This window comes from Bradyrhizobium sp. IC4059 (assembly GCF_020193615.1).
Lineage (GTDB): Bacteria > Pseudomonadota > Alphaproteobacteria > Rhizobiales > Xanthobacteraceae > Bradyrhizobium > Bradyrhizobium yuanmingense.
The window spans coordinates 1-226,384 of sequence record NZ_JADYVH010000011.1 but is presented as its reverse complement, the minus strand read 5'-3'; the positions used below and the strand labels follow the sequence as shown (position 1 = coordinate 226,384).

General features: G+C 65.4%; 206 protein-coding genes, 1 other RNA gene and 1 pseudogene (1 of these 208 cut by a window edge). 118 read left to right on the top strand and 90 right to left on the bottom strand.

Going from position 1 to position 226,384, the window contains the following annotated elements; all coding sequences use genetic code 11:
• Positions 1-762: the 5' portion of a hypothetical protein gene (locus tag I6F12_RS29720; RefSeq protein ID WP_036024809.1), read on the bottom strand. The gene continues 39 nt to the left of window position 1, outside the view; 762 of the gene's 801 nt are visible here — the first part of the coding sequence; the start codon lies at positions 760-762; its stop codon lies off the left edge, out of view.
• 228 nt (positions 763-990) lie between these two features.
• Here I6F12_RS29720 and I6F12_RS29715 point away from each other — a divergent pair, with 228 nt between their 5' ends.
• Positions 991-1,284 (top strand): antibiotic biosynthesis monooxygenase, encoded by a 294-nt coding sequence (locus I6F12_RS29715; RefSeq protein WP_225157830.1) that lies wholly within the window; start codon positions 991-993, stop codon positions 1,282-1,284.
• Between the two features lie 148 nt (positions 1,285-1,432).
• On the opposite strand, the gene I6F12_RS29710 is transcribed toward I6F12_RS29715, so the two are convergent.
• On the bottom strand, positions 1,433-2,878 hold the full coding sequence (locus I6F12_RS29710) for a short-chain fatty acyl-CoA regulator family protein (RefSeq protein ID WP_036013804.1): 1,446 nt from the start codon (positions 2,876-2,878) through the stop codon (positions 1,433-1,435).
• Positions 2,879-3,105: 227 nt separating this feature from the next.
• Between I6F12_RS29710 and I6F12_RS29705 the strand changes: the two genes are divergently transcribed.
• The 3 genes from I6F12_RS29705 to I6F12_RS29695 all read left to right on the top strand — a co-directional run bounded on the left by I6F12_RS29705 (position 3,106) and on the right by I6F12_RS29695 (position 5,760).
• Positions 3,106-4,740: an isocitrate lyase gene (locus I6F12_RS29705; RefSeq protein ID WP_036013803.1), complete on the top strand. Its 1,635-nt coding sequence runs from the start codon at positions 3,106-3,108 to the stop codon at positions 4,738-4,740.
• Positions 4,741-4,811: 71 nt separating this feature from the next.
• Complete coding sequence (locus tag I6F12_RS29700) at positions 4,812-5,021, top strand: hypothetical protein (RefSeq protein ID WP_036013800.1); 210 nt, start codon at positions 4,812-4,814, stop codon at positions 5,019-5,021.
• A gap of 184 nt (positions 5,022-5,205) precedes the next feature.
• Positions 5,206-5,760: a hypothetical protein gene (locus I6F12_RS29695; RefSeq protein WP_225147879.1), complete on the top strand. Its 555-nt coding sequence runs from the start codon at positions 5,206-5,208 to the stop codon at positions 5,758-5,760.
• 120 nt (positions 5,761-5,880) lie between these two features.
• Here the strand turns inward: I6F12_RS29695 and I6F12_RS29690 are convergent, their stop codons facing one another.
• Entirely contained in the window at positions 5,881-6,765 is an 885-nt protein-coding gene (locus I6F12_RS29690) for a metallophosphoesterase (protein WP_036013809.1), read from the bottom strand.
• 106 nt (positions 6,766-6,871) lie between these two features.
• Here I6F12_RS29690 and I6F12_RS29685 point away from each other — a divergent pair, with 106 nt between their 5' ends.
• The 3 genes from I6F12_RS29685 to I6F12_RS29675 all read left to right on the top strand — a co-directional run bounded on the left by I6F12_RS29685 (position 6,872) and on the right by I6F12_RS29675 (position 9,000).
• Positions 6,872-7,363, top strand: a complete 492-nt coding sequence (locus I6F12_RS29685; protein ID WP_036013806.1) for an NUDIX domain-containing protein — start codon at positions 6,872-6,874, stop codon at positions 7,361-7,363.
• An 87-nt stretch (positions 7,364-7,450) separates the two neighbouring features.
• Positions 7,451-8,392, top strand: coding sequence for a glycosyltransferase family 2 protein (locus I6F12_RS29680; protein WP_036013795.1), 942 nt, complete (start codon positions 7,451-7,453; stop codon positions 8,390-8,392).
• A 92-nt stretch (positions 8,393-8,484) separates the two neighbouring features.
• Positions 8,485-9,000 carry an N-acetyltransferase gene (locus I6F12_RS29675; RefSeq protein WP_057026259.1) on the top strand — a complete coding sequence of 172 codons (516 nt, stop codon included), beginning with the start codon at positions 8,485-8,487 and terminating at the stop codon, positions 8,998-9,000.
• Between the two features lie 279 nt (positions 9,001-9,279).
• Here the strand turns inward: I6F12_RS29675 and I6F12_RS29670 are convergent, their stop codons facing one another.
• The 6 genes from I6F12_RS29670 to I6F12_RS29645 form a co-directional block, all read right to left on the bottom strand.
• Entirely contained in the window at positions 9,280-11,670 is a 2,391-nt protein-coding gene (locus I6F12_RS29670) for a TonB-dependent receptor (RefSeq protein ID WP_225157829.1), read from the bottom strand.
• Between the two features lie 144 nt (positions 11,671-11,814).
• A complete protein-coding gene (locus I6F12_RS29665) occupies positions 11,815-12,222 on the bottom strand; it encodes a DUF2946 domain-containing protein (RefSeq protein WP_036013788.1) in 408 nt (135 codons plus the stop codon).
• A 143-nt stretch (positions 12,223-12,365) separates the two neighbouring features.
• The gene (locus I6F12_RS29660; RefSeq protein WP_225157828.1) at positions 12,366-14,429 is read right to left on the bottom strand and encodes a hypothetical protein; all 2,064 of its coding nucleotides are present in this window, start codon (positions 14,427-14,429) and stop codon (positions 12,366-12,368) included.
• A 7-nt stretch (positions 14,430-14,436) separates the two neighbouring features.
• The gene (locus tag I6F12_RS29655) at positions 14,437-17,247 is read right to left on the bottom strand and encodes a DUF4159 domain-containing protein (RefSeq protein WP_225157827.1); all 2,811 of its coding nucleotides are present in this window, start codon (positions 17,245-17,247) and stop codon (positions 14,437-14,439) included.
• Positions 17,244-18,188 (bottom strand): DUF58 domain-containing protein, encoded by a 945-nt coding sequence (locus I6F12_RS29650; protein ID WP_225157826.1) that lies wholly within the window; start codon positions 18,186-18,188, stop codon positions 17,244-17,246. Before I6F12_RS29650 ends, I6F12_RS29655 begins: the two co-directional genes overlap by 4 nt.
• Positions 18,188-19,186 carry a MoxR family ATPase gene (locus tag I6F12_RS29645; protein WP_025038173.1) on the bottom strand — a complete coding sequence of 333 codons (999 nt, stop codon included), beginning with the start codon at positions 19,184-19,186 and terminating at the stop codon, positions 18,188-18,190. Before I6F12_RS29645 ends, I6F12_RS29650 begins: the two co-directional genes overlap by 1 nt.
• Before the next feature lie 269 nt (positions 19,187-19,455).
• On the opposite strand from I6F12_RS29645, the gene I6F12_RS29640 reads away from it, so the two are divergent.
• From I6F12_RS29640 to I6F12_RS29610, 7 genes and pseudogenes are all read left to right on the top strand, one after another.
• On the top strand, positions 19,456-20,067 hold the full coding sequence (locus I6F12_RS29640) for a DUF1285 domain-containing protein (protein ID WP_225147874.1): 612 nt from the start codon (positions 19,456-19,458) through the stop codon (positions 20,065-20,067).
• A 2-nt stretch (positions 20,068-20,069) separates the two neighbouring features.
• Positions 20,070-20,741, top strand: a complete 672-nt coding sequence (locus tag I6F12_RS29635; RefSeq protein ID WP_036024826.1) for a CoA pyrophosphatase — start codon at positions 20,070-20,072, stop codon at positions 20,739-20,741.
• Entirely contained in the window at positions 20,738-21,001 is a 264-nt protein-coding gene (locus I6F12_RS29630; protein ID WP_036013774.1) for a DUF6111 family protein, read from the top strand. The genes I6F12_RS29635 and I6F12_RS29630 overlap by 4 nt, the downstream gene beginning before the upstream one ends.
• Before the next feature lie 10 nt (positions 21,002-21,011).
• Positions 21,012-22,268: a CCA tRNA nucleotidyltransferase gene (locus I6F12_RS29625; RefSeq protein ID WP_225157825.1), complete on the top strand. Its 1,257-nt coding sequence runs from the start codon at positions 21,012-21,014 to the stop codon at positions 22,266-22,268.
• Between the two features lie 64 nt (positions 22,269-22,332).
• Positions 22,333-22,453: pseudogene (locus I6F12_RS29620) on the top strand (sulfite exporter TauE/SafE family protein); the annotation flags it as partial.
• A 219-nt stretch (positions 22,454-22,672) separates the two neighbouring features.
• Complete coding sequence (locus I6F12_RS29615; RefSeq protein WP_225157824.1) at positions 22,673-23,518, top strand: outer membrane beta-barrel protein; 846 nt, start codon at positions 22,673-22,675, stop codon at positions 23,516-23,518.
• Positions 23,519-23,679: 161 nt separating this feature from the next.
• Complete coding sequence (locus tag I6F12_RS29610; protein ID WP_036024830.1) at positions 23,680-24,033, top strand: cupin domain-containing protein; 354 nt, start codon at positions 23,680-23,682, stop codon at positions 24,031-24,033.
• Between the two features lie 64 nt (positions 24,034-24,097).
• On the opposite strand, the gene I6F12_RS29605 is transcribed toward I6F12_RS29610, so the two are convergent.
• Together I6F12_RS29605 and I6F12_RS29600 are read right to left on the bottom strand one after the other, a co-directional pair.
• Complete coding sequence (locus I6F12_RS29605) at positions 24,098-24,301, bottom strand: DUF2158 domain-containing protein (protein ID WP_225157823.1); 204 nt, start codon at positions 24,299-24,301, stop codon at positions 24,098-24,100.
• A gap of 103 nt (positions 24,302-24,404) precedes the next feature.
• Positions 24,405-25,454, bottom strand: coding sequence for a hypothetical protein (locus I6F12_RS29600; protein ID WP_225157822.1), 1,050 nt, complete (start codon positions 25,452-25,454; stop codon positions 24,405-24,407).
• Positions 25,455-25,713: 259 nt separating this feature from the next.
• Here I6F12_RS29600 and I6F12_RS29595 point away from each other — a divergent pair, with 259 nt between their 5' ends.
• The 5 genes from I6F12_RS29595 to I6F12_RS29575 all read left to right on the top strand — a co-directional run bounded on the left by I6F12_RS29595 (position 25,714) and on the right by I6F12_RS29575 (position 32,667).
• A complete protein-coding gene (locus I6F12_RS29595) occupies positions 25,714-26,097 on the top strand; it encodes a hypothetical protein (protein WP_225136674.1) in 384 nt (127 codons plus the stop codon).
• Positions 26,098-26,148: 51 nt separating this feature from the next.
• Positions 26,149-27,849 (top strand): efflux RND transporter periplasmic adaptor subunit, encoded by a 1,701-nt coding sequence (locus I6F12_RS29590; protein WP_225157821.1) that lies wholly within the window; start codon positions 26,149-26,151, stop codon positions 27,847-27,849.
• 6 nt (positions 27,850-27,855) lie between these two features.
• A complete protein-coding gene (locus I6F12_RS29585; protein ID WP_225157820.1) occupies positions 27,856-30,975 on the top strand; it encodes an efflux RND transporter permease subunit in 3,120 nt (1,039 codons plus the stop codon).
• Positions 30,976-31,005: 30 nt separating this feature from the next.
• Positions 31,006-31,377 carry a hypothetical protein gene (locus I6F12_RS29580; RefSeq protein ID WP_225150192.1) on the top strand — a complete coding sequence of 124 codons (372 nt, stop codon included), beginning with the start codon at positions 31,006-31,008 and terminating at the stop codon, positions 31,375-31,377.
• Between the two features lie 306 nt (positions 31,378-31,683).
• Positions 31,684-32,667, top strand: coding sequence for a tripartite tricarboxylate transporter substrate binding protein (locus I6F12_RS29575; RefSeq protein ID WP_225150194.1), 984 nt, complete (start codon positions 31,684-31,686; stop codon positions 32,665-32,667).
• A gap of 283 nt (positions 32,668-32,950) precedes the next feature.
• Here I6F12_RS29575 and I6F12_RS29570 read toward each other — a convergent pair whose 3' ends face one another.
• From I6F12_RS29570 to I6F12_RS29555, 4 genes are read right to left on the bottom strand one after another with little or no spacing between them, the layout of a single operon-like run.
• Positions 32,951-33,709 (bottom strand): HAD family hydrolase, encoded by a 759-nt coding sequence (locus I6F12_RS29570; RefSeq protein WP_085968942.1) that lies wholly within the window; start codon positions 33,707-33,709, stop codon positions 32,951-32,953.
• The gene (gene hemF, locus I6F12_RS29565) at positions 33,700-34,587 is read right to left on the bottom strand and encodes an oxygen-dependent coproporphyrinogen oxidase (protein WP_225157819.1); all 888 of its coding nucleotides are present in this window, start codon (positions 34,585-34,587) and stop codon (positions 33,700-33,702) included. The genes I6F12_RS29570 and hemF overlap by 10 nt, the downstream gene beginning before the upstream one ends.
• A gap of 20 nt (positions 34,588-34,607) precedes the next feature.
• The gene (gene queE, locus I6F12_RS29560; RefSeq protein ID WP_225114466.1) at positions 34,608-35,240 is read right to left on the bottom strand and encodes a 7-carboxy-7-deazaguanine synthase; all 633 of its coding nucleotides are present in this window, start codon (positions 35,238-35,240) and stop codon (positions 34,608-34,610) included.
• Between the two features lie 10 nt (positions 35,241-35,250).
• Positions 35,251-35,718 (bottom strand): tRNA (cytidine(34)-2'-O)-methyltransferase, encoded by a 468-nt coding sequence (locus tag I6F12_RS29555; RefSeq protein ID WP_225147864.1) that lies wholly within the window; start codon positions 35,716-35,718, stop codon positions 35,251-35,253.
• A 279-nt stretch (positions 35,719-35,997) separates the two neighbouring features.
• Here I6F12_RS29555 and petA point away from each other — a divergent pair, with 279 nt between their 5' ends.
• The 6 genes from petA (at position 35,998) to I6F12_RS29525 (ending at position 42,792) form a co-directional block, all read left to right on the top strand.
• On the top strand, positions 35,998-36,528 hold the full coding sequence (gene petA / locus I6F12_RS29550) for a ubiquinol-cytochrome c reductase iron-sulfur subunit (protein WP_036006265.1): 531 nt from the start codon (positions 35,998-36,000) through the stop codon (positions 36,526-36,528).
• 62 nt (positions 36,529-36,590) lie between these two features.
• Positions 36,591-38,663, top strand: a complete 2,073-nt coding sequence (fbcH, locus tag I6F12_RS29545; protein WP_057026275.1) for a cytochrome b/c1 — start codon at positions 36,591-36,593, stop codon at positions 38,661-38,663.
• Positions 38,664-38,934: 271 nt separating this feature from the next.
• Positions 38,935-39,609: a dienelactone hydrolase family protein gene (locus tag I6F12_RS29540; RefSeq protein ID WP_057026276.1), complete on the top strand. Its 675-nt coding sequence runs from the start codon at positions 38,935-38,937 to the stop codon at positions 39,607-39,609.
• A gap of 4 nt (positions 39,610-39,613) precedes the next feature.
• Positions 39,614-39,775: a hypothetical protein gene (locus I6F12_RS29535; RefSeq protein ID WP_157784007.1), complete on the top strand. Its 162-nt coding sequence runs from the start codon at positions 39,614-39,616 to the stop codon at positions 39,773-39,775.
• 302 nt (positions 39,776-40,077) lie between these two features.
• Positions 40,078-42,243, top strand: a complete 2,166-nt coding sequence (locus I6F12_RS29530) for an anthranilate synthase component I (protein ID WP_225157818.1) — start codon at positions 40,078-40,080, stop codon at positions 42,241-42,243.
• Between the two features lie 9 nt (positions 42,244-42,252).
• Positions 42,253-42,792, top strand: coding sequence for an adenine phosphoribosyltransferase (locus I6F12_RS29525; RefSeq protein ID WP_036024845.1), 540 nt, complete (start codon positions 42,253-42,255; stop codon positions 42,790-42,792).
• Between the two features lie 18 nt (positions 42,793-42,810).
• On the opposite strand, the gene I6F12_RS29520 is transcribed toward I6F12_RS29525, so the two are convergent.
• The 10 genes from I6F12_RS29520 to I6F12_RS29475 form a co-directional block, all read right to left on the bottom strand.
• Complete coding sequence (locus I6F12_RS29520) at positions 42,811-43,479, bottom strand: hypothetical protein (protein ID WP_109144997.1); 669 nt, start codon at positions 43,477-43,479, stop codon at positions 42,811-42,813.
• Between the two features lie 60 nt (positions 43,480-43,539).
• Entirely contained in the window at positions 43,540-44,292 is a 753-nt protein-coding gene (locus I6F12_RS29515; RefSeq protein WP_225114462.1) for a hypothetical protein, read from the bottom strand.
• 196 nt (positions 44,293-44,488) lie between these two features.
• Positions 44,489-45,685: a M48 family metallopeptidase gene (locus tag I6F12_RS29510; protein ID WP_225157817.1), complete on the bottom strand. Its 1,197-nt coding sequence runs from the start codon at positions 45,683-45,685 to the stop codon at positions 44,489-44,491.
• Between the two features lie 32 nt (positions 45,686-45,717).
• Positions 45,718-46,278, bottom strand: a complete 561-nt coding sequence (locus I6F12_RS29505) for a LemA family protein (RefSeq protein ID WP_036006288.1) — start codon at positions 46,276-46,278, stop codon at positions 45,718-45,720.
• Positions 46,279-46,416: 138 nt separating this feature from the next.
• Positions 46,417-47,394, bottom strand: a complete 978-nt coding sequence (locus I6F12_RS29500; RefSeq protein ID WP_225157816.1) for a small ribosomal subunit Rsm22 family protein — start codon at positions 47,392-47,394, stop codon at positions 46,417-46,419.
• Positions 47,395-47,518: 124 nt separating this feature from the next.
• Positions 47,519-50,983 carry a chromosome segregation protein SMC gene (gene smc, locus I6F12_RS29495; RefSeq protein WP_225157815.1) on the bottom strand — a complete coding sequence of 1,155 codons (3,465 nt, stop codon included), beginning with the start codon at positions 50,981-50,983 and terminating at the stop codon, positions 47,519-47,521.
• Positions 50,984-51,200: 217 nt separating this feature from the next.
• Positions 51,201-51,872: a DsbA family protein gene (locus I6F12_RS29490; protein ID WP_036006292.1), complete on the bottom strand. Its 672-nt coding sequence runs from the start codon at positions 51,870-51,872 to the stop codon at positions 51,201-51,203.
• 140 nt (positions 51,873-52,012) lie between these two features.
• Positions 52,013-52,510: a DciA family protein gene (locus I6F12_RS29485; RefSeq protein ID WP_225157814.1), complete on the bottom strand. Its 498-nt coding sequence runs from the start codon at positions 52,508-52,510 to the stop codon at positions 52,013-52,015.
• A gap of 10 nt (positions 52,511-52,520) precedes the next feature.
• The gene (locus I6F12_RS29480) at positions 52,521-52,841 is read right to left on the bottom strand and encodes a HigA family addiction module antitoxin (RefSeq protein WP_036024868.1); all 321 of its coding nucleotides are present in this window, start codon (positions 52,839-52,841) and stop codon (positions 52,521-52,523) included.
• Positions 52,816-53,097 carry a type II toxin-antitoxin system RelE/ParE family toxin gene (locus I6F12_RS29475; RefSeq protein WP_057026282.1) on the bottom strand — a complete coding sequence of 94 codons (282 nt, stop codon included), beginning with the start codon at positions 53,095-53,097 and terminating at the stop codon, positions 52,816-52,818. Before I6F12_RS29475 ends, I6F12_RS29480 begins: the two co-directional genes overlap by 26 nt.
• 83 nt (positions 53,098-53,180) lie before the next feature.
• Here I6F12_RS29475 and mutY point away from each other — a divergent pair, with 83 nt between their 5' ends.
• Positions 53,181-54,272, top strand: coding sequence for an A/G-specific adenine glycosylase (gene mutY / locus I6F12_RS29470; protein ID WP_057026283.1), 1,092 nt, complete (start codon positions 53,181-53,183; stop codon positions 54,270-54,272).
• 65 nt (positions 54,273-54,337) lie between these two features.
• The gene (locus I6F12_RS29465; protein WP_036006298.1) at positions 54,338-54,760 is read left to right on the top strand and encodes a PaaI family thioesterase; all 423 of its coding nucleotides are present in this window, start codon (positions 54,338-54,340) and stop codon (positions 54,758-54,760) included.
• A gap of 210 nt (positions 54,761-54,970) precedes the next feature.
• On the opposite strand, the gene I6F12_RS29460 is transcribed toward I6F12_RS29465, so the two are convergent.
• On the bottom strand, positions 54,971-56,248 hold the full coding sequence (locus I6F12_RS29460; protein WP_036006300.1) for a flavin-dependent oxidoreductase: 1,278 nt from the start codon (positions 56,246-56,248) through the stop codon (positions 54,971-54,973).
• Positions 56,249-56,372: 124 nt separating this feature from the next.
• On the opposite strand from I6F12_RS29460, the gene I6F12_RS29455 reads away from it, so the two are divergent.
• Positions 56,373-56,993 (top strand): glutathione S-transferase family protein, encoded by a 621-nt coding sequence (locus I6F12_RS29455; RefSeq protein ID WP_036006329.1) that lies wholly within the window; start codon positions 56,373-56,375, stop codon positions 56,991-56,993.
• A gap of 109 nt (positions 56,994-57,102) precedes the next feature.
• Here the strand turns inward: I6F12_RS29455 and I6F12_RS29450 are convergent, their stop codons facing one another.
• On the bottom strand, positions 57,103-58,026 hold the full coding sequence (locus tag I6F12_RS29450; RefSeq protein WP_225157813.1) for a LysR family transcriptional regulator: 924 nt from the start codon (positions 58,024-58,026) through the stop codon (positions 57,103-57,105).
• 91 nt (positions 58,027-58,117) lie between these two features.
• On the opposite strand from I6F12_RS29450, the gene I6F12_RS29445 reads away from it, so the two are divergent.
• The 5 genes from I6F12_RS29445 (at position 58,118) to I6F12_RS29425 (ending at position 64,313) form a co-directional block, all read left to right on the top strand.
• A complete protein-coding gene (locus tag I6F12_RS29445; protein WP_225157812.1) occupies positions 58,118-58,561 on the top strand; it encodes a nuclear transport factor 2 family protein in 444 nt (147 codons plus the stop codon).
• A gap of 53 nt (positions 58,562-58,614) precedes the next feature.
• Positions 58,615-58,782, top strand: a complete 168-nt coding sequence (locus I6F12_RS37380) for a DUF1127 domain-containing protein (RefSeq protein ID WP_225150684.1) — start codon at positions 58,615-58,617, stop codon at positions 58,780-58,782.
• Between the two features lie 54 nt (positions 58,783-58,836).
• The gene (locus I6F12_RS29435; RefSeq protein ID WP_345944194.1) at positions 58,837-59,493 is read left to right on the top strand and encodes a biliverdin-producing heme oxygenase; all 657 of its coding nucleotides are present in this window, start codon (positions 58,837-58,839) and stop codon (positions 59,491-59,493) included.
• A complete protein-coding gene (locus I6F12_RS29430; RefSeq protein ID WP_225157811.1) occupies positions 59,490-62,036 on the top strand; it encodes an HWE histidine kinase domain-containing protein in 2,547 nt (848 codons plus the stop codon). Before I6F12_RS29435 ends, I6F12_RS29430 begins: the two co-directional genes overlap by 4 nt.
• A gap of 267 nt (positions 62,037-62,303) precedes the next feature.
• Positions 62,304-64,313: a methyl-accepting chemotaxis protein gene (locus tag I6F12_RS29425; RefSeq protein WP_192893317.1), complete on the top strand. Its 2,010-nt coding sequence runs from the start codon at positions 62,304-62,306 to the stop codon at positions 64,311-64,313.
• A gap of 54 nt (positions 64,314-64,367) precedes the next feature.
• Here the strand turns inward: I6F12_RS29425 and I6F12_RS29420 are convergent, their stop codons facing one another.
• The 3 genes from I6F12_RS29420 to I6F12_RS29410 all read right to left on the bottom strand — a co-directional run bounded on the left by I6F12_RS29420 (position 64,368) and on the right by I6F12_RS29410 (position 66,829).
• The gene (locus I6F12_RS29420; RefSeq protein WP_036024860.1) at positions 64,368-65,048 is read right to left on the bottom strand and encodes a glutathione S-transferase family protein; all 681 of its coding nucleotides are present in this window, start codon (positions 65,046-65,048) and stop codon (positions 64,368-64,370) included.
• A 128-nt stretch (positions 65,049-65,176) separates the two neighbouring features.
• A complete protein-coding gene (locus tag I6F12_RS29415) occupies positions 65,177-65,503 on the bottom strand; it encodes a hypothetical protein (protein WP_036024861.1) in 327 nt (108 codons plus the stop codon).
• 195 nt (positions 65,504-65,698) lie between these two features.
• Entirely contained in the window at positions 65,699-66,829 is a 1,131-nt protein-coding gene (locus tag I6F12_RS29410; protein WP_036006312.1) for a site-specific DNA-methyltransferase, read from the bottom strand.
• 417 nt (positions 66,830-67,246) lie between these two features.
• Here I6F12_RS29410 and I6F12_RS29405 point away from each other — a divergent pair, with 417 nt between their 5' ends.
• Complete coding sequence (locus I6F12_RS29405; protein WP_036006315.1) at positions 67,247-68,188, top strand: neutral zinc metallopeptidase; 942 nt, start codon at positions 67,247-67,249, stop codon at positions 68,186-68,188.
• 35 nt (positions 68,189-68,223) lie between these two features.
• Entirely contained in the window at positions 68,224-68,787 is a 564-nt protein-coding gene (gene moaB / locus I6F12_RS29400) for a molybdenum cofactor biosynthesis protein B (RefSeq protein WP_036037229.1), read from the top strand.
• Positions 68,788-68,978: 191 nt separating this feature from the next.
• On the opposite strand, the gene I6F12_RS29395 is transcribed toward moaB, so the two are convergent.
• Together I6F12_RS29395 and I6F12_RS29390 are read right to left on the bottom strand one after the other, a co-directional pair.
• On the bottom strand, positions 68,979-69,938 hold the full coding sequence (locus tag I6F12_RS29395) for a helix-turn-helix domain-containing GNAT family N-acetyltransferase (protein WP_109144982.1): 960 nt from the start codon (positions 69,936-69,938) through the stop codon (positions 68,979-68,981).
• 63 nt (positions 69,939-70,001) lie between these two features.
• Positions 70,002-70,577: a glycosyl transferase gene (locus I6F12_RS29390; RefSeq protein ID WP_128263049.1), complete on the bottom strand. Its 576-nt coding sequence runs from the start codon at positions 70,575-70,577 to the stop codon at positions 70,002-70,004.
• A gap of 252 nt (positions 70,578-70,829) precedes the next feature.
• Here I6F12_RS29390 and I6F12_RS29385 point away from each other — a divergent pair, with 252 nt between their 5' ends.
• Positions 70,830-71,672 carry an RMD1 family protein gene (locus I6F12_RS29385; RefSeq protein WP_036024879.1) on the top strand — a complete coding sequence of 281 codons (843 nt, stop codon included), beginning with the start codon at positions 70,830-70,832 and terminating at the stop codon, positions 71,670-71,672.
• 88 nt (positions 71,673-71,760) lie between these two features.
• Here the strand turns inward: I6F12_RS29385 and I6F12_RS29380 are convergent, their stop codons facing one another.
• Complete coding sequence (locus I6F12_RS29380) at positions 71,761-72,933, bottom strand: acetate/propionate family kinase (protein WP_225157810.1); 1,173 nt, start codon at positions 72,931-72,933, stop codon at positions 71,761-71,763.
• A gap of 2 nt (positions 72,934-72,935) precedes the next feature.
• Entirely contained in the window at positions 72,936-75,350 is a 2,415-nt protein-coding gene (locus tag I6F12_RS29375) for a phosphoketolase family protein (RefSeq protein ID WP_225157809.1), read from the bottom strand.
• Between the two features lie 210 nt (positions 75,351-75,560).
• Here I6F12_RS29375 and I6F12_RS29370 point away from each other — a divergent pair, with 210 nt between their 5' ends.
• The 4 genes from I6F12_RS29370 to I6F12_RS29355 all read left to right on the top strand — a co-directional run bounded on the left by I6F12_RS29370 (position 75,561) and on the right by I6F12_RS29355 (position 79,854).
• Positions 75,561-76,724 carry a PA0069 family radical SAM protein gene (locus I6F12_RS29370; protein WP_109144977.1) on the top strand — a complete coding sequence of 388 codons (1,164 nt, stop codon included), beginning with the start codon at positions 75,561-75,563 and terminating at the stop codon, positions 76,722-76,724.
• Between the two features lie 24 nt (positions 76,725-76,748).
• Positions 76,749-77,204, top strand: coding sequence for a VOC family protein (locus I6F12_RS29365; RefSeq protein WP_225127815.1), 456 nt, complete (start codon positions 76,749-76,751; stop codon positions 77,202-77,204).
• Positions 77,205-77,281: 77 nt separating this feature from the next.
• Positions 77,282-78,139 carry a ribonuclease HII gene (locus tag I6F12_RS29360; protein ID WP_225157808.1) on the top strand — a complete coding sequence of 286 codons (858 nt, stop codon included), beginning with the start codon at positions 77,282-77,284 and terminating at the stop codon, positions 78,137-78,139.
• 206 nt (positions 78,140-78,345) lie between these two features.
• Positions 78,346-79,854 carry a glycosyltransferase family 39 protein gene (locus I6F12_RS29355; RefSeq protein ID WP_225157807.1) on the top strand — a complete coding sequence of 503 codons (1,509 nt, stop codon included), beginning with the start codon at positions 78,346-78,348 and terminating at the stop codon, positions 79,852-79,854.
• A gap of 122 nt (positions 79,855-79,976) precedes the next feature.
• Here I6F12_RS29355 and I6F12_RS29350 read toward each other — a convergent pair whose 3' ends face one another.
• On the bottom strand, positions 79,977-80,792 hold the full coding sequence (locus I6F12_RS29350) for a uracil-DNA glycosylase (protein WP_036006353.1): 816 nt from the start codon (positions 80,790-80,792) through the stop codon (positions 79,977-79,979).
• Positions 80,793-80,927: 135 nt separating this feature from the next.
• Between I6F12_RS29350 and I6F12_RS29345 the strand changes: the two genes are divergently transcribed.
• The 3 genes from I6F12_RS29345 to I6F12_RS29335 all read left to right on the top strand — a co-directional run bounded on the left by I6F12_RS29345 (position 80,928) and on the right by I6F12_RS29335 (position 85,642).
• Positions 80,928-82,589: an electron transfer flavoprotein-ubiquinone oxidoreductase gene (locus I6F12_RS29345; protein WP_109144973.1), complete on the top strand. Its 1,662-nt coding sequence runs from the start codon at positions 80,928-80,930 to the stop codon at positions 82,587-82,589.
• A gap of 287 nt (positions 82,590-82,876) precedes the next feature.
• Positions 82,877-84,673, top strand: a complete 1,797-nt coding sequence (locus tag I6F12_RS29340) for a tetratricopeptide repeat protein (protein ID WP_036024894.1) — start codon at positions 82,877-82,879, stop codon at positions 84,671-84,673.
• 84 nt (positions 84,674-84,757) lie between these two features.
• A complete protein-coding gene (locus tag I6F12_RS29335; protein ID WP_109144972.1) occupies positions 84,758-85,642 on the top strand; it encodes a 4-(cytidine 5'-diphospho)-2-C-methyl-D-erythritol kinase in 885 nt (294 codons plus the stop codon).
• On the opposite strand, the gene I6F12_RS29330 is transcribed toward I6F12_RS29335, so the two are convergent.
• From I6F12_RS29330 to I6F12_RS29310, 5 genes are all read right to left on the bottom strand, one after another.
• The gene (locus tag I6F12_RS29330) at positions 85,639-86,514 is read right to left on the bottom strand and encodes an alpha/beta hydrolase (protein WP_225147839.1); all 876 of its coding nucleotides are present in this window, start codon (positions 86,512-86,514) and stop codon (positions 85,639-85,641) included. The two genes, I6F12_RS29335 and I6F12_RS29330, sit on opposite strands and share 4 nt — an antisense overlap.
• Positions 86,507-87,139, bottom strand: a complete 633-nt coding sequence (locus tag I6F12_RS29325) for a LysE family translocator (RefSeq protein WP_225147838.1) — start codon at positions 87,137-87,139, stop codon at positions 86,507-86,509. Before I6F12_RS29325 ends, I6F12_RS29330 begins: the two co-directional genes overlap by 8 nt.
• Before the next feature lie 44 nt (positions 87,140-87,183).
• On the bottom strand, positions 87,184-88,446 hold the full coding sequence (gene fabF, locus I6F12_RS29320; RefSeq protein WP_225157806.1) for a beta-ketoacyl-ACP synthase II: 1,263 nt from the start codon (positions 88,444-88,446) through the stop codon (positions 87,184-87,186).
• 1 nt (position 88,447) lies between these two features.
• Complete coding sequence (locus tag I6F12_RS29315; RefSeq protein ID WP_225157805.1) at positions 88,448-88,963, bottom strand: helix-turn-helix domain-containing protein; 516 nt, start codon at positions 88,961-88,963, stop codon at positions 88,448-88,450.
• Between the two features lie 379 nt (positions 88,964-89,342).
• On the bottom strand, positions 89,343-90,350 hold the full coding sequence (locus tag I6F12_RS29310; RefSeq protein WP_036006386.1) for a polyprenyl synthetase family protein: 1,008 nt from the start codon (positions 90,348-90,350) through the stop codon (positions 89,343-89,345).
• Positions 90,351-90,483: 133 nt separating this feature from the next.
• On the opposite strand from I6F12_RS29310, the gene I6F12_RS29305 reads away from it, so the two are divergent.
• The 6 genes from I6F12_RS29305 to glyS all read left to right on the top strand — a co-directional run bounded on the left by I6F12_RS29305 (position 90,484) and on the right by glyS (position 96,151).
• Positions 90,484-90,711, top strand: a complete 228-nt coding sequence (locus tag I6F12_RS29305; RefSeq protein ID WP_008562067.1) for a DUF2007 domain-containing protein — start codon at positions 90,484-90,486, stop codon at positions 90,709-90,711.
• Positions 90,704-91,468: a methyltransferase gene (locus I6F12_RS29300; RefSeq protein ID WP_036006371.1), complete on the top strand. Its 765-nt coding sequence runs from the start codon at positions 90,704-90,706 to the stop codon at positions 91,466-91,468. The genes I6F12_RS29305 and I6F12_RS29300 overlap by 8 nt, the downstream gene beginning before the upstream one ends.
• A 216-nt stretch (positions 91,469-91,684) precedes the next feature.
• Positions 91,685-92,593 carry a S49 family peptidase gene (locus I6F12_RS29295; RefSeq protein WP_225157804.1) on the top strand — a complete coding sequence of 303 codons (909 nt, stop codon included), beginning with the start codon at positions 91,685-91,687 and terminating at the stop codon, positions 92,591-92,593.
• 104 nt (positions 92,594-92,697) lie between these two features.
• Positions 92,698-92,889: a hypothetical protein gene (locus I6F12_RS29290; protein WP_057026308.1), complete on the top strand. Its 192-nt coding sequence runs from the start codon at positions 92,698-92,700 to the stop codon at positions 92,887-92,889.
• Between the two features lie 212 nt (positions 92,890-93,101).
• Positions 93,102-94,040, top strand: a complete 939-nt coding sequence (locus I6F12_RS29285) for a glycine--tRNA ligase subunit alpha (RefSeq protein ID WP_225157803.1) — start codon at positions 93,102-93,104, stop codon at positions 94,038-94,040.
• The gene (glyS, locus tag I6F12_RS29280) at positions 94,040-96,151 is read left to right on the top strand and encodes a glycine--tRNA ligase subunit beta (protein WP_225157802.1); all 2,112 of its coding nucleotides are present in this window, start codon (positions 94,040-94,042) and stop codon (positions 96,149-96,151) included. Before I6F12_RS29285 ends, glyS begins: the two co-directional genes overlap by 1 nt.
• Positions 96,152-96,426: 275 nt before the next feature.
• Here glyS and I6F12_RS29275 read toward each other — a convergent pair whose 3' ends face one another.
• Positions 96,427-96,780 carry a DUF1236 domain-containing protein gene (locus I6F12_RS29275; RefSeq protein ID WP_036006381.1) on the bottom strand — a complete coding sequence of 118 codons (354 nt, stop codon included), beginning with the start codon at positions 96,778-96,780 and terminating at the stop codon, positions 96,427-96,429.
• Between the two features lie 223 nt (positions 96,781-97,003).
• Between I6F12_RS29275 and I6F12_RS29270 the strand changes: the two genes are divergently transcribed.
• Together I6F12_RS29270 and ppdK are read left to right on the top strand one after the other, a co-directional pair.
• Complete coding sequence (locus I6F12_RS29270) at positions 97,004-97,159, top strand: DUF3096 domain-containing protein (RefSeq protein ID WP_008562090.1); 156 nt, start codon at positions 97,004-97,006, stop codon at positions 97,157-97,159.
• A 96-nt stretch (positions 97,160-97,255) separates the two neighbouring features.
• Entirely contained in the window at positions 97,256-100,171 is a 2,916-nt protein-coding gene (gene ppdK / locus I6F12_RS29265) for a pyruvate, phosphate dikinase (RefSeq protein ID WP_225157801.1), read from the top strand.
• Between the two features lie 175 nt (positions 100,172-100,346).
• On the opposite strand, the gene I6F12_RS29260 is transcribed toward ppdK, so the two are convergent.
• Together I6F12_RS29260 and I6F12_RS29255 are read right to left on the bottom strand one after the other, a co-directional pair.
• Positions 100,347-101,621, bottom strand: a complete 1,275-nt coding sequence (locus tag I6F12_RS29260) for a multidrug effflux MFS transporter (RefSeq protein ID WP_225127801.1) — start codon at positions 101,619-101,621, stop codon at positions 100,347-100,349.
• Between the two features lie 232 nt (positions 101,622-101,853).
• On the bottom strand, positions 101,854-103,683 hold the full coding sequence (locus I6F12_RS29255) for an aminopeptidase P family protein (RefSeq protein WP_225157800.1): 1,830 nt from the start codon (positions 103,681-103,683) through the stop codon (positions 101,854-101,856).
• 187 nt (positions 103,684-103,870) lie between these two features.
• Here I6F12_RS29255 and I6F12_RS29250 point away from each other — a divergent pair, with 187 nt between their 5' ends.
• Entirely contained in the window at positions 103,871-104,050 is a 180-nt protein-coding gene (locus I6F12_RS29250; RefSeq protein ID WP_109144965.1) for a hypothetical protein, read from the top strand.
• Positions 104,051-104,089: 39 nt separating this feature from the next.
• Here I6F12_RS29250 and I6F12_RS29245 read toward each other — a convergent pair whose 3' ends face one another.
• Positions 104,090-104,977, bottom strand: a complete 888-nt coding sequence (locus I6F12_RS29245) for a 50S ribosomal protein L11 methyltransferase (RefSeq protein WP_225157799.1) — start codon at positions 104,975-104,977, stop codon at positions 104,090-104,092.
• Positions 104,978-105,131: 154 nt separating this feature from the next.
• On the opposite strand from I6F12_RS29245, the gene I6F12_RS29240 reads away from it, so the two are divergent.
• On the top strand, positions 105,132-105,296 hold the full coding sequence (locus I6F12_RS29240) for a Flp family type IVb pilin (protein WP_036006397.1): 165 nt from the start codon (positions 105,132-105,134) through the stop codon (positions 105,294-105,296).
• 274 nt (positions 105,297-105,570) lie between these two features.
• Here the strand turns inward: I6F12_RS29240 and I6F12_RS29235 are convergent, their stop codons facing one another.
• Entirely contained in the window at positions 105,571-107,181 is a 1,611-nt protein-coding gene (locus tag I6F12_RS29235; protein ID WP_225157798.1) for an NAD(P)/FAD-dependent oxidoreductase, read from the bottom strand.
• A 230-nt stretch (positions 107,182-107,411) separates the two neighbouring features.
• On the opposite strand from I6F12_RS29235, the gene I6F12_RS29230 reads away from it, so the two are divergent.
• Positions 107,412-109,691: a fused MFS/spermidine synthase gene (locus I6F12_RS29230; protein WP_225157797.1), complete on the top strand. Its 2,280-nt coding sequence runs from the start codon at positions 107,412-107,414 to the stop codon at positions 109,689-109,691.
• A gap of 106 nt (positions 109,692-109,797) precedes the next feature.
• Here the strand turns inward: I6F12_RS29230 and I6F12_RS29225 are convergent, their stop codons facing one another.
• From I6F12_RS29225 to I6F12_RS29210, 4 genes are all read right to left on the bottom strand, one after another.
• Entirely contained in the window at positions 109,798-110,793 is a 996-nt protein-coding gene (locus I6F12_RS29225; protein ID WP_225157796.1) for a glycerophosphodiester phosphodiesterase, read from the bottom strand.
• Between the two features lie 38 nt (positions 110,794-110,831).
• The gene (locus I6F12_RS29220; protein ID WP_225157795.1) at positions 110,832-111,641 is read right to left on the bottom strand and encodes a L,D-transpeptidase; all 810 of its coding nucleotides are present in this window, start codon (positions 111,639-111,641) and stop codon (positions 110,832-110,834) included.
• A 163-nt stretch (positions 111,642-111,804) separates the two neighbouring features.
• Positions 111,805-112,566 carry an ABC transporter permease gene (locus I6F12_RS29215; protein ID WP_036006407.1) on the bottom strand — a complete coding sequence of 254 codons (762 nt, stop codon included), beginning with the start codon at positions 112,564-112,566 and terminating at the stop codon, positions 111,805-111,807.
• Positions 112,563-113,486, bottom strand: coding sequence for an ABC transporter ATP-binding protein (locus I6F12_RS29210; RefSeq protein WP_036006409.1), 924 nt, complete (start codon positions 113,484-113,486; stop codon positions 112,563-112,565). Before I6F12_RS29210 ends, I6F12_RS29215 begins: the two co-directional genes overlap by 4 nt.
• Positions 113,487-113,771: 285 nt before the next feature.
• Here I6F12_RS29210 and I6F12_RS29205 point away from each other — a divergent pair, with 285 nt between their 5' ends.
• The gene (locus I6F12_RS29205; protein WP_225157794.1) at positions 113,772-114,491 is read left to right on the top strand and encodes a hypothetical protein; all 720 of its coding nucleotides are present in this window, start codon (positions 113,772-113,774) and stop codon (positions 114,489-114,491) included.
• 31 nt (positions 114,492-114,522) lie between these two features.
• Here I6F12_RS29205 and I6F12_RS29200 read toward each other — a convergent pair whose 3' ends face one another.
• Both I6F12_RS29200 and I6F12_RS29195 read right to left on the bottom strand, forming a co-directional pair.
• Positions 114,523-115,701, bottom strand: a complete 1,179-nt coding sequence (locus I6F12_RS29200) for a cytochrome P450 (protein WP_225157793.1) — start codon at positions 115,699-115,701, stop codon at positions 114,523-114,525.
• Positions 115,702-115,717: 16 nt separating this feature from the next.
• Positions 115,718-116,926 carry an ABC transporter substrate-binding protein gene (locus I6F12_RS29195; RefSeq protein WP_050995928.1) on the bottom strand — a complete coding sequence of 403 codons (1,209 nt, stop codon included), beginning with the start codon at positions 116,924-116,926 and terminating at the stop codon, positions 115,718-115,720.
• A 107-nt stretch (positions 116,927-117,033) separates the two neighbouring features.
• Between I6F12_RS29195 and I6F12_RS29190 the strand changes: the two genes are divergently transcribed.
• Together I6F12_RS29190 and I6F12_RS29185 are read left to right on the top strand one after the other, a co-directional pair.
• Positions 117,034-117,513 (top strand): MarR family transcriptional regulator, encoded by a 480-nt coding sequence (locus tag I6F12_RS29190; protein WP_036024920.1) that lies wholly within the window; start codon positions 117,034-117,036, stop codon positions 117,511-117,513.
• Between the two features lie 172 nt (positions 117,514-117,685).
• Positions 117,686-118,630, top strand: coding sequence for a LysM peptidoglycan-binding domain-containing protein (locus I6F12_RS29185; protein WP_225157792.1), 945 nt, complete (start codon positions 117,686-117,688; stop codon positions 118,628-118,630).
• Between the two features lie 208 nt (positions 118,631-118,838).
• On the opposite strand, the gene I6F12_RS29180 is transcribed toward I6F12_RS29185, so the two are convergent.
• Positions 118,839-119,912 carry a tartrate dehydrogenase gene (locus I6F12_RS29180; protein ID WP_036006429.1) on the bottom strand — a complete coding sequence of 358 codons (1,074 nt, stop codon included), beginning with the start codon at positions 119,910-119,912 and terminating at the stop codon, positions 118,839-118,841.
• Between the two features lie 272 nt (positions 119,913-120,184).
• Here I6F12_RS29180 and I6F12_RS29175 point away from each other — a divergent pair, with 272 nt between their 5' ends.
• Positions 120,185-121,102 (top strand): LysR family transcriptional regulator, encoded by a 918-nt coding sequence (locus I6F12_RS29175; RefSeq protein ID WP_225157791.1) that lies wholly within the window; start codon positions 120,185-120,187, stop codon positions 121,100-121,102.
• Positions 121,103-121,149: 47 nt separating this feature from the next.
• Positions 121,150-121,974 (top strand): aspartate dehydrogenase, encoded by an 825-nt coding sequence (locus I6F12_RS29170; protein ID WP_225157790.1) that lies wholly within the window; start codon positions 121,150-121,152, stop codon positions 121,972-121,974.
• 4 nt (positions 121,975-121,978) lie between these two features.
• Here the strand turns inward: I6F12_RS29170 and I6F12_RS29165 are convergent, their stop codons facing one another.
• The 9 genes from I6F12_RS29165 to I6F12_RS29125 all read right to left on the bottom strand — a co-directional run bounded on the left by I6F12_RS29165 (position 121,979) and on the right by I6F12_RS29125 (position 130,214).
• A complete protein-coding gene (locus I6F12_RS29165; protein WP_225157789.1) occupies positions 121,979-123,283 on the bottom strand; it encodes a sorbosone dehydrogenase family protein in 1,305 nt (434 codons plus the stop codon).
• A gap of 139 nt (positions 123,284-123,422) precedes the next feature.
• Entirely contained in the window at positions 123,423-123,632 is a 210-nt protein-coding gene (locus tag I6F12_RS29160; protein ID WP_225157788.1) for a hypothetical protein, read from the bottom strand.
• Positions 123,633-123,765: 133 nt separating this feature from the next.
• Positions 123,766-124,392 (bottom strand): isoprenylcysteine carboxylmethyltransferase family protein, encoded by a 627-nt coding sequence (locus I6F12_RS29155; RefSeq protein ID WP_225157787.1) that lies wholly within the window; start codon positions 124,390-124,392, stop codon positions 123,766-123,768.
• 26 nt (positions 124,393-124,418) lie between these two features.
• Positions 124,419-125,450, bottom strand: a complete 1,032-nt coding sequence (locus I6F12_RS29150) for an NAD-dependent epimerase/dehydratase family protein (RefSeq protein WP_036006442.1) — start codon at positions 125,448-125,450, stop codon at positions 124,419-124,421.
• Positions 125,451-125,478: 28 nt separating this feature from the next.
• Positions 125,479-125,997, bottom strand: coding sequence for an Mpo1-like protein (locus I6F12_RS29145; RefSeq protein ID WP_157284818.1), 519 nt, complete (start codon positions 125,995-125,997; stop codon positions 125,479-125,481).
• A 171-nt stretch (positions 125,998-126,168) separates the two neighbouring features.
• Positions 126,169-126,834: an OmpA family protein gene (locus I6F12_RS29140; protein ID WP_036006447.1), complete on the bottom strand. Its 666-nt coding sequence runs from the start codon at positions 126,832-126,834 to the stop codon at positions 126,169-126,171.
• Complete coding sequence (locus I6F12_RS29135) at positions 126,834-127,250, bottom strand: hypothetical protein (RefSeq protein WP_036006450.1); 417 nt, start codon at positions 127,248-127,250, stop codon at positions 126,834-126,836. Before I6F12_RS29135 ends, I6F12_RS29140 begins: the two co-directional genes overlap by 1 nt.
• An 88-nt stretch (positions 127,251-127,338) precedes the next feature.
• Positions 127,339-127,626 carry a type II toxin-antitoxin system HicB family antitoxin gene (locus I6F12_RS29130; protein ID WP_036024931.1) on the bottom strand — a complete coding sequence of 96 codons (288 nt, stop codon included), beginning with the start codon at positions 127,624-127,626 and terminating at the stop codon, positions 127,339-127,341.
• An 8-nt stretch (positions 127,627-127,634) separates the two neighbouring features.
• Positions 127,635-130,214 (bottom strand): UvrD-helicase domain-containing protein, encoded by a 2,580-nt coding sequence (locus I6F12_RS29125; RefSeq protein WP_225157786.1) that lies wholly within the window; start codon positions 130,212-130,214, stop codon positions 127,635-127,637.
• 236 nt (positions 130,215-130,450) lie between these two features.
• Between I6F12_RS29125 and I6F12_RS29120 the strand changes: the two genes are divergently transcribed.
• A complete protein-coding gene (locus tag I6F12_RS29120; RefSeq protein ID WP_036006471.1) occupies positions 130,451-130,624 on the top strand; it encodes a DUF1328 domain-containing protein in 174 nt (57 codons plus the stop codon).
• 65 nt (positions 130,625-130,689) lie between these two features.
• On the opposite strand, the gene I6F12_RS29115 is transcribed toward I6F12_RS29120, so the two are convergent.
• On the bottom strand, positions 130,690-131,196 hold the full coding sequence (locus I6F12_RS29115; protein ID WP_225157785.1) for a thioesterase family protein: 507 nt from the start codon (positions 131,194-131,196) through the stop codon (positions 130,690-130,692).
• 87 nt (positions 131,197-131,283) lie between these two features.
• On the opposite strand from I6F12_RS29115, the gene I6F12_RS29110 reads away from it, so the two are divergent.
• The 3 genes from I6F12_RS29110 (at position 131,284) to I6F12_RS29100 (ending at position 134,501) form a co-directional block, all read left to right on the top strand.
• Positions 131,284-132,708, top strand: coding sequence for an FAD-linked oxidase C-terminal domain-containing protein (locus tag I6F12_RS29110; protein WP_225157784.1), 1,425 nt, complete (start codon positions 131,284-131,286; stop codon positions 132,706-132,708).
• Positions 132,709-132,808: 100 nt separating this feature from the next.
• A complete protein-coding gene (locus I6F12_RS29105; protein WP_225157783.1) occupies positions 132,809-134,101 on the top strand; it encodes a Spy/CpxP family protein refolding chaperone in 1,293 nt (430 codons plus the stop codon).
• Positions 134,102-134,135: 34 nt separating this feature from the next.
• Entirely contained in the window at positions 134,136-134,501 is a 366-nt protein-coding gene (locus tag I6F12_RS29100) for a hypothetical protein (RefSeq protein WP_036006488.1), read from the top strand.
• A gap of 50 nt (positions 134,502-134,551) precedes the next feature.
• Here I6F12_RS29100 and I6F12_RS29095 read toward each other — a convergent pair whose 3' ends face one another.
• The gene (locus I6F12_RS29095) at positions 134,552-136,036 is read right to left on the bottom strand and encodes a caspase family protein (protein ID WP_225157782.1); all 1,485 of its coding nucleotides are present in this window, start codon (positions 136,034-136,036) and stop codon (positions 134,552-134,554) included.
• A 187-nt stretch (positions 136,037-136,223) separates the two neighbouring features.
• Between I6F12_RS29095 and I6F12_RS29090 the strand changes: the two genes are divergently transcribed.
• Complete coding sequence (locus tag I6F12_RS29090; RefSeq protein ID WP_225150295.1) at positions 136,224-137,201, top strand: hydroxyacid dehydrogenase; 978 nt, start codon at positions 136,224-136,226, stop codon at positions 137,199-137,201.
• 6 nt (positions 137,202-137,207) lie between these two features.
• Here the strand turns inward: I6F12_RS29090 and I6F12_RS29085 are convergent, their stop codons facing one another.
• Complete coding sequence (locus tag I6F12_RS29085; protein ID WP_225150296.1) at positions 137,208-138,374, bottom strand: ABC transporter substrate-binding protein; 1,167 nt, start codon at positions 138,372-138,374, stop codon at positions 137,208-137,210.
• 288 nt (positions 138,375-138,662) lie between these two features.
• On the opposite strand from I6F12_RS29085, the gene I6F12_RS29080 reads away from it, so the two are divergent.
• From I6F12_RS29080 to I6F12_RS29070, 3 genes are all read left to right on the top strand, one after another.
• On the top strand, positions 138,663-141,092 hold the full coding sequence (locus I6F12_RS29080; protein WP_225157781.1) for an EAL domain-containing protein: 2,430 nt from the start codon (positions 138,663-138,665) through the stop codon (positions 141,090-141,092).
• A 256-nt stretch (positions 141,093-141,348) separates the two neighbouring features.
• Complete coding sequence (locus tag I6F12_RS29075; protein ID WP_225157845.1) at positions 141,349-142,644, top strand: MFS transporter; 1,296 nt, start codon at positions 141,349-141,351, stop codon at positions 142,642-142,644.
• A 138-nt stretch (positions 142,645-142,782) separates the two neighbouring features.
• Complete coding sequence (locus I6F12_RS29070; protein WP_225157780.1) at positions 142,783-145,383, top strand: EAL domain-containing protein; 2,601 nt, start codon at positions 142,783-142,785, stop codon at positions 145,381-145,383.
• A gap of 52 nt (positions 145,384-145,435) precedes the next feature.
• Here I6F12_RS29070 and I6F12_RS29065 read toward each other — a convergent pair whose 3' ends face one another.
• From I6F12_RS29065 to I6F12_RS29050, 4 genes are all read right to left on the bottom strand, one after another.
• Entirely contained in the window at positions 145,436-145,657 is a 222-nt protein-coding gene (locus I6F12_RS29065) for a hypothetical protein (RefSeq protein ID WP_036006506.1), read from the bottom strand.
• A 51-nt stretch (positions 145,658-145,708) separates the two neighbouring features.
• On the bottom strand, positions 145,709-145,951 hold the full coding sequence (locus I6F12_RS29060; protein ID WP_225114925.1) for a transcriptional regulator: 243 nt from the start codon (positions 145,949-145,951) through the stop codon (positions 145,709-145,711).
• A gap of 96 nt (positions 145,952-146,047) precedes the next feature.
• Positions 146,048-146,257 (bottom strand): cold-shock protein, encoded by a 210-nt coding sequence (locus I6F12_RS29055; protein WP_109145937.1) that lies wholly within the window; start codon positions 146,255-146,257, stop codon positions 146,048-146,050.
• Positions 146,258-146,567: 310 nt separating this feature from the next.
• Positions 146,568-147,179, bottom strand: coding sequence for a TetR/AcrR family transcriptional regulator (locus I6F12_RS29050; RefSeq protein WP_225157779.1), 612 nt, complete (start codon positions 147,177-147,179; stop codon positions 146,568-146,570).
• A 129-nt stretch (positions 147,180-147,308) separates the two neighbouring features.
• Between I6F12_RS29050 and I6F12_RS29045 the strand changes: the two genes are divergently transcribed.
• The 4 genes from I6F12_RS29045 to I6F12_RS29030 all read left to right on the top strand — a co-directional run bounded on the left by I6F12_RS29045 (position 147,309) and on the right by I6F12_RS29030 (position 154,088).
• The gene (locus tag I6F12_RS29045; protein WP_225157778.1) at positions 147,309-148,538 is read left to right on the top strand and encodes a cytochrome P450; all 1,230 of its coding nucleotides are present in this window, start codon (positions 147,309-147,311) and stop codon (positions 148,536-148,538) included.
• Between the two features lie 134 nt (positions 148,539-148,672).
• The gene (locus tag I6F12_RS29040) at positions 148,673-152,362 is read left to right on the top strand and encodes an AsmA-like C-terminal region-containing protein (protein WP_225157777.1); all 3,690 of its coding nucleotides are present in this window, start codon (positions 148,673-148,675) and stop codon (positions 152,360-152,362) included.
• Positions 152,363-152,695: 333 nt separating this feature from the next.
• Entirely contained in the window at positions 152,696-153,814 is a 1,119-nt protein-coding gene (locus I6F12_RS29035; protein ID WP_036037435.1) for a DUF2336 domain-containing protein, read from the top strand.
• Positions 153,815-153,845: 31 nt separating this feature from the next.
• Entirely contained in the window at positions 153,846-154,088 is a 243-nt protein-coding gene (locus I6F12_RS29030) for a hypothetical protein (protein ID WP_225143065.1), read from the top strand.
• A gap of 51 nt (positions 154,089-154,139) precedes the next feature.
• On the opposite strand, the gene I6F12_RS29025 is transcribed toward I6F12_RS29030, so the two are convergent.
• The 10 genes from I6F12_RS29025 to ssrA form a co-directional block, all read right to left on the bottom strand.
• The gene (locus I6F12_RS29025; RefSeq protein WP_036006556.1) at positions 154,140-155,846 is read right to left on the bottom strand and encodes an ATP-binding protein; all 1,707 of its coding nucleotides are present in this window, start codon (positions 155,844-155,846) and stop codon (positions 154,140-154,142) included.
• Positions 155,843-157,357, bottom strand: a complete 1,515-nt coding sequence (locus tag I6F12_RS29020; RefSeq protein ID WP_225114693.1) for an ATPase domain-containing protein — start codon at positions 157,355-157,357, stop codon at positions 155,843-155,845. Before I6F12_RS29020 ends, I6F12_RS29025 begins: the two co-directional genes overlap by 4 nt.
• A 231-nt stretch (positions 157,358-157,588) precedes the next feature.
• Entirely contained in the window at positions 157,589-158,086 is a 498-nt protein-coding gene (locus I6F12_RS29015) for a GNAT family N-acetyltransferase (RefSeq protein ID WP_225157844.1), read from the bottom strand.
• A 197-nt stretch (positions 158,087-158,283) separates the two neighbouring features.
• Positions 158,284-160,155, bottom strand: coding sequence for a ferrous iron transporter B (locus tag I6F12_RS29010; protein ID WP_225157776.1), 1,872 nt, complete (start codon positions 160,153-160,155; stop codon positions 158,284-158,286).
• 36 nt (positions 160,156-160,191) lie between these two features.
• Entirely contained in the window at positions 160,192-160,467 is a 276-nt protein-coding gene (locus tag I6F12_RS29005) for a FeoA family protein (protein WP_036006563.1), read from the bottom strand.
• Between the two features lie 115 nt (positions 160,468-160,582).
• Positions 160,583-160,834 (bottom strand): ribbon-helix-helix domain-containing protein, encoded by a 252-nt coding sequence (locus I6F12_RS29000; RefSeq protein ID WP_025038043.1) that lies wholly within the window; start codon positions 160,832-160,834, stop codon positions 160,583-160,585.
• Entirely contained in the window at positions 160,831-161,019 is a 189-nt protein-coding gene (locus I6F12_RS28995; protein ID WP_036006566.1) for a DUF4169 family protein, read from the bottom strand. The genes I6F12_RS29000 and I6F12_RS28995 overlap by 4 nt, the downstream gene beginning before the upstream one ends.
• Before the next feature lie 275 nt (positions 161,020-161,294).
• Positions 161,295-162,728: a class II fumarate hydratase gene (gene fumC, locus I6F12_RS28990; RefSeq protein ID WP_057026499.1), complete on the bottom strand. Its 1,434-nt coding sequence runs from the start codon at positions 162,726-162,728 to the stop codon at positions 161,295-161,297.
• Positions 162,729-162,816: 88 nt separating this feature from the next.
• Complete coding sequence (locus I6F12_RS28985) at positions 162,817-163,335, bottom strand: ClpXP protease specificity-enhancing factor SspB (RefSeq protein ID WP_036006568.1); 519 nt, start codon at positions 163,333-163,335, stop codon at positions 162,817-162,819.
• Between the two features lie 116 nt (positions 163,336-163,451).
• Positions 163,452-163,818: a transfer-messenger RNA gene (ssrA, locus tag I6F12_RS28980) on the bottom strand.
• A gap of 637 nt (positions 163,819-164,455) precedes the next feature.
• On the opposite strand from ssrA, the gene I6F12_RS28975 reads away from it, so the two are divergent.
• From I6F12_RS28975 to I6F12_RS28930, 10 genes are all read left to right on the top strand, one after another.
• Complete coding sequence (locus tag I6F12_RS28975) at positions 164,456-165,217, top strand: tripartite tricarboxylate transporter TctB family protein (RefSeq protein ID WP_036024976.1); 762 nt, start codon at positions 164,456-164,458, stop codon at positions 165,215-165,217.
• 7 nt (positions 165,218-165,224) lie between these two features.
• Entirely contained in the window at positions 165,225-166,739 is a 1,515-nt protein-coding gene (locus I6F12_RS28970; RefSeq protein ID WP_036006571.1) for a tripartite tricarboxylate transporter permease, read from the top strand.
• A 138-nt stretch (positions 166,740-166,877) separates the two neighbouring features.
• Entirely contained in the window at positions 166,878-167,858 is a 981-nt protein-coding gene (locus I6F12_RS28965) for a tripartite tricarboxylate transporter substrate binding protein BugD (protein WP_036006574.1), read from the top strand.
• Positions 167,859-168,032: 174 nt separating this feature from the next.
• A complete protein-coding gene (locus I6F12_RS28960; protein ID WP_225157775.1) occupies positions 168,033-168,827 on the top strand; it encodes a thymidylate synthase in 795 nt (264 codons plus the stop codon).
• Positions 168,828-168,832: 5 nt separating this feature from the next.
• Positions 168,833-169,318 carry a GNAT family N-acetyltransferase gene (locus tag I6F12_RS28955; protein ID WP_225157774.1) on the top strand — a complete coding sequence of 162 codons (486 nt, stop codon included), beginning with the start codon at positions 168,833-168,835 and terminating at the stop codon, positions 169,316-169,318.
• Entirely contained in the window at positions 169,318-169,827 is a 510-nt protein-coding gene (locus tag I6F12_RS28950; RefSeq protein WP_109144932.1) for a dihydrofolate reductase, read from the top strand. The genes I6F12_RS28955 and I6F12_RS28950 overlap by 1 nt, the downstream gene beginning before the upstream one ends.
• A 153-nt stretch (positions 169,828-169,980) precedes the next feature.
• The gene (hflK, locus tag I6F12_RS28945) at positions 169,981-171,117 is read left to right on the top strand and encodes an FtsH protease activity modulator HflK (protein ID WP_036024980.1); all 1,137 of its coding nucleotides are present in this window, start codon (positions 169,981-169,983) and stop codon (positions 171,115-171,117) included.
• Entirely contained in the window at positions 171,114-172,010 is an 897-nt protein-coding gene (locus I6F12_RS28940) for a protease modulator HflC (protein ID WP_036024983.1), read from the top strand. The genes hflK and I6F12_RS28940 overlap by 4 nt, the downstream gene beginning before the upstream one ends.
• A 72-nt stretch (positions 172,011-172,082) precedes the next feature.
• Complete coding sequence (locus I6F12_RS28935) at positions 172,083-172,289, top strand: DUF2065 domain-containing protein (RefSeq protein WP_025038031.1); 207 nt, start codon at positions 172,083-172,085, stop codon at positions 172,287-172,289.
• A gap of 144 nt (positions 172,290-172,433) precedes the next feature.
• A complete protein-coding gene (locus tag I6F12_RS28930) occupies positions 172,434-173,951 on the top strand; it encodes a Do family serine endopeptidase (RefSeq protein WP_225157773.1) in 1,518 nt (505 codons plus the stop codon).
• A gap of 144 nt (positions 173,952-174,095) precedes the next feature.
• Here I6F12_RS28930 and serB read toward each other — a convergent pair whose 3' ends face one another.
• Positions 174,096-175,001, bottom strand: coding sequence for a phosphoserine phosphatase SerB (gene serB, locus I6F12_RS28925; protein ID WP_225114697.1), 906 nt, complete (start codon positions 174,999-175,001; stop codon positions 174,096-174,098).
• Positions 175,002-175,012: 11 nt separating this feature from the next.
• On the opposite strand from serB, the gene miaA reads away from it, so the two are divergent.
• The 8 genes from miaA to ilvC all read left to right on the top strand — a co-directional run bounded on the left by miaA (position 175,013) and on the right by ilvC (position 182,986).
• Entirely contained in the window at positions 175,013-175,954 is a 942-nt protein-coding gene (gene miaA / locus I6F12_RS28920; RefSeq protein WP_225157772.1) for a tRNA (adenosine(37)-N6)-dimethylallyltransferase MiaA, read from the top strand.
• 327 nt (positions 175,955-176,281) lie between these two features.
• A complete protein-coding gene (locus tag I6F12_RS28915) occupies positions 176,282-178,057 on the top strand; it encodes an acetolactate synthase 3 large subunit (protein WP_036025002.1) in 1,776 nt (591 codons plus the stop codon).
• Positions 178,058-178,061: 4 nt separating this feature from the next.
• Entirely contained in the window at positions 178,062-179,033 is a 972-nt protein-coding gene (locus tag I6F12_RS28910) for a threonine dehydratase (protein ID WP_036006612.1), read from the top strand.
• Positions 179,034-179,055: 22 nt separating this feature from the next.
• A complete protein-coding gene (ilvN, locus tag I6F12_RS28905; RefSeq protein ID WP_018640841.1) occupies positions 179,056-179,598 on the top strand; it encodes an acetolactate synthase small subunit in 543 nt (180 codons plus the stop codon).
• A gap of 3 nt (positions 179,599-179,601) precedes the next feature.
• On the top strand, positions 179,602-180,297 hold the full coding sequence (locus I6F12_RS28900) for a class I SAM-dependent methyltransferase (RefSeq protein WP_036006616.1): 696 nt from the start codon (positions 179,602-179,604) through the stop codon (positions 180,295-180,297).
• A 49-nt stretch (positions 180,298-180,346) separates the two neighbouring features.
• Positions 180,347-181,222 (top strand): EamA family transporter, encoded by an 876-nt coding sequence (locus tag I6F12_RS28895; protein WP_225137977.1) that lies wholly within the window; start codon positions 180,347-180,349, stop codon positions 181,220-181,222.
• An 8-nt stretch (positions 181,223-181,230) separates the two neighbouring features.
• Entirely contained in the window at positions 181,231-181,833 is a 603-nt protein-coding gene (locus I6F12_RS28890) for a LysE family translocator (RefSeq protein ID WP_225157843.1), read from the top strand.
• Positions 181,834-181,966: 133 nt separating this feature from the next.
• A complete protein-coding gene (gene ilvC, locus I6F12_RS28885; protein ID WP_027577255.1) occupies positions 181,967-182,986 on the top strand; it encodes a ketol-acid reductoisomerase in 1,020 nt (339 codons plus the stop codon).
• 226 nt (positions 182,987-183,212) lie between these two features.
• Here ilvC and I6F12_RS28880 read toward each other — a convergent pair whose 3' ends face one another.
• On the bottom strand, positions 183,213-183,833 hold the full coding sequence (locus I6F12_RS28880) for a hypothetical protein (RefSeq protein ID WP_225157771.1): 621 nt from the start codon (positions 183,831-183,833) through the stop codon (positions 183,213-183,215).
• Positions 183,834-183,938: 105 nt separating this feature from the next.
• Between I6F12_RS28880 and I6F12_RS28875 the strand changes: the two genes are divergently transcribed.
• On the top strand, positions 183,939-184,592 hold the full coding sequence (locus I6F12_RS28875) for a TetR/AcrR family transcriptional regulator (protein WP_225141606.1): 654 nt from the start codon (positions 183,939-183,941) through the stop codon (positions 184,590-184,592).
• 210 nt (positions 184,593-184,802) lie between these two features.
• Positions 184,803-186,515 (top strand): sulfatase-like hydrolase/transferase, encoded by a 1,713-nt coding sequence (locus I6F12_RS28870; protein WP_225157770.1) that lies wholly within the window; start codon positions 184,803-184,805, stop codon positions 186,513-186,515.
• 154 nt (positions 186,516-186,669) lie between these two features.
• Here I6F12_RS28870 and I6F12_RS28865 read toward each other — a convergent pair whose 3' ends face one another.
• Together I6F12_RS28865 and I6F12_RS28860 are read right to left on the bottom strand one after the other, a co-directional pair.
• On the bottom strand, positions 186,670-188,229 hold the full coding sequence (locus tag I6F12_RS28865) for an ABC transporter permease/substrate-binding protein (RefSeq protein ID WP_225157769.1): 1,560 nt from the start codon (positions 188,227-188,229) through the stop codon (positions 186,670-186,672).
• Positions 188,226-189,008, bottom strand: coding sequence for an ATP-binding cassette domain-containing protein (locus I6F12_RS28860; protein ID WP_036006636.1), 783 nt, complete (start codon positions 189,006-189,008; stop codon positions 188,226-188,228). Before I6F12_RS28860 ends, I6F12_RS28865 begins: the two co-directional genes overlap by 4 nt.
• Before the next feature lie 278 nt (positions 189,009-189,286).
• Between I6F12_RS28860 and I6F12_RS28855 the strand changes: the two genes are divergently transcribed.
• The 15 genes from I6F12_RS28855 to I6F12_RS28785 all read left to right on the top strand — a co-directional run bounded on the left by I6F12_RS28855 (position 189,287) and on the right by I6F12_RS28785 (position 205,449).
• Positions 189,287-190,105 (top strand): ABC transporter ATP-binding protein, encoded by an 819-nt coding sequence (locus I6F12_RS28855; RefSeq protein ID WP_036006639.1) that lies wholly within the window; start codon positions 189,287-189,289, stop codon positions 190,103-190,105.
• The gene (locus tag I6F12_RS28850) at positions 190,105-190,893 is read left to right on the top strand and encodes an ABC transporter permease (protein WP_036006641.1); all 789 of its coding nucleotides are present in this window, start codon (positions 190,105-190,107) and stop codon (positions 190,891-190,893) included. The genes I6F12_RS28855 and I6F12_RS28850 overlap by 1 nt, the downstream gene beginning before the upstream one ends.
• A 152-nt stretch (positions 190,894-191,045) precedes the next feature.
• Positions 191,046-192,071 carry an ABC transporter substrate-binding protein gene (locus I6F12_RS28845; RefSeq protein ID WP_036006644.1) on the top strand — a complete coding sequence of 342 codons (1,026 nt, stop codon included), beginning with the start codon at positions 191,046-191,048 and terminating at the stop codon, positions 192,069-192,071.
• 30 nt (positions 192,072-192,101) lie between these two features.
• On the top strand, positions 192,102-192,806 hold the full coding sequence (locus I6F12_RS28840) for a hypothetical protein (protein ID WP_036006647.1): 705 nt from the start codon (positions 192,102-192,104) through the stop codon (positions 192,804-192,806).
• A gap of 93 nt (positions 192,807-192,899) precedes the next feature.
• Positions 192,900-194,222, top strand: coding sequence for an ABC transporter substrate-binding protein (locus I6F12_RS28835; protein ID WP_036006653.1), 1,323 nt, complete (start codon positions 192,900-192,902; stop codon positions 194,220-194,222).
• Positions 194,223-194,234: 12 nt separating this feature from the next.
• The gene (locus I6F12_RS28830; RefSeq protein ID WP_036037489.1) at positions 194,235-195,002 is read left to right on the top strand and encodes an ABC transporter ATP-binding protein; all 768 of its coding nucleotides are present in this window, start codon (positions 194,235-194,237) and stop codon (positions 195,000-195,002) included.
• A 3-nt stretch (positions 195,003-195,005) separates the two neighbouring features.
• On the top strand, positions 195,006-195,710 hold the full coding sequence (locus I6F12_RS28825) for an ABC transporter ATP-binding protein (protein ID WP_036037492.1): 705 nt from the start codon (positions 195,006-195,008) through the stop codon (positions 195,708-195,710).
• A gap of 5 nt (positions 195,711-195,715) precedes the next feature.
• The gene (locus tag I6F12_RS28820) at positions 195,716-196,597 is read left to right on the top strand and encodes a branched-chain amino acid ABC transporter permease (RefSeq protein ID WP_109145936.1); all 882 of its coding nucleotides are present in this window, start codon (positions 195,716-195,718) and stop codon (positions 196,595-196,597) included.
• Entirely contained in the window at positions 196,594-197,613 is a 1,020-nt protein-coding gene (locus I6F12_RS28815) for a branched-chain amino acid ABC transporter permease (protein WP_036037494.1), read from the top strand. The genes I6F12_RS28820 and I6F12_RS28815 overlap by 4 nt, the downstream gene beginning before the upstream one ends.
• Positions 197,573-198,502: a polyphosphate kinase 2 family protein gene (locus tag I6F12_RS28810; RefSeq protein ID WP_225157768.1), complete on the top strand. Its 930-nt coding sequence runs from the start codon at positions 197,573-197,575 to the stop codon at positions 198,500-198,502. Before I6F12_RS28815 ends, I6F12_RS28810 begins: the two co-directional genes overlap by 41 nt.
• Positions 198,499-199,536 carry a patatin-like phospholipase family protein gene (locus I6F12_RS28805; RefSeq protein ID WP_225157767.1) on the top strand — a complete coding sequence of 346 codons (1,038 nt, stop codon included), beginning with the start codon at positions 198,499-198,501 and terminating at the stop codon, positions 199,534-199,536. The genes I6F12_RS28810 and I6F12_RS28805 overlap by 4 nt, the downstream gene beginning before the upstream one ends.
• Before the next feature lie 755 nt (positions 199,537-200,291).
• Positions 200,292-202,616, top strand: a complete 2,325-nt coding sequence (locus I6F12_RS28800) for a mechanosensitive ion channel domain-containing protein (protein ID WP_225157766.1) — start codon at positions 200,292-200,294, stop codon at positions 202,614-202,616.
• 203 nt (positions 202,617-202,819) lie between these two features.
• Positions 202,820-204,472, top strand: coding sequence for an NAD-dependent malic enzyme (locus I6F12_RS28795; RefSeq protein WP_225157765.1), 1,653 nt, complete (start codon positions 202,820-202,822; stop codon positions 204,470-204,472).
• Between the two features lie 199 nt (positions 204,473-204,671).
• A complete protein-coding gene (locus tag I6F12_RS28790; protein WP_036006723.1) occupies positions 204,672-205,190 on the top strand; it encodes a septal ring lytic transglycosylase RlpA family protein in 519 nt (172 codons plus the stop codon).
• Between the two features lie 103 nt (positions 205,191-205,293).
• Positions 205,294-205,449 (top strand): hypothetical protein, encoded by a 156-nt coding sequence (locus I6F12_RS28785; protein ID WP_167361678.1) that lies wholly within the window; start codon positions 205,294-205,296, stop codon positions 205,447-205,449.
• A 319-nt stretch (positions 205,450-205,768) separates the two neighbouring features.
• Here the strand turns inward: I6F12_RS28785 and I6F12_RS28780 are convergent, their stop codons facing one another.
• The 3 genes from I6F12_RS28780 to I6F12_RS28770 form a co-directional block, all read right to left on the bottom strand.
• The gene (locus tag I6F12_RS28780; protein WP_036006679.1) at positions 205,769-206,089 is read right to left on the bottom strand and encodes a hypothetical protein; all 321 of its coding nucleotides are present in this window, start codon (positions 206,087-206,089) and stop codon (positions 205,769-205,771) included.
• 84 nt (positions 206,090-206,173) lie between these two features.
• A complete protein-coding gene (locus I6F12_RS28775) occupies positions 206,174-206,446 on the bottom strand; it encodes a hypothetical protein (RefSeq protein WP_225157764.1) in 273 nt (90 codons plus the stop codon).
• 137 nt (positions 206,447-206,583) lie between these two features.
• Positions 206,584-209,271: an alpha/beta hydrolase fold domain-containing protein gene (locus tag I6F12_RS28770; protein WP_225157763.1), complete on the bottom strand. Its 2,688-nt coding sequence runs from the start codon at positions 209,269-209,271 to the stop codon at positions 206,584-206,586.
• Positions 209,272-209,462: 191 nt separating this feature from the next.
• Between I6F12_RS28770 and I6F12_RS28765 the strand changes: the two genes are divergently transcribed.
• Together I6F12_RS28765 and I6F12_RS28760 are read left to right on the top strand one after the other, a co-directional pair.
• A complete protein-coding gene (locus tag I6F12_RS28765) occupies positions 209,463-209,711 on the top strand; it encodes a hypothetical protein (RefSeq protein WP_036025032.1) in 249 nt (82 codons plus the stop codon).
• A 79-nt stretch (positions 209,712-209,790) separates the two neighbouring features.
• Positions 209,791-211,275: a carboxylesterase family protein gene (locus tag I6F12_RS28760; protein WP_225157842.1), complete on the top strand. Its 1,485-nt coding sequence runs from the start codon at positions 209,791-209,793 to the stop codon at positions 211,273-211,275.
• A 7-nt stretch (positions 211,276-211,282) separates the two neighbouring features.
• Here I6F12_RS28760 and I6F12_RS28755 read toward each other — a convergent pair whose 3' ends face one another.
• Complete coding sequence (locus I6F12_RS28755; protein ID WP_036006694.1) at positions 211,283-211,462, bottom strand: hypothetical protein; 180 nt, start codon at positions 211,460-211,462, stop codon at positions 211,283-211,285.
• A 155-nt stretch (positions 211,463-211,617) separates the two neighbouring features.
• Here I6F12_RS28755 and I6F12_RS28750 point away from each other — a divergent pair, with 155 nt between their 5' ends.
• Positions 211,618-212,412 (top strand): class III extradiol ring-cleavage dioxygenase, encoded by a 795-nt coding sequence (locus tag I6F12_RS28750; RefSeq protein WP_225147795.1) that lies wholly within the window; start codon positions 211,618-211,620, stop codon positions 212,410-212,412.
• Between the two features lie 47 nt (positions 212,413-212,459).
• Here I6F12_RS28750 and I6F12_RS28745 read toward each other — a convergent pair whose 3' ends face one another.
• From I6F12_RS28745 to glgC, 3 genes are read right to left on the bottom strand one after another with little or no spacing between them, the layout of a single operon-like run.
• Positions 212,460-212,720, bottom strand: a complete 261-nt coding sequence (locus I6F12_RS28745; RefSeq protein WP_036006700.1) for a SemiSWEET transporter — start codon at positions 212,718-212,720, stop codon at positions 212,460-212,462.
• Positions 212,721-212,751: 31 nt separating this feature from the next.
• The gene (gene glgA / locus I6F12_RS28740) at positions 212,752-214,206 is read right to left on the bottom strand and encodes a glycogen synthase GlgA (protein ID WP_225157762.1); all 1,455 of its coding nucleotides are present in this window, start codon (positions 214,204-214,206) and stop codon (positions 212,752-212,754) included.
• Entirely contained in the window at positions 214,203-215,465 is a 1,263-nt protein-coding gene (glgC, locus tag I6F12_RS28735) for a glucose-1-phosphate adenylyltransferase (protein ID WP_036006706.1), read from the bottom strand. The genes glgA and glgC overlap by 4 nt, the downstream gene beginning before the upstream one ends.
• 341 nt (positions 215,466-215,806) lie before the next feature.
• Here glgC and I6F12_RS28730 point away from each other — a divergent pair, with 341 nt between their 5' ends.
• Complete coding sequence (locus tag I6F12_RS28730) at positions 215,807-216,262, top strand: hypothetical protein (RefSeq protein ID WP_225157761.1); 456 nt, start codon at positions 215,807-215,809, stop codon at positions 216,260-216,262.
• A 121-nt stretch (positions 216,263-216,383) separates the two neighbouring features.
• Here the strand turns inward: I6F12_RS28730 and I6F12_RS28725 are convergent, their stop codons facing one another.
• Complete coding sequence (locus I6F12_RS28725; protein WP_225114509.1) at positions 216,384-217,364, bottom strand: ABC transporter substrate-binding protein; 981 nt, start codon at positions 217,362-217,364, stop codon at positions 216,384-216,386.
• Positions 217,365-217,840: 476 nt separating this feature from the next.
• Here I6F12_RS28725 and I6F12_RS28720 point away from each other — a divergent pair, with 476 nt between their 5' ends.
• From I6F12_RS28720 to I6F12_RS28685, 8 genes are all read left to right on the top strand, one after another.
• Positions 217,841-218,941 (top strand): ABC transporter substrate-binding protein, encoded by a 1,101-nt coding sequence (locus I6F12_RS28720; RefSeq protein ID WP_225157760.1) that lies wholly within the window; start codon positions 217,841-217,843, stop codon positions 218,939-218,941.
• A complete protein-coding gene (locus I6F12_RS28715) occupies positions 218,919-219,941 on the top strand; it encodes an ABC transporter permease subunit (protein ID WP_109144911.1) in 1,023 nt (340 codons plus the stop codon). The genes I6F12_RS28720 and I6F12_RS28715 overlap by 23 nt, the downstream gene beginning before the upstream one ends.
• The gene (locus I6F12_RS28710; protein WP_109144910.1) at positions 219,935-220,732 is read left to right on the top strand and encodes an ABC transporter ATP-binding protein; all 798 of its coding nucleotides are present in this window, start codon (positions 219,935-219,937) and stop codon (positions 220,730-220,732) included. The genes I6F12_RS28715 and I6F12_RS28710 overlap by 7 nt, the downstream gene beginning before the upstream one ends.
• A complete protein-coding gene (locus tag I6F12_RS28705) occupies positions 220,726-221,898 on the top strand; it encodes an acyl-CoA dehydrogenase family protein (protein WP_074448139.1) in 1,173 nt (390 codons plus the stop codon). Before I6F12_RS28710 ends, I6F12_RS28705 begins: the two co-directional genes overlap by 7 nt.
• A gap of 20 nt (positions 221,899-221,918) precedes the next feature.
• The gene (locus tag I6F12_RS28700; RefSeq protein ID WP_225157759.1) at positions 221,919-223,019 is read left to right on the top strand and encodes an LLM class flavin-dependent oxidoreductase; all 1,101 of its coding nucleotides are present in this window, start codon (positions 221,919-221,921) and stop codon (positions 223,017-223,019) included.
• Positions 223,016-223,954, top strand: a complete 939-nt coding sequence (locus I6F12_RS28695) for an ABC transporter substrate-binding protein (protein WP_036006740.1) — start codon at positions 223,016-223,018, stop codon at positions 223,952-223,954. Before I6F12_RS28700 ends, I6F12_RS28695 begins: the two co-directional genes overlap by 4 nt.
• Before the next feature lie 312 nt (positions 223,955-224,266).
• The gene (locus tag I6F12_RS28690; protein ID WP_225157758.1) at positions 224,267-225,112 is read left to right on the top strand and encodes a CmcJ/NvfI family oxidoreductase; all 846 of its coding nucleotides are present in this window, start codon (positions 224,267-224,269) and stop codon (positions 225,110-225,112) included.
• Positions 225,113-225,225: 113 nt separating this feature from the next.
• Positions 225,226-226,384, top strand: a 1,159-nt coding sequence (locus I6F12_RS28685; protein ID WP_225141640.1) for a Gfo/Idh/MocA family oxidoreductase, incomplete at its 3' end; no start/stop codon positions are given.

The window sequence follows — 226,384 nt, the reverse complement described above, 5'->3', positions numbered from 1 at the left end:
CTCGGGGTCGAAGCCGAACACGCCGACCAGATATTTGTAATAGTCCGGCATCTTCTCCTTAAGCGCCTCGCGCGACTTCGGATCGTGGAATTCGCTCTTGCCGGCCAGGAAGATGCTGGCGGTCACCGCAAAGAACTCCATGGGATTCTTCATCGCATAGGATTCCTTGGGCAAGAGGTCTTTGGACTTGGCGAGGGCGTAGTAGGTGATCACGCCCTTGTTGGCGTAGCCGTCCGGCAGCAGCCGCGCGTGGAAGGCGTGCAGCATCTCGTGCAGCAGCACGGCCTCCTTCTCGTAGCGCATCATGTCCGGCCGCAGCATGATCACGCCGAGGCCCGAATCGACCGCGAGGTCGACGGCATTGGGATTGGTCCAGCGCTGCTTGGCGGGGTCCCAGACCGTCAGGGTCCGGGGCGCGGTGCGCTGCATGTCCGGCGTGACCCGGCCGTAGCAGGCGGTGGCGGCGCCTTCGTCGAGGCAGGCGAGTTCGCTCGCGACGATCGGAACGGTGTGGAAGAAGCGCAGCACGCGCGGGGAGAGGCCGACGCCTTCGACGACGTCGATCTGGCTCTTCAGGTTCTCGGTGAGCTTGTCGACGTCCTTGCGGTCGCGGTTCTCGGAGATGTCGAACATGTAGCCGCGGTAGCTCTGGAAGCCCGGCGGCAGCGGCTGCGCCGCGCCGGCATCGAGCGACCCGGCGATGGTTGGACTGGCGAATAGCGCGCCGACAATGGTCGCGGTCAGCAGCAACGCAATGCGCATGGTGGACCCCCTGATGTCACTTCGCCCGAGCAGATTAGGCCGCCCTTGTTTGCGAAAAGTGAGTGCGGCGAGACTAAGGCACTGATGTTGAGGCGTGCTTAACCGTTGGTTGCAGATCGCGCGGGCGGATTAGGGTCGGGTTAACCAAGCGTGGATCGGCTGCGCGCTTCGGCGTAACATCCGCCCGGGCTCGAGGCCCTCACATCATAGCCGGAAGGGGAGGATGCCATGTATGCCGCCATCCGTCAGGCCAAGGCAAAAAGCGGGAGCGCGGAAGAGCTGACGCGCCGCATCAAGCACGGCGCCGTTCCCATCATCAGCGACGTCGACGGTTTCCGCGCCTATTACGTCGTCTATGGCGGCGACGACACGGTCACCGCGATCTCGATCTTCGACAAGTTCGAGCAGGCGGAGGAAGCCAACAAGCGCGCCATCGCCTGGATCGAGAAGGATCTCGGCCCGCTGCTCGCCGGCGACGCCCGCGCCGTGGCGGGACCGGTGATCGTGCATACGCTGGCGTGAGGGCGCGCGCTATTGATGACCGGAGCGGCGACCACACACTTGGTCGTTATGCCCTGGCTTGACCCGGGCATCCCCTTCTTTCTGCGTACGCGGAAGCGCGTGGATGGCCGGGTCAAGCCCGGCCATGACGGAAGAGAGAGTGTGTGCCTCACAACTCCCTTGCATTCGAGAACGCAAAGCTCGACACCCGCCGCGTCGTCTCGTCCAGGATCAACGTGCGCGTGATCGGCGGCTCGGCGCGCTGGGCGCAGTTCTCGCGCTCGCAGAGGCGACAGTTGACGCCGATCGGGGTGCCCTCGGCCTTCTCCAGGTCCATGCCGGTGGCGTAGGTCAGGCGGGCGGCGTGGCGGATCTCGCAGCCGAGGCCGATGGCAAAGCGCGGCTGCGGCAGCGGATGCGGCGCCACGGGGCGGCGCACCATCTGCGCGATCGAGAAATAGCGCGTGCCGTCGGGCAGCTCGATCACCTGCTTGAGCAGGCGATCCGGCGTGTCGAAGGTCGAATGCACGTTCCAGAGCGGACACGTGCCGCCGAATTTCGAGAACGGGAAGGTGCCGGAGGAGAAACGCTTGGAGACGTTGCCGGCATTGTCGACGCGCAAGAGGAAGAACGGAATGCCGCGTGCGTTCGGCCGCTGCAGCGTGGTGAGGCGGTGGCAGACCTGCTCGAAGCCGGAATTGAAGCGCTGTGCCAGCACGTGGATGTCGTAGTTCAGCGCTTCGGCGGCCGCGAGGAACGCCGGGTAGGGCATCATCACGGCGGCCGCGAAGTAATTGCCGAGCGTGATCCGGAACAGCCGCCGCGGCGCATCGTCCAGCGGGCCGGCCCGGCCGATGATGGTCTCCAGCGCCTGCGCGCATTCCGCTAAGCCCAGCTGGAAGGCGAGCTGGAATGCGCGGCCGGGCGGATCGACCAGCTCCGAGATCAGCAGCTGCCGGCGGTGGCGGTCGAATCGGCGGAGCGTCTCGCGCATCACGTCGACCGGCATGATGCGGGTCTGGATCGAGTGCTTCTCGCGCAAGCGCGTTATCAGCGCGGCATACAGCCCTTCGGCGGGCTCGTTCAACTCGTCGCGCAGATTTTCCGCCGCCTGCTCCAGCTCCGGAAAATAGTTGCGGTTGGCCTCGATCAGCTCGCGCACGCGCTCGACCGGATTGGCTTCAAAGCGCGTGCCGACGTCGCGGTCGGCCATCTGCGCCGCGGCCAGGGTCTCGCCCTGACGCGCCTCGGTATAGGCCGCGTAGAGCCGCTGCAGCGCATGGGTGACGCCGGGGCAGAGCTCGGCGAGGTCGCGCAGCTCCTGCTTGGGCACGTCGATCTGCCGGAACAGGGGATCGGAGAAGATCTCGTTCAGCTCGGCGAAGAAGCGGTCCTCGTCCGCGGTGGCGAGATCGCGCAGGTCAAGGTCATAGGTCTCGGCCAGCCGCAGCAGGATCTGCGCCGTGACCGGGCGCTGGTTGCGCTCGATCAGGTTGACATAGCTGGGCGAGATCCCGAGCCCCTCGGCGATCTGGGTCTGCGACAGCCCCAATTGCTGCCGGATTCGCCGGAAGCGCGGGCCGACGAAGAGTTTCTTGCCGGAATCGGCGGGCATGTCTCAGATCTCCAGGCTCAATCAAGGTCAGAACAGTTGACCTATTATTTACAAATTTTACAAAGTGACATATATTACACGTTCAGATGTTACATGACATCACCAATAAAAAACAAGCCATCTGTACGAACTTTTCCTTTTCGCGTTTAGCTTCTGACACGCATCTCGCAATGCATTGTCAAGAATGTCGATGGCTGCCTCGGCACGTCAGCGAAAGGATCAGGCACATGAATTACCAGCCCCGCGGTATCAGCACCCTCCAGGGTCCGTCCTCGTATCAGGACGAGGTCAAGGCGGCTCAGGCGCTCCTCGAGACCCAGCCGACCTGGAACGGCGTGTCGGCCGAGGCCGTCGCGCGCATGCGCCTGCAGAACCGTTTCAAGACCGGCCTCGACATCGCCCGCTACACCGCGGCCGTGATGCGCGCCGACATGGCCGCCTATGACAAGGATCCCACCAAGTACACCCAGTCGCTGGGCTGCTGGCACGGCTTCATCGCCCAGCAGAAGCTGATCTCGGTCAAGAAGCATTTCGGCGGCAAGACCGACCGCACCTACCTCTATCTCTCCGGCTGGATGATCGCGGCGCTGCGCTCCGAATTCGGTCCGCTGCCCGACCAGTCCATGCACGAGAAGACCGCGGTGCCGGCGCTGATCGAGGAGCTCTACACCTTCCTGCGTCAGGCCGATTCGCGCGAGCTCAACGACATCTTCCGTCTGCTCGACAAGGCGCGCAAGGAAGGCGACAAGACTCGCGAGAAGGAGCTGATCGAGAAGATCGACAACTTCCAGACCCATGTCGTCCCCGTCATCGCCGACATCGATGCCGGCTTCGGCAACGCGGAGGCGACCTATCTCCTCGCCAAGAAGATGATCGAGGCGGGCGCCTGCGCGCTGCAGATCGAGAATCAGGTCTCCGACGAGAAGCAGTGCGGCCACCAGGACGGCAAGGTCACGGTGCCGCATGACGTCTTCCTGGCGAAGATCCGCGCCTGCCGCCACGCCTTCCTCGAGCTCGGCGTCGAAGACGGCATCGTCGTGACCCGCACCGACTCGCTCGGCGCCGGCCTGACGCAGCAGATCGCCGTCAGCCACAAGCCCGGCGACATCGGCGACCAGTACAACAGCTTCCTCGATTGCGAGGAAATCACCGCGGAGAACGCCAAGAACGGCGACGTCATCATCAACCGCAACGGCAAGCTGATGCGTCCGAAGCGGCTGCCCTCCAACCTCTACCAGTTCCGCCCCGGCACCGGTGCAGACCGCTGCGTGCTCGATTGCATCACCTCGCTGCAGAACGGCGCCGACCTGCTCTGGATCGAGACCGAGAAGCCGCATATCGAGCAGATCGCCAGCATGGTCGACCGCATCCGCAAGGTGGTGCCGAACGCCAAGCTCGCCTACAACAACTCGCCGTCGTTCAACTGGACCCTCAACTTCCGTTGGCAGGTCTACGACGCGATGAAGGAAGCAGGCCAGGACGTCAGCAAGTACAACCGTGCCGAGCTGATGAAGGCGGAGTACGACGACACGCCGCTGGCGAAGGAAGCCGACGAGCGCATCCGTACCTTCCAGGCGGATTCGGCCAAGCGCGCCGGCATCTTCCACCACCTGATCACGCTGCCGACCTATCACACGGCCGCGCTCTCGACCGACAATCTCGCCCGCGAGTATTTCGGCGAGCAGGGCATGCTGGGCTACGTCAAGAACGTCCAGCGCGCCGAGATCCGTCAGGGCATCGCCTGCGTGAAGCACCAGAACATGGCCGGCTCCGACATCGGCGACGACCACAAGGAGTACTTCGCGGGCGAAGCTGCGCTGAAGGCGGGCGGCGTCCACAACACGATGAACCAGTTCGGCTAACGGCGGATCGGATCGGTCTGGAAGCCAGGTTGGAGTCCAGGCCGGTCACGCACCTCAACAGGAGACTGACAATGACCAAAGGCAGCAATTTCTGGGTGATCGGCGGCGAGTTCGGTTCGATGAACTTCCACAAGCTCGTGGAAGGCTCGGCCCAGGTCAAAGGTCCGTTCAAGACCCGCAAGGAAGCCGAAGAGTGCTGGAAGGAAGTCTCGGAAGAAAGCCGTCACAAGGCCGGCGTCCGCTTCTCGATCGTGGAAGAGCCCTCGCGGGTCTCGGCCTGATCGCCCCGACTTAAGAAGACGTCCAAGGACGGATGGTCCCATCCAGGCCCTGCCTGGGTGGGATCGTCTGTTTTTGGCACAGGTGAAACGGCTGTGGGCGCCGTAAGTCTCTGGAATTGTAGGTCTTTGCGGAGGGTTTGGTTGCTGATAGGTTAATGGGCATAAGTCGAGGACGAGGCCGACAATGTCAGAGCCCGAGACCAGCGGGACCCATCCCGGCCAGCCGGGCCCGGTGCGGCTGCGCGATGCGCTGCTGCGCGCGCGGATCGAGGCGGCCGACCGCACCGGCGTCGTCGTCGATTTGCGCGACGCCGAGGTGGCACGGCTCGAGATCCTCAACGACGCGCTCGATCCCCTGTTCGCGCAGGTGCCTGATCAGATCGACCTGTTCGACCGCGGCATCAGCCAGGGCGATACGCCGCGGCTGTGGATCGACGTCGTCGCCCATATCGTGATGGGCCGCGACAAGCGGATGTACCGCTTCGTCCAGGACACCCGCTTCGGCCGCATCGTGCTCGCCGAATCGCACGACACCGCCGTGATCGTCGAGGCCGTCACCGACTATGTCGCGCGCCGCATGGTCGAGCGCGAGCGTGCGATGGTGGTCCAGCCCGAACCGCAAGCCCCGGCCGCCGCGCCGCCGCGCCGCTCGCGCCTGTGGCCATTCGTGTTCGGCTTCGTGCTCGGCGCTGCCGCGTTGTTCGGGGTGGCAGTGCTTGCGGTCTTGCGGAGCTGGTGAGGCTCTCTCCTTCGTCATTGCGGGGCGCGCGAGGCGCGAGCCCGGAATCCATTCCTCAGCATATACTGCCGCCCGATGGATTCCGGGCTCATGCTCCGCATGCCCCGGAATAACAGCCAACTAAATCAACCGCACATGCTTGATCTGCCCAACCTGAAACCCCGCCCCGAGGCTTCGCACCGTCTGCTCGCAGCGCCAGCCGGCATTGTCCTTCTCGATGGTGAACAGATTGTACGCCGCCGCCGGATAACGTCCGTGCGCCAGCGCGGAGGCCGACGGCACGCCGAGCGCGGGAATGTTGCCGTTTGGACCCTCGAACCACATCGTCGAATGAATGTGGTCGTGCCCGTGCAGGACCAGCTCGACGCCGTGGCGCTTCAACAGTCCCAGCAATTCCGGCGCGTCCGTCATCCGCTTCGCCCGCGCGCTGGACTTCAGCGGATGATGCACCAGCAGCACGCGGAAGACGTCTTCCGCGGCGAGCCGCTCGAGCACCTCCGCAAGCGCGGCGAGCTGATCGCGCCCGAGCGTGCCGGTCGCCATCAGCGGCAGGGTCGGCACCGCCGTGGACAGGCTGATCAGGGCAAGCGGCCCGCGCCGGCGCACCGCTGGGAAGGCTGCGCCGCCGGGTGTGTCCGCGGCGATGTAGTGCAGGAACGTCTCGCCGAAGCGATGACGCGTCGCGCTGACATAGGCGTCGTGATTGCCGGGGATCGCGGTCACGCGGTCGGGCGGGCCGACGCTTTCGAGCCAGGCCAGCGCCGGTGCGAACTCCGCCTCCAGCGCCAGGTTGACGAGATCGCCCGTCACTGCGATGTGGTCGGGCGCCTGCGCCTTCATGTCGGCGACGAGCGCGTCGAGAACCTCGCGGCGCTGGTACTTGTGGCGGTTGCGCGTCCAGTTGACATAGCCGAACGCGCGCTTGCCCGCGAGCTCGATCAGCCGCGGCTTCGGCAAAGGCGCCAGATGCGGATCGGACAGGTGGGCGAGCGTGAAGGGAGCCAGCGTGAAGGGAGTCATGGCGCGCGAATGCCTCGCTATTGCTCCGCTGTAATGGCAAGGTCGCGCGCCCCGCGCAAGCAGGGCCTGAAACGGGGCGTCGAGGAGCCTGATGGGAGAACGTCTGAACCGAGCCCGACGGAAAGCCGAGCCGCTGCTGCGGCGGTTCTTGCACGGCTATTTCCTGCTCGTCCGCGGCATGACGCTCGGCGTCCGTGCCGTGGTGCTGGATGCCGACAATCGTGTCTTCCTGGTCAGGCATAGCTACGTCAGCGGCTGGTATTTGCCTGGCGGCGGCGTCGATTTCGGCGAGACCATGGAAGAGGCGTTGCGGCGCGAGCTCAAGGAGGAGGGCGACATCGATCTGACCGGCGAGGCGATCCTGCACGGCGTCTTCCTCAATAGCCACGTCTCCCGCCGCGACCACGTCGCGGTCTACGTGGTCAGGCAGTTCAGGCAGGACCGCGTCCCTGAGCCCAACCGCGAGATCGTCGAATGCGGGTTCTTCGACAATGCCGCATTGCCCGAGGGCACCACGCCCGGCACGCGGCTGCGGATCGCCGAAGTGCTCGATGGCAGGCCCGTGATTGCGACGTGGCGCTGAGGGCGGCTTGTGCTAGTAACCCGCTCGACGCGCACGGCAGGCCACGCCGCTCGGGCGCGAGCCGACAAGCCTCGGAGTGCTGCCCTGATGACCACAACGCAACTTCGTATCGCGGTGCTGGTGCCCTGCTACAACGAGGAGGCCGCGGTCGCGACCGTCGTTGCCGATTTCCGCAAGGCGCTGCCCGCGGCGGAGATCTACGTCTACGACAACAATTCGCGCGACCGGACCGCCGCGGTCGCGCGCGAAGCCGGTGCGATCGTGCGCAGCGAGCGCCGGCAGGGCAAGGGTCACGTCGTGCGCCGCATGTTCGCGGACGTCGAGGCCGACGTCTATGTGCTGGTCGACGGCGATGCCACCTACGATGCGCCGAGCGCACCCATCATGATCGACAAGCTGCTCGACGAGCATCTCGACATGGTGGTCGGGCTTCGCGTCGATCAGGTCCAGGCTGCCTACCGGCTCGGCCACCGCACCGGCAACCGCATGCTGACGGGCTTCCTGTCCGACACCTTCGGCCACGCTTTCAAGGACCTCCTGTCCGGCTACCGGGTGTTCTCGCGCCGCTTCGTCAAATCCTTTCCCGTCCTCTCCGACGGCTTCGAGATCGAGACCGAGCTTGCGGTCTATGCGCTGGAATTGTCGCTGCCGGTTGCCGAGGTCGAGACGCCCTATTATGCGCGCCCCGAAGGCTCGTTCTCCAAGCTCAACACCTGGCGCGACGGCTTTCGCATCCTCGGCACCATGCTGAAGCTCTATCGCAGCGAGCGGCCGTTGCGCTTCTTCACGGTGATCGGAATCCTGCTGGCGCTGGCGTCGATCATCTTCGCGATTCCGATCGTGATCACCTTCATCGAAACCGGCCTCGTGCCGCGCCTGCCCACTGCCGTGCTGTCGATGGGCCTGATGATCATGGCCTTGCTGTCGGTGTCGTCAGGGCTCGTGCTCGATACGGTGACGCGAGGGCGGCGGGAGATGAAGATGCTGGCCTATCTGTCCCAGCCGGCGTCGAAACGGAACGCAGGTTGAGCCAGGCTTGCACTTCGCCCGCCGGGAGGTAAACGGGGCACCGCCGCCGCCCATGGACCTTCGCAGGCGCAAGTGCTACTCCGCGAATTGACATGAACGATCTCTCACTGACCATTCTTCCCGAAGCCGCCGGCGACGCTCAGGCGATCGAGCGGCTGCACGAACGCACCTTCGGCCCCGGCCGCTTCGTGCTGAGCGCCTACCGGATCCGCGAGCACGTCGACCATCTGCTCGAACTGTCCTTCACGGCCCGTATCGGCACGCTCCTGGTCGGCTCCGTCAGGCAATTGCCGATTCTGATCGGCCAAACGCCGGCACTGCTGCTCGGGCCGCTCACCGTCGAGCCGCCGTTCCGCGATCGCGGCATCGGCCGTCAGTTGATGGAGCGCGCGCTGAAGGACGCCAGGGAAAAAGGCCACCGCCTCGTGCTGCTGGTCGGCGACGAGCCCTATTACGGCCGCGTCGGCTTCAAGCAGGTCGCCAAGGGCCGCGTCACCATGCCCGGCCCGGTCGATGCCGCGCGCATCCTGGTGTTCGAGCTCGTCGACGGCGCCTTCGAGGGTGTGTCGGGCGCGGTCGGCCCGGACTGGAGCAAAGCGCGGACATAGGAGCGGCGCGCGTCGTTGGAAACGCCGTAGCCCGGATGGAGCGCAGCGCAATCCGGGAAGGTCTTCCGCAACGAGAGAACCCCGGATTACGCTACGCTCCATCCGGGCTACGACACTGCTCGTATCTCATCCGGCTAAGAGACCGTCGAGAAGACGCGCCGCTGCGCGCGTCATACTCCGTCATTGCGAGCGCAGCGAAGCAATCCAGAGTCTTTCCGCGGAGGCGGTCTGGATTGCTTCGTCGCAAGGGCTCCTCGCAATGACGGCGCGTGTCGTTACCTAGAACTTGAAGTTCGCGAACGCCCTGACGCCGATGCCGGGCAACAGCACCTGGTCCTTATTGAAGGAGACGGCATTGCGGATATTCTCGTTGAGCAGGTTGTTGCCGACGAGCCCGACATGCATCTCGCGCGCGCCGAACCAACGTTGATCGAGCTGCGTTTTGTAGCTGACCTCGGCCCTTAGCAGGTTGTAGCCGGGCGTCGGCGTCTCCGCGATCGGTGCGATGTCGTTTTGCGCGAACGCGTGCAGCAGGTTGATCCGGGCAAACCATTCGGCGTCGCGATAGTACACACCACCGCCCAGCCGCTGGGGCGGAATGCGTGGCACGTTAGTGCCGTCGTCGAAGGTCGCGCGCACGATGTCGTATTGACCCTCGATGCCCCAGATCCCGTTCCAGACCGGCATCACGTCGTACTGGAACTGGAATTCGCCGCCACGAAATGTCGCGTCGCGCTGCGAATAGACCGCCTGATTCAGTTCGAGGCCAGCGCCAAGCTGGCAAACGCCGTCCTCACACGTGTTGCCCGTCAGGCGGCGGTAGATAAAGCCGTTGAACTTGGTGTAGTAGCCGGTGATTTCGAAGCGAAGCGGACCTACCGCCCGTCGCAGTCCCGCCTCGACCGACTTGGCGGTCTCGATGCCGAGATTGGGATTGCCTATGTCGAAAGTGGTGGTGGCATCGTGGCCGCCGCGCGAGAACAATTCCGCCGGTTTCGGCGCGCGTTCGACATATTGGCCGGTGATGCTGGCGACCAGATCCCAAGGAAGGCTGTGGATCAGGCCGATGCTCCCGCTCAGCGGCGTGAAGTTGCGGTTGACCGCCGTTGCGGGGCCGATCGCGGCCGGATCGACGGCGAGGTCGAACACATCGGGGACGAAGGCCGGCGCCGTGCCGCTCAACCTTGCACTCTCGACGCGCCCGGCGATCTGAGCCTTGGTGGCTTCGCTGAACTTGAACTCGTTGAAGATGTACCCGGCGACCTTTGTATTCTTGTTCGGATCGAACAGTCCGTTGACCGGGCTGCCTGGATCGTCCGGGCTCGGCGCGGTCAGCTTCTGGTGCGACGCCTGAACGCCCACAGCGGTGGTCAGTGCAGCAAAGCGGACGTCGAACGGCGCAAGCTGCACCTCGACGCGGCCTTCCTGTTCCTTGTTGGTGAAGGTTTGTCTCACGCCGAGGGAGCCGAGGTCGGCAGAGTCGGCGAGCCCGACCTCATCGTGCTTATAGTCGGTGGCGCTGGCCCAGAACCGGATCGCATCGATCGCCGCCGCATCCGGCCGATACTCGCCTTTTGTCGTGAACTTCGTTTGTCGTCCGTCGATCCGCGTCAGGAACTCGCTGCCCTCGATACCGGGAATGTGATAGAGCGCGTTGTGCTGCGTGATCGCCGCGCCCACGTAGCCGCCGTCGAAGATGTAGGAGCCGCCGACAGATCCGCCGTAGGCCTGCGATGCCGAATTCGGCTGGCGTCCGTTGAACGGCAGCGTCGGGTCCGTCAAGAACGGATAGCTCGGGATGTTGTAGTCGCCGGCCTTGCGGCCAAAGGCATCGGCGTGGAAGGCAAAGTTGCCGCCGCCGGCATCGAGCAGCACGGCACCTTCGGTCCCGCGATCGACCGAAGTTACGGCCGTCCGCGTTTCCGCGGTGATGCAGCCCGGCGATCCCACGTTTGCGAGCGGCGCCTTGGTCGGGAGTCCGTAAGTCGGAAAGGGCGCCGTGCAGGACGGCAAGGCATCCGGAATTCGATTGTTGGTTGCGCTGACCACGCCACCGATCGCGGTGGAGCCGTAGCGCAGCGTCGCCGGTCCGCGGATGACCTCGACCTGGGTGGCTGCCAGCGGATCAATCGGCACGAAGTGATCCTCGCCGAGATCGGACGCGCCGTTGCTGCCTGTTCCGTTCTCGATAATGCCGACCCGGTTGGTGTCGAGCCCGCGAATGATCGGGCGGCTGGATGCGCCGGGTGCGTATTCAGAGCCGGTGATGCCGGGCTTGGAGAACAGGAGATCGCCGAGCGTGCCGCCGCCGTTGCGCCGAATCTCCTCGTTCGGCACCACGGTGACGGTCGCGAATTGATCGGTCACAACAGGCAGCACGCCTTGCTGAGGCGCGGCGGGCACGGGAGCTGCCGGTGCCGCTTCAGCCGTCTGCTCGCGGCTGCGCACCCGCGCGGTCCGCGTGCCGCGGCCTGCGTTGCGGATCGGCACCACTGCTCTGCGTACGATCGGGCTCGGCGCCGTTACGGTGATGGCGGGGAGCTCGGTCGACGATTTGTCTTGTGCCGGTCGTTGTGCCGAGTCTTGGGCGAACGCGGATGTAGCGGCGGCGCCGAGCAGGAGCAGGCTTGCTCCGCCAAGGCGCTGCGCGCGTCGCAATTGAAATGACATGGTCCTGATTCCACTCAGGCGCCGTCCGGATGATGCTCTGCTGATCGGAGGCGGCCTGCCGTCGCGACGCGACGGAATTCGACTTCAACTTCTCCCAGGCACTTGCCGATGTGCGGCGAGGCTGGGTGTGATCAAGCGTTGGAGTCAGGACGCAGGAGGGGCGCGCGGCTGGAACGCCGTGCGGGCCGATGTCAGATGAGCGAACTCGGCGTCGAGGCTGCGCCGGAGCAGCTCGATCGCCTGCGGCAGCAACAGCACGGGCGGCGTCGCCGACACGATCGTGCCCGCCATCGCAATGATGGCGCAGATGGCGCAACTCTCGTCGCGCGAATGCTCGCGGTCGGGACTTGAGGGCGATTGCTTCTCGACGGCGGCGCCGTCGGTTGCTGCAACGTCCTTGGCGCCGCCTTCGATGTGCTGGACCGATGATTGAGCAAAAGGCGCGGCCTGCGCGAACCAATGGCTGTGGCCGAACGTCAGCGCGAGCTGCACCAGCATCGCGAACAACGCGAGCCGGGCGCCGTGCCTGCTATTCGACCGGAACCACTTCATCTGGAAAACGCCACCCCCACACCGAGGCGTCAATCCCAGGACGCCGCGATGTTATAGTATAACATCGCCCGACCGGTTCACCGATGTCAACGGCGGGGGGATCGGCGCATGCAAGCCGCCAAGCCGATGTGTCGTTCGGGCAACTACCGCCCCTCGCGCACCCAGGTCGCCGCAAATGCGCCGAGCAGCAGCAGCAGGCCGATCAGGCCGGAGAAGATCGGCAGCACGCCGACGCCCTTGACCACGCTGGCATCGCGCATCCGCACACCCATCCACCCGTCGCCGTGGAACATGCCGACCGAGCGCACCGGCAGGATGCGCGGCAGCTCGACGCTCGAGCTAGCAGCCACGCGCACGGCATCGCCGCCCGTCGCCTGTGTCAGCGGCTTCAACGTATCGACCGTCGAGGTGACTTCCGAAAATTCCTTCGGATTGGTCGGGCCGACATTGATCAACGCCTTCAGCGTGCCGTCGGTGGCCTGCCACAGGCCGAGTTCGCTCGCCGGCAGGCTGGCGCGCCACTCGCCGGGATCGCCGGCGCTCAGCGTCAGATCCTGCGACACGCCCGACGGCGAGGTCACGCTGACGGGCTGGACGCTGTCCGCCATGGTCTGACGCACCACGACGAGGTCCTTGCCCTGGACCTGGAGGCGCAGCGCCTCTTCGTCGAGATCGGGTTGCTTCATCAGCCAGTGCGACATCCGCCTGAGCAGGTCGAGATGCGGACCGCCGCCCTCATAGCCGCGCGCCCACAGCCAGATGTGGTCGGACAGCAGGAGCGCGACGCGGCCCTCGCCGAAGCGCGACAGGAACAGCAGCGGCTTGCCGTCGACGCCCGTCATGACGGGCGGGTTGACCGCATTGCGGGTATCGACGGTGCGGAAGAACCGGCTCCAGCGCGGCGGCTCGCTGGCGGAGCCTTCCAGCCCGCGCGTGACGGGATGGCGTTTGCCGAGGTCCGACAGATGCGCATAGAACGGCTTCTCGGTGACGCCGACCGGTTCGGCCGGCAGCACCGAATCGAGCGGCGTGCGCCAGATGCTGCTGTTCGAGGCATAGTCGGGGCCGGCCGAGACCAGCACGGCGCCGCCTGCACGCACGTAACGCGCCATGTTCTCGAAATAGGGGATCGGCAGCACGCCCTGGCGGGCATAGCGGTCGAAGATGATCAACTGGAATTCGTTGATCTTCTGCTGGAACAGCTCGCGGGTCGGAAACGCGATCAGCGACAATTCGTTGATCGGCGTGCCGTCCTGCTTCTCCGGCGGGCGCAGAATGGTGAAATGCACGAGGTCGACGCTGGCGTCGGACTTGAGCAGGTTGCGCCAGGTGCGCTCGCCCGAATGCGGCTCGCCCGAGACCAGCAGCACGCGCAGCTTGTCGCGCACGCCGTCGATGGCGACGACGGCGCGATTGTTCACCGGCGTCAATTCGCGTTCGAGCGGCGAGGCCTCGATCTCGACGATGTTCGGCCCGGCATGCTTGATGTCGACGTCGACGCTCGCGGCCTGGCCGCTGGAGAGCGTGCGCTCGTTGATGACCTCGCCGTCGCGGCGGACGATGACCCTGGCGCGCTCGCCGGTGACACCCTGGTCGTCGAGGCGATAGGAGATGGTCTGGCTCTGCCCGACGATACCGAAGCGCGGCGCGGCGGTGATCGCGATGCGGCGGTCGCGCTCGTCCTTCTGGCCCGTGACCAGCGCGTGCACCGGCGCCTGGAAGCCGAGCGCGGCGGCGTTCGCGGGAATGTCGTGGACGCGGCCGTCGGTGATCAGGAACGCGCCGGCTACGCGGTCGACCGGGACGTCCGCCAAGGCCGAGGCCAGCGCGCCGAACAGCTTGGTGCCGTCGGTCTCGCCGTCGGCCTGTCCGGCTTCGACGACACGGACCTCGAGGCCCTTGATCTTCTTCAGGCTGTCGACCAGCGCCTCCTGCGCTTGCGCAGCTTCGCGATTGCGGTTGCCGAAGTTCTGGCTCGGGCTCTTGTCGATGACGACAGCGGCGACCGAGGTGAGGGGATCGCGGTCCTCGCGGGTGAAGGAGGGATTGGAAAGCGCCAGCAGGAACAGCGCCAGCGCGGCCACGCGCACCGCGGCGCCGCGCGCGCGCGCCAGCAGCAGCACGAGCGCGACAATGACGATCGCGGCGAGCGCGAGCCACAGCACGATGGTAGGAACAAGCGGTGTGAACGCGATGCCGTAGTTCATGTCGATCCTATTGCCCCAGCCGTTCGATCAGCGCCGGAGCGTGCACCTGGTCGGCCTTGTAGTTGCCGGTCAGGGTGTACATCACGATGTTGGCGCCGGCGCGGTAGGCGAATTCGCGCTGGCGGGGGTCGCCGCCGGTCACCGGCAGCATGGCCTGTCCGTCGGGCCGCACCGCCCAGGCGCCGGCCAGGTCGTTCGAGGTGATGATGATCGGCGAGACGCCGTCGCCGCCGCGCGCCGGCCGCTGCGCGCTCTCATCGTCGTCTTCGCGCGGCAAGGTCTCGACCCAGGTCTGGCCCGCGGTGAAGCGGCCGGGGAAGTCGCGCAGCAGATAGAAGGTCTTGGTCAGCACATGCTCGCGCGGCACCGGCTCGAGCTCGGGCACGTCGAGCGAGGACAGGATCTCGCGCAGCGTCTGCATCGCTGGGGTCTGCGCCGCGCCGTTGGCGCCGGGCGGCGCCTCGATCGCGTCGCGGGTGTCGAACAGCACGGTGCCGCCCTGCTTCATGTAGACGTCGATCTTGTTGATGGCGTCCTGCGGCGGCTTCGGCGCGCCCGGCACGATCGGCCAGTAGATCAGCGGGAAGAACGCGAGCTCGTCGCGCGCGGGATCGACGCCGACGGGATCACCGGCCTCGAGCGCCGTGCGCTGGGCCAGGAACAGCGTCAGCCCGTTCATTCCCGCCTTGACGATGGAATCGACATCCGCATTGCCCGTGACGACATAGGCGAGGCGGGTCTGCGACACCGACTTCATCGCGAACTCGTCCGTGACGCCGTCGGCGCGCGACGGCGCCGGCGAGAGCGCCGCGAATCCCGCGAGCAGGACCAGCACGATCATCGCGGGCGCGGCGCGGCGGCGCAGCAGCGCGGCAATGCCGCCGCCGAGCACCGCGATGATGATGGCGTCGATCAGGAACAGCGCGAGCGCCGTCGACAGCAGCCAGCCGCGCAAGTCGCGCGGCTCGGCATTGGTGTAGGTGGCGTGCCGGGCGCGCAGGCTCGCGGTGTTCAGGGCGGCGATGCGGTCGGCGCTGGCAAGCGTGTTCACGGCGAGCGGTCCTTCTGCCGGACCGTAGAAGCCGGGCGGATGATCTGATGTGGCGCGGTCGCGATAATCGGCAGGAAGCGGCTTGGCCGTCGCGGGCGGCGGACCGAACGCGCCAAATCCGTCGAGGATGTGCAGCGGCGCCACGGTCTCAGTGGTCGCTTCGCCGGCAACGCCAGCGCCGGGCTTCGCGGTGTAGCCGGACATGTCGACCACCCGCCGCAGCATTTCGACGAAGGTGCCCGACATCGGTAAGTCAGACCAGCGCATGTCGGCGCTGACGTGGAACAGGCTGACGAGGCCCTTGCCGCGATGCTCGCCGGTGACGAGCGGGGTGCCGTCTTCCAGCGAGGCCCAGCTCTTGGTGGCGAGCACGGCGTCGGGCTCGGCCAGCACCTGCCGGCTCACGGTGACGTCCTTCGGCACTGCGACCCCGGCGAACGGACCGTCGGCGGCGAAGGAGGCGAGATGCTGCGGCTTCTCCCAGGTCAGGCTGCCGCCGAGCGTGCGGCCGCCCTTGCGCAGCTTGACCGGCACGAGGTCGTCCTCCGCCTGTGCCAGCCGGGGCCCAGCGAACCGCACCAGCACGCCGCCCTGGTCGATCCAGGCATTGAGGCGTTCGCGCAGCTCGGGGGCGATGGTGCCGACATCGGCGAGGATGATCATCGGCAGCTTCTGGTCGAGGAACTGCGTGATGCCCTGCTGAGGCGAGCCTTTGTCGGCGAGCCGGACGTCGGCGAACGGCGCCAGCGCGCGGGTGAGATAGAAGGTCGGCGCCAGCAGTGGCTGCGCGGTCTCGCTGGTCGCGCCCGAGATGATGCCGATGGCGCGGCGGCGCCAGCGCTTGTCGAGCAGCTGCACCGCGCCGGCGGAGCGCTCGCCGGAGATTTCCAGTCGCGTGATGTCGTTGCGCAGCTCGACCGGCAGGTCGAACGCCGCCTCGGTTTCCTTGTCCTGCGGGCCGAACGAATAGCGCGCTTCGCCGATCGGGGAGGCCTTCTGGTCCAGCGCGCGCACCGTGCCGACCGCGATCCCGCTGTCGGTGCGCAGCACCTTCACCGTCATCTTCGCTGCGGCATTCTCGGCGGCGACCAGGGCCAACGGCGAGGAGGTGCCGCCTTGGAACACGGTCAGGCTGCGATCGCCGATGGTCTTGCCGAGGCCGGCCACGAAGTCCTCGCCGCGGCCGGTGTCGACGCCGTCCGAGAGCCAGGCGATCTCGCAGTCGCCGGTCACCTTGAGGAAACGGTCGACCGCCGCCAGCGTCTCGACGCGGTCGATCGAATAGGGCTTTGGCGCCAGCTGCCGCAGCGCGACGCGCGCCGCACCCGCCGGCATCAGGGTGATGTCGCGGTTCGGCTCGGACAGCGGCACCAGCGCGATGCCGCGGCCGTCATTGTCGGCATTGGCGATAAGCTCATCGGCGGTCCTGATCCTGACGTCCCAGTGCGATGCGGCGCTCCAGCCGTCGTCGAACATGATCATCAGCGGCGCCTTGCTCCCGGCGACGCCCGTTTGCGGATTCCAGATCGGGCCGGCGGCGGCGAAGATCACCAGCGCGGCGGCGAGCAGGCGAAGCGCGGTCAGCCACCACGGCGTCCGTGAGGGCGTCTCTTCGCGCGGCGTGATGTCGAACAACAGCCGCGTCGGCGGAAACTCGATGCGGCGCGGCCGCGGCGGCATCACGCGCAGGAGCCACCACAGCACGGGCAGGCTGACGAGGCCGATCAGGAGCAGCGGTTGCGTGAAGGCGAGCGGCAATCCCATCATGTGGCCGGCCCCGCCTTGATCGTCGTGGTGCGTGCGCCGGACTTGCTCACCTGCATGCCGGCATGCAGGAACAGCAAGAGTTCGGCGGCGGAGCGGTCGGTCGCGTGCGTCGTGAACAGCCAGTCGAGCTTGTTGGTCTCGGCACGGATCTGGTCGCGGTGCAGCGCAAGCCGCGCGGTGTAATCCTGCGCCCAGCTCTCGGCGCGGCCGGCGGTGATCACGCCAAAACCTTCGGGCTCGACGAACTCGACGCGGCCGGAATAGGGGAACGATTCCTCGGCGGGATCGACCACCTGCACCATCGTGCCGTGCGCGCCGGAGCTGGACAGCCCGGCGAGCGTCGTCCTGATCTCGGCGATCGGCGACCAGAAATCCGACAGCACGATGATCTCGGCCAGCGCGGCCGGAACGAAGGATGGCGGCAGGCTCAGTCGGTCTGCATCGTCATGCAGCATCGCCTGCGCCATCCTGTCGATGACGCTGCGGCTTGCGGTCGGCGCCATCAGCCCGGGAATGCCGACGCGCTCGCCGCCGGCGACAAGCAGCTCGGCCAGTGCGAAGGCGACGATCAGTGTCCGCTCGAGCTTGGACACGCGCGCGGTCTTCGAGGCGAACGCCATCGAGGGCGAGCGGTCCGGCCAGATCCAGACCGTGTGCGAGGCTTCCCATTCCAGCTCGCGCACGTACAGATGGTCGTCGCGCGCCGAGCGGCGCCAGTCGACGTTCTGCGACGGTTCGCCCGAGACGAAGCGGCGGTACTGCCAGAAGTTTTCGCCCGAGCCGGCGCGGCGCCGTCCATGCAGGCCGTGGATGACGTTGGCGGCGATGCGGCGGGCCTCGAGCACCAAGCGCGGCAACGAAGCGGCGAGCGTGCGGCTTTCGCCATCTGCACGTCGGATCGCCAATATCTCCTTCGCTGCCCGCCCGTTCTCCGCTGCCATCAACCGATCCGTGTCTTCAATTGCCGGATCACGTCCGGAATCGTGCGGCCTTCGGCGCGCGCCTGGAACGTCAACGCCATGCGGTGCTTCAGCACGGGCTCGGCAAGGTCGAGCACGTCGTCGATCGAGGGTGCGAGGCGGCCGTCGATCAGCGCACGCGCGCGCACCGCCAGCATCAGGGATTGGCTGGCGCGCGGGCCGGGGCCCCAGGCAATGAACTTGCCGGCTTCGCCGGCGTCCGGACCCGGGCGGGCCGAGCGCACCAGCGAGAGAATCGCCTCCACCACGGAATCGCCGACCGGCAGGCGCCGGATCAGGCGCTGCGCGGTGATCAGCGCATCCGGCGTCATCGCGCCCTTGGCCAGAGTCTCCTCCGCGCCCGTGGTTTCAAACAGGATGCGGCGCTCGGCATCGCGGTCGGGATAGTCGACGTCGATCTCCATCAGGAAGCGGTCGAGCTGGGCTTCGGGCAGCGGATAGGTGCCTTCCTGCTCCAGCGGGTTCTGCGTCGCGAGCACGTGGAACGGTTTCGGCAGATCGTGACGCGCGCCGGCGACGGTGATGTGCTGCTCCTGCATCGCTTGCAACAACGCCGATTGCGTGCGCGGGCTGGCGCGGTTGATCTCGTCGGCCATCAGGAGCTGCGCGAACACGGGACCGGCAATGAAGCGGAAGGCGCGCCTTCCCGCGGTGCTCTCGTCCAGCACTTCGGCGCCGAGAATGTCGGAAGGCATCAAATCGGGCGTGAACTGGATGCGCTTGGCGTCGAGACCGAGCGTGACGCCGAGCGTCTCGACCAGCTTGGTCTTGGCAAGGCCCGGCACGCCGATCAGGAGCGCATGGCCGCCGGAGAGGATGGTGACCAGCGTGTTCTCGATCACGCGATCCTGGCCGAAGATGACCGAGGCGATCGCGTCCTTGGCCGCGCGAACCTGGCTCGACACCTGCTCGGCCGAACGGACGATCCCGTCCTCGAGTTTCTCGACACTCTCCGCCATTCGCTTGCTCCTTCAGCCTGTGCAACGCGGCTTGCTTGCATCGTCAGCCTGTCACGTCAGGTCATCACGCCAGATCATGGGCCCCATGCTAGACTTGCAGGAAAGCCATGTATTCGTTGAATTAACCTATCCCCACCTTATCGGCTTCGGGGTATGTACGGCATCACGAAGTGGCGACCTCCGCACCTGGGCTATTCCGGATGGAACCGCGCACCTAAGTACAACGTAGACCTGCACCAATCGTGCCAATCACAAAGTCAGGGCAAACCATGGCGAACCAAGGGCAGAGCGCCGATCGGGGTCTCGAGGGACTGACTGCCGCCGCCAAAAGCGCTGCCAATGCCGAAGGCGCCAAAAAAGGCCTGCCTCCGGTGCATCTGTGGAATCCGCCGTTTTGCGGCGATCTCGACATCCGAATCGCCTCCGATGGTACTTGGTTCTACATGGGGACGCCAATCGGGCGTCCCGCCCTGGTGCGGCTGTTTTCGACCATTCTCAAGCGCGAGGGCGACAAGCATTTCCTGGTCACGCCGGTGGAGAAGGTTGGTATCCGCGTCGACGATGCGCCGTTCATGGCGGTCGAGATGCAGAAGGACGGCGAGGGCAGCCATCGCGTGCTGCACTTCCGCACCAATGTCGACGACTGGGTCACCTGCGACGCGGCGCACCGGCTGCGCTTCGAGCAGGCTAGGGATGGCGGGCTGACGCCCTATCTGCACGTCCGCGCGGACCTCTGGGCCAAGGTGACGCGCGCGCTCTATTACGATCTGGTTGACATGGGCGAGGAGCGGATGGTCGATGGCCAGCCGATGTTCGGTGTCGAGTCGGCCGGCGAGTTCTTCGCCATGGCCGATGCGGAGCAGGTGAGGGCGGCGCTTTGAATTTGAACAACCCTATCCTGACGAACGAGCCGGTCGCGCTTGGCGCTGCGGATTTCTTCGCCCGCTCCAAGGCGAGGCTCGGCTTCGACGTGCCGCCCGGCCTCTATGATCCCAACATCATCCCCGCCTCGGGCGATCCCGGCACCGACAAGATGCTCGAGATCATCGCGCGCGAGCAGCCGGTGCGTCCCGCAGCGGTCCTGATCGCGGTGGTCGACCATCCCGAGCCCACCATCCTGCTGACGCAGCGCTCGGCGCATCTCAACGACCATGCCGGCCAGATCGCCTTTCCCGGCGGCAAGATCGACGCGATCGATGCCTCGCCGCTCGATGCGGCGCTGCGCGAGGCCGAGGAGGAGGTCGGGCTGGCACGCGACTTCGTCGAGCCGCTCGGCTATCTCGATCTCTACGGCACCGCCTTCGGCTTCCGCATCCTGCCGACGGTGGCGAAGGTCAGGCCGGGCTTTTCGCTCAGCATCAACCATTCCGAGGTTGATGATGCCTTCGAGGTGCCGCTATCCTTCCTGATGAATCCGGTGAACCACCAGGTGCACAGCAAGGAATTCCGCGGCACGCCGCGGTCCTACTACGCGATGCCGTTCGCGGAACGCTACATCTGGGGGGCGACGGCGGGCATGCTGCGTGTGCTGTATGAGCGGATCTATTCGTCATGATCCGGACGGTTCTGACCGAGATCGGAATCTTCCTCATCCCCTTTGCCGTCTATGCGCTGTTCCTGGCGGCGACGCGGTCCGGTGTGTTCGCACGCTCCTCATGGCCGGTCGCGATCGTCGCGCGTCTTGCGCTGGTGGCGATCGTGCTGGTCATCGCCGGCCTCATCGGCTTGGCGGAGTTCTCCGGCGCGCCGCCGGATTCGACCTACGTCCCCGCCCATATCGAGGACGGCAAGCTCGTGCCGGGCACGGAAAAGTAGGGGCGGGTCCATGAGCGCGGAGCCTTTACTCGCCGATGCGCCCTGGCTGACCGCAGGCGGCACCGCGCGCGTCCTGGCGCTGCTCGGCACCCATGGCGAGGAGGCGCGTGTGGTCGGCGGCGCCGTGCGCAACGCGCTGCTCGGCCTTGCGCCGGGTGACATCGACATCGCGACCACGGCGCTGCCGGACGAGGTGATACGGCGGGCCAAGGCTGCCGGCATCAAGAGCGTGCCGACCGGCATCGACCACGGCACGGTCACGCTGGTGATCGATGCCCACCCCTATGAAGTCACGACGCTGCGCGAGGACACCGAGACCTTCGGCCGCAAGGCCAAGGTCGCGTTCGGCCGCGACTGGGTGAAGGATGCCGAGCGGCGCGACTTCACCATGAACGGCCTGTCGGTCGATGCACGCGGTGTGGTTTACGATTATGTCGGCGGCATCAACGACGCCAAGGCGCGGCGCGTGCGCTTCATCGGCGATCCCGACCAGCGCATCGCCGAGGATTACTTACGCATCCTGCGCTTCTTCCGCATCCATGCCGCCTTCGGCGCCGGCGATCCCGACCCGGACGGCTATCTCGCCTGCATCCGCCGACGCGCGGGCCTGGCCAGCCTGTCGGCCGAGCGGGTGCGCATGGAGATGCTCAAGCTGCTGGTCGCCGGCGGTGCGGCTGCGGCCGCGCGGGCCATGGCCGAGGGCGGATTGCTGCAAACGCTGATCGGCGGCGTCGTCTATACGGGTCCCCTGGACACGATGATCGCGATCGAGCGCGAACTCGGCCTCAGGCCCAGCAGCACGCGGCGCCTGGCCGCGCTCTCGGTCGCCGTCACCGAAGACGCCAAGCGCCTCGCCGTGCGCCTGCGGCTCTCCAATGCCGAGGCCAAGGCGCTGGATTCGATGGGGCACCGCTGGTGGCGCCTCGCCACCAAGGACGAAGCCAATGCACGGCGCTTGCTGTACCGGCTCGGGCCCGAGAGCTATCACGATCGCGTATTGCTTGGCTGGGCACGCGCCGCCGCTGACGTGCATTCGCCGCGCTGGCGCGCGCTCGCCGAGCTGCCGCAGCGCTGGACCGCACCCAAATTTCCGCTGAAGGCCGCCGATTTCATCGCCCGCGGTCTCGCCGAAGGACCTGCGCTCGGCCATGTGTTGGCGCTCGCTGAAGACGCCTGGCTCGCGGCGGATTTCCCGCTGGAAGAAGCCGCGCTCGCTACGCTCGCCGATCAAGCCGTGGCCCGCATCAGAGGCGACCAGAAAGATTGACCATCGTCTCGGGCTTCTCCGATATCTCGCTTCTGCAGCTTCTGCTTCGGTATGGCCGTGCCCGGCGTTCTTCGCCAAGGCCTTCGTCGATGCCGGTGCACATCCGCACCGCGATCCTCGATGCCGCCGTGATCACCGGCGGGCTGGTGATGATCTCGGCAGCGGCGAGGCAGCTCGTGGTCTAACGACGCCGGCTGAAATGGCGTTCTTGGCGTCTGAGGAGCATCTGATGTGGCGAAAATCTGGCGGCGTCGCGTCAGGCGAACTTCGCGCGCACAAACCGTGTTCCGCAGTTCCACGCTGTGTCGCCGACGCTACAGCAATATTGCGAGACCACCTCTATACCTTGATACCTTGGCTTAAGCGGTGCCGCCTTGTCACGCGCACAGCGTTCGAGGGAAGTCATGAAATCCATTGTCTCCAAATCCATCGTCTCTGCTGCCCTTCTGGCCTCGGCTGTGTGTCTCTCCCACGCCGCCTCCGCGGCCGATCTTGCCAGGGCCTACACCAAGGCGCCGCCCGCGCCGGTCGCATTCAGCTGGACCGGTTTTTACGCCGGCGTGCATGGCGGTTATGGCTGGAGCGATCCGACGGCGACCTTCGATCCCGGCGCGCTCGCAACCGGGACGGTGCCCGGCTATGTCGTCACGGGTGGCACTGGGCCGTTCACCCTGGATGTGAGCCCCAAGGGCGGATTCGGCGGCGGCCAAATCGGCTATAACTGGCAGTCCGGCACGTTCGTGTATGGTCTGGAAGCGGATGTCAGCGGCGCTGCCATCAGGGAAACGGCGAGCCGCCCCTTCAGCGTCACCGGAACGATCGGCGGCGACAATGGCGCCTTCACCGGCGTGTTCAATCTCAAGCAGGAAATCGATGTCTTCGGCACGATCCGCGGACGTCTCGGATACGCGGCGAACAATGTGCTGATCTACGGTACCGGTGGCTTCGCCTGGGGCCACGTCAAGAACAGCATCTTCACCTCCAATCTCGCCACGCCGAACATTGCCAACTTCAATGGCTTCTTCCCGGCCCTGACGCGAAGCGCATCCTCGTCGGAGGTCCAGGTGGGTTTCTCCGCGGGTGGCGGCCTGGAATGGGCGTTCGACCCGCGCTGGACATTCAAGGCCGAGTACATCTACATCAATCTCGGAAAGTCGAACGGCAATGCGCTTGCATTCCCCGGCGCGTCGTTCACGGACACCGAGGTTCAGCTTCATACGGCCAAGGGCGGTATCAACTATCGGTTCTGATTTGATCGGCATCAGCTCGTAGGAGGGTTTCGCCGTTGCGAAACCCATCCTTGCGCCACTCCTGGCGTCGCAGCAGTCTCGTATTGTGATTCAGCTCGTGCTAACCGGCGCAGCTCGTCTTGCAAACGCGGACCAGACTGCTGCTTGTCCAGGGAGACGCCATGAAAGCACCCGCAAATCTCGCCGAGAAGCTCGCAACGTTTACCGATCGCTTCTCCCCGCGCACGGTGGCGACCTATAACGACAACGACATCATGGTGGCCAAGCTTGAGGGGCCCTTTCATTGGCACAAGCACGAGGACACGGACGACTTCTTTCTCGTGCTCAGCGGGACGCTGGACATCGAGCTGCGGGACCGCACGGTCACCCTCAACCCCGGCGAGGTTTTTGTCGTGCCGAAGGGCGTTGAGCACCGGCCGGTGGCGCGTGGGGAAGTGCACATCCTCTTGATTGAACCGACCGGGACGCCGAATTCCGGCGACAAAGCCACGGCGGCGCCTCGTATCCTCGTCTGATCAACCCCGCGCCCGTCATCAAGGGAAGCGCACGGCTCTCACGAGAATGTAGGCCGAAAAGTGCCTACTCCTCGTCATCATCTTCGTCTTCGTCGTCCTCGTCGTCTTCTTCCACCTTCACGAGCACGGCGAGCGGCAGCGTCTCGCGGAACAGGTCGCCTTCCATGCCCATCCACAGGCACAGTGCCTCGTTCTCCTTCACCTCCGCGACGGTCAGCGGCTGACCGCCGGATTTCAGCATCACGACATCGCCGGCCTTCAGATCCATGGATTGTCCTTTCGGGTTGATCGACGCGGCCGACGCTAACAGGCCGTCATGACAGGCCGATCACGCCGGCTGCCGGTGCCGAAAGGTGTCTCCGCGCTACGGCTCAGCTGCGCTCGCTCGTGACCGGCTGGTTCGGCAGGCACTGGTTGCTGAAATAGCCGATGGCATCGCGCGCGAGCGGAACATGGCAGAAGAAGCCGGTGGGGCGGTATCGCACCCTGATGCGATCCAGCTGCGCCATGGTCAGCGTCATGAACGCGTCCAGCCGGCGGGCCTGAAGCTGTAGCCTGTGCTCATTGCTGTCGCGTGGTTTGTCGAGCTTGCGATCGTTCGGCACGTCGTTGCCGGAGGCCGGAGCTTGCAACGCATTCGGCCCGCCGCGGAGCACCTCGAAGCAATGGTGCATCACCAGGACGTGGTGCTTGGCGCTCCACCAGTTGATGGTCACGACCTTCTGCAACGCATCGATCTCGCCATCCGCCCGCCTGGCACAGAGGTTGACGTAGGATTTGAGCCCATTGGCCGTCGGGTCGTTGCACAATTCGTCGCTGGGGCGTCCAGGATCGGCGCCATTGAAGATCGCACCCTTGAACTGCGGAAGGTTGGCGTCGGAATCGCAATCGAAATTGTACTTGGTGAGCAGCGTTGCCGTCAGGGGATCCTGGTCAAGCGTGTGCTCTGCGGCCGGATCGCGCCCGAGGTCGCTGGGCCAGTCGATGTAGATCTCCGCCTTGCGCGCAAAGATGGCGCCGTTCCGCCGCAGCGACGTGCGCGCCTTCCAATAGTCCGAGAACGAGCCGAATGTCTTGGAGTCCACCGGAATGAAAGCGGGGCTTGCCTGCGCCTTCAGCGAGCCGAACTGCTCGCGCAGCATGGTCTCCTGCTGGATCTGCACGTCGGCGAAGGCGTCCGAGATCTCGAGGAAGGTGTCGGTCGCCTTCTGCATGTCCGCCTTGGCCTGCTCGCCGACCTTCTGTTCATAGGAATTCAGGTACTGGAAATATCCGCCCAGGAAGCCGGTCAGCAGGGTCACGGCCGTCAGTCCCTTGGTGACCGAGAGGCGGCTGTCCCAGGATTGAATTCTCTGCCACATACCCGCCGCCTTCACCGGGGATCGCGTGCGCGCTGCCTGCTTCGGAAGGTCCTGCTCCATTGTCGCCTCCAACTCGCCACGCCCCATGGCACGAGGCTACCGCAATCCCGGATTGCGGCTTGTGAAGCATTTCACTTCAAGTAAGGCAGGCGGGCTGCCGGATGTCGGGCGGCGGTAGCTCCTCGATCGAACGGGGAGGGTGTCTGGACCACCTCCCACGCGATGCGAACGTCGCCTTGAATTCGCGGTCGGCATCGCCTAGTTTTTCGGCGTGCCGCACGGTGTCCGCCACCATCTTCGTCAACTCGCCAGAACGGCCATGTTCGTGGCGATATCCGCGTTTGTGCTTCAGGCGGCCCTGATCTCGGTCTCGCAGGCGCAGGCGGCTGTTGGCGCCATTCCGATGCCGTCCGTCACGCTCAGCGGTTCCCTGCATTTCCACGATCAATTGGCCGGCCACGTGCATTCCCACGCCGGCGACGACGCGGAAGGCCACGTCCATGACGGGCCGGATCACGATGAGGACGGCACTCCCGGCGTGGCCTGGGACATGTTTGGCACCTCGATCGCCTCAGCGCAGGTCGTTCACCTGCTCAGCGTCTTCGAAGTGCTCGGCGCCATGGACCTGCCGCTCGCGCGGGCCATTGTCGGGGTGCGCCCCGACGGACTCGTCCGGCCACCAAGTACCTTCAGCATCGCGTAGTCCCGGCGGCGCTTCGGTCGCCGCCTTTTCGCATGTCTGAAGGATCTTTCGATGTTGATGAATCAGCGCTGCCCGAAAGGGCGGCTCGCAGCTCTTGGGCTGGCTGGCGCTTTTTGGTTGGCGAGCCTGGTCTTTGCCTTGTCGGGCGCCTTTGGCCATGAGGGGCACGATCACGGCGACGCCGAGAAGACGGCCGTCGTGTCCTCAGCCTATCCGAGGATTGCCGCGCGCTCCGAGCTCTACGAAATCGTCGGCATCCTGAAGGACGGCAGGCTGTCCGTCTTCATCGATGATGTCGCGACGAACGAGCCGGTCTCGGACGCCGCCTTGCAGGTCACGATCGGCGATTCCGCTCCGATCGAGGCATCGAGCCAGGAGGACGGCGTCTACACCGCCGCGATTCCGAACGGCACACCGTCCGGATCGGTCGAGGTGATCTTCTCGATCAACGCTAGCAGGGGAAATGATCTGCTGGTCGACTCGTTCATACCGCGTGCAGAGGCCCGGCCCGCAGAGCAGAAGCACGAGCCCGGCTGGCTTCTCTCGAACCGAGCCGCCATCGCCGCGTCCGTGCTCGCCGCTTTGGGCTTCGGCGGTCTCTTCGCCTATTGGAAGCGGCGTGGCCGCTTCATGGCGGCCTCGACGTCCGCCGTGATGGCGGGGGCTTTGGTCATTCTCGCCGCCATCATGTTCGGCGAGGGCCGGACTAATGCAACGCAACCAAATCCGCCTGATGTTCCCGCGCTGAGCGATGCCCCGCGCCGTCTGCAAGACGGCACCGTCTTCGCGGCCAAGCCGACGCAGCGTCTGCTCGAGGTACGCACCGCTGCAGCCGAGCCGCAGACGATTCATCCCGCCGTCACCCTGATCGGCCGTGTCATGGCCGACCCCAACCGCAGCAGCATCGTGCAGAGCATTTACGGCGGCCGCGTGGTTCCCGGCGATGACGGTATCCCCCGCATCGGGCAAACCGTCCGCAAGGGCGATCTGCTCCTCCGGATCGAGCCCCATCTGCCAATCGCCGACCGCACGACGATCCTCGAGAAGGTCGGCGAGATCGAACAGCTGATGGCGATCACGGACAACAAGCTGCGGCGTCTCCGGCCGCTGGCCGAACGCGGCGCGGTGCCGCAAGGGCAGGTCAACGACCTCGAAAGCGAATTGGAGGGTCTGCGGGCGCGCCGCGAGACCGTTCGCAATTCTCGCACCGGCTTCGAGGAGCTGCGGGCATCGACCGATGGCATCATCACCGCAGCCAAGGTCGCGCCGGGCCAGGTCATACAGCCCCAAGACGTCCTGTTTCAGATCGCGGACCCAAGCAGTCTTTGGGTCGAGGCGCTCGCCTATGACGAAATCGGCTTGAAGCAGCCTGAAGCCGCAACGGCAATGGCTCCGAATGGGCAGCAGATTGCGCTGAGCTTCGTCGGGACGAGCCGGGCGCTGCGCCAGCATGCGTCCGTGGTTCAGTTCGCCATTCCGGAGCCACCGGCAGGTCTCAACATCGGTCAGCCGTTGAATGTGATGGTCCAGGCCGGTGCGCCGGTGTCGGGCCTGGTCGTGCCGCGCAATGCCGTCGTTCGAAGCGGCAACGGTGAGAATATCGTCTGGCTGCACACCGAGCCCGAGCGCTTCGAGCCGAGGCCGGTTCGCGTGGTGCCGGTAGACGCAGCCCGCGTGATTGTGGCCGCCGGTGTCAACGAAGGCGAACATATCGTCGTGCGCGGCACCGACCTCATCAACCAGATCCGGTAGCCGACCATGTTCAAGCTCATCGTCCAGACAAGCTTGCGCAATCGCCTATTCGTGCTGGCGGTCGCCGCCGTCCTGGTCGGCTACGGCCTGTTCGTCCTGCCGAGCGTTTCGGTCGACGTCCTGCCTGACATCAACCGCCCGACCGTCAACATCCTGACCGAGGCAGAGGGACTGGCGCCCCAGGAGGTCGAACAGCTGGTGACGTTCCCGATCGAGACGTCGATGAACGGCATGCCCGGCGTCATTCGCGTGCGCTCGGTCTCGGGCGTTGGTCTGTCGGTCGTCTATGTCGAGTTCGACTGGGGCGTCGAAATCTACCGCGCCCGGCAATTCGTCTCCGAGCGGCTGGCGCTGATCCGCGAGCAATTGCCGTCCGCGGTCAATCCCCAGATGGGCCCGGTGACCTCGATCATGGGCGAGATCATGCTGATCGCGCTGACGAGCGATGGCACGGCTTCACCCATGGACGTGCGCGAGATCGCCGACTTCGTCGTCCGACCGCAACTCCTCGCCATTCCCGGCGTCGCCCAGGTGATACCCATCGGCGGCGAGGTCCGCCAATATCGCGTGACGCCGAACGTCGCCACCATGCAGGCACTCGGCGTCACCCACGATCAGATCGAGCAGGCGGTCGCAAGGTTCGGCACCAACAGCGGCGGCGGCTTCGTCGACCAGCATGGCCGCGAATATCTGATCCGCAATGTCGGTCTCACCAGGCGTATCGAGGACCTCCGCAACACCGTCGTCGTCAACCGCGGAGAGCAGCCGATCCTGCTGAAGCAGATTGCCTCTGTGGATTTTGCCGCGCGGACCAAGCGCGGTGACGCAGGATATAACGGCAAGCCCGCCGTCATCGTCAGCGTCATGAAGCAACCGGCTGCGGATACCGTAGCACTGACGCGCAATGTTGAATCAACGCTGCGGGAGCTGCAACGCACTATGCGCGGGGGCATCAGCGTCACCAACGTGCAGTTCCGGCAGGCCACCTTCATCGAGACCTCGATCGGCAATGTCGAGCGCGTCCTGATCGAGGCCGCGATCGTCGTCGCAATAGTCCTGTTCGTCTTCCTGATGAACGGTCGCGCCGCGTTCGTGTCGCTGACGGCCATTCCAATATCGATCCTGGTGACGGTCCTGGTGTTTCGCGCCTTCGGCCTCACGATCAACACCATGACGCTGGGCGGCCTCGCCATCGCGATCGGTGAGCTGGTCGACGATGCCGTCGTGGACGTCGAAAACATCCTGCGGCGCCTGCGGGAGAACGCCGCGTCGAGCACGCCGCGCCCTGTTCTCGACGTGATCTCCGGCGCGAGCCAGGAGGTTCGTTCCAGCATCGTCTATGCAACGATGATCATCGTCCTCGTCTTTGTGCCGCTGTTCGCCCTTCCGGGAATCGAAGGGCGGCTGTTCACGCCGCTTGGCGTCGCCTATGTGGTCTCAATCCTGGCTTCGCTGCTGACCTCGATCACGGTGACGCCGGTGCTGTCCTATTATCTGCTTTCGGGACGAGCTCATTCAGGTGACCGCGAGAGCTTTGTCGTCACGAAGCTGAAGCAGGCCAATCGGCGGGTGCTCGGCTGGGCCTTCCAGCGGCAGGGCTTGGTGCTGGTCTTCGTCGCCGCTGCGGTCGCGGTGGCAGGCTATGCCGCGAGCCAGATGCCCCGCAGCTTTCTTCCTCCTTTCAACGAGGGGACGCTGGTCCTGTCGCTGCAGTACAATCCAGGCATTTCGCTCGCGGAATCCAACCGTCTTGGCCTATTGGCGGAGCAGTTGCTCGCAAAGGTGCCCGAGGTGAAATCGGTCGGACGGCGCACCGGCCGCGCCGAACTGGATGAACACGCCGAAGGCGTGCACTACAGCGAGGTCGATGTCGATCTCACACCGTCCAAGCGCCAGAAGGCGGACATCTATGCGAGCATCCGGGAAGCCCTGTCCGCGCTGCCGGCGTCGGTGGCCATCGGACAGCCGATCAGCCACCGCCTCGATCATCTCCAGTCCGGTATTCGTGCCCAGATCGTGCTCAAGATCTTCGGCCAGGACATCGAGATGTTGCGGCGGCTGTCCGAAACGGTGCGCCAGCGTCTATCGACGATCCCGGGTCTGGTCGATCTCCAGGTCGAGAAGCAGGTGCTGATTCCGCAAGTGCGGGTTCAAATCGACCATGCTCGCGCCGCGCTTCACGGCCTGACGCCGGCTGCGGTCACCCAGGCACTCGACGCGCTGTCCAATGGCCGGAGGGTCTCCCAGATCGTCGACGGCAATCGCCGTTTCGACGTCGTGATGCGCCTGTCGGAGCAAGACCGTTCGACGACGGGACTGCACAATTTGCTCATCCCGACCGGCTCGGAGTTCGTCCCGCTGAGCGCTTTAGCCGACATCGTCGAGACAGACGGGCCGAACCAGATTCAGCGGGAGGGGACCCAGCGCAGGATCGTCGTGTACGGCAACGGGGACGGACGCCGCGACATCGCCGATATCGCGGCCGACATTCAGAGGTCGGTTCGCGAGCTCGATTTCCCGCAAGGCTACACGACCAGCCTCGAAGGCGCGTTCCAGGCCCAGCAGGAGGCGACCTGGCGCATCGGCATTCTGTCGCTGGCCTCGATGACGATGATCTTCGTCGTCCTCTACAGCCGCTACCGGTCGATCGCACTGGCGCTGATCATCATGGGAGGTATTCCGCTCGCCCTGATCGGCAGCGTCGCCGCGCTGAAGATCTCCGGGCAGCCCTTGTCGGTGGCATCGATGATCGGCTTCATCACGCTGGCCGGCATCTCGGCGCGCAACGGGATCTTGAAGATCTCGCACTATATCAATCTCGCCATCCACGAAGGCGAGCGTTTCGGGGCCGGGCTGGTCATTCGCGGCAGCATGGAGCGCCTCAGTCCGGTGCTGATGACGGCGCTTTGCGCAGGACTAGCGCTCACGCCGCTCTTGATCGGCGCGGACGAGCCGGGCCGGGAAATCCTGCACCCGGTGGCCGTGACGATCTTCGGCGGCCTGCTCAGCGCCACGGTGCTCGACACAATCGTGACCCCGATTCTGTTTCTGATGTTCGGCCAGCAGCCGCTGCAGCGGCTGGTGGCCGGACACGCCGCAACGTTCACCCCCGCGGAAGCCTATTGATGCGCGCGGACAACCACCGAGGAGCCTGCAATGAGAACTTATATCGGCCTCGCCGTGACGGCTGTGATGATCGCGACGCTGGATGTTGCCGCGGCGCAGACGAAGGGCAGCAACGGCGGTCCCGTCGTCAAGTCGCAGGGGCATCCGATCGAATTCGTCAGCAAGGGGACCGACATCGTCTTTTACGTTGGCGACGACGATGGATCGCCGCTGTCGACGAAGGATATGCGGGGACGCGCAACGGTTCAGGATGGCGGCAAGACGGTCACCGTTCCGCTTGCGCCGGCCAATCCCAACATGATGACGGGAAAGCTGCAAACCGAGCTGTCGCCGAAGGCGATCGTGGTGTTCTCCGGCAGCTTGCACGGTCATTCGTTGACCGCGAGATACGCTGCGCAATGATTGGGGCCTGAAAGACCGCGTTTGCGCCCGCAACGCGGCGGAGCTCGCGACCTACATCGCCGAGAAAGGCAAGCCGCTGCTGACGCTCAAGGTGAAGCGTGGGAGTTGAGATAACGCGTAGGCAAAACTCGACAGCGCTTGGAAGAGCGAAGCGCCACCCCTCGGCAGGTTTGCACATCGGCGATTTCACCGCGACAAAGCGCCCGTGATAAATAGTGGATCAATCAATACAATCTGAGCATCAATCGGGATGGCATGAGCACGTAAAATAGGCCCTCAGAAAAATGTCGCAACGGAGGATCGACAATGGGCAATGCTACTCTTTTATCGAAGATTCGATTTGGCGCAGCTGGCATCCTGCTTCTTGCCGCAACCTCGATGGCATACGCGGCCTGGCCGGAAAGGAATATCACCTTCATCGTCCCATTCCCGGCGGGAGGCTCGTCCGACATGGTCGCGCGAGCAATCGGACAGAAGGTCTCCGATACGTTGGGGCAGCCGGTGGTCGTCGAAAACCGGTCCGGCGCAACGGGCGCTCTTGGAGCAACGGCGGTTGCCCGGGCGCCAGCGGACGGATACACCATTCTCGTCGGCTCGATCGGTGTCTATGCGACGAATCCATTTCTTCAGCCTAATCTGAAGTATGATCCTCTGAAGGACTTCGACCTTTTGACGGTCGCTGTGCGCGCACCGAACGTCCTGGTCGCCAACTTGAACTTTCCGGCAAACACCGTCGCCGAGTTGGTGGAGCAACTGAAGAAGGCCCCCGGCAAGATCACTTTTGCAAGCTCGGGTGCGGGTTCGTCCGATCATCTCACGGCGGCGCTGTTCTGGCAGCGCACTGGGACGACCGGTCTCCACGTGCCGTATCGCGGCGGGGCGCCTGCCGTGAGTGATCTCCTCGCGGGGCATGTCAACGTATCGTTTCAAAACATCAACGCCGTCATCGGGCAAATTCAATCCAAGCAGCTCAAGGTTCTCGCCATCACCGGCGATGCCAGATCCCCTCTTTTGCCCGAAGTGCCTACCTTGAAGGAACTTGGGATTGAAGGTGTCGACGTCTTTTCGTGGCAGGCGGTGGCTGCTCCGAAGGGCCTTCCTGCCGACGTGAAAGCAAAATTGCATGGCGAGATCGTCGCGGCGCTGAAGGCACCGGACGTACGCAAACGAATGGAGGATATCGGCCTCGAAATCGTGGCCAACACCCCGGAGCAATTCCAGGAGTTTCTGGTCTCTGAGTTGGCCCGCTGGAAGCGGGTCATCGAGGCCGGCAATATCACCGTGGAATAGGTTGCCTTGGGCGTGCTCGCGGGAGCGCGACTAGAGCATGATCCGGAAAAGTGCGTAGCGGTTTTCCGAAAAGATCATGCTCAAACATAAGCTAAAGCGCGATGACGATTCATCCTGATGCCATCGCGCTCCAGGCTCGATCGCAACGCTCGCGACGATGCCACAATACCCCTGTTTTGCCCGACGGGTCAGAAATTTTTCGTAAAATCCGTAAGTCCTTGATTTTACAGCAGCGCGCTACTGTGCATGGGGTTGTTTTCGAGGTTTTGTTTTGGGCCCTCGATCATGCCCGGTCGGGCAGCAGCTCGCCGAGCGAGCGGATGATGCGGTCGGGCCTGACCGTCGAGCCCTCGGGCAGGCCCTCGCCATGCACGTCCATCCAGATCGCATAGATGCCGAGGCGCTGCGGCGTCACCACTTCCCATTCCAGATTGTCGCCGATCATCCAGGTGTCCTCAGCGGTGACGCCGAGCGCCTGCATCGCGTGCAGATAGGCGCGCTCCTCGGGCTTGCCGAAGCCGTGCTCGCCCTCGATCTGGATGTGGTCGAAGCGGTGCGCCAGCTCGAAGCGTTCGACCTTGGCGCGCTGCATGTCGGCGGCGCCGTTGGTGACCAGCGCGAGCTTGATGCCGAGCGCCTTGAACTGGTCGATCGCCTCGTGCGCGCCGGGAAAGACGAACATCTCCTCCTCGCGATAGGCGGTGAAGCGGTCGGCGAGGCGAATGGCGAGGTCATCGGGCAGGGCGCGGTGGCCTGCGGCCGCGAGCGCGGCGAAGCCGCCCTTCACGGTCAGGTGCCGCGCCTCGGCGAGCTTCATCCGCCACGCCGGTTCGGCATTGGCCCAGAAGTTTCGCGCGAAGGCCAGCACTGCGGTCGCGACCATCGGCGGTGGCAGCGGGGCGAGCTCCTCGGCGAATTCGGCCGTGATCGTGTTCCAGGCGATCTCGGGCCGGCCATAGGCCGACAGGATGGTGTCGTCCATGTCGATCAGCATGGCGCGCGGGAGCGGTCTTGCAGCGGGCTTCATCGTCGTCATGGCCATTTCACCTCCGGCGGCAGCGACGACAGGATGGAGTCCACATTGCCGCCTGTCTTCAGCCCGAAGATGGTGCCGCGGTCGTAGAGCAGGTTGAACTCGACGTAGCGGCCGCGGCGGATCAGTTGCTCCTCGCGATCCGCAGCGGTCCAGGCGCTCGCAAAATTGCGCCGCACGATCTCGGGATAGATCTTCAGGAAGGCGCGGCCGACGTCCTGGGTAAAGGCGAGGTCGGCGTCCCAGTCGCCGCTGTCGTGCCAGTCGTAGAAGATGCCGCCGATGCCGCGCGCCTCTTTCCGGTGCGGCAGGTAGAAATACTCGTCGCACCACTTCTTGTACTTGTCGTAGTCGGCGACGCCGTTCGGCTGCTTGCAAGCCTCTCTCATCGCGGCGTGAAAGGCGATGCTGTCGGGATCGTCCTGCGTCCGCCGTCGCTCCAGCACTGGCGTCAGGTCGGCGCCGCCGCCGAACCAGGCCTTCGTGGTGACGACGAAGCGCGTGTTCATGTGCACGGCGGGGACGTTCGGATTGCGCATGTGCGCGATCAGCGAGATGCCGGAGGCCCAGAATTTTGGATCCTCCGCAGCGCCGGGGATCTGCGCCCGAAATTCGGGCGCGAACTCGCCGTGCACCGTCGAGCAGTGCACGCCGACCTTCTCGAACAACCGGCCGTGCATCATCGACATCACGCCGCCGCCACCAGCCGCGCCGGAATGGTCGGTGCGCTGCCAAAGCGTGCGCTTGAAGCGGCCGACCTCGCCCGGATAGAGGCTTTGCGGCGCGTCGTCCTCGAGCCGCTCGAAGCTCGCGCAGATGTCGTCGCGCAAGCGCTCGAACCAGGCGCGGGCGCGGGCCTTGCGGGCTTCGATCGTCGTAAAGTCCATCTGCATTCGCGGGTCGCGTCCTATCTGATGCCGAGCGATTTGTGGGTCTGCACGCTGAGCCGCCATTGCGGATGGTGCAGGCAATAATCGATCGCGCGCGCGGTGTTCTCGATGACCTCAGGCCCGTCCATCGGTTGCAGCGAGAAGCGCTCGAAGGCGAGATCCTCAAATGCCTCGGGCATCGCCAAGGCCTGGGGATAGACCAGCTTCAGCTCGTGGCCCTGGCGCAGGACCAGCTCGCTGCCGCCCTTGGGGCTGACGCAGATCCAGTCGAGCCCATCAGGGGCTGCGATCGTGCCGTTGGTCTCGACGCCGATCTCGAAGCCTCTTTCGTGCAGCGCCTCGATCAGCGCGGCGTCGACCTGGAGCAGCGGCTCCCCGCCGGTCAGCACGACGTAGCGATTGGCGGCAGCCGCCGTCCATTGCGCGGCGATGGTATCGGCGAGTTCCGCAGCCGAGCCATAGCGCCCGCCGAGCGTGCCGTCGGTGCCGACGAAATCCGTGTCGCAGAACTTGCAGGTCGCATCCGCGCGGTCGGCCTCCCGCCCGCTCCAGAGGTTGCAGCCGGCAAAGCGGCAGAACACCGACGCGCGCCCGGCATGGGCGCCTTCGCCTTGCAGGGTCAGGAAGATCTCCTTGACCGCGTAACTCAAGCCTCTCTCCTCAATCTGTCAAACCTTGCGGGTTCCGGATCTGCCGCAGCGCCTCGCCGGCGGCCATGGCCACGCTCATGGCCACATTGAGCGACCGCAGCCCCGCCTTGATCGGGATCACCAGACGCGCATCGGCCGCCTCGACCACTGCGTCGGTGACGCCGGCGCTCTCGCGCCCGAATAGCAGGATGTCCGAGCTCTGGTAATGAAAATCGCGGTAGTCGGTGGCGGCCTTGGTGGTGAACAGCAGCAGCCGGTGGCCCTGGCCTGCACGCCAGTCCTCGAATGTCGCCCAGGAGACGTGGCGGGCCAGCCTGACATGGTCGAGGTAGTCCATTCCCGCCCGGCGGAACAGGCGGTCCGAGATGGGGAAGCCCGCCGGTTCGATGATATGGGCATCGAGCCCCAGGCAGGCGCAGAGGCGAAGAATCGTGCCGGTGTTCTGGGGGATGTCGGGCTGGAAAAGTGCGATCTGCATGGGCGGCGGCGAGTTGGCTTGCGGGCGCAAAATGTCTCAATAAAACATCGCCCGCCCGGGAATTCGTGCATTGCACGCTCTCACGCCGTTAGCGGGCTTGCGCTCGCCCGGCAAGGGTGCCAATAGAACGATTCTGGACTGCTGTTTCACCCGTTTAGAGGTGAACAAGCCAAGTTCTGCCGCCGCGGGGGGCCGCGGGTGCCGGCAGCCTTTCCGGGGACCTCTTGGGCGCCCCTCGGAGCGGTTCCACCGGTAGCGCAAGAAGAAAGGGTTGGAATCGTGACGACAGCGTCTTCGGCGGACCATCCGACACGCCGTGATTTCTTATTCGTTGCAACAGGGGCATTTGCAGCAGTAGGGGGCGCGGCTGCGCTCTGGCCCTTCATCTCCCAAATGAATCCGGATGCCTCGACCATCGCCGCCGGTGCGCCGATCGAGGTCGATCTCAGCCCGATCGCGGAAGGCCAGGACATCAAGGTGTTCTGGCGCGGCAAGCCGATCTACATCAGTCACCGCACCAAGAAGCAGATCGACGAGGCGCGCGCCGTCAACGTGGCGAGCCTGCCGGATCCGCAGACCGACGAGGCCCGGGTCAAGTCGGGCCACGAGCAGTGGCTGGTCGTGATCGGCATCTGCACCCATCTCGGCTGTATCCCGATCGCTCATGAAGGCAGCTACGACGGGTTCTTCTGCCCCTGCCATGGTTCGGTCTACGATACGTCCGGCCGCATCCGCCAGGGCCCAGCGCCCACGAACCTGGCCGTGCCGCCGTACCAGTTCGTTTCCGACACCAAAATCCAGATCGGCTGAGCTTCGGACTCAAGTCCGAAGCTTCGCGCCGTCTCGTCGTACTATTTCCTCAGGATCGCATCATGAGCGGACCATCCGACTACCAGCCGAGCAATCCGGCCCTGCAATGGATCGAGCGGCGCCTGCCGATTTTTGGTCTCATCCATTCCTCCTTCGTCGCCTATCCCACCCCGCGCAACCTGAACTATTGGTGGACCTTCGGCGCCATTCTTTCCTTCATGCTCGGAATGCAGATCCTGACCGGCGTGATCCTGGCGATGCACTACACGCCGAACGCCGATCTCGCCTTCAAGTCGGTCGAGCTGATCGTCCGTGACGTGAACTACGGCTGGCTGCTGCGCAACATGCACGCGGTCGGCGCCTCGATGTTCTTCGTCGCCGTCTACGTCCACATGTTCCGCGGTCTGTACTACGGGTCGTACAAGGAGCCGCGTGAGGTGCTGTGGATCCTCGGCGTCATCATCTACCTCCTGATGATGGCGACCGGCTTCATGGGCTACGTGCTGCCCTGGGGCCAGATGAGCTTCTGGGGCGCCACCGTCATCACCAATTTGTTCTCGGCCGTTCCCTATGTCGGCGAGAGCATCGTGACGCTGCTCTGGGGCGGCTATGCAGTCGGCAACCCGACGCTGAACCGCTTCTTCTCGCTGCACTATCTCTTGCCGTTCGTGATCGCAGGCGTCGTCGTGCTCCACGTCTGGGCGCTGCACGTCGCTGGCCAGAACAACCCTGATGGCGTCGAGCCGAAGACGGAAAAGGACACGGTGCCGTTTACGCCGCATGCGACCATCAAGGACATGTTCGGCGTCGCCTGCTTCCTGCTGCTGTACGCTTGGTTCATCTTCTACATGCCGAACTATCTCGGCGACGCCGACAACTACATTCCCGCGAACCCGGGCGTGACGCCGCCGCACATCGTGCCGGAATGGTATTACCTGCCGTTCTACGCGATCCTGCGCTCGATTCCCGACAAGCTCGCGGGCGTCATCGCGATGTTCGGGGCGATCATCATCCTGTGCTTCCTGCCCTGGCTCGACACTGCCAAGACCAGGTCCTCGAAGTACCGACCGCTCGCCAAGCAGTTCTTCTGGATCTTCGTCGCGGTCTGCATCCTGCTCGGCTATCTCGGCGCACAGCCGCCGGAAGGCATCTACGTCATCGCCGGCCGCATCCTGACGTTCTGCTATTTCGCCTACTTCCTGATCGTGCTGCCGCTGCTCGCGCGCATCGAGAAGCCGCGGCCGGTGCCGAACTCGATCTCGGATGCCGTGCTGGCCAAGACCGGCAGCCGGTCGACGCCGATGGTCTCGACCGCGATCGTGCTGGCGCTCGCCGGCTCGCTGTTCGCGGGCTCGATCGACAGCGCGAAAGCAGCCGAAGGCAGCGATAAGCCGCCAGGCAACACATGGTCGTTCTCGGGCCCTTTCGGTAAGTTCGATCGCGGCGCGCTGCAGCGCGGCCTCAAGGTCTACAAGGAGGTCTGCGCCAGTTGCCACGGCCTGTCCTTCGTCGCCTTCCGTAACCTCGCCGAGCCCGGCGGGCCCGGCTATTCGGTGGCGCAAGCCGCTGCGTTTGCATCCGAGTACAAAGTCAAGGACGGCCCGAACGATGCGGGGGACATGTTCGAGCGTCCGGGCCGGCCGGCGGACTATTTCCCGTCGCCGTTCGCGAACGAGCAGGCCGCGCGTGCCGCGAACGGCGGTGCGGCCCCGCCGGACCTGTCCCTGATCACCAAGGCGCGCTCCTACAAGCGCGGCTTCCCCTGGTTCATCTTCGACGTCTTCACCCAGTACCAGGAGCAGGGGCCTGACTACGTCGCCGCATTGCTCCAGGGCTATGAGGACAAGGTGCCGGAGGGCGTCACCCTCCCGGAGGGCTCGTACTTCAACAGGTACTTCCCGGGCCACGCCATCAAGATGCCGAAGCCGATCAGCGACGGCCAGGTGACCTATGACGACGGCTCGCCGACTACCGTCGCGCAGTACTCCAAGGACGTCACCACCTTCCTGATGTGGACCGCCGAGCCGCACATGGAAGCGCGCAAGCGCCTCGGCTTCCAGGTCTTCGTGTTCCTGATCGTCTTCGCGGGCCTGATGTACTTCACCAAGAAGAAGGTCTGGGCCGACTCGCACTGAGCGGCGAAAGACGAGAATGCAAAAGCCCCCGTACGGGGGCTTTTTTGTTGGTCCCGTGTCCCGGACGCGCGAAGCGCGCGAGCCGGGACACTGGATGCGTGGGGCTGGGCCCCGGATCAGCAATGCATCGCCGCAAACGATTTCCGCATCGCCAGGGGCGCGCTGCATTTCATCCGGGCACGAGAGTGTGTTGCTCGGCACGATTGCCTATCGCCCTCCCACCCGCCAAAATGCCGCCAACCGATCCCCCAGAAACTCACCGGAGGACACCATGGGAACCAGCATCACCTTCAAGCGCCCGGACGGTAAGGACGCCTCGGGCTATCTCGCCAATGCCGGGCGCGGCAATGCGCCGGGCGTCGTCGTGATCCAGGAATGGTGGGGCCTGTCCGATCAGATCAAGGGCCTGTGCGACCGCTTCGCGCTGGCCGGCTTCGACGCGCTGGCGCCCGATCTCTACAAGGGCAAGGTGGTGCCGTATCACGACACGGACAGCGCCAACAAGGAGATGAACTCGCTCGACTTCATGGACGCCACCACGCAGACCGTGCGCGGCGCCACGCAATATCTGTCGCGCAACGGTGCCAAGGTCGGGCTGACCGGCTTCTGCCTCGGCGGCGCCGTGACCATCATCGGCGCGACCAAGATCCCGGAGCTCGCGGCGGGCGTCGTGTTCTACGGCATCCCGCCCGAGCAGGCCGCCAAGCCTGCCGACGTCAAGATCCCGCTGCAGGCCCATTTCGCCAACAAGGACGATTGGTGCACGCCGGAGCTGGTCAACGGTTTCGAGAAGGCCATGAAGGCCGCCGGCAAGTCGCTGGAGCTGTTCCGCTATGACGCCGAGCACGCCTTCGTCAACGAGCAGCGCCAGGCCGTGCACGACCGCGAAGCCGCCGAGCTCGCCTGGGGCCGAGCGACGGAGTTTTTCAGGAAGCATCTGGGGTAGGGGCGTGAAGGACAAATCTGAAGCCGATGCGCAGTCGAAGCGTGAGGCCTTCAAGGTCCCGGAGGACCATCGCGCTGCCGTTCTTGAGGGGCTCCGCGAGGCCGATCGAGCCGAGTACGCGACCGATGCAGACATGGCCGCGCTTTGGAAGCGGTGCGGCCTCTAGTCCGTAGCCCGGATGGAGCGAAGCGGAATCCGGGGACTTTCCGATTGTGGACGAACCCCGGATTGCGCTGCGCTCCATCCGGGCTACCGCCTTGCCGCACCCTTGACGGCGCCCCCGCGCCATGGTGATTATCCGCCCATGAGCACCGCCGTCCGCCCAGCCCGTCTTTGGTGGCGCACCTCCTGACGAGGTGGCCGGTGCGATTTCTTTTCCCAAAATCGTCTGAGGTCGCCAGCACAGCGCGGCGGCCTGATCGTTTGTCCTGTGTGGCGTTCCCTCGACAAGTTTCGTAAGAGGACGACATGAACAGGACAGTCTTTGCCCTCCCGGCTCGAAGCGACTACGTGACCCGCGCGGGGCTTGCGATCACGCGTGTGGCCGAGCAGTTCACCGGCGGCGCCAACCGGCTCGACGACCTGATCAACCTGCTCGACCGCCGCCGCGGCGTGGTGCTGTCCTCGGGCACGACCGTGCCCGGCCGCTACGAGAGCTTCGATCTCGGCTTCTCCGACCCGCCGCTCAAGCTCGAGACAGTTGGCGTCAATTTCAAGCTGGAAGCGCTGAACGCGCGCGGAGAGGTGCTGATCGCCTTCCTCGGCGATGTCTCGCGCGAACCCTGTGTCGTCATCTCCGAGAGAACGGCGAGCCGCCTTGCCGGCCACATCATCCGCGGTGATGCGCCGGTCGAGGAGGACCAGCGCACGCGGCGTGCCAGCGTGATGTCGCTGGTGCGCGATCTCGTCGCCGCCTTCTCCGCCAGTGATGACGGCCTGCTCGGCCTGTTCGGCGCCTTTGCCTACGACCTCGTCTTTCAGATCGAGGACCTCGTGCAGAAGCGCCCGCGCGAGGCCGACCAGCGAGACATCGTGCTCTACGTGCCCGATCGCCTGCTCGCCTACGACCGTGCCACCGGCCGCGGCGTGGTGCTCTCTTACGATTTCGCCTGGAAGGGCAAGTCGACCGAAGGCCTGCCGCGCGAGACCGCCGACAGCCCCTATCTGAAGACGCCGCGCCAGGGCTTTGCCGATCACGCGCCGGGCGAATATCAGGCCACGGTCGAGACAGCGCGCGCCGCCTTTGCCCGTGGCGATCTGTTCGAGGCCGTGCCGGGCCAGCTGTTCGCCGAGCCCTGCGACCGCTCGCCGGCCGAAGTGTTCCAGCGCCTCTGCGTCATCAACCCGTCGCCCTATGGTGCGCTGATGAATCTCGGCGAGGGCGAGTTTCTCGTCTCGGCTTCGCCCGAAATGTTCGTGCGCTCGGACGGCCGCCGCGTCGAGACCTGCCCGATCTCGGGCACGATCGCGCGCGGCCTTGATGCGATCGGCGATGCCGAGCAGATCCGCCAGCTGCTGAACTCGGAGAAGGACGAGTTCGAGCTCAACATGTGCACCGACGTCGATCGTAACGACAAGGCGCGCGTCTGCGTACCCGGCACCATCAAGGTCCTGGCGCGCCGCCAGATCGAGACTTACTCAAAGCTGTTCCACACCGTTGATCACGTCGAGGGCATGTTGCGCCCCGGCTTCGATGCGCTCGATGCCTTCCTCACCCACGCCTGGGCTGTCACCGTCACCGGCGCGCCGAAGCTCTGGGCCATGCAATTCGTCGAGGATCACGAGCGCTCGCCGCGGCGCTGGTATGCCGGCGCGATCGGCGCGGTGAATTTCGACGGCAGCATTAACACCGGCCTCACCATCCGCACCATCCGCATGAAGGATGGCCTCGCCGAAGTGCGCGTCGGCGCCACCTGCCTGTTCGATTCAGACCCCGCCGCAGAAGACCGCGAGTGCCAGGTCAAGGCGGCCGCGCTGTTCCAGGCGCTGCGCGGCGATCCGCCGAAGCCGCTCTCGACCTTTGCGCCTGATGCCACCGGTTCGGGCAAGCAGGTGCTGCTGATCGACCACGACGACAGCTTCGTGCACATGCTCGCCGATTATTTCCGCCAGGTCGGCGCCAGCGTCACCGTGGTCCGCTATGTGCATGCGCTCGACATGCTCAAGCAGAAGAGCTGGGACTTGCTGGTGCTGTCGCCCGGCCCCGGGCGCCCTGAGGATTTCGGGATCAAGACGACGATCGATGCGGCGCTGGAGAAGAAGCTGCCGGTGTTCGGCGTCTGCCTCGGCGTGCAGGCGATCGGCGAATATTTCGGCGGCGAGCTCGGCCAGCTCACCCATCCCGCCCACGGCCGGCCCTCACGGGTCCAGGTGCGCGGCGGCCGCCTGATGCGCAATTTGCCGAACGAGATCGTCATCGGCCGCTATCACTCGCTCTATGTCGAGCGCGACAGCATGCCGGAGGTGTTGTCCGTCACCGCCAGCACCGAGGACGGCGTCGCCATGGCGCTGGAGCACAAGACCCTGCCGGTCGCCGGCGTGCAATTCCACCCGGAATCGCTGATGTCGCTCGGCGGCGAGGTGGGGCTACGTATTGTCGAGAACGCGTTCCGGCTGGATGCGCCGGTCAATTGAGAGGCACGAATGACTTTTGACCACGACATCAAGGCCAGCGTCCGCACCATCCCGGATTATCCCAAGCCCGGCATCATGTTCCGCGACATCACCACCTTGCTCGCGGATGCGCGCGCGTTCCGCCGAGCCGTGGACGAGCTCGTCAACCCCTGGGCCGGCAACAAGATCGACAAGGTCGCCGGCATGGAGGCGCGCGGCTTCATCATCGGCGGCGCGGTCGCGCATCAGCTCTCGGCGGGCTTCGTGCCGATCCGCAAGAAGGGCAAGCTGCCGCATACCACGGTGCGCATCGCCTATTCGCTCGAATACGGCATCGACGAGATGGAGATGCATGTCGACGCGGTCGCACCCGGCGAGCGCGTGATCCTGGTCGACGACCTCATCGCCACCGGCGGCACCGCGGAAGGCGCGGTCAAGCTGCTGCGCCAGATCGGCGCCAACGTGGTTGCCGCCTGCTTCATCGTCGACCTGCCCGAGCTCGGCGGCGCCGCCAAGCTGCGCGCCATGGACGTGCCCGTGCGCACGCTGATGTCGTTCGAGGGGCACTGAGCGTCCTGGTGTTTCCGCCTAAGACCGCTGCAATATCAGGCTGAGCTCGAGCTCCCGGAAGGCGATGTAGTTGCGCCGCGTCCATTGGTGCAGCTCGGTCGAAGAGTCCTTCTCCTGGCGCAGATAGCCCGTGAAGGAGAAGTTCAGCCGGTCGATATAGGTCTTCAGGAAACCGGGCAGTGCGGGCAGGCGGAACAGCCGGCCGCCCCCCATCGCCGCGGGCAGCTCGCCGCGGACGACATATTCGTTGTCCACCGTGACCAGGTTCATCCGCGGGATCTGCCCGCGCAGCATCTCGTGGGCGCGGGCCGAGACGCGGTCGGTGTCGGCGACGAACAGGATCATCGGCGCAACGTGGCGCCGCGCCGCCTCCTTCAGAAGGCCGATCTCGTCGGTCATCTTGAAGAACTCGTCGAAGGCGTGGAAGCCGAGGTCGATCACCTTGGCAAGTCCGTCATCGACGATGACGCGGTCCATCAGCTGCATCTTGCCGAAGGTGTCGATCACGTCGGCGGTCTCGGTCACCTTCGGCAGGTAATCGAGCAGCGACGGCTCCTTCAGATTGACGTCGAAGGCCGCGACGTTGCCATTCTTGAGCAGCAGGAATTCGCTCAAAAGCCGCGCCAGCAAGGTCTTGCCGACCTGCGGGCGGGGCGAGCAGATGATGTAGACGGGTGTCGCGGGCATTGCCAGCTATATCAGGCCAACTCACCGCCCAATCCAGCCGTATCAGCCCGGCTTGCGCAACTATTTTTCGCTGTTGCGGGTGGCGGATTTCGAGCCGACGATGTCGGTCAGGCGGATGCGGTCGTATTCGCTCCAGACGTTGGCCAGCCAGTGCCGGACATAACCGCGCAGCACGAAGGAATAGTTCGCGGCCTCGTCGCTGATGCCCTTGTTGGCCACGAATTTCAGGAACGGGACGGAGGACACCTCGACCTGCTCATAGGCCATTTCGTTGAGCTTGGGGATCGTCAGCTCGGTCGCGTCCTTGATGCGGTGGAAGTAGGAATTGTAGGTCGCCTGGTCCCACTGGAAGAACTGGGTGTCGTTGATGAAGTTCTTGACCAGGAAATATTTCGCGCCCCCCATGAAGCCTGCGGTCTCCGCGATCTCCTCCAGCGAGGCGATCGAGGGTCCGAGGATGTGGAACACGGCGAAGGTGATCTGGCCGGCCTTGGCGGCGTCGAGGAAGCCGATGTCGCGCAGCGAGGCCAGCGCCGGCGAAAGCAGGCCGGCGCGGACGTCGATCACGGTGACCGAAGGGCTGACAGCGTTGAGCGTGTCGAAGATCTTCATCTGATCGGACGTCGTCGTCATGTCGACGATCTCGGTGATATCGGGGTGGAAGCGTTTCAGGGTTCCGCGCGGCGACTCCGTATCGAACGCCCGCGTCGGCACGTTGTTGGCCGAGAAATAATCGAGCAGGGTGCGCGATACCGTGGTCTTGCCGACCCCGCCCTTGTCCGCGCCCACCACAACCACTGCCGGCTTTGCCATTGCTGTCCCCTAACGCGCGCCCCCGATCGCGAGGTCGCAATCGGCCGGGCCCCAAATCGATGTCCCGAGTCTGCTGTTGGGCGCGAACATGGCAGAAACAAGGGAGAATTCAATTCCTCGCGCTCCACTTACGGCAATTCCCGAGGATTTTCCCGATTGCCGGGAAACCCGGCGCATGAAGCGGCAAATCACGCCATCAGTGACGGCTCCACGGTCCCATCGGATTGGCTGCCGGGGCTCCTGAGGGACTGGGCGCGGGAACGGGCGGCGGGTTGGCGGGACCGGCCGCATCGCTCCACGGCCCCTGCGAGAGCGGCGGCGGCCCGTCCTGCGCCTCGGCATGTTCGGTCTCGAGTTGTTCCGTCTCTTCGGCGGGGTCCGGCAGCGGTCCCGGATCGCGCCCGCCGGCGAACTTGACCAGCGCGTCGACCCGGGACTGCACGGAAGGGTGGGTCGCGAACAGGTCGGCAAAGCCCTCGCGCGGATTGTCGACGCAGAGCTCCATCACCGCCGAGGTCGCGCCCGGCAGCTCGCCGCGGCCCTCGATCTTGCGCAACGCCGAGATCATCGCGTCGGGGTCTTTCGTCAGCTCGACCGAACCGGCGTCGGCGAGATATTCGCGCGACCGCGACAGTGCGAGCTTCACCACCTGCGACAGCAGCCAGGCCAGCACGATCAGCACGATGGCGATGATGATGACGATGATCGCGCCGCCGCCGGAGCTCTTGCTGTCGCTCGACGACGAGGACGACCGCGACGACGAGGACGAGGAGCCGCCCGAGCTCCAGTTCAGATTCGTGAACAGGCGGAAGAACAATTCGCCGAAGAAGCCGACCACGCCGGCGATGATGACGGCGACCACCATGAGTTGCACATCGCCGTTCTTGATGTGGGTCAGCTCGTGGCCGAGCACCGCCTCGATCTCCTTGTCGTTGAGCGCATCGAGGAGACCCGTGGTGACCGTGATGGAATATTGCCGCGGATTGAGGCCGGTCGCGAACGCGTTCAGCGCCGGGCTCTCCATGATCTTCAGCTTCGGCATGGTGAGGCCGCGCGAGATGCAGAGGTTCTCGAGCAGATTGTAGAGCCGCGGCTGTTCCTGCCGGGTGACGCTGTGGCCGCCGGTCACGGCATCGATCATCGACTGGTGAAAGAAATAGGCGATCACGATCCAGACCGCCGCCACGACCGTTGCAATCGGCGCGGCCTTGAGCAGGTCCGAGAAGGCGTGTCTCAGATAGTACGCGGCGGTCTCACTGTCGTCGATGAACACCTCGGCCACCAGCGCGCCGGCATAGACCAGCACATAGACCAGCGCGAACAGGCCGGCGAGCAGCAGCATCGAACGAAGCTTGTTCGAGGCGATGTGCGTGTAGAGACCATACGCGGCCATGACGCGATGCCCTGCCGGCCTATCGGCTCAAATCAGAACTTCACCTGCGGCACGGTCTCGACCTCGGTGCGGCTGGCGCCGAGATCGAAGAAGTCCTTTTTGGTGAAGCCGAACATGCCGGCGAACAAGGCGGCGGGCAGCTGCTGGATGCCGGTATTGTATTCCTGCACCGCGTTGTTGAAGAAGCGACGACTCGCCGCGATCTTGTTTTCGAGGTCGGAGAGCTCGGACGCGAGCTGCTGGAAATTGGCGTTGGCCTTGAGGTCGGGATAGGCCTCCGACAGCGCGATCAGCCGGCCGAGCGCGCCGGAGAGCTGGTTCTCGGCCGCGGACACCTGCGCCGGGCCCTGTGCCGACATCGCCGAATTGCGCGCCTTGATGACGTCGTCGAGCGTGCCGCGCTCGTGCGAGGCGTAGCCCTTCACCGTCTCGACCAGGTTCGGGATCAGGTCGTGACGCTGCTTGAGCTGCACGTCGATGTCGGCAAAGGCCTGGCCGACACGCTGGCTCAGCGCCACTAGGCGGTTGTAGGCGCTGAAAGCGATCAGCGCGAGGACGACGATGACGCCGAGAACGATCCAGCCGGTCGACATGGAGAACTCCTGAAGAGGGAAGAAGGCGGGCGCTAGGGTAGACGAAATTAACGCAGGATGAGAGCCCGGCGCGGAGGGAAGGTAAGACTTGGTCGGATCAGGAACGGCCCGAGTTCAAGGTAGGCACGGCCAGCGAAATTAACTTTCGGACATGACGGCATCGCCCCAGCGCCAGCGCCGGGCCTCGGCATAGGCCGCCTTGTCCCGCCGCGGGACGTTTGCCGGCGCAACCCCAGCCTCCGTGCAAAGCTTGGCCGCGATCTCGGCCTTGCCGATGTCCGGCGGTGCCAGCACGCGCGCGGCGCGGCTCGCGGGCGGGGTGCGGGTCAGGGCGACGTAGATGAAGCGCTCGTCCTCGAACGGCACCTCGGCGCCCTTGATCTGCCGGTGCGCCTGCGAGCGCGGCAGGCGCTGGCTGAAATGGCACCAGTCGGGCGCGATGAGCGGGCACGGCCTTTCGTGCGGGCAGGGCGCGGTGACGAAGGCGCCAGCTGCGATCAGCTGCTGGCGCAGGGCGAGGATGCGGGCATAGCCAGCGGGCGTGCCGGGCTCGATCACCACCAGCGCGTGGCGCGCCTTGGCCCACATCGCCTCGGTCAGCTTGCGCTGATCGGCCTCGCTGAGCTCGCCGATGATGTAGCTGGCGATGACGAAATCGGCCTGTGAGACCTCGGCGAGGTTGCCGCCGGCATCGCCGGGCAGATAACGGCACTCCGCCAATCGCGAGCTGCCGTGTGCCAGTTCGAGCGCGAGCCGGCTCAGCGTGGCGTTGGCATCGAGCAGGGTAAAATCCTGTAGCGACGGAAAAGCTTCCGCGGCGGCCCAGCTGGCGGTGCCCGGACCGGCGCCGACGTCGAGCAATGTTTCGGGGGCGAGATCAGGCGCGATCTCGGTGAGCGCATTGAGGCTGGCCGCCACCGCCGCGTAGGTCGCGGGCATGCGCGCCAGCGCATAAGCGAGCGCATCTGCGTCCGACTTGATCGTGCCGGAGGTGCCGCCGGCGCGATACGTAGTCGAGATCCTCTGCGAGCGCCGGGCCGCGTCGGTGCGGGACAAGCCCTGTAGCTTGCCGTCGAGGGCGGCTTTCAGTTCGGCGGGAAGGGTGGGGGAGATCATCAGCAACCCCACGTCATTCCGGGGCTCGCGAAGCGAGAACCCGGAATCCATTTATCTGCAGCGTCGGTCGCACCATGGATTCCGGGTTCGACGCTGCGCATCGCCCCGGAATGACGGTCCAAGATCACGCCACGTTCTGGTCGAGAATGTCCACGGCCTCGGCGAGGCTCACCGACACCAGCTGCGACACGCCGCGCTCGGCCATGGTGACGCCGAACAGGCGGTTCATCCGCGCCATCGTGATCGGGTTGTGCGTGATGATGATGAAGCGCGTGTCGGTCGAGCCCGTCATCTCGTGGAGGAGGTTGCAGTAGCGCTCGACGTTGTGGTCGTCGAGCGGCGCGTCGACTTCGTCCAGCACGCAGATCGGCGAGGGGTTGGTGAGGAACACCGCGAAGATCAGCGCCATCGCGGTCAGCGCCTGCTCGCCGCCTGAGAGCAGCGACAGCGTCTGCGGTTTCTTGCCCGGCGGCTTGGCGATGATTTCGAGGCCGGCTTCCAGGGGGTCGTCGCTCTCGATCAGGTGCAGCGCGGCTTCGCCGCCGCCGAACAGCTCGACGAACAGGCGCTTGAAGTGCTCGTTGACGACGTCGAACGAGGTCAGCAGCCGCTCGCGGGCTTCCTTGTTGAGGCTCTGGATGCCCTGGCGCAGCCGCTTGATGGCCTCGACCAGGTCGTCGCGCTCGGTGACGAGGCCGGTGTGCTGGGTCTCGACCTCGCGCAGCTCTTCCTCGGCGCGCAGATTGACGGCGCCGAGGCGCTCGCGGTCCCGGCGCATCTTCTCGAGGTCCTCCTCGATCTCGTGCAGCGGCGGCAGTTCGGCGCCGGGCTCGAGCTCGGCGAGGCCGGCGACGGCCTGCGGCTCGACCTCGAGCATGTCGCGGATCTCGCGCTCGATGTCCTCGAGCCGGCGGCGGGCGCCTTCCATGCGCTCCTCGGCGCGGGCGGTGGCCTCGCGGGCGCTGGAGAGCGCCTCGAGCGTCAGCTTGGCGACACGGTCGGTCTCGGCCATCGCGGTCTCCGCGGTGGCGAGCGCGTCGGCGGCCATGCGGCGGTCGTTCTCGGCGTATTCGATCTCGGTAATCAGCGCGCTGCGCTTCTCGGCGAAAACGGCCGGGGCGTTTTCAAGCTCGCTGCGCTCGATCGTGAGCTCGGCGATACGGGCCTGGATGGTGTCGATGTGGGAGGCCGCGCTCTCCTTGCGGTTCTGCCACTCGGTCCGCTCGGCGAGGATCGCCTGCACGCGGCGGTCAGCGAGCTCGGCTTCGCGTGCCAGCGCCTGCGCCTCGGCGCGGACCTGGGCGGCCATGCGGCGGCGGCCTTCGATGTCGCTGCGGACGGCGGCGAGCTGGGTTTCGGTGTCTTCGCTCGACGGCAGCTCGCCGATGCCGGCCTGGGCGTATTCGTAGGCGGCCTCGGCTTCGGCGCGGTCGGCGGCGAGGCGGCTGTGCGCTTCCGACAGCGTCGCCTTGCGCGCGGCATGGCGGCTGATCTCGCGCTCGGCATTGGCATGGCGCTCACGCGCGACGTTGAGCTCGCGCTGCGCGCCGCGCCAGGCTTCGCGGCTGGCGCCTTCGGTGCTCGCCGCCATCTGCAGCTCGGACTCGGCGTTCTCCAGCGCCTGACGCTTGATCTGCGCGTCGATGCGGGCCTGCTCAAGCTCGTTCTCGATGTCGACGAGACGGGCACGCTCGGCGAGACGCCGGGCGGCGCCAGTCGGGGCATGCGCCGCGGCGACAAAACCGTCCCAGCGCCAGACGTCGCCCTCGGGCGAGACCAGCCGCTGGCCGGTCTTGAGCTGCGACACCAGCTCGGCGCCGCGCTCGCGCGGCACCACGCCGATCTGGGCGAGACGGCGGGCCAACTCGGCCGGCGCCTGCACATGGTTGGAGAGCGGCACGGCGCCTTCGGGCAGCTCGGGATCGCCCTCGGTGTGTCCGACATTGGTCCAGCGCATCGGCGCCGACGGATCGATCGGCGCATCGAGATCGTCGCCGAGTGCCGCGCCGATCGCCTTTTCAAAGCCCTTGTCGACGGTGATGCCGTCGATGATCGGCGGCCACAAATTCTTGGTCTCGCCGTTGACGATCTTGGAGATCGTGCGCGCCTCGGTCTCGAGCCGCTGCACGCGCTTGTCGGCCTCGACCAGCGGCGAGCGCGAGGATTCCAGCGTCTGGCGTGCCGCGACATGCGCAGCTTCGCTGGCCTGCGCCGCAGCTTCGGAGGCCGCCAGCGTCTCTTCCGCCGTCTCGACCAGCGCGGTCAGCTCGTCGAGATCGCCGAAGCCGCCGGTTGCTTCGGTGAGCTTCTGCTCTTCCGCCGTGACGTTCGCGATCTCCTGATCGAGCCGGGCGAGCTTGTCGCGATGGGTGCGGACGTTGGCCTCGAGCTGGTTGCGCTTGGCGGTGAGGTCGGCGAGCGCGGTGGTGAGCTCGGCGAAGCGCTGCTCGGTTTCGGTCAGCACCGCCTCGGCCTCGGCAACGCGCTCGTCGACGCCGGAGCGCTTCTCGACGCGCGACTTGATCTCTTCCTTCAGCTCGGCATCTTCGGCGTCAAGCCGCTGCAGCGCGACGTCGGCATCCATGGTCTGCTGCTGAGCACGGGAAATGTCGCCCTCGAACTGGGCAAGGCGGCGCTCGAGCTCGGTGACGCGCTCCTTGGCGCGCTCTTCCTCACGGTCGAGCTGCTCGCGGGCATTGGTCAGGCGCTGCAGGCCGGCCGCGGCGCGCGCTTCGGCATCGCGCAGCGCCGGCATCTCGGCGGCGCGGATCGCCTGGATGCGGGCGGCTTCGGCCTGGTGCTGGGTGCGCTCGGCCATCTCGCGCACGGCGAGATCGTGGGTCTGGCCGGATTCGTTGACGTCGGCATGGGCACCGACCCAGCGCAGGTGGAACAGCGTGGCTTCGGCCTTGCGGACCTTGGCGGCGACCTCGCGATAGCGCACGGCCTGGCGAGCCTGCTTCTTCAGGCCTTCCATCTGGCCGGAGAGCTGGCCGATCACATCCTCGACGCGGGTGAGGTTGGTTTCGGCCGCCTTCAGCCGCAGCTCGGCCTCGTGACGGCGGGCGTGCAGGCCGGCGACGCCGGCGGCGTCTTCCAGCACGCGGCGGCGCTGCTCGGGCTTGGCCTGGATGATCTCGCCGATCTTGCCCTGGTGGACGAGGGCGGGCGAACGCGCACCGGTGGCGGCGTCCGCGAACAGGATCTGCACGTCGCGGGCGCGCACGTCGCGGCCGTTGATGCGGTAGACCGAGCCGGCCTCGCGCTCGATGCGGCGGGAGATTTCCAGGATCTGGCTGTCGTTCATCGCCGCCGGCGCGGTGCGATCGGCATTGTCGATCGTCATCGTCACTTCGGCATGGTTGCGCGCCGGACGATTGCCGGAGCCGGCGAAGATCACCGCATCCATGTCGGCCGCGCGCAGCGACTTGTAGGAGGTCTCGCCCATCGCCCAGCGCAGCGCCTCGACGAGATTGGACTTACCGCAGCCGTTGGGGCCGACCACGCCGGTCAGGCCGGGCTCGATGACGAAGTCCGTCGGCTCAACGAAGGACTTGAAGCCGTGAAGGCGCAGGCGGGTGATTTTCATAAGCACGCATCTCTGTTGGCAGGCGCGAATCCCCCTGCCGGGACAATACCATGGAAGGCAATGTCGCTGTCTGGGTGAGTCGCGCGAGGCGCCTCATGCGGCTGGACAATGGCCGCGGTGCGCCGCGAGGGCAACCGGCGAAAGCCGCTTTTCCCAAGGGATTTATGCCGGGAAAGATACGGCTTTCGAGATGCGAATCAGGATCTTGACGCGCGAATCAGCTCTTCAGCAGCGGGTTGATCTTCTTGGCGAACTCCTCGAACGAGGTGTCGCCCTTGATCTTCTCGCCGTTGATGAAGAAGGTCGGCGTCGAATCCACCTTGAGCACGTCGCTGGCATATTTCTGGTCGGCGGCAATCTTGTCGAGCAGCGCCTGGTCCTTCAGGCAGGCCTCGACCTGCTGCTGGGTGAGGCCGGCCTGCTTGCCGATCCGCGTCAGGGTCTCGGTGGTGTTCTTCATCACCCAGTCATTCTGCTGGCGGAACAGCATGTCGGTGACCGCGAAGTATTTCGGCGCATCGTCCTTGGCGATGCAGCGCGACAGCATCGAGCCGGCGGCGGCTTTGATGTCGAGCGGGAACTCGCGGAAGATGTAACGCACCTTGCCGGTGTCGATGTATTCCGTCTTGATCTTCGGGAACACCTGCTCGTTGAAGGCGGCGCAGTGCGGGCACGTCATCGAGGCGTATTCGGTGATGGTGACGGCGGCATCCTTCGGGCCGAGCGCCATGTCGGGCAGCGACACCGGCTTGGCGACGTCGGCGGCCGACTGCGCCATTGCTTCAGGGATCATGGCGTCCGAGATGAACCGCAGCGGCGAGAGCCCGGCGAACGCGGCAAGCCCGGTCAGCGACAGCATCGTGGTGAAGGCGCGGCGGGTGATGATCAAGGTCGGCTCCCGGGATTGGCAAGGTTCGCCCGAAGGACGGGTCAAGGTTTCCTGCTCGGACGGCCTGTCGCTAGCTTGAAACGTCGTTTGAGGCAATGGCGGGCGCTACGGACAGGTCCAGTTTGGCCGCGGAATGAGGCTCAATTTCGCTTGATGGCGGCCCCGAGGCGCGCCAGCGCGGTCTTCAGTTGTTCATCTTCGATCTCGGTCAGGTTCTCCGCCACCTTGGCGACGGCCTTGGGGTCGGGTGGGCCGGGCCGCTTCCGGGCCCGCGGCCGCGACAGGGGCGCCTGGCGGAAGGCCAGCTTGCCGACCGCGCTCCAGCCGAAGAAGCGGTTGACCCGCTCCAGGATCACGTCGGCCGAATGCTGAATCTCCAGCGCCATCGGCCCCTCGACCCGTAGCACCAGGGTTGCCGGCTCCTGCGGCTGACCCTCGACCGGCCGCGGCCATTGCATCCTGAGCGGCTCGGCATGGGCCGCGATCTCCGGCCCCGCGATCTGTGCCCACCGCGTCACCAGCTCGCGCGCCGCAAAGCCCTGCTTGGCATAGGCCTCGGCAAAGACGTCGTCGAGCAGGATCCCGAGCGGTTTGGCGCTGACCGGGCCGGGCTTGAAGATGGGGCCGGATTTGGACATGAGCCGTCCGTTATGCCGCGGCGCGAGGCCGGATGGCCTTGAGGTCGCGATCGATCTCGCGCCGTCGTTGCATCAGATCATAGTCCATCTGCAGACCCAGGAAAAAGCCCTCCGACAGACCGAAATAGCGGGCGAGCCGCAGGTCAGTGTCGGCGGTGATGTCGCGCTTGCCGAGGACGATCTCGTTGATCCGCCGCGGCGGGACGTGAACGGCCCGCGCCAGCGCGTTCTGGCTCAGCTCCATCGGCTTCAAAAACTCCTCCAGCAGGATCTCGCCGGGATGGGGATTGCGGAGGAACCCGTTCCTAGTGGTAGTCGACGATTTCGACATCTCTCGGTCCTCCTTCATCCCACACAAAACAGATGCGCCACTGATCGTTGATCCGGATCGAGTGCTGACCTTCGCGGTTGGCTTTCAGGGCTTCCAGCCGATTGCCCGGAGGAACCTTGAGATCCGCCAACACCCGCGCCTGGTTCAACAAGCGCAGCTTTCGCAAAGCCACATTCTGAATGTCGGGCGGCAGTTTTCGACTTCGCCGACCGGACCAGATCAACTCTGTCTCGGAGTTGGCGAAGCTCTGGATCATGTCTGTGTATAACGCAAGGCGTTATAGCGCGCAACGGTCCGGTCGCGCTGGCCACAGGCGGAATCCTCCTCTAGTAAAGGTGCATGCTCTCCACGACTGCGCGCAAGAAGGAACAGAGTACGGCGTCGTCGGTTCGCCCGCTCGCGCTCCTGCAATGGTACGACCGCCACCGCCGCCGATTGCCGTGGCGCGCCGCGCCGGGCGAGGCATCCGATCCCTATCGCGTCTGGCTCTCCGAGATCATGCTCCAGCAGACCACCGTGAAGGCGGTCGGCCCCTATTTCGAAAAGTTCGTCGCGCGCTGGCCTGATGTCACGGCGCTGGGGCGAGCCTCGCAGGACGACGTGCTGCGGATGTGGGCCGGGCTCGGCTATTACTCGCGCGCACGCAACCTCCATGCCTGCGCCGTGGCGGTGACGCGCGAGCATGGCGGCGTGTTTCCGGATACCGAGGAGGGGCTGCGCGCGCTGCCGGGGATCGGGCCCTACACGGCGGCGGCGATTGCGGCGATCGCGTTCGACCGCCGCACCATGCCGGTCGACGGCAACATCGAGCGCGTGGTGTCGCGGCTGTTCGCGGTCGAGGAGGAGCTGCCGCAAGCCAAGCCGCTCATCCAGCAACTCGCCGCGACGCTGCTGGCGGAGTCTCGCGCCGGCGACAGCGCGCAGGCGCTGATGGATCTCGGCGCCTCGATCTGCACGCCGAAGAAGCCGGCCTGCTCGCTGTGTCCGTTCACAGAGGACTGCACGGCACGCGCGCAGGGCACCCAGGAGACGTTCCCGCGCAAGGCACCGAAGAAGAGCGGGACGCTCAGGCGCGGCGCCGCCTTCGTGGTCACGCGCGGTGCCGAATTGCTGGTTCGCTCGCGGCCCGAAAAGGGGTTGCTCGGCGGCATGACGGAGGTGCCGTGCTCGGACTGGCTCGCCGGCCAGGACGATGCAACGGCGAAGCAGCAGGCGCCGCAGCTCAAGGGGCTGTCGCGCTGGCAGCGCAAGGTGGGCGTCGTCACCCACGTCTTCACGCATTTTCCGCTCGAGCTGGTGGTCTACACGGCCAAGGCCGAGGCCCGGGTCCGCGCGCCCGAGGGCATGCGTTGGGTGCCGATCGCGACTCTGGCAGATGAGGCGCTGCCCAACGTCATGCGCAAGGTCATCGCGCATGGATTGGATCTCTAGCATCCATCCTGCTGACAGCAAGCTGTCAGCAGTCTTGCGCTAACAGGGGGCAAAGGAGATCTCGCATGGTCAAGACCGCGCTCGATAACTTCCCAAGGCCCCCATGCGCCGAGCTGCTCGGCTGGCGCCTGCTCGATGCCCGTCCGGAGGAGGGCTGGATCAAGCTCGGCTTCGACGGCAAGCCGGAGTTCTGCAACCCCGCGGGCTTCATCCAGGGCGGCATGCTCTCGGCGATGCTCGACGACACCATGGGTCCGGCGGTGCTGGTGATGAGCGAGGGCCGGCTCTACACCACCACGATCAGCATGACCGTGAATTTTTTGGCACCCGCAAAGCCCGGTCCGATCACCGGCGAAGCCAAGGTCACGCAGCTCGGCAAGACCATCGCCTTCGTCGAAGCCAAGCTGATGGCAGAGGACGGCACGGTGCTGGCGACGGCAAGCGCCAGCGAGCGATTGTTGGAGGCGGCGAGGGTGGTGGGAAAATAGTTCGGCGGTGCGCACTGCTCTTCCTTCTCCCCTTGCGGGAGAAGGTGGCGCGAAGCGCCGGATGAGGGGTTGCCTCAGCGAATTCTACTGCAAAAGATTTACCTGCGGACAGAACCCCTCACCCAAGTGAGTCCGCTTCTACCTGCGTCGCTGCCCTCTCCCGCAAGGGGAGAGGGCGTATTCGCGCACATCTCGCCTTGAGCAAAGAACTCACCCCTTCGCCCGCGCGTCCTTGCTTACGATCGGCGGCTTCGCATTCAGCGCCTCGACCTGAAATCCCGCAACGCGCTTGTAGTTGGCGGCGATGTCCTCCAGCTCCTTTTGCGACAGCACGTCGGTGACGACCTTGTACCCGTCAGGCGCGCGCTCCTCGACCAGCTGCATCACCTGCTCGGGACCGTTCTTGCGGTTGAGCAGGACGAGGTCGGTGGTTGCGGGCCGCCGCTCGGCCTCATAGGCGAGCAGTGCCGCCTGCGTCGGACCGTGCGCCAGGATCTCGCGGGTGATGACGCGCGCGTCGAGGATCGCCTGCGAGGCGCCGTTCGAGCCGATCGGGTACATCGGATGCGCGGCATCGCCCATCAGCGTGACGCGGCCGAAGGTCCATTGCGACACCGGATCGCGATCGACCAGCGGATATTCGTAGGCGTGCGGGCAGTTCCTGATCAGGGCGGGCACATCGAGCCAGTCGAACTGCCAGCTCTCGAACCAGGGCAGGAACTCCTCGAGCCGCGCCGTGCGGTTATAGTCCTCGCGACGCCACTGATAGGTCGGCGGCATGTGGCGCTCCGCGACCCAGTTGATGAGGTGGTTGCCGTTTGCATCCGGTTCTTTCGAGATCGGATAGCAGACGAATTTCAGGATCTCGTGACCGGCCATGATCATGCTGCGGCCGGTGAGGAAGGCTTTGGCCGGCGTGACGCCGCGCCAGAGGATGCGGCCGTTCCAGATCGGCGGGCCTTCGTTCGGATAGAGCTTCTCTCGCGCGGCGGAATGGATGCCGTCGGCGGCGATCAGGATCGCGCCCTCGTAGGTGCCGGCGGCCTTGCCGGTCGCCCTGTCGACGAAGTCGGCGCGCACGCCGCCCGCCGTCTCGGTCCAGCCGGTCAGATGATGGCTGGTGAGGATGTTGTCGCGGCCGAGCCGCTCGAGCGCGGTGTCGAGCAGGATCTGCTGCAGGGTGCCGCGATGGATCGAGAATTGCGGCCATTTGTAGCCGGCGTCCAAACCGCGCGGCTCGCTCCAGATCGGCTTGCCGTGCTTGGAGAAATAGGCGAGCTCGCGCGTCCGCACGCCGCTGGCGTCCAGCTTGTCCAGCAGGCCGAGCTCGATCAGCTCGCGCACCGCATGCGGCAGCACGTTGATGCCGACCCCGAGCGGCTTCAGTTCCGCGACACTCTCGAACACTTTCACGGGAACGCCGATTTGATGCAGGCTGAGCGCAAGCGTGAGCCCGCCGATGCCGCCACCGGCGATGAGTACCGTCATGAGAAAACCCCTCCGATGGAGGCGTCTTGGCACAGCCGGGCGGCCGTGGGCAACTGCGAACAGGCCGCCTATGGACGGCGCGGCGGAGGACCGTTAACCTCCGGTTTTCCCCATGAGGTCCGACATGCTCAAGCTCTACTACGCCACCGGCACCTGCGCGCTTGCCACCTACATCACCCTGGAAGAGGCCGGCGCCGACTACACCGCTGAGCGGCTGAGCTTCAAGGACAACCAGCAGAACAGCCCGGACTATCTCGCCATCAACCCAAAGGGCCGGGTGCCGGCGCTGGTCACCGACCGCGGCGTCCTGACCGAGACGCCGGCGATGCTGGCCTATCTCGCGCAGACCTTCCCCAAGGCGAAGCTCGCGCCGCTCGACGATCCCTTCGACTTCGCCCAGGTGCAGTCGTTCAACTCCTATCTCTGCTCGACCGTGCACATCAACCACGCCCACAAGATGCGCGGCGCGCGCTGGGCGACGGAGGAGAGCTCGTTCGCCGACATGAAGGCGATGGTGCCGAAGACCATGGGCGCTTGCTTCAAGCTGATCGAGCAGAAGATGTTTCGGGGACCCTGGGTGATGGGCGATCAGTACACGATCTGCGATCCCTATCTCTATACGCTCTCGACCTGGCTCGAAGGCGACAGCGTCGACATCAATGCGACGCCGAAGATCGCCGATCACTTCAAGCGCATGTCCGATCGCCCCGCGGTGAGCAAGGTGATGGCGGCGCAGAAGGCGTAGGAGCGCAGCTGTTGTGGGGTGGGTTAGCGCAGCGTAACCCACCTCTTCTGTCGCTGCGGAAGCCAAAGTGGTGGGTTACGCCTTCGGCTAACCCACCCTACGAGAGTTGCTACGGGAGTTTCCGCCTGGCTTGCTCCAGCTGCCGCCCCGTCTCCAGCATCAGCCTTCTCAGCCAGATCGAACCGGGGTCCATCTGCGCGCGCGTCGGGTGGAACATGAACTGCTCGTCGATCCCTGGATCGAGCGGCGGCGTCACCGTGACGAGGCCGAGCTGCTGCGACAGCGCGGCGATCAGCCGGCGCGGCACGAAGGCGACGAGATCGGTGCGCGCGGCAACGTGCAAGGCTTCGAGATAGCCCGGCACGACCAGCGAGATATGTCGCTCGACGCCTTTGCCGCGCAGCCAGGTGTCGATGAGATCCTCGGCATTGCCGCGGATGATCACGCCGACATGGCGGGCGGCCAGGAACGCCTCGCGTCGCTTCAGCCTCGCTCCCACAGGATGGCCGCGCCGCACCGCCAGCGCGTCGCTGTCGGTGTAGAGCAACTGGCGATGAAACCCCTTGAAGGCGTTGCCGATCGAGATCACGAGGTCGATGGTGCGGGCGAACTCGGCGTGGAAGATCGCAGGTCCCCGCCACGGCACCACGTCGATGCGGACGTTGGGGGCAAGGCGCGTCACTTTCGCCATCAAGGGCGGCATCAACAGCTCGACTGCGAGATCCGGCATCATCAGGCGGAACTGCCGCTCGCTGCGCGCGGCATCGAAGTCATCGGGCAAGAACAGCCCGCGGACCTGGTCGAGCGCCTGCGCCAGCGGCGCACGCAGGGCGAGCGCCCGCGGCGTCAGCTCCATCCGTACGCCCGTGCGCACCAGCAGCGGGTCACCGAAGATGTCGCGCAGGCGCTGCAAGGCGTGGCTCGTCGCCGGCTGTGACAGGCCGATCCTCATCGCCGCGCGGCTGACATTGGCCTCGCGCAGCAATGCGTCGAGCGCGGTCAACAGGTTGAGGTCGAGCGTTTTCAAATTCATGAGGTGAATAGATATCATATTCTCTATCGATTTGAAGAATGACGTTGGCCCGGCGATGATCTCCGCGTTGTCACCACGAGGAGATGCCGCCATGAACGCGAGCGCCAACAAGAAACTGCTGCAGGATATCTTCGCCGCGGCCGCCAATCCCGATCCGGCCGCGCGCGACCGCGCCCTGTTTACAGCAAGTCTCGCCGACGACGCCAAATGGGTCGTCACCGGGCAATATTCCTGGTCGCGCACCTTTGCCGGCAAGGACGCGATCCTCAAAGATCTGCACGGCTATGTCCGCACGCGCCTGCGCGACCGCACGCGGACCGTCGCCCATCGCTTCATCGCCGATGGCGACATCGTGGTGGTCGAAGCCAAGGGAGATAACGTCACGCCCGAGGGCGTGCGTTACGACAACGATTATTGCCTCGTGTTTCGCCTGGAGGACGGCAAGATCAAGGAGATTCGCGAGTACTGCGACTCCATGCTGACCGAGAAGGCGCTCGGCCCGTTTCCGCAAGCCTCCGCGAGGGCAGCGAGCTGACCGGATTGGACCAGGTCGCGTCCACCGGCCGCTCCTGTTCGCCACGGCCCGCGATGTTTGTGCGAGCCTGTCGGACGCTGCTGGAACTCCTGCAGACCCGGCACGAGCGGTCTCGGATCCGCTGCCAGCTCGCGGCCATGACCGAACGCGAGCTTCAGGATTTCGGGATGTCCCGGAGCGAGATCGAGCACGAGCTCAGAAGGACGGTTCGGCGGAAATGAACGGAGTGGACCCCCCATGTCTCGCCTCTCGCGGTGCCAAGGCCGGCGGAACTATTGCGTGCCGCCGGCGTTCCCTCGGTTGCCGGGCGCGCCGCGCCCGCGGCAACCTGCGTTCTCGGGAATTTCATGCTGGCTGGGGCTTCGGACGTTTCAACGCAGGTAGGCCGCAGCTTCTCCGGACTCCGCGAACGACTAAGAGACGCAACGTCGGCCGCGCACCGCGACCTCGACGCGCAGCTGTCGGCGTTCGAGCTGGCCGAGCTCTCCGGCTATCGGCGCTTTCTGCAAGCCAGTGCCGGCGCCCTGCTGCCGCTCGAGACGGCACTCGTCGAGGCCGGCGTCAGCAGCGCTTTCCCGGACTGGCCGGAGCGGTCGCGAAGCGCGGCAATTCTGGCTGATCTCGAGCGCCTCGGCAGCGCGGTGCCGCGGCTGGTGTCCGTGTCCCCACTGACGCGCAGCGGCGTTGTGGGCACGATGTATGTGCTCGAAGGCTCCCGTCTCGGGGCAAAATTCCTGCTGAAGATGGTCGCGGATTCCGCCGATCCGCGCCTCCGCGAAGCTGTCGCCTATCTCAGTCACGGCACCGGCAGGCGGCTCTGGCAGAGTTTCCTGGCGAAGCTTGCAACCAACGAGTGCTGGGACGAAGACGAGGCAATCGAGGCGGCCCGCATCGCCTTCGCCGCATTCGAGCAGGCGGCGGACCGGGCATGAACCAGGCCGTCAATCTCACCAATTGCGACCGCGAGCCGATCCACATTCCCGGCAGTGTGCAGCCGTTTGGCTTCCTGCTGGCCGTGCTCTCGGATTTCACGATCTGCATGGCCTCGGATAACGTCGGGAGCTTTCTTGGAACGGATGTTGCCGACCTGCTGCAGCGGCCGCTGTCGGGCGTGATCTCCGAGGCGGCGGTCGAAACGATCCGCAGCCGGGTCGATCATCTCGGCGGTCCGGATGCGACCGAGCGCCTGTTCGGCGTCGAGCTGCAGCCCGGCAAGCCACCCTTTGATCTTTCGATCCATCTCTCCGGCGTCTATCTGATCGTCGAGGCGGAGCCGAGCGTCCACGAGCCCGGCGTCAATTCCGGCGAGCTCGTGCGCTTGATGCTCGAACGGATCCACAAGACGCGCGGAATGGCCGATCTTGCGCGCGAGGCGGCGCGTCAGCTTAAGGTGCTGACCGGCTTCGACCGCGTCATGGTCTATCAGTTTCACCCGGACGGGTCTGGCGAGGTGATCGCCGAGACGGCGGAGTCTGGGCTCGAATCCTTTTTCGGTCTGCGTTACCCCGCCTCCGACATCCCAAGGCAGGCGCGCGCGCTCTATCAGCGCAACTGGCTGCGCATCATCGCCGACGTCGACGCGCGGCCTGCCGCGCTGATGTCCACGGCCACGCATAATGCGGGACTGCTCGACCTGTCGATGAGCGTGCTGCGCTCGGTGTCGCCGATCCACATCGAATATCTGCGCAACATGGGCGTTGCCGCCTCCATGTCGGTGTCGATCCTGCGCGACGGCAAGCTGTGGGGTCTGTTTGCCTGCCACCATTATTCGCCGCGTTACATTTCGTTCGACAAGCGCACGGCCTCCGAGCTGTTCGGTCAGATGTTCTCGTGGATCGTGGAAGGCCGCGAGCGCGAGGGCGACGTCGCCTATGAGGCCCGCGCGCATCAGGTCCAGGAGCGATTGATCGAGATCGCGGCCTCGCATGAGCACAGCCGGCGGGCGATCGTCGATTTCCTGGGCGACTATCGCAAGATGATCGAGTGCGACGGCGTCGCAGTCTGGTCCGACAACAATATCGCGCTCGAGGGGGAGACCCCGACCGAAGACGAGGTGAAGGATCTCGTCGCCTTCATCAACCGGACTTCGCCGGGCCGGATCTTCGCCAGCGCCGAGATCGCCCAGGTCTACGCCGCCGGCCAGGCCTTCCGTGACCGCGCGGCGGGCTTTCTCGCCATCCCGATCTCGCGCACGCCGCGCGATTGCCTGATCTTCTTCCGCCGCGAGGTCACGCGATCGGTGAAGTGGGCCGCCGATCCCAACAAGGTCTACGACGAAGGTCCGCACGGGCCGCGCCTCACCCCGCGCAAGAGCTTCGAGTTGTGGCAGGAAACGGTGGCGGGGCAGTCGAAGCCGTGGTCGGCGGCCGATATCCGCATCGCCGAGAGCCTGCGCGTCACGCTGCTGGAGGTGATCCTGCAACTGTCCGACCTCGCCGCGCGCGAGCGCCGCGGGGCACAGGAGCGGCAGGAACTGATGATCGCCGAGCTCAATCATCGCGTCCGCAACATCCTGAGCCTCGTGCGCGCCCTGGTGGCGCAGAGCAAGGAGACTGCGACCGGCATCGAGGAGTTCGCCAGCGTGCTCGGCGGCCGCATCCAGGCCCTCGCGCGCGCCCACGACCAGATCACGAACCTGAACTGGGCACCCGTCGCGCTCCGCACCCTGGTCGAGTCCGAGGCCGGCGCCTATCTCGGTGCGCGCGCAGACCGGGTGAAGATGGGCGGTCCGGACGTCGCGCTCGATCCAAAGGCGTTCGCGACGCTGGCGCTCGTCGTTCATGAGATGATGACCAATTCCGCCAAGTACGGCGCGCTTGCCGATTCCACCGGCAGTGTCGAGGTGGTCTGGCGCCTCGACCCGTCTTCCAGCCTCGTCATCGAGTGGAAGGAGAGCGGCGGTCCGCCCGTGCAGCCGCCGTCGCGGCGCGGCTTCGGCACCACCATCATCGAGCGGTCGGTGCCGTTCGATCTCAAGGGCGATGCCGAGATCCGTTTCGACCTCCTGGGCGTCCAGGCGAAGTTCGTCATTCCGCCCAACTTCGTCCAGCTCGTCCCATCCATCGCGGGAGCCGCCATGCGTATCGAGGAGCAGCAATCTGCCCGTCCACGGATTTCCGACACGGCCCTGATCGTGGAGGACAACCTGATCATCGCGATGGCCGCGGAGGTCATCCTGCTCGACCTCGGCGCCCGCCACGTCGACACCGCCGCAACCGTCGACCAGGCACTGCGCTCGATCGAGCGTTCGCGGCCGAGCTTTGCCCTGCTCGACCTCAATCTCGGCAGCGAGAGCAGCATCAAGGTCGCACAGAGGCTGAAGGAGATCGGGGTGCCCTTCATCTTCGCGACCGGCTATGGCGAGCGCGCGCCGATCCCCGAGCCATTGGCCGCCGCGCCGGTGGTCCAGAAGCCTTACACGCTGGAAGTGGTCGAGAATGCACTCGGCAAATTGCAGCAGGCCGGCGCCCTATAGGCACCCATGAGGAGCGGTATGCATCGACGTGCATGGCACAGCGGATTCGCATGCGGCTTTGCATAGCTGCCGCCAAAATCGGCAGATTTAGTGCGGGTCGAGATCGGGCGCGCGAGCAATTTGAAGGTTCAATTAAGAAGTGTCCCCCATTGTGTCGCGGTGCAGCGTAGGCCGCCAGGGCGCGGCGTGCGGCTGTCGGAGTGGCCGTGACGATCGCCGGAGTCGTTCGGCCGCTCGAATTCACATGCATCTGGGTGGACAGTGGGAATGCCGAAATTTCGTTTGCGGATCAGGGGACGCCTGTACGCAGGCTTCATGGCCCTGGTGGCGGTGGGTGTCGTGATGGCGGTGGTTGCCGTCTGGAATTTGCGGGACGTGCAGGATCAGGTCGCAAGACAATCCGCCCTCTCGGACAGCACGGCGCGGGTGCTGGAAATATCGGCCCATCTGCAGGCGATTCAGCGGGCCAATTTGCGCTACGTCTACGACGGCAACGAGTCCGCAATGAAGGAAGCGCAAGAGCGCGAGACCGCGGCGAGCGAGCTGCTCCGGGTCGGCGCTCAGGGGGCGCTCTCCGAGGAGCGGCGCGCGCTCTACAACGGCCTGATCGACGAGATCGCGAAAATGCGACGCCTGCGTGACAATCTCGGCGACGCCGTCAACGAGACGAGAACGGGCAAGGCGACGCTGCTGCCGAGTGGCGAGGACCTGGCCACCAAGACGAACAAGCTCGTCGACGTGGCGCGCGCCGCCGTCGATGAAGATACCGCTTCCCTCGTCGCCGATCTCGAATCCCGAATCCTGCTCGTGAGGATCGTAAACTGGCGTTTTCTGGCCCTTCGCGATGCGCAGGGCCCTGCGACCTTCAGGGCGAGCATCGACAGGGCATTACAACGGCTCGGGGCACTCGAAAAGAGCCCGCAGGCGGCGGCGTTGCGCGCCACGCTGGCGCCGGTGAAGACCTCGCTTGAAACCTACAAGACGGCGTTCGAGACGACCTCCGCAGCGATGCTTAAAGCGGACGAGATCTACCACAAGAGCCTCGCGCCCCTCATCGTCGACAGCATCGGCAAGCTCAAGGTGGCGGAAACGACGCTGAAGGAGGACTACCAGGTATCGCGCACCACCGCCGAGGCCGTGATCGCGGGAACGACGACCGTGCAGGAGATCGCCGGCGGCCTCGCCATCCTGTTCGGAGGCATCGTCGCCTTCCTCATCGCCCGCAGCATCGTCGGTCCGCTGACCTCGATGACGCAGGCGATGGGGCGGCTTGCCGGCGGCAATCTCGAGGTCGAGATTCCCGGCCGCGGCAGGGTCGACGAGATCGGCGACATGGCCAAGGCGATCCAGGTCTTCAAGGACAACATGATCGAGACCGAGAGCATGCGCGCCGAGCAGGCCGAACTCGAGGCGCGGCAGGCCGAGAACCGCAGGAAAGACATGGCCAGGCTCGCCGATCAGTTCGAGCAGGCCGTCGGCGAGATCGTCAACACGGTGTCGTCGGCATCGGGCGAGCTCGAAGCCTCCGCCGGCACGTTGACGACGACTGCCGCGCGCGCCCAGGACCTCTCGACGGAGGTCGCCAGCGCTTCGCAGGAGGCCTCGGCCAATGTGCAGGCGGTCGCCTCTGCGACCGAGGAGCTCTCCTCCTCGGTCTCCGAGATCGCCCGCCAGGTGCAGGAATCCGCCCGCATCGCCACCGAGGCTGTCGGTCAGGCGAGCCGGACCAACGAGCGCGTCGGTGCGCTCTCCAAGGCCGCCGCGCGGATCGGTGACGTGGTCGAGCTGATCAGCACCATTGCCGGCCAGACCAACCTCTTGGCGCTGAACGCCACGATCGAGGCGGCGCGTGCGGGCGAAGCCGGCCGCGGCTTTGCCGTGGTCGCTACCGAGGTCAAGGCGCTCGCCGAGCAGACGGCAAGGGCCACCGGCGAGATCGCCCAGCAGGTCTCCGGCATCCAGGCCGCGACCGAGGAGTCGGTCGGTTCGATCCGGGAGATCAGCGGCACCATCGAGCGGCTGTCGGAGATCGCCTCGACGGTCGCCGCGGCCGTGGAGCAGCAGGGCGCGGCGACGCAGGAGATCTCCCGCAACGTCCAGCAGGCGGCCCAGGGCACGCAGCTCGTCTCGTCCAACATCGGCGACGTGCAGCGCGGCGCCTCCGAGACCGGCTCGGCCTCCTCGCAGGTTTTGTCGGCGGCGCGCTCGCTGTCGGCCGACAGCAACCGGTTGAAGCAGGAAGTCGCCAAGTTCCTGAGCTCGGTCCACGCTGCCTGACGTCTTGAAAGCAAGAGGCCACGCGGATGCGCGTGGCCTCGAACAGCGGCGCGATCAAGCCACCTTGGTGGTCATGTGCTTGAACATGTTGGCTCGCGCTTCGTCGTCCATCTCGGCCTTGAAGGTGAACTTGTCCTTCAGGGCGATGGCACGCGCCGCCGCCGGGCGCGCCGAGATCTCGTCGACCAGCCGCTTCACGTTCGGGTATCGCGCAAAGGCGTCGTCGCCGAGCTTGAACGGCACCATCCGCGCCCAGCCCCACATCGCCATGTCGACGATCGAATAGCTGTCGCCGACCATGTAGCGGCGGTCCTTCAGGTGAGCGTCGAGGATCTTGTAGTGGCGGTCGGTCTCGTACTGATAGCGGTTGTTGGCGTAGTCGTGGTTCTGGTCCTTCGGCGCAAAATGCTTGAAGTGCACGGCCTGACCCGAAAACGGCCCGACGCCGCTCGCGACGAACATCAGCCAGGACAAGAGCTCGGCGCGGTTGGAGGGGAGGAATTTGCCGGTCTTCTCGGCGAGATAGAGCAGGATGGCGTTCGAATCGAACACGATGGTGCCCCCATCGTCGATCGCCGGCACCTTGCCGTTCGGATTGATCTTGAGGAATTCCGGCGTGAACTGCTCGCCCTTGCGGGTGTCGACCTTCACCGGCTCGTAGGGCAGGCCGGATTCTTCGAGATAGAGCGCGACCTTGGTCGGGTTCGGTGATCCATTGAAATAGAACTTGAGCATCAAGCATCTCCCCGGTGTCTATATTGCCGCGCGCGGCCGCGGCCTCGTTGGGCGAGCCTGTCTTGCCTGAACCTCGCCCGAGAGAGCAACCGGCGAGTTTGCCGGGCGGTGTCTGCGCGGTACGCAGATCAGGCGGCGTAACAGAGGCCGATTGCCGCCGCGAGGACCATGGCCGCGCCCACGGCCTCCAGCCGCAGGCCGAGCCGCGCGGCGAGATGCATGTCGGAGGCCCGTGCCGCGCGCTCCGACCCGCGCGCATAGCCGTGGACGATAACGTCGTGGTTGAAATTGTCGTGCGCCTCGTTGCTGCTGGCGAGCCCGACGCAGATCACGAGCACGCCGAACAGCGCCAGGCCGAAGAATCCGAGCAGCGCGATCAGGAACATCGGAAACATGCCGATCAGGAAGATCGGCAGCAGCGGCACCAGCAGCAATGTCTCGGACTGTCGTCGCATGGGAGCAGGCCGGTCAGGACGGAGGCTGATGGGGGCGAGTCTAGTCCTGGTTGGCGCGGCTTTCAACTCACGCGGACGTCATTCCGGGGCGCGCGAAGCGCGAGCCCGGAATCCATTGGGCGGCATGGGACGCTGTTGGATGGATTCCGGGCTCGCGCGCTTTGCGCGCGCCCCGGAATGACTTAGGAGAGGAAACTACTCCGCCGCCATTCCCGCGCGGATCTCGGCGCGGAGCTCGTCGATCAGCTTGAGGCCCTTCTTGGTCTCGACGTGCCAGAAGGTCCAGCCGTTGCAGGCCTGCGCGCCTTGCGCCACCGCGCCGATCCGGTGGATCGAGCCGACCTTGTCGCCAAGCATGATGGCGCCGTCGGCGCGCACCAATGCGCCCAGCTTCTTCTTGGCGTCGAACAGCTTGGTGCCGGGCATGATCATGCCGCGCTCGATCAGCTCGGAGAACGCAACGCGCGGCGCCTCGCGCGCGGTCATGAACGGGGCAAGGCTTTCTTCCGGCAACGGTTCGACCTTGGCGATGCGCGCCTCGGCCGCCTTGGCGTAGGTCTTGTCGCGCTCGAAGCCGACATAGGAGCGGCCGAGGCGCTTGGCGACCGCGCCGGTGGTGCCGGTGCCGTTGAACGGGTCGATGACGAGATCGCCGGGCTTGGACGAGGACAGCAGCACGCGCGCCAGCAGGCCTTCCGGCTTCTGTGTCGGATGCACTTTCTTGCCGTCGGCGCCCTTGAGGCGCTCCTCGCCGGTGCAGAGCGGAATCAGCCAGTCGGACCGCGCCTGCACATCCTCGTTGGCGGCCTTCAATGCCTCGTAGTTGAACGTGTAGCCCTTGGCCTTCTCGTCACGCGCGGCCCAGATCATGGTTTCGTGCGCGTTGGTGAAGCGGCGGCCGCGGAAATTCGGCATCGGATTGGTCTTGCGCCAGACGATGTCGTTCAGCAGCCAGAAGCCGAGGTCCTGCATGATGGCGCCGACGCGGAAGATGTTGTGATAGGAGCCGATCACCCAGATCGTCGCCGACGGCTTCATGGCGCGGCGTGCGGCGAGCAGCCAGGCGCGGGTGAAATCGTCGTAGGCGGCAAACGAATCGAACTTGTCCCAGTCGTCGTTGACGGCATCGACATGGGATTCGTCGGGGCGCTTGAGGTCGCCCTTGAGCTGCAGATTGTAGGGCGGGTCGGCGAAAACCAGGTCGACGCTGCCTGCCTGGAGCTTCGACATCTCGGCGACGCAATCGCCGACGATGATGCGATGCGAAGGCGACTCAAAATTTGTGCGGGGCGCCCTTGCAGACGCCCCGCGACGCGACTCTACCATGACTCAAGAACTCTGACTCAGGCGACGCTGTCGGCGACGCGGGACCAAACAACCGACTGCCCGTTACATTGAAGGGGCAAAGTAAAAATCGACTTAACCCGCCGCTTTCGTGAGCACTCCCCGCATGATCGTTCGCGCACAAATTGTTGCGCGCATTCGCCTTGTTTTACAGTGTATTTCGCGATTGCGCGGCTCGCGGGATCGATCGTGGCGGGAAAAAGGCTGTAAATTTCTCTCGGAAAAACTGCTCGGCCCTCGGAAAAATTTGCTGGCATCGACAGGCTGTCGCACTAGGCAATTTTTGCCGGCCACGATATTGATAAAAGCAACGGAAATTTTACGTATGTGGCGCGTTGAGCTTTCGCGTTTCTGTGCGCCGTCGAAACTTAAATCAGGGACCCCAGAGGAAAGGCCGCCATGCGCTACGATGACTTCCGCCGCAGCGACGACATCGAGGATCGTCGCGACGAAGGTGGTGGCTTTGGCGGAGGCGGAGGCGGCGGGTTCGGCCTGCCGATGGGCGGTGGCGGGCTTGGCATCGGCACCATCATCATCCTCGGCCTGGTAGGCTACGCCTTCGGCATCGATCCCCGAATCCTGATCGGCGGCGCCGAGATCCTCTCCGGCGGCGGCCATGCGCCGACCTATCAGACCGATCGTCAGGCCTCCTCCGGCAAGCGCGGCGCGCCGACCGACGAGATGGGCAGCATGATCTCCGGCATCCTCGGCGAGCTCGACGATCGCTGGAGCGAGATCTTCCAGGCCAACGGCCAGTCGTACACCGGTCCGAAGATCGTGCTGTTCCGCAACGCCACCAATGGCGGCCGCTGCGGCATGGCGCAGTCGGCCATGGGGCCGTTCTATTGTCCGCCCGATCGGACCATCTTCCTCGACACCGCCTTCTTCCGCGAGGTCGAGACCCGCTTTCGCGGCTGCTCCGGCAAGTCGGCGTGCAATTTCACCACCGCCTACATCATCGCGCACGAGGTCGGCCATCACATCCAGAACCTGCTCGGCATCATTCCGCGCGTGACGCGGCTGCAGCAGCAGGTCGGCTCGAAGGCCGAGGCCAATGCGCTCCAGGTCAAGGTGGAGTTGCAGGCCGATTGTCTGTCCGGCGTCTGGGTCAACCGTGAGGCGAAGAAGCGTCCGAACTTCCTCGAGCCCGGCGACATCGAGGCGGCGCTGACCACGGCGAGCGCGATCGGCGACGACACGCTGCAACGCCAGGCCACCGGCCGCGTGGTACCCGACTCCTTCACCCACGGCTCGGCGGCGCAACGCAAGCAATGGTTCATGATCGGCTACCAGCAGGGCACGGTCCAAGCCTGCAACACGTTCGGTGCGGGGGCGTTGTAACGCGTCAGCCCCGGAACGACGAGCGAGGGTGAAGAATGGCCTCCATCGACGAATCCAAACAATTCATCCCGCTCAACATTGCGGTGCTCACGGTGTCCGACACGCGCGCGCTTGCGGACGACAAGTCCGGTCAGACCCTCGCCGATCGTCTCACCGCTGCGGGTCATCATCTCGCCGCGCGCGAGATCGTCACCGATGATGTCGAGGCGATCCGCGCCGTGATCCGCCGCTGGATCGCCGATAGCGGCATCGACGTCGTCATCACCACCGGCGGCACCGGCTTTACCGGGCGCGACGTCACGCCCGAGGCGATCGAGCCGCTGTTCGAGAAGCGCATGGACGGCTTCTCGATCGCCTTCCACATGCTGAGCCACGCCAAGATCGGGGCGTCGACGATCCAGAGTCGCGCCACCGCCGGCGTGGCGGGCGCGACCTACATCTTCTGCCTGCCGGGCTCGCCCGGCGCCTGCCGCGACGGCTGGGACGGCATCCTGGCGGCTCAGCTCGACTACCGCACGCGCCCCTGCAATTTCGTCGAGATCATGCCGCGGCTGGACGAGCATCTGCGCCGGCCGAAAGCGCAGGGCGCGACGGTGTGAGTTCTTGCTTTTCTTCCCTTCACCCCTTGTGGGAGAAGGTGGCGCGAAGCGCCGGATGAGGGGTTCTCTCCGCGCGCACCAATGCTTGTGGAGACATACCCCTCACCCAAGCGAGCTTGCATTTGCCAGTTGACATGCCCTCTCCCGCAAGGGGAGAGGGCGCAGCAACGCGCATCTCGCTCGCTGCGAGATCAGAGATCCAGCTCCCACGTCTCGCCGACCAGGTCGGCACCGAAGCTGTGATGCGGCTCCGTCGCGACCAGCTTGAATCCCGCGCTTTGATAAATCCCGCGCGCAGCCACCAAAATGCTCTGCGTCCACAGCGTCATCTTGCTGTAGCCGCGCTCGCGGGCGCCCTGGATGCATTGCTCGACGAGGGCGCGGCCGACGCCGAGGCCCCGTGCTTTCTTCTCAACCTGCAACAGGCGGAGTTTGGCGATCTCGTCCGTGGCCTTGACCAGGAACACCGAGCCGACCGGCTCGCCACCGACCTCCGCGATCCAGCAGTGCTCGCGCGCGGCGTCGTAATTCCTGATGAACTGTGCGCAGATCTCGGCGACCAGCGCCTCGTAACTGATGTCCCAATTGTAGTCCGCAGCATAGGCGGCGCCCTGGCGGGAGATCACCCAGCCCATGTCGCCGACGCGATGGCTGCGCAGCATGAAAGAAGCGGGCGGGCTTCGGCGTTGCTCCAGCACGGCCACGATCGTGGCCATCGCCTGCGTGAGCCGGGTCGCATCGCCAGGCGAAAGCTGAGCCAGCATCGCGGCGACCTCGTTTTGCGAGTTCAGGTTCAGCTTGGCGAAAGCCTGCCGGCCTTTGGCGGTCAGGCTGAGCTGGTACTGCCTGCGGTCCGCGGGCAGCGGCTTTCGCGTGATCAGCCCCTTCTCGTCGAAGCTCTGGACGATGCGGCTGAGATAGCCGGGATCGAGACCGAGCTCGTGTCCGATCTCTTTTGCGGCAAGGTCGTCGCGATGGGCGAGCTCGTAGAGCACCCGCGCCTCGCTGAGCGAGAACGGACTATTGCCGAGGTGCTGGTCGAGCACACCGAGCTTGCGGGTGTAAAAGCGGTTGAAGGCGCGAACCGCCGCGACGGGGTCGCCGGCAGCCTGTTCGGCGACGGCGCTTGACGGCAAAGCTTTCGATAGCATGGGATCACCTCGATATTTGCCATTGTCAATTAATTGATTGACGTTGGCAAGTATCTCGGCGCTTCAGCCGACCATGACAATCCGGCTGCGCAGCATGGTCCTGGACGACCGGCCGAGCCGCCGGAGCAGCCGCGCCTCGGAATGCCGGGCGTGGGGCGGGTATCCGCCGATCCGGTCGTAATGATCGCGCGCGATCAGCAGCCCTTGATCGCCGAGCGGACCGACGAGCCTGCGCGCCACCGCCCAGAGGACGTCGCGCACTGCGGTATTTGCGTAGGGCGAGCGGGCATAGCGGAACACCGCGGCACGATCCCGGCCGCTGGTGGCGACGGCCTGGATGAACTGGGTGGTTTCCTCGATCCAGCCGGTTTCCAGCACAGCGCCGGCAGGCAGGAACATCAGCCAGGGCGATCGGGCCTGGAGCGCGCCGGCGGCGAGCGCAGCGCCTTGCGAATGCCCTTCGAAGCCGATGAAACGGCAGCCCGCGACGTCGGCAACGCGCTCGATAACGCCGTTGCGCGTGCCGTCGACCAGAAGCACTTCCCGGATTACGCCGGCTGTGGCGCCGGGCACCAGCGCGGCCAGGGTTGCGACCGCCGTCTGCTCGACACCTTCGGTCGGAATGATGACGCTCAGCATGATTGAGGCTTCAGTTTCCGCACTTCGGGAGAAGCGTAGCGTTGCATGATGTTGTCATAAACCCGTCGCGCTGCCGAGTGCAACTTTCGGAAGGGGCTTCGGCGTGCGATGGTAAACTGCCGCGAGTTCATCGCGGCCAGATGTGCCAGGCGCGGCTGGTAATATTGCCGAATGTTTCGGCACAAGCCGATCCTGACGGTATTAACCCCGAATGCTTCGTGGCGACGTTTCGCTGCCCGGGAGAGACTTTGCATGAACGCCGATCACCTCGCCGTTGGCACCGCGCCAACATCGCCGAAGCAGGAGGCCGCGCCGACCTTGCGGATCCGGGCGCTGATGCTGGGCGACCGCATCAACGCGTCTGGCCTCGAGATCGGCACGCTGGTGTCCTCGACGCCGGCCGCCTTCCGCGTTCATGCCGGCCTTGCCGTGATCTTTCGCTACGGCGTCGTCGTGCTGATCGGGCTGTTGCCGTCGGAGGAGAAGGTCCTCGTCGACAACCTGAGATCGCGCGTTACCGGAGAGTTCAGCCCCTACGAGGAGGAGATCGCGCAGGCGCAGCTCTGCAACGAGGAAGCCGGCGAGACGATCCAGCCGGGCGGGCCGATCTGCCTCGCCAAGTTCTCCGACGACCGGCTGCTGCTGGTTGCGGACGCACTCGCCAAGAGCACGTCGCTGGCGCGCGACGAGCGGCGCGTCGCCGCGGTCTTCGACGTCATCGAGCCGTTTGCACGGGAGCTCGCCGAGCGCGGTCGCACGCCGCAACGGCGCAAGGGTATCCTGCAATTGATCGGCAACGCGCTGCTGGTGCAGCAGCGGGTCGCCGGCCGCGTCGCCGTCGCCGAGAAGCCCGACGTGCTCTGGGAGAAGCCCGAGCTCGACCGGCTCTATTCGCGCCTGGAGGACGAATACGAACTGAAGGAGCGCCTCGACACGCTCGAGCGCAAGCTTGCCGCGGTGTCGGAGACCGCCAACGCGCTGACCGATATCATCGACACCCAGCGCTCGCTCCGCCTGGAGATCGCCGTCGTGGTGCTGATCCTGATCGAGGTCGCGATGGGGACTTTTCAGCTCCTGACCGGCCGCGGTCACTAAGCATGATGAGATCAGGTTTGATTGCTATAACGTAAGTGCACTCCCTCTCCCGCTTGCGGAGAGGGTGTTTTCGCAACGGGATAACGCCCTAGATCAGAGCCGCGCAATGGCGCGCGATCATCATCTCTTCGTTGGTGGGGATGACGAAGACCTCGACCATGCTGTCGTTGCCGTTGATGCGCTCGCGCGCGGCATCGTTGCTTGCGGCGTCGATGCGCACGCCCATCCAGGCGAGACGCTCGCCGATCGCGCCGCGGATCTCCTTGGCGTGCTCGCCGATGCCACCGGTGAAGATCAGGCAGTCCAGGCCGCCGAGCGTGGTCGCCATCATCGCGACCTGCTGCGCCGCACGGAACGTGAAGAGGTCGACGGCCTCACGCGCCGCAGCCTCGCGGCTCGCCAGCAGCGTGCGCATGTCGGCGGATATCCCTGAGACGCCGAACAGGCCTGACTCGCGATAGAGCAGGTGCTGGACATTCTCGACCGACATGTTCTCGTGCTGTTGCAGATAGAGCAGCACGCCCGGATCGATCGCACCGCAGCGCGTGCCCATCACGAGGCCGTCGAGCGGCGTCAGCCCCATCGTGGTGTCGATGCTGTGGCCATCGCGCAGGGCGCAGAGGCTGGCGCCATTGCCGAGATGCGCGATGACAGTGCGCTTGGCCAGGAGCTCCGGCGCGATCTCGGCCAGGCGTCCCGCGACATATTCGAACGAGAGGCCGTGAAAGCCGTAGCGCCTGATCCCACGCGCCTCGAATCGCCGGGGAATGGCGAAGCGGCTCGCCGGCGGCGCGAGGCCGTGATGGAAGGCGGTGTCGAAACACGCGATCTGCGTCAGCCCGGGCCGGATCGCCGCCAGTGTGCGCACCGGCGCGAGGCAGCGCGGCTGGTGCAGCGGCGCCAGCGGCGTCAAGGCCTCCAGTTTCGCAATGATGTCGTCTGTCAGGACCTCCGGGCCTGAATAATCCGGCCCGCCGTGGACGATGCGATGGCCGATGGCCCGCAGGCTGCGTCCACCGAACCGGTCCTCGATGAAGGTGAGCACGTCCGCGAACAGATGGCCGCGGGCTCCGTCAGGCGCCTGATTGCTTGTCTCGAACAGGTCTTCGCCCGTGGGGCCCTTCACCACCAGCCGGGGTTTGGCCTCGTGCTCGTCCAGCAGGCCCTTGCAGAGCAGGGCGGGCTCGGCCGCCGCGACATCGAACAGGCCGAACTTGATGCTCGACGATCCCGAGTTGAGGACGAGGACCGTGTCCGGCATCGCTAGTCGCCGGCCTCGGCCGGCGTGTTGCCGCCGGCGCTGTTTTGCCAGACCCAGTCACGAATCTCAGGCATGTCTTCACCGTGCTCGCGGACATAACGGGAGTGTTCGATCAGCCTGTCGCGGAATTGCTGCTTCACCTGAGCGGCCTTGGTCGCCAGTCCCGGCACCCGTTCGATCGCCTCGATCGCGAGGTGGTAGCGGTCGAGTTCGTTGAGCACGACCATGTCGAAGGGCGTCGTCGTGGTGCCCTCCTCGGCAAAGCCGCGTACATGCATGCCGGCATGGTTGGTGCGATTATAGGCCAGCCGGTGAATGAGATAGGGATAGCCGTGATAGGCAAAGATCACAGGCTTGTCGCGCGTGAACAGGCTGTCGAAGTCGCGGTCGGACAGGCCGTGCGGATGCTGCTCCCTCGGCTGCAGCGTCATGAGGTCGACGACGTTGACGACGCGGATCTTCAAGTCCGGCAGCGCCTTGCGTAGGAGGTCGACGGCAGCGAGCGTCTCCAGCGTCGGCACGTCGCCGGCGCAGGCCATGACGACGTCGGGCTCGCCCTTTCCGTCCTCCGTGCCCGCCCAGGTCCAGATGCCGATGCCGGCATCGCAATGCGTCGCCGCGTCCTGCATCGACAGCCATTGCGGCGCCGGCTGCTTGCCGGCGACGATTACGTTGATGCGGTTATAGGTGCGCAGGCAGTGGTCGGCGATCCACAGCAGCGTATTGGCGTCCGGCGGGAAGTAGATGCGGACGATGTCGGCCTTCTTGTTGGCGACGAGATCGACGAAACCGGGGTCCTGATGGCTGAAGCCGTTATGGTCCTGGCGCCAGACATGCGAGGTCAGCAGATAATTGAGCGAGGCGATCGGACGCCGCCACGGCAGCTCCCGCGTCACCTTCAGCCATTTGGCGTGTTGGTTGAACATGGAATCCACGATGTGGATGAAGGCCTCGTAGCAGGAGAAGAAGCCGTGCCGTCCGGTGAGCAGGTAGCCCTCCAGCCAGCCTTGGCAGAGATGCTCGCTCAGCACCTCCATCACGCGGCCGTCCTGGGCGAGGTGCACGTCGTAAGGCTCGGTCGGCTCCATCCAGACGCGTTCGGTGGCCTCGAACACGGCATCTAACCGGTTCGATGCCGTCTCGTCCGGGCCCATGATGCGGAAATTGCGCTCCTTCGCGTTGAGGCGGACGACATCGCGCAGGAATTTGCCGAGCTCGCGTGTCGCTTCCGCAATGACTTCGCCAGGCTGCGGCACGTCCACCGCGAAGCTGCGGAAGTCCGGCAGCTTCAGCTCCTTCTTCAGCACGCCGCCATTGGCATGCGGATTGGCGCCCATGCGCCTGACGCCGTTGGGCGCGAGCGCCTGAAGCTCGGCCATGAGCGCGCCGTTGCCATCGAACAGCTTTTCCGGCTCGTAGCTGCGCATCCAGTCTTCGAGCACCTTGAGATGATCAGGGTTCTCGCGGCAGCCTGCGACCGGCACCTGATGCGCACGCCAAAAACCCTCGACCTTCTTGCCGTCGACCTCCTTCGGGCCGGTCCAGCCCTTCGGGCTGCGCAGCACGATCATCGGCCAGCGCGGCCGCTCGACGCTTGTGCGGCCGTCGCGGGCATGTTGCTGGATCGAGCGGATGCTGGCGAATGCGACGTCGAGCGCATCGGCCATGGCCTGGTGCATCAATTTGGGATCGTCGCCCGTAACGAACAGCGGCTCGTGGCCGAACCCGCGGAAGAGGTCGCGGATCTCCGCGTCCTGCATCCGCCCGAGCACGGTGGGATTGGCGATCTTGTAGCCGTTGAGATGCAGGATCGGCAGCACCGCCCCGTCATGGGCCGGGTTCAGGAACTTGTTCGAGTGCCAGGACGCCGCGAGCGGGCCGGTCTCGGCCTCGCCGTCGCCGACCACGCAGGCGACGATCAAATCCGGGTTGTCGAATGCGGCGCCATAGGCGTGCACCAGCGCATAGCCGAGCTCGCCGCCTTCGTGGATGGAGCCCGGCGTTTCCGGCGCGGCGTGGCTCGGGATGCCGCCGGGGAAGGAGAACTGCCGAAACAGCTTGCGCAATCCGTCCGCGTCGCGCGCAATATCGGGATAGATCTCGCTGTAGCTGCCTTCGAGATAAGTGTTGGCGACCATGCCCGGGCCGCCATGGCCGGGACCGCAGACATAGATCACGCTGACATCGAGCGCGCGGATGACGCGGTTGAGATGGGCATAGATGAAGTTCAGCCCCGGCGTCGTGCCCCAATGTCCGAGCAGACGCGGCTTGATGTGCTCGCGCCGCAGCGGCTCGCGCAGCAGCGGATTGTCGAGCAGGTAGATTTGCCCGACCGAGAGGTAGTTGGCGGCGCGCCAATAGCGATCGAGCAGATCGAGGTCGCTGCTCGCTTCGGCCGTTTTTTGTTGGATTGTCATGTTCCTGCCGACCTTCACTTCGCGATCGTCACCAACCCGGTTCCGGGGCGATCGATCCGTCGGGCATGAAACGGGATGGTCGTGACGGCCGTGTTGCGTGAGGTCAAAGGCAGGCGCGCGAAGTTTGGGCAGCTCTACTGTGCATGGGGTTGTTTTCACGTTTTTCGTTTGTGTTCTTGATTTGTTCCTATGTCGTGCTATCTTGGCTGCATGAGTCCAGCATCCTCTCATGCTCTCAAGCACCCGCCGGTCACGGCGCCCTCCGAGCCGGCGGGTGCGCCTTCAGATTTCCCCGAGCTTGGGGTCGCCATCGACCGCGCGCGACGGCGAGGGCGGGGCGCGCAGTCCAACGCCAGCGGCCGTTACGAGGCCGAGGCGCGCGTCGCTTTCGACGACGGCTGGCAGAGCCTCGACGAGCTGCCGCCGTTCAAGACGAGTGTCGCAATCGACACCTCACGCAAGGTGATCACCCGCAACGATTCCCCCGACATCGGTTTCGACCGCTCGATCAATCCCTATCGCGGCTGCGAGCACGGCTGCGTCTATTGCTTCGCGCGGCCGACCCACGCCTATCTCGGCCTGTCGCCGGGGCTCGACTTCGAGTCAAAACTGTTCGTGAAGCCCGAGGCGCCTTCGCTGCTCGAGAAGGAGCTTGCGGCTCCCGGCTACGAGCCGCGGATGATCGCGATCGGCACCAACACCGATCCCTACCAGCCGATCGAGCGCGAGCGCAAAATCATGCGCGGCATTTTGGAAGTGCTGGAGCGCGCAGGGCATCCCGTCGGCATCGTCACCAAGTCGGCGCTGGTGCTGCGCGACATCGACATTCTCCAGCGGATGGCCAAGCGCAACCTCGCCAAGGTCGCGATCTCGGTCACCTCGCTCGATCCGAAGCTGGCGCGCACGATGGAGCCGCGGGCCTCGACGCCGCCGAAACGGCTGGAGGCGCTGAAGCAGCTCTCGGACGCCGGCATTCCCACCACGGTGATGGTCGCGCCCGTGATCCCTGCGCTGAACGATTCCGAGATCGAGCGCATCCTCGACGCCGCCGCCCATGCCGGGGTCAAGGAGGCTGCCTATGTGCTGCTGCGGCTGCCACTGGAGGTGCGCGATCTCTTCCGCGAATGGCTGATGGCGAACTATCCGGACCGCTATCGTCACGTCTTCACCCTGATCCGAGACATGCGCGGCGGGCGCGACTACGACGCCAAATGGGGCGAGCGGATGAAGGGCACCGGACCGATGGCCTGGACCATCGGCCGCCGCTTCGAGATCGCCTGCGAGAGGCTCGGCCTCAACAAGCGGCGCTCCAAGCTGACCATTGATCACTTTGCGCGGCCGAAGCGGAACGGTGATCAGCTCAGCCTGTTTTGAGCGGACACGTGCAAGAGGTGTCGCATGCTCAAGGAACTCACCGTGCCGGTGCCGCGGCTGACCGTCATCACGCTCGGTGTGAACGACATCCGCGCCAGCATCGCCTTCTACGACGCGCTCGGTTTCTCGCGCCGGCTGAAGGAGACCGGCGAGGCGGTTGCGTTCTACGACACCGGCGGTCCGGTGCTCGCGCTTTATCACTGGGATCGGCTCGCCGCAGACGCGTCCTTGGAGGACCAGCCGAGGCCCACGACCTTTCGCGGCATGACGCTCGCCTGGAATTGCGCGACCCGCGAGGAGGTCGACGAGGTGCTGGCCTTCGCCGTGGAGAAGGGGGCCACCTTGCTGAAGGCGGCGCACGCGACCGATTACGGCGGCTATTGCGGCTATTTTGCCGATCCCGATGCACATGTCTGGGAAGTCGTGGTCGCACCCGGCATCGAGGTGGGCGAGGACCGGCGGGTGCATCTGGCGGAGTAGGGCGGGCGGCCTGAATAACGGGAATATCCTGGGTTCCCGGTTGCGCTGGCGAAGCCCCCTGGCGCACGATCCCGGCCATGATTCGGGACCCCTCCGCCAAGACCCCAGCCAAAGCCGCGCCGAAGAAAAAGGCCGCGCCGAACGCTGTGCCCGCCAAGGCGGCAAAGATCTCTGCGGCCGATGCGGCGAAGGTTCCTGCCGGTAGGAAAGGCATCATTGCCGTTGCTGCCCCCAGCTTCCGCCGCGAGCGCGCGCTGATCAAGCGCGGCGTCTGGCCGGTCGCGGGCTGCGACGAGGCTGGCCGCGGCCCGCTCGCAGGCCCCGTGGTGGCCGCCGCGGTGATTCTCGATCCCGACCGGATTCCCCGCGGCATCGACGATTCCAAGCGCCTGACCGCCGAGGAGCGCGAAAAGCTGTTCGACAAGATCTGCGCCACCGCGCAGGTCTCGGTCGCCGTCGCCTCGCCGGCGCGAATCGACCGCGACAACATCCTGCGCGCCTCGCTGTGGGCGCTGAAGCGCGCCGTGGTGGCCCTGCCCGAGGCGCCCAGGCACGTCTTCGTCGACGGCCGCGACCGGCTCGACACCGCATGCGACTGCGAGGCCGTGATCGGCGGCGACGGTATCGTGCTGTCGATCGCCGCGGCCTCCATCGTCGCCAAGGTCACCCGGGATCGCTTGATGTGCGCACTGGCGCAGGACTGCCCGGGCTACGGCTTCGAGCAGCACAAGGGCTATGCCGTCCCCGAGCATCTCGACGCGCTTGATCGCCTCGGCCCTTCCATCCACCACCGCAGCTTCTTCGCTCCCGTCGCCGCCGCCCGCGCCAAGCACATGCCCTGGACCGTCGAGCCGGTGCAGGACCTGTTCTCGGTGACTGAGGTCGAGGTGCAGGTCGAGGCGAGCGTCGAGATCGACGCTTCCGTAAATCTCTAGCGATCCTCCTACAGCTTTCCCATCCGTCATGGCCGGGCTTGACCCGGCCACCCACGTCTTACCAGCGGCACGAAGAACGTGGATGCCCGGGACAAGCCCGGGCATGACGAACTGCGGCGGTTGCCACAACCCGTGACGCCCTTTATCAAAACAGACGTGAGCGAATAGGGCCGGCTGGACGGGTTGGCTGCACCTTCGGACGTTGCATGCGGTTTACCTCCCTGGTCATCGAGCTCATTCGCGCCCGGCCGCGGCTGATCGTTTGGATTGCGGTGCTGCTGCAGGCTGCGATGTGGCTGTTCGTGGCGCTGGTGTTCTACCGCAGCCCGCCCGGCACTCTCGCGACCCTTCTGGCCTTCGGCAGGGAATACCAGGTCGGCACCGATCTCGGCCCGCCGCTTGCCATCTGGCTCGCCGACATCGCCTATCGCGCCGCCGGCGGCCACATGCTCGGCGTCTATGTGCTCGCCCAGCTCTGCGAGATCGCGACCTTCATCGCGCTCTATCATCTTTCCCGTGCCGTGGTCGGCTCGCAGCAGGCGGTGCTCGCCGTGCTCCTGACCATGACGGTGCTGGCCTTCTCCTCGTCCGCGCTGGACTTCGGTCCGCTGATCCTGGCACGGCCGCTCTGGGCGCTCTTGCTGCTGCACTCCTGGCAGATCATCGGCCAGCGCCGCGGTAATGCCTGGTTCGCCTGGTCGATCGAAGCCGGCCTCCTGCTGCTGACGACGCCCGCCGCGGTCTTCCTGCTGCTGCTAATCGTCGTCTTCGCGGTTACGACCGCCGGCGGCCGCCGGACGCTGCGCGGGCTCGATCCGCTGTTCGCGCTAATCGTCGTCGCCGTGCTGGCGCTGCCCTATGCGGTCTCTCTGATGCGGGCCGAGACGCCGACGCTGCCGGCCTTGCCGCCAGTCGCCGAGCTCAACGACCGCGCGCTGCATGCGGTCTGGCTGCTCGGCGGCCTCGTGCTCGGGGCGGCGGCGATCCCGGCGCTGACCTTTCTCAACACCGGAATGTTCGCCGGCAAGGGCGAGGAGCCGCCGATCATCTACCGCCCGCCGGTCGAGCCGCTCGCGCGCAACTTCGTCTATTTCTTCGCGTTCGCTCTGCCGCTCGGCGCAGTGCTGATCTCCGGCCTGCTGGGGCTCGATTCCGTCGTCGGCGGCCCCGGCGTCGTGCTGATCATGACGGGGCTCGCCGTGGTCGTCGCGGCCGGCGATCTCATCGCGATGCGCCGCGCGCGCATGCTCCGCATGGTCTGGGCCGCCGCCGTTGCCGCGCCCGCCGCCGGCGTGGTGCTCGGCGTTTTGTTCCTGCCCTGGACGGGCACTAGCGAAATTGCGACCTCGATGCCGGCGCGCGCGATCTCGGACTTCTTCGACGAGAGCTTCGCCCGCCGCACCAACCATCGCCTGCGCGCCGTCGCCGGCGAGACCCAGCTCGCCAGCCTGATCGCCCTGCATTCCGGCCGGCCGCATCTGTTCATCGACGCCGCCCCCGCGCGGACGCCGTGGATGAGCCAGACCAAGTTCAGCGAGACCGGCGGCGTCGTGGTCTGGCGCGCCTCCGATACCGCCGGCACGCCGCCGCCGGAGATCCTCAAGCGCTTCCCCGGCATCGTGCCGGAAGTGCCGCGCGCCTTCGAATGGCTGGTGACCGGCCGCCAGCAGCTGTTGCGCATCGGCTGGGCCATCGTGCGGCCGAAGGGGACGTAGGTCGGTGTCATTCCGGGGCGCGGCGAAGCCGCGAGCCCGGAATCCATTCATCCACCAACTCTGCCGCTCGATGGATTCCGGGCTCTCGCTTCGCGAGCCCCGGAATGACGGCGTGGGCGTCGTTACACGGCGCCCTGCGCCAGCGCCTTCGCAATCGCCCGCAGATCCTGCCAGGCCAGCCGCTTGTAGGCCGGCGAGCGCAAGAGATAGGCCGGGTGAAACGTCGGCAGCGCGCGGATCACGCGCTGGCCGGTGTCGTAGTCGAACCAGCGCCCGCGCGTGCGCATGATGCCTTCGCGCGTCGACAGCAGCGTCTGTGTCGAAGGATTGCCAAGCGTCACCAGCACGTCGGGGTTCACCAGCTCGATCTGGCGCTGGATGAAGGGCAGGCAGATTTGCGTCTCCTGCGGCGTCGGCGTGCGGTTGCCGGGCGGCCGCCAGGGAATGACGTTGGCGATGTAGGCGGTGGTGCGGTTGAGGCCGATAGCCCCTAACATCAGATCGAGCAGCTTGCCGCTGCGCCCGACGAAGGGCAGTCCCTCGATGTCCTCGTCGCGGCCCGGCGCCTCGCCGACGAACATGATGCGCGCCTGCGGGTTGCCGTCGGCGAACACGAGTCGCGTCGCGGTGTGCTTCAACGCGCAGCCCTCGAAATTTTGCATCAGCTCGCGCAGCGCCTCCAGGGTCGGCGCGGTGCGTGCGGCTTCGCGTGCCGAGGCGATGGCGACGTCCGGTGCAGGCGCGGCTTCGCCGCGCATGACCGCGGGCGCGGCGACCGGCCGCGGCGCTTCGGCTGGCGGGGCCGCGCGCGGGCTGGGTGGCGGCGCATCGATTTCCGCGAGGCGGTCTATCGGTTCCTCCGCGAGCGTGCAGTCGACACCGGCCTCCAGATAGAAGGCGAGCAGCTCTCGGACGGTGGGTGCGGGTTCGGGGATCATGGGAAAGTCTGACTTTTATATCACCTTGGACGGCCTTGCATCCCGGCGGAACGCGATTCCGAGGTTGTCCTACCCGGAAAAATCGGAAACAAGAGGGCGCAAACGACCAAGGACCGTCTCAAGGGCTGAGATCAGATGAGCACCGAAGAACTTCCCCCGCGCGAATCCATGGAATTCGACGTCGTCATCGTCGGCGCCGGCCCGTCGGGTCTGTCGGCCGCGATCCGGCTCAAGCAGCTCAACGCCGAGCTCAACGTCGTCGTGGTGGAGAAGGGCTCCGAGGTTGGTGCGCACATCCTCTCGGGCGCCGTGATCGATCCCGCGGGCCTCGACAAGCTGATCCCGGACTGGCGCGAGGATGCCGACTGCCCGCTGAAGACGCAGGTCAAGGACGACCGCTTCTACTGGATGACCGGCGGCGGCGCGATCAAGCTGCCGAATTTCATGATGCCGCCGCTGATGAACAATCATCACTGCTACATCGGCTCGCTCGGCAATGTCTGCCGCTGGCTGGCGCGCAAGGCCGAGGCGCTTGGCGTCGAGATCTATCCGGGCTTTGCGGCGGCCGAGGTGCTCTATGACGAGGAGGGCAAGGTCAAGGGCATCGCCACCGGCGACATGGGCATCGGCCGCGACGGCAAGCCGAAGGATTCCTTCACCCGCGGCATGGAATTGCTAGGCAAGTACACGCTGTTCGCCGAAGGCGCCCGCGGCAGCCTGACCAAGCAGCTCATCAACAAGTTCGCGCTCGACGCCAAGAGCGAGCCGCCGAAGTTCGGCATCGGCCTCAAGGAGGTCTGGCAGATCGATCCCGCCAAGCACCAGAAGGGCTTGATCCAGCATTCATTCGGCTGGCCGCTTGACCTCAAGACCGGTGGCGGCTCGTTCCTTTATCACTACGACGACAATCTCGTCGCCGTCGGCTTCGTCGTGCATCTGAACTACGACGATCCCTATCTGTCCCCATTCGACGAATTCCAGCGCTTCAAGACCCATCCCTCGATCCGCGGCACCTTCGAAGGCGCCAAGCGGCTCGCCTACGGCGCGCGCGCGATCACCGAGGGCGGCTATCAGTCGGTGCCGAAGCTGAGCTTCCCCGGCGGCGCGCTGATCGGCTGCGCGGCCGGCTTCGTCAACGTGCCGCGCATCAAGGGCGTGCACAATGCGATGGGCACCGGCATGCTGGCTGCCGAACATGTTGCGGCCGCGCTCGCCGCCGACCGCGCCAATGACGAGCTCGTCGAATACGAGAACGCCTGGCGTTCCTCATCGGTCGGCAAGGACCTGTTCCTGGTCCGCAACGTCAAGCCATTGTGGTCGAAGTTCGGCACCGTGCTCGGCGTCGCGCTGGGCGGCTTCGACATGTGGTGCAATACGCTGTTCGGCGCCTCACTGTTTGGCACGCAGTCGCACGTCAAGCCCGACCGCGCCACGCTCGATTCGGCCAAGAGCCACGCGCCGAGGAACTACCCGAAGCCCGACGGCAAGATCACGTTCGACAAGCTTTCCTCGGTGTTTTTGTCCAACACCAATCACGAGGAGGACCAGCCGATCCATCTGAAGGTCACGGACATGAACCTCCAGAAGACGTCCGAGCACGACGTCTATGCCGGCCCCTCGAACCGCTATTGCCCGGCTGGCGTCTATGAATGGATCGAGGAGGGCTCCGGCCCGCGCTTCCAGATCAACGCCCAGAACTGCGTTCACTGCAAGACCTGTGACGTGAAGGATCCCAACGGCAACATCACCTGGGTTCCCCCGGAGGGCGGCGGCGGCCCGAACTACGAGGCGATGTGAGGACATCGCAGGTGACCAGGCGCACGTTCCCGTGAGGACGGGGCTGCGGCGACCCGCCGCGGCCACGATAAGGCCATAGTGGCGGCGTCTTGGGGCGCTGGCGCGGTTTCAATGGGCCGGTTTGGGCGTGCGGAGGGGATCTTCCCGGGTCCGAATCCTTGCGGCGAAGCGCCAAAAGCGGCATTGTCGGCCTGACGGTTCCGGGCCCGGATGTCACCGGCCGCGTTCGCTTGCGATACGGTCTTCTGCTGCAAACCCAGGCACCACCCAACTCAAGGCGAGCCCTGATGTTTTCAAATCGTTTCAACCGCTGGACTGCTGCCGCCATCGCCCTCATGGGCACCGCGATCGCGACGGTCCCCGGCGCGGTCCTGGCGCAGACGCCGGATCATCCGGAAAACACGGCGGCGCAATTTCCGACGCGAAACGATCTGAAGTCGCTCACCGGCGCCGGCAGCTATCTCGCCGCCCGCCATGCTAGCGTTGAGCGCGACGCGACCTCGGCCGCCGCATTCTACCGTTCGGCGCTCCGCACCGATCCCAAGAACAACGAGCTGCTCGACCGTGCCTTCATCTCGTCGGTCGCCGACGGCGACATCGAGGAGGCGGTCAAGCTCGCCGAGCGCATCCTCACCATCGACAAGACCAACCGCGTCGCCCGTCTCGTCGTCGGCGTGCACGATCTCAAGCTGAAGAAGTACGTCGCGGCGCAGACCAACATCAACCAGTCGATCCGTGGTCCGATCACCGATCTCGTCGCCACGCTGCTGTCGGGCTGGGCCGCCTATGGTGCGGGCGATGCCAAGGGTGGTGTCGCCACCATCGACAAGCTGACAGGTCCGGAATGGTATCCGCTGTTCAAGGATCTCCACACCGGCATGATCCTGGAGCTCTCCGGCAAGGAGAAGGACGCCGGCACGCGCTTCGAGCGCGCCTACAAGCTCGACGATTCCATGCTGCGCGTGACCGAGGCCTATGCGCGCTGGCTGTCGCGCAACAAGGATTCCGCCGCGGCTACCAACATCTATCAGGCCTTCGACAAGAAGCTCGCGCGCCATCCGCTGATCCAGGAAGGCCTGCGCGAGACCAAGGCCGGCAAGAAGATGCCGCCGCTGGTCGATTCCGCGCAGGCCGGCGCCGCCGAAGCGCTCTACGGCATCGGCGCGACGCTGACCCGCCGCGGTGGCGAGGATCTGGCGCTGGTCTATCTCCAGCTCTCGCTCTACCTGCAGCCGACGCATCCGCTGGCACTGCTGTCGCTCGCCGATCTCTACGAATCGGTCAAGCGGCCGAAGATGGCGATCAAGGTCTACGAGCGCGTGCCCGCCAACTCGCCGCTCAAGCGCAACGCGCAGATTCAGCTCGCCATCGATCTCGATTCCGCCGACCGCACCGACGAGGCGATCAAGATCCTCAAGGGCGTCACCTCGGAGGATCCCAAGGACCTCGAAGCCATCATGGCGCTCGGCAACATCGAGCGCGGCCGCAAGCGGTTCGGCGATTGCGGCGCGACCTATTCACGAGGCATCGAGGTGCTGCCGCCCGGCAACGACAAGGCCAACAGCGTCTGGTACTATTATCGCGGCATCTGCCAGGAGCGCTCCAAGCAATGGGCCAAGGCCGAGGCCGACATGAAGAAGGCGCTGGAGCTGCAGCCCGACCAGCCGCACGTCCTCAACTATCTCGGCTATTCCTGGATCGACCAGGGCGTGAATCTCGACGAAGGCATGAAGATGATCAAGCGGGCCGTCGAGCAGCGTCCCGACGACGGCTACATCGTCGATTCCCTCGGCTGGGCCTATTACCGCATCGGCAATTTCGAGGAGGCGGTGAAGAACCTCGAGCGTGCGATCGATCTCAAGCCCGAGGATCCCACCATCAACGACCACCTTGGCGACGCCTATTGGCGAGTCGGCCGCACGCTGGAGGCAAAATTCCAGTGGTCGCATGCGCGCGATCTCAAGCCCGAGCCGGAAGAGCTGCCGAAGATCGAGGCCAAGATCGCCAACGGCCTTCCCGACGACAATTCGAACTCTTCTGCGGCGCAGGCCGAAAAGAAGAAGGACGACGGCAAGGGCGGCTAAGCTAGGCGCATGATCCGGAAAAGTGTGGAGCGGTTTTCCGATCAGATCATGCGCAAACAAGTGAGTCTTGGGGGCTGATCGCCAATGTCGGCGTTGATTGAAGAGGGACGGGCGAAGGTCAATTTGAGCCTTCGCGTCGTCGGCCGTCGTGCCGATGGTTATCATGATCTCGAAAGCGTGGTCGCGTTTGCCGACTGCGCCGACCGGCTCACCTTGGAGCCGGGCGGGGAGCTGAAGCTCACCACGACTGGGCCGCTGGCTGCCGCCTGCGGCGACACAGCCGACAATCTCGTGCTCAAGGCCGCCAAGCTCCTTGCCGAGGCGATCCCTGGCCTGCAGCTTGGCGCCTTCGCGCTCGACAAGGTGCTCCCCGTTGCAGCCGGCATCGGCGGCGGCTCGGCGGATGCCGCGGCCGCGCTGCGGCTCCTGGCGCGTCTCAACGATCTGTCGCTCGATGATCCCCGCATTCAGAAGGTCGCGCTCGCAACCGGCGCCGACGTGCCGGTGTGCCTCCTCTCGCGCGCCTGCGACATGACCGGCGTCGGTGAGCAGCTGCTGCCGCTCGCGCTGCCGAGCATGCCTTGCGTCATGGTCAATCCGCGTGTGCCTGTCGCCACCAAGGACGTGTTCCAGGCGCTGGGCCTGCGCAACGGCGAGCTCCTGGTCGGCGTCACCGACGTCATCCGCGCACCGGCCTGGCCCGGCGAAGGCGGCTCGATTTCCGATTGGGTCGAGGTTCTCGACACGGTCGCCAACGATCTCGAAGCACCCGCGCTGCGGATCGAGCCTGTGATCGGCGAGGTGCTGGACGCCTTGCGCGATTCCGCCGGCGTCAAGCTCGCCCGCATGTCCGGCTCGGGCGCGACGTGCTTTGCGATCTACGGCGCATCTGAGGAGGCACATGCCGCGGCCGAAACGATCCGGCGCGATCACCCCGCCTGGTGGGTGCATGCGGGCACGTTGAGCTAGCCTTCGTCCTCGTTGAGCTCGAGAAACCGCCGGATCTCACCCAACACCTCCTGCGGCTTGTCGTGCTGCAGCCAGTGTCCCGCCCCGGCAATAGTCTTAACGCTCGCGTTCTGGAAGTATCGCTCCAGGCCGGCGGAGCGAGCGCCCGCTAGAAAGCTTTCGCCGGCATTGAGCAGCAGCGTCGGGCACGTGATCCGCGACCACAGCTCGATGTGATCGTCGGGCCAGAGCCGATGTGGCGCGGAGGCGCGCTGATAGGGATCGAATTTCCAGCTGTAGCTGCCGTCCTCGTTCTGCCGCGCGCCATGCCTGGCGAGATGCAGCGCGAGGTCCCGTGACAGGCGCTTGTTGTGAAGCACCATCTGTGCGGCCGCGTCCTCGAGGCTCGGATAGCGGCGCGGGGTGCGGTCGTGGAGCTTGTCGAGCTGGCCGACCCATCTGCCGATGCGCTCATGCGCCGGCGGCTTCGGTGTGTCCGGCAACATGGTCACGCCGTCGAGGACGACGAGCCTCGTGACCTGTTCGGGGAATGCGCCCGAAAAGATCAGGCTCACCATGCCGCCCATCGAATGGCCGATGAGAGTGACCTGAGGCGTGGCTAAGGTGCGAACCAGCTGCACGAGATCGTACACGTATTCTGTCAGCGCGTAGCTGCCGCCTTTCGTCCAGTCGGAATCGCCGTGACCACGGAGATCGGGCGCAACGACGCGAAAATGCGGTTGCAGCGAGCGCGCGATGTGATCCCAGCTGCGGCAATGATCGCGGCCGCCGTGCACCAGGATGGCGGTGGGTGCGCCCTCGTTGCCCCAGTCGGCGTAGTGCAGCCGCAGGCCGTGCGATTCATAGAAGCGGCTTTGCGGGGCGCTAGCCATTGGCCGGCCGCCGCGCCAGGGCGAGCGAGAGGCCGAGGCCCGCGATGAAGACGCCGGAGCCCTGCGTGAGGCGACGCATCAGAAGCGGCCGTCCGGTCAGCTGCGCGCGCGTCGCGGAGGCCATCAGCACCACCACGACATCGGCGAGCGTGTTCAGGGCCACGGAGATCGCACCGAGCAGGATGAATTGCAGCGTCGGGTTCGAGTCCGACGGATCGAGAAACTGTGGAATGAAGGCGAGGAAGAATGCCGCGGTCTTCGGATTGAGCGCTTCGACCAGCACGCCGTCGCGAAACGCGCGCTTGTCGCCGATCGGCTCGCTCCCGAGCGACAGGTTGTTGCCGGCGCTGCGAAACGTCTTGATGCCGAGCCAGACCAGATAGAGCGCGCCGACGAATTTCACGGCGGCAAACAGCTCCGCGCTGGCCAGGATGATGGCGGAGATGCCGAGGCTGCCCGCGACCACATGAACCAGTCCGCCCAGCGCCGTGCCCGCGGTCGAGGCGAAGCCGCTGCCACGCCCCTCCGACAAGGTTCGCGCCGCGACGTAAAAAATGCCAGGGCCGGGAACGGCGGCAACGAGGAGAGCTGCGGCCAGGAACAGCCAGAAATTCGTTTCGATCATGCCGTTTTCGTAGCGGAGCGGGCGGCGATTGCAAGGCCTCTCGCTTATCCCAGCCGGCGCAAGATCACGCTGGCATTGACCCCGCCGAAGCCGAACCCGTTGGAGATGGCATGCTGCATCGGCATCGGCCGCGCGCTGCCTGCGACGATATCGATGCCTTCGGCGCCCGCATCGGGGTTTTCGAGATTGAGCGTGGGCGGCGCGATCTGGTCGCGCAACGCGAGCACGGTGAAAACCGCTTCCAGCCCGCCGGCGGCGCCGAGCAGGTGACCCGTGGCCGATTTGGTCGCGCTCACGGCAATGCCGCGGTTGCGGCCGAACAGCGCGCCGATGGCGCCTAGCTCGCTTTCGTCGCCGGCCGGTGTCGAGGTCGCGTGCGCGTTCAGGTGCTGCACATCCGCGGGCGCAAGCTTGGCCTGCCGAAGCGCGATCTCCATGGCGCGGCGGGCACCATCGCCATCCGGCGGCCCCGAGGTCATGTGATAGGCGTCCGCGGTCGTGCCGTAGCCGACGATCTCGGCGATCGGCGTCGCGCCGCGCGCCTGCGCATGCTCCAGCGCCTCGATCACCAGGATGCCGGCGCCTTCGCCCATCACGAAACCGTCGCGGTTGCGATCGAACGGACGCGAGGCGCGCGCGGGCTCGTCGTTGAAGCCGCTCGACAGTGCGCGCGCCGCCGCAAAGCCGCCGACGCTGACGATGTCGATGCAGGCCTCCGCGCCGCCGCAGATCGCAACGTCAACTTCGCCTGATCGGATCATGCGTGCGGCATCGCCGATCGCCTGCACGCCGGCGGCGCAGGCCGTGACGGGCGTGCCCAGCGCGCCCTTGTAGCCGTATTTGATCGAGATGTGGCCGGCGGCGAGATTGGCGAGGAACGAGGGGATCGTGAACGGCGACAGCCGGCGCGCGCCGCGCTGCGCGGTGATGCGCACCGCCTCCGCCATCGCAGGAAAGCCGCCGACGCCGGAGGCGATGATCGTCGCGGTGCGCTCGAGCGCGCCAGCATCCTGCGGTGTCCATTTGGCTTGCGCGACGGCTTCTGCCGTCGCGAGCAGCGCGAACAGGATGAAGCGGTCCATCTTGCGCTGATCCTTGGGCGCGGCAGCCTGCGCCGGATCAAAACCGCCTTCGGCATCATCGGTCTTATCGGGCACGAGGCCTGCAATGCGCGCCGGCAGCGCCTCTGCCCATTCCGGCAACAGGCGCAGCCCGCTTTGCCCGGCGAGCAGCCGCCGCCACGTCAATTCGACGCCGCAGCCAAGCGGCGACACCGCGCCCATTCCCGTCACGACGATACGACGCATGTCAGTCTCCAGCCGGCGCGACGGCCGGGTTCATGGCCTTGAGCGAAGCAAGCCGTGCGCGCATGCCGCGGCTGGCGCGGGGACCTGCGACGACGACCGCATTGGCGAGCGTGATCGGGCGCTTGTCGGCGGCATCGACCACAATCGGCTCGAGCGGGCGGACGTCGCTCCGGTTCGCCAGCAGGATGGATTCGCCTTTCGGCGCCAGATGCTTGTTGCCCCAGGCGAGCAGCGTAGCGATCACCGGGAAGAAATCCCGCGCCTTGTCCGTCAGCACATATTCGTAGCGCGGCGGGCGCTCCTGATAGCGGCGACGCACGAACATGCCGCTTTCGGTCAGATGCGCCAGCCGCCGCGACAGGATGTTCGGCGCAATGCCGAGGCCTTGCGAGAACTCGTCGAATTTCGTCGCACCCTGAAATGCATCGCGCAGAATCAGGATGCTCCACCATTCGCCGACCGTCTCCACCGCGCGGCCGACCGGGCATTCCAGGATCGAAGGGGATTTGGGCTGCATGGCGGGAAGGTAGGTCAGTAACTTGCAAAATGCAAGTGACCGCGCGGGGAGCCATGTGGAGCGAGTGAGGCTGGATTCTGCTGGTGAGATGAAGCGCGCTCTCGTGCCCCGGACGCAGCGCAGCGCCCCCTAGCGGTGCGCTGCAGAGCCGGGACTCATATTGATCATGATTGCGGATGTCGCATGGGTCCCGGCTCTGCGCAGCAGCGTTTCACGCTGCAGCGCGTCCGGGACACGAGAGCAAGCGGTGCCGTCGCGTACTCCGTCATTGCGAACGCAGCGAGGCAATCCAGACTGTTTCCGCGGCGGGATTCTGGATTGCTTCGCTACGCTCGCAATGACGGGTGCAGGGAGCGCGCAAAGCGTGAGCGTCAGTCGCCTAATGCGATCTTGCCAAGCAGAACGCCACGACCTGCTCCAGCGCGCTCTTCATCGGCGAGGGCGGGAACAGCGCCAGCGCATCCACGGCCATGGCGCCGTAGTGCTGGGCGCGGATCAGCGTGTCCTCGAGCGCGCGGTGCTTGTTCATCAGGCCGATGGCGTGATCGAGATCGGAATCGCCGATCTCGCCGCGCTCGAGCGCCCGGATCCAGAAGGCGCGCTCGGTGTCATTGCCGCGGCGGAAGGCGAGCACGACGGGCAGCGTGATCTTGCCTTCGCGGAAATCGTCGCCGGTGTTCTTGCCGAGCTTGGCGCTCTTGCCGCCATAATCGAGCACGTCGTCGACGAGCTGGAAGGCGATGCCGAGATTCATGCCGACCGAGCGGCAGGCAGTCTGCTCCGCCTTCGGGCGGTTCGCGATCACGGGGCCGACCTCGCAGGCGGCGGCGAACAATTCGGCGGTCTTGCCGCGGATCACGGCGAGATATTCGTCCTCGGTGGTCGCGGTGTTCTTGGCGGCGGCGAGCTGCATCACCTCGCCCTCGGCGATGGTGGCGGCCGCCGCGGAGAGGATGTCGAGCGCGCGCAGCGAGCCGACCTCGACCATCATGCGGAAGGCCTGGCCGAGCAGGAAGTCGCCGACCAGCACGCTTGCCTCGTTGCCCCAAAGCATGCGCGCCGACAGCTTGCCGCGGCGCATCTCGCTCTCGTCGACCACGTCGTCGTGGAGCAGGGTGGCGGTGTGCATGAACTCGACGCTGGCAGCTAACTTGATGTGGCCGTCACCGGTGTAGCCGGCGAGGTTGGCCATGGCGAGCGTCAGCATCGGGCGCAGGCGCTTGCCGCCCGAGGAGATCAAGTGGTTGGCCACTTCAGGGATCATGGTCACGTCGGAGCCCGTCCGCGACAGGATCGTGGCATTGACGCGCTCCATATCGGGAGCGACAAGGGCAACCAGCTCTTCGATCGACGCGCCGGGGGTTTCGAAAGGTACGATGACGGCCACGCCGGTCTCCAATATTTGCCCCGGAAGGGCTATTCTGATGGAAATACAATAGAAACTGGCGGCGGATGCGGCAAGGGCCGCGGAACCATTGACATTTGCCGCGTTAGCCACTTTCAGGCAGGAGACCTCCGTTTTGCGTGAACTGGTTCGGACCAACGATATGGTGCTGGTGTCGGCGATTGGCGCGCTGCTCGACGGCGCCAACATCCATCATCTGGTGCTGGACCAGAACATGAGCATCATCGAGGGGTCTCTCGGCATTCTGCCGCGGCGGATCCTGGTTCATGAGGACGACGCCGAGGAAGCCAGGGCGCTCCTCACCGAGGCAGGCCTCAGCCACGAACTGCGCGGCGATGATTGAGGCCGCTGATATTACCGAGGACGCGTTTCTCGGCGGGCAGTTGCGCTTGATGCAGAAGCGGTCAGGCCACCGCGCCGGGCACGACGCCATCCTGCTGGCAGCAGCGACCGACGCTAAGGCGGGTGACCGCGTGGTCGAGCTTGGCGCCGGCGTCGGCACGGCGGGCCTTGCGCTGGCGCGGCGCGTCGCGGGGATCAGGCTCAGCCTGGTCGAGATCGATCCGGAACTGGCGCAGCTCGCGCGGGCCAACGCCGCCGCGAACGCGATTCCTGCCGAGGTCATCGTGCTCGACGTCACCGCCGACGCGCAGGCGTTTGCAGCGAACGGACTTCTGCCCGACGGTTCCGACGCCGTATTGATGAACCCGCCCTTCAACGACCCCGCACGCCATCGCGGCTCGCCGGATCAGGCGCGCCACACCGCGCATGTGGCGAGGGAGGAGACGCTGCATGCGTGGGTGCATGCAGCCCGGCGCATTCTCCGATCGAGCGGCGTGCTGACCCTGATCTGGCGCGCGGACGGAATTGGCGACGTCGTGGCAGCGCTGTCACGCGGCTTCGGCAGCCTCGCGATCCTGCCGGTTCATGGCGAAGCGGGAAAGCCTGCCATCCGGGTGCTGGTGCGCGCAGTCAAAGGCGGCCGGGCACCGACGCAATTGCTGCCGGGCCTCATGCTCAACGAGGAGTCAAACGTGCCGAAGAAAGAGGTGAAGGATATTCTGGAGGGGAGGGCGGCGTTGCCGCTGGCGAGGCCGTGACGGCTTATTGCGGAAGCGATTCCGTCTGTTGCTCTTGCGGCGACGTAAAGTGAAGCGCCGTGAAAAGCGCACCGATCAACAGCAACAGCAGATAGATCTTCATGGCGTTTCCTTCCGCTGCCTATTGCAGCTTCCCAACGCGGATTCTGCAAAACACGTTCCTGGCACTTTCAATGACACTCGCGTGATAAGAAATGGTTAATCAGAGGTAAGGCCATGGCCGAACAATTGAACGATCGTGAGAGTTCCGGCCTGGCCGACAAGCTCATGCAATATCTGCCGGCGCGCTTTCGTCCCGGCACGGCGGTCGTGCCGGTGGTGCGGCTGTCCGGTGTGATCGGTGCGGTGACGCCGCTGCGTCCGGGCCTGACGCTTGCCAGCGTCGCGCGGGTGCTCGAGCGCGCGTTTTCCTATCGGCACGCCAAGGCCGTGGCGCTGGTGATCAACTCGCCCGGCGGTTCGCCGGTGCAGTCGCGCCAGATCTACTTGCGCATCAAGCAGCTCGCCGCGGAGAAGAAGCTGCCGGTGCTCGTGTTCGTCGAGGACGTTGCGGCCTCCGGTGGTTACATGATCGCCTGCGCGGGCAACGAGATCATCTGCGATCCCTCCTCGATCCTCGGCTCGATCGGCGTGGTCGGCGGCAGTTTCGGTTTTCAGGAGGCGATCAGGCGGCTCGGCATCGAGCGGCGCCTCTACACCTCGGGCGAGCACAAGGCGATGCTCGACCCGTTTCTTCCGGAAAACCCGGATGACGTCATGAGGCTGAAGGCGATCCAGCGCGAGATCCACCAGATCTTCATCGCGCTGGTCAAGGAAAGCCGCGGCGCCCGGCTGAAGGGAGCGGACGACACGCTGTTCACGGGCGAATACTGGGCGGGGGACAGCGCGATCGCGCTGGGGCTCGCCGACAGCATCGGCGATCTCCGCTCAACTCTTCGTGCCCGTTATGGTGAGAAGGTTCTCACCCCCGTGATTGCGCAGCCGACCGGGCTGCTCTCCGGCCTTTTGGGCCGGAAATCGCCCGGCGCGGGGCAGCTTTCGGCCCTGGAATCAATGGCCGGGCTGCCGGACGAGCTGATCTCGGCGGTCGAGACGCGGGCCATTTGGGCGAAATTCGGGTTCTAGGTCTCGCGCTCCCGCGCCATTTCGCCCGGGCGGCGCCAATTGCGGCGCAGGTCCATCTGCGCAACAATGCGTGTGGGGGCTGAGCATGAGACGAGGATCGACCGATGCCGCCGTTCGTCGCTTTCGCGGGCGTCCTGGGCGGGCTTGCCGTGGTCCGCTGGGCCTACAAGACCGCCATCCGGATCAACCAGGAGCTTGAGGAGATGCGCCTGTCGCGCGTCGCCGAGGCCGCCCGTATGGGGGATATCCAGACGCTGAAGCGCGACCCCGTGACCGGAGCTTACCGGCCGGGTTAGGGCACACCTCCACGCGTTCGTCATTCCGGGGCTCGCGAAGCGAGAACCCGGAATCCATCGAACCACGGAGTGAGCGGCGCAATGGATTCCGGGCTCGCCCTGCGGGCGCCCCGGAATGACGCCCGAATCCGGCCCCTTCGCCTTGATTCCCATCCCCGCCGTCGATACGGTCCCGCGCGATTCAAAACCCCCCGCGAGAGCCCGATCTGACGATGGACGCCTCATTGCCCGCCCATATGCGCCCGGAACGCTCGTTCCAGGGCTTCATCCTCGCGCTCCAGCGGTTCTGGGCCGAGCAGGGCTGCGTGATCCTGCAGCCCTATGACATGGAAATGGGCGCGGGCACCTTCCATCCGGCGACCACGCTGCGCGCGCTTGGGCCAAAGCCGTGGAACGCGGCCTATGTGCAGCCCTCGCGCCGGCCCAAGGACGGCCGTTACGGCGAGAACCCGAACCGGATGCAGCACTATTACCAGTTCCAGGTGATCATGAAGCCGTCGCCGCCGAACCTTCAGGAGCTGTACCTGAAGTCGCTCGCCGCGATCGGTATCGATTCCGCCGTGCACGACATCCGCTTCGTCGAGGACGATTGGGAGAGCCCGACCCTGGGCGCCTGGGGCCTCGGGTGGGAATGCTGGTGCGACGGCATGGAAGTCAGCCAGTTCACATACTTTCAGCAGGTCGCCGGCTTCGAATGCGCGCCGGTCGCGGGCGAGCTCACCTACGGCCTCGAGCGCCTCGCGATGTATGTGCAGGGCGTCGACCGCGTCTACGACCTCAATTTCAATGGGCGCGACGGTGATCAGAAGGTCACCTATGGCGACGTGTTCCTGCAGGCCGAGCAGGAATATTCGCGGCACAATTTCGAGTATGCCGACACCGCGATGCTGTTCGAGCAGTTCAAGATGGCGGAAGCGGCCTGCAAAAAATATCTCGACGCGGGCTGGCGCGACGGCGGCAACCGGAAACAGCATCTGATGGCGCTGCCGGCCTATGACCAGTGCATCAAGGCGAGCCACGTCTTCAACCTGCTCGATGCCCGCGGCGTGATCTCCGTGACCGAGCGGCAGAGCTACATTCTGCGCGTGCGCGAGCTGGCAAAAGCGTGTGGCGAGGCCTGGATCCACACTGAAGGGGGCGGAGCGGCCTGATGCCCGATCTTTTGCTTGAACTGTTTTCCGAAGAAATTCCCGCGCGCATGCAGGCGAAGGCGGCGGACGATCTGCGCCGCATGGTCACCGACAAGCTGGTTGCCGAAGGCCTAGTCTATGAGGGCGCAAAGGCGTTCGCGACGCCGCGCCGCCTTGCGCTCACCGTGCACGGCATCCCAGCGCGCCAGCCTGATCTGAAGACCGAGCGTCGCGGCCCGAAGGTCGGCGCGCCCGATGCGGCCGTGCAGGGCTTCCTCAAGGCAACCGGTTTGAAGTCGTTGGACGAAGCCAAAATCCAGCGCGACCCCAAGGGTGATTTCTACATCGGCTTGATCGAGAAGCCCGGCCGCGACGCGATCGACGTGCTCGCCGAGATCCTGCCTGTCATCATCCGCACCTTCCCCTGGCCCAAATCGATGCGCTGGGGCGCGCGCTCGGGCAAGCCCGGCTCGCTGAACTGGGTGCGTCCGCTGCACGCGATCACCGCGACCTTCGGCCCCGAGACCGAAGAGCCCGATGTCGTGAAATTCGAGGTCGACGGCATCGAGAGCGGCCAGACCACTTACGGTCATCGCTTCCTTGCGCCGGCGCCGATCTCCGTGCGCCGCTTCGAGGACTACGAGGCTAAGCTTCTTGCAGCAAAAGTCGTGCTCGACCCCGAGCGCCGCAAGGACGCCATCCTCACCGACGCCAAGCAGCTGGCCTTCGCGCAAGGTTTTGAGCTGGTCGAGGACCAGAATCTGCTCGACGAGGTCGCCGGTCTCGTCGAGTGGCCGGTCGTGCTGATGGGCTCGTTCGAGCCGGAGTTCTTGAAGACTCCTGACGAAGTCATCCGCGCCACCATCCGCAACAACCAGAAGTGTTTCGTGGTGCGCGACCCCAAGACGGGCAAGCTCGCGAGCAAGTTCATCCTGGTCGCCAATATCGAGGCGACCGACGGTGGCAAAACCATCATTGCCGGCAACGAGCGCGTGATCCGCGCGCGGCTGTCGGATGCGAAGTTCTTCTACGAGACCGACCTCAAGACCAAGCTCGAGGGCCGGCTGCCGAAGTTCGATCAGATCGTGTTTCACGAGAAGCTCGGGACGCAGGCGGAACGCATCAAGCGCATCGAGCGCCTGGCCGCCGAGATCGCGCCGCTGGTCGGCGCCGATGTCGCCAAGGCGACGCGCGCGGCGCATCTGGCAAAGGCAGATCTGCTGACGGAAGTCGTCGGCGAATTCCCGGAAGTGCAGGGCCTGATGGGCAAATACTATGCGCTGGCTCAGGGCGAAGACGCCTCCGTCGCCGCGGCCTGCGAGGAGCACTACAAGCCGCAAGGGCCTGCTGATCGCGTTCCGACCGATCCGGTCAGCGTCGTGGTGGCGCTCGCCGACAAGTTGGATACGCTAGTCGGTTTCTGGGCGATTGATGAAAAGCCAACCGGGAGCAAAGACCCATATGCGCTCCGTCGCGCGGCACTTGGCGTCATCAGGATAGTTCTTGAACGGCGGATCAAGATCAGTCTTCGAAACATTGTCGAAAAGCACTTCGAGAATTCATACAGAAAGAAGTATCTTGAGGTTGTCGATAAGATCGATGACTTGATGCTCTTTTTTGAGGATCGCCTGAAGGTCCAGCTCAAGGATCAGAAGGCCCGACACGATCTGGTCGATGCCGTTTTGAGTGCGGAATCGCTTTTTAAGGGGCACTCGCTCATTTCGATCGTGGATCGCATCGAGGCTCTCGGAAGATTGCTTGATAGCGATGATGGAAAGAATTTGCTGGCAGGGACAAAACGCGCGAGCAACATTCTAGCTATCGAAGAGAAGAGGGATAAACGCGAGTACGATCACGAGCCAGATGCTGCGCTCTACAGCCTCGCTGAGGAGAAGGCGCTGGCCAAGGCGATCGGTGAGGTCAAGGCGGAAGCCAGCGCTGCGGTGGCCAAGGAAGACTTCGCCGCCGCGATGAGTGCGATGGCAAAGCTGCGTCCGCCGGTCGATGCCTTCTTCGACAAGGTGCGCGTCAATGACGACGATCCCAAGGTACGCGAGAACCGCCTGAAGCTCCTCAACGAGATCCGCAGCGCCACGCGCGCGGTAGCGGACTTCTCGAAGATCCAGGATTGAGGCGCGGTTTGCGGCAAACACCGCTGTCATTCCGGGGCGCGCGTAGCGCGAGCCCGGAATCCATAACCACGATCGTGAGTATGGATTCTCAGGTGCGCAATTGCGCACCATAGCCCACGCCTCCGGCGTGTCCCGGAATGACGGCTGCTGATGTGGCTTGCCCAAAGAAGCCCCGCCCGGCGGGGGGAGGACCGGGCGGGGCCTGATGTCCGATTTAACACTGCTCGCGCCAGCCTGATGTGACGCGCCGGACATCGAATGGAGCGGCTGCGTCTTTAGTCCAGCACCTCGACGATGCGGCGCGAGCGCGGCTCGACCAGCACGGTTTCGCCGTTCACGACGGTGTAGCGATAGGTCGTGGCGCCGAAACGTTGCGGCACGTCATAATAGGTGACGCCTGCCTCGGGTAAGGTGGTGCCGACCACCACGCGATCCGGAATGCGGAAGGGCGGCACACGTTGTTCAACGACATATTCGCGGAAGGCGGGCCGTTGTTCGACGGCAATCGTCGGCGCGCCGTCGACCATGGCGGGCGCGCGTCCAATCGTGACATCGCTTTGCGCCTGCGCCGCAAGGGGCGCGCCGGTTGCGGCCGCGAGCGCTGCGAGAGCAAAAATCCTGTTCCGCATGGACAACTCCTTCGACGTGATTCTGCGGGCGCGCGAGCGGCGCGACCGGTTGCCAATGCGTGCCTCAAGCCAATGTTCCGGGAAAAGGCATGCCGCATTCGCGGCAATTTCGGGCAGTTTTCGTGAGGCCGGAACTCGCAGCAGCCCTTGCGCATCTCTACTCCCGGAACCCATCCGGTTATGATCCGCGCGCGATTCGCCTCACCTCACAGAAAGATAGTTCATGCACATCACCGTCGCCCACATTTCGCCGATCCTGTCGTTGATTGCGGGCGTGCTCATCCTGATCATGCCGCGGCTTCTCAACCTCATCGTCGCGATCTTCCTCATCGTCAACGGCGCGATCGGGCTCGGGCTCCTGAAGTGGCTCCGCTTCTAGGCGTTCACTTTTCGGAACTGTCCGTCTTGCGCGGGCCCGCCCAAAGTGGTGTAAGGCCCGCGATTTCCCATTCCTCTCGCAGGTTGTGTGCAAGCTATGGCCAAAGCCGCCTCGAAGCCTTCTAAAACTGCAGCGAAATCAAAGCCCTCCGCCAAGGCGAAGGCCGCGCCGGCGGCCCGCAAGGCGCTGGCCAAGAGCGCGCCGAAGCCGGTCGCCAAACCCACTGCAAAGCCGGTGGCAAAGGCAATGACCAAGGCGGCTTCGCCGAAGGTTGCCGCGAAGCCTGCGCCGAAGAAGGTTGTGCCTGCCAAGGCGGCGCCGGCAGCGGCGAAGGCCGGCAAATGGGTCTACACGTTCGGTGACGGCAAGGCCGAGGGCCGGACGGAAATGCGCGACCTGCTCGGCGGCAAGGGCGCCAACCTCGCTGAGATGGCCAATCTCGGCCTGCCGGTGCCTCCGGGCTTCACCATCCCGACCTCGGTCTGCACCTATTTCTACGAGCACGACAAGACCTACCCGAAGGAACTGAAGCCGCAGGTTGAGAAGGCGCTCGACTATGTCGGCAAGTTGACCGGCAAGGTGTTCGGCGACACCAGGAACCCGCTGCTCGTCTCGGTGCGCTCCGGCGCGCGCGCCTCGATGCCGGGCATGATGGACACCGTGCTCAATCTCGGCCTCAACGACCAGACCGTGGAAGCGCTGGCCGAGCTGTCGGGCGACCGCCGTTTCGCCTATGACAGCTATCGCCGCTTCATCACGATGTATTCCGACGTGGTGCTCGGCTTCGAGCATCATCACTTCGAGGAGATCCTCGACACCTTCAAGGACAGCCAGGGCTACACGCTCGACACCGATCTGTCCGCCGAGGACTGGGTCGAACTGGTCGGCAAGTACAAGGACGCGGTCGCACGCGAGACCGGCAAGGAATTCCCGCAGGATCCGCACGACCAGCTCTGGGGCGCGATCGGCGCGGTGTTCTCATCCTGGATGAACGCGCGCGCGGTGACCTACCGCAAGCTGCACGACATTCCGGAATCCTGGGGCACCGCGGTCAACGTGCAGGCCATGGTGTTCGGCAACATGGGCGAGACATCGGCCACGGGCGTTGCCTTCACCCGCAACCCCTCGACCGGCGAGAGCAAGCTCTACGGCGAGTTCCTGATCAACGCACAAGGCGAGGACGTGGTCGCGGGCATCCGCACGCCGCAGGACATCACCGAGGAGGCGCGCAAGGAGTCGGGCTCCGACAAGGCGTCGATGGAAGCGGCGATGCCGGAAGCCTTCAAGGAGCTGACGCGGATCTACACGCTGCTCGAGAAGCACTACCGCGACATGCAGGACATGGAGTTCACCGTCGAGCAGGGTAAGCTCTGGATGCTCCAAACCCGCGGCGGCAAGCGCACCGCCAAGGCGGCGCTGCGTATCGCGGTCGAGCTCGCCAATGAGGGCCTGATCTCGAAGAAGGAAGCGGTGACGCGGATCGATCCGGCCTCGCTCGACCAGCTCCTGCATCCAACCATCGATCCCAACGCCAAGCGCGACGTGATCGCAACCGGCCTGCCGGCTTCGCCGGGTGCGGCCTCCGGCGAGATCGTGTTCTCCTCGGACGAGGCGGCCAAGCTTCAGGGCGACGGACGCAAGGTGATTTTGGTCCGCATCGAGACCAGCCCGGAAGACATCCACGGCATGCACGCCGCCGAAGGCATCCTGACCACGCGCGGCGGCATGACCTCGCACGCGGCGGTGGTCGCGCGCGGCATGGGCAAGCCCTGCGTCTCCGGCTGCGGCACAATCCGCGTCGATTACGGCCGCGGCACCATGAGCATCGGCTCGCGCACCTTCAAGACCGGTGATGTCATCACCATCGACGGCTCGCTCGGCCAGGTGCTCGCCGGCCGCATGCCGATGATCGAGCCGGAGCTGTCCGGCGAGTTCGGCACGCTGATGAATTGGGCCGACCAGGTCCGCAAGATCGGCGTCCGGGTCAACGGCGACACGCCTGACGACGCGCGCACGGCGATCAAGTTCGGCGCGGAAGGGATCGGCCTCTGCCGCACCGAGCACATGTTCTTCGAGGAGACGCGCATCCGCACTGTGCGCGAGATGATCCTCTCCGAGGATGAGCAGTCGCGCCGCGCCGCGCTGGCAAAACTGCTGCCGATGCAGCGCGCCGACTTCGTCGAGCTGTTCGAGATCATGAAGGGCCTGCCCGTCACGATCCGGCTTCTGGATCCTCCCCTTCATGAATTTCTGCCGCACACCCATGCCGAGGTCGAGGAAGTGGCGCGCGCCATGAACACCGACCCGCGGCGCCTCGCCGACCGCGCCCGGGAGCTCTCGGAGTTCAACCCGATGCTCGGCTTCCGCGGCTGCCGCATCGCCATCGCCTATCCCGAGATCGCCGAGATGCAGGCCCGCGCGATCTTCGAGGCGGCGGTCGAGGCGCAGAAGCGCACCGGCAAGGCCGTCGGCCTCGAGGTGATGGTGCCGCTGATCGCGACCAAGGCCGAGCTCGACCTGGTCAAGGCACGGATCGATGCCACCGCACAGGCCGTGATGCGCGAGACCAACACCAAGCTGGCCTATCAGGTCGGCACCATGATCGAGCTGCCGCGCGCCTGCCTGCTCGCGGGCGAGATCGCAGAGTCGGCCGAGTTCTTCTCGTTCGGCACCAACGACTTGACGCAGACGACTTACGGCATCAGCCGCGACGACGCGGCGAGCTTCCTCGGTCCCTACGTCGCCAAGGGTATCCTCTCGGTGGACCCTTTCATCTCGCTGGATCAGGAAGGCGTCGGCGAGCTGGTCAAGATCGGCGTTGCGCGCGGCCGCAAGACCCGCACTTCGCTCAAGGTCGGCATCTGCGGCGAGCACGGCGGCGATCCCGCCTCCGTCGCCTTCTGCCACCATATCGGTCTCGACTACGTCTCCTGCTCGCCCTACCGCGTGCCGATCGCGCGGCTTGCAGCGGCGCAGGCCGCGCTCGGCAAGGCGATCGCGAGCCAGGCGTAAGCCGAAACACAGACTTGAATTGAGAGAGGCGGGGCCCAGCCCCGCCTCTCATTTTTGGCACTGCTCTCTCCGCGTCGTCATTGCGAGCCACCGGGTCCGCGCAAAGCGCGGCCCGATGACAGGCTCCACGAAGCAATCCAGAGTCGTTCCGCAGAGGGACTCTACTCGGCGCCCCTCACATCATCCCCGTCTCATCCTCCTCGGCCTGCCCGATCAGCGCCTCGCTCGCTACCGCCTCGCGGCGGGGCACGACGAACATCATCACGCAGGCGCAAAGGATCGAGATCGCGAGGACCGCGGAGGTCAGCGGCAGCGTCGTTGCGGAGTGGCCGCCGAGATAGGCGCCGAACTGCGACATCAGCGCGCCAATGCCTTGCTGCAGGAAGCCCATCGCGCCCGAGGCGGTGCCGGCCGCTTCGGGACGGATGCTGATGGCGCCGGCGGCGGAATTCGCCATCACGAAGGCATTGCCGGCCATCACGATCATATGGGTGCCGAACAGCCAGGCGGGCGCCTCGTTCCAGCCGACGAAGCTCCAGATTAGGTTCGCAAGGCTGCCGCAGAGTTGCAGGGCGAGCCCGAACCAGATCAGCTTCTCCAGTGAGTGGCGCGGCGCAAAGCGCACGCAGAGCAGGTTGCCGACCAGAAACGCAAAGCCCGTCGTTGCGAACCAGGCGCCGTATTCGGCGCTGCTGCGGCCCATCTGCGTCACCACGATGTAGGGCCCGCCACCGGCGAAGGTGAAGATGATCTGGGACGCCAGCACTTGGCACATCACATAGCCGACGAAGGCGCGGTTGCGGATGAGCATGCCGATATCGCCGCGGAAGCCGCTGCCGGCGGCGCGGCTGCGGCGGGTCTCAGGCAGCGCCAAGGCGATCCCGACGGCAACGACGATGGCGGCGATGGTGATGGCATAAAAGATCGCGCGCCATCCCAACGCGGTCTCGATCAGGCCGCCGGTGAGCGGCGAGACCATCTGCCCGATCATCAGCGCCGCGACCACGAGGCTGATCATCGAGGCGACGCGGTCGCGCTCGTAGATGTCGCGGATGATGGCCCGGCTGATCACCATGCCGGATGCGCCGCCGAGCGCCTGGAAGAAGCGTGCGGCGATCAATTGCGGCAGGGTCTCGGCGAAAATGCAGGCGACGCTGGCCGCCACCATCAGTGCAAGTCCTCCGAGCAGCACCGGACGCCGCCCGAACCGGTCCGACAGCGGCCCCATGATCAGCTGCGACAGCGCGATGCCGACCATGTAGAGCGACACCGTCATCTGCGCGATCGAGATGTCGCTGCCGAAATCCGTCGCCAGCACCGGCAGCGCCGGAACCAGGATGTAGAGCGAGATCGGTGCGACCCCGGTCATCACCACCAGCAGCAGCAACACCAGACGCGAGGTCGCGAGGTTGCCGGCCGCTTCGGGCGGCTTGCTGATGATGCCGTGCATCGCCGGACACTAGCCGCATCGCGTTGCGAGCGAATACGCTCATTTCGGCATACGGCTATGCGCGAGGCGTCAAGGCGCTGGGCCTGTAGGTTGGGCAAAGACGCGCTCTTTGCGCGGCGTGCCCACCATTGCTGCCGTCACCCGGAGATGGATGGTGGGCACGCATCCGCCTCCGCTCTTCGAGCGGCAGCGGATGCTTTGCCCACCCTACGCAGGCAGTCTTATGACGGAGTTAGAGCTTCAGCTCCGCCGTGGCCTGATCGAGCCAGGTCTTCGTCGCCTCGTCCAGCGCCGGCCGCACGTCGTCCCTGACGCGCGCATGGTACGCGTTCAGCCAATCGAGCTCGTCGCGGCTCAGCATCGCGACATCGATCAGACGGCGGTCGATCGGCGCCAGGGTCAGCGTCTCGAACGCGTTCATCGGCTTCTCGGCACCCTTGATGTCGGCGGCGACGACCAGCTCGAGATTCTCGATGCGGATGCCGAAGCCATCGGTCTTGTAGTAGCCGGGCTCGTTCGACAGGATCATGCCGCGCTTCAACGGCGTGGTGCCGAGCTTCGAAATTCGTGCCGGTCCTTCGTGCACCGAGAGATAGCTGCCGACGCCGTGGCCGGTGCCGTGCTCGAAATCGAGCCCGACGGCCCAGAGATATTGCCGCGCCAGCGTGTCGAGTTGCGCGCCCGTGGTGCCGTCCGGAAAGACGGCGCGCGCGATCGCGATGTGGCCGCGCAGCACGCGGGTGAAGCGGTCGCGCATCTCATCCGTCGGCTCGCCGACCGCCATGGTGCGCGTGACGTCGGTGGTGCCGTCTTCATATTGCGCGCCGGAATCGATCAGCAGGAGATCGCCGGGCGCGATCCGCCGGTTGCTCTTGCGGGTGACGCGGTAATGCACGATGGCGCCGTTCGGGCCGGTGCCGGAGATGGTCGGGAACGAGACGTCCCTGAGCGCGCCAGTGTCGCGGCGGAAGGTTTCCAGCGCCTCGACCGCGTCGATCTCGGTGAGCTTGCCGCTTGGCGCCTCGCGATCGATCCAGGCGAGGAAGCGTGCCAGCGCCACGGCGTCGCGCAAATGAGCCGTCTTGGTGCCCTTGATCTCGGTCGCGTTCTTGACCGCCTTGAGCAGTGCAACCGGATCGCTGCCGCGCACCGGCTTGCCGCCGGCTCCGCTGATCAGGCGGCTGAGTGCGTCGGCCGCTGTGGCATTGTCGAGCGCAATGGCCGCACCGCTCTTGGCCAGCGCCATCAGCGTCGGCGCCATGGCGTCCGGTTCGCGCACGTCGGCGGACTGCTCGAGATGGTCGCGCGTGAGGTTGGAGAGCTTGCGGTGGTCGATGAAGATGGTGGGACGGCCGTCCTTCGGTACCAGCGCGTAGGACAGTGGCAGCGGCGTATGGGCGACGTCGGCGCCGCGGATGTTGAAGGTCCAGGCCACCGCGTGACTGTCCGACAGCACCAAGGCATCGGTGCCGAGCTTGGCGATCTCGGCCCTGATCTGGGTCAGCTTCTCCGCTTCAGTGATACCGGCGTGCTGAAGGCTGTGCACCGCGACGGGGGCGATCGGCGGCTGCGGCCGGTCCTGCCAGATCGCGTCGATCGGATTGCTGTCGACCGCGACCAGCTCGGCCCCGGCCTTGGCGCAGGCGGCGGACAATCGCTCGGCTGCCGAAAAAGTGTGCAGCCACGGATCAAATCCGAGGCGGTCGCCGGCTTTCAGATGCGCCGCCACCCAGCTCTCCGGCGGCGGGTCGATCAGCGATTCCACTACCCATGCCTTGGCATCGACCTGCTTGGCCGCCTGCAGCGTGTAGCGGCCGTCGACGAACAGCGCAGCCTCCTGCGGCAGAACCACTGCTAGGCCCGCCGAGCCGGTAAAGCCGGTCAGCCAGGCGAGCCGCTCTTCCGATGGCGGCACATATTCGTTCTGCTGCTGGTCGGCACGTGGCACGACGAAGCCGGTCAACTTGCGACGGGCAAGTTCTTCGCGAAGTGCGGCCAGTCGTGCCGCCAACGCGACGCCGGCCTCCGGCTCCTCGAATGTCTGGAAGTGCGCTTCGAACATGGTGGATCACTTTAGGATCATGGAGATCAGTCCGCAATGTAGACGCATTTGCGTCGCATCTGGCATGGACTGTGCTTGAAATAGTTCCATTCGAATTGAGTGGAGTAAAGGATGCGGCAGTTGCGCTTCGTCCGGATAACAGGGAAATTCGAGCGGGTGGTTCATCTCAACGGCGAGGGGACACACAATGCCAGCGTTCACCTTTGAGAAGATTTCGCCTCCGGCGCGCCGCGCTCCGATAGCGGCAGTACCGAAGAAGCCGCGCGGCCTCATCAGCCAGATGATCGACCGTTTCGCCGAGCGCCGCGCCAAACGCGCCTTGCGGGGCAAGCGCGCGTCACGCCGCGACGAGAAGCCGGCCGAGTAGCGCGGCGAGGGAGCGCACCGCCGTCGCGACGCGGTTAGTTCATCCCACCTTCCTCAGCAGCAGACTGCTCCACCCCTCGATGCGCAGATGCTTCACCGGCACGAGGCCGCGGGCGCGGTAGGCGGCGATCACGGCGGGCGCCTGGTGCGTCAAGAGGCCGGAGAGGATGACGGGGGCGCCAGGCGCAAGGTGCCGCGTCATCGGGCTCGCCAATTGCCGCAACGGATTGGCAAGGATATTGGCGAGCACCAGGTCGAACGGGCCTGCACGCGCAAAATCTGGCGCGGCAAAGCCGGTCGCGCGGATCACCCGCACATGGTTGCCAACTTCGTTCAGCGTGGCGTTCTCGGCGGCCACCCGGACCGATGGCGGATCGATGTCGGAAGCGAGCACCGCGCGATGCAGCGCCTTCGCCGCCGCGATCGCCAGCACGCCCGTGCCGGTGCCGAGATCGAGCAGGCTCCTTGGGCGGGAGCTCTTCAGGACATGGTCAAGCAGAAGTAAACAGCCGCGCGTCGTGCCATGGTGACCGGTGCCGAAGGCGAGCGCCGCCTCGATCTCGATGGCAAGCTTGTTCGGCGCCACACGGTCGCGATCGTGGCTGCCGTGCACGACGAAGCGGCCGGCCGGCACCGGGACAAGATCTTCAAGGCTGGCTTTGACCCAGTCCTTGGCTTCGACAGTGTCGAAGACGAGCGTCGCCGCGATCTCATTTCCTGCTGAAGTTGCAACGAGTTCGCGCAGCCATGCCTGATCGGGCGCTGCGGCGAAATGCAACGTGACGTCCCAGCGTCCGTCAGGCCGTTCGAACGCGGCGACCGCCGCATCGCCGTCGAAAAAGACCTCGGTGAGCACGTCGACGACGCGCTTGGCGTCGGCTTCGCTGCCAATCGAAAAGCTGGCGCGATGGGTCGGGGAAGGCTGCATTCAGGGTTCCGTCGCGTTCAATTTTTGGAACTTTTGCTGCCCAGTTTTCGGACAAGTTGAGGTTCCCATATTAACGCGCCTGCAGTGTGTGGCCCGTATATTTTCGGATGTACAAGCAAGTCCACGCAGCTTTGAATTGAAACGGAGGCGAGTCTTGAAGCGCATGATTCAGAAGTTCTGGTCGGATGAGTCCGGTGCAACCGCGATCGAATACGGCCTGATCGCCGCGGGTATCGCCCTGGCGATCATTACCGTGGTGAACGGCCTGGGCACCACCATGAACGAGAAGTTCACTTCGATTAGCACCTCCTTGAAGTAATTTCCGCCGCCATTTTCCAGCGGGGGCTATTTTCTTCAAAGGCTGTTTCTGATCACCGCCCGCTAGGGGTCTCCCCTGGCGGGCGAGGTCGTTTTTGCCGCCCGACTTCACAGCTTATCCGCCTGCTTGTCCGGACTTTATCCACCACTTTTCCCCTGATCGCCTCGCCGATTTCCCACCGGCTTTCCCCAGGATCGCTCCTGGCCGTATCGCCCAGGCCTCCTCTGGCCGCTCACAGGCCTTTCGACAGCCTGTCCACCGCCAATCCACAGCCCTATCCACGGCTCCCGAACAGGGCGCGGTGATCCCGCAGGATCGCCTGCGCGGCGTTATGGCCGGGGGCGCCGGTGACGCCGCCGCCGGGATGGGCGCCGGATCCGCAATGGTAGAGGCCTCTCAGCGGCCCGCGATAATCGGCGTGGCCCAGCATCGGCCGCGCCGAGAACAACTGGTTCAATGTCAGCGCGCCGTGGAAGATGTCGCCGCCGAGCAGCCCGAACTGCCGCTCGAGATCGAGCGGAGACAGGATCTGACGGCCGAGCACGCTCGCCGCAAATCCCGGGGCGTACTTATCCACCGTCGCGATCATGAGATCGGCGACCTCGTCGCGATGGTCATCCCACGACTTTCCATCGGGAAGCCTTGGGGCGACATGCTGGCAGAACAGGCTCGCGACATGCTTGCCGGCCGGGGCCAGCGTGTCGTCGAGCGTCGAGGGGATCAGCATTTCCACGACGGGCTCGCGGCTCCAGCCCTGCGCGCGCGCGTCGAGCCAGGCGCGATCCATATAGCCGAGGCTCGGCGCCAGGATGATGCCGGAGGTGAGGTGATCGCCCTCGCCTGAGAGCGCCGTGAAGGAGGGCAGGCGGTCCAGCGCCACATTCATCCGGAAGGTGCCGGAGCCGTTCTTCCAATGCCGGATGCGGGCGAGGAAGTCCGCAGGCAGAGCATCGGCCGCGATCAGGCGCGTGTAGAGCAGCTTTGGATTGACATTGGCCGCGACATATTTCGCGCGGATCGCAGAGCCGTTCTCCAGCACGATTCCGACGGCGCGGTCTCGCTCGACGATGACCTCGCGCACACCGGCATCCGTGTCGATCACGACGCCACGGTCGCGTGCCGCGCGCGCCATCGCCTGCGTGAGTGCGCCCATGCCGCCGATGGCGTGGCCCCACACGCCCTTCTTGCCGTTCACCTCCCCGAACGCGTGATGCAGCATCACGTAGGCCGAGCCGGCGGCGTAGGGGCTGGCATAATTGCCGACGATGGCGTCGAAGCCGAACAGCGCCTTGACCAGATCGTGCTCGAAACGTTCGTCCAGCATCTCGCCGGCCGAGCGCGTGAACAGATCGAGCAGGCTGCGGCTTTGTTCCAGCGTCAGGCCGCGCAGAATGTTGGCGCTCTGCAAAGCGTTCACGGCCTCGCGGACCGCGTTGGTGCCAAAACCGTCGAGCAGGTTCGGCGGCGCGCGGAGCACGAACCGCCTGAGCACGTCGGCAATGTCTTCCAGCTCGCGCGCGAAGCCGTCGAGCGCTTCCGCATCATGCGCGCTGAGCCGCGCCACCGAGGCTTTCGTTCGCCCCTCGCCGGTGAGGAGATAGCTGCCATCCGGCGCGGGCAGAAAATTCTGCGCACGCCGCTCGACGATGCGCAGGCCCTGCTCGGCAAGCTTGAGGTCACGGATCACCTGCGGATTGAGCAGGCTCACGGTGTAGGCGGCGACAGAATTGCGAAAGCCGGGGTGAAACTCCTCCGTCACCGCGGCACCGCCGACCACCTTGCGCCGCTCGACCACGCGCACGCGCAGGCCCGCCATCGCCAAATAGGTCGCGCAGGTGAGGCCGTTATGTCCCGCGCCGATGATGATGACGTCCGTATCGGTCATGACTTCCTTGGCATAATTCCGGGGCTACTCGGCAGAGCCGAACTATGATGCGGGCTCCGCACCGGAGAATCTCGAGGTTCCGGGTTCGATGTCGCGCGTCGCATCGGAACGACATCTCTATATCAGGCATTCCTTGCTGCAACATCACGCCACACTTTATTGCCCGTCCAGGCGCCTTGTGCTCCATTGCGCGCGATCCGGCGCCCGCCGGGGTTTGAGCCGGAGCATTCATGGATTCGATCGTGCAACCCGCCGCCACGGAGCAGCCGTCGTCGTCGCGCAACCGGCTGCTGCTGACGATCTACACCGCTGCGATCTTCGTCAGCGCGCTGCTGCTGTTCTCGGTGCAGCCTCTGTTCACCAAGATGGTGCTGCCGCGGCTCGGCGGCTCGCCGGCGGTGTGGTCGGTGGCCATGGTGTTCTTCCAGTCGCTGCTGCTGGCCGGCTATGCCTATGCGCATCTGCTGATGCAGGCGCGGAACCGGATCGTCCCCGTCGCGGTACATCTGGTGCTGCTGTTTGCCGCCTTCGCCACGCTGCCGCTCGGCATCGCCTCCGCCTATGGCGAGCCGCCGGCTTCGGGCTACGCAGTCTGGCTGCTCGCCCTGTTCGCGGTCTCGATCGGGCTGCCGTTCTTTGCGCTCGCCGCGAACAATCCGCTGCTGCAGGCCTGGTTCGTCCGCACCGGCCATCCGGCCGGGCACGATCCCTATTTCCTCTACGCATCCTCCAATATCGGCAGCTTCCTCGCGCTGTTGTCCTATCCGTTCCTGCTGGAGCCGATGTTCACGCTGCAGATGCAGAACCGGTTCTGGACCGGTGGCTATGGCCTGCTGATCCTCCTCATCGGCGCCTGCGGCGTGCTGTTGTTGCGTTCGCCGACGTTGGCGCTGATCGACACGCGGGCCGAGGACGTGAATGCACCCGCGCCCGGCCTCTTGACGCGGCTGCGCTGGATCTTCCTCGCCGCCGTGCCATCGGGCCTGCTCATCGCCGTCACCGCGCACATCTCGACCGACGTCGCGGCGGCGCCGCTTTTGTGGGTGCTGCCGCTGTCGCTTTACCTCTTGACCTGGGTCGTCGTGTTCCAGTCGCGGCCGCTGCTGCCGCACAAATGGATGCTGATGCTCCAGCCGGTCGCGATTGCGGGCGTCGTCGTCCTGCTGGCTTTCGGCGGCGAGCAGAACCTGCTGCTGACCCTCGGCGGACATCAACTCTGCTTCTTCGTCATCGCCATGGCCTGCCACGGCGAGCTGGCGCGGACGCGGCCTGCCGCCAAATATCTCACCGGCTTCTATGTCGCGTTGTCGTTCGGTGGCATGGTCGGCGGCTTGTTCGCGGGGCTCGTTGCGCCCTTCACCTTCTCGTGGATCGCCGAATATCCGATCCTGATCGCGCTTGCCGCGCTGTGCCGTCCGTCCGGGAATGAGCGGCTGGCCGCAATCGTCAAATGGTACTGGCTGGCGCTCGCCGCGCTCGCGGTGGCGCTCATCGCGCCGTCATATACGACCGGTGGCCTCTCGACCTGGTTCGAGGATCATCGTGTCTGGGTCGCCGGCGCCGTCGGCGTGCTCGCCGCGCTGCTCGCGCTGATCCTCAATGCCGGGCGCTGGAAGATCTTTGCCACCGTCGTGCTGGCGCTGGCGTTGATCCGCGTCTATCCCGCGGACGAGGGCCGCGTCACGACCGTGCGCAGCTTCTTCGGCGTGCACAAGATCGTGGTGACGCCGGGCGGTTATTTCCACGTGCTGATGCACGGCACCACCATTCATGGCGCCGAGCGTTTCCGCAACAATGACGGCACGCCTGTTGCCGGCCGGCCCGAGCCGATCACCTATTATCACAAGGACGGCGGCATCGGTCAGGCCGTCAGCGCGATCCGCGAGCGCAAGGGCGCGCCGCTGAAGGTCGCCGCGATCGGCGTCGGCTCCGGCACGCTCGCCTGCGCCGCCGAGCGGGGGGAGGACTGGACCTTTTTCGAGATCGATCAGTCCATGGTCGACGCGGCACGCGACCCGAGGAATTTCCGCTACATCTCGAGCTGCATGCCCGACATGAAGCCCGTCATCGGCGATGCGCGCCTCACCTTCGCCAAGGAGCCCGACGGCGCCTATGATCTCGTCATCGTCGACGCCTATTCGTCCGACGCGATCCCGATCCATCTTGCGACCGAAGAGGCGATGAAGATCTACAAGGACAAGCTCGCGCCGCACGGTGCCGTGGTGATGCACGTCTCCAACCGGCATCTGGACCTCGAAACCGTCGTCGTCGGTATCGCGGACGCCAATGATCTCAAGAGCTGGGTCTTCAACGAGGATTCCGGGCGCGATGGTGACTACATCTTCTCCACCGACGTCGTCATCTCCGCGCGCGAGGAGGCCGACATCGGCAGGCTCGCGTCCTCCAAGCAATGGGAACAGACCGAAGCCGACGACAGGGTGCGGGTCTGGACCGATGACTATTCGAACATCCTGGGCGCGCTGTATCGGCGCTGGAAGGACGGCGAGTAGGGCTCTCTTCGCAGCCCGGATGGAGCGAAGCGCAATCCGGGGGCGCTCCCGGCGTGGTACTGTCTCGGATTTCGCTGCGCTCCATCCGGGCTACGAGGCATCGCAACTACGGCGCCACGGGCGTCCCCACCGGCAGCGCAATTCCCTTAGCGCCGGCCACCTCTCGCAATAAATCCGGCCTGTCCGAAATGATGCCGTCGACGCCGAGCTCGATCATGCGCGTCATGTCTTCACGCTTGTTCACCGTCCAGACCACGACGCGCAGTCCGAGCGCGTGGGCCTCGGAGACCAGAGGCGCGGTCACGTCGCCGAAATAGGGCGACCAGATCGCGCCGCCCGCAGCCTTGATCGTGCGCGGCAGCGAGCCGGCGTGATCGGCCGGGTTGAACCCCGCCGTCCAGTTTGTCGCCTTGTCGAGCGCTACCGTCGGAGCCAGGCTGCGCTGGATCGTCAGGTACGCGGTCGGGATGTTCGGCGCCTGCTGCTGGACGCGACGCAAGGTTCGCCAGTCGAACGACTGGATCATGACGCGATCGGAGACTCCCTCGGTCTCGATCACCCCGAGCAGCTTCGCGACGAATTCTTGCGGATCAAGCGTTTCATCGGGACGGTTCGGATCGATCTTGGTCTCGATGTTGAAGCGCACTTGCCTGTTGCCGGACTTGCGCACCAGCGCGAACAGCTCGCGCAAGGTGGGAATGCGAGTCCCCGGGACGGCACGCTGGCCCGGAAATTGTTTCGCATAGGCACTGTCCGGCCGAATCTGGCCGACGTCATAGGTCCTGATCTCGTCGAGCCGCAATTTCACGAACGGCGTGCCGGGCGGAGCGATGTAGGCGCCATCGGGCCGCCGTGCGAGATCGGGATTGAGCTCGCGCTCATGCGCGACGATCACTTCGCCGTCGGCGGTGACGCCGACGTCGAGCTCCAGCGTGTCCACGCCCATCGTCAGCGAATGGGCGAAGGCGGGCAGGGTGTTTTCCGGCAGCAGCGCCCGCCCGCCGCGATGCGCCTCGAGGTCGAAGGCCAAATCAGATCCCATGGCTTGTCCGGCAGTGAGCAGCGAGAGCAGCACCGGGATTGTCGTGGCACGTGATGGCATGGTGCCTCGACGGTCAAGGGCGGTTGATGGTCGCCGGGTCAGTTCTGATAGTAGTAGCCGCGCGGCTGATAAACCTGCCGCGGCTGCGGCTGATAGTAATAGCCCTGCTGGCCGTAGCCCTGGTCGTAATAAGGCCGCGGCTGCTGCTGATAGACCTGCGCGTCGTAGAGCGGGCGGGTGGCCGAGCGCGGCGCCGGATAGCGCGCGCCGGTGTCGCTGCCGTCGGCCGGGTAGATGTAATTGTCGTCGTGCGGCATGTAGCGCCGCGCGGGCTGCGCCGGCGGGGTCAGGTCCACGGGGGCGCCGGTGGTGGCGTATTGGTCTTCGGCCGGCTGCGGGGCGCGGGCCACCGCAGTGTTGTTGCGGCCGCGCGGATTGCGCGCCAGCGCCACCTGGGCCGAGCCGGTCAGCGTCACCGTGGTGTTGAGCACGCCCTGCTGCTGCACCAGCGCATAGAGCGTCGAGGCATTCTGGCGCGACAGGCGCACGCAGCCATGGGATGCCGGCGAGCCGAGCCGGCCGACCGAGTCCGTGCCGTGGATGGCGTGCCCGACCTTGGTGAAGAAGATCGCGTGCGGCATCGGCGCGTCGTCGAATTCCTTGGAGTAGTGATCCTCTTCCATGCGGAAGGCCCGGAAGGCGCCGTTCGGCGTCTCGCGCGAGGGGAGGCCGGTCGACACCGGCCAGCGGTAGCGCGCGACCCCGTCGACGGCGACGGTCATCTGCTGATTGTCCTTGTCGACGGTGATCTCGACCTTGGCCTGCGCGGTGCCCGCGCTCAAAAGCATCAGGGATGTGAGAGCAATAAAAAACGAACGCATCTGACTTCTGGCCTCCGGCCTGTTCATGCTTAGCGCCGCGGCTCTCCGTCCCCCGGCGTGCATTATGCCTGCAGCCCGGCGTTGGTTCCAGCGGCCAGCCTGTCCATCGTTAACGTGATGGCAGGCGTAAGCAAGGCCGCTTTGTGCCGCGCCGGCCGGCGGCGCTGACATTTTCGCGAGCGCCGCGTGGTCAGTTCTTGAGCCGGTATCCGGTTCGGAAAATCCACCAGATCACGACCAGGCAGATCACCAGGAACGCCAGCGTCATGCCGATGCTGACGGACACGCTGACGTCGGCGATCTCGTAAAAGCTCCAGCGGAAGCCGGAGATCAGATAGACGACCGGGTTGAGCAGCGCGACCGTGCGCCAGGTCGGCGGCAGCATGTCGATGGAATAGAAGCTGCCGCCGAGGAAGGTGAGCGGCGTCACCACCAGCATCGGAATCATCTGCAGCTTCTCGAATCCGTCGGCCCAGATGCCGATGATGAAGCCGAACAGGCTGAACGTCACCGCCGTCAGCACCAGGAAGGCCAGCATCCAGACCGGATGCTGGATATGCAATGGAACGAAGAGCCCGGCGGTCGCCAGGATGATTAGGCCGAGGATGATCGACTTGGTGGCGGCGGCGCCGACATAGCCGAGCACGATCTCGAAATAGGAGATCGGCGCCGACAGGATCTCGTAGATCGTGCCGGTGAATTTCGGGAAGTAGATGCCGAAGGAGGCGTTGGCGATGCTCTGCGTCAGCACCGAGAGCATGATCAGGCCCGGCACGATGAAGGTGCCGTAGCTGACGCCCTCGACCTCGCTGATGCGCGAGCCGATCGCAGCGCCGAACACCACGAAATAGAGCGAGGTCGAGACCACCGGCGAGACGATGCTTTGCAGCAGTGTCCGCCAGGTGCGCGCCATTTCGAACAGGTAGATGGCGCGAATGGCGCGGTGGTTCATGACGTCCTCACGAGGTCGACGAAGATGTCCTCGAGCGACGATTGCGTCGTGTCGAGGTCGTTGAAGCGGATGCCGGCGGCGCGCAAATCGCCGAGCAGGCTGGTGATGCCGGTGCGCTCGCCCTGGGTGTCGTAATCGTAGACCAGCGTCGCGCCGCCGTCGCAGAGCTCGAGCTCGTATTGGCTGAGGCTTTCCGGCAACGCCGTCACCTTGTTCTGCAGATGCAGCGTCAGCCGCTTCTTGCCCAGCTTCTGCATCAAGGTGGTCTTGTCCTCGACCAGCACGATCTCGCCCTTGTTGATGACGCCGATGCGGTCGGCCATCTCCTCGGCTTCCTCGATGTAATGCGTGGTGAGGATGATGGTGACGCCGGATTGCTGAAGCCCGCGTACCACCTCCCACATGCCCTTGCGCAGCTCGACGTCGACGCCGGCGGTCGGCTCGTCCAGGAACAGGATCTGCGGCTCGTGCGACAATGCCTTGGCGATCATCACGCGGCGCTTCATGCCGCCGGAGAGCGTGATGATCTTGTTGTCCTTCTTGTCCCACAGCGAGAGGGCCTTCAGCACCTTCTCGATGTGATCGGGGTTCTTCGGCTTGCCGAACAGGCCGCGGGAGAAGCTCACGGTCGCCCACACGCTCTCGAAGGCGTCGGTGTGCAATTCCTGCGGCACGAGGCCGATCAGCGAGCGCGCCTTGCGGTAGGAGGTCTGGATGTCCTCGCCGCCGACCAGGACGCGGCCTTCGCTCGGATTGGCGATGCCGCAAATGATCGAGATCAGCGTGGTCTTGCCGGCGCCGTTGGGGCCGAGCAGCGCAAAAATCTCGCCGCGCTTGATGTCGAGATTGACGTTCTTGAGCGCCTTGAAGCCGGACCCATAGGTCTTCGACAGATTGGCGACGGAGATGATGGAAGACATGATGGCCGCGAGGCTGAGGAGCAAAGGCTGGGGAGGGGGCCGGACCATCCAGGAGGACAGGTCGGCGGAGCCCTGAAATAGGAACGCCATTGTCCCTCCGCAATTCCCCGGAGAAAAATGGTCTCAAAACAGGCGCTTTAGTGGCATGTTCCGGGCAAGTGTTGCGCGATGGTCACGGCTTGCTGCTAAGATTGGCGCTCACGCGCCTCTTTGTTGCGTCTGCGAGCGCGCCGTGGCTACGATTCCGGCCAATCGCGAAGCGTATTGTCTCCAGGGAAAAGATCGATGAGACCGAACGGCCGTCACACCGCCGGCGCCAGCCAATTGTCCGCCCTCCGTGTTTGGGCGATGGGCCTGCTCCTGCTGTCAGCTGTTGCCATCAGCCCGACCACCGCCAAGGCCGCGCCGAGCCAGGCCGCGGCGGCGACCACGCATGTCTATCTGCTCCGCGGCGTGCTCAACATCTTCTCGCTCGGCCTCGACACCATCGGCGCCCGGCTCCAGGCGCAGGGCGTTCCGGTGACCGTCGCCAATTTCGTGTCCTGGTCCTCGCTCGCCGATGAAGCGGCGACTGCCTACAAGGCCGGTCGGCTCAAGACCATCATCCTGGTCGGCCATTCCTCGGGTGCGACCGCGCTGCCCGACATGATCGCCAAGCTCAACCAGCTCGGCGTGCCCGTGAAGCTCGCGATCGGCCTCGACTCCGTGTTCAAGACCAAGCTCTCGACCGGCGCGGAACGCTACATCAACATCTATATCGGCGATGGCCCCGGCGAGCCGGTGCGGGCCGCGGCCGGGTTCCGCGGCAAGCTCGACAATGTCGACATCCGCGGCAGTGGCGTCGGCCACATCTCGATCGACAAGAACGAGGCGATCCAGCGCCGCGTCATCGCCGAGATCGACGCCGCCATCATGCGCTCGCGCGCCCCGGCTGCGCGAGTCGCCGAACCCGCTGCGCCGCGGCCCGCACGCGCGGCGGCGGCAACGGATCCGGCGAGGAATTGAGCCGTCGCGCATCCTGCCGCGTGATGCCCGCCTAAGCTGGCGTCACGCGAACCGGCATGCTCTCCAGCCCGCGCAGGGAATTGTTGAGCCTGCGCTTCGGCTCCGCCGTGAGCTCGATCGTCTTCACGCGCCTTGCGAGCTCGCCGAAGATCAATTCGCCCTCCAGACGCGCGATCATCTGGCCGACGCAGGCGTGTATGCCTGCGCCGAAGCCGACATGGCCGGTCGCAACCCGCTCCACGTCGAAACGGCCCGGCTTGTCCCAGCGCGCGGGATCGCGATTGGCGGAGGCCATGAACAGAAGCACCTTGCGGTGCGCCGGGATCACGCCGCCGCCGATCTCGGCATCGCGCGAGGTGGTGCGAAAAAACGTCTGCACCGGTGAATCGTAGCGAAGGCCTTCCTCGAAGGCGTTGCGCGCCAGCTCTGGTTTCTCGTGCAGCTTGCGATATTCGTCCGGATGAGTGGCGAGCGCGAGCAGGGTATTGCCGATGCCATTGACGGTGGTGTCGATTCCTGCCGTGAGGAACGGCCGCACCAGATGCGTCGCCTCGTGCTCGGTGATCTCGCCCTCATCGGCCGCCTGGTAGATCATCATGCCGAGGCTGTCGGGCCGTAGCGCATCGCGCGCACAACATTCCATGATCCAGCTCTGCGCCGCGAGACCATCCTTCCGCGACGCCGCGAGGATCTCGTTCTCCGGGCCGAAGCTGTTGAATACGAACGTGCTCCAGGCGAGCAGCTTCTCGCGCCCATCGGGGCGGATGCCGATCGCGTCCGGAAACACCTTCATCGGATAGGCTTCCGCAAGATCGGTCACGGCATCGAAGGTGCCTTTGTCGATCAGCTCCGAGACCTTCCTCTCTGCTTCGCGCTGGAACGTCTCGCGCAGCTTCCTTGCGACGCCCGGAGACAGCGTGCGGCCGAGCACGCGGCGGCCCTTGTCGTGGTCGGGCGGATCGATCTGCAGGGTCAGCGGCTTTGGCAGCGCCGGGTTCATCCCGTTCAGCCCGACGCCCTCGCCACTGATGAACGTTTTCCAGTCCTTCAGGGCCGCTTCGACCTCGGCATTGCGCGCCATGGCCCACACGCCGTAGCGCTCCACCTCGAACACCGGCCCGATTGCGCGCAGCGCCTCATAGGCGGGATAGGGATCCGTCAGAAAGCCGGGCGCGAACGGATCGACCGGACTGGATGCAATGCCGCTCATGGTCAGCTCCGAACCGCTATTGCTTTGCGAGCGGGCACTGACCGTCACTCTCGGAGCGGAACGCGTCCTCGCCCTTGATCGTGGCAACGACCTTCAGCAGATCCCAGGACGAATTCGATTCCTCGGGAGCCTTGACCTGCAACAGGTAGAGCGGATGGATCTTGCGGCCGTCCTTGCGGATGTAGCCCTTGCCGAACAACTGATCGTCGGTCGGCATCTGCTTCATCGTCGCGACCACGGCCTTGCCGTCCTTGGCGCCGCCGGCCTTGTCGACCGCCTTGAGGTAGTGGATGACCGAGGCATAGACGCCGGCCTGCATGTCGTTCGGATAGGCCTTCGAGGGAATGCGTTCGGCGAAGCGCTTCGCGAAAGCACGCGTGCCGTCGGTCAGATCCCAGTAGAACGGATTCATGATCTGCGCGCCCTGCGCAAACTTGAGCCCAAGCGCGGGAAGGCCGTTCATGCCGAGGATCAATCCGACCAGCTTGTGATCCTTCGTCAGCCCGAACTCGGCGGCCTGCTTCATCGAGGTGATGGTATCGTCCCCCGCATTGGCGAATGCGATGACGCTCGCGCCCGACGCCTGGGCCTGGAGCAGGAATGAGGCGTAATCAGCCGTGCCCAACGGATGCCGCACGCTGCCGAGCACCTCACCGCCGGACGCTTTCACGGCTTCCGCGGCCTGCTTTTCCAGATCATGGCCGAACGCGTAATCCGCGGTGATGAAGAACCATTTCTTGCCGCCCTGCTGCACGATGGCCTTGCCGAGGCCGCGCCCGTAGGAATAGGTGTCGTAGGTCCAGTGCACGGTGTTTGGCGTGCACTTCTCCCCGGTCAGAAGCACCGTGCCGGCGCCCGAGCCCACGAAGACCTTGTTCTTCTCGGCGCTCATGCCGGCCACGGCGAGCGCAATCGACGAGTTCGGAATGTCGAAGATCGCATCGACGCTCTCGTTCTCGTACCAGCGCCGGGCGATACCGATGCCGATGTCCGTCTTGTTCTGATGGTCCGCCGCAACGACTTCCACCGGCTTGCCGGCGGCCTTTCCGCCATAGTCCTCGACGGCCATCTTGGCGGCGACGACCGAGCCGATGCCCTGATAGCTCGCGAACGGCCCCGATTGATCGTTCAGGATGCCGATCTTCACGACGTCCTGGGCCAAGGCCGGTGCGGCGGTCAGCACCGCGGCCACCATGCACAGTTTATGCAGGAATTTGCTGTTCATTGTGTCCCTCCCATGGGCGGTCTTGGTGCCGCTCTATAATAGTTATATTTTATAGCTATTTTTGAGAGTGTCAATTCGGCCGACTTGTGGCCGCCGGATCCAGGATCATGAGCCCGAAAGCAGTCAGACCCGGAGCGAAGCCCGCTCAACCGTCGGAGACGTCACTGGACTTGCGCGCGCTGCAGCGCACGCCCGGCTTCATGCTGCGGCTCGCGCAGCTGAAGTTCTTCGAAGGCTTCTACGAGGAGTTCGCCGCACTGGGCCTGACGCCGGCGACCTACGCGATCTTCGTCGTCATTCGCGACAATCCGGGCGTTCCCCCCAGCAGCCTTGCCAGCCTACTCCGCCTGCGCCTGCCGAACCTGATCAAGATCCTGAACGAGCTGGAATCGTCCGGCTTCATCAAGCGTAACCGCTCGAAATCCGACCGCCGCGCCGTCGAGTTGATGCTTACGCCGAAGGGCGCCAAGCTCATTCAGGACGGGGCAAGCCTGACGGGGCTCTATAACCGGAAGATGCTGGCCCCGCTCACCGAGGCGGAGCAGCGCACCCTGCTCGAATTGCTCAACCGGCTGCTGCCGCTTTAGCCCGGGAGAGGCCCGCCTGAGGCCGACGGTCGCAGCCACGTCCAGCGGCGCGGCAGCCGGAGAGGGCGCCGGACGAGAGATGGTCGGTTCCGTGCCCCAAAATCCACCCAATCGATGGTCACTAAGCCGGTCAGGGGAGGCCCCTGCCTCCCGTGGTGGGACTGCTGGACTGATGATTCATTCGAGGCGACTCCTCGCGCTGGCAGCAGTGGTGCTGCTCGCCTTGAGCAGTGGCATGGCCGCTGCTACTCCCCCCAAGTCCAAGACCAACGCGACCGCCCCCGCCGCGCCGCCGCCGCCTCCGCCGTTCGAGCCGTTGCCGCCGCCAAAAATCTACCTGTTCCGCGGCGCCATGGGCCCGATCTTCTCGACCGGCATGGATCGGCTCGAAGAGAAGCTAACGAAGGCCGGCTTCTCGGCCAACGTCTACGAATTCACCATCTGCCGGTGGATCGGCGATCGCGCCATCTCCAGCTATAAGGAATCGCCGGCGCCGATCGTGCTGATGGGCCATTCCATGGGCGGGCTGTGCTCGATCGTCATCTCCGAGATGGCGGCCAAGGAGAACATCCCGATCAGCCTCGTCATCGCCATCGATCCCGCGCAAGCGACCGGCGATGTCCCCCTCAACGTCGAGCGCTTCATCAACGTCTTCCTGTCCGACAGCGTGCTCGGCGGCGGCGACGTCGTGGCTGTTCCCGGCTTTCGCGGCCATTACGCCAGCTATGACCTCAAGCGGAACGCGCGCGTCACCCACATCAACATCGAGAAGTCCGACGATATCCATCGTCAGATCGTCGAGATGGTGACGCAGCTGCCGCGCATTCCGCCGCAAACGCAGGCCGATGCCGTGCCGCTGCGCTATCTCGTGCCGGCGGACACGCTGGTCGAATTGTGGGACAGCGGCGTGCGGGTGCCGGTGCGCCGCGGCGACACCATGGAGAGCATCGCAGCAGCAAACCGCGTGCCGCTGTGGACGCTCGCGCAGAGCAACTCGCTGCCCGAGAACGCGCAGCTGACGCCGGGCCAGACCATCATCGTCCCCCGCCATCTGACACCGCCCGAGCCGGCCGCCGCGATGGCCACGCCGCCGGCGTCACCGGCGGCGCGGAGGTAGGGGCCGTTATCTTGCCGCAGAAGGCGGTGCGCTCCCTCTCCCGCTTGCGGGGGAGGGTTGGGGAGGGGGTCTCTCCTCGATCGAGGACCCCAGAGAAGAGAGCCCCCACCCGCCGCGCTCTGGCGCGCAATTGCGCTGCCGAGCGCGTCGCCCTCCCCGCAAGTGGGAGAGGTGCAGCGAGTCCTTGGCGACACTCGATCCGATAAGACTAAACATTCGATCCGTGGATCGCATCGATCACGGCGTCCGTGACCTCCTTCGTGGTCGCCTTGCCTCCGACATCCGGCGTCAGCACGCCCGCGGCGCAGACACGCTCGACGGCGGCCATCAGCCGTAAGGCGGCATCCTTCTCGCCGAGATGCTCGAGCATCTGCGCGCCGGTCCAGAACGTCGCGACCGGGTTGGCGATGCCCTTGCCGGTGATGTCGAACGCCGAGCCGTGGATCGGCTCGAACATCGAGGGGAAGCGGCGCTGCGGATCGATGTTTCCGGTCGGGGCGACGCCGAGGCTTCCAGCCAGCGCGCCGGCGAGATCGGAGAGGATGTCGGCGTGGAGATTGGTTGCGACGATGGTGTCGAGGCTCTTCGGATGCAGCGTCATGCGCACCGTCATGGCGTCGACCAGCATCTTGTCCCAGGTCACGTCAGGGAATTCGCCGGCGACCTCGGCCGCGATCTCGTCCCACATCACCATGCCGTGGCGCTGCGCGTTCGACTTGGTCACGACGGTCAGCAGCTTGCGCGGGCGCGACCGCGCGAGCTGGAACGCATAGCGCATGATCCGCGTGACGCCGACGCGGGTGAAGACGGCGACTTCGGTGCCGACCTCTTCCGGCAGGCCCTTGTGGGCGCGGCCGCCCATGCCGGCATATTCGCCTTCCGAGTTCTCGCGCACGATCACCCAGTCGAGATCGCCGACGCCGACATTGCGCAGCGGCGAGGCGACGCCCGGCAGGATCTTGGTCGGCCGCACATTGGCGTATTGGTCAAAACCCTGGCAGATCGGCAGGCGCAGGCCCCACAGCGTGATGTGGTCGGGCACGTCGGGGGCGCCGACCGCGCCGAAATAGATCGCGTCGAACTTCTTCAGCTCGCTGAGGCCGTCCGCCGGCATCATCACGCCGTGCTTCTTGTAATAATCCGAGCCCCAGTCGAACGTCTTGACGTTGAAGGCGAGATCGCCACTGCGTTTTGCGAGAGCCTCCAGCACGCGGACGCCGGCCGAGATCACCTCGGGGCCGATGCCGTCGGCGGGGATGGCTGCGATCGAATGGGTGCGCATGGGAAGGCTCCGTTTGAGAGACCGCGCCGGCATATCCGGCCGTCGGCGTCGCTGGCGAATCTAGACGGGAGTGCCGGGCAAACTCAATCGGCGCTGGTTTATACAAAAAAATGATATAATCATCGGGAGGTCGCCACGGCGTCATGGCCGGGCTTGACCCGGCCATCCACGCCTTTCCCCGCGGCCCAAGAACGTGGATGCCCAGGACAAGCCCGGGCATGACGACCTCGCGCAAGTCTCAAGCGCGGTCGGGCGAGGCGAGAGGACGGCGAATGGAATTGCATCAGCTCCGATGCTTCGTGGCGACGGCCGAGCAGCTGCATTTCGGCCGCGCGGCGCAGCAGCTTCAGATGCTGCCCTCCGCGCTCGGCCGGCAGATCCGGCTGCTGGAGGAAGACCTGGGCACTCGGCTGTTCGCGCGGACCACGCGCGTGGTGTCGCTCACCGAGGACGGCACGACGCTGCTGCGCGATGCCCGCACCATCCTCGCCAAGGTCGAGGCGGTCGAGAGCAACCTGCGCAATCGCTCGCGCGCGGGGACCGCGCGGCGGCTGCGGGTCGGTGCTATCGACAGCGCGGCGGCCGGACTGTTGCCGCCGCTCCTGCGCGATTTCCGCGTCAGGCATCCTAACATCGCGGTGCAGCTCCTCGAAGACAAGACTGTCCGGCTGCTGCCGAGGATTTTGAACGGCGCGCTCGATCTCGCCTTCGTCCGTCCGCCTGACCGGCCGGACAAGCGGCTCGAATTCCGCGACCTGCTCCAGGAGAGCGCGATCGTTGCGTTCCCGCGGCGGCACGCGCTGGCCGGGCGCAAAGCGATCACGCTGGCGGATATCGCCGACGAGTCTATGCTGGTGCCGGACCGGCGCTCGCGGCCGCACAGCCACGACCTCACCATAAAGCTGTTCGAACAGGCCGGCCTGACGCCGCGCATCGTTCAGGTCGCCGACGAGAAGCAGACCATCATCAACCTCGTGGCAACGAAGCTCGGGGTCGCGATCGTGCCGCGCTGGACCGCACGGATGGCGGTGACCGGTGTGCGCTTCGTGCCGCTTCGACTGAGGCAGAGCGGGCCGGTGGGCCGGTTGCCGCTTGCCGCCGCCTGGCTGCGCGGCTCGCGCGATCCGGCCCGCGATGCCATGCTGGCGGTTCTGGAAGCCCGCCTGCGCAGCTATGCGCGGGAGGCGTGAGCGGCTATGACATCGGCCAAGACAGAGGCCAGGACAGAGGGATGGTGATGACGGATCAGACGGCTTCAGGCGAATTGCGGGTGGCCATTGCCGGGCTGGGCTCGATCGGCACCAAGATCGCGACCGCGCTCGATCAGGGCATCGAGGGCCTGTCGCTCGCGGCCGTGGCCGTGCGGGATCCCGCCAAGCATCAAGCCTTCATCGACGGCTTGCGTCGCCCACCGACAATCCTGCCGCTCGACGAGCTCGGCAAGGCCGCCGACATCGTCGTCGAATGCGCGCCGAGCAGCCAGCTGCGTGCGATCGTCGAGCCTGCGGTGAAGCGCGGCAAGGCCGCGGTCGTAGTCAGCGTCGGCGGCTTGCTCGACAATTTCGATCTGGTCGATCTCGCCCGCGCCAATGGCGGCCGTATCCTGGTGCCGACCGGCGCGCTGATCGGCCTCGATGCCGTCAACGCCGCCGCAATCGGCACCATCCATTCCGTGAAGATGGTGACCCGCAAGCCGATCGACGGCTTGAAGGGCGCGCCGTTCATCGTTCAGAACAACATCGACATCGACAATCTGCGCGAACCGCTGAAGCTGTTCGAGGGCAGCGCGCGCGAAGCGGCAAAGGGCTTTCCGGCCAACGTCAATGTCGCCGTTGCGTTGTCGCTCGCGGGCATCGGGCCCGATCGCACCGAGATCCAGGTTTGGGCCGACCCGACCGTGACGCGCAACGTTCACCGCATCGAGGTCGAGGCGGACTCAGCGCGCTTCTCGATGGGCATCGAGAACATCCCGTCCGAGAATCCCAAGACCGGCCTGATCACCGCGTTGTCGGTGATCGCGCTGCTCCGCAAGCAGCGCGCCACGCTGTGCGTGGGGACGTGAGCTCCTACGCCCCCGTCACGCGCCAGATCACGTTGCCGACGTCGTCGGCCATCAGTAGCGATTTCCTGTCGGGACCGATCGCGACGCCGACCGGGCGGCCGTAGGATTCCTTCTCGTCCGGCGACAGGAAGCCCGACAGGATGTCGCGCGAGGGGCCGGACGGCTTGCCGTTCGCGAACGGGATGAACACCAGCTTGTAGCCGGACAGCTTGCTGCGATTCCACGAGCCGTGCTGGCCGATCACCATGCCGTCGCCGAAGCCGGGCAGGGTGCCTGCGGGCATCCAGCACAGGCCGAGCGAAGCGGTGTGGCCACCGAGCGCATAGTCCGGTTGAATTGCCTTGGCAACCATCGCCGGATCCTGGGGCACGCGGTCGTCCACCGTCTTGCCCCAGTAGCAATAGGGCCAGCCGTAGAAGCCGCCGTCGCGCACGGAGGTGAGATAGTCGGGCGGCGTCTCGTCGCCGAGGCCGTCGCGCTCGTTGACGACGGTCCAAAGCACGCCGGTCGTCGGCTCCCAGGCAAGGCCCACGGGATTGCGCAGGCCGGCCGCAAAGATGCGATGCGTGCCGGCGACGAGATCGAGCTCGTAGACCGCGGCGCGACCTTGCTCGACCTCCATGCCCATCTCGGCGATGTTGCTGAGCGAGCCGACGCCGGCATAGAGCTTCTTGCCGTCGGGACTGGCGAGCAGGCTGCGCGTCCAGTGGCCGGCGGGCTTGAATGTCGTCAGCCGCTTGCCCGGTGCTGTGATGCGGTCGGCGTCGGCAACGTAAGGAAAAGCCATCACGCCGTCGGTGTTGCCGACGTAGAAAGTGTCGCCGACCAGTGCCATGCCGAACGGCTGGCTGAGGTTCTCCATGAACGCGCCGCGAATCTCCGCAACGCCGTCGCAGTCCTTGTCGCGCAACAGCGTGATGCGGTTGGCGGAGACGCCGAGCGCGGCGGCGCGCCGCATCGTCGCCTGCATCGCATAGTGGAACACGCTGCGCGGGGCGCCCGCGATCTGCGTTGCCTCCGCGATCAGCACGTCGCCATTGGGCAGCACCTCGATCCAGCGCGGATGGTCGAGACCGGTCGCGAACGCATCGACCTTGAGCCCGGGTGCGGCGATCGGCTTCTGTCCGTCGCGCCAGCCGCGTGCGGTCGGCATCTTCAAGGTGGGGATCGCGCCTTGCGGTTTCGCTTCGGGAATGGCGGGCTTCTCGCCCCAGGCCGGCGCGGGGTCGGTGCCCGTCATCTTGCGCCATTGCAGCGCGATGCCGCCGATGAAGGCGACGAACTGCGCGAAGATGCTGGAAAACGTCATGACAAGCCCCCGGTTGCGCGCGCATCCAACTGGCTGACGGGGCCGACGTCAACCTGTGCGGAGCTCAGCACGGGCCTATTCCCGTGGAATGGCAGCCGATCGAATTTGCATGGGACAGGTCGCGGCGTCGGCCCGGAGATCAACGGCCGATCTGCCGCTCCAGCCGTCGTGCCGCGCGAAAATCATCCAAGTGACGGATGTTCGGCGCCAGCGCCGCTTCCCTGGAGAGCAGATGATGGACCCGCGCCACCGTGCGCTGCTTCTGCTTCGTACGCCCGGGGGGCAGCGCCCGCGCCTTGCGGACGGCGGCGATCGCGTGGGCGCGAAAATAATCGTAGGCGTCCGACATGGCTCGATGCTCTGCGGCCGTTGACAGATGTCGAGGGCTAACGGACCAGCAGAGGTGTGGTTCCTTGGCGAGTCGGATCGTGCACTCGTGCCCCGGACGCAGCGCAGCTCGTCCGGACAGGAGAGTGACGCCCTCACCGCGGCGACGTGAACGGAATGATCATCGGAACGCGGCGGCAATAGGCTCCATAGGCGTCCTCGCCGAGCTCCTTCGAGAGGAACACCTCTTCCATCCGGCCCTTCTGCCACATGCCGAGCGAGATCAGGATCGCGCCGAGGATCGTCGTCACCAAGCCGATCGCAACGCCGGTCACCAGCATGCCGAAGATTAGGCCGGTGTAGATCGGGTGACGTACGATACCGTAAGGGCCGGTGTCGATGACGCGGTGGTCTTCCTTCTGGGTGATGGTGTTGGACCAGAATTTTCCGAGATGCAGCCGCCCCCACCATGCGAAAGCGATGCCGGCGACGGAGAGGACCGCAGCGATGATGATGCCGGTGTTGCCGAGCACCCAAAGCGGCTTCCAGCCCATGGCTTCCGCAATGAACGGCGTGTACAGGATGCCGCCGACCAGGATCGGCAGGCGATAGCGCTGCGACTCCAGCGTCATGACCTGCTTCTTGGTCTGCCCCTGCCAGAACGAGGCGCCGACCCAGCTGACCAGAAAACCGAGCCAGATCAGGGCGAGCAGTTGCGTCGGCCAGGTCGTGGTCCAGCCACCCCAGGCGACAGAGAGAAGCTTGCTGAAATCGAAAGGCATGAAGGTTCTTTGCGTTTGAAGCGGCGTCAGCTCGCGCGCGAGGACAGCGCGTGATGCTTGAGGGCGCCGGAGGGCTGCTGGCCGTTGCGGGCGAGCAGGTGGGTGATGGTTTCGCGCAAGACGGGCTCGATCGGACGCGGCGAATAGCCGAGTTCGGTACGGGCTTTGCCGATCGAAAGATCGCTCGCGGCGAGCGCGATCCGCACGCCCTCGGCGGTGCCGTTGGGCGGCCGGCGCGTGATGTGGTCGGCGATGTATTCGAGCATGATCGCGGAGAGCTCGGCGATCTTGCCGGGTACGACGACGGGAAATTGCCGGCGTCCGCTCATCGTCGACATCATGCGCAGGATGTCGCCGAGCGGGACGCAGTCGCCGCCGAGGATGTAGCGCTGCCCGAGGCGGCCGCGTTCCATGGTCAGGACCAGGCCCATGGCGACGTCGCGGACGTCGACCAGATTGACCAGGAAGTTGAGGTGCGGCTGCACCTTCTTCTGCAGGAAGTACCAGAGCATCGCGGTCGGCGGTGTCAGATGTTGGTCGGCGGCGCCGATCGGCATGGTCGGCGTGCCGATCACCAGCGGGAAGCCCGCTTCTGCCGCTTTGGCGGCATGATGCTCGGCGAGCGATTTCGACCGGGTGTAGGCGCCGGGCATCGCCTCGGCCGGCTGCAGCGCCTCTTCGGCGGGAACGCCCTTGAGGTCGGAATAGGGGAACAGGATCGATTCGGTCGAGCAATGCAGGAAGCGCGAGACGCCGCGCTTCATCGCCGCCGCCAGCACGATCTCGGTGCCGCGGCAATTGACCTCGTGAAAGTCCTGCTTGTTGGCGACCCACATGCCGGGCAGGCCGGCGAGGTGATAGACCTGATCGCAGCCGGCGATCGCCGCATCGACCGCGGCACAGTCCAGCACCGAGCCGTGGACGTGCTCGACATCCGCGTTCGCCGCGCTCGGCACACGGACATCGAGAACGCGGACCCGCTGCCCACGGGCGCGGAGCGCTTCTACGAGGTGATGTCCGATGAAGCCACTGCCACCGGTAACCAGGACGAGAGCCATGCAGTAGGTTGCTGTTTCGCTTCGAGCGTTATCGGGTTGAAAGGGAATTGGCCGGAAGAGGCGCCAGAATCGCGGCAAGGTCGCGACGGAAACCCAGTGCAATGAATAATTTTGCCATGACGAACATCGGTCCAAGCAAAAGATGCGAGGGGAACGTGAACAACGAGGCCTCGCGCCCCTCAAAAACCTTGTGGCCGATGGCCTGTGCGGCGAGGCCGAGCACCACCAGCGTGGCGAAAATCGCCCACATCGTCGCGGTGCTGACTTGCGCCGCGATGGTCGTCGCAACCGAAAACAGCACGACGGAGACGGCCAGAATGCCGAGCCCGAGCGCCGCGTCGAGCAGCAGCCAATAAATCAAGACCGGAACAGCCAGGACCACCGCCAGGCTGACGTTGAATCCGAACAGCGGAAGCTTGACCAGCGTCAGCGGCAGCACGGCGCCGGTGAACAGCAGCAGGATGCCGACCACATGCATCGCCGTGTTGCGGGGATCGCGATGGTACTCGACATAAACGGCAAGTTGGCGCTGGAAAAAGCCACCCATTTCGGTCTCATGCAGCACGGGGTCGGGAAGGGCGAACAGAGGCTATAGCACTGGACCGAGCGGTGCACAAACCGGCACTTTTGTCGCCTGAAACCGTGCGCGCGCGCCCGGGACAGGCTGCAAAATAATCCGCACTTCAAGGGGTTCCGTCAGCCGCGGAGCCGCCTTCGCTCAGCGCTTCTTGGCGGGCTTTTTCGCCGCAGGCGCTGGCGTCGCAGCCGGACGCGTCTCTTCCGGCAGCTTGGCATAAGTCAGGATCTGCAACTGGCCGTTGACGGCGGAGGTCGGCTTGGCCCGGTCGAGAAACTGCTCCTCGCCGAGGCCGATCGGATGCAGCCGCTTGGTCGAGATCTTGAAGGTGTTCACCAGGACGTCACGGATCGCATCGGCCCGGCGCTGACTCAGGATCGCATTGGCCTCGCGCGTCTTCGAATTGGATTCGACGTGGCCGACGATCAGGAAAGTGTAGGGCAGCAGCGAGGAATGAACCAGCGCGTCCGCAATGCGGCCAACGGTCTGGTAGGACGCCGGCTGGATGATCGGCGTGTCGGCGTCGAACTGGATCTGCGCATTGAAGGCGGGCAGCTTGGCGAGCTCCGGCGCGATCAGCGGCCGGTTCACCGGCCCCGGATCGTTCTTGATCCTGGTCTTGGCGCGCTCCATCACCTGCTGCTTCAGCGCGGGCAGGTCAACCTCGGCGGCCTCTTCGAAATGGTTCAGCTTCGCGACAATGTCGTCGCGGGTCGGCGCCGCCGTCTGCGCGCCGGCGGGGCCCGCGAGCAAAGCGAGCCCCAGCGCCAAGCCCAGTCCTGCGGTAGCGAGCCCGGTCGCGCGCATCAGCGATACCCCGCGTCGTCAACGGCCTTCAGGCAGTTGTTGCTGATGCCCTTGGGCGTCGAGACCAGGCACGGGATCGACTTGCTGGTCTCCTTGGTCGAGCCGCCGCAGACTTTGACGATCTCGCGCTGGCAGGCGTTCGCCACGGTGACGCGCGCGGCGACGCGCTTCTGGATGGCGTCGAACACGCCGAGATAGTCGCTCGTGCATTGCGGCGAGAGCACGTCGCGATTGCGCGACAGGCATTCCTTCAGCCGGTTCGAATCCGGGTTGACGCCGCGGCAATTGGCGACGATTTCCGCCCCGCAGCTCGCCGCCAGCTTGCCGATCGAATCGCCAAAGCTCATGGTCTCCGCCGCCGCAAGCGACGGCATCCCCAATGCAAGCACGATCAATGTGACGGAGCCCCGGACCATGGGTTGCATCTGATACGGGGAAGTTCGCGGCGGTCAAGGGGCGTTCGGGCGAGAACTGTCGAGAGTTGCGCAGTGCGGCGAACAGTCCTCACTCGGCCTCAGCGAGGGGCGGCCAGTCGACCAGGGCGACGGTATGGTTCCTGAGGTCCTCGGCAACCTCGGGATCGGCCTTGAGCTCGTCCAGCGTCCGCGGCGGGGGCAGCTGGCGCCCGTCCGCGGTCAGCTCCTGCGCATAGAATGCGAGCGCCTCGGGCGCATTCTCCAGGGCCTCCTCGACGTCGTCGCCGCCGGAGATGCAACCGGGCAGGTCCGGAAACCACAAGCTCACGGTTTCGTCCGGGTCGGCGTCCTCGATGATGGCAACGTACTGAGCCATATCGGGTCTCACGCCCGCTGCACGAAACTGTCCACGACCTTCTTCTCGCCGGCCTTGTCGAAGGCGATGGTGAGCTTGTTGCCGTCGATCTTGGTGACGCGGCCATAGCCGAATTTCTGGTGGAAGACGCGGTCTTCCAGCGAGAATTCGGACGTCGTGCCGGTCGATTTGGCGACCAGCTCGCCTTCGATCGTCAGGGGCCCGCGCCGGCGCGAGGCGAAGCTGCCGAAATCGGGGCCGGATGACGAGGAGGTCGAGAACGTCGCGGCCTCTTCCTCGAAGCCGCCGCTTCGGCCGCCGCCATTGCGACCGCCGCCGCGATTCCGGTTCGCCTGCGCGCGCTGCCAGCCCGGCGTCGAATAGCTGGAGCCGAACGCCTCCATGTCGTCGAAGCGCGAGGCGCCGTAGCCGCCGCTGCCGCCCCATCCGGAGCCGCCCTTGGATTCCGTGATCTCGACGTTGGCTGCCGGCAATTCGTCGAGGAAGCGCGACGGGATCGTGGTCGACCAGGTGCCATGGATCCGCCGGTTGGTCGCGAAATAGATCTTTGCGCGGCGGCGGGCGCGGGTCAGGCCGACATGGCCGAGCCGGCGCTCTTCTTCCAGACCGGCGCGGCCCTGTTCGTCCAAGGTGCGCTGGCTCGGGAACAGGCCTTCCTCCCAGCCTGGCAGGAACACGTTGTCGAATTCGAGCCCCTTGGCCGAATGCAGCGTCATCAGCGACACCGCGTCGTCCTCGGCGCCGCCCTCGCGGTCCATCACCAGCGAGATGTGCTCCAAAAACCCTTGCAGGTTCTCGAACTCCTCCATCGAGCGCACCAGCTCTTTCAGGTTCTCCAGCCGGCCCGCGGCGTCCGCCGAGCGGTCCTTCTGCCACATCTCGGTATAGCCGCTCTCGTCGAGCACGATCTGGGCGAGATCGGTGTGCGCGGTGACCTCGCGCTGGGCACGCCAGCGGTCGAACTGCACGATGAGATCGCGAAGCGAGCCGCGCGCCTTCGGCTTCAGCTCGTCGGTCTCGACCACGGCGCGCGCCGCCTCGAACAGGGGAATGCGGCGCTTGCGGGCGTGGTCGTGCAGCATCTGCACGGTGGCGTCGCCGAGCCCGCGCTTGGGCGTATTGACGATACGCTCGAAGGCGAGATCGTCGGCCGGCGAATTGATGACGCGCAAATAGGCCAGCGCGTCGCGGATTTCGGCGCGCTCGTAGAAGCGCGGGCCGCCGATGACGCGGTAGGGCAGGCCGAGCGTGACGAAGCGGTCTTCGAACTCGCGCATCTGATAGGAGGCGCGCACGAGAATGGCGATCTCGTTGAGCTTCTCGCCCTGGCGCTGCAGCTGCTCGATCTCCTCGCCGATGCCGCGGGCTTCCTCTTCCGAATCCCATGAGCCCGTGACGGTGACCTTCTCGCCGTCCTGATCCTCGGTGCGCAGCGTCTTGCCGAGCCGGCCTTCATTGTGCGCGATCAGGTGCGAGGCGGCGGCGAGGATGTGGCCGGTGGAGCGGTAATTGCGCTCCAGGCGGATGACCTTGGCGCCCGGGAAATCGTGCTCGAAGCGCAGGATGTTGTCGACCTCGGCACCGCGCCAGCCGTAGATCGACTGGTCGTCGTCACCGACGCAGCAGATGTTTTTGGTCTTCTCCTTCTCCCCGCTTTCGGGGAGAAGGCCGGGATGAGGGGGAGTCTCCACGAGCTCGGTGCTTGGAGAGTCCCCCTCACCCGCATCGCTTCGCGATGCGACCTCTCCCCGCAAGCGGGGAGAGGTGGAAGACGGCGCCTGCGACAGCAGCCGCAGCCAAAGATACTGCGCGACGTTCGTATCCTGGTACTCGTCGACCAGGATGAACTTGAAGCGCTGCTGGTACTGCCTGAGGATATCCGGGTGCTCGCGGAAGATGCGGATGTTCTCCAGCAGGAGATCGCCGAAGTCGGCCGCATTCAAAATCTTCAGCCGCTCCTGGTAGCTCGCATAGAGCTTGCCGCCCTTGCCGTTGGCGAACATCGCGGCCTCGCCCGACGGTACCTGTGAAGGCATCAAGCCGCGGTTCTTCCAGCCGTCGATCAGGCCGGCCAGCATCCGCGCCGGCCAGCGCTTCTCGTCAATGTTCTCGGCCTGCAGCAGCTGCTTGAGCAGCCGGACCTGGTCGTCGACGTCGAGCACGGTGAAGTTCGACTTGAGCTGCGCCAGCTCGGCATGGATGCGCAGGATGCGGCCGCCGATGGAGTGGAAGGTGCCGAGCCATGGCATGCCTTCGACGGCGTGGCCGAGCATCTGGCCGAGCCGGTGCTTCATCTCGCGCGCGGCCTTGTTGGTGAAGGTCACCGACAGGATTTCGGCCGGGCGGGCGCGGCCCTGGCTCAAGATGTGCGCGATGCGCGTGGTCAGGACGCGGGTCTTGCCGGTGCCGGCGCCGGCCAGCACCAGGACCGGGCCGTCCAGCGTCTCCACCGCCTCGCGCTGCTCCGGATTGAGCCCGGCGAGGTATTTCGGGCCGACCGAGGCGCGCGCACGCGCGGCGATGCCGCCGGCTGCGGGCTGGTGGTCGGGTACGGCTGTGATCTTGCTCGGCTCGGTCATGCGAATCATCGGCCCCACGATGGCACCGCGGGGTGGTGGAAGGGAGCCTTCTTAACAGGGATTGGTGCCTATATGGGGCGCCGGGCCGGGTTTTCCACGTGCGCGGCAGGCCGATTTGTTCCAGCTGAGCCAGCGAATTTCGCTCCCGCCGGGACCGGAACTATCGTTCCCGCGTCGAGATTGTCAGGACAGGTGGCGCGGCCAGCCGCGTCGATCGCAGACAACATCAAGACGAGGGTTTGACCATGCTAGGCTGGGTTGTGACGTTTCTGGTTATCGCACTGATCGCCGGCATCCTGGGCTTCGGCGGCGTCGCCGGCGCTTCGATCGAGATCGCCAAGATCATCTTCTTCATCGCAGTCGTTCTGTTCCTGGTCTCGGCCGTTGTCGGCCTCGCCCGCGGCCGCAACAGAATATAGCTGCGATGTTCACCTCTCTCCGACGGGGAGAGGTGAACCACAGGCGGCAGACGGCGCCTGAGCCACTAACGCTTCGAGGGCATCGCCACGCTCCGGCCGATGCCCTCGGGTCGCGTCAAGGCGCTGTGGGATTTGGCAACCCCTGCAATGCGCTGCTGGATGTCGGGCGGAAACGGCGCAACGCGCCGCGCATTCATGTCCATGTGCAGCGACATGTTCTCGGACGTCGCCGATAGCCAGCCCTCTGTCGCATGCCGCATCTCCTCGAATGTATGCAGCCGCTTGTCGTCGGCCTCCAGCAGCCAGATGAAGATCTGCACGGGATCGCCGAGATGGATCTCGCGCAAATAGCGCACGTGGCACTCCGCGGTGAAGGTCGAGCCGTGGCGCTCTGTTTTGTAGCCCGGGCCAATCCCGAGCTCGAGCCAGAACTCGTCGATCGCCCGATCGAACATCACGTTGTAATAGGCCATGTTGAGATGGCCGTTATAGTCGATCCATTGCGGCTCGACCTGCATGATCGAGGAGCGAAACGGCTCTGCGTTCGGCGCTGTGGCGGCGGTCTCCGGCATGTGTCCTTCCCAAGCTATGCGTCCGGTCCCTTGACTTGACCGGTTATATGTCCTTTGCCACGGTCTCTTCTCGTCGGGAGGAATTCCGTGGGTACGACCATCACCAATAATCCGCCGCGGCCGGAGCCGAAAGCCCTCGCAAGCGCGCTGGAGCAGCTTGCCGCGCGCTTCGGCAACCGCCTCATCACCTCGCAGGCCGTGCGCGAGCAGCACGGCCATACCACCACCTGGATCCCCAACCAGCCGCCTGATGGCGTGGTGATGGCGCAGGAGACCACCGACATCCAGGACGTGGTGCGGATCTGCGCCAAACATCGCGTGCCCGTCATTCCCTTCGGCACCGGCACCTCGCTCGAAGGCCAGGTCAACGCGCCCGCCGGCGGCATCTCGATCGACCTGCGCGACATGAACAAGGTGCTCGCGGTGCATGCCGAGGACCTCGACTGCGTGATCCAGCCCGGCGTCACCCGCAAGGCGCTGAACGAGCATCTGCGCGACCAGGGCCTGTTCTTCCCGATCGATCCCGGCGCGGATGCCTCGCTCGGCGGCATGGCCTCGACCCGCGCCTCCGGCACCAATGCGGTGCGCTACGGCACCATGCGCGACAGCGTGCTGGCGCTGAAAGTGGTGCGCGGCGACGGCGAGATCATCACCACGGGCACGCGCGCCAAGAAATCGTCCGCGGGCTACGATCTCACGCATCTGTTCGTCGGCGCCGAAGGCACGCTCGGCATCATCTCGGAATTGACGATCCGCCTTCGCGGCATCCCCGAGACGATCGCGGCCGGTGCGGTGTCGTTCGAGACCGTGCACGGCGCCTGCCAGGCCGTGATCCTGGCCATCCAGACCGGCATTCCCGTCGCGCGCATCGAGCTGCTCAATGCCGCGCAGGTCAAGGCCTGCAACGCCTATTCCAAGCTGACGCTGCCGGAGACGCCGCTGCTGCTGATGGAATTCCACGGCAGCGAGATCGAGGTCGCCGAGCAATCCAAGGCGTTCGGCGAGATCGCGAGGGACTGCGGAGGGGGCGATTTCTCCTGGACCACCAAGCCGGAGGACCGCACCAAGCTGTGGCAGGCGCGGCACGATGCTTATTGGTCGGTGAAGGCGCTGCGGCCCGGCGACAGCATCGGCGTGGTCGCGACCGACGTCTGCGTGCCGATCTCGCGGCTCGCCGACTGCGTCAGCGAGACCGAGGAGGATCTCAAGCGCCTCAATTTGCTGTCGCCGATCGTCGGCCATGTCGGTGACGGCAATTTCCACTGCTCGCTCGTGTGCGACACCAACGACGCCGACGAGATGGCGCGCGGCGAGGAGTTCATGCATCGTCTGGTCGAGCGTGCGCAGGCCATGGACGGCACCTGCACCGGCGAACACGGCATCGGCCAAGGCAAGCAGAAATATCTCGAGGCCGAGCTCGGCCCCGAGGCGCTCGATGCGATGCGGGCGCTGAAGCAGGCACTCGATCCGCTCAACATCTTCAATCCCGGCAAGATCGTGCCGGAGGCATAAGGCTGCGCCCTCCGGAACCGGGAACTTTCGGCAATCCTGCCGGTTCCAATTCCCGCCAATTTCCGATGCTCAATGGCAGGGCTTTGCGCGGGAGGGTGCGATGGTGCGACCGGTCATGGGAATTGCCGCGGTGGCCTTTGCCTGCATGCTTGCGGGGGCCGCGTTCGCGAAGGGCGGACACGGCGGCGGCCATGGAGGTGGGCATGGCGGCGGGCGCGGCGGCGGTCACCACGGCGGCCATTTCCGCGGCCACGGCGGCGGGCATGCGCATGGCGGGCATCATCGCGCCACGCGGTTCACAACCGGCGCCCGGCGTGGCGGCCCGAGCTTCGGCCAGATCCGCAATGCCGCGATACGGCCGGCGAACTTCCGCAACGCCTGGAACGCCAGCGCCTTCCGCAACGGCCGGCTGATCAGCAATCCGGCGGCCCGCGCGCAGATTGCCGCGGCGGCGGCACTCGCCGGCTGGAGCGGTGCAAGCAGCGGATGGTGGCAACATCCCGGCGGCGGCTACGGTTGGGTCGGGCCGCTGTTCTGGCCGTTCGCCTATAACGATCTCTACGATTACACGATCTGGGGCGACGGGCTCGGCTTCTGGGGCTACGGCTATCCGGACATCTATGCCGGCATTTTCGGCCCCTATGGCTATGATCGCCTGTCGGCCTATCTGCCGCAGCAGCCGCAGGGACGGCGGCGGGCGCGCAGCGCGCCGCTCGATCAGCTCTGCGGCAGCGATCGCCGCGCCATCGTCGGCCTGCCGATCGATCAGATCGCAGCCGCGGTGCAGCCGACGGCTGCGCAAGGCGCCGCTCTCGATGCGCTCGGCAACGCCTCGATCGACGCGGCTGCGCTGATCCGCACCTCCTGTCCGACGCAGGCCGCAGCGACGGCGCCCGGCCGGCTCGCCGCCATGCAGCAGCGGGTCGAGGCGATGCAGAAGGCCGTCGATTTGGTTCAGCCTGCCCTGGACCAGTTCTATGGTTCGCTCAACGACGAGCAGAAGGCGCGCTTCAATGCGCTTGCCGACGATCAACGTCGTGCCGCGGCATCGAACAATGCGGGCGGATCCTCGGTGCAGACTTGCAGCCCGTCCGCCGCGTTCGATTGGCCCGGCGCCACGATCGAAGAACGGCTTCGTCCCACCGACACCCAGCGCGGGGCGCTCCAAGTGCTCCAGGACACCAGCGCCAAGGTCAGCGCATCGCTCAAGGCGTCCTGCGAGCCCAATGAGGTGATGACGCCTCCGGCCCGCATGGCCGCGATCCGCAAGCGTCTCGATGTCATGTTGGACGGAATCAAGTCGGTGCGGGCGGCGCTCGATGATTTCTACGCCACGCTCAACGACGAGCAGAAGGCGCAGTTCGAGGCGATCGGCCCGCGCCGCATGTCCTGAACGCCGTGAGCAATTGAAGACCATTGGTGGGGCAATGAAGTGGTTCGCGAGGCGAGAGCCGGCAGACGTCTGGGACGAGCCGATCGGGGGGCCGCTCGGCGACATCGACGCAGCCGACCGGATTCGCAACATCTGCCAGGCTGCGCGGGCGATCGCCGAAGCCGCCGGCGCTTCGGCGCCGACCAGCACGCGCGAGCGCTATGAGCGCGCAGCCCGCGCTGCCATGGAGATCGCGATGAAGATCTCCGACGATCTGATGCGCGACGACGCCGTGCGCCGCATCGTGGATCTCTGCATGAAGGCTGAGGACATCAAGACGGCGCAGATCTTGTCGCGTGCGATCCAGGCAGGCTGGATTCGAGAAGCCGTGCTCCGGGACCATCCGGCCCTGTCGCAATGAGTTCGGCTCGCGCGATTGGCGCGAGCCGAATGTTGCTGGTGCCGGACCGCTCAGTATCTGCGGTAGCCACCGCTGTTGTAGCCACCGCTGTTGTGGTCGCCGCCGCGGCCGCCCATTCCCATGCCGAGGCCGATCCCCACGCCGATGCCGATGCCCTGCATCACGGCCTCCGGCGGCGGGCCGCGATCCGGCGGCGGCGCGCGCTCGTAGACCACTTGCTCGGACGGCGGCCGTCGCTTGGGCGGCGTCTCGACCACCTTGCGCTTCGGCGGGGTCTCGTCGACGCGCTTCTTGATCACGGGCGGGACCGGCGTTGCCGGGGTCGCGGGCGTCGAGCACGGGCAGGTCGGCGCCATCGCGACCGCGACGGGCGTCGCCGCGGCGGCCACGGGCACGGTGTAGTTGCGGTTCTGCACGCGCAGCAGCAGCCGGCGCGCGGTTGCCGCGAGATCGCTGTTGTCCCAGTTCGCGAGGTATGCCTCGAACGAGGCGCGGGTGTTGATCGCGGTGGCACGCTCCCACGCCAGCATCTGGCGACGCCGCTCCAGCACGGTGCGAAGGCGCGGCGTGCGGGTGTCCTGGGCATACAGCTCGATATAGGCCTGATACGCCTCCACGGTGTCCTCGGTGATCACGAGCTCATAGGCGACCATGGCCGGCTTGCCCTGCAATGTCTTGCGCCAGTCCGCGACGCTGCGCGTGCCGCCGGCGAGCGCCATGGCGGATGCGCCGGGAATAGCGGGCGTGCTGCCGCCGCTCTCGCCGAAGAACCTGAAATCGGTGGTCAGCGAGGAGCTTTCCCAGGGAATCTGCCGGCCGTCGGTCGACTGCGCCACCGCGACACGGATACGCTTGAACATCTCCTCGATCGGCAGGTTCGGCTGCTTGGCGACCGTCAGCACGGCCGTCGTATAGGGGCTGTCGAGGCCGTTGCCGTCCTCGGCCTCGGCGCCGGGCGAGGTCGAATAGGAGATGAACGAGCCGGGCGCGCCGGCCTTGGTATCGACGATCGCAAGGCCGTGGCCGGCGCCGCTGAGCGCGGGGAACGGGTTGTTGCGGCAGGCATCGAGCATGAAGATGCGCGCCCGCGTCGGCAGCGCGCCGAGCGTGTTGAGCATGTCGTTCAGCCGCACGCCCTGCAGCGGGATGTCGGCCTCGCGCTTGGGATCGAGATCGACAGGCACCAGATAGTTCTCGCCGTCGATCTGAAGGCCGTGGCCGGCATAGAACACCAGCGCGACGGTGTCGGGGCCGCTGGCACTGACCTTGCCGGCGAAGTCCGAGATCGCCGCGCGCATCTCGGTCTGCGCCAGATTGGCCGCCGTGGTGACGGTGAAGCCCGCGCTGCCGAGCAGCTCCGTCATGCCCTTGGCGTCGTTGGCGGCGTTCGGCAGCTCCGGCACGGTGCGATAGGCCGATTGGCCGATCACCAGCGCAAGCCGCGCTTCGGCGGCCGCGTCCGTGGGCGTCACCAACTGGGTGAGTGCGAGAAGACCGGACGCAAGAACCAAATTCGAAAAGACTGGACGGCGCATGATGTCACCTCCAACGGCAATGCGCACGATGATGTCACTATGTCTAAGTCCGCGCCATGAGGGCGTCTGTGCGCTGGATCACTCAAGGGCCGCGGCAAAATGGGGCAGGGTATCTGCCGCAGCCGTCCCTGTGCTAGACCTTTCGACCGCGCTGCCGCGGGCATTCTGCCAGTGAGGGAGGCTTGTCGTGAAGGTTCTGCTCGCGCACACCCCGGAGATGCGGCGCAATTATTACGGCGATCGCAGCCTGAACGGCCTGCGGGCGGCCGCCGAGGTGATCCTGCACGAGAAGGATGAGCCGCTGGACGCCGCCGGCCTGGTGCGCGCAGCCAAAGACGCCGACATCATCGTCGCCGACCGCATGACCGAAGGGCGCGGCGAGATCTTTGCGCAATTGCCGCGTCTGCGGGCCTTCGTCCGCTGCGCCGTCGACATCCGCAATGTCGCCGTGGATGCGGCCTCGCAAGCCGGCGTGCTCGTGACCCGCGCCGGGCCCGGCTTCGTGCAGGCCGTGGCCGAGCTCGCGCTCGGCTTCATGGTCGATCTCTCCCGCGGCGTGTCGCGGACCACCGCAGATTACCAGGCAGGCCGCAAGCCGGAAGCACGGATGGGCCGCCAACTCGCCGGCAGCCGGATCGGCATCATCGGCTACGGCAGCATCGGGCGCTACCTCGCCGAGATCGCAAAAGTGCTGCGCATGGAGGTATTGGTCTCCGATCCCTTCGTAACCGTCAGCGATGCCGCGATCCGGCAGGTCGATCTCGACGAGCTCCTCGCCGCATCGGACTATGTCGTCTGCCTCGCCATCGCCAACGAGCAGACCGAAAACCTGATCGGGGAGGCGGCGCTGGCGCGCATGCAGAAGCACGCCGTCTTCATCAATCTCTCGCGCGGCAATCTGGTCGACGAGGCCGCATTGGCAGGCGCGCTGCGTGAGGGCCGCATCGCCGGCGCCGCCATGGATGTCGGCCGCGCGCCGGACCAGATGCCGACGCCCGATCTTGCCAAGCTGCCGAATGTCATCGCGACGCCCCATGTCGGCGGGCTGACGCCGCAGGCCATCGAATACCAGTCGCTGGAGACCGTGCGACAGGTCGAGACCATCGCGAGGGGAGAAATCCCGCAAGGCGCCGTCAACGCCGATCGCTGGACGCGGCGGCCGTGAAGGGTCTTAGAGCCGGTCCACCGCCTTGAACGTCCCGTCCTTCTGGATCACGGTCAGGAACACCTTCGGCGGCGTGTCGAGCATGCGTGTGCCGACGGTGACGATGCTGCCGCTGATGTCGAAACGGCCGGTATCGTTGATGGCGCGCAGCAGGCTGGCGCGGGTCGGATTGGGGCCGGCCTTTTCCAGCGCCGCGGCCGCAAGCCGGCCGGACAGATAGCCTTCCAGCGACACGAAATCCGGTGTCAGCGTCGGGTCGAACGCCTTCTGGGCCGCCTGGTAGTCGGCGACGAGCTTGAGCGAGCGGTCCCAGGGAAACGGCACCACCTGCGAGACGATGACGCCGTCGCCCTCAGGGCCGAGTTCCGCGGCGAGCGCAACGGCGCCGACGAAGGAGATGTTGACGAAGGTTGGACGAGCGCCGCCGCGGCGGGCGAGCTTGATGAACTCCGCGCACGGACCATAGGTCCCGACCATGACGATGGCTTCTGGGTCGGCGCGCTTGATCATGCGCCAGGCCTGGCCGACCGCGCGGGTGTTGCGCTCGTAAGTGCCCTCGGCGGCGAGCTCGAGCCCGCGCTTGGCGAGCGCCCGCTTCACGCCGACAAGCCCGTCGCGGCCGAAGGAATCGTCCTGGTAGAAGATGCCGATGCGGGTGAACTTGCGATCCTCGGTGAGATGCTTGATCCAGGCTTCCGCCTCCGCGCCGTAGCTGGCGCGGATGTTGACGACGTTCGGAAGCTCGAGATCGCGCAGGAACTCGGCGCCGGTGAACGGGCCGATGAAGGGCACGTTCCTGGAGCTGGTGATCGGTATCGTCGCCATCGCGGTCGGCGTGCCGACCGCACCGATCAGCGCGAACACCTTGTCGTCGTTGATCAAATGCAGCGTCTGCGCCACCGAACGGTCGGGGTCGTAGCCGTCGTCGCGGCTGATGAGCTGGAGCTTGCGGCCGTGAATGCCGCCCTTGGCATTGACCTCGGTGAATGCGGCGACGATGCCTTGCCGCATGCGCTGTCCCAGCGCGGAGGACGGGCCTTCCAGCGCCGCGGCCTGGCCGAACAGGATTGCATCCTCTCTGATGCCGGCCTCGTTGCCCCTCGCAACCAGCGTGGTCGCGGCCAGAAGCGCGATGGTCAGAACGACGGATCTCGCTGATCGAATTCGATGCATCGGGAGGCTTGCCGGATCCTTGAAAGAAACCTTGCGCAACATAGCCTTGCGAGGCTGAATAGCTCGCTAAGCGCCACGGCGCAGAGAGGCCGTATTACACCGGGGAAAACCGGCAACTTATGTCGAGAAAGCCGGGATCGCTCGTGCACTTCGTTAACTAATTTCCGCATTGCGGTACGACTGGTTTCCGAAATTGTGCACTTCTTAACCGCCGTCTTGTTCCGATAGCGGCACCGGCACCTCAACCAGAGGTTCGGTTCGTCGCGGACAGGGGACGGCGGCTTCAAGATGGGCGGTCGCGATCAGAACGATCAGGATCGGAGACGTAGAGGCGGATGGTGGCGTGCCGCGCCGCTGCTCGGGCTCTATCGTCCTGCGCTCGTCGCGGTCGGCGTTGGCCTGCTGTTCTCGATCGTGGGCGCTGCCGCCGTCGCGCGGTGGGAAGATCGCGTCAACAGGATCGAGTTCGAGAACGCAGCCGAGACCCAGGCGATCGTCCTGCAGAACGGCATGAACGAGTACATATCGAGACTTCTCGCGCTGCGCACGTTGTTCGAATCGACCAACGAAGAAGTCACCCGCAGCGAATTCGAGACCTTCAGCGCCCGCCTGTTCGAGCGTCACCCCGGCATGCTGCGCATCTCCTGGTTGCCGCGGATCAACCGCAAGGAGCGCGCGGATTACGAGGCCGCGGCGATCCGGGACGGTGTGTCGAGCTATCACATCAAGGCGCTGCAGGGCGAGAGCTTCGTCATCGCGCCGCAGAGTGACGAATATTTTCCGGTGTTCTACTCGACGCAGCCGAAGACCTCGTCGGTTTACGGCATGGACTACACGACCGTTCCGGAGCGACGGGCGGTGCTGGAGCGCGCGCGCGACAACGATCGCGTCGCAGCCATGCGCACGCGCCTGTTCGGGCCGAAGGACAGCGACCGGCCGTCCTATGTCCTCGTCGTTGTTCCCGTCTACGCCAAGGGAACCTCGCGCGAGGAGATCGCGGACCGGCGCCGCAATATCGCCGGCGTCGTGGTCGGCGTCTTCGACCTGCCGCTGCTGATCCAGTCTATCCGCGTGACCACCGGAGCCAGCCCCGCGGTCAGCATGACGGTCTTCCCGCCGTACACGGCGCAGATCGTCAGCCTCGAGCAGATGCTGCCGGATTATGCGTCGGCCGCCTCGGCGCTGCGGTCGATGCGGGACATCGCGCGGACCCTGCACTGGTCGGGCAGTCTCAAGATCGGCGACACCGATTGGCAGGTGCGGGCGGTTCCGACCGCCGGCGGTCCGCTGGCGACGACTTACGACCGCGCGGTTGCGGTCCTCGTCGTCGGCATGCTGCTGACGCTGTCGCTGTCGACCTATCTGATGCTCGCCAGCCGCAATTCGCGGCGGCTGTCGCTGGCGAACCGGCGCGTGCTCGAGCTTGCCCAGACCGACATCCTCACGGGATTGCCGAACCGCGCCTTTTTCCTCACCCGGCTCGACGAGATGAACGGCAAGTTGAGCGTGAGGGGCGAGCCCTTCGCGATCCTGATGCTCGACCTCGATCGCTTCAAGAACGTCAACGATTCCCTCGGCCACGCGGCCGGCGATGCGCTGCTGCGCCAGGTGGCGCAGCGGCTGAAATCCGCGCTGCGCGCCAACGACGTGCTGGCGCGGCTCGGCGGCGACGAATTTGCCATCATCCAGCAAGCCGGCGAGCACCAGCGCGCCTGCTCGACCGATCTGGCGGCGCGGATCGCCAAGCTCGTAAGCGAGCCGTTCCTGCTGCCCGGACACCGCGTCGAGATCGGCACCAGCATCGGCATCGCAATTGCGCCGGATCATGGCAGCGATCAGGAGCAGCTCCTCAAGAAAGCGGATCTCGCGCTCTATCGCTCGAAATCGGCCGGCCGCAACTGCTTCACTGTTTATGATGAGGCGATGTCGGCCGAGCTGGAGGCCCGCAATACGCTGGAAGGAGATCTGCGCGACGCCATCGCGCGCTGCCAGCTGGAGGTGCACTATCAGCCGTTCGTCGACGCCCTCAGCGGCGAACGACGCGGCTTCGAGGCGCTGGTGCGCTGGCGGCATCCGACGCGCGGCCTGATCCCTCCGGACCAGTTCATTGCGCTTGCGGAGGAGACCGGGCTGATCGTGCCGCTCGGCGAATTCGTGCTGCGGCGCGCCTGCGCGGACGCAGCCGGCTGGCCTGCCGATCTCATGATCGCCGTCAATCTTTCGCCGATCCAGTTCAAGGAAGCCGAGCTGTTCGACATGATCTGCGCGGCGCTCGCCGATTCCCGCCTGCCGCCGCAGCGGCTCGAGATCGAGATCACGGAATCCGTGCTGCTGGAGCGCGGCAGCGAGAATCACGCCTTCATGGAGCGGCTGAAGCAGCTCGGGGTCGAGCTCGCGCTCGATGATTTCGGCACCGGCTATTCCTCGCTCAGCTACCTGACCGCGTTCCCGTTCGACAAGATCAAGATCGACAAGTCGTTCATTCGCAATCTGACGCAGCAGCCGCGCTCTTCCGCCATCATCTCCTCGATCGTGACGCTGGCGCGCGGACTGGACATGTCGGTCACGGCCGAAGGCGTCGAGACGCGCGAGGAGTTCGACCGGCTGAAGGCGCTCGGCGTCAATTTTGCGCAAGGCTATCTGTTCGGCCGGCCGCATCCGATCGAGCGGATCCTGTTCGACGCGCCGGTCAAATCCTCACGGCTCGACGCCGCCTGAGCGGGCCGCTCAAGCAGTATTTAGGTCGTCATGCCCGGGCATAGCCGTCCGAAGGACGGCGTCGCTTCCGCTCGCCTATGTCCCGGGCATCCACGTTCTCCGTCCTGCGTCGCAAGACGTGGATGGCCGGGACAAGCCCGGCCATGACGCTGCGGGAGCGTCTGCGCCCCGCTCAAGAGGCATGCGCGAAAAGCGCTTGACCCGGACATCCCCGGATGGTCCGAAGAACCGTCTAGGGATGAAACAAGCACACAACATGCGGCTTCCGTTCTTTTACGGCTGGATCGTCGTCGCCGTGACCTTCGTCACCATGGCGATCGGCGTCAACGCGCGCACCGCCTTTTCGCTGTTCTTTCCACCCATCATCTCCGAGTTCGGCTGGGAGCGCGGCGTCACGGCGGGCGCCTTCTCCTTCGGCTTTGTGGTGTCGGGCGTGGTCAGCCCGCTGATCGGCCGCCTGATGGACCGCGCCGGTCCGCGGGCGGTGATGGAGCTCGGGGTCGTGCTGATGGGCGGCGGCCTTTTGCTGGCGCCGCTGACCAGCGCGCCGTGGCACCTCTATGTCACCATCGGCGTCATGGTCGGTGCCGGCAGCGTCTGTCTCGGCTATTCCGGCCAGTCGCTGTTCCTGCCGAACTGGTTCATCCGCAAGCGCGGCTTCGCCATCGGCATCGCTTTCGCCGGCGTCGGTATCGGCTCGGTGACGCTGCTGCCATGGGCGCAGCACATGATCGAGCAGACCGGCTGGCGCACCGCCTGCACCGCGATGGGCCTGCTCGTCCTGATCGCGCTGGCGCCGATCAACCTGCTGCTGCACAAGCGCCCGGAGGACATCGGGCTCCAGCCGGACGGCGATGCCGCCCCCGCCGCAGGCGCGGCAAGCCCGGTCTCCAACGTCGTCGATCACGTCTGGGTCAACACCGACTGGACGCTGCGGCGCGCCGTCGCGACCGCGCGGTTCTGGTGGATCGGGCTCGGCTATTTCTGCGGCCTGTACATCTGGTATGCGGTGCAGGTGCACCAGACCAAATTCCTGCTCGATGTCGGCTTCAGCCCCGGCGTTGCGGTGTGGGCGCTCGGAATGGTCAGCCTGCTCGGCATTCCCGGCCAGATCGTGCTGGGGCACGTCTCCGACCGCATCGGCAGGGAGTGGGTGTGGGCGATCAGTTGTGCGGGTTTCGTCATCTGCTTCGCCGCGCTGATCGCGCTGAAATATCAGGCTTCGCTCTGGCTGGTTTATCTGATGGTGTTCACGCAAGGCGCGCTCGGCTACGGTCTCACCTCGATCATGGGCGCGGTGGTGTTCGAGATCTTCCAGGGCAGGCACCAGGGCAGCATCTTCGGCACGATCATGCTCGCGGCGCTGGCGGGCGGTGCGGCCGGACCGTGGCTGACCGGTGTCCTCTATGATCGCGCCGGCGACTACACGCTCGCTTTCGCCCTCGCCATGGTCGTGAGCGGGGTGTCGGCGCTTGCGATCTGGCGGGCGGCGCCGGGCAAGGTGAGGGCCGTGGCCGGCCGGCTGCACAAGCTCAAAACGGCATCCGAATAGGTCCGGTACGCTTCAAGATACCTTCGGCGTTTTCGCGAAGCGTTAATCATGCCGCGTCTTGGCGCAGCGCGCCGGAATTGCAAAAACGTCTTGGACACCATCGGAGCGTTAACCTCTCGCCGATTGCCGCATTTCCCGATGCCGCTGGTCCAGACGATGCCCGCCTCCGATCACCTTGCGACTGAAATTCCTGACGTGCTGCGCGCCGCGCTCGAACGCGCCGACGATGGCATCGTCATCGTCGATGAGGCGCATCGCATCACCCACTTCAACCCCGCCGCGGAACGGATCTGGAAGCTCGCCGCCGCCGAGGTGCTCGGCCGCGATGCCGCCGTCCTCACCCTCAAATGCCTAAGCGCCGATGCGACCGCGGATTTCCGCGAGGAGATCAGCCTCGTGCGGCACGACGGCAGCCGTATCAAGGCGCAGATCGCGATGTCGTCGGCGACGGTCGACGGCGCGACCCATCACATCGTGTTGGCGCGCGACGTCACCCTCGATGCCGAACGCCGCGCCAGGATCGCACTTCTCCACGCGGTCTCCGACCAGACCAACCGCGTGGTGATCATCACCGACGTCGAGCAGAACATCGTCTACGTCAATTCCGCGTTCACGGCGCTGTTCGGCTATACCAGCGAGGAGGCCGAAGGCCGCCGCGCCGGTGAGCTCATTGCCGGCCGCCACACCGATCGCAAGGCGATTGCGAAGCTCGTCAAGCGGCTGATGCATGGCGGTCAGCGCGACGAGGCCGAGGTGCTCGTCTACGACAAGGATGGTGAGGAGATCTGGGTCTCTGCCCGGATCGACGCCTTCCGCGACAAGAAAGGCCGGGTCAAGCACATCTTTGCGCTGCTCGAGGACATCACCGAATCCCGGCAGCTGCGCTCGCTGCAGCAACTGATCATGGCGGCGCTCGCCGACGAGGCGCCGATCACCGAGATTGCCGATCGGCTGTGCCGCCGCGTCGAGCAGATCGCGCCCGGCGTCGTCTGCTCGCTGCTGCACGTCGATGCCGCCGGCTTGCTCCATCCGCTGGGCGGCCCGAGCTTGCCCGAGGACTATTCCCGTTCGCTCGACGGCATCGCGATCGGTCCCGAGGTCGGCACGTGCGGAACCGGAGCCTTCTACGGCATTCCGGTTCTGGTCGCCGACATCGATGCCGATCCGCGCTGGCAGCCCTACAAGGCGCGGCCGCTCGAAGTGGGCTTGCGCGCCTGCTGGTCGACGCCGATCAAGGCCAAGGACGGTCGGGTCATCGGCACCTTCGGCTTCTATTATCGCGAGCCGCGGGCGCCGAGCCGATGGCACCGCCAGATCGTCGACGCCTGCGTCAACCTCGGCGCGTTCGCGATCGAGCGCAAGGAGGCGCGCGCCGAAATCGCGCGGCTCGCCTATCACGACATGCTCACCGGCCTGCCGAACCGCGCGCAGCTGCGCCACCTGATCACGACCGCGATCAATGCCTGTCCGACCGGAGGCCATGTCGCGCTCGCCTTCCTTGACGTCGATCATTTCAAGGACGTCAACGACACGCTCGGCCACGCCGCCGGCGACGAGCTCTTGATCCTGCTCGCGCAGCGCCTGCGCGAGCAGATCGGTCCCGACGACATGCTGGGACGGCTCGGCGGCGACGAGTTCGTCATCCTGCTGCCGCAACGCAATGCCGAGGCCGCTGAGCGCATCGCGGCCGGGATCACCGAGGCCCTGTCCGCACCGTTGCGGCTCGGATCGAAGCTGATGCCGATGTCCGCCAGCATCGGAATCAGCCTCTATCCCGATCACGCCACCGACATCGACACATTGATGCAGCAGGCGGACGCCGCCATGTACATGGCCAAGCAGGCCGGACGCTCGACGCATCGCCTCTTCAGTGCCGAGATGAACGTGCTCGCGGAGCAGCGGCTGGCGCTGATCGCGGCGTTGCGCCGCGCCGTCGCGGAAGGTGTGCTGAGCCTCAGCTATCAGCCGCAGATTCGTAGCTGCGACGGCGCGATCCACGGCGTCGAGGCGCTCGCGCGCTGGCGCGATGCCGTGCTCGGCGACGTCTCGCCGGCAAAGTTCATCCCGCTCGCCGAGGAATGCGGGCTGATCGAGCAGATCGGTATGTGGTCCGTGCGCGAGGCCTGCCGTCAGATGGCGAGCTGGCGCCGCGCCGGGCTCAACATCCCCTGCGTCTCGGTCAATCTGTCGCCGATCAATTTCCGCAACGTCACGCTGGCCGCGCGGCTCAAGGACATCCTGGCCGAGCACGATCTGCCGCCGGATGCGCTGATGCTGGAGATCACCGAAGGCGCGTTCATGCAGGACGGCGCCGCGGCGCTGGAGACGATGAACGCGATCCGCGAGCTCGGCGTCGGCCTCTCGGTGGACGATTTCGGCACCGGCTATTCCAGCCTCAGCCGGCTAGCGCATCTGCCGATCCGCGAGCTCAAGATCGACCGCAGTTTCATGCGCGACATCGAGCAGGACGCGGGCGCGCTCGCGATCGCCACCGCCGTGGTCCGCGTCGGCCAAGGCCTCGGCATGAGCGTGGTCGCCGAGGGGGTCGAGACCGAGGGGCAGCGCAAGACGCTGGCCGAGCTCGGCTGCGACATCGTCCAGGGCTTCCTCTACGCGCCGCCCCTGCCGCCGGTCGCCTTCGAGCGCTGGCTGATCGAGCACTGCGCCGAGCAGGCGAGGGCGATGCTGGGGCGGCTTGACCTTGTGGCGGACGAGGTTGCCGTGAAGCAGTCGGCGTAGCCGCCTTTGAGCGGTAGGAACGCATCAGCGACCGGCGGCAGAACGGCCTTCGCTAGAGCATCGAAAGCACGACAATGCCTTCCTCGAGCTCTCCTGAAGCCAGGCGCGCCCGCGCCATGCGCTCGAACTCCGTGCGATGCTTCTGTAGATAGCTGAAGGCCTGCTTCTGCGTGTTGAATGTCGTTGCAAGCCGGCACATCTGCCGATTTGCGCCGGACGCGAGAAAGAATGTGATGGTTCCGTGATCTGGCTTTATGCGAGGCACGATCTGCACTCTCCGGCATGGGATCGGCACTTCAGATTTCGCAGGCGGCGTTGAAGACGGCTATCGCGCCAACTTCCTTGTCCGCTTCTTGAGCTTAGGCACCGGCAAAGTCGATCGAAGAGCTTCATCGGCCGCTTCCCTCGCCTGGCGCGCCTCTCGAAGTCGCGCCATGTTCTTGCGAACCTCGATGGCTTGCCTTTCCACGTCCGCCAATGCCCGCGCGCCCTCTTCGGCGGCCAGGCGCTTGCGATCGGAACGTGTAATGCTTTCGGGTGACGGCTCTGCCGGCTTCTTGCTGCTCATCGTTCACCCGGATCCGCAAAGACTAAACCCGCTCAATCCAGGGATTGAGCGGGCAAAGCGACCGTTTCAGTACATCCGTGAAACGGCGCAACGATCTCAAGCCAGCGAGAGGTTCTCGGCGCTGACTTTGCCTCGCATCTTGTCGGTCTTGATCTCGAAGTTGACCTGTTGGCCTTCGCCGAGACCGGCAAGCCCAGCCCTTTCAACGGCGCTGATGTGAACGAACACGTCGTTGCCACCGTCGTTTGGCTGGATGAAACCGAAGCCCTTTTGGCCGTTAAACCACTTGACCGTACCTGTCGTCATTTTCTTCTCCAAAGCGCGCGAGCGCATCCCGCGCGACGATCGCGCGGTTACCTTCAACTTCGTCGATGTCTTTGGAAAAGGAGCCCGCGGGCGCATTCAACAAGGCACAGCGGCTAATCGAACGACTTCAATATATACGAGTTTCATGCATTTGCAAGGAGCGAAGCCAGTTTGTTTGCTGCGAGGCCATTCTTCTGTTCCGATCGCGGCGCTTTGCGTGTGTCGATCGATCTGCGAGCAAGGCGTGATCGATTGACCGAACAGGTCTGCTGACGATCAGCATATCGGCGCGGCTGCGCCGCCCGCGCCGCTAGGTTGAGGCCAATCCAGTCCGGCGCCGGAGATCCGTGATCGCGCGCAAAAAGCTGTCGGCCGGCGTCGTCTCGGGGTCGATCAGCCGGTGCAGGCGAAAGCCGTCTTCCAGCGCGAGCACGACGGAGGCGATCCAGGGCGGGCTCAGATTGACGTTGCGCCCGTTGCTCTTCGATGTCGCCTCGATGATGTCGGCGACCAGCCTGCGCCGCGCGCGCAGGCGTTTGGCAAGTTCCGGGCGGCGCTTTTCGGCCCGCGCCACGAACAGGATCATCTCCATGTGCAGCAGGGGCGAGCGGCCGAGCGGATCCTGGCGGCTGCGGTCCATCGTCTTCAACGCCGCGATGAAGTCGTCGAGATTGTCGTGCTGCGCCAGGATGTCCATGTTGCGCCGGATCGACTGTGCGACATGGTCCTCGAGCATGGCGATGATCAATTCGTCCTTGCTCTTGAAGTTCGAATAGAACGCGCCCCGGGTGAAGCCCGCCGCCGCCGCGATCGCCTCGATGCTGGCGCCGCCGATGCCGTCCGCCTCGAACACGCGCGCGGCCGCCTCGAACAGCGCCTCGCGTGTGTCGTCCCTGGTCGGCCTGGTTCTCACCCTTGACATCGGCGCAGCTTAGGGCAGAATGCAACTCGATACAACAATGTATCGAGTTGATAATTTACAGGGATGGTTACGCCGGGCGGTGGGCAGCCTTGCGTATGCGTGTCGTGCGGCAACCGATCCGAGGTCACCATGAACGAGCAAGTGCAACCCGCTGGCGGACCGCTGTTCAACCCGCTCTCGCCGGATTTCATCCGCGATCCCTATCCGCACTATGAACGGCTGCGCACCGTCGATCCGATCCACGTGACGCCTTTCGGCCAGTACGTCGCCAGCCGGCACGCCGAGGTCAGTCTCGTGCTGCGTGACAAGCGCTTCGGCAAGGATTTCGTCGAGCGCACCACGCGCCGCTACGGCCCGGAGATCATGAAGGAGCCGGTGTTTCGCAGCATGAGCTACTGGATGCTGCAAGCCGATCCGCCGGACCACACCCGCCTGCGCGGCCTGGTCGTGAAGGCCTTCACCGCCCGCCGCGTCGAGGACATGCGACCGCGGATCCAGGAGATCGTCGACCAGGCGATCGATGCCGTGATCGAGCGCGGCCACATGGACCTGATCGAGGATTTCGCCTTCCGCCTGCCCGTCACCATCATCTGCGACATGCTCGGCATCCCCGAGGAGCATCGCGAAGTGTTCTACAAGAGCTCGCGCGACGGCGGACGGCTGCTCGACCCCGTGCCGCTCTCGCCGGAGGAGATCCGCCAGGGCAACGCCGCCAACTTGACGGCGCAGATGTATTTCCAGCAGCTGTTCGAGCTGCGCCGCAAGAATCCCGGCGACGACCTCATCACCCAGCTGGTGCAGGCCGAGGAGGACGGCAACAAGCTCACCAACGAGGAGCTGACCGCCAACATCATCCTGCTGTTCGGCGCAGGCCACGAGACCACGGTCAACCTGATCGGCAACGGCCTGCTCGCGCTCCACCGCAACCCGGATCAGCTTGCGCTCCTGAAAGCGAAACCGGAGCTGATGACGAACGCGATCGAGGAGTTCCTGCGCTATGATTCCTCGGTGCAGATGACCGGGCGCGTCACGCTGGAGGAGATCGAGGACCTCGGCGGCGTGACGATCCCCAAGGGCGAGACCGTGCTGTGCCTGCTCGGCTCGGCCAACCGCGATGGCGCGGTCTACCCCGACAGGCCCGACCGGCTGGACGTCACCCGGGCGAACGTCAAGCCGCTGTCGTTCGGCGGCGGCATCCATTTCTGCCTTGGGGCCCAATTGGCGCGGATCGAGGCCGAGATCGCCATCGCCACGCTGCTGCGGCGGCTGCCGGATTTGCGCATCGACGACATCGAGACCCCGGAATGGCGGCCGACCTTCGTGCTGCGCGGGCTGAGGCGGCTGCCGGCGAGCTGGTGAGGGGGCGCTCAGCGTTAACCTCCGCGCGCAACAGTCGCTGTGACTTCGCCATACTTCCCCCTATATAAGGGGCTGTTCCGGCGCGCCTGAGGCTCTCAGCTTCGGCCCAGGCCGGTTTGGCCGAGGGGAGACCCGTGCAGACGACGCTGCTCGGATTGGCGATTGCCTTCATCATTGCGCTGCTGGCCGCGCTGATCGGGCCTTACTACATCGACTGGAACCAGTTCAGGCCCCAGTTCGAGGCGGAGGCCGGCAAGATCATCGGCGTGCCGGTGCGGGTGGCGGGCGAGCTCGATGCGCGGCTGTTGCCGGCGCCGACGCTGCGGCTGCGCGGCGTCACCTTCGGCGGCAACAACGATCTCGGCCGCCTGCGCGCCGACAAGCTCGATGTCGAGTTCAGCCTCGGCTCCCTGATGCGCGGCGAATGGCGCGCCACCGAGCTTTCGGTCGGCGGCATGGCGGTCGATCTTGGTCTGGACGCGCGCGGACGGGTCGATTTGCCCTCCACCGCGAGCGGCACCTTCAACCTGGCCTCCCTCGCCATCGAGCGGCTGAACCTCACCGGCCGCATCGCCTTGCACGATGCCGCCAGCCGCTCGACGCTGGAATTGAACGATATCGCCTTCTCCGGCGATGTGCGCTCGCTCGCAGGCTCGGTGCGGGGCGACGGCAGCTTCACCGCGCGCGGCGTGCGCTACCCGTTCCGCGTCTCCTCCGGCCCCAGCGCCGACGGCAGCGCCACCCGTCTCCACCTCAACATCGATCCCGGCGAGCGCGCCATCCTCGCCGATCTTGAGGGCGTGCTCGCCTTCGATAATCGCCAGCCGAAATTCGAGGGCGCGCTGACCCTCGCCGTGCCCGCGGCCAGGAAGGCGGGCGAGGCGGGACCGACGCCCTGGAAGCTTGCGACCAGGCTCAAGGCCGATCCGGCCGGCGCGAAATTCGAGCAGATCGACGCGAGCTTCGGCCCGGAGGACACCGCGCTGAAGCTCGGCGGCGTCGGCGACCTCAGGTTTGGCGCATCGCCCTTGCTGCGCGCGGTGCTGTCGGCGCGGCAGGTCGATGCCGACAGGCTGACCGCCAAGCATGATGCCGATCCGCAGCGCGTCCTGCCGGCGCTGCGCGCAGGGCTGGCGGCGATCCCGCAGGTGCCGATCCCTGCCCAGATCGAGTTCAATGCCGATCAGATCATGCTCGGCGGCCGTCCGCTCCAGAACATCGCGACCGAGCTTGCGACCGACGGCCGGTCCTGGACCTTCCGGCGGCTGGAGCTGCGCGCGCCGGGCATGACGCAGGTCTCGCTCAATGGCGCGGCTCCCGGCGCCGACAGTTTCAGCGGCCGGCTCAGCGTTGAATCCCCGGATCCCGACACGCTGGTGGCCTGGCTGCAGGGCCGCAGCGAGATCACCCGCCGCAGCACGCGGCCGCTGCGTCTCGCGGGCGACGTCACCATCGCAGCCAATCATCTCGCCATCGACAGGCTGAAGGCCGACATCGATGGCGGCGCGATCGAAGGCCGCATCGTCTTCGTGCAGACAGGCGCGAGCAACGGCTCGCGGATCGATGCGGACCTCAGGGCCGACCGGCTCGACCTCGATGCCGCCGCGAGCTTCGTGCGCGCGCTGGCGGGGCCGCAAGGCGAATGGCCGGAAGAGGCAAAGCTCTCGCTCGATATTGGCCGCGCGATCTCCGCCGGCCAGGAGCTGCGGCCGTTCGCAGCCAGGCTCGCCTACAGCCCGGCGTCGCTGTCGCTGGAGCAGCTGCGCTTCGGCCAGGGCGGCGGCGTGACCTCGGAGGCGAGCGGCAGCTTCGACCGCACCAAGACGACCGGCAAGCTCGCGCTGAAATCCTCGGCCAATTCGCTGCGCGAGCTCACCGCGCTGGTCGAGCCGTTCGCGCCCGCGCTGCGCGCGCGCCTCGATGCGCTCCCGTCCTTGCCCGGCGCGACCCGTCTCAAGCTCGATCTCAGCCTCGACAAGAACGCCGAGCATGCCGATCGCAGCAATGCCCGCTTCGTGCTCGACCTCGACGCACCGCAGCTCAAGACCACGGCGACCCTGGCCGCGCAGACGCCGGCGGCCGCCATCGGCGGTATCGACCTCGAACGCCTGCGCAACAGCGACTTCACGTTGGACGCGAAAGTGGCGGCGCCGCAGGCCGGCGCTTTGTTGGCACTGCTGGGGCTCGACCGCATCGTGGCCGCGGGCGAGGGCGCCTCGCAATTCGAAGGACGGTTGAGCGGAGCCTGGCGCCGTCCCTCGCAATTGAACGCAAAGCTGAGCGGCGGCGGGCTCGATGCCGACGCGCAAGGCAGCGTCGAATGGTCGGAGTCCAAACCGTCCGAACCCAAATCGTTCGAGCCCAAATCGTTCGAACCGAAGGCGAGCGTGAACCTGCGCGTGCGCAACGCCAATCTGGCGCCGCTGCTCGGGACCAGCCCGGCCGGCAAGTCGGCGCAGAACGTCAGCCTGTCCTCCCGCCTCACGCTATCAGGCAATCGCCTGACCTTCGGCGATCTCGACGGCAATGCCGCGGGCTCGCATCTGCGCGGCTATGTTTCGGTGACGCTCGATCAGGACAAGAGCATCGACGGCGAGGTCGGTCTCGACTCGCTCGATCTGGCGCCGGCGCTCGCAATCGCCGTCGGCGCAGCCGGTCGTGAGTCCGGCGAGCCGCTCAGCGCAGGATTGGTTAGCGGCTGGCGCGGCCGCATCGCCTTCCAGGCCTTACGCGGAATGTTGCCCGGCGGCATCGAGCTCCGCCCCTTCGGCGGCACGATCCGGAGCGACGGCCAGTCGCTCGCGTTCGATGCGCTCAAGGGCGGCGTCGGCGGCGGCGACATGTCCGCAAGCCTGGACGCGCGCAATGGCGCGGGTGGGCTTGCGCTGAACGCGCGCATCGAGCTCAGCAACGTCGATGCGGCGGCGCTGCGCTATCGCGACCTCGCCCTGCCCAAGGGGCGCGCCTCGGTGCAGGTGGCGCTGACCAGCCAGGGCCGCAGCGTCGCGGCCTTGACCGGTGCGCTCGCCGGCAACGGCACGGTGACGCTCGAATCCGCCGAGATCGCCGGCCTCAATCCGCGTGCGTTCGAGATCGCCATCCGCGCCAGCGACGGCGGCCAGGTCAATGACGACAACCGGCTGCGGCAGCTCGTCGAGCCCGCGCTGTCGGCGGGGCGCATCGCGGTGCCCTCGGCGCAGATTCCATTCACGATCCGCGACGGCCGCCTGCGCATCGGCGCAACGCCGCTGGAAGCGAAGAACGCCCGCGCCATCGTCTCCGGCGGCTACGACATTCCGGCGGACCAGGCCGACATCCGCGCCAGCCTGACGCCGATCATGACGGGGCTTTCCGGCGCCCCGCCCGAGATCCAGCTCTTTGCGGCAGGCCCGCCCGACAGGCTGAGCCGTACCATCGACCTCGCACCGCTGTCGTCATGGCTTGCGGTGCGCACGATCGATCGCGAGACGCGGCGGCTCGACGCCATCGAGCGCGGCGAGCCGCCGCCGGCCACCGCTGCGCTGCCGACGCTGGTGTCCCCGGAGATAGCGACCGAGCAGGCGCCACCCAACGTGCCGCTGCCGGGCCAGGACCCGCGCCGCGCGCCGGCAAAGCCCAGGGTGGCGCCGACCCCGAAAGCTCCGCAGGCCGCGCCCGCCGCGCCAAGCCCCTCACTGACAAGCCCTTCACTGACGAGCCCGCCGCTCGCGAGCCAGCAGCTCGCGCCGCTCCCTCCGGCCATCGACGTGAAGCCCGCCCCGGGCCCGCCGCCCGCCAAGCCCAGGCCGAAGCCGCCGCTGGTGCTGACGCCGCAGCATCCGTAGACGGCGCTAACTAAAGCGCTCCGTTGCCGATGCTCGTCATGCCCGGGCTTGTCCCGGGCATCCACGTTCTTTGTGCCATGCGGCAAGGCGTGGATGGCCGGGACAAGCCCGGCCATGACGCGGAGAGGTTTCAGTGCCCAAAGCTTCTCGGCTCTTGCACAACAGTAAATCCATTCCCTCGCATTTGACGGAATTTTCGTCGGCAAAACTGATTTGCCGACTTTACTGAATTCTCGCGTTTCATCTCTAGCGTGGGTTCCCAGAGGAATTCGGCGTCGCGCCGCGAGCGGCGGGACGGCTCGCCAAGGGCTGCCAAGAACTGGGGTGATCGAGATGAACGGGGCGAAATCGCTTCTGCAGGATCTGGACGACGCGATCGCGCGCGGCACCGACGAAAGCCGGGCGCGTGCATTGTGGCATGCGACCGACATCCTGATCACCGGCCGCTACAGCGACGACGAGATCAGCATGTTCGGCGAGGTGATCGGCCGGCTCGCCGACGAGATCGAGGTGGCAGCGCGCGCGCAGCTCTCCGAAGTGATGTCGGCCTGCGATCACGCCCCGCTCAACGTCATCGAAAGGCTCGCCCTCGACGACGAGATCGCGGTTGCCGGTCCCGTGCTACGCGATTCCAACCGCATCGACGAGAAGATGCTGGTCCAGAGCGCCATGACCAAGGGCCAGGCGCATCTGCTGGCGATCTCGCAGCGCCAGTCGATCGGCGAAGCCGTGACCGACGTGCTGGTCAAGCGCGGCAACCAGGAGGTCGTGACTTCGGTCGCCAAGAACGAGGGCGCGCGCTTCTCCGGCTCGGGTCTCTTGCACATGGTCCGCCGCGCCGAGGGCGATTCGATCCTTGCCGAGCAGCTCGGCCTGCGCAAGGACGTGCCGCGCCACATCTTCCAGCAGCTGATCGCGAAAGCCTCCGAAGACGTCCGCCGCCGCCTCGAGACCGAGCGGCCCGAGATGATGTCGCAGATCCAGAGCTCGGTCACCGAGGTCACCGGCGATCTCCAGTCCAAGTTCGGCCCGTCCTCGCGCAGCTATTTCGTCGCCAAGCGCGTTGTCACGACGCAGTATCGCCAGGGCAATCTCAACCAGGACTCGATCTCGAACTATGCCCGCCAGCATCGCTTCGACGAGGTGCAGATCGGCCTGTCGCTGCTGTCGGCGCTGCCGGTCGACGTGATCGAGCGCGCGCTGATGGACCGCAACCGCGAGATGATCCTGGTGCTGTGCAAGGCGCTCGACTTCTCCTGGGACACGACGATGTCGCTGTTGTTCCTCGGCGCCAAGGATCATCTGATCACGGCGCGCGAGCTCCAGGACAACGAGCGCGAGTACGGCCGGCTCAAGATCGAGACGTCGCGCAGCATTCTGAAGTTCTACCAGTCGCGCAAGACCGGCGCGGGTGCCGATGCGGGCCGTCAGCCCGAACTTCAAGTCCACTGACAGGTCCACTGAGGAGAGGGGAGTACCTGCAATGTTACCTCAATTCGGCACCGCCGTTCGCAAGAAGAATCTCGCCAATGCCGGCGCCACCGATCTCGGCGGCGCAGCTTCGGACAAGGCCTCGGTGGACGCCGCCTGGCTCGTGCTGGAAGCCGCCAACGACCTCGGCGACCACGCCGCGGTGGACGCCTGCCGCCGCGTTATCGACGCCGAGCTGAACGGCACGGCGGCCCGCAGCGCCGACGTCGATCTCGTGCTGGGATATTTCCGGTAAGGCTCCGGAGATCGCGCTCGGAGTTGAGCGCAGCGAAGTCCGGAGGGACTCTCAGCACGAGTTGGAGCGTTTGGCGCCTGCATCGCGCCGAAGACTTGACTTCGCCGCGGCCAAGGCTGCAGCCAGCTCATCGATGTGATAGGGCTTGGGCAGGATCTCGATACCAGCGCTTTCCGCTTCATGGACCGAGGCTTCGGCGTAACCGCTGGTCAGCAATATCGGTATGTCGCTTCGTCTTGTCCTGATCTCGCGCGCAAGCTCGACCCCGTTCATGCCGCCCGGCATCATGATGTCGGAGAAGATCAGATCGATGGGACGGCCATCCGCCAGGGCACCAAGCGCTGCCGCGGCGCTGGAGGCGCGCGTGACGTCGTAGCCGAGCTGGCCCAGCATCTCGCTGACCAGCGCGGCAACCTCGTCATCGTCTTCCACCAGCAGGATCCGGCCCTGATTGCTCTTCTTGGGCCTCGCCCTGGTGAGATCGACGAGATGTCGCGGGCTCGACGGAGCATCGAACGATCGCGGCAGGTACAGCTCGATGCTCGTGCCGCGGCCGACCTCCGATTGAATGCGCACCGTGCCTTGCGACTGCGTCGCAAATCCATGGACCTGCGCGAGCCCAAGCCCGGACCCTTTGCCGACGTCCTTGGTCGTGAAGAACGGCTCGAAGACGCGCGAGAGAATCTCCGGAGGCATACCGATGCCGGTATCGATCACGGATAGCCGGACGTAGTCGCCGGAGATCTGATCGTCCTTGAGATCGGGCAGGTTTTCTCCGCGCACGATGATCGTGCCGCCGTGGGGCATGGCATCGCGGGCGTTGACGGCCAGGTTGAGAATGACCAGCTCGAGCTCGCCGGGGTCGACCTCGACCGGCCAAAGCTGCTCCGGAAAGTCGAACTCGACGTGGACGTCGCCTCTCAGGCTGCGATCGAGCAGTTCGCGCATTCCGCCGATCTGCGCGGCGACGTCGACGGGCTGCGGCCGCAGCTTCTGCCGCCGAGAAAATGCCAGAAGCTGCTTGGTCAAGCTGGCACCGCGCTGCGCGGCCTGGATCATCCCATCCATCAGGCGGCGACGGCGGTTCGGATCCGTCTGGCGGTCGAGCATGTCGAGCCCGCCGGAAATCACCATCAGCAGATTGTTGAAGTCGTGGGCGACACCACCGGTGAGCTGGCCGATGGCCTCGATCTTCTGGGCCTGCCGAAGCGTTTCCTCGACCCGGGCGCGCTCCTTCATCTCGAGCCGAAGCTGCTCGTTGGCTTCTTCCAGCGCCCGGGTCCGCTCGATCACGAGCTTCTCGAGCTCCTGCGCCGTCTGTTCGCGCGCTTCCAGCAAGGCCCGGATTTCATATTGGCGCCGGCGTGCCCGCATCGCCGATTGGATGGCGCTGGTCAGCGTGATCGGCTGAACCGGCCGCTCGAGCAGCGACACGTTGCGGAGAAGCTCGACGATACTGCGTCGCCACGCGACGACCGCGGGCCGCTCCCGGTGACTGGTGAGAACGACGAAGGGCAGATCGGACCACGGCGGCTGGCCGGCGATCCACTGCGCCAGCGCCGCGGTGTCCTTGCCGAACAATCCTTCCTCGGCAAGAAACACCGTGCCGACGCCTGCCGTCATTTCGGTGACGAGTTCGGCCAAGTCCCGGCAATTGACCGCCTCGAGGTTCGCGTTGCGCAAAAGTTCGGCCGATGCCGGCCCGTCGCGGCCCACCGGGGCGAAGACGAGAACGCGGTGATCGCGCTGCGCGCTCATTCGAGCGGCCCTTCCGGGAGGGCCGTGCCGGTATAGCGGGGATTGCCGGAAAAGATGCCGCTGAACTCATGAAGTGGCGGGCCGAGCTTGATTCCGTTGCTACCGAGTCGGAATTCGCGGATGCCATGCTCGTGGCCGCCGCTTCGCTTCTTGACGACCGACAAGGCGCGCCGAACCGTTCCGGCGAACTCGAAATAACGCAGCATCACCACTGCATCGCTCAAATAGCTGAGGTCGAGCGGCGTATCCATGGGACCGACAAGCCCATGCTGGGCGAGAATGAGGATGGTGAGCACGCCCTGCTGGGCCAGATAGCTGAGCAGTTCATGCATCTGCAGAACGAGGAAGCGTTCATCCGGCATCGCGTTCAGATAGCCGTTCAGGCTGTCGATGACGATGATGCGGGCATTGTCGACCTCGACGCTCCGGCGGAGCGTTGCCGCGAACTCACCCGGCGACAATTCGGCGGGATCGATCTGCTGAAAGCGGATATTTCCGGACGCGAGATGTTTGTCCAGCGGCAGCCCGAGCGCTTTGGCGCGTGCCTCAACCGTTCCGCGTCCTTCATCGAAGGCGAAGAATACGGCGTGCTCGCCGCGTTCCGCCGCCGCGATGGCGTAAGTTAGCGCAACTGACGACTTGCCGACGCCGGCCGCGCCGAGGAGAAGAGCGTTGGTGCCGCGCTCGAGCCCCCCTCCCAGGAGCTGGTCGAGCTCGGGGTTGCCGCTGGTCACCATCTCACCATCGAATAATCTGTGATGTTCGGCTGCGACGAGCCGGGGAAAGATCCGCAGCCCCCCTTGCGTGATGGTAAAGTCGTGGAAGCCGCCCCGGAAACGGATGCCGCGCATCTTGATCACGCGAAGCCGCCGCCGCTCGGCACCGTAATCGATGGCCAGTTGCTCGAGCATCACCACGCCGTGCGCGATCGAATGCAGTTGCAGATCATCCTGGGAGGATGACAGATCGTCGAGCAGAACCACGGTGCAGTTGCGATTGGTGAAGAAGTGCTTCAGGGCCAGAACCTGGCGCCTGTAGCGAAGCGGGTTCTGCGCCAGCAGGCGCAATTCGGACAGGCTGTCGAGCACCACGCGGGTGGGATTGATCCGTTCGACTTCCTTGAAGATCAGACCTGTGGTCTCGCTCAGCTCCATCTCGGCGGGATGAAAAACCGTCAGCTCCCGCTCGGGATCAAGCGTCGTTTCCGGCGGAACGAGCTCGAAGATATCGACGCCGTCCAGCGACCAGCCGTGCCGCTGTGCCACCACTGTGAGCTCGCTCTTGGTCTCGGAGAGCGAAACGTAGAGAACGCGTTCGCCGTCGCGCACGCCCCGAAGAAGGAATTGGAGCGCAATCGTAGTCTTGCCTGTGCCCGGCCGGCCTTCGTAGAGATACATCCGGTTGGCATCGAGGCCGCCGCCAAGGATGTCGTCCAGCCCTTCGCTGCCGGTTGACACCCGCGGCAAATCCTTGAAGTCGCTGCCTGGGGCAGCGGAGGATTGACCGGTCATGAACCCCCCTTACGCGTATCTTCCCAAAGCTCCATGCGCTCCAGGCGCATGCCGGGAGCCGGATTTGACTGAAAAGGTCCGTCTAAGGAACTCCTAGGCCGGGCATGAGTTCCCGCCCGACTGGCGGTCCGGCGACCGGTTCGTTGCCGCTCAGACTGTGCCGACCCGTGGATGGTGTCGGTTCAAAAATGAACACAAACGGTCCGCTCGCGGTCCATCCCGTTGCTGCCCTCAGTGCCGGATGCGGTAGATCACGACGTCCTCGCCGTGACGGTTCGTGCTTCGCTCGAGCTGGTAGTTCGACTTCTCCAGCACGCGCCGCGATGCACCGTTCCCGACATACACAATGCCGATGAGAGACGGCAGTGCGAGCTGTGACAGCCCGATGTCCGTCAGCGCGGTCGCGATCTCGCTGGCAAATCCTTGGCCCCAGAAGTCGCGCTTGAACGCGTAGGCGATTTCGACCTCGTCGACATCGTCCACGAGAATGTGCCGAATGCCCGCCCGTCCGGCGAAGGCCCCGTCCTTCGTTCGCAGCGTCCAGAGTCCGAAGCCGTGCTGGTCCCAATGGGCCATGTTGGTTGCGAGATAAGCCCTCGTGACCTCGGGCGTCCGCACCCCGCCGAGATAGCGGGAGACCTCGGCGTCGCGATGCAGCGCGACGAGGTCGGCGAGGTGATCCTCGCGCAACCGTTCGGCGGTCAGGCGGTCGGTGGTGAAATGGTCCACGGCGACAGATCGCCGCTTCCGAGGCGTGTCGTCGTTCATGCTGCTATCGCTGCGGGCTGATCGTGACATCATGCCCCTGTTTTGCCCGACGGGTCAACGGGCGACGGCCGGATCGTTGCCTTGCGCGTAACTCATTGATTTCACGACCCCCGGTCTACTGTGCATGGGGTTGTTTTCGCAGTTTCGTTTTGGAAGGGCTACCCCGCCCCCAGCGCGACGGCGACGTTGTACGTCACGAGGCTCGCCGCATAGGCCAGCACCAGCATGTAGGCGAAGGTGGCGCCCATCCAGGCCCAGCTGCCGGTCTCGCGCCGGATCACGGCGAGCGTGGAGGCGCATTGCGGGGCGAAGATGTACCAGGCCAGCATCGACAGCGCGGTGGCGAGCGACCATTTTGTCGCCAGCACCTGGCCGATCTGCTCGACCGCTTCGTTGCCGCCCTCGATCGCATAGACGGTGCCGAGCGCCGCGACCGCGACCTCGCGCGCCGCCATGCCCGGGATCAACGCCACCGCGATCTGCCAGTTGAAGCCGACGGGGGCGAGCAGGGGCTCGAGCGCCTTGCCGATCATCGCCGCCAGGCTGAACTCGATGGCCGGCCCGGTCGCGCCCGCGGGCGGCTGCGGGAAGGAGGCCAGGAACCAGATCAGCACCATCATCGAGAAGATCGTGGTGCCGGCGCGCTGCAAGAACATCTTGGCGCGGGTGTAGATGCCGATCACGATGGATTTCAGCCGCGGCATCTTGTAGTCCGGCAGCTCCAACATGAACGGCGCCGGCACAAAGTCGCGCAGCATGAAGAACTTGATCACGAACGAGACCACCAGCGCGCTGACGATGCCGGCGGCATAGAGGCCGAACATGACGAGGCCCTGCAGATTGATGAAGCCCCAGACGTCCTTGGCCGGGATGAACGCGGAGATGATCAGCGTGTAGACCGGGATGCGCGCCGAGCAGGTCATCAGCGGCGCGATCAGGATCGTGGTCAGCCGGTCGCGCTTGTTGTCGATGACGCGCGTCGCCATGATGCCGGGAATGGCGCAGGCAAAGCTCGACAACAGCGGAATGAAGGCGCGGCCGTGCAGGCCGGCGCCGCCCATGATGCGGTCCATCAGGAACGCCGCGCGCGCCATGTAGCCGAAATCTTCCAGGAGCAGGATGAACAGGAAGATGAGGATGATCTGCGGCAGGAACACGATGACGCTGCCGACGCCGGAGATCACGCCGTTCTGCAGGAAGCTTTGCAGCAAGCCGTCGGGCAGGGTGGCCTGCACCAGCTCGCCGAGCGAGTCGAAGCCGGACTTCAGCAGCTCCATCGCCGGCTGCGCCCAGGCGAACACCGCCTGGAACATCACGAACAGGATCAGCGCCAGCACGATCAGCCCGCCGACCGGATGCAGCACGATCGCGTCGATCCGTGCGGTCCAGGTGTCGGGACGAGCAGGCAGGCTGACGCAGTCGGCGATGATGCGGTCGGCCTCGCGTTGGGTGGCGCGCAGCTCGGAGACGCCGAGCGCGCGCCAGCTGTTCTCAACCGGTTCGGCGGCGAGCGCTGCGGAAATCTCGTCGGTCAGCTTGAGCAGGTCGGCCGTGCCGCCCTTGCGCACCGCGATCGAGGTGACCACGGGCACGCCGAGCTCCTTGGCGAGCCGCTCGACGTCGACCGTGATGCCGCGGCGGCTTGCGATGTCGAACATGTTGAGCACGAGGATCATCGGCCGCCCGGTGCGCTTCAGCTCCAGCAGCAGGCGGATGGTCAGGCGCAGATTGGTGGAATCGGCGACGCACAGCACGAGATCGGGCAGGGTCTCGCCGGAGGCCTTGCCGAGCACGAAGTCGCGGGTGATCTCCTCGTCCGGGCTGCGGCCGCGCAGCGAATAGGTGCCGGGCAGGTCGACCACGGAGACCTGGCGGCCGAGCGGGGTGACGAAGAAGCCTTCCTTGCGCTCGACCGTGACGCCGGGATAGTTCGCGACCTTCTGCCGGCTGCCGGTCAGCGCGTTGAACAGCGAGGTCTTGCCGCTGTTGGGCGTGCCGACCAGGGCGAGATGCAGCAGCGGTGCTTCCATGGGATCAAGGGCCTGGGGGCAGATTGTGGTCGCGCGTCAGGCGACGATGATGGCCATGGCTTCGCGACGGCGGACCGCGATCGTGGTGCTGTCGACCCGCACCGCGATCGGATCGCGCCCGACCAACCCCTCATGCAGGATCTCGACCCGGGCGCCCTCGACGAAGCCGAGTTCGATCAGGCGGCTCTCGAGCTCGACGTCCGAAAGCGCCGAGCCAGCCTCTTTGGCGGCAAGGTGTTGGATGACGCCGGTATAGCCGCGCTGGGCCAGACCCAGCGGCATGTGCGAACGCGTATCAGTGGTGTCGGTCATGCCCTGTATTTTCAACGCCGGGCATTGAGGTCAAGCGTGCCCGCGCGCCGAAGCTGCACCTTAGAGCGATTTTAAAGTGCAGAGGCCGGGGCGCCGTCGCGGGCGCCCCCGACGGCTACTGGGCCGGGACCTTGTCCGGCTGGGCGGCCATGGCGCGGCTCTTGAAGTAGTCCAGGACGAACAGACGGATCGCCGACGACAGATTGCCCTGCTGGCGGTTGTTGTCGATCTCGCCGACCAGCTCGGACAACGTCATGTTGCGCAGGCCGGAAATCTCTTTCATGCCGTTCCAGAACGCCTCTTCCAGGCTGACGCTGGTCTTGTGGCCGGCGACGACGATCGATCGTTTCACGACCGGCGACTTCATGGCTGCTCCTCGCGATCGATCCGGTGCTGGTCCAGATTCTCCTTGGCCTGGTCCGCCCGCTTCGCCTCGGACGACCGTTCCGCCTTCGTGCGCCCGAACTTCGCCCGGTTGGCGTCCGCCTGCTTCGCCGAGGCTTCCCGCTCGACGCGCTTCCTGAAACGATTCAGGTTGATGACGTTCCCCATGCCGCGTCTCCATCATCCGCTCCTCTTCAGGCAGGATGAAACATTCAGAAACAGGGCGCCACATTGCGCCGCAGAAGACTTGATCGCCATTCGCTCGTCCTCGTCAATCGGCCCTTGGGCCATCAAACGATGAATTTCGCCCCGTCGAGGGCAGTGGAGCTGCGTAACACGCCGCCCCGCCGCAACATTGACGGTAATCAAATCCCGCCCCCAAAACCGCATATTTTTGGGCGCCGAGCGTCCGTATCATTACGGATGGCTATCGGAATTCGGAATCATCCCGGGCTGATCATCTTCTCAGCGCGCACCAGGCGGTCGAACTCGTCGGCCGATACGAAGCCGAGCCGCAGCGCCTCCTCCTTCAGCGTGGTGCCGTTGGCGTGCGCCGTCTTGGCCACCTTGGCGGCGTTGTCGTAGCCGATCTTCGGAGCCAGCGCCGTCACCAGCATCAGCGAGCGCTGCATCAGCTCCTTGATGCGCTTCTCGTCGGCGCGGATGCCGCTGACGCAATGTTCGGTGAAGGAGCGCGCGGCATCCGCCATCAGGCGGATCGAATGCAGCATGTTGTAGGCCAGCACCGGCTTGTAGACGTTGAGCTCGAAATGACCCTGGCTGCCGGCGACCGTGATCGCGGTGTGATTGCCGAAGACCTGGCAGCACACCATGGTCATCGCCTCGCACTGGGTCGGGTTGACCTTGCCCGGCATGATCGAGGAGCCGGGCTCGTTCTCCGGCAGGATCAATTCGCCGAGGCCCGAGCGCGGGCCGGAGCCGAGCAGGCGGATGTCATTGGCGATCTTGAACAGGCCGGTCGCGACCGAATTGATGGCGCCGTGCGCCAGCACATAGGCATCGTTCGAGGCCAGCGCCTCGAATTTGTTGGCGGCGCTGGTGAAGGGGAGCTTCGTAATCCCGGCAACGTGCTTTGCGAACAGCTTGGCAAAGCGCGGCTTCGAGTTGAGACCGGTGCCGACGGCTGTGCCGCCCTGCGCTAGCGGATAGAGGTCCTTCACCGCGATCTTGAGCCGGGCGATGCCGCTTTCGACCTGCGCGGCGTAGCCGGAGAATTCCTGACCGAGCGTCAGCGGCGTCGCATCCTGGGTATGGGTGCGGCCGATCTTCACGATCTTCGAAAACTCCCTCTCCTTCTTGCGCAAAGCGCGCAGCAGCTCGCCGAGGGCAGGGACGAGATCGGCATTGATGCGGCTTGCCGCCGCGATGTGCATCGCGGTCGGGAAGGAGTCGTTCGACGACTGGCTCATGTTGACGTGATCGTTGGGATGCACCGGCTTCTTGGCGCCGAGCTCGCCGCCGAGCAGCTCGTTGGCGCGGTTGGCAATCACCTCGTTGAGGTTCATGTTGCTCTGGGTGCCCGAGCCGGTCTGCCACACGACAAGCGGAAAATGGTCGTCAAGTCTGCCTTCGATCACCTCGCGCGCAGCGCGGATGATGGCGTTGGCACGGCGCCGATCGAGCAGGCCGAGCTCGAGATTGGACTGCGCGGCGGCGAGCTTGACCATGCCGAGTGCATGCACGAGTGAGATCGGCATGCGGTCGGTGCCGATGCGGAAATTCTGGCGCGAGCGCTCGGTCTGCGCCCCCCAATAGCGGTCGGCGGCGACCTCGATGGGACCGAAGCTGTCGGTCTCGGTGCGGGTTGCGGGGCGGGCAGTCTTCGAGCGGGACGCTTTGGCCATGAGCACATCCATTCTGCCGCGCGAAACGCCGCGCGGCCTGTTCATGTGCTCTTCTATATAGACAGTTGGCCGGGCGCGATGGCTCTGCGCCCAACCTAGATCATTTCTTGCGGAAACGATCGAGCCGCACGACCTCGGCGCCGCCCTGGCTCGGCGGCGGCGACTCGTCGGCAGCTTCCGGCTTCTCCGCGGCAGGTGCCGGGACCGATACGGCCGATGGCGCGGGTGCTGCCGGCAGATTGTCCGGCGCGACCTCGGCGACGTCGGAGGTGTCGAACTGGAGGCCGAACTTCACGGACGGATCGAGGAAGCTCTTGATGGCACTGAACGGCACCACCAGCCGCTCCGGAATGCCGCCAAAGGACAGGCCGACCTCGAAACGGTCCTCGAGCACGGTCAGGTCCCAGAACTGGTGCTGGAGGATGATCGTCATCTCCTCCGGATATTGTGCGAGCAGCCGCGGCGAGAGCTTCACGCCTTCGGCCTTGGACACGAAGGTGATGAAGAAATGATGCTCGCCCGGCAGGCCATGGGCTGCGGCATCGGTCAGCACCTTCCGCAGCACGCCGCGCAACGCATCGCGGGCCAGCACATCGTATCGGATATGATCGGTCGCCATGGTGGTCCTGTTGCATCCAAGCAGCCGGACCCCTGCCGATCCGACTCGCCAAGCCGCAATAGTACCGCGCCTGACGGGCGAGCAGGAGTCCCCGCCGGGGAAGAATCAAAGAGTAAAGTGGAGGCTTCTGTTGCCAGGTGCCTCCGAACCCCGCCTAGCGGAGCTTAACCCGCTAGGACTTTAGAGTGGTCTTTCAAACTGCGTTACGCAGCCTGAGCAACCGGAGCAAAGTTGTCGTTGGCAACTATTGCAGTAGCCCGATAACGGCGGAACAATACCGGGAAAAAGTACGCCCTTTACGCCCTCGTCGATCCTATTTCGCCCCCGCCAAAGCCCAGCTTCGGGCACGCCCGATGGTGGGCTTTGGTGGAGGCGCCGGGTACCGCCCCCGGGTCCGAATGGTTTATTGCGACGACCGTTTATTTCCATAGCCGGCGAACCGGCACCCCCAATATAGGGGGCAAAGCTTTCGAAAAACAGAGGGTTGGAGGCGCGATCCCGCGGTTCCCTTTGGATAGGCTTCGGAGTGCCGGGCCTATCGCGGCTCTGGCCTTTGCCAGAGGTCGCCAGCCCGATGTGCCGAATCCTTGCGCATCTCCTGCCCGGCAGTCCCGATCGTTGCGGCCATGCGCATGATGACGCTGCTGCTCCAGCGAACGGACAATGTCAGTCTCAGCGACGTTCAATTTCCTGCGGCGGAAAGTAGCAGCGTGACGAGCCGCAAGCCGACTAGGCGCTGATCTCCACTTCGGCCCGATCTCGCTCTTCGCCGTCGCCGCTGCGCCGGCAGTGCGCGAGACCCACTGCACCGCGGTTGAGGCGAAGCACCAGAGGCCGACCAGGACACCGGTTCGACCTCGCAGGACTTGCCAGGTCCGAACGCTTATCGTGACGTTAATCGGGCCGTCCAGCAATTGCTGCACTGCGTCTGACCGCGATGGTTGCAGTGGTCGCGTCCATCTCGCGCATCAATCCCCTCTGGCTTTTGCTTGCCGCGGCGTGTTGGGTTTTGCTGGCATTGTCTGATGAAAATCGCTAGGCAGTGATCCGGGCGGGTATCCAGTTCCAGCCGATTTAGAACAACAGTGCTCGTGACTTACAGGTCGCGGAGGAGACAGGCATGGCCGACACGATGGGCCACTCAGCGACGGCCACCCGAAACACCCGGGTGGCGCTCGGTTTTTGTCTGCTGGCGATTGCGCCGCAGATTTTCGAATTGATCTGGTCGATCGGGACGATTTTCGGCTGGGGGACCGGCCGCGGTCCGGCGGCGGTCGTCACCGGTCATGCGACGGCGCTGCTGGCCGGCGCGCCGAGCGCCCTCTTCGGATCATTCGGCGGCGGCGCCAAGAAGATGTCGTCCGAGGTGCTGCTGGCGCTGATCTATTCCTATCCGCTGTTTGCGGTGGCGATCCTCACGCTGTTTATGACCATCCGCTCGGCGCAAGATTATGTCGGCGGCGTCGTGCTGATGGCCGTTGCCCTGTTTGCGCTGTGGGCATCGAGCGATTTGCAGGGCATGCGTGGCTTCTCCTTCGGTGCGGGCACTGCGCCACGTATGTTCGGCGGACTGCTGGTTGCCCTGTCTGCCGGCATCGCCTTGACCGGCCTGATCACGGCGGGACCGGCGCTTGCGCATTATTCCTGGCGCGGGCCGCTGTTCGTGGTGGCGGCGATCCTGTTCTTCGCCCTGTCGATCCGGTCCCTCGGTCTCGTTGTCACGGCCTTCTCGAGCTTCATGATCGCGGCGACGGGCTCGCACGAGACGCGCTGGCTGGAAGCGGTGATCGTCGGCGCCTGCCTGACGGTCGGCTGCGCAATCCTGTTTCCCTATGTGCTCGGGCTGCCGATGCCGATGTATCCGCGTTTCCTGATCCAGTGAGGGCGTGATGGATATCTTTGCCAATCTTGCTCACGGCTTCGCCGTCGCGTTCACCCCGATCAACCTGTTGATGTGCCTGATCGGCGCCCTGGTCGGAACGCTGGTCGGCGTTCTCCCTGGCATCGGCACCATCGCCACCGTCGCGATGCTGCTGCCGATCACTTTCGGGCTGCCGCCGGTCGGCGCGCTGATCATGCTCGCCGGCATCTATTACGGCGCGCAATATGGCGGCTCGACCACGTCGATCCTGGTCAACATACCCGGTGAGGCGACATCGGTCGTGACCGCCATCGACGGTCACCAGATGGCCAAGCAGGGCCGCGCCGGTCCGGCGCTCGCGATCGCCGCGATCGGCTCGTTCTTCGCCGGCTGCGTTGCGACCATCCTGATCGCCCTGCTCGGCGCACCGCTGACGAAACTCGCGCTGGCGTTCGGCCCGGCCGAATATTTCTCGCTGATGGTGCTCGGCCTGATCTTCGCGGTGGTGCTGGCCAAGGGCTCGGTGCTGAAGGCGATTGCGATGATCGTGTTCGGACTGCTGCTCTCAATGGTCGGTTCGGACATCGAGACCGGCGCCTCGCGCATGGCCTTTAACATTCCCGAGCTCGCCGACGGTCTCGGCTTTGCGACCGTGGCGATGGGCGTATTCGGCTTTGCCGAGATCATCCGCAACCTCGACCACGGCGCCGAGATGAACCGCGATCTGGTGCAGCAGAAGATCACCGGACTGATGCCCACCAGGAAGGACCTCGGCGATGCGACGCCGCCGATCCTGCGCGGCACCGTGCTCGGCTCGATCCTCGGCATCCTGCCCGGCGGCGGCGCGGTGATCGCGTCCTTCGCGGCCTACACGCTCGAGAAGAAGCTCTCAAAGACCCCGTCCCGGTTCGGCCGCGGCGCGATCGAGGGCGTGGCGGGGCCGGAGAGTGCCAACAATGCCGCGGCACAGACCTCGTTCATTCCGCTGCTCACCCTCGGCATCCCGCCGAACGCTGTGATGGCGCTGATGGTGGGCGCGATGACCATCCACGGCATCGTGCCCGGTCCGCAGGTGATGCAGAAGCAGCCGGATCTGGTCTGGGGCATGATCGCTTCGATGTGGATCGGCAATCTGATGCTGATCATCATCAACCTGCCGTTGGTCGGAATCTGGGTGCGGCTGTTGCGCGTGCCCTATCGGCTGATGTTCCCCTCGATCGTGATCTTCTGCGCGATCGGCATCTATTCGGTGAACAACGCGCCGGTCGACGTCATCCTCGCGGGCGTCTTCGGTCTCGTCGGGTATTGGCTGATCAAGCACGATTTCGAGCCGGCGCCGTTGCTGCTCGGCATGGTGCTAGGACCGCTGATGGAGGAGAACCTGCGCCGGGCGCTGCTGATCTCGCGTGGCGACTGGAGCGTGTTCCTGACGCGCCCGTTGTCGGCGGTGCTGCTTGCGGTCGCGGCAAGCCTGCTCGTCCTTACGGTGCTACCTGTATTGCGCGCCAAGCGCGACGAGGTGTTCACCGAGTCCGAGAACTGAGGTCGTGCGCGCCGAGTCGGCTCGGTCCTGCGTCGGCGCGCCGCATTCGGAAGTCGAATCGACTTGTGTTACGGCTTTGTGAAATGGAAATGCCGGCCTTTGGGCCGGCATTTTATTGTGTCCAAAGGGAGGATCGCCATGACGTTCATTCGCGCGCTTACAGGCGCATGTGCAGCAGCGATAGCATCGCTGGGCGCCTTCATCGCAACGGCTGAGGCGCAGACCTATCCGACGCGCAACATTACCGTGATCGTCCCGTTCGCAGCCGGCGGGCCGACTGACGTGATCTCACGCATCGTCACCGGGCACATGGCGCAAACGCTGGGGCAGAGCATCATCATCGAGAACGTGGTCGGTGCCGGCGGCACCACCGCCACGACGCGTGCCGCGCGTGCGGCCAACGATGGCTATACGCTGATCACCGGGCATATGGGCACGCATGCCGCCTCCGTGCCGCTCTATCCGAAGCTGGCCTATCACCCCGAGAAGGACTTCGAGCCGATCGCATTGCTGGCCGGCACGCCGATCTTGATCCTGGCGCGCAAGGACTTTCCGCCGAAGGATCTCAAGGAGTTCGTCACCTATGTGAAGGCGAATGCCGAGAAGGTGAATGCCGCGCATGCAGGCGTCGGTTCGGTTTCGCACGTCTCGTGCGAACTCCTCCACTCCATCCTCGACATCAAGCCCGTCGGCGTGCCGTTCAACGGCACGGGACCTGCGATGAACGCGCTGGTGGCGGGTCAGGTCGACTACATGTGCGACCAGATCGTCAACGCCGTCCCGCAGATCAATGCCGGCACCATCAAGGCCTATGCGATCGCCACGGCCGAACGAAACCCGTCGCTGCCGAACGTGCCGACCACGGCGGAAGCCGGCCTGCCGGCATTCCAGGCTCAGGCCTGGAACGCGATGTTCGCGCCCAAGGGAACCTCGCCCGCGATCGTGGCAAGCGTGAACGCCGCCGCCGTCAAGGCGCTCGACGACGAGACGGTGAAGAAGCGCCTGCTCGAGCTCGGCAGCGTCATCCCCGCGCCGAAGGACCGAACCCAGGAGGCGCTGGCGACCCTCGTCAAGAGCGAGATCGCGAAGTGGAGCCCGGTGCTCAAGCCGGCGAATTAAGCGAAGGCGATCAAGGCGCTAGGCGACGGGGCGGAACGCTGAGTTCCGCCCCTTGCCGTTTGTGCCGGGAACACTCACTTTTCCGGGTATAATCGACGGCGACAGCGAATCGCCGCTGTCGTAGCGCTGGGGGTGTTGCTAAGTTCGCCGCCTCCCCAAAGGCTCAGTCGCAACATGCACCAGTATCAGGACCTGCTCGAGCGGATTCTTTCCGACGGCGCCGAGAAGACCGACCGGACCGGCACCGGCACGCTGTCGGTGTTCGGCCATCAGATGCGCTTCAATTTGTCGGCCGGCTTCCCGATGCTGACGACCAAGCGGCTGCCGCTAAAGGCGATCGTGCATGAACTGCTCTGGTTCCTGAAGGGCGACACCAACATCAAATATCTGCGCGACAACGGCGTCACCATCTGGGACGAGTGGGCGGACGCCAATGGCGATCTCGGCCCGGTCTACGGCCATCAATGGCGCTCCTGGCCCACGGCCGACGGACGCAGCATCGACCAGATCGCCAATGTCGTCGACATGATCAAGCGCACGCCTGATTCCCGCCGCCTGATCGTTACCGCCTGGAATCCGGCCGACGTCGAGAAGATGGCGCTGCCGCCCTGCCACCTGCTGTTCCAGTTCTATGTCGCGAACGGCAAGCTGTCCTGCCAACTCTATCAGCGGTCGGCCGACGTGTTTCTCGGCGTGCCCTTCAACATCGCCTCTTACGCGCTGCTCACCATGATGGTCGCGCAGGTCACAGGCCTGAAGCCCGGCGACTTCGTGCACTCGCTCGGCGACACTCATCTCTATTCCAACCATCTGGAGCAGGCGAGGCTGCAGCTCAGCCGCGCGCCGCGCGCGCTACCGGTGATGCGGATCAATCCTGACGTGAAGGATATCTTCTCCTTCCGCTACGAAGACTTCGAGCTCGTCGGCTACGATCCGCATCCGCACATCAAGGCGGAAGTGGCGGTCTAGCGCCTATGTCGCTTACCATCCGCCGTGCACGGCCCGAGGAGGCCGGGCTCGTTCTCTCCTTCATCCGCGAGCTCGCCGAGTACGAAAAGCTGTCGCACGAGGTGGAAGCGACCGAGGCTGACATCGCCAACGCGCTGTTCGGCGAGAGGCCGCAGCTCTATTGCGCGATCGCGGAGTGGAACCGTGAGCCGGTCGGCTTCGCGGTGTGGTTTCTCAATTTCTCCACCTTCAGCGGCCGTCACGGCATCTATCTCGAAGATCTCTATGTGCGGCCGTCGCATCGGGGCAAGGGGCTCGGCAAGGCGCTGCTGGCCTATCTCGCCAGGGAATGCGTCGACAACGGCTGGTCGCGCCTGCAATGGGCGGTCCTCGACTGGAACGCACCCTCGATCGCGTTCTACAAATCGATCGGCGCGGTCATGATGGACGACTGGACGCTGTGCCGGGTCACCGGGCCTGCGCTGACCCAGCTTGCCGGGAGCTCTGCCTGATGGAGATCGTCTTCGTCGTCGCCATCGCAGAGAATGGCGTCATCGGCGCGGGCAATGCGATGCCGTGGCGATTGAAGTCCGATATGGCGCGCTTCAAGGCGCTGACGATCGGCAAGCCTGTGATCATGGGCCGCAAGACCTTCGAGACCCTGCGCCGGCCGCTGCCGGGCCGCACCAACATCGTGGTCACGCGCGATCCGGCCTATCGCGCCAATGGGGCCATCGTCACGACATCGCCAGCGGATGCGGAGGCAGTCGCGCGCGGCGACGCTCTGCGGCGTTCGGTCACTGAGATCGCGGTGATCGGCGGCGCCGAGATCTACCGGCAATGGCTCGGTCGTGCCGATCGTCTCGAGATCACCGAAGTGCACGCGCGCCCAGAAGGGGACACGCATTTTGAAATCGACAAGGCGGAATGGGACGAGGTCGAACGCATCCGCCATCCGGCCGGCCCCGACGACAGCGCCGACCTGTCCTATGTGACATATCGTCGGCGGCGCGGCCATTAACCGCTTTTGCCAATGTTTACATTGACTTTTTCGTGCCCGAGCATAGCTCGGAAGACGGTCAGGGCTGCGTTGTAAGGGACTTGCCTGTCCCCTATAAAGCCGGACCGGACAAAGCGGGCGGTGGCAATTCCACCCTGCCGAGGAGAACGTCGAATGCCGTGGAAGAATCAGGGCGGTGGCCCGTGGGGCTCGGGTCCAAAGGGACCGTGGGGCTCAGGCCCGCAACCGGTCGGGCCGAGGCCGCCGGATCTGGAAGACCTTCTGCGGCGCGGCCAGGACCGCCTCCAGCAGATCATGCCGGGCGGTTATTTCTCCGGCATCGGCATCACGCTGATCATCCTGCTGATCGTCGCATTCTGGCTGCTGTCGGGCTTCTTCCGCGTGCAGTCCGAAGAGCTCGGCGTGGTGATGCGTTTCGGCAAGCACGTCCGCACCGTGCAGCCGGGTCTGAACTATCATCTGCCTTATCCGATCGAGACCGTGCTGCTGCCGAAGGCGCTGCGCGTCAACACCACCTCGATCGGCATGACGGTGATCGAGGATCCGGCGCGGCGCGGCCGCTCCATTCGGGACGTGCCGGAAGAGAGCCTGATGCTGACCGGCGACGAGAACATCGTCGACGTTGATTTCACCGTGCTCTGGCGCATCAAGCCGGACGGTGTCGGTGATTTCCTCTTCAACATCCAGAACCCCGAGGGTACCGTGAAGGCGGTCGCCGAGAGTGCGATGCGCGAGGTGATCGGCCGGTCTCAGATCCAGCCGATCCTGACCGGAGCGCGCAACGTCACAGAGCAGAACGTGCACGAGCTGATCCAGAGGACTTTGGACAGCTATGGTGCCGGCATTCAGATCACCCAGGTGCAGATGCAGAAGGTCGATCCGCCCGCGCAGGTGATCGACGCCTTCCGCGACGTCCAGGCGGCCCGCGCCAATCAGGAGCAGCTGCAGAACGAAGCGCAGACCTATGCCAACCAGGTTGTCCCCCAGGCGCGTGGACGCGCGGCCAAGATCCAGCAGGATGCCGAAGGTTACAGGGAACAAGCTGTCGCCGAGGCCAAGGGCCAGAGTGCACGCTTCCTGAAGGTTTACGAGGAATACAAGAAGGCGCCCGACGTGACGCGTGAACGGATCTACCTGGAGACGATGGAGCGCGTGCTCGGCGGGGCTGACAAGCTCGTCTATGACGGTGGCCCCTCGGGCCAGGGCGTCGTGCCCTATCTGCCGCTTCCCGAACTGGCGCCAAAGCGGACACCTACGACTGGTCCGCAGTCGAGCGGAGGCACCCGATGAAGTCTCCGGTCACAGGTTTTGTCACGTTGCTCGCCCTCCTGTTCGTCGTGATCGTCGGCTATATGTCGTTGTTTACCGTGCAGCAGACCGAGCAGACGATCGTGCTCCAGTTCGGCAGGCCGGTCGACGTCGTCACCGCGCCCGGCCTGCACTTCAAGGCGCCCTGGAACTCGGTGATCAACATCGACAAGCGGATTCTCGATCTGGAGAACCCGTCGCAGGAGGCGATCGCCTCCGACCAGAAGCGGCTCGTGGTCGACGCCTTCGCGCGCTACCGCATCAAGGACGCACTGCGCTTCTATCAGAGCGTCGGCTCGATCCAGGCCGCCAACATCCAGCTCACCACGCTCCTAAACGCGGCGCTGCGCCGCGTGCTCGGCGAGGTCACCTTCATCAACGTGGTGCGCGACGACCGCGAGAAGCTGATGCTGCGCATTCGCGACCAGCTCGACCGCGAGGCCGATGGCTACGGCATTCAGGTCGTCGACGTCCGGATCCGCCGCGCCGACCTGCCGGAGCAGAACAGCCAGGCGGTCTACCTGCGCATGAAGACCGAGCGTGAGCGCGAGGCCGCCGAGTTCCGGGCACAGGGTGGGCAGAAGGCCCAGGAGATCAGGTCCAGGGCCGACCGCGAGGCGACCGTCATCATCGCTGAGGCCAATTCGCAGGCTGAGCAGACCCGTGGTGCGGGCGATGCCGAACGCAACCGCCTGTTTGCAGAAGCCTACGGCAAGGACGCCGACTTCTTCGCGTTCTACCGGTCGATGACGGCCTATGAGAACGGGCTGCGTTCGAACGATACCCGCTTCCTGCTCCGGCCGGAGTCGGATTTCTTCCGGTACTTCGGTAGCCCCTCCGGCAGGACGCCTACCGAGACGCAGGCGAAGCCGTAAGCCAGACAAAGGGCGGCGGATTTCGCCGCCCTTCGTCCAGACAAGAACAGCATAGCGGGAGGTTCCATTCCGATGAGGTCCATTGCGTTCGCCGACTTCCTCATCGGCCTAGGCATCCTGTTCGTCCTCGAAGGCTTGATGTTCGCGGCCAGTCCAAACTGGATGCGCAAAGCCATGAAAAGCGCCATCGCCACGCCGGACAACATCCTGCGGGCGGTCGGGATCGGCTCGGCTGTGGCCGGCCTGGTCCTGATCTGGGTTATGCGGCGCCCGATTTAGGCCTTCGGCCCAACGCCAAAGTGAAGGCGCCAGACTGGTTTTCGCCGTATTATCGGGCTCTTGAGGCTCGTTAAGCTCCGCGCTTGCGCCGCGCCCCCGTTCGAGCGCAGTCTGGCGCCGAATCCCTTTCGCCTGGAGATCACAATGACCGCTGCCACCAATGCCCCGTCCTGCTCGCGCCGCCGCGCGCGATTTGGTGTTCGACTTGGGCTGGTTGCGCTCGCCATCGGTGCTTGCGGCGCGTTTGGCGCGCCGGCTCATGCGCGTGGACCGGATGGCATCGCCGACGTCGCCGAGAAGGTGATCGACGCGGTCGTCAACATCTCGACCTCGCAGAACGTCGAAGCCAAGGGCGGGGGCAGCAACTCGATGCCGCAGCTGCCGCCCGGTTCACCCTTCGAAGAGTTCTTCGACGATTTCTTCAAGAACCGCCGAGGGCCCGGCGGCGGCAGCAAGGGCGGCGAGAACAGCGCGCCGCGCAAGACCAATTCGCTCGGAAGCGGTTTCATCATCGACACCGCGGGCGTCGTCGTCACCAACAACCACGTCATTGCCGACGCCGACGAGATCCACGTCATCCTCAACGACGGCACCAAGATCAAGGCCGAGCTGGTCGGCGTCGACAAGAAGACCGATCTCGCTGTGCTCAGGATCAAGCCGACGAAGCCGTTGGTCGCGGTCAAGTTCGGCGATAGCGACAAGCTGCGCCTCGGCGACTGGGTGGTCGCAATCGGCAATCCCTTCAGCCTGGGAGGCACGGTGACTGCCGGCATCGTCTCGGCCAAGAACCGTGACATCTCCTCCGGGCCGTACGACAGCTACATCCAGACCGACGCATCCATCAACCGCGGCAATTCCGGCGGCCCGCTGTTCAATCTCGACGGCGACGTCATCGGCGTCAACACGCTGATCATCTCGCCGTCCGGCGGCTCCATCGGCATCGGCTTTGCCGTGCCGTCGAAGACGGTGGTGGGCGTCGTCGACCAGCTCCGCCAGTTCGGCGAGCTGCGCCGCGGCTGGCTGGGCGTGCGCATCCAGAGCGTCACCGACGAGATCGCCGAAAGCCTCAACATCAAGCCCGCGCGGGGCGCGCTGGTCGCCGGTGTCGACGACAAGGGCCCGGCCAAGCCCGCCGGCATCGAGCCCGGCGACGTCGTCGTCAAGTTCGACGGCAAGGACGTCAAGGACCCGAAGGACCTGTCCCGCGTCGTCGCCGACACCGCGGTCGGCAAGGAGGTCGACGTCGTCATCATCCGCAAGGGCAAGGAAGAGATCAAGAAGGTCACGCTCGGCCGCCTGCAGGATCCCGACAAGGTGCAGGCAGCGGTGAAGACCGACGAACCGGCGCCGGAGAAGCCGGTGACGCAGAAGGCGCTCGGCCTCGATCTCGCAACGCTGAGCAAGGATCTGCGCACGCGCTACAAGATCAAGGACAGCGTCAAGGGCGTGGTCGTCACCAATGTCGACGCCAATTCGGATGCCGCCGAGAAGCGCCTGTCCGCCGGCGACGTCATCGTCGAGGTGGCGCAGGAGGCGGTGTCGAGTGGCGGCGACATCCAGAAGCGAGTCGATCAGCTCAAGAAGGACGGCAAGAAATCGGTGCTGCTGCTGGTCTCGAACGGCGAGGGCGAGCTGCGGTTCGTCGCGCTGAGCGTGCAGTAGTGGGCGCTGTTCGCGCCACATTCAACTGTCATGCCCCGCGAAGGCGGGGCATCCAGTACGCCGCGGCTTCTCGGTTCTAGCTTCGCTGTCTCTGGAATACTGGATCGCCCGCCTTCGCGGGCGATGACAGAGAGAGGGGAGGCTTTACCCCTCCACGAACTCGTCCCGCCGATACCCCTGCGCATACAGCAGCGCGGTGAGATCGCCGTGATCGATCCGCGCGGCCGCGGCGGCAGCCACCGCCGGCTTGGCGTGATAGGCCACGCCCAGACCTGCGGCCTGGATCATCGCGAGATCGTTGGCGCCGTCGCCGACCACGACCGAGTCGATGTCGTCGAGATCGAACGATTCCATCAGGTCCACCAAGGTCGCGAGCTTCGCCGCGCGGCCCAGGATCGGCTCCTTCACTTCCCCGGTGAACTTGCCGTCGCGCACGACGAGCTCGTTGGCGCGGTTCTCCTGGAAGCCGATCTTGGCGGCGACCGCGCGCGTGAACAATGTAAAGCCGCCGGAGACGAGGCAGGTATAGGCGCCGTTCGCGCGCATGGTGGCGACCAGCTCGCGGCCGCCCGGCGTCAGCGTGATGCGCTTGGCCAGGACCTCGTCGACCGCGCTGGCGGGCAGGTCCTTGAGCAGCGCGACGCGCTCGCGCAGCGCCGGCTCGAACTCGATCTCGCCGCGCATCGCACGCTCGGTGATGGCAGCGACATGCGCCTTGACCCCGACGAAATCGGCGAGCTCGTCGATGCATTCCTGGCCGATCATGGTGGAATCCATGTCGGCGAGAAAAAGCTTCTTGCGCCGGAAGCCGACAGGCTGCACGACGATGTCGATGGGCAAATCGCCGCGGAGCTCGCGGAGCCGCTGCTCGATGGCGTTGCGGTCGCCTTCGAGGTTACTGTCCGCGCCGAAGGGGATGTCGACCGCAACCCCGTCGAACAGCCAGTGCGCGGGCGCCGCCTGCGGCAGCACGGCGCGGGCGCCATCGACGATGGTCGAGTCGAGCGCGGGATTGTCAGGGTTGCAGATCAGCGTGGCGACGAGGGACATTTGAGGTTTTCGTGAGCGAGGGGTATTCCAGCAAGGCCGTGCTTATCGCAGGCCCGACCGCCAGCGGCAAGTCGGCGCTGGCGCTGGAGCTTGCGCGTGCCGCCGGCGGCGTCGTCATCAATGCCGATTCCATGCAGGTCTATCGTGACCTCCGCATCATCACGGCGCGGCCGACCGCGGCGGACGAGGCGCTCGTGCCGCATCGTCTCTATGGCCACGTCGATGCCGCCGTGAATTTCTCGGCCGGTGCCTGGGTAAGCGATGCGGCGAAGGCGCTCGACGAGGCGAGTGCGCAGCGACAGCTACCGATCTTCATTGGCGGCACCGGGCTCTATTTCAAGGCGCTGACCACAGGCCTCTCCGCGGTGCCGCCGATCCCCGCCGAGCTGCGCGAGGATGTGCGCGCGCGGCTGGAACGGAACGGCGTCGAAGCGCTGCACGCGGAACTCGCAGGCCGCGATCCGCGCGCGGCCGAGCGATTGAACCTGCGCGACCGCACCCGCATCGCGCGCGCGCTCGAGGTGATCGAGGCAACCGGCCGTTCGCTGCTCGATTGGCAGCGGGAGGGACAGCCACCGCTGCTGCCCAAGGACAGATTTCGCGCGGTCTTCCTCGCGCCCGAACGTGACGAGCTCTATGCCCGCATCGATGCCCGTTTCGATGCCATGCTGGGCGCCGGCGCGCTCGAGGAGGTCGAGCGGCTCGCCGCCAGGCATCTTGATCCGCTGCTGCCGGCCATGAAGGCCCACGGCGTGCCATCCTTGATCCGGCACCTGCGCGGCGAGCTCAGCCTGGAGGAGGCCGCCAACATTGGCCGCGCCGATACCCGCCATTACGCCAAGCGGCAATTCACTTGGTTCCGGCACCAGCTGCCGGACTTCGAATGGGTGAGGCCGGAGCAAGCGAGCGGATGGCTCGCCGCGGCCGTGCCGGCGGAACGGCGCACCGACTGACGCGCTTTTGTGCCGGGTTCCCAAATTTACCTCTCGCCGAACCCGGGGAACACCGCTACACTGCCGAAATCGCGCGGGAACGGCCGCATTGCCTTGACATCCAAGGTTTGGCCGCTATGTTTCGCGCAACCTTTGGGAAGCCGAGCGCCGCCATGCGTAACATTATTACCAAACTCCTTATCGCCGTCGTACCCAGGCACACCGCCGGGGGTGGCTAGCTGCCATCCACATGACAGGCGGTGTGCATGGGCCCTCTTCGGGGCCTTTTTTATTTCCCGAACCCGACACGAACGAAGCCGCTGACAACAGCGCATCCGGAGCAAGCCAATGAGCGACAAGAGCCACGATCCGAACCAGATGACGGGCGCCGCGATGATCGTCCGCGCACTCATCGATCACGGCGTGACCGACATTTTCGGCTATCCCGGCGGCGCGGTGCTTCCGATCTATGACGAGATCTTCCAGCAGAGCGAGGTCCAGCACATCCTCGTCCGCCACGAACAGGGCGCGGGCCATGCCGCCGAGGGCTATGCGCGTTCCACCGGCAAGCCGGGCGTTGCGCTGGTGACCTCCGGCCCCGGCGCCACCAACATGGTGACGCCGCTGACGGATGCCCTGATGGACTCGATCCCGCTGGTCTGCATCTCCGGCCAGGTGCCGACGCATCTGATCGGCAACGACGCGTTCCAGGAATGCGACACTGTCGGTATCACGCGTCCCTGCACCAAGCACAATTGGCTGGTGCGCGACGTCAACGATCTCGCCAAGGTGCTGCATGAGGCCTTCTACGTCGCCACCTCGGGCCGTCCGGGCCCGGTGCTGGTCGACGTTCCCAAGGACGTGCAGTTCGCCACCGGCACCTACCATCCCCCGCGCAAGTCCGACGTGCACCGCTCTTACGCGCCGCGCGTGAAGGGCGATGCGACGCAGATCCGCAAGGCGGTATCGCTGCTCGCGAACGCCAAGCGTCCCGTGATCTACAGCGGCGGCGGCGTCATCAATTCCGGCTCCGAGGCGACCCACCTGTTGCGCGAGCTGGTTGAGGTCACCGGCTTCCCGATCACCTCGACGCTGATGGGCCTCGGCGCCTATCCGGCGTCGGGCAAGAACTGGCTCGGCATGCTCGGCATGCACGGAACCTATGAGGCCAACATGACCATGCATGATTGCGACGTCATGCTGTGCGTCGGCGCGCGCTTCGACGACCGCATCACCGGCCGCGTCGATGCGTTTTCACCCGGCTCGAAGAAGATCCACATCGACATCGATCCGTCCTCGATCAACAAGAACATCCGCGTCGACGTGCCGATCATCGGCGATTGCGGCAACGTCCTCGGCGACATCCTCCAGGTGTTCAAGGCGGAGGCGAAGAAGCCCGACATCAAGTCGTGGTGGCAGCAGATTGCGCAATGGCGCGCCCGCAACTCGCTCTATTACAAGAAGAGCAGCGACGTCATCCTGCCGCAACACGCGATCCAGGCCTTGTTCGAGCAGACGCGCGGCAAGGATACCTACATCACGACCGAGGTCGGCCAGCATCAGATGTGGGCGGCGCAGTTCTACGGCTTCGAGGAGCCGCATCGCTGGATGACCTCGGGCGGTCTCGGCACCATGGGCTACGGCCTGCCGGCCGCGGTCGGCGTTCAGGTGGCCCATCCCGACAGCCTCGTCATCGACATTGCCGGCGATGCCTCGGTGCAGATGACGATGCAGGAGATGTCGACGGCGGTTCAGTACGAGCTGCCGATCAAGATCTTCATCCTGAACAACCAGTACATGGGCATGGTGCGCCAGTGGCAGCAGCTGTTGCACGGCAACCGGTTGTCGCATTCCTATTCCGAAGCGCTGCCGGATTTCGTCAAGCTCGCGGAGGCCTACGGCGCCGTCGGGCTTCAGGTGCACAAGCCGGCCGATCTCGATGGCGCCATCAAGGAGATGATCTCGGTCAAGCGCCCGGTGCTGTTCGACTGCCGCGTCGCGGCGCTCGAAAACTGCTTCCCGATGATCCCCTCCGGCAAGGCCCACAACGAGATGCTGCTGCCGGAGCAGGCCAACGACGAGGCGACTGCGAAGGCATTCGCCGGCGGCAAGGCGTTGGTGTGACGCCATGTTCGACCTGAACGAACTCGAGCGCGCACATGCGATCGTGGGGCAGGCGGTGCCGGCGACGCCGGCGCATGCTTGGCCGTTGCTCAGCCGCCGGCTGGGCACCGCGGTCGTGGTCAAGCACGAGAACCACACGCCGACCGGCGCCTTCAAGGTGCGTGGCGGCCTGGTCTATCTCGATCGGCTGAAGCGAGAGCGGCCGAACGTGCCGGGCATCATCTCGGCCACCCGCGGCAATCATGGCCAGAGTCTTGCTTTCGCGGCGCGGCGTCACGGCGTGCCCGCCGTGATCTATGTGCCAAAAGGCAATTCGGTTGAGAAGAACCATGCCATGCGCGCGTTCGGCGCCGATCTGGTCGAGCACGGCGACGATTTCCAGCTGGCGCGCGAAGAAGCCGGGCGCCGCGCGCAGTTCGAAGGCCTGCATATGGTGCCGTCGTTCCACCCTGACCTCGTGCTGGGGGTGGCGACCTACGCACTGGAACTGTTCCGCGCGGTGCCCGATCTCGACGTGCTCTACGTTCCGATCGGGCAGGGCTCCGGTATCAGCGCCTGCATCCTGGTGCGCGACTTGCTGGGCCTGAAGACGGAGATCATCGGTGTGCAATCGACCGAGGCGCCGTCATATGCGCTTTCGTTCGCGGCCGGCAAGGTCGTAACGACCGAGACCAGTGACACGCTGGCCGATGGCGTGGCGACACGCTTTCCGGACGCGGAAGCTGTTGCGCTTGTTTGCAAGGGCGCCTCGCGCATCGTCCAGGTTACGGACGATGAGATCGCGCTCGCGATCCGCGCCTATTGGACCGACACGCACAATCTCGCCGAAGGCGCCGGTGCTGCCGCGCTGGCGGCGGCGCTGCAGGAAAAGAGCAAGCTGAAGGGCAAGCGCGTCGGTCTCGTGCTGTCCGGCGGCAATATCGATTTCGATCTGTTCCGCCGTTGGGTCGGGACGGATGCGCCGGCGACGGCGTGACGGAGAGACAGAGGGGACGACAATGAACCAGCCCGCATCCGCCTATTTCATCGAGGACCGTCACGATCCCAACGAGACGCATACGCTTGCGGTGCTCGTGCAGAACGAGCCGGGCGTGCTCGCGCGCGTCATCGGCCTGTTCTCGGGGCGCGGCTACAACATCGAGAGCCTCACGGTCTCGGAGACCGAGGCCCAGAAGCATCTGTCGCGGATCACCATCGTCACCACGGGCACGCCGATGGTGATCGCGCAGATCAAGAACCAGCTCGACCGCATGATCCCGGTGTACCAGGTCGTCGACATGACCCAGACCAAGCGCTCGATCGAGCGCGAGTTGGCGATGGTCAAGGTGCGCGGGCAGGGCGAGCATCGGGTCGAGGCGCTCAGGCTGGCGGATGCGTTCCGCGCCCGTGTGATCGACGCCACCACCGAGAGCTTTGTGTTCGAGATCACAGGCAATACGGACAAGATCAATCAATATATCGATCTGATGCGCCCGCTCGGCCTCGTCGAGGTGTCGCGCACGGGTGTTGCCGCGATAGGTCGCGGGCCTGAAGGGATGTGAGCCATGTTGGCGCGCGACTGGTACTACAACGAGCGGAACCGGATGGGGATCGAGCCCGCTGTGGCCTCGATCTACGACAACCATGACGATGCCGATCTGCGCGCGCGCGCCGCGCTGAAGATGCTCGGGGTCCAGCGCGGCTGGCGCATCGCCGATATCGGCTGCGGCAACGGCGTGCTCGCCACCGAAGCGGCGTTGATGGGGGCCGACGTCGACGCCATCGACATTTCCCCGGCCATGCTGGCGCTCGCCGAGATCTACGCCCGCGACCGCAAGGCGCCTGTGCGCACCCAATCCGCCGGCCTGCTCAGCTTCGCCTACCGGCCCGAGTCTTACGATCTCATCGTCAGCGAGTTCACGCTGCACCATCTGCCGGATTTCTGGAAGGCGGTGGCAATGTCGCGGATTTTTCGCGCGCTCAAGCCCGGGGCGACATTTTATCTCCGCGACATCGTTTACTCATCGATGCCCGACGCGATCGAGCGTGACGTCGAGCAATGGGCCGACTTCCAGATCAAGAACCACGATTTCTCCCGCGAGGGCGTGGTGACTCACATGCGCGATGAATATTCCACCTTCGGCTGGGTGATGGAGCGGATGCTGACCGACGTCGGCTTCACCCTGGTCGCGGCCGACTACCACGCGCCGATGCACGGCACGTATCTGCTGCGGAAACCGAAAGCCGGCGAGCAAGGCTAGACCAGAACAACAAACAGGGCTGCGAGACAAAGCAGAACCGGAAACAACAATGAAGCCGGCCGACATCCTCATCGCCGTCATGGTGGCGATCATCTGGGGGCTTGCCTTCGTGGCGAGCCGGATCGCGCTCGACGAGCTGTCGCCGGAGTTGATGACGGCGTTACGCTTCACCATCGCCGCGGTGCCGTGCCTGTTCATTTCCAAGCCGAAGGTCGCCTGGTCACTGCTGATCGCGATCAGCTTCACGCTGTTCCTCGGCCAGTTCCTGTCTCAGGCCTATGGTATCGCCCACGGCGTGCCGGTGGGTTTGACCTCCGTCGTGGTGCAGAGCCAGGCGCTGTTCACGATCGGCTTTGCCGCGCTCGCGTTCGGTGAGCGGCCGACGCCGGTGCAGACTCTGGGGATCGTCGTTGCCGCGGCGGGCCTTTTGATGATCTGCGGCACCGTCGGCTATGATTTCAGCGTCGGCGCCTTCGCGGTTCTGATGGTCTCGCCGCTCAGCTTCGCCATCGGCAATCTGTTGCTGCGCGGCGCCCGCGGCGTGCCGATGTTCGATCTCTTCGCCTGGCTCTGTCTCGCCTCGGCCGTGCCGCTGTTCGTGCTGGCGCTGATCGCCAACGGTCCGGCGCCGACCTGGACGTCGCTGACGCACATGTCGCTCACATCGGCGCTCTGCATGCTGATGCTCGGCGGCATTTCCACCAGCATCGCCTATTGGCTATGGGGCCGCCTCTTGCGCGACTATCCGGCTGCACAAGTGGTGCCGTTCGCACTGCTGGTGCCGTTCGTGGGCTCGGCGGCCTCCAGCATCGTGTTCGGCGAACGGTTCGGGCCGCTGCGCCTCGCCGGCATGCTGACCGTGATCTTTGGGATCGCCGTGATGGTGCTGGCGAAGCGCCCGCAAGTTCTACCGAAGACTGCGTGAGGGTGATGATGACCTACTCGCTGCTCTACGCCTTCCTCGTCTTCATGGTCGTGATGTATTTCACGCCCGGGCCGAACAACATCATGCTGCTGTCCTCCGGCCTGACCTACGGCTTCCGGCGCACCGTCCCGCACATCGTCGGCATCGTGCTCGGTTTCGCCTTCATGGTCGCCGCGGTCGGCCTCGGGCTCGGCTCCGTGTTCCTGGCCTATCCGATCCTCCAGACCATCCTGAAATATGCCGGTGCCGCCTATCTGATCTATCTCGCCGCTGTGATCGCCATGGCCGGTCCGGCCAAGCCGGGCGAGGAGAATGGCCGCGGCCCCATGACCTTCTGGGGCGCGGCCATGTTCCAGTGGATCAATGCCAAGGGTTGGGTGATCGTGATCGGCACCATCACTGCCTATGCGGCGATCGCCCAATTCCCGCTCAACATCGCCATTCAGACCGTGATCAGCCTCGTCGTCGGCACGGTCTCGACGGTAGTCTGGGCGCTATTCGGTACCGCATTGCGGCCGGTTCTGACTTCCGAGCGGCTGGTCCGCGCCTTCAACATCCTGATGGCGATCCTGCTGCTGGCCTCCCTCTACCCCGTTTTCATGGATGCATGATGTCGCGGATTTCCATGCAGAAACGGGTTTCCCTCAGGGCTGAAAATGCTCTAGACAGCCCCCGAAATCCGCAAATTTCACCCTTCGGACACTGACCATTGGCCGATTTCGGCCCTGAACGAGGAAACGACCTATGCGTGTTTATTACGATCGCGACGCCGACCTGAACCTGATCAAGGGCAAGAAGGTCGCCATCGTCGGCTACGGCAGCCAGGGTCACGCCCATGCGCTCAACCTGAAGGATTCCGGCGTAAAGGAAGTCGCCATTGCGCTGCGCAAGGGTTCGGCTTCGGCGAAGAAGGCGGAAGCCGCCGGCTTCAAGGTGCTGGAAGTTGCGGAAGCTGCCAAATGGGCCGACCTCGTCATGATGCTGACCCCGGACGAGCTCCAGGGCGACATCTACCGCGAGCACCTGCACGACAACATGAAGAAGGGCGCTGCCCTGGTGTTCGCGCACGGCCTCAACGTTCACTTCAACCTGCTCGATCCGCGTGCCGACCTCGACGTGCTGATGATCGCGCCGAAGGGCCCCGGCCACACCGTGCGCTCGGAATATCAGCGCGGCGGCGGCGTGCCCTGCCTGATCGCAATTGCGAAGGACGTCTCGGGCAACGCCCACGACCTCGGCCTGTCCTACGCCTCCGCCATCGGCGGCGGCCGCGCCGGCATCATCGAGACCACGTTCAAGGAAGAGTGCGAGACCGACCTGTTCGGCGAGCAGGTGGTGCTCTGCGGTGGCCTGGTCGAGCTGATCAAGGGCGGCTACGAGACCCTGGTCGAAGCCGGCTATGCGCCGGAGATGGCCTATTTCGAGTGCCTGCACGAAGTGAAGCTGATCGTCGACCTGATCTATGAAGGCGGCATCGCCAACATGAACTACTCGATCTCCAACACCGCCGAGTACGGCGAGTACGTCACCGGCCCGCGCATCATCACCGACGAGACCAAGAAGGAGATGCGCAAGGTTCTGGCCGACATCCAGGGCGGCAAGTTCGCCCGCGACTGGATGCTCGAGAACAAGGTCAACCAGACCTCGTTCAAGGCGACCCGTGCCAAGCTCGCCGCGCACCCGATCGAGGAAGTCGGCGCGAAGCTGCGCGACATGATGCCCTGGATCAAGAAGGGCGCGCTGGTCGACAAGAGCAAGAACTGACGTCTGCGCCGTCATTCCGGGTTCGCGCTCAGCGCGCGCCCCGGAATGACGAGCGAAATTCAAGCTTCGCTCGCCAAGCCAAATCTTGGACCTTGGCGGCTATGGTCGAGCGAGATCGCAAACAGCGGTCTCGCTCTTTTCGTCTCGGCGAGACATCGCTCGCTCATTCTTTCCGCGGCCTGAAGCGCAGTTGAGCGGCTCGGCTCCTGCCAAATACGGCGTCGCATCAGCCCGCCGGGACGGTCTGCCCACGCGGATCGCGGGCCATCGCAATCATGCGCAGCGCCAGCACGATGAGCAGCGGAAGCAGGAAGGCGGCATAGAGCGGCATCGTCGGCACGCGCTTGCCGAACGAGATCATGAACTGGAGCCAGAGGTAATAGCCGCCCACAAGGTGCAGGGCCCGCCAGGCGCGCGGGCCGATCAGTGCGGCGGTGCGGTCGAACGATGTCGCGCCCATTACGATGATGAAGCCGTAGCCGATGCCGCCGAAGACGTAGGAGGCTGCCGAGGTGGCCTCGGCAAATCCGGCCGGATCCATCCCGGCAAACGTCATGATCGCCACCGCGTGGATGGCGTGGGAGGCCGCGAAGCTGAGGCCCAGATAGCGACGGTTGCGCTTCTGCCAGCGCGTCCAGGCATTGGGCCACAGCCGCGCCAGCGCCGCGGCGCTGAAGGCGAGGCAGAACAACAGGAGCGAGCTTCGCGCCGTGAAGCGGATCACCGTGCGAACGCCCTCGACCTCGAACTGCCGCATCGAGGCGATCCATAGGCTGAGTGCGACGAGGCTCACGCAGAGAACGGCCAGCAGGCGCCAGCCTTCGAGCCAGCTTCGACGTTCGGACATGGCGACCTCCCTCTCTATGTAATCATCGATTACATTTGGCGTGAATGCGCCGTCAACGGTGTAATCATTGCTTACATTCACGTTCGGGTGAGGCTAGAAGGATCCATGCCTGTTCGTCAGCCGTCCAAGCCGCGCGTCCGCCGCCCTGCCACGGAAGCCCGGCCGTACCATCACGGCGACCTCCGCCGCGTGTTGATCGATGCTGCGCTGCAACTCGCAGCGGAAGGCGCCGAAGTCTCGGTGCGGGAGGCCGCGCGCCGAGCCGCGGTGTCGCCGGGGGCGCCGTTCCGACACTTTCCCAACCGCGATGCGCTCATGGCAGCCGCGGCCGAGGAGGCACAGCGGCGCTTTCGCGCCGAGATCGATGCGGCGCTGCGCGAGGCTCCGGCCGCCGACCCGCTCGCCCGCTTCCGCGCCTTCGGTCTCGCCTATTTGCGTTGGGCCATGCGCAATCCCGCGCATTTCGAGATCATCTCGACCGGGCGCTATTTTGCTCATGGCAGCTCGCCGGACCTGACACGAGACAACGCCGAGTTGATCGCGCTAACGGAGCAGATGCTGGTCGACGCGGCAGAGCAAGGCCTGCTGCGGTCGGCCGACCTCAAGCGTATCCAGGTCGCCGGGCGCGCCCTCGTCTACGGTTTCGCTCGGATGAATCTCGACGGCCATTTCCCGCGCTGGGGCGTCGGGGAGGGCGAGATCGAGCGGATGGCGGAGGGGGTGATCGACCTGTTCATCGCAGGTATCGCAAAGCCCTAGCGGGCCAGCGGCTCTGGTCGCTGCCGTACGGCGCAGCCCGCTAACATTAAGCGAAGGTCGGACCGCGCCACGCGTTGCCTCTCCTTGACCATTCCGTTACAATTTTATGACACGGTGCAGGCTTCCGGCTGCTCCGGACGCCCTGGCTGTTTTTAGGTCGGCCAGCCAGGCTTGGCATCACCGCGCCGGACCAGAAGTTGCGTGTCGTCGATGGCGTCCGCGCCCAATCCAGGTCCTTCTGCCACGACGGCCGTGCTGGCGAGTGTCGCCGCGCTCGGCATCTGGCGGCTGCTCGCGGTTGCAGCGCCGCATCTGGCGGCACTCGCCCTGATGTACGAGACCGAGACCGATTTCGGCTCGCGCCTGTCCTTCGCGCTGGCCTGGGGCATCCTCAACTTCTTCTGGATCATGCTGCTGCGTCGTCCCGCGCTGTCGGGTGCGCTGTCGCTGACCATGGTGGTCGTGCTGGTGCTGCTGTCGCGGCTCAAGCACGACGTCGTGCAGATGACGGTCAACTTCATCGACCTGATGATGATCGACCGCGACTCCGTCGCGTTCCTGTTCACGATCTTCCCGAACTTACGCTGGTCGGTGATCCTGGCCGGTCTGGTCACGCTGCCGCTGATGTATGCGCTGTGGTGGCTCGATCCGTTCCGCATCCGCCGCCTGCCGGCGCTCGCCTGCAAGCTCGCCTGCCTTGCCGCCCTGGTCTGCTATTCGCTCTATCACCCGGACGAGGCCTGGCGCGGCTATTACGACGACGGCTATCTCTCGAAATTCTTCCGCTCGGGCGTCACGGCCGTCTCCGATTTTGCGCAATACGGCTTCATGGAGGCGTCTGCTTCGACCGGCGAGCGGCTCAACATGCCGCTGGTCGATGCCTGCCACCCGGCTGGCCGCCGGCCCAACATCATCATGATCCATGATGAATCGAGCTTCGACATCCGCGCCGCCCAGGGCATCAAGGTGCCGCCGCGCTATGGCGACTATTTCAAATCGTGGGACGGCAAGCAGCGCACGTTCCTCGCCGAGAGCAATGGCGGGCCGAGCTGGTTCACTGAGTATAACGTGCTCGCAGGGCTTTCCTCGCGTTCATTCGGCCGCTTCGCCTATTTCGTCACCCGCATCGCCTCGAACCGGGTCGAGCGCGGCCTGCCGCTGGCGCTGCGCCGCTGCGGCTATGACACGCTGTCGCTCTATCCCGCCCATGGCGGCTTCATGGGCGCGCGCAGCTTCCAGATGACGACGGGAATCGAGCGCTTCCTCGATTCCAAGGATCTGGGCGCCAAGGGTGTCGAGCCCGACAGCTTCTTCTACGACAAGGCGCTTCAGCTGATCGGCCAGCAGCCGCCGAACAAGCCGCTGTTCGCCTTCATCTATCTCGGTGCCAACCACTTCCCCTGGGAGACCCGCTTCCGTCCCGATCTGCTGCCGAATTGGCGCGCGCCGGGCAATGTGCCGTCCATCGATGAATATCTGCGCCGCCAGACCATGAGCGCAGAGCAGTACAAGGCGTTCGTTGCCGGTTTGAAGAGGACCTTTCCCGGCGAGCCATTCCTGATCGTTCGCTACGGCGATCATCAGCCGGAGTTTGCGGCTGCTATCCTGGAGCCCGGGCTCGACGAGGGCGCGATCGGCAAGAAGCTCGACGCCTACGATGCGCGCCTCTACGCGACCTATTACGCCATCGACGCCATCAATTTCGAGCCGGTTGGAAGTCAGGCCGTGATGGACACGATCGATGGTCCCTATCTGCCGCTGGTGGTTCAGGAAGCCGCCGGCATCCCGCTCGACCCGTCCTTTGCCGAGCAGAAGGAGATCATGCTCCGCTGCAAAGGCATCTTCTACGGATGCAAGGATGGCGCCGAGGCGCGGCGGCTGAACCGGCTGCTGATCGACGCGGGGATGATCCGGGGGCTGTAGCCCTTACCGTCATCCTGAGAATCCGTAGGGTGGCCAAAGCGACTTGTCCGCCGTAGCTCGGAGAGCGAAGGCGGAAGCGTGCCCACCACCTCTCACACTCAGAGACCGTGGGCGCGGCGCTTACGCGCCTTTGCCCACCCTACGAAGTCTCACCTTATCGCCCGCCCACCTTCTCCCACAGCCACCTCGCCACCGCATCCGGTGATGAATTCGCATCATTGCCGCTGGTGCGCAGGTTCGCCTCGCGCATGGTGGCGATGTCGATCTTGCCGAGCAATGGCTTGAGCGCCGCCTGCAGTCGCGCGTCTCCGGCGCGCTTCGGCGCGAGCAGCAGGATCGCGTCGTAGGGCGGGATCGCGTGTTTGGGATCGTCGAGCGCTGTGAGCTCGTATTTGGCGATCAGACCGTCGCTGGTGTAGCCAGCGATGACGTCGACCTCGCCGCTGGCGACGGCCGCATACATGAAGTCCGGCTGCATCTGGCGCTGGGCGCGGAACTGCAGCCCATAGGCCTTTTGCAGGGCAGCCCATTCGGGCCGCGAGAAGAACTCGTAGTCGCCGGCAATCGACAGCGTGGCCGAATGTGCGGCGAGATCGGCGACGGTTCGGATGCCGAGCGCATCGGCGCGTCGTCTTGGCATCACCAGCGCATAGGCGTTCTCGAAGCCGAGCTCGCCGAGCAGGGTGATGTCGTCCTTGGCGAGCGCCGTCTTCAATTCCGCCACCAGTTCTGCGCGCGGCTTGATGTCGGTGCGATGCAGCTGGTTGGCCCAGAGCGTGCCGGAATAGTCGACATAGAGATCGATGTCGCCGGCCTTCAGCGCCCCGAAGATCACACTGGAGCCGAGGCCGGAGCGTGCGGCCGCCGAGAGGCCCGCCGCCTCGAGGCGGTCCCTCATCAATGCCGACAGGACATATTGCTCGGCGAAGGTCTTGGCGCCGACCACGTAGCCTGACGACGAGCGCCCCATGGTCGGCACCAGCGTTGCTGCAACCAGCGCCGCGATTCCGAGCGCCCCGAGACCGCTGCGCACACGGCTGCGGCGGCGCAGGCCGCTCTCGATCAGCCCAAGCAACTGGTCGACTGCGAGCGCGAGGAGAGCGGAAGCCACGCAGCCGAACAGCACGAAGACCCAGTTCTGGGTCTGGAGGCCGGCAAAGATGTAATTGCCGAGACTGGTCTGCCCGATCGGCGTCGACAGCGTCGCGGTGCCGATCACCCACACCGCCGCGGTGCGGATGCCGGCCATCATCACCGGTAGCGCGAGCGGCAGCTCGACGATCAGCAGCGATTGCCGCGCGGTCATGCCGACGCCCTCGGCAGCCTCGATCAGCGCGGGATCGATGCCGTTGAGGCCGGTGATGCCGTTGCGCAGCACCGGCAGCATCGAATAGAGCGCCAGTGCCAGCATCGCCGGCAGGAAGCCGAACGCGGAGAAAGATACGCCGAACCAGGCCAGCGTGACGGAAGCAGCCAGCAGCAGCAGCGGATAGAACAGCGCGAGCAGCGCCAGCCCGGGTACGGTCTGCACGATGCTGGCCAACGCGAGCAGGATGCCGCGTGGCGCCGGACGGTTGCGCGTCAGGATCGCCAGCGGCAGGCTCACGGCGAGGCCAAGCGCGAGGGCGGCGAGGCTCACCCGCACATGGTTGCCGAGGTAGTCCGGCAGATGCGACAGCGCCTCGCCCCAGCGCGGATCGGTGAAGAGGCTCATGCCGCACCGCCCATCGGCAGCAACGCATTCAGCCGCTCGACCTGGCGCCGCGGGGTACGCAACAGCTCGAGCACGTAATCGTCGCTGCTGCTCGAGAGCTCCGCAGCCGTACCCTGTGCGAGCAATCGTCCCCCGCGCATCACTGCGATGCGGTCGGCGAGCAGGATCGCCTCGGTCATGTCATGGGTGATCATCACGGTGGTCAGGCCGAGCTTGCGGTGCAGCGCGCGATAATCGTCACCGAGCGCATCGCGGGTGAGGGGATCGAGCGCGCCGAACGGCTCGTCCATCAGCACGATGCGGGGCCTTGCCGCGAGCGCCCGCGCCACGCCGACGCGCTGGCGCTCGCCGCCGGAGAGCGCCTCGGGCAGCCGGTCGCGATGCGTTGCGCGGTCGAGCTGCACGAGCTCCAGCAGCTCGTCGACGCGGCCTGCAACGGCCGCAGCCGGCTCGCCGAGCAGCTTCGGCGTGATGCCGATATTGTCGGCGACGCTCAGATGCGGAAACAACCCGGCGCTCTGGAAGACGTAGCCGACCCGGCGCCGAAGCGCGACCGGATCGACATTCCGCACGTCCTCGCCTTCGACGGTGATGGTGCCGCTATCGGCCTCGATCAGCCGGTTGGCGAGCCGCAGCAGCGTGGTCTTGCCCGAGCCCGAGCCGCCGACGACGGCCACAAACTCACCCTCGGCGATGTCGAGCGACACGTTATCGACGGCTGCAAGGGAGCCGAAGCGCTTGGTGACGTGCTGGTAGCTGATCGCCAGCTTGGAAGACATCGTGGGAGAGCTCTCTTTTCTCTTACCCTCCTCGAGGGGGAGGGTCGATCGCGCGTAGCGCGAGCGGGGTGGGGTGATCTGTCGACGCGGGCAGTATTCGACGCGGAGAAACCGTCACCCCACCCCGGTTCGCATTCCGCTTCGCTTCATGCGCACCGACCCTCCCCCTCCAGGGGAGGGTGAGAGCACGGCAAGTCCCCATGCGTAGCACGCTTGGCGGCTTGATTGAACTTGGCCGCACGAGCGGCTAAGGCATCGGCCTGAGTTGGAGGAAGCACATGACGACGCCCACGGCAGTGGCGCTGGAAGATGCCAAGGTTGCGTTCCGGCTGGGGGACGGCCGGGTCTATACGGCGGTGGAGAAGGCCCATCTCGCAGTGGCACAGGGCGAGTTTGTCGCCATTGTCGGGCCCACAGGGTGCGGAAAATCGACGCTGCTCAACGTCGCGGCGGGCCTGCTCAAGCCCGCCGCGGGCAGCGTCAGGATTTTCGACCAGCCATTGGCGGGGCTGAATCGGGATGCCGGCTATTTGTTCCAGGCTGATGCGCTGTTCCCCTGGAAGACTGCGCTCGACAATGTCGCGATCGGACTCGAGGTCAAGGGCACGCCGCGCACGGAGGCCTTGTCGCAGGCGCAGAAATGGCTGACCGCCGTCGGCCTCGGCGCCTTCGCGAACCGCTATCCGCACATGCTTTCGGGCGGCCAGCGCAAGCGCGTGGCGCTGGCGCAGGTGCTGATCCGCGATCCGAAGATCCTGTTGATGGATGAGCCGTTCGGGCCGCTCGATGCGCAGACGCGCCAGGTCATGGGCAATCTGCTGCTCGATCTGTGGAGTGCCGACCGCAAGGCCGTGCTGTTCGTCACCCACGATCTCGAAGAAGCCATCGCGCTCGCCGACCGCGTCGTGATCATGTCGGCGGGGCCGTCCTCGCGCATCATCGGTGACTGGCGCGTCGGCCTGGCCCGCCCGCGCGACATCTTCGAGGTGCGCCTCGACAAGGAATTCCATGCGCTCCATCGCGAGATCTGGAGCGTGCTGAAGGACGAGGTGATGAAGGGGTACGCACAGTCCACTCAGGCGGCGGAGGTGGTCTGATGTCGCGCACGACGCTGTTTGCGCTGCAGATCCTGGTCGCTGTCGTCGGCCTGGTGCTGTGGCAGGTGCTGTCGACCGTTCCCGTGTTCGGCAAGATCCTGCTGCCGCCGTTCTTCTTTTCCAACCCGTTGGACGTGTTCAGCCAGATCGTGAAATGGTTCGCCTCCGGCGTGATCTGGAAGCACCTCGGCATCACGCTCGCGGAATCGATCCTCGCCTTCGTGATCGGATCGCTTGGCGGCGTCCTGGTCGGCTTCTGGTTCGCGCGCCAGCCGCTGGTCGCCGCGGTGTTCGACCCCTATGTGAAGATGGTCAACGCCCTGCCGCGTGTCGTGCTGGCGCCGATCTTCGCGCTGTGGCTCGGGCTCGGCATCTGGTCCAAGGTCGCGCTCGGCGTCACCCTGGTGTTCTTCATTGTCTTCTTCAACGTCTATCAGGGCGTCAAGGAGGTCAGCCGGACCGTGCTCGACAACGGCCGCATGCTCGGCATGAGCGAGCGGCAGCTGATGCAGCATGTCTATTGGCCGTCGGCGCTGTCGTGGATGTTCTCGTCGCTTCATACCTCCGTCGGCTTCGCCGTGGTCGGCGCGGTGGTCGGCGAATATCTGGGATCGGCGGCCGGGCTCGGCTATCTGATCCAGCAGGCCGAGGGCATCTTCGATGTCGCCGGCGTGTTCGCCGGCATGTTCGTGCTGTCGGCCTTCGTCATCCTGATCGACTTCGGCGTCACCTTGGTGGAGCGGCGCCTCCTGGTGTGGCGGCCGGCCGCGTCGGACGGGCGGGGGTAGGAAGCAGGTCTATTTTGATCGCGTCGATGCGATCGCGGACGTGTGTTGGGCACCGCTATTGCGCCGAGGGGCTGATGGCCAGCCCGCTCAGGCGGAGCTTCTCAAGCCAGGCCCGCTGCTCTATGGTGCCGGCGGCCGAACGGAGGAAACCAATGAAGAACACGATTGCCAGGCTCGCCGGCGCACTGCTCGCGCTGACGCTCACCACCTCGCTTGCCGCGGCGCAAAGCAAGGTCACCATCGCGGTCGGCGGCGGCTCCTGCCTGTGCTATCTGCCGACGGTATTGGCCAAGCAGCTCGGCGAATACGAGAAGGCCGGCGTCAGTGTCGAGCTCGTCGACCTCAAGGGCGGCTCGGATGCGCTCAAAGCCGTGCTCGGCGGCAGCGCCGACGTGGTCTCCGGCTATTTCGACCATTGCGTCAATCTCGCCGCCAAGAAGCAGGAGCTGCAATCCTTCGTGGTCTATGACCGCTATCCCGGCCTCGTCCTGGTGGTCGCGCCCTCGCGCACCAACGACATCAAGTCGGTCAAGGATCTCGCCGGCAAGAAGGTCGGCGTCAGTGCGCCCGGCTCCTCCACCGACTTCTTCCTGAAATACATGCTCAAGAAGAACGGGCTCGATCCCACCAGCGTCGCCGTGATCGGGGTGGGCCTCGGCGCCACTGCGGTGGCCGCAATGGAGCAGGGCCAGATCGACGCGGCAGTGATGCTCGATCCGTCCGTGACCGTGCTGCAGGGCAGCCACAAGGATCTGCGTATCCTCTCGGACACCCGTACCCAGAAGGATACGCTGGAGACGTTCGGCGGCGAATATCCGGGCGGCGCGCTGTATTCGACCGTGGCCTGGATCAACGGCCATGAGAAGGAGGCGCAGGCGCTCACCAATGCGATCCTCGCCACGCTCGCCTGGATCCATTCGCATACGCCGGAGGAGATCATGGCGAAGATGCCCGAGCAGACCGTCGGCAAGAACAAGGATCTCTATCTTGCCGCACTGAAGAATACGATCCCGATGTATTCCGAGACCGGCAAGATGGACCCGAAGGGTGCCGACGCCGTGCTTGCAGTGTTCAGCGTCGGCTCGCCCGAGGTGGCGAACGCCAAGATCGACGTCAGCAAGACCTTCACCAACAAATTCGTCGAGCAGGCCAAGAAGACCACCGGGAGCGTCAAATAGCCGACGCGAAGGCGTGGTAACCGACCCGTCATGAAGTCTCCGGTCATTCATCGCGTCGCGACGCTCGATCTTGCCGTGCGGCCGATCGTCTGGCCGTTCGCCGAGGAGCGCCGCGCCGAGATCGCGGCGCATTTCGCCGAGAAGCAGCGCGAGCGGCCGAAGATCTGGAACGGCCGCATCCTGCTCGGGCGCGACGCTGTGTTCAGCGACGGTTACCTGAGGGCGACCTATTTCGAGACCGATTTCGCAAGCTTTCTCGCCTGGCGCGACTGGGGCTTTCCCGACAAGGCCGTGTTCAACGGCTTTGGCATGGGCGCGTTGCGCGCCTCCGACGGCACCTTCATCATGGGCGAGATGGCGCCCCACACCGCCAATGCGGGCCGCATCTATTTCCCCTCGGGAACGCCTGATCTCGACGACGTCAGGGACGGCGCGCTCGACATCCCCGGCAGCGTCGTCCGCGAGCTCGGCGAGGAGACCGGCCTGACCGCGGCCGATTATCGGATCCAGCCCGGCTGGCATTGCGTGGTTACCGGCCCCACGATCGCAATGTTGCAGGTCATCAACCTGGACATGCCGGGCGATGCGGCCCGCGCCAGGATCGAAGCCAACCTTGCGCGCGAGATCGAGCCGGAGCTGTCCGCCATTCATCTCGTGCGCGGGACCAGCGATCTCAGGCCGTCCATGCCGCGATTTGTCACGGCCTTCGTCGAGCAGCAGTTCGCAGCGCGCTGATGCGCGAGGCTTGACATCGCCGCGCGCAGCCCATGTGATGGGCCGAAGAATTGCACCAAGAATGCAATGCACAAATCGTCCAGGGAGGTTTTGATGCGCCTGCGCATGGCTGCCCGCTTGGTACGTGGGCTGTTGGTCGCGATATCAGCGACGGGCTTGGCGGTGTCTGCCGCGGCCCAAGACAAGGCTCAAGAGAAAAAGCTCAAGATCGGCGTCATCTACGATCTGACCGGCCCGCTCGCCGGCGGCGGTTCGGAGCTGCAATATACCGGCGCAAGGATCATGCTGGATCAGTACAGCGCGAAAGACGTCGAAGGCTACAAGATCGAGGCGATCTATGCCGATGCTCAGAGCAAGCCGGATATCGCCATCAATGAAGCGATCCGTTTGATCGAGCAGGAAAAGGTCGACATGCTGCTCGGCTTCTTCTCCTCGGCGCAATGCGTGCCGGTGGCAGCGCGGGTCGAGCAGCTGAAGAAGTTCATGTGGATCACGACCTGCATTTCGTCGGCAGTGCTGGAGAACAAGAACTACAAATACGTGTTTCGACCGCAGGCCTCCGGCGACCAGTTCGGCATGATGACGATGGACTTCATCGCGCAGAACGCGAAGGAAAAGCTGGGCAAGGACCCGAAGGACCTGCGGGTCGCCATCATCCACGAGGACGGCGCCTACGGCGTCGACGTTGCCAAAGGCAACGAGGCCGGTGCCAAGAAGGCCGGCTTCAACATCGTGCTCAGAGAGGGCTATTCGGCGACGGCCCCGGATCTGTCTGCGTTGGTCACCAAGCTGAAGCGGGCCAAGCCGGATGTGGTGTTCCATACCGGCTATAATCCCGACATCACCCTGTTGCTCCGGCAAGCCCGCGAACAAGGGCTGAAGTTCGGCGCACTGGTAGGACATGGCGCCGGCTACGGGGTCTATGAGAAGCTGAAGGAAGGCCTGGGCGCCGACGTAAACTATGTCTTCAACACCGATCCGATCTCGATCTGGCTCGCCAACCAGAAGAGCATGGATCCGAAGCTGCCGCCGATCATCAAGGCGGTCGGCGAGGAGTTCGACAAGCGCAAGCCGGGTGTCGCCATCCGTTCGGCCCATGTCGGCATGGCTGCGTCCAACACCTATTTGTTCCTGAACGACGTGCTGCCGCGAGCGATCAAGAAATATGGCGGCGTAGATCCCGATTCCCTGCGCAAGGCAGCACTGGACACCGACATACCCGAAGGCGGCACCATGCTCGGCTTCGGCGTCAAATTCCACGGCGAGGGCTCGCCAATGGCCGGCCAGAACGAGCGCTCGTTCCCGGTCGTGATCCAATACGTCGACGACAAGTCCTATGTGGTGTGGCCCAAGAGCCAGGCGCAGCGCGAGGCCGTGCTGCCGCTGCCCAAGGGCACCACCTACAGCAACCAATAGCGGGGTTCTGCGGTGTTGGAAGTCAGCGGATTGGTGAAGCGGTTTGGCGGCTTCACCGCCGTGAACAACGTCTCGTTCCGGGTCGATCAGGGCGAGATCCTCGGCCTGATCGGCCCCAACGGCTCGGGCAAGAGCACGATCTTCAACATGCTGTCCGGCACGCTGGCGCCGACCTCCGGATCGATCCTGTTCGCCGGGCACGAGATTGCGGGTCTTGCGCCGCACCGGATCATCAACAGCGGCATCGGGCGGACTTTCCAGATCCCGCGGCCGTTCCGCCGCCTCAGCATTTTCGAGAACGTCGCGCTTGCCGGCTTCTACGGCCAGGGCCGCCACAGCCGCGCCAAGGCGGAGGAGGCGGCCGAGCGGTCGCTGGCGATGGTCGGCCTGCCGACCGATCGCCATGCTAGTGTCGATGGGCTTGGCGCAGCGGGGCTGAAGAAGCTGGAGCTGGCGAAGGCGCTCGCCACCGCGCCAAAGCTATTGCTCGCCGACGAGAGCCTCGGCGGTCTCGACGAGGCCGAGATGGACCAGGCTGCGGACATGCTGCGCAACATCCGCGACGAGCTCGGCATCACCATCATCTGGGTCGAGCACATCATGGGCGTCCTGATGCGCGTGGTTGACCGCGTCATGGTGCTCGATCACGGCGAGAAGATCTCGGAAGGCCTGCCGAGCGCGGTCGCGGGCGATCCGCGCGTCATCGAGGTCTATCTCGGCACCGACGCCGAGACCACGCAGGCCGCGGCCGCCGAAGCGCGCCGCCGCGCAGGGGGCTAGGCGATGCTGGAGCTTCGCGGCGTCAATGCCGGCTATGGCACCTTCCAGGCGCTGTTCGACGTCAACCTCGACGTGAAGGCCGGCGAAGCCGTCGGCGTCATCGGCCCCAACGGCGCCGGCAAGACCACCCTGATGCGCGTCATCTCCGGCCTGATCCGCCCCTCGCGCGGATCGATCAGGATGGAGGGCGTCGACCTCGTCGCGACACCGTCGCACAAGATCGTCAGCCTCGGCATTGCGCATGTGCCGGAGAACCGGCGGCTGTTTCCGCAGCTCACGGTCGACGACAATCTCAAGATGGGCGCCTTCATGAAGGAGGCGCGGGACCACTACGCCGAGCGGCTGGAGGTGGTGTTCGACCTGTTCCCCCGCCTGAAGGAACGCCGTCACCAGATGGCCGGAACCATGTCCGGCGGCGAGCAGCAGATGTGCGCCATCGGCCGCGCGATGATGTCCAATCCGAAACTGTTGCTGCTCGACGAACCCTCGGCGGGGCTCGCGCCGGTGGTGGTGCAGCAGGTGTTCGAGTTGGTGAAGCGGATCCGCGCCAGCGGGCTGACGGTGCTGATCGTCGAGCAGAACGTGCAGCAGGTGCTGAAGGTGGTCGATCGCGCCTATCTGATCGAGGCGGGCACGATCCGCGCGTCCGGCACCTCGGCCGAGATGCTGGCGAGCGACACGGTCAAGGAAGCTTATCTCGGGGTGTGAGGGGCATGCAGGCGTTCCTGGACGTATTCGACATCTACCTGCTGGAGGCCGTCATCAACGGCATCCTGCTCGGCGGCGTGCTGGCGCTGCTCGCGCTCGGGCTCAACCTGATCTTCGGCGTCATCGACGTGACCTGGATCTGCTACGCCGAGCTCGTCATGATCGGCATGTACGGCATGTATTTCATGGTGCAGTATTACGGCGTCAGCTATTTCGTCGCCGCCCCGCTCACTATCCTGCTGGTCGCCGTGCTTGGTGCGGCGCTGCACTACCTCGTCATCGCGCCGCTGCTGACCGCGCCACCGATCAACCAGCTGCTCGCGACCGGCGGGGTGCTGTTCGTGCTGCAGAGCTTTGCCACCGTTGCCTTCGGCATCGACTTCCGAAATCTCGGCATCCGCCTGCCGGTGCTCGCCTTCGGCGACATGAATTTCAGCTACGCACGACTGCTTTCGTTCGCCGCCGCGCTGGTCGGCATGGTCGCGGTCTATCTGTTCATGACGCGCACCTTCACCGGCACTGCGATCCGCGCCATCTCACAGGACCGCCAGATCATGGCGCTGATGGGCGTCGACACTAAGCGGATCTACTTGATCACGTCGGCGCTCGGCGGCGCGCTCGCCGGCCTCGCCGCCTGCCTCCTGGTGCTGCAATACGACGTGCATCCCTTCGTCGGTCTGTCCTTCGGGCCAATCACCTTCCTGATCTGCGTGCTCGGCGGCCTCGGCAATTTCATCGGCGGCTTCATCGCCGCCTTCGTGTTCGCCGAGATCATCTCGCTCGGGGGCCTGTTCTCCGACCTCGAATGGGGCTATGTGCTGGCCTTCGCGTTCTTCATCGTCATGATGTTCATCCGGCCCGCGGGCCTGCTTGCGAGGCGCCGATGATGGGGCAGGGGCGGCTTGCTGCATGGGGCGTGGGGCTGGCGGCGCTGGTCGCGCTGCCCTTCGTCTATCGCGATCCCTATCATCTGCACATCCTGGTGCTGATCCTGATCTGGTCGTTCGCCTATACGTCCTGGTCGATGATGGGGAGGTTCGGCCTCGTGTCGCTCGGCCATGGCGGCTTCATGGGGATCGGCGCTTACGTTACGGCGCTGTTGTGGAATCACGCAGGATTGTCGCCCTGGATCGGCATTCCCATCAGCATGGCGGCGGCCGGCGCGCTGGCGATGATCGTCGGCTACCCCTGCTTCCGCTTTCGCATCACCGGGCATTATTTCGTGCTGGTGACGCTGGCGCTGTCAGGCATCGTGCTCCAGGTCATCACCGCGACGCGCGACTATACCGGCGGCTCGCTCGGCTACACCCCGAACCGCGCGTCCGGCAACAGGCTGCTGGCGCTGCAATTCGACGACAAGACCACCTGGTACTTGATCGCGCTTGCGGTCTGGCTGTTCGGCATCGTGGTCTGGCACTGGGTCGACCGCAGCATGGCGCGTTATGCGCTGGAGGCGATCTCCGAGGACGAGGACGCCGCCGCCGCGGCCGGTGTCGACGTCACCGCCGAGAAGCTGAAGATCACGCTGCTCAGCGCGTTGATGACGGCTCTGGCGGGTGCGATCTACTGCCAGTACCAGATGTTCATCACGCCCGACACGGTCAGCGGCATCGCAGTCTCGCTGCAGATGGTGTTCGCCGCGATCGTCGGCGGGCTGTTCGTCTCGCTCGGTCCGACCGTCGGCGCCATCATCACCATCCTGCTGGCGGAAAGCTTGCGCATCGGTTTCGGCACCAAGGCGGTCGGCTGGGACAACCTCGTCTACGGCGTGCTGCTCGTGCTTTTCATCATATTCCTTCCCAAGGGCATCCTTGGTAGCTTGCTTGACCGATTGAAGTTGCAACGCAAGGTGCCCCGCGCTCATGAGCAAAAAGCCGTCCAAGTCGCTCGCCCAGGAGCTTGACCGCTACATCACGCCGTTTCGCTACGATGGCTCGGGCAAGTTTCACCTCAAGGACCACAAGACCGACGAGAAGGGCGATCTCGACAAGGAGAAGGCGCAGGCGATCCTCGATGCCAACAAGAAGCGGCTGATCGCGTTTCAGGAGAAGCTCTACGCGCAGGACCGCTGGTCGCTCCTGATCGTATTCCAGGCGATGGACGCCGGCGGCAAGGATTCTGCCATCAAGGCGATCTTCGAGGGCATCAATCCGCAGGGCTGCGAGGTCACGGCCTTCAAGGCGCCGAGCAGCAAGGAGCTCGACCACGACTTCCTCTGGCGTCATGCGGTCGCGCTGCCCGAGCGCGGCCATATCGGCATCTTCAACCGCTCGCATTACGAGGAATGCCTGGTGACGCGCGTGCATCCCGAGATTCTCGCCAAGCAGAAGCTGCCGCCGAAGCTCGTTACCAAGAACATCTGGAAGGAGCGGTTCGAGGACATCTCCGCCTTCGAGCGCTATCTCTGCCGTAACGGCACCGTGGTGCTGAAGTTCTTCCTCAACCTGTCCAAGGAAGAGCAGCGCGAGCGCTTCCTCGCGCGGCTGGACGATCCGGCCAAGCAGTGGAAGTTCTCCATGGACGACATCAGGGAGCGTGCGCTGTGGCCGCGCTACCAGGCGGTCTACCAGGACATCGTCCGGCACACGGCGACGTCCCATGCGCCCTGGTATGTCGTGCCCGCCGACCACAAATGGTTCGCCCGCGTCGTGATCGGCTCGGTGATCAATGCCGAGCTGGAAAAGCTTGACCTGCGCTTCCCCCGTGCCGACAAGGCCTCGCTGGAGGAGTTCAAGCAGGTGCGCAAGGCGCTGGAGAAAGAAGGCACGGGAGGCAAGAGGCAAGCAAAGTGACAGCCGGCGGGACCACGAACTGCAAGAACGTCAACTTCGCGCTCCAGGGCGGCGGTGCGCACGGCGCCTTCGTGTGGGGCGTGCTCGACCAGGTGCTCGAGGACGGCAGGCTCGCGATCGAGGCGATCAGCGCGACCAGTGCCGGCGCGATGAATGCGGTGGCGATGGCCTCCGGCATGGCGCATGGAGGCGCGGAGGCCGCGCGGGAGAGCCTGCACGCGTTCTGGTACGAAGTGTCGCGCATGGACATGGCGTACGATCTGATGTCGCCGCTGAACCAGTGGATCCAGGCCCTGAAGCTGCCGCCGGAATATCATCCGGTCCACGCCTTCATCCACACGCTGACGCACACGCTGCCGCCGAACCTGCTCAATCCCTTTCATTTCAATCCGCTCCGCGCGCTGCTGCAGCGCGTGATCGATTTCGACCGGCTCAATTCCTCGCCCGAGGCGCCTCAGCTGTTTCTGAACGCCACCAACGTCCGCACCGGCAAGATCAAGGTGTTCCAGAGCCCGCTGCTCACGGCGGACACCGTGCTCGCGTCGGCCTGCCTGCCGCCCTATTTCCAGGCCGTCGAGATCGATGGCGAGCATTACTGGGACGGCGGCTATCTCGGCAATCCCGCGATCTATCCGTTGATCTACCGCAAGGGCAGTCACGACGTCGTCATCGTGCAGGTGACGGCGATCCGGCGCGACGAGCTGCCGGCCAGTGCCGCCGATGTCCTCCACCGCATCAACGAGATCAGCTTCAATTCGTCCTTGATGCGCGAGATGCGCGCGATCGCTTTCGCCACCCGGCTGATCGACGACGGCGAGCTCGACAGCAACAAGCACAGCCGCATGTACATGCATTGGATCGGCAACGACGCGTTGATGTCGCAGCTCGGCACGGCCACGCAGTTTCACCCCGAATGGACCCTGTTGTGCCGCCTGCGCGACGAGGGCCGCGCGGCGGCGCGAAGCTGGCTGGCGCGAAACTTCGACCAGATCGGGAAGGCCTCGACGGTCGACCTGGCGGAGATGTTTCTCTAGGCGACTCGACCAAACTGCGAAAACAACCCCATGCACAGTAGCCGGGCATAGCGGGATCAATGGCTTATCGGCTCCCATCATCCGAGATGCGGATTTTACGAAATCCGGTTGCATCGTCGGGCAAAACAGGGGCATAATGTCACCATGCCCGCTGCCTTCGGAAATCCCTCACTTCGCGCGGAAGCGATTTGCACAGCGGAACTCGGGTCGTCAAATGTGATCGTCAGATCATTGATCCCGCTTGACAGTTTTGCGACGCAGGAGGAGCATCATAGCGGTCGCAAACAAGCGACGCGCAACGTCCACCTCATGAGCAAGGGGAGGTCTATGACACCACCTCCGCAAATCCAGCCGCGTTAATTGCGATGGAGCTCGTTCGGACTATCGCATAGCGGCGGAAACCGCGAACGGCACGCCGGGACAAGGTTTAGCGGGCTGCATCAGTGAGGCAAAGCCCCTACCTTCCCGGCGCTGTATTTTAGTCGTGTCGGATGGCCGTGAAGGCCGCCGCACCAATTTTTTTTGACACCCCGCTCGTCTCAATCCTGCTGGTCGATCCGCAAACGGGTCTTTGCGCGCACTGACGGGACATCAGCTCCCGATCCTGCATTGCGGCAAATGCCAAGAGAATGTCGTCCCAAAGGCCAACTTCCGACACAGGCGGGGGGCGAATAGCGCCGATCCGACATGACGGATGTGCTTCGGCGGGGGCGGTCACGACACCGCGGGCACATTCACTTTTCCAGGGAATCTGCGTGTCGCAAAAGCTTGTCCCGGCGCTTCTCGCCGCTCTTTTCCTTGCAATCTCTTCTCTCTCCTGCGCCCGCGCCGATGCGCCGGCCGCGAACGGTGCCGCGGCGCTATCGCCGGACGAGGCGAAGCGTGCGTTGGACACGCTTCAGGACGACAAGAAGCGCGCGCAGATGATCGATACGCTCCGTGCAATCGCCAACGCGTCTGGTCCGCAACAGGCCGCGCCGCAGCCGAATTCGCCGATCCCGCTTTCGGCCGACGGCCTCGGTGCGCAGCTCATGCTGACGGTCTCGGAGGAGATCGGCGAAATCTCGCGTGAGATCGCCGGCATCGCGCGGACGCTCGCGCACTTTCCGGCGTTCTACTACTGGATCGTGCGCACCGCGAACGATCCCGCGGCTTACAATCTTCTGATCGAGATCGCCTGGAAGCTGGCGCTGGTGCTCGGCTGCGCCCTCTTGGCCGAATGGGTGATCTTCCGCCTGATCCGCCGGCCGGTCGCGTTCCTGGAGGGACGCGTGCCGCAAACCGCGCGCCTGCCGGCACCCGCGTTGCCGCTTGCCGATCCGCCGTCGTCAGTCGCCGACGTTACGCCTGCACCTGAAATGCAGGAGCGACGCCACAGCCTTGCGCGGGTCTGGCAGATCATGCTGCGCCTGCCCTTCGTGCTCGGGCGTTTCGTGCTCGAGCTGCTTCCCGTGCTCGTCTTCGTCGGCGTCGCCACCGCGCTGCTCGGGACGGAGATTGGAGAACCGACAACCGTCCGCCTCGTGATCCTCGCCGTCGTCAACGCCTATGCGTTCTCGCGCGGGCTCATCTGCCTGGTCCGGGCGCTGGCGGGGCCGTTCGGCTTGTTTCCGGTGCGCGCGGAGACCGCCGCCTATGTCGAGATCTGGGCACGCCGCATCGTCGGCGTCGGCGTCTCCGGCATCGCCTTTGCCAATGTGGCGCTGCTGCTCGGCCTGCACCGCGCCGGCTACGCCGCGCTGCTGCGCATGGTGATGCTGGTCGTGCACCTCTTCATCGCCGTCATCGTCCTGCAATGCCGCCGCCAGGTCGCCGATGCCATCCGCGCCCCGGCCGAGCGGCAGGGGATCGCGGCTCGTTTGCGCAACCGCGTCGCCGGCGGCTGGCACTATCTTGCCATCGCGCTCGACCTCGCGCTCTGGGCGGTGTGGGCGCTCAACATCCGCAACGGCTATTCGCTGCTGCTGCAATATTTCGTCGGCACCATCGCAGTGGCGCTGGTCGCACGTGTCGTCATCATGCTGACGCTGAGCCTGATCGATCGCGGTTTCCGCATCAAGCCGGAGATCCTCCAGCGCTTTCCCGGCCTCGAGATCCGTGCCAACCGCTATCTGCCGCTGCTCCGCAGGATCGTATCCGGCGTGATCGCCTTCATCGGTTTCGTGGCGGTGCTCGAGGTCTGGGGCGTGGACGCGATCGTCTGGTTCTATGGCGGCCAGATCGGCAGCCGGCTGATCTCGGCCGTGGTGACCATTGGCCTTGCCGTGCTCATCGCCGCGGCGATCTGGGAAGCCAGCAATGCGCTCCTAGACCGCCAGATCAATACGCTGTCGCGGGACGGGCACTATGCCCGCGCCGCGCGGTTGCGCACCTTCCAGCCGATGCTGCGCACAGCGCTGCTCTGCCTGATCGCGACAATCGTCGGCCTCACCGCGCTCAGCGAGATCGGCGTCAACGTCGCGCCGCTGCTGGCGGGCGCCGGCATCGTCGGCATTGCGATCGGCTTCGGCTCGCAGAAGCTGGTGCAGGATCTCATCACCGGCCTGTTCCTGCTGCTGGAGAATACGGTGCAGGTCGGCGACAGCGTCAGCGTGTCGGGGTTGTCGGGCGTCGTCGAGAACGTCTCGATCCGCACCATCCGTCTGCGCGCGGGCGACGGCGCCGTGCACATCGTGCCGTTCAGCGCAGTCACGACCATCACCAATGCCAGCCGCGGCGCCGGCAACGCTTCGGTCAGCGTCAACGTCGCCTACAAGGAAGACACCGACCGCGCCGGCCAGATCCTCAAGGACATCGTCGATGAGATGCGCCGTGAAGCGGACTTCCGCGCGCTCATCCGCGGCGACCTCGAGCTGTGGGGCGTCGACAAAGTCGATGGCGCGATGGTGTCGATCGTCGGGCAGATCCGCTGCACCGAGGCCGGCCGCTGGCCGGTCCAGCGCGAATTCAACCGCCGCATGAAGCTGCGCTTCCAGCAGAACGGGATCGAGGTCGCATCGCCGGTGCAGACCATCCTGATGCACATCGCGCCGCCGGCGGACAGCGCTGCCAATCTGACGCCCCGGCGGGCGGCGGGATAAGCAGTCCCAAATTCCGGCCTGCCTTTTTTGGGTCCGCCAACGCGCGCCCCGGTTGGCGCGTTAAACCTTTTCGCGCGCAAGTGCCAGGCGTTTGCAAAATCTGCTGCGGTGCGAGATCACGATCGCGGCCGGAGTCTCCTTGATCTCGATTGAACGCTGGCCGACAATGGTCGTGGTTCAATAAGAAACTCCTTGGGGGAATCGTGAATAGACCTGCTCGGGTCAGCGCCCATTCGACATCATCCGACACCGCGCACGGCATGACGCTGCTGCGCGACCCCCTGCTCAACAAGGGCACGGCCTTCACGGAAGCAGAGCGCGCCGCACTCGGCTTGCGCGGCCTGTTGCCGCCCTGCGTGCTGACGATGGAGACCCAGGCTCAGCGCGTGCTCACCAATCTGCGCACGCTGCCGACGGACCTGGAAAAATACGTTGCCCTGAACGCGCTGCATGACCGCAACGAGGCGCTGTTCTTCCGCGTCGTCGTCGACAATATCGACGAGATCCAGCCGATCATCTACACCCCGACGGTCGGGCTTGCCTGCCAGAAATACGGCCTGATCTTCCAGCGGCCGCGTGGCATGTTCATCTCCTCGCGCGACCGCGGCCAGATCGCGGACATCCTGAAGAACTGGCCCTACCAGGCCAGGCTGATCGTCGTCACCGACGGCGAGCGCATTTTGGGACTTGGCGATCTCGGTGCCAACGGAATGGGCATCCCGGTCGGCAAGCTATCGCTCTATTCGGCCTGCGCCGGCGTGCATCCGGAAGCGTGCTTGCCGATCGTGCTCGATGTCGGCACCAACAACGAAGAGCTGTTGAACGATCCCTATTATCTCGGCCTGCGCGAGCGGCGGTTGACGGGCGAGGCCTATGACAGCTTCGTCGACGAGTTCATGCAAGCCGCGCGCAAGACGTTCCCGGGCGTGCTGATCCAGTTCGAGGACTTCGCCAATCATTCGGCGTTCAAGCTGCTGCACAAATATCGCGACGAGGCTTGCGTCTTCAACGACGACATCCAGGGCACCGCGGCGGTGGCGCTCGCCGGCCTGTTCTCGGCTCTGCGCATCTCCGGCGGCAAGCTGAAGGATCAGAAGATCCTGTTCCTCGGCGCGGGCGAGGCGGCGACCGGCATCGCCGACCTCGTGGTCTCCGCCATGATGGCGGAAGGCGCGTCCGAGGCGGACGCGCTTCGCCGCAACTGGCTGGTGGATTCCCGCGGTCTCGTCGTCAGCGGCCGTGAAGGCCTTTCTGGCCATAAGCTCCGCTATGCCCATGCCGGTCAGGCGCCGATCGCCGACTTCCTCACCGCCATCAAGACGCTGAAGCCGACGGCGATCATCGGCGTCGCCGCGGTCGGCGGCGCCTTCACGCCCGACGTGCTCAAGGCGATGGCCGAGCTCAACGAGCAGCCGATCGTGTTCGCGCTCTCCAACCCGACCTCGAAAGCCGAGTGCTCGGCGGAGGATGCCTATCGCTACACGGAGGGACGCGCGCTGTTCGCCTGCGGCAGTCCGTATGATCCGGTCAAGCTCAACGGCCGCAGCTTCGTGCCGCGCCAGGGCAACAATTCCTACATCTTCCCGGGCGTCGGCCTCGGCGTCATCGCCAGCCGCTCGCGCCTCGTGACCGATGAGATGTTCATGGCGGCGGCCCACGCGCTCGCCGATTGCGTCGGCAAGGAGGACCTCGCTCAGGGCAGCCTCTATCCGGCACTGCCGCGTATCCGCGAGGTCTCCGTGCGCATCGCGGCGGCGGTTGCGGATGTGGCCTATCAACGCGCGCTCGCCGACGGACCCGCGCCCAACGACGTGAAGGCCCTGGTCCAGTCGCAGATGTACGAGCCGAAGTACTAGAAATCGGGCCGCGCCGAAAACGCGGCTCGCGGGGCGTATCGGGCTGATCCTTCGCTGATCTGTCCCGATTCTGAACAGGTCACTGTGGTGGAATCGCCACAGCTGGCGCGAAACGAAGGCGGCCCCAGAGCCGCTTTTGTTCCGACAAGGTTCTGCCCTCATTGCCCACCGAAACTTGGGGTTGTTCGGAGGGCGCATCATGTCTCGCATTGCAAGTGCCGAAACTGCCCGGATGTCGCTGGCGAGCTCGAGCCGGTTATTGCTCGCGGTCTTGGGCGCCGCATCGCTCGCTGCCTGCTCGCAATCGCCGGTCGGCCGTCAGAAAGCCGATCTCGCCGGAACGACCCGGCAAGCCGCGGTCGAGCGCCCGCACAGGGTGGCCGCGCTGCATCCACGCCCCATCAGCCGGGCACGCGTCCCCGACCGTGACGCAAAGCAAACCGCTTCGCACGGCATCGCCAGCTTCTATTCGGATACCCAGACCGCGAGCGGCGAGAAGTTCGACAGGAACGAATTGACCGCGGCGCATCCCACCCTGCCGTTCGGCACCAAGCTGCGCGTTACCGAGACCTCCTCCGGCCGTTTCGTTACGGTCAGGGTCAACGATCGCGGGCCCTTCGTGCGCGGACGCGTGGTCGACATCTCGCCGTCGGCGGCCGAGGCGCTCGGCATGGTCGACAAGGGCATTACCAATGTCAGGCTCGAAGTCGTGCAATAGGGCGCCACGCGTCGCGACCGTGCGGGCGCGCTTAACCGGCTGTTAGCGGCTTCTCAAGCACCATGGCTGTCCGCACAATTCGGGGCTTTGGGGGAGGCGACGCTTGAACACGATCCAGCATCTCGAAGATCAGGCTGCGCGCGCCGAGCGGCTCGCCAAACGGATCACGGATACGCTGACGATCGAAAAGCTGCTGACCTTCGCGGGCGAACGCCGCCGCGAGATCGAGGTCATCGCCGGCAAACGCCGCCGCAACTAATGCGCGATGCGATCAGGTTTGATTGCTACAAGGGAGGTGCACTCCCTCTCCCGCAAGCGCAGGGCTATCGGATATGACTTGTGGCGGCGGCCAGCGCGCACGCCTCGTCCTTCGAGACGGCGCTGACGCGCCTCCTCAGGATGAGGCTAATCAGCATCAGTGCTCGTTGAAACTGCTGCCGCGCACTCCGCCCTCATCCTGAGGAGCCCGCCCAAAGCGGGCGTCTCGAAGGATGGCCGCAGAGAAAAACTCCCAAATGCGATAGTCATTCCCGCAAGCAGGGAGGGAGCGCACCTCCGTCCTTTTCGGCAAGTGAGCTTCATTTCATCGCGCTTTGGGAATGGCTTTCGATGAAGTCGCTGAGATAATCGGGGAGCTCTATTCCATAGATGTCGCAGCGCGCGCGGATCTCGCCGGCGACGTCGCACGAGATATCCTTCATCCAGTGCTCGAGCGTGTTGAACGAGATCACCTTGATCGGGTCATTGAAGCAGCCGGCGACGAGCTCGCCGATCGTGGTGTCGAGATCGCTGCGCTCGATGCGGATTTCGGTCGCCTCGTCACGGCGATCAACCACCACGAACAGGGTCTGGTCCGCTCCGTACGGCACGATCGGTGATGATACGCCGGCGTCAAACATCTCGAGGCGCTCACGTCATTGCTTTGATCCCTGACAACGGGAAGAACCGGAAGAAGGTTCCTGCTCGCACGCTTGTGAAGGGCGTCAGAGAAATTCTCTCAAGCGCGACAGCTCGAGGACGTGTTCGGGGGAGAGGATCTCGGTGACGAGCGGCGGCTGCGCTACGGTGCGGATCTCGTAGAGATGGCGGGTCGTCGCCGGTTTCTGCATGAAAGCCGAGATGCAATCGTCGAGCGTGCCTTCGATGAGCTGGTAGGGCTCCCGGTCAGGCTGGCGCTGATTGGCAAGTGATGGCCATTTATGCAGCACCGCAACCGCGCCGAAATTGACCTTTGAATCCCCGACCACGTCCCCCATCGCCCTGCCTCACGCAAAACACGACCCCAGCACACGTGCTCGCGTGCCGGGGCCCATACATCTGTCGCTGCATCTCAATGCCACAGGTCAGCCAACGCGGCAGCCGGGAAAAGGTTCCCGGCCGCCTCTTGGCTGAGTCAGCTCGCGGCGGCCGCGATCTCGTGCCGCGGGCTGGCGTGACCATCTCCGTGACCGTCACTGCCGCTGATCTTGGGCGGCAGTCCGGCGAAGCGCCGCAAGGCTTCCGCCATCTGCACCCGTCCCGACACGCCTGTGATCACCACGTCCACCATCGCAAAGGACGAGTGGAAGTGGCCGCGCGCCTTCAATTGCTCGACCGGCACGCCCGCTGCGGCCATTGCCTCGGCATAGGCGATGCCCTCGTCGCGCAGCGGATCGAACTCGCAGGTGACCACGAGGGCCGGCGGCAGGCCGGCAACCTTGCCGCGCAGCGGGGCGACCCGCGGGTCGGTGCGGTCCGCCGGCGAGCAATAGAGGTCCCAGAACCAGTACATCAGCGAGCGCGTCAAGAAGTAGGCGGTCCCATTTTCGTTGTAGGAGGGCCGATCGAAGCTGCAGTCGGTGACCGGGCAGACCAGAAGCTGGCCGGCGATGGCTGGCCCGCCGCGGTCGCGCGCGAGCTGGCAGGTGACGGCGGCGATGTTGCCGCCGGCGCTCCAGCCGGCGACCAGCACCGGGCCCGGCCTACCGCCGAGCTCGGCGGCGTGCTCGGCGATCCAGCGCGTGGCCGCATAGCCGTCCTCGGCCGCGGTCGGGAAGCGATGCTCCGGTGCGTGGCGATAGCCGACGCTGACGAACATCATGCCGGTCCGCCGCACCATGTCGCGGCAGAACGGCTCGTCCGATTGCTCGTCGCCGAGCACCCAGCCGCCGCCGTGGAAATAGACCACGACCGGATGCGGTCCCGGCGTTGCCGGCTTGTAGACGCGGTAGGGCAACGCACCGCCGGCGACGGGCAGGGTGCCGTCGACGATCTCGCCGATCGGCCGCCCCGCAGGCCGGCCCTTGTTGAACTCGTTGACGAAGGCGCGGGCGCCGAGCGCGCCCATCGACTCGATCGGCGGCAGGTTGAGCGAGGCGAGCAGGTTCAGCACCAGCCGCACGTCCGGCTGCAGGCGCACCACCTCGCCGTCATTGCATTGGACGGCGCCATCGGGGCCGGTGAGCTTGAAGCCGAGCATGCCGCGGCTGACCACCTCGTCGCAGATGCTGCGATAAGGGCCGACGCCGCCGGTATAGGGCATCAGCCCCTGCACCTTGCCGGGCACGTTGGCGCCGGTGTACCAGGTGTTGGCGAGCCGGTGCAGCGTCAGCATCGAGCAGTCGGCCATGTGCCTGTTCCAGCCGGCCTGCGCCGTCTCGGTCGGCTCGATCGTGGTGAAGCCGGCATCGCGCAGCGACGCAAGGCGATCGACCACCCAGTCGACATGCTGCTCGATCGACACCGCCATGTTCGACAGCACCGACGGGCTTCCGGGTCCGGTGATCATGAAGAAGTTCGGGAAGCCCTCGACCGTGAGGCCGAGATAGGTCTGCGGCCCCTGCGCCCAGACATCGGACAGCGACTTGCCACCGCGCCCGGTGATCGGATGCACGGCACGGATCGCGCCGGTCATGGCGTCGAAGCCGGTTGCGAAGACGATGACGTCGACGTCGAAGCTGCGGCCGTTCGTGGAAATGCCGCTCGCGGTGATCGCCTTGATCGGCTCCTTGCGCAGATTAACCAGCGTGACGTTCGGCCGGTTGTAGGTTGCGTAATAATTGGTCTCGAGGCAGGGGCGCTTTGCGCCGAACGGATGGTCGTCCGGCATCAGCGCCGCGGCGGTCTCGGGATCCTTGACGGCGACGCGGATCTTCTCGCGGATCAGGTCCTGGACGATCTTGTTGCCGTCGACGTCTACGGCCTGGTCGGCCCAGAGCTGCGTCAGGATGTGGACGAGGTCGCCGGCGGCCCAGGCGCGCTCGAACCGCTCGCGGCGCTCGGCATCGCTGAGCTGCCAGCTCACGACCGTCTGCTGCGGATAGGGCACGCCGGCCATCGACTGCCGCGCCTGCTCGCGATAGGCCGCGCGGTCGCTCTGCAAGAGGCTCATGCGGTCCGCGGGCGCAGGGCCGTTGTGCGCCGGCAACGCGAAATTCGGTGTGCGCTGGAACACCGTCAGATGCGCAGCCTGCTCGGCGATCACAGGGATCGACTGGATCGCCGAGGAGCCCGTGCCGATCACGGCGACGCGTTTTCCGGTGAGATCGACGCCGTCATGCGGCCAGCGCCCGGTGAAATAGACCTCGCCCTTGAAGTCGTTGACGCCGTCGATCTCCGGCGGCTTTGGCGCGGAGAGGCAACCGGTGGCCATGATGTAATGGCGGCAGGAGACGGGTGGCCCATTGTCAGTGGTGATGAGCCAGCGCTCCGACGCTTCGTCCCATCTGGCTTCGGTGACCTTGGTCTTGAAACGGATATCGCGGCGCAGATCGTAGCGATCGGCGACGAAGCCGAGGTAACGCAGGATCTCGGGCTGGGTCGCGTATTTCTCCGACCAAGTCCAGGCGGTCTCGAGCTCCGGATCGAACGTGTAGCTGTAATCGATGGTCTGGATGTCGCAGCGCGCGCCCGGATAGCGGTTCCAATACCAGGTGCCGCCGACATCGCCGGCCTCGTCGAGCCCGACTGCCGAGAACCCCGTCTTGCGCAGGCGATGGAGAAGGTAGAGGCCGGCAAATCCGGCGCCGACCACGGCAACATCGACCTGCTGAGCGGTTCCGCGCCCATCGGAGGCACGTGTGGCAACCATTGCGTCAGGCATGGTATTCCTCCCGGATGTCTTGTTTTGGCGGCAGGCTATCGCCGCAGGCTCAGCTTGTCATTAGAGCAAGTGCAATCTTAGGGTGGTCGTTTGCGGCGGCTTCGTGACCGCGCGAAGGTTGTGGCACCACACGCACCGCGATGCACAATGGCCGTGATCGCCCGGGGTAATCAGCCATCGTCCTTCTGTGTATGCTTGCGCTTACAAGCCACGCGTACCGCCCGGGCGTCATGACAGAGTTGAGTGAGCGAACCAGAGCGAACATGGACGTCGTCCTCGAGCAGACGTGCCGGCAACTGCCGCATGGCGGCGATCACGACAGCCGCAGGTTCATCGCCGAGCGCCTGATCGAGGCGGCGCGGGCGGGACACTCCACGCTCGGCGAGCTCGGCATCGTCGCGCGCCACGCGCTCGCGGAGCTGATTGGCAAAGGCGGTTAGGCTCAAGGTGCGCGAGGGTTGCCTCGCCGACGGCTTCGGACATAACCTGCCAAAACCCTTCATCGAGATCGTTGCGAAGATGCGGGCCCTGCTTGCATTCGTTGCGGCTATTGCAGTCTTGTGTGGCGCCGGCCCGGCCCTCGCCCAGTCGGTCGGGCAGTTTCCATTCGCGCTGACGCGTGAAGGGCAGATGCTCGGCGCCGTGGAAGGCGAGGTGGCCTCGTTCAAGGGGCTGGCTTACGCGGCGCCGCCGCTCGGCGCGCTGCGCTGGCAACCGCCGCAGCCGACGACCGAAAGCTCGGAGATGCGCACCGCCTACGAATACGGCGCGCCGTGCCTTCAGCCGGCGCTGCCGGCGGCGAGCGAGGATTGCCTGACGCTGAACGTGTTTCGTCCTTTCGGGGTCGACGGCCCGTTGCCGGTGATGGTGTTCATCCATGGCGGCGCGTTCGTCGCGGGCACCGCGAACGATCCGCTGTTCGATGGCGCCAAGCTGGCGCAGGCGGGCCTCATCGTGGTCACCGTGAATTATCGCCTCGGCGTGCTCGGCTGGCTCTCGCATCCCGCGCTGTCGGACGGCGGCTCCGGCAATTTCGGCCTGATGGACCAGATCGCCGCGCTGCATTGGGTGCACGACAACATCGCGGCGTTCGGCGGCGATCCTGATAACGTCACGCTGTTCGGCAGCGATGCAGGCGCGACATCGATTGCGCTGCTGATGCTGTCCGCGCAAGCGCGCGATCTGTTCCACAAGGCCATTCTGCAATCGGTGCCCGGCCGCGCGCGCCTGCGTTCGGCGGAAGAGGCTGAGGCCATCGGCCGGCTCTTCGTGGCCGCGCTTTCGCCGAAGACGGATCTGCGCGCGGTCGAGCCGCGGCGCCTGCTGGCCGCCGAGAAACAATTGCTGGAGACATCGCCGCACAGCTTTGCACCGATGATGGATGGACGTCTCGTGACCGAGGACCTCGCCGCGGGTTTTGCGGCCGGACGCCAGAGCCGCATTCCCCTGATCATCGGCTCGAACGAGGATGAGACCGGCTTGGAGAACGAGACCGCGATCAAGGAGGAGCTTGCGCCGCCGGGCGCGGGCGGCGGCGAATTGCGCAAGCTCTATCCCGATCTCGCCAGACCTTCGGATCTCGCGGCAAGAATTTACACCGACAAGGTCTTTTCCGAGCCGGTGCGGCTGCTGGCACGTCTGCACGCGGCAGGCGGCGCGCCGACCTTTCGCTACCGCTTCGCCTATGTGCCGGAGGCCAGGCGCGCCAATCCGGACGTCGGCCACGGGCGCGAGCTGCAGTTCATCTTCGGTACGGAAGGCGTGCCCGGTGCGGGCATCCTGTCGCGGCGCGACCGCGAGGTCGCAGGCCGCATGCGCGCCTATTGGATAAACTTCGCCCGAAGTGGCGATCCCAATGGTCCCGAGCTACATGGTCCCGACCTGCCACGCTGGGACGCAGCTAGCGGCGATCGCCTGCTGCTGATCACGAACGATGGCATCGCGAGCGGCGACGACCCGTTCGCGGATCGTCTCGACCGGCTCGCAAATGAGGGCAGGAGATGAAGCGGATTTAAGCCGCGAGCTCGACGCGCGGCGCCGGGCTGAGCCGGTCTTCCTCCAGATAATCCATCGCGCCGTCCTTCTCGACGGCATAGAACTGCTGGCCATCCCGCGACTTGAAGGCGGCGCGGACGACACCGCGGCGGCCCTTATCACTGTTGACGACGTCCCCCAGCGCAAACTTCCTCATCGCACGTCTCACTTGTCTTCAGGCCGACTGCTTCGGCCCCGCCGGGGATTCTGGGCGGCAAATCGTTAACGACTTGCTAACCATGCCGCTTTGCCTATGCTCACCGCCGATCGTGCGGACCGCTCGCACGCGCCTGTTGTCAACGAGACGAGCCGATGACGCGACTTCCGACCCTGTTCCTGTCGCATGGCGGCGGCCCCTGGCCCTTCATGGAGGACAGGCGGGTGCAATATGCCAAGACCGCCGAGGCGTTCGCGAACTTGCCGCAGCTTCTGCCCGAGAGGCCGAAGGCGGTGCTGGTCATCACCGGGCATTGGGAAGCCGACGCCTTCACGGTGTCGACCTCGCCGCATCCACCGATGGTCTACGATTATTACGGTTTCCCCGAGCATACCTACCACCTCAAATATCCGGCGCCGGGCAGGCCCGAGCTTGCCGCGCAAGTGAAGGCGCTGCTCACGCATGCCGGCCTCGATTGCCGCGAAGATCCCGACCAGGGTTTCGATCACGGCACGTTCGTTCCGCTCGGGCTGATGTATCCGAATGCCGACATGCCGATCGTGCTGCTGTCGCTGAAGTCCAGCTATGACGCGGCCGAGCACGTCAAGGTGGGGCAGGCGATCGCATCCTTGCGCGACGAAGGCATCCTGATCGTCGGCAGCGGCCTGACCTATCACAACATGCGCGGCTTCAACCGTCCGGAGTCCAAGCCCGTCTCGTATGATTTCGAGGCCTATCTGAACGAGGCGATCAGCAACCCCGATGCGGCGCGCCGCAATGCCATGCTGGTCGATTGGGAGAATGCGCCGAGCGCACGCCTTGCACATCCGCGCGAGGACCATCTGCTGCCGCTGATGGTGGCGGCCGGTGCTGCGGGAAGCGACGTCGGACGGCGCGTCTTCGTCGACGAGGTCGCGCATGTGGCGATGGCCTCGTATGTGTTTGGGTAATGATCTCTTCTCCGTCGTCCCGCAAGCGGGGAGAGGCGAAGAAAGCCTCACCCATATCTCAGCTTCATCACCAGAATGCCGCCGGCGAGAACCATGGTGACGGCGTTCGCCGCGACCAGGGGGGCATCGCCTGAAAGCAGGCCGTAGATGAGCCAGAGCGTGAGGCCCAGCATCATGACCAGAAACATGCCGAGAGAAATGTCGCGCGCCGAGCGGGTCTTCCAGACCTTGATGAACTGCGGCGCGTAGGCGACGGTGGTGCAGGTGGCGGCGGCAAAGCCGAGCAGCTTGATCGCGAAGGGGTCCATGTCGGCTCTATAGCATGGATTCGGCTCTGCCTCACGCGCGCGCCGCCATGAGATCGCGGTACAGCGAGGCATAGTCGCCGGCGCGATTACGCCAGGAGACGTCGGTCGCAAGGCCGCTGCGTTGCAGGCGGCGCCAGGTCAGCTTGTCGTGGAAGGCGGTGTTGGCCTTGCGCAGCGTGCCGGCGAGGGCATCCGCCGTCACGGGGGCGAATTTGAAGCCGGTGGCATCGTGGCCGGACGCGTCGGCCTCGCCGATATCGACGATGGTGTCTTCGAGGCCGCCGACGCGCGAGACGATCGGCACGGCGCCATAGCGCAGCGCGCAGAGCTGGGTCAGGCCGCACGGCTCGAAGCGGGACGGCACAATCAGCGCGTCCGAGCCGGCCTGGATCAAATGCGCGAGAATCTCGTCATAGCCGATCACGACGCCGATCCGGCCCGGATTGGCGCGGGCCGCGGCCTGGTAGCCATCCTGCAGATCGCGGTCGCCGCTGCCGAGCAGCGCGAGCTGCATGCCTTCGCGCAGGATGGTCGGGATGGCCTCCATCAGGAGATCGAGCCCCTTCTGCCACGACAGCCGGCTGATGACGCCGAGCAGCGGCGCTTCGTCCGAGGAATCGAGGTTGAACTGCTGCTGCAGCACCGCCTTGTTCGCGGCCCGGAAGGTCAGGTCTTCCGCGCCGAAGCGGTAGGCGATGTGGGGATCGGTTTGCGGATTCCAGACCTCGGTGTCGATGCCGTTGAGGATGCCGCTCAGCACGTTGGATCGTTCACGAAGCAGGCCGCCGAGGCCCATGCCGCCTTCGTCGCTCTGGATTTCCTTCGCGTAGGTCGGCGATACCGTGGTGATGCGATCGGCAAGGCGCAAGCCGGCCTTCAAGAAGCTGATGCCGCCGAAATATTCCAGTTCGTTGACGTTGAAGGCATGCCAGGGCAGGCCGATCGATCCGATCAGCTCAGGGGCGAACTTGCCCTGGTAGGCCATGTTGTGAATGGTCATCACGGTGCCGGGCCGCGGACGATTGTCGTAGTGCAGATAGGCCGGCGCGAGCCCCGCCTGCCAGTCGTGGGCATGCACGACATCGGGCACGAAGGCCGGCACGAGGCCGTGGCCGATATCGGCCGCCACGCGCGACAGCGCGGCGAAGCGCGCGCCGTTGTCCGCCCAGTCGACGCCGTCAGTGGTGACATAGGGGTTGCCCGGCCGCGCATAGAGATGCGGCACGTACAGCACGAACAGATCGAGCCCGGCATGCGAACCCGCCAGCAGCCGGCCGGGACCGCCGAAATAATCGGGCCAGCGCCGCAGTTCCTCTGTGCCGGACAAAAGGCGCATCACGTCGGGATAGCCCGGCAGCAAGGTGCGCATCTCGACGCCATGCGCCTTCAGCGCAACCGGCAGCGCGCCGGCGACATCTGCGAGGCCGCCGGTCTTGACGAGGGGATAGACTTCAGAGGCGACCGCGAGGACGCGAACAGGCGTCATGTATTGAGCCTGTCGATCATCGGCTGGGTGATCAGCGAGATGCCCTGCTCGGTGGTGCGGAAGCGCTTTCCGTCGAACTCGGGATCCTCGCCGACGACGAGCCCTTCCGGGATCTCGACGCCGCGGTCGATCACGACGTTCCTCAAGCGGGCGCCGCGGCCGACACTCACGTAAGGCATGATCACGGCATTCTCGACATTGGCGTAGGAGTTGATGCGCACGCCGGTGAACAGCAGCGAGCGGCGCAGCGAGGCGCCGGAGATGATGCAGCCGCCGGAGACCAGCGAGCTCACCGCCTGGCCGCGCCGGCTCTCCTCGTCATGGACGAATTTAGCCGGCGGCGTGATCTCGGCATAGGACCAGATCGGCCAGGCGCGGTCGAACAGGTCGAGCTCGGGCACCACGTCGGTGAGGTCGATATTGGCGGCCCAATAGGCGTCGACCGTGCCGACGTCGCGCCAATAGGCGCGAGTGTCGCTGCCCGAGCGGACGCAGGATGTCGAATATTGGTGCGCCATCGCGCGGCCGTTCTTGACCAGGTAGGGAATGATGTCCTTGCCGAAATCGTGGTTCGAGTTCGGGTCCTCGGCATCGCGCTTGAGCTGATCGAACAGGAATTTCGCGTCGAACACGTAGATGCCCATGCTGGCGAGCGAGACGTCCGGCTTGCCCGGCATCGGCGGCGGATCCTTCGGCTTCTCCAGGAACTCCTGGATCCAGCCGTTCTCGTCGATATGCATGATGCCGAAACCGGAAGATTCGGTCCGCGGCATTTCGAGGCAGCCGACGGTGACGTCGGCGCCGCTCTCGACGTGCTGGCGCAGCATCACCTCGTAGTCCATTTTGTAGATGTGGTCTCCGGCCAGCACGACGATGAAGCGGCAGGCGTGGGATTCGATGATGTCGATGTTCTGGTACACCGCGTCCGCCGTGCCGACATACCACATGCTCTCGGAGACGCGCTGGCTGGCGGGGAGGATGTCAAAACTCTCGTTGCGTTCGGGGCGGAAGAAGTTCCAGCCCATCTGAAGGTGCCGGATCAGGCTGTGCGCCTTGTATTGGGTCGCCACCGCGATACGGCGGATGCCGGAGTTCACCGCGTTCGACAGCGCGAAATCGATGATGCGGGACTTTCCGCCGAAATAGACCGCCGGCTTGGCGCGGCGGTCGGTCAGCTCCAGCAGGCGGCTGCCGCGTCCTCCGGCCAGGACAAACGCCAGCGCCTGACGGGCAAGCGGCTCGGGTCTCGCGGCACTCATGTGATCCTCCCACAACTCTGGCGCTCGCGAGAAGCCTCCCGGCCGCGCACAATTGGAACCGATAGTAATGGCACGAATAGTAAATCGTGAAGGTGGTTGTTGGTTGCGAATGCACGGGAAGCTTAATGCCTTGCCGGGTGATCGGGCCTCAGCCACCGTCGCGCGGCTGTCACAGGCGGCGACGTCGCCGGGCACCGGTTGATCAGAACGGAGGCAAGCGTCTTGTGCGGTGCACGCAAACTCCAGGCTTTGAAATTCAATGCTTTGACTTGGCGCAAGGATGTCCGATCATGACGCTGCGATCCTTTTTCCAAGCGAAAGGTCAGACAGGGAGTAGGACGATGAGGATCTGGAAGACGGCGATTGCCTGTTCATTGGCCGGCGTGGTCATGGTGGCCCAGATCGGGCAGGCCACGGCGGCCCCGATGCCGACCAACGTTGCGACGATGAAGGCTGCGGCCGGTGACAATGTCACACCGGTGCATTGGCGCGGCAGCGGCTGGGGCTTTGCCCTCGGCGGTCTCGCAGCCGGCGCGCTCATCGGCGGCGCTATCGCCAGCAGCGCGCCTTACGGCTACTATGGCAGACCCTATTACGGTGGCTACGGCTACGGATATCCGGGCTACGGTTATGGTTATGCCCCCGCCTATTACGGCGGCTACGGCTACGCACCGGTCTATCCGCGATACTATCGGCCGTACCGTCCGTATTACAGCTATGGCTATTACCGGCCGTACCGGGTTTATCACCGCCCGTTCGGTGTTTATCCCCGTCCCTACTACCGCGCCTATTGGTGAGCACCGCGCGGCTAGAATGACAGCCACACGATCAGGCTCATGCATGCAACATGCATGAGCAGGATCGCGGCGAGATGCAATGGCCCTGGCCTGAGGCGAAGCCTGCGCCTCCCGCCGTCGCCTAATTCGATCCCACGGCCGCAGCCGTGAAGCTGCGCTCGACGGCTTTGCTGACGTCGAGCTTCTTCGGCAGGATGCCGTAGCGCGTCGCGCGGTCGGAGGCTTCCTGCACCTCCTTGACCACGTTCTCGTCGATCACGATCGGGCCGGTGCGCTGCGCGGTGTAGGCCGACAGCAGCACGTCCTCGGGCAGCTTGGTCAATTCGGCCGTGTTCTTGGCGTATTCGGCGACATGGTCCAGCGACCACAGTCGCGCCTTGTTCAAGCGCTGCACCAGATCCTGCACCGCCGCGCGCTTGGTGGCGATGGCGTTGTCGGAGGCGACGATGAAGGTGATGGTCGGCGTCAGCCCTTCGCCGTTGGCGATGACGCGAGCCTTGTCCTTCAACGTCGCGAACGAGACGTAGGGCTCCCACACCGCCCAGGCGTCGATCGAGCCGGCGAGCAGCGCGATCTTGGCATCGACCGGGCCGAGCGGCGCGAAGGTCGCATCCTCCAGCTTGATCGCTGCCTTCTCCAGTGTCGCATCGATCAGGAACTGGCCCCAGCCGCCGCGTGTGCCGGCGAGCCGCTTGCCCTTGAGGTCGGCCGCCGATTTGATCGGCGAATCCTGACGCACCAGGATAGCCTGCGTCTTCGCATCCGAGCGCGTGCCGCCGATCGCCTTGATCGGCGCGCCCGCGGCATAGACCGAGAGGAACGAGAGATCGCCGGTGTAGCCGACGTCGAGCGCGCCGGCATTGAGCGCTTCGAGGATCGGCGCGGCCGCGGGGAATTCCGACCATTCGATTCTGTAAGGCAGGTCCTTCGCATAGCCGGAGATTTCGAGCAGCGAGCGATTGCCGCCCTTCTGGTCGCCGACGCGCAGCACGACAATGTCGGCGGCGAGCGATGCGGCAGCGGTCGATAGCGTGATGGCGGCGGCGAGCAGCGAGGTGGCGAGCCGGCGTGTGATGGAATGGTCGTGAGAGTTGATGCTCATTGGATCCGTCTTGTTGCGTTGCTCACGATGCGTGAGCGAACGGTGCAGCGAGACGATCAAGTCTATGAGCGCGCGGTGCGCCGTCAATGAAATGGCCAACCGTATTGTGCGTGCTTCAGGCAATGACGTTTCAGCGGGCCGGCGCTTTCGAGAATGCGCAGCGTGCGCGGCAGACGCTGCACAGGGATGCAGCAGGCGATGGAGTCGCGGTTGACCCTGCGTGCCTATGCATCTGCGAAAATCCTTTCATCGCTTGCCCATGCGCGGATGGAGAGAATGTCTTCCCTTCGCGCAACATTCGAAAATCCATTTCATTGACGATGCCGCGAACGCGCCGCATGATTTGCGCATCGCATCAACACGGCGCGCCAAGCGCCGACGGAACAATTTTCTCTTAGACGCAGCTCCGCACGGAACATGCGCAACGCGACCCGTTGCGTACACGGCGGAGCCGTGCCAGCGCAGGAGCCAGGCCGATGAACAACGATAACCAGCGCAGCGGGTCGAAACTCGACCGGCGCCACCTGCTTCAGGCAGGGCTTGCGGCGGCCTTCGCAGCGCCGCTCGGCGCGCTGGGTGCGCAGGCCTTCGCACCGCCCGCGATCGTGCCGGGTGTCGACTTCTCCGAGTTTCCGCTGTGCCGCACGGCCTCTGACGCACCCGCGCTCACTGGCGCGCCGCGCAAGCTGAAGCTGTCGTGGAATGCCGGCGCCGTCTGCCTCGCGCCGGTGCCGGTCGCGATCGAGCACGGCTTCTTCAAGAAGCATAATCTCGACGTCGAGCTCGTCAACTATTCCGGCTCGACCGACCAGCTGCTCGAGGCCATCGCGACAGGCAAAAGCGATGCCGGTCTCGGCATGGCACTGCGCTGGCTGAAGCCGCTGGAGCAGGGTTTTGACGTCAAGATCGCCGCGGGCACCCATGGCGGCTGCATGCGGGTGCTGTCGCGCACCGATTCCGGCGTCTCGAAGCTGACCGACCTCAAGGGCAAGATCGTCGCGGTCGGCGATCTCGCCGGTCCCGACAAGAACTTCTTCTCGATCCAATTGGCCAAACTCGGCATCGATCCGGTGAAGGACGTCGACTGGCGCGCCTATCCCGGCAATCTGCTCAACGTTGCCGTGGAGAAGGGCGAGGTGCAGGCGTTCCTGTCGTCCGATCCGCTCGCCTATCTCTGGCTCAAGGACACACAGTACAAGGAGGTCGCCTCAAATCTCGATGGGGAGTACCGCGAGAAGAGCTGCTGCATCCTCGGCCTGCGCGGCTCGCTCGTGCGCGAAGAGCCTCAAGTCGCGCGCGCCATCACCCAGGCGCTGCTCGATGCCGCGATGTTCACCGCGCAGAATGCGACGGTCGCGGCGAAATCATTCCAGCCCTATGCGCCGAAGGCGGCGACGCTCGCCGATATCGAGGGCATGGTGCGCTACCACACCCACCATCATCATCCCGTCGGCGAGATCTTGAAGCGCGAGCTCAAGGCCTACGCCGACGACCTCAAGAGCGTGCAGGTCTTCAAGCAGAGCACCGACACCGCCAAATTCGCGGAGCGCATCTATGTCGACGTATTCGCTGTCTGACGGCCTTGCCTCGGGCGCGCCGCGCACCTCGCGCGTGCCGCTGCTGGCGAGCTGGATCCGGGAGTCCGGCGCCGGCGTTCTCGCCAGCGTCGCCTGGATCGCCCTCGGCCTGTCCTGCCTGTGGTGGCAGGATGTCGGCGATTGGTCGCGCACGCATTCACTCGGCATCGCCGCCTTCATCATCGCGGCGCTCGCGCTGTTCGGCACCGTCGGGGCCGACTATCTGGGATCGGCAGGACAGGCGCTGCACAAGCGCGCGCCATGGCTGGTCGCGCTCGGGGTGTTCCTGACGGTGTGGGAGGTCGCGACGGCAAAATTCGCCTGGCTGCCGCTGCCGTTCTTCCCGCCGCCGCAGGCGATCATCGAGGTCTATACCGACGATCTGCCGAAGCTGCTCGACAGCGTCCTTGCCTCGATCAAGCTCCAGCTCGGCGGCTATCTGATCGGCGCCACGATTGGCTTTCTAACCGGCGTCTCGATCGGCTGGTCGCGCGCGGTCGGTTATTGGGTGCATCCGGTGCTGCGCTTCATCGGCCCACTGCCGGCGACCGCCTGGCTGCCGATCGCCTTCTTCACCTTTCCGTCGAGCTGGAGCGCCTCGACCTTCCTGATCGCGCTGGCAACGGGCTTCCCGGTTACCGTGCTGACCTGGTCGGGCGTCGCGAGCGTCAGCAACGCCTATTACGACGTCGCGCGCACGCTGGGGGCAAAGCCTTCGTTCCTGGTGCTGAAGGTCGCGATCCCGGCCGCGTTGCCGCACGTGTTCGTCGGCCTGTTCATGGGGCTCGGCTCGTCCTTTGCCGTGCTCGTCGTCGCCGAGATGATCGGCGTTAAGGCCGGGCTCGGCTGGTACCTGCAATGGGCGCAGGGCTGGGCCGCCTACGCCAACATGTATGCAGCGCTGATCGTGATGTCGCTGCTCTGCTCCGGCGCAATCACGCTGCTGTTTGCGATCCGCGATCGCCTCCTGGTCTGGCAGAAGGGGACCGTCAAATGGTAGCCACAGCTCTCGCCGAAGCGGTCACGCATCCGGCCACCGGCGCCGCGCTCGATATCGAGCAGGTCAGCCACGCCTTCGACATCGACGGGACCGAGCTGCCGGTGCTGAGCGACGTCAGCATCTCGGTCGAGCCCGGCGAGTTCGTCGCGCTGCTCGGCCCGTCCGGCTGCGGCAAGTCGACCTTGCTGCGGCTGATCGCCGGCCTCGACAAGCCGAAGGCGGGAAGGCTGCGGGAGGACGAGGAGCGCATCAGGAACCCGCATCCCTCGCGCGTCGTCGTGTTCCAGGATCCGACCCTGTTTCCCTGGCGGTCGGTCTGGGACAACGTCGCCCTGGGCCTTGAGGCCCAGGGCATTTTGAGGAGCCAGCGCCAGCGCGTCGATGACGCGCTTGACCTCGTCGGGCTTTCGCCGTTCCGCAACGCCTATCCGCACCAGCTCTCCGGCGGCATGGCGCAGCGCGTCGCGCTGGCGCGGGCGCTGGTCAACGATCCCAAGATCCTGATCCTGGATGAGCCCCTGGGGAAACTGGACTCGCTGACCCGCATCACCATGCAGGCCGAGCTCGTCGCGCTCTGGCAGCGCAAGGGGTTCACCACGCTGCTGGTGACGCATGATGCGGAGGAGGCGCTGGTGCTCGCCAACCGCGTCATCGTGTTCAGCGATCGTCCCGCGCGCGTGAAGGCCGACATCCGCGTCGATCGTCCGTATCCGCGCCATCGCGGCGATCCGTATCTGGCTGAGCTGCGCCGCCAGATCCTTGGCCTGTTGGGGCTGGACGCCACATGGTGACCTCGATAGCCAAGGGCCGCACGGCTCACAGCGAACCGGACTACATCGCCCGCGCCGCGACGCTTGCCACGAGCTTTGCGGCGCGCGCGGCCGAGCACGACCGGCTCGGCAGCTTTCCCTTCGAGAATTTTCGCGAGCTCTCGGAGGCAGGCTTGCTGTCTCTGACGGTGCCGGCGGTTCATGGCGGCGCCGGTGCCGGCGCGCGCTATGCCGCGCGCGTGCTCGGCATTCTCGGCAAGGCCGATCCGTCGACCGCGCTGGTGCTGTCGATGCACTACATCAATCATCTCGTGATGGCGCGCAGTCCGAACTGGCCGGCGCGACTGTCGCGCAAGCTCGCGCGCGAAAGTGTTGAGGGCATAGCGCTCATCAACGCCCTGCGCGTGGAGCCGGAGCTCGGCTCGCCTGCGCGCGGAGGGTTGCCGGCGACGATCGCGCGGCGCACCGAAACCGGCTGGCGCCTCTCCGGCCACAAGATCTACTCGACGGGATCGCCGATCCTGAAATGGTACCTGGTCTGGGCGCGCACCGACGAGGCGGAGCCGCGCGTCGGCCAGTTCCTGGTGCCGGCGGGCCTGCCGGGCACGCGCATCGTCCAGACCTGGGACCATCACGGCCTGCGCGCCAGCGGCAGCCACGACGTCATCTTCGACGACGTCGTGGTCCCGCTCGACGCCGAGGTCGATTTGCGCAAGCCGGCGGACTGGCGCACGCTCGACGTTACGCAGCAGACTGTGCACACCGTTTTCATCGCCGCGATCTACGACGGCGTTGCCCGCGCCGCGCGCGACTGGCTGATCAATTTCCTGAAGCAGCGCGTGCCTGCCAGCCTCGGCGCGCCGCTGGCGACCTTAGCCCGCGCGCAGGAGATCGTCGGGGCCATCGAGGCGCGGCTTGCGGTCAACGCACGTTTGATCGACACGGCTGCCCGCGACTTCGACGATGGCGTCGATCTCTCTGCCGGTGAATCCAACGTCATCAAGCTGACCGTGACCAACAACGCCGTTGCCGTCGTCGAGGACGCGCTGTCGTTGACCGGTAACCACGGGCTCAGCCGCGCCAATCCGCTGGAGCGGCATTATCGCGACGTGCTGTGCGGCCGCGTGCACACGCCGCAGGATGATTCCACGCGCATCGGCCTCGGCCGCCTCGCACTCGGCCTCTAGGGATCAACAGGGAGACGATCATGTCGATCGAGTTCATCGGCTTCATCAGCAACAACAATTCGTCCGAGACCGTCGTCCGGGAAGGACCGGTGCTCAATCCGACCCATATCGAGACGGTGGCGAAGGCGCATGAGAATGCCGGCTTCGACCGCGCGCTGCTGGCGTTTCATTCGACCTCGCCCGATGCGCTCCAGGTCGCCCAGCACGTGCTCAATCACACCGAGAGGCTCAACGTGCTCATCGCGCAGCGGCCCGGCCTTACCGCCCCGACATTGCTGGCGCGGCAGTTCGCCGTGCTCGACCAGTTTTCCCGCGGCCGCGTCGCGCTCCATGTCATCACCGGCGGCAACGCCACCGAACTGCGGCAAGACGGCAACACGCTCGACGACAAGGACGAGCGCTATGCCCGCACCTCTGAATTCCTCGACGTGCTCAAGCTGCAATGGAGCAGCGACAAGCCGTTCAGCTACAAGGGCAGGTACTACCAGGTCGAGAACGCCTTCTCGCAGGTGAAGCCGTATCGCCCCGAAGGCATCCGCGTCTATTTCGGCGGCGCCTCGGATGCGGCGATCGACGTCGCTGGCAAGCATGCCGACACCTTTGCGCTGTGGGGCGAATCCTACGCGCAGGTGCGCGATATCACCTCGCGCGTGCACAACGCCGCGGTGCGGCAGGGGCGGCCGACGCCGCGCTTCAGCCTGTCGGTGCGGCCGATCATTGCACCGACCGAGAAGCAGGCCTTTGAGAAGGCGGAGGAAATTCTCGCGCGCGCCACCGCGCTCCAGGACAAGACCGGCTATCGCAAGCCCGCTGACGGGCATGCCACCGCCGGCGCACGGCGCCTGCTCGCGCTCGCCGATCAGGGCAGCCGCATCGACAAGCGGCTCTGGACCGAGATCGCAAAGCTGACCGGCGCCAACAGCAACACCACGGCACTGGTCGGCACGCCCGAGCAGGTTGCGGAGGTCTTCGGTGACTATTACGATCTCGGCATCAGCCATTTCCTAATCCGCGGCTTCGATCCGCTGATCGATAGCATCGAATACGGCCGGGAGCTGATCCCGCTGACACGCGAGCTGGTCGCCAAGCGCCAGGCCGTTCGCGGCGAGGCCGCAGAATGATCCGCCTCATGTTGGCCGGCGCGCTGCTGTTCGCTTCGTTCGAAGTCGCAGCTGCGCAAACCACGCTCCGTGTCGGGGACCAGAAGGGCAATGCGCAGGCCGTGATGGAAGCGGCCGGCGTGCTCAAGGATGTGCCCTACAAGATCGAGTGGAGGGAGTTTCCGGCGGCCGCGCCGCTTCTGGAAGCGCTCAGCGCCGGCGCGATCGAGACCGGCCTCGTTGGCGATGCGCCCTTCACCTTCGCCGCCGCGTCGGGCGCGCCGGTGAAGGCGATCGCTGCTATCCGGCAGACGCGCGAGGGGCTCGCCATCCTCGTGCCCGAGAATTCGCCGATCAAGAGCTTTGCCGATCTCCGGGGTAAGAAGATCGCGACCGGCCGCGGCTCGATCGGCCATCAGCTGATCCTTGCTGCGCTGGAGAAGAACGGCTGGAGCGCGAACGACGTCCAGATCGCGTTCCTGGCGCCGTCCGACGCCAAGATCGCCTACACGCAAGGCTCGGTCGATGCATGGTCGACCTGGGAGCCGTATGTGAGCCAGGAGGAGGTGCTGTTCAAGTCGCGGCGCGTCATCACCTCGGAAGGGCTGACGCCGGGGCTGAGCTTCCAGGTAGCGCGGCCCGACGCGATCAGGGACAAGCGCGCCGAGCTGACCGATTTCATCCGCCGCCTCACCGCGGCGCGGGCCTGGTCGCTAAACAATATCGACAGCTATGCCGCGACCTGGGGCAGGTTGATGAACATCCCCACCGCCGTGCCGCAGAACTGGCTGTCACGCGCCAAGATCAGGATCGCGCCGATCGATGACGGCGTGGTCAAAGACGAGCAGGCGACGATCGACCTCTATTTCCGCTGGGGCCTGATCAAGCAGAAGCTGGATGCCGCGGAGATCGTCGATCGCTCGTTCACGGACGCGATCGCGAAGGTGGGGTTGTAATGCTCCGTCGTCATTCCGGGGCGCGACGAAGTCGCGAGCCCGGAATCCATTCATCGACAGACATTGCGGCTCGATGGATTCCGGGCTCGCCCTTCGGGCGCCCCGGAATGACGACTGTGGGTGTGAGAGCTCACGAGTCACTCAAGCATTCGTGAAGGCGACGAGCACGTTCCAGCGCAATCGCCTTCTTCGAAATATTCCTTCTGCATTCTCACCGCCCGACAACACCCTCATTGCTATTTGCGCCGCAGCTCTTGCGGCACGGCGCACTCCCGCAAAGATCAATCCGACGACCACATCGGGAGACCGGCCATGGGCCTGCAAGAAACAAAAATCGAATCGCTTCCCTTCGTCACCGCCGAACTCAATTATCTCGCACCGATCGACGGCAAGCCGCGCACCTACGTGTTCGATCCGCCGCCGGGTGAGCCGAAAACCACCTCGCTGCCGGAGCCGCATCAGGTGCCGATCTTCGATGCGCGGCTGATCGCGCAGAACTTCTCGCTGGATCGCGAGGGCTTTGCGTTGGTGCGTCATCCGACCCAGGTGAAGGATTTTTACAACGACGAGGAAATCCGCAGCGTCTACTATCCAGCGGTCGAGGCGTTCCTGCGCGCGACGCTGAAGGCCGACCGCGTCGTCATCTTCGACCACACCGTGCGCAAGCGTGTCGAAGGCGCGCCGGATATCCGCGACGGCGGCCCGCGTCAGCCGGCCACGCGCGTCCATGTCGACCAGACCATCGCGTCCGGCGCCAACCGCGTCCGCGAGCATCTGCCTGATGAAGCCGAAGAGCTGCTGAAGGGGCGCGTGCAGGTGATCAATCTGTGGCAGCCGATCCGCGGTCCCTTGCGGGATTCACCGCTCGCCATGGCCGACGGCACCACGGTCAAGCCGGAAGACCTCGTCGCTTCCGACCTGATCTATCCCAACCGCCGCGGCGAGACCTATTCGGTGAAATACAATCCGAACCACCGCTGGTTCTATTTCCCGGAGATGACGCCGGATGAGGCGCTGCTGCTGAAGTGCTACGATTCCGCAACCGACGGCCGGACCCGTTTCGGGCCGCATACCGCATTCGTCGATCCGACCACGCCGGCCGATGCTGCGCCCCGCGAGAGCATCGAAGTCCGCACGCTGGTGTTCCACCGGCAGTAACAACGTGTGATGGCCCTGCCGGGTCCATGCATCATGGGCGCGGGCGTCGTTCAGGTCTCGGTGGATTAGGCGTCCGAGCGCGCTATAGTGCCGCCCAATGCAAAGGGGGCGCTATGACAAGGATCAGGGTAGGACTCGTCGGCTGCGGCTTCGTGTCGGAGTTGCACATGTATGCGTTCCGGCGCGTCTATGGCGTTGACGTCGAGGTCGCGGCGGTTGCTGCCCGCGGCGACAAGGTTGTCGCGTTTGCCGGGCATCACAATATCCCGCGTGTTTACCGGAGCTTCGCCGAGCTGATCGCCGACCGCGATCTCGACGTCGTCGACATCTGCACCCCGCCCAATCTTCACGCCGAGATGATCGTCGCCGCCATGCAGTCCGGCAAGCACGTCATCTGCGAAAAGCCGTTCGCCGGCTATTTCGGCCGCGAAGGCGATCAGCAGCCGATCGGCAAGCACGTGCCGAAGGCGCTGATGTATGAACGCGTGATCGAAGAGATGGACAGGACGCGGGCCGCGATCGAGCGCACGGGCAAGCTCTTCATGTATGCCGAGGACTGGATCTACGCGCCGGCCGTAACCAAGACCGCCGAGATCATCAAGGCGACCAAGGACAAGATTCTGTTCATGAAGGGCGAGGAGAGCCATTCCGGCTCGCACGCCGCGCATGCCGCGCAATGGGCGATGACCGGCGGCGGCTCGCTGATCCGCATGGGCTGCCATCCCCTCTCGGCCGTGCTGTATCTGAAGCAGGTCGAAGCCAAGGCGCGCGGCGAGCGCATCCATGTGGCCAGCGTCACCGGGGATGTCGGCAACGTCACCGCCGGGCTCAAGCCGGAGGAGCGCAGCTACATCAAGGCCAATCCCGTCGATGTCGAGGACTGGGGCACGCTCACCGCCACTTTCTCGGACGGCACCAAGGCGACGGTGTTCTCCGGCGACATGATCATGGGCGGCGTGCGCAATCTGATCGAGACCTATACGAGCGGCGGCTCGCTGTTTGCCAACATCACGCCCAACAATCATCTGATGAGCTATCAGACCAGCGAGGAGAAGCTCGCTTCCGTCTACATCACCGAGAAGGTCGACCGCAAAACCGGCTGGCAATATGTCTGCCTCGAGGAGGAATGGACGCGCGGCTATTTGCAGGAGATCCAGGACTTCATGGAATGCGTCGCGACGGGCCGCCAGCCGCTGTCGGACCTCGCGCTGGCCTATGAGACGATCAAGGTGAACTACGCAGGATATTGGGCGGCGGAGGAGGGGCGGCGGG

Coding starts and splice junctions, on each gene's coding strand:
- I6F12_RS29715 (WP_225157830.1), top strand. CDS start 991: ATGTATGCCGCCATCCGTCAGGCCAAGGCAAAAAGCGGGAGCGCGGAA.
- I6F12_RS29710 (WP_036013804.1), bottom strand. CDS start 2,878: ATGCCCGCCGATTCCGGCAAGAAACTCTTCGTCGGCCCGCGCTTCCGG.
- I6F12_RS29705 (WP_036013803.1), top strand. CDS start 3,106: ATGAATTACCAGCCCCGCGGTATCAGCACCCTCCAGGGTCCGTCCTCG.
- I6F12_RS29700 (WP_036013800.1), top strand. CDS start 4,812: ATGACCAAAGGCAGCAATTTCTGGGTGATCGGCGGCGAGTTCGGTTCG.
- I6F12_RS29695 (WP_225147879.1), top strand. CDS start 5,206: ATGTCAGAGCCCGAGACCAGCGGGACCCATCCCGGCCAGCCGGGCCCG.
- I6F12_RS29685 (WP_036013806.1), top strand. CDS start 6,872: ATGGGAGAACGTCTGAACCGAGCCCGACGGAAAGCCGAGCCGCTGCTG.
- I6F12_RS29680 (WP_036013795.1), top strand. CDS start 7,451: ATGACCACAACGCAACTTCGTATCGCGGTGCTGGTGCCCTGCTACAAC.
- I6F12_RS29675 (WP_057026259.1), top strand. CDS start 8,485: ATGAACGATCTCTCACTGACCATTCTTCCCGAAGCCGCCGGCGACGCT.
- I6F12_RS29670 (WP_225157829.1), bottom strand. CDS start 11,670: ATGTCATTTCAATTGCGACGCGCGCAGCGCCTTGGCGGAGCAAGCCTG.
- I6F12_RS29665 (WP_036013788.1), bottom strand. CDS start 12,222: ATGAAGTGGTTCCGGTCGAATAGCAGGCACGGCGCCCGGCTCGCGTTG.
- I6F12_RS29660 (WP_225157828.1), bottom strand. CDS start 14,429: ATGAACTACGGCATCGCGTTCACACCGCTTGTTCCTACCATCGTGCTG.
- I6F12_RS29655 (WP_225157827.1), bottom strand. CDS start 17,247: ATGATGGGATTGCCGCTCGCCTTCACGCAACCGCTGCTCCTGATCGGC.
- I6F12_RS29650 (WP_225157826.1), bottom strand. CDS start 18,188: ATGGCAGCGGAGAACGGGCGGGCAGCGAAGGAGATATTGGCGATCCGA.
- I6F12_RS29645 (WP_025038173.1), bottom strand. CDS start 19,186: ATGGCGGAGAGTGTCGAGAAACTCGAGGACGGGATCGTCCGTTCGGCC.
- I6F12_RS29640 (WP_225147874.1), top strand. CDS start 19,456: ATGGCGAACCAAGGGCAGAGCGCCGATCGGGGTCTCGAGGGACTGACT.
- I6F12_RS29630 (WP_036013774.1), top strand. CDS start 20,738: ATGATCCGGACGGTTCTGACCGAGATCGGAATCTTCCTCATCCCCTTT.
- I6F12_RS29625 (WP_225157825.1), top strand. CDS start 21,012: ATGAGCGCGGAGCCTTTACTCGCCGATGCGCCCTGGCTGACCGCAGGC.
- I6F12_RS29615 (WP_225157824.1), top strand. CDS start 22,673: ATGAAATCCATTGTCTCCAAATCCATCGTCTCTGCTGCCCTTCTGGCC.
- I6F12_RS29610 (WP_036024830.1), top strand. CDS start 23,680: ATGAAAGCACCCGCAAATCTCGCCGAGAAGCTCGCAACGTTTACCGAT.
- I6F12_RS29605 (WP_225157823.1), bottom strand. CDS start 24,301: ATGGATCTGAAGGCCGGCGATGTCGTGATGCTGAAATCCGGCGGTCAG.
- I6F12_RS29600 (WP_225157822.1), bottom strand. CDS start 25,454: ATGGAGCAGGACCTTCCGAAGCAGGCAGCGCGCACGCGATCCCCGGTG.
- I6F12_RS29595 (WP_225136674.1), top strand. CDS start 25,714: ATGTTCGTGGCGATATCCGCGTTTGTGCTTCAGGCGGCCCTGATCTCG.
- I6F12_RS29590 (WP_225157821.1), top strand. CDS start 26,149: ATGTTGATGAATCAGCGCTGCCCGAAAGGGCGGCTCGCAGCTCTTGGG.
- I6F12_RS29585 (WP_225157820.1), top strand. CDS start 27,856: ATGTTCAAGCTCATCGTCCAGACAAGCTTGCGCAATCGCCTATTCGTG.
- I6F12_RS29580 (WP_225150192.1), top strand. CDS start 31,006: ATGAGAACTTATATCGGCCTCGCCGTGACGGCTGTGATGATCGCGACG.
- I6F12_RS29575 (WP_225150194.1), top strand. CDS start 31,684: ATGGGCAATGCTACTCTTTTATCGAAGATTCGATTTGGCGCAGCTGGC.
- I6F12_RS29570 (WP_085968942.1), bottom strand. CDS start 33,709: ATGGCCATGACGACGATGAAGCCCGCTGCAAGACCGCTCCCGCGCGCC.
- hemF (WP_225157819.1), bottom strand. CDS start 34,587: ATGGACTTTACGACGATCGAAGCCCGCAAGGCCCGCGCCCGCGCCTGG.
- I6F12_RS29555 (WP_225147864.1), bottom strand. CDS start 35,718: ATGCAGATCGCACTTTTCCAGCCCGACATCCCCCAGAACACCGGCACG.
- fbcH (WP_057026275.1), top strand. CDS start 36,591: ATGAGCGGACCATCCGACTACCAGCCGAGCAATCCGGCCCTGCAATGG.
- I6F12_RS29540 (WP_057026276.1), top strand. CDS start 38,935: ATGGGAACCAGCATCACCTTCAAGCGCCCGGACGGTAAGGACGCCTCG.
- I6F12_RS29530 (WP_225157818.1), top strand. CDS start 40,078: ATGAACAGGACAGTCTTTGCCCTCCCGGCTCGAAGCGACTACGTGACC.
- I6F12_RS29525 (WP_036024845.1), top strand. CDS start 42,253: ATGACTTTTGACCACGACATCAAGGCCAGCGTCCGCACCATCCCGGAT.
- I6F12_RS29520 (WP_109144997.1), bottom strand. CDS start 43,479: ATGCCCGCGACACCCGTCTACATCATCTGCTCGCCCCGCCCGCAGGTC.
- I6F12_RS29515 (WP_225114462.1), bottom strand. CDS start 44,292: ATGGCAAAGCCGGCAGTGGTTGTGGTGGGCGCGGACAAGGGCGGGGTC.
- I6F12_RS29510 (WP_225157817.1), bottom strand. CDS start 45,685: ATGGCCGCGTATGGTCTCTACACGCACATCGCCTCGAACAAGCTTCGT.
- I6F12_RS29505 (WP_036006288.1), bottom strand. CDS start 46,278: ATGTCGACCGGCTGGATCGTTCTCGGCGTCATCGTCGTCCTCGCGCTG.
- I6F12_RS29500 (WP_225157816.1), bottom strand. CDS start 47,394: ATGATCTCCCCCACCCTTCCCGCCGAACTGAAAGCCGCCCTCGACGGC.
- smc (WP_225157815.1), bottom strand. CDS start 50,983: ATGAAAATCACCCGCCTGCGCCTTCACGGCTTCAAGTCCTTCGTTGAG.
- I6F12_RS29485 (WP_225157814.1), bottom strand. CDS start 52,510: ATGTCCAAATCCGGCCCCATCTTCAAGCCCGGCCCGGTCAGCGCCAAA.
- I6F12_RS29480 (WP_036024868.1), bottom strand. CDS start 52,841: ATGTCGAAATCGTCGACTACCACTAGGAACGGGTTCCTCCGCAATCCC.
- I6F12_RS29475 (WP_057026282.1), bottom strand. CDS start 53,097: ATGATCCAGAGCTTCGCCAACTCCGAGACAGAGTTGATCTGGTCCGGT.
- mutY (WP_057026283.1), top strand. CDS start 53,181: ATGCTCTCCACGACTGCGCGCAAGAAGGAACAGAGTACGGCGTCGTCG.
- I6F12_RS29465 (WP_036006298.1), top strand. CDS start 54,338: ATGGTCAAGACCGCGCTCGATAACTTCCCAAGGCCCCCATGCGCCGAG.
- I6F12_RS29460 (WP_036006300.1), bottom strand. CDS start 56,248: ATGACGGTACTCATCGCCGGTGGCGGCATCGGCGGGCTCACGCTTGCG.
- I6F12_RS29455 (WP_036006329.1), top strand. CDS start 56,373: ATGCTCAAGCTCTACTACGCCACCGGCACCTGCGCGCTTGCCACCTAC.
- I6F12_RS29450 (WP_225157813.1), bottom strand. CDS start 58,026: ATGAATTTGAAAACGCTCGACCTCAACCTGTTGACCGCGCTCGACGCA.
- I6F12_RS29445 (WP_225157812.1), top strand. CDS start 58,118: ATGAACGCGAGCGCCAACAAGAAACTGCTGCAGGATATCTTCGCCGCG.
- I6F12_RS37380 (WP_225150684.1), top strand. CDS start 58,615: ATGTTTGTGCGAGCCTGTCGGACGCTGCTGGAACTCCTGCAGACCCGG.
- I6F12_RS29430 (WP_225157811.1), top strand. CDS start 59,490: ATGAACCAGGCCGTCAATCTCACCAATTGCGACCGCGAGCCGATCCAC.
- I6F12_RS29425 (WP_192893317.1), top strand. CDS start 62,304: ATGCCGAAATTTCGTTTGCGGATCAGGGGACGCCTGTACGCAGGCTTC.
- I6F12_RS29420 (WP_036024860.1), bottom strand. CDS start 65,048: ATGCTCAAGTTCTATTTCAATGGATCACCGAACCCGACCAAGGTCGCG.
- I6F12_RS29415 (WP_036024861.1), bottom strand. CDS start 65,503: ATGCGACGACAGTCCGAGACATTGCTGCTGGTGCCGCTGCTGCCGATC.
- I6F12_RS29410 (WP_036006312.1), bottom strand. CDS start 66,829: ATGGTAGAGTCGCGTCGCGGGGCGTCTGCAAGGGCGCCCCGCACAAAT.
- I6F12_RS29405 (WP_036006315.1), top strand. CDS start 67,247: ATGCGCTACGATGACTTCCGCCGCAGCGACGACATCGAGGATCGTCGC.
- moaB (WP_036037229.1), top strand. CDS start 68,224: ATGGCCTCCATCGACGAATCCAAACAATTCATCCCGCTCAACATTGCG.
- I6F12_RS29395 (WP_109144982.1), bottom strand. CDS start 69,938: ATGCTATCGAAAGCTTTGCCGTCAAGCGCCGTCGCCGAACAGGCTGCC.
- I6F12_RS29390 (WP_128263049.1), bottom strand. CDS start 70,577: ATGCTGAGCGTCATCATTCCGACCGAAGGTGTCGAGCAGACGGCGGTC.
- I6F12_RS29385 (WP_036024879.1), top strand. CDS start 70,830: ATGAACGCCGATCACCTCGCCGTTGGCACCGCGCCAACATCGCCGAAG.
- I6F12_RS29380 (WP_225157810.1), bottom strand. CDS start 72,933: ATGCCGGACACGGTCCTCGTCCTCAACTCGGGATCGTCGAGCATCAAG.
- I6F12_RS29375 (WP_225157809.1), bottom strand. CDS start 75,350: ATGACAATCCAACAAAAAACGGCCGAAGCGAGCAGCGACCTCGATCTG.
- I6F12_RS29370 (WP_109144977.1), top strand. CDS start 75,561: ATGAGTCCAGCATCCTCTCATGCTCTCAAGCACCCGCCGGTCACGGCG.
- I6F12_RS29365 (WP_225127815.1), top strand. CDS start 76,749: ATGCTCAAGGAACTCACCGTGCCGGTGCCGCGGCTGACCGTCATCACG.
- I6F12_RS29360 (WP_225157808.1), top strand. CDS start 77,282: ATGATTCGGGACCCCTCCGCCAAGACCCCAGCCAAAGCCGCGCCGAAG.
- I6F12_RS29355 (WP_225157807.1), top strand. CDS start 78,346: ATGCGGTTTACCTCCCTGGTCATCGAGCTCATTCGCGCCCGGCCGCGG.
- I6F12_RS29350 (WP_036006353.1), bottom strand. CDS start 80,792: ATGATCCCCGAACCCGCACCCACCGTCCGAGAGCTGCTCGCCTTCTAT.
- I6F12_RS29345 (WP_109144973.1), top strand. CDS start 80,928: ATGAGCACCGAAGAACTTCCCCCGCGCGAATCCATGGAATTCGACGTC.
- I6F12_RS29340 (WP_036024894.1), top strand. CDS start 82,877: ATGTTTTCAAATCGTTTCAACCGCTGGACTGCTGCCGCCATCGCCCTC.
- I6F12_RS29335 (WP_109144972.1), top strand. CDS start 84,758: ATGTCGGCGTTGATTGAAGAGGGACGGGCGAAGGTCAATTTGAGCCTT.
- I6F12_RS29330 (WP_225147839.1), bottom strand. CDS start 86,514: ATGGCTAGCGCCCCGCAAAGCCGCTTCTATGAATCGCACGGCCTGCGG.
- I6F12_RS29325 (WP_225147838.1), bottom strand. CDS start 87,139: ATGATCGAAACGAATTTCTGGCTGTTCCTGGCCGCAGCTCTCCTCGTT.
- fabF (WP_225157806.1), bottom strand. CDS start 88,446: ATGCGTCGTATCGTCGTGACGGGAATGGGCGCGGTGTCGCCGCTTGGC.
- I6F12_RS29315 (WP_225157805.1), bottom strand. CDS start 88,963: ATGCAGCCCAAATCCCCTTCGATCCTGGAATGCCCGGTCGGCCGCGCG.
- I6F12_RS29300 (WP_036006371.1), top strand. CDS start 90,704: ATGATTGAGGCCGCTGATATTACCGAGGACGCGTTTCTCGGCGGGCAG.
- I6F12_RS29295 (WP_225157804.1), top strand. CDS start 91,685: ATGGCCGAACAATTGAACGATCGTGAGAGTTCCGGCCTGGCCGACAAG.
- I6F12_RS29290 (WP_057026308.1), top strand. CDS start 92,698: ATGCCGCCGTTCGTCGCTTTCGCGGGCGTCCTGGGCGGGCTTGCCGTG.
- I6F12_RS29285 (WP_225157803.1), top strand. CDS start 93,102: ATGGACGCCTCATTGCCCGCCCATATGCGCCCGGAACGCTCGTTCCAG.
- glyS (WP_225157802.1), top strand. CDS start 94,040: ATGCCCGATCTTTTGCTTGAACTGTTTTCCGAAGAAATTCCCGCGCGC.
- I6F12_RS29275 (WP_036006381.1), bottom strand. CDS start 96,780: ATGCGGAACAGGATTTTTGCTCTCGCAGCGCTCGCGGCCGCAACCGGC.
- I6F12_RS29270 (WP_008562090.1), top strand. CDS start 97,004: ATGCACATCACCGTCGCCCACATTTCGCCGATCCTGTCGTTGATTGCG.
- ppdK (WP_225157801.1), top strand. CDS start 97,256: ATGGCCAAAGCCGCCTCGAAGCCTTCTAAAACTGCAGCGAAATCAAAG.
- I6F12_RS29260 (WP_225127801.1), bottom strand. CDS start 101,621: ATGCACGGCATCATCAGCAAGCCGCCCGAAGCGGCCGGCAACCTCGCG.
- I6F12_RS29255 (WP_225157800.1), bottom strand. CDS start 103,683: ATGTTCGAAGCGCACTTCCAGACATTCGAGGAGCCGGAGGCCGGCGTC.
- I6F12_RS29250 (WP_109144965.1), top strand. CDS start 103,871: ATGCCAGCGTTCACCTTTGAGAAGATTTCGCCTCCGGCGCGCCGCGCT.
- I6F12_RS29245 (WP_225157799.1), bottom strand. CDS start 104,977: ATGCAGCCTTCCCCGACCCATCGCGCCAGCTTTTCGATTGGCAGCGAA.
- I6F12_RS29235 (WP_225157798.1), bottom strand. CDS start 107,181: ATGACCGATACGGACGTCATCATCATCGGCGCGGGACATAACGGCCTC.
- I6F12_RS29230 (WP_225157797.1), top strand. CDS start 107,412: ATGGATTCGATCGTGCAACCCGCCGCCACGGAGCAGCCGTCGTCGTCG.
- I6F12_RS29225 (WP_225157796.1), bottom strand. CDS start 110,793: ATGCCATCACGTGCCACGACAATCCCGGTGCTGCTCTCGCTGCTCACT.
- I6F12_RS29220 (WP_225157795.1), bottom strand. CDS start 111,641: ATGAACAGGCCGGAGGCCAGAAGTCAGATGCGTTCGTTTTTTATTGCT.
- I6F12_RS29215 (WP_036006407.1), bottom strand. CDS start 112,566: ATGAACCACCGCGCCATTCGCGCCATCTACCTGTTCGAAATGGCGCGC.
- I6F12_RS29210 (WP_036006409.1), bottom strand. CDS start 113,486: ATGTCTTCCATCATCTCCGTCGCCAATCTGTCGAAGACCTATGGGTCC.
- I6F12_RS29205 (WP_225157794.1), top strand. CDS start 113,772: ATGAGACCGAACGGCCGTCACACCGCCGGCGCCAGCCAATTGTCCGCC.
- I6F12_RS29200 (WP_225157793.1), bottom strand. CDS start 115,701: ATGAGCGGCATTGCATCCAGTCCGGTCGATCCGTTCGCGCCCGGCTTT.
- I6F12_RS29195 (WP_050995928.1), bottom strand. CDS start 116,926: ATGAACAGCAAATTCCTGCATAAACTGTGCATGGTGGCCGCGGTGCTG.
- I6F12_RS29190 (WP_036024920.1), top strand. CDS start 117,034: ATGAGCCCGAAAGCAGTCAGACCCGGAGCGAAGCCCGCTCAACCGTCG.
- I6F12_RS29185 (WP_225157792.1), top strand. CDS start 117,686: ATGATTCATTCGAGGCGACTCCTCGCGCTGGCAGCAGTGGTGCTGCTC.
- I6F12_RS29180 (WP_036006429.1), bottom strand. CDS start 119,912: ATGCGCACCCATTCGATCGCAGCCATCCCCGCCGACGGCATCGGCCCC.
- I6F12_RS29175 (WP_225157791.1), top strand. CDS start 120,185: ATGGAATTGCATCAGCTCCGATGCTTCGTGGCGACGGCCGAGCAGCTG.
- I6F12_RS29170 (WP_225157790.1), top strand. CDS start 121,150: ATGACGGATCAGACGGCTTCAGGCGAATTGCGGGTGGCCATTGCCGGG.
- I6F12_RS29165 (WP_225157789.1), bottom strand. CDS start 123,283: ATGACGTTTTCCAGCATCTTCGCGCAGTTCGTCGCCTTCATCGGCGGC.
- I6F12_RS29160 (WP_225157788.1), bottom strand. CDS start 123,632: ATGTCGGACGCCTACGATTATTTTCGCGCCCACGCGATCGCCGCCGTC.
- I6F12_RS29155 (WP_225157787.1), bottom strand. CDS start 124,392: ATGCCTTTCGATTTCAGCAAGCTTCTCTCTGTCGCCTGGGGTGGCTGG.
- I6F12_RS29150 (WP_036006442.1), bottom strand. CDS start 125,450: ATGGCTCTCGTCCTGGTTACCGGTGGCAGTGGCTTCATCGGACATCAC.
- I6F12_RS29145 (WP_157284818.1), bottom strand. CDS start 125,997: ATGGGTGGCTTTTTCCAGCGCCAACTTGCCGTTTATGTCGAGTACCAT.
- I6F12_RS29140 (WP_036006447.1), bottom strand. CDS start 126,834: ATGCGCGCGACCGGGCTCGCTACCGCAGGACTGGGCTTGGCGCTGGGG.
- I6F12_RS29135 (WP_036006450.1), bottom strand. CDS start 127,250: ATGGTCCGGGGCTCCGTCACATTGATCGTGCTTGCATTGGGGATGCCG.
- I6F12_RS29130 (WP_036024931.1), bottom strand. CDS start 127,626: ATGGCTCAGTACGTTGCCATCATCGAGGACGCCGACCCGGACGAAACC.
- I6F12_RS29125 (WP_225157786.1), bottom strand. CDS start 130,214: ATGATTCGCATGACCGAGCCGAGCAAGATCACAGCCGTACCCGACCAC.
- I6F12_RS29120 (WP_036006471.1), top strand. CDS start 130,451: ATGCTAGGCTGGGTTGTGACGTTTCTGGTTATCGCACTGATCGCCGGC.
- I6F12_RS29115 (WP_225157785.1), bottom strand. CDS start 131,196: ATGCCGGAGACCGCCGCCACAGCGCCGAACGCAGAGCCGTTTCGCTCC.
- I6F12_RS29105 (WP_225157783.1), top strand. CDS start 132,809: ATGGTGCGACCGGTCATGGGAATTGCCGCGGTGGCCTTTGCCTGCATG.
- I6F12_RS29100 (WP_036006488.1), top strand. CDS start 134,136: ATGAAGTGGTTCGCGAGGCGAGAGCCGGCAGACGTCTGGGACGAGCCG.
- I6F12_RS29095 (WP_225157782.1), bottom strand. CDS start 136,036: ATGCGCCGTCCAGTCTTTTCGAATTTGGTTCTTGCGTCCGGTCTTCTC.
- I6F12_RS29085 (WP_225150296.1), bottom strand. CDS start 138,374: ATGCATCGAATTCGATCAGCGAGATCCGTCGTTCTGACCATCGCGCTT.
- I6F12_RS29080 (WP_225157781.1), top strand. CDS start 138,663: ATGGGCGGTCGCGATCAGAACGATCAGGATCGGAGACGTAGAGGCGGA.
- I6F12_RS29075 (WP_225157845.1), top strand. CDS start 141,349: ATGCGGCTTCCGTTCTTTTACGGCTGGATCGTCGTCGCCGTGACCTTC.
- I6F12_RS29070 (WP_225157780.1), top strand. CDS start 142,783: ATGCCGCTGGTCCAGACGATGCCCGCCTCCGATCACCTTGCGACTGAA.
- I6F12_RS29060 (WP_225114925.1), bottom strand. CDS start 145,951: ATGAGCAGCAAGAAGCCGGCAGAGCCGTCACCCGAAAGCATTACACGT.
- I6F12_RS29055 (WP_109145937.1), bottom strand. CDS start 146,257: ATGACGACAGGTACGGTCAAGTGGTTTAACGGCCAAAAGGGCTTCGGT.
- I6F12_RS29050 (WP_225157779.1), bottom strand. CDS start 147,179: ATGTCAAGGGTGAGAACCAGGCCGACCAGGGACGACACACGCGAGGCG.
- I6F12_RS29045 (WP_225157778.1), top strand. CDS start 147,309: ATGAACGAGCAAGTGCAACCCGCTGGCGGACCGCTGTTCAACCCGCTC.
- I6F12_RS29035 (WP_036037435.1), top strand. CDS start 152,696: ATGAACGGGGCGAAATCGCTTCTGCAGGATCTGGACGACGCGATCGCG.
- I6F12_RS29030 (WP_225143065.1), top strand. CDS start 153,846: ATGTTACCTCAATTCGGCACCGCCGTTCGCAAGAAGAATCTCGCCAAT.
- I6F12_RS29025 (WP_036006556.1), bottom strand. CDS start 155,846: ATGAGCGCGCAGCGCGATCACCGCGTTCTCGTCTTCGCCCCGGTGGGC.
- I6F12_RS29020 (WP_225114693.1), bottom strand. CDS start 157,357: ATGACCGGTCAATCCTCCGCTGCCCCAGGCAGCGACTTCAAGGATTTG.
- I6F12_RS29010 (WP_225157776.1), bottom strand. CDS start 160,155: ATGGAAGCACCGCTGCTGCATCTCGCCCTGGTCGGCACGCCCAACAGC.
- I6F12_RS29005 (WP_036006563.1), bottom strand. CDS start 160,467: ATGACCGACACCACTGATACGCGTTCGCACATGCCGCTGGGTCTGGCC.
- I6F12_RS29000 (WP_025038043.1), bottom strand. CDS start 160,834: ATGAAGTCGCCGGTCGTGAAACGATCGATCGTCGTCGCCGGCCACAAG.
- I6F12_RS28995 (WP_036006566.1), bottom strand. CDS start 161,019: ATGGGGAACGTCATCAACCTGAATCGTTTCAGGAAGCGCGTCGAGCGG.
- fumC (WP_057026499.1), bottom strand. CDS start 162,728: ATGGATGTGCTCATGGCCAAAGCGTCCCGCTCGAAGACTGCCCGCCCC.
- I6F12_RS28985 (WP_036006568.1), bottom strand. CDS start 163,335: ATGGCGACCGATCATATCCGATACGATGTGCTGGCCCGCGATGCGTTG.
- I6F12_RS28975 (WP_036024976.1), top strand. CDS start 164,456: ATGGCCGACACGATGGGCCACTCAGCGACGGCCACCCGAAACACCCGG.
- I6F12_RS28970 (WP_036006571.1), top strand. CDS start 165,225: ATGGATATCTTTGCCAATCTTGCTCACGGCTTCGCCGTCGCGTTCACC.
- I6F12_RS28965 (WP_036006574.1), top strand. CDS start 166,878: ATGACGTTCATTCGCGCGCTTACAGGCGCATGTGCAGCAGCGATAGCA.
- I6F12_RS28960 (WP_225157775.1), top strand. CDS start 168,033: ATGCACCAGTATCAGGACCTGCTCGAGCGGATTCTTTCCGACGGCGCC.
- I6F12_RS28955 (WP_225157774.1), top strand. CDS start 168,833: ATGTCGCTTACCATCCGCCGTGCACGGCCCGAGGAGGCCGGGCTCGTT.
- I6F12_RS28950 (WP_109144932.1), top strand. CDS start 169,318: ATGGAGATCGTCTTCGTCGTCGCCATCGCAGAGAATGGCGTCATCGGC.
- hflK (WP_036024980.1), top strand. CDS start 169,981: ATGCCGTGGAAGAATCAGGGCGGTGGCCCGTGGGGCTCGGGTCCAAAG.
- I6F12_RS28940 (WP_036024983.1), top strand. CDS start 171,114: ATGAAGTCTCCGGTCACAGGTTTTGTCACGTTGCTCGCCCTCCTGTTC.
- I6F12_RS28935 (WP_025038031.1), top strand. CDS start 172,083: ATGAGGTCCATTGCGTTCGCCGACTTCCTCATCGGCCTAGGCATCCTG.
- I6F12_RS28930 (WP_225157773.1), top strand. CDS start 172,434: ATGACCGCTGCCACCAATGCCCCGTCCTGCTCGCGCCGCCGCGCGCGA.
- serB (WP_225114697.1), bottom strand. CDS start 175,001: ATGTCCCTCGTCGCCACGCTGATCTGCAACCCTGACAATCCCGCGCTC.
- I6F12_RS28915 (WP_036025002.1), top strand. CDS start 176,282: ATGAGCGACAAGAGCCACGATCCGAACCAGATGACGGGCGCCGCGATG.
- I6F12_RS28910 (WP_036006612.1), top strand. CDS start 178,062: ATGTTCGACCTGAACGAACTCGAGCGCGCACATGCGATCGTGGGGCAG.
- ilvN (WP_018640841.1), top strand. CDS start 179,056: ATGAACCAGCCCGCATCCGCCTATTTCATCGAGGACCGTCACGATCCC.
- I6F12_RS28900 (WP_036006616.1), top strand. CDS start 179,602: ATGTTGGCGCGCGACTGGTACTACAACGAGCGGAACCGGATGGGGATC.
- I6F12_RS28895 (WP_225137977.1), top strand. CDS start 180,347: ATGAAGCCGGCCGACATCCTCATCGCCGTCATGGTGGCGATCATCTGG.
- I6F12_RS28890 (WP_225157843.1), top strand. CDS start 181,231: ATGACCTACTCGCTGCTCTACGCCTTCCTCGTCTTCATGGTCGTGATG.
- ilvC (WP_027577255.1), top strand. CDS start 181,967: ATGCGTGTTTATTACGATCGCGACGCCGACCTGAACCTGATCAAGGGC.
- I6F12_RS28880 (WP_225157771.1), bottom strand. CDS start 183,833: ATGTCCGAACGTCGAAGCTGGCTCGAAGGCTGGCGCCTGCTGGCCGTT.
- I6F12_RS28875 (WP_225141606.1), top strand. CDS start 183,939: ATGCCTGTTCGTCAGCCGTCCAAGCCGCGCGTCCGCCGCCCTGCCACG.
- I6F12_RS28870 (WP_225157770.1), top strand. CDS start 184,803: ATGGCGTCCGCGCCCAATCCAGGTCCTTCTGCCACGACGGCCGTGCTG.
- I6F12_RS28865 (WP_225157769.1), bottom strand. CDS start 188,229: ATGAGCCTCTTCACCGATCCGCGCTGGGGCGAGGCGCTGTCGCATCTG.
- I6F12_RS28860 (WP_036006636.1), bottom strand. CDS start 189,008: ATGTCTTCCAAGCTGGCGATCAGCTACCAGCACGTCACCAAGCGCTTC.
- I6F12_RS28855 (WP_036006639.1), top strand. CDS start 189,287: ATGACGACGCCCACGGCAGTGGCGCTGGAAGATGCCAAGGTTGCGTTC.
- I6F12_RS28850 (WP_036006641.1), top strand. CDS start 190,105: ATGTCGCGCACGACGCTGTTTGCGCTGCAGATCCTGGTCGCTGTCGTC.
- I6F12_RS28845 (WP_036006644.1), top strand. CDS start 191,046: ATGAAGAACACGATTGCCAGGCTCGCCGGCGCACTGCTCGCGCTGACG.
- I6F12_RS28840 (WP_036006647.1), top strand. CDS start 192,102: ATGAAGTCTCCGGTCATTCATCGCGTCGCGACGCTCGATCTTGCCGTG.
- I6F12_RS28835 (WP_036006653.1), top strand. CDS start 192,900: ATGCGCCTGCGCATGGCTGCCCGCTTGGTACGTGGGCTGTTGGTCGCG.
- I6F12_RS28825 (WP_036037492.1), top strand. CDS start 195,006: ATGCTGGAGCTTCGCGGCGTCAATGCCGGCTATGGCACCTTCCAGGCG.
- I6F12_RS28820 (WP_109145936.1), top strand. CDS start 195,716: ATGCAGGCGTTCCTGGACGTATTCGACATCTACCTGCTGGAGGCCGTC.
- I6F12_RS28815 (WP_036037494.1), top strand. CDS start 196,594: ATGATGGGGCAGGGGCGGCTTGCTGCATGGGGCGTGGGGCTGGCGGCG.
- I6F12_RS28810 (WP_225157768.1), top strand. CDS start 197,573: ATGAGCAAAAAGCCGTCCAAGTCGCTCGCCCAGGAGCTTGACCGCTAC.
- I6F12_RS28790 (WP_036006723.1), top strand. CDS start 204,672: ATGTCTCGCATTGCAAGTGCCGAAACTGCCCGGATGTCGCTGGCGAGC.
- I6F12_RS28780 (WP_036006679.1), bottom strand. CDS start 206,089: ATGTTTGACGCCGGCGTATCATCACCGATCGTGCCGTACGGAGCGGAC.
- I6F12_RS28775 (WP_225157764.1), bottom strand. CDS start 206,446: ATGGGGGACGTGGTCGGGGATTCAAAGGTCAATTTCGGCGCGGTTGCG.
- I6F12_RS28770 (WP_225157763.1), bottom strand. CDS start 209,271: ATGCCTGACGCAATGGTTGCCACACGTGCCTCCGATGGGCGCGGAACC.
- I6F12_RS28765 (WP_036025032.1), top strand. CDS start 209,463: ATGCTTGCGCTTACAAGCCACGCGTACCGCCCGGGCGTCATGACAGAG.
- I6F12_RS28760 (WP_225157842.1), top strand. CDS start 209,791: ATGCGGGCCCTGCTTGCATTCGTTGCGGCTATTGCAGTCTTGTGTGGC.
- I6F12_RS28755 (WP_036006694.1), bottom strand. CDS start 211,462: ATGAGGAAGTTTGCGCTGGGGGACGTCGTCAACAGTGATAAGGGCCGC.
- I6F12_RS28750 (WP_225147795.1), top strand. CDS start 211,618: ATGACGCGACTTCCGACCCTGTTCCTGTCGCATGGCGGCGGCCCCTGG.
- I6F12_RS28745 (WP_036006700.1), bottom strand. CDS start 212,720: ATGGACCCCTTCGCGATCAAGCTGCTCGGCTTTGCCGCCGCCACCTGC.
- glgA (WP_225157762.1), bottom strand. CDS start 214,206: ATGACGCCTGTTCGCGTCCTCGCGGTCGCCTCTGAAGTCTATCCCCTC.
- glgC (WP_036006706.1), bottom strand. CDS start 215,465: ATGAGTGCCGCGAGACCCGAGCCGCTTGCCCGTCAGGCGCTGGCGTTT.
- I6F12_RS28730 (WP_225157761.1), top strand. CDS start 215,807: ATGAGGATCTGGAAGACGGCGATTGCCTGTTCATTGGCCGGCGTGGTC.
- I6F12_RS28725 (WP_225114509.1), bottom strand. CDS start 217,364: ATGAGCATCAACTCTCACGACCATTCCATCACACGCCGGCTCGCCACC.
- I6F12_RS28720 (WP_225157760.1), top strand. CDS start 217,841: ATGAACAACGATAACCAGCGCAGCGGGTCGAAACTCGACCGGCGCCAC.
- I6F12_RS28715 (WP_109144911.1), top strand. CDS start 218,919: ATGTCGACGTATTCGCTGTCTGACGGCCTTGCCTCGGGCGCGCCGCGC.
- I6F12_RS28710 (WP_109144910.1), top strand. CDS start 219,935: ATGGTAGCCACAGCTCTCGCCGAAGCGGTCACGCATCCGGCCACCGGC.
- I6F12_RS28705 (WP_074448139.1), top strand. CDS start 220,726: ATGGTGACCTCGATAGCCAAGGGCCGCACGGCTCACAGCGAACCGGAC.
- I6F12_RS28700 (WP_225157759.1), top strand. CDS start 221,919: ATGTCGATCGAGTTCATCGGCTTCATCAGCAACAACAATTCGTCCGAG.
- I6F12_RS28695 (WP_036006740.1), top strand. CDS start 223,016: ATGATCCGCCTCATGTTGGCCGGCGCGCTGCTGTTCGCTTCGTTCGAA.
- I6F12_RS28690 (WP_225157758.1), top strand. CDS start 224,267: ATGGGCCTGCAAGAAACAAAAATCGAATCGCTTCCCTTCGTCACCGCC.